The sequence below is a fragment of the Nocardiopsis rhodophaea genome (assembly GCF_039530945.1).
GTDB classification, from domain to species: domain Bacteria; phylum Actinomycetota; class Actinomycetes; order Streptosporangiales; family Streptosporangiaceae; genus Nocardiopsis_C; species Nocardiopsis_C rhodophaea.
Map to the genome: position 1 here is coordinate 55,137 of NZ_BAAAPC010000008.1, position 180,614 is coordinate 235,750.

At 67.7% G+C, this 180,614-nt stretch carries 158 protein-coding genes, 1 rRNA gene and 6 pseudogenes (1 of these 165 only partly in view); 88 read left to right on the forward strand and 77 right to left on the reverse strand.

Going from position 1 to position 180,614, the window contains the following annotated elements:
- The 4 genes from ABD259_RS10730 to ABD259_RS10745 form a co-directional block, all read left to right on the forward strand.
- On the forward strand, positions 1-303 hold the end of the coding sequence (locus tag ABD259_RS10730) for an ABC transporter permease (protein WP_344161844.1). It extends 555 nt beyond the left edge of the window; the window shows 303 of its 858 coding nt (coding positions 556-858); the start codon falls outside the window, past its left edge; its stop codon occupies positions 301-303.
- Between the two features lie 119 nt (positions 304-422).
- Complete coding sequence (locus ABD259_RS10735; protein ID WP_344161847.1) at positions 423-701, forward strand: helix-turn-helix transcriptional regulator; 279 nt, start codon at positions 423-425, stop codon at positions 699-701.
- Positions 702-755: 54 nt separating this feature from the next.
- Positions 756-1,013 (forward strand): type II toxin-antitoxin system Phd/YefM family antitoxin, encoded by a 258-nt coding sequence (locus ABD259_RS10740; protein ID WP_344106915.1) that lies wholly within the window; start codon positions 756-758, stop codon positions 1,011-1,013.
- Entirely contained in the window at positions 998-1,399 is a 402-nt protein-coding gene (locus tag ABD259_RS10745; protein ID WP_344106916.1) for a PIN domain-containing protein, read from the forward strand. The genes ABD259_RS10740 and ABD259_RS10745 overlap by 16 nt, the downstream gene beginning before the upstream one ends.
- Before the next feature lie 32 nt (positions 1,400-1,431).
- On the opposite strand, the gene ABD259_RS10750 is transcribed toward ABD259_RS10745, so the two are convergent.
- Positions 1,432-2,082, reverse strand: coding sequence for a class II aldolase/adducin family protein (locus ABD259_RS10750; protein WP_344106917.1), 651 nt, complete (start codon positions 2,080-2,082; stop codon positions 1,432-1,434).
- 454 nt (positions 2,083-2,536) lie between these two features.
- On the opposite strand from ABD259_RS10750, the gene ABD259_RS10755 reads away from it, so the two are divergent.
- The 6 genes from ABD259_RS10755 to ABD259_RS10780 all read left to right on the forward strand — a co-directional run bounded on the left by ABD259_RS10755 (position 2,537) and on the right by ABD259_RS10780 (position 11,085).
- Positions 2,537-4,060 carry an aldehyde dehydrogenase family protein gene (locus tag ABD259_RS10755; RefSeq protein WP_344161850.1) on the forward strand — a complete coding sequence of 508 codons (1,524 nt, stop codon included), beginning with the start codon at positions 2,537-2,539 and terminating at the stop codon, positions 4,058-4,060.
- 159 nt (positions 4,061-4,219) lie between these two features.
- The gene (locus ABD259_RS10760) at positions 4,220-5,767 is read left to right on the forward strand and encodes a GMC family oxidoreductase (protein WP_344106919.1); all 1,548 of its coding nucleotides are present in this window, start codon (positions 4,220-4,222) and stop codon (positions 5,765-5,767) included.
- 125 nt (positions 5,768-5,892) lie between these two features.
- Positions 5,893-6,996 (forward strand): quaternary amine ABC transporter ATP-binding protein, encoded by a 1,104-nt coding sequence (locus tag ABD259_RS10765; protein WP_344161853.1) that lies wholly within the window; start codon positions 5,893-5,895, stop codon positions 6,994-6,996.
- 2 nt (positions 6,997-6,998) lie between these two features.
- A complete protein-coding gene (locus ABD259_RS10770; protein WP_344161856.1) occupies positions 6,999-8,948 on the forward strand; it encodes an ABC transporter permease in 1,950 nt (649 codons plus the stop codon).
- Positions 8,941-9,909, forward strand: a complete 969-nt coding sequence (locus ABD259_RS10775; RefSeq protein WP_344106922.1) for an ABC transporter substrate-binding protein — start codon at positions 8,941-8,943, stop codon at positions 9,907-9,909. The genes ABD259_RS10770 and ABD259_RS10775 overlap by 8 nt, the downstream gene beginning before the upstream one ends.
- Positions 9,910-10,119: 210 nt before the next feature.
- Positions 10,120-11,085: an ABC transporter substrate-binding protein gene (locus ABD259_RS10780; RefSeq protein ID WP_344161859.1), complete on the forward strand. Its 966-nt coding sequence runs from the start codon at positions 10,120-10,122 to the stop codon at positions 11,083-11,085.
- A 192-nt stretch (positions 11,086-11,277) separates the two neighbouring features.
- Here ABD259_RS10780 and ABD259_RS10785 read toward each other — a convergent pair whose 3' ends face one another.
- Together ABD259_RS10785 and ABD259_RS10790 are read right to left on the reverse strand one after the other, a co-directional pair.
- A complete protein-coding gene (locus tag ABD259_RS10785) occupies positions 11,278-12,024 on the reverse strand; it encodes an ABC transporter permease (RefSeq protein WP_344161862.1) in 747 nt (248 codons plus the stop codon).
- The gene (locus ABD259_RS10790) at positions 12,021-12,914 is read right to left on the reverse strand and encodes an ABC transporter ATP-binding protein (RefSeq protein ID WP_344161865.1); all 894 of its coding nucleotides are present in this window, start codon (positions 12,912-12,914) and stop codon (positions 12,021-12,023) included. Before ABD259_RS10790 ends, ABD259_RS10785 begins: the two co-directional genes overlap by 4 nt.
- A 1,300-nt stretch (positions 12,915-14,214) precedes the next feature.
- On the opposite strand from ABD259_RS10790, the gene ABD259_RS10795 reads away from it, so the two are divergent.
- Positions 14,215-15,174, forward strand: coding sequence for a glycine betaine ABC transporter substrate-binding protein (locus ABD259_RS10795; RefSeq protein ID WP_344161868.1), 960 nt, complete (start codon positions 14,215-14,217; stop codon positions 15,172-15,174).
- Between the two features lie 64 nt (positions 15,175-15,238).
- Here the strand turns inward: ABD259_RS10795 and ABD259_RS10800 are convergent, their stop codons facing one another.
- Positions 15,239-15,469, reverse strand: coding sequence for a hypothetical protein (locus ABD259_RS10800; RefSeq protein ID WP_344161871.1), 231 nt, complete (start codon positions 15,467-15,469; stop codon positions 15,239-15,241).
- Between the two features lie 157 nt (positions 15,470-15,626).
- On the opposite strand from ABD259_RS10800, the gene ABD259_RS10805 reads away from it, so the two are divergent.
- A complete protein-coding gene (locus tag ABD259_RS10805) occupies positions 15,627-17,744 on the forward strand; it encodes an AIPR family protein (RefSeq protein WP_344161874.1) in 2,118 nt (705 codons plus the stop codon).
- Between the two features lie 24 nt (positions 17,745-17,768).
- Here the strand turns inward: ABD259_RS10805 and ABD259_RS25825 are convergent, their stop codons facing one another.
- The 8 genes from ABD259_RS25825 to ABD259_RS10840 all read right to left on the reverse strand — a co-directional run bounded on the left by ABD259_RS25825 (position 17,769) and on the right by ABD259_RS10840 (position 28,792).
- Positions 17,769-18,635 carry a M48 family metallopeptidase gene (locus tag ABD259_RS25825; protein ID WP_425573509.1) on the reverse strand — a complete coding sequence of 289 codons (867 nt, stop codon included), beginning with the start codon at positions 18,633-18,635 and terminating at the stop codon, positions 17,769-17,771.
- Complete coding sequence (locus ABD259_RS10810; RefSeq protein ID WP_344161877.1) at positions 18,562-22,164, reverse strand: type I restriction endonuclease subunit R; 3,603 nt, start codon at positions 22,162-22,164, stop codon at positions 18,562-18,564. Before ABD259_RS10810 ends, ABD259_RS25825 begins: the two co-directional genes overlap by 74 nt.
- 94 nt (positions 22,165-22,258) lie before the next feature.
- Positions 22,259-23,476, reverse strand: coding sequence for a restriction endonuclease subunit S (locus tag ABD259_RS10815; protein WP_344161880.1), 1,218 nt, complete (start codon positions 23,474-23,476; stop codon positions 22,259-22,261).
- Positions 23,466-25,997, reverse strand: coding sequence for a type I restriction-modification system subunit M (locus ABD259_RS10820; protein WP_344161883.1), 2,532 nt, complete (start codon positions 25,995-25,997; stop codon positions 23,466-23,468). Before ABD259_RS10820 ends, ABD259_RS10815 begins: the two co-directional genes overlap by 11 nt.
- A 107-nt stretch (positions 25,998-26,104) precedes the next feature.
- Positions 26,105-26,809: an RloB family protein gene (locus ABD259_RS10825; RefSeq protein WP_344161886.1), complete on the reverse strand. Its 705-nt coding sequence runs from the start codon at positions 26,807-26,809 to the stop codon at positions 26,105-26,107.
- On the reverse strand, positions 26,809-28,059 hold the full coding sequence (locus tag ABD259_RS10830; RefSeq protein ID WP_344161889.1) for an AAA family ATPase: 1,251 nt from the start codon (positions 28,057-28,059) through the stop codon (positions 26,809-26,811). The genes ABD259_RS10825 and ABD259_RS10830 overlap by 1 nt, the downstream gene beginning before the upstream one ends.
- Before the next feature lie 275 nt (positions 28,060-28,334).
- Entirely contained in the window at positions 28,335-28,547 is a 213-nt protein-coding gene (locus ABD259_RS10835) for a hypothetical protein (protein ID WP_344161892.1), read from the reverse strand.
- Between the two features lie 80 nt (positions 28,548-28,627).
- Positions 28,628-28,792, reverse strand: a complete 165-nt coding sequence (locus ABD259_RS10840; RefSeq protein WP_344161895.1) for a hypothetical protein — start codon at positions 28,790-28,792, stop codon at positions 28,628-28,630.
- Positions 28,793-29,076: 284 nt separating this feature from the next.
- Between ABD259_RS10840 and ABD259_RS10845 the strand changes: the two genes are divergently transcribed.
- From ABD259_RS10845 to ABD259_RS10860, 5 genes and pseudogenes are all read left to right on the forward strand, one after another.
- Positions 29,077-29,382, forward strand: coding sequence for a transposase family protein (locus ABD259_RS10845; RefSeq protein ID WP_344161898.1), 306 nt, complete (start codon positions 29,077-29,079; stop codon positions 29,380-29,382).
- 29 nt (positions 29,383-29,411) lie between these two features.
- Positions 29,412-29,750, forward strand: a pseudogene (locus tag ABD259_RS25830) (ISL3 family transposase); the annotation flags it as partial.
- A 492-nt stretch (positions 29,751-30,242) separates the two neighbouring features.
- Positions 30,243-30,605, forward strand: a pseudogene (locus ABD259_RS25835) (transposase); the annotation flags it as partial.
- Positions 30,606-30,677: 72 nt separating this feature from the next.
- A pseudogene (locus ABD259_RS10855) lies at positions 30,678-30,854 on the forward strand (Scr1 family TA system antitoxin-like transcriptional regulator); the annotation flags it as partial.
- Positions 30,855-30,863: 9 nt separating this feature from the next.
- Complete coding sequence (locus tag ABD259_RS10860; RefSeq protein WP_344161904.1) at positions 30,864-31,052, forward strand: DUF397 domain-containing protein; 189 nt, start codon at positions 30,864-30,866, stop codon at positions 31,050-31,052.
- A gap of 142 nt (positions 31,053-31,194) precedes the next feature.
- Here the strand turns inward: ABD259_RS10860 and purL are convergent, their stop codons facing one another.
- From purL to purS, 6 genes are all read right to left on the reverse strand, one after another.
- Positions 31,195-33,504 carry a phosphoribosylformylglycinamidine synthase subunit PurL gene (gene purL / locus ABD259_RS10865; RefSeq protein ID WP_344161907.1) on the reverse strand — a complete coding sequence of 770 codons (2,310 nt, stop codon included), beginning with the start codon at positions 33,502-33,504 and terminating at the stop codon, positions 31,195-31,197.
- Between the two features lie 53 nt (positions 33,505-33,557).
- Complete coding sequence (locus tag ABD259_RS10870; protein WP_344161910.1) at positions 33,558-34,040, reverse strand: hypothetical protein; 483 nt, start codon at positions 34,038-34,040, stop codon at positions 33,558-33,560.
- Between the two features lie 35 nt (positions 34,041-34,075).
- Entirely contained in the window at positions 34,076-34,792 is a 717-nt protein-coding gene (gene purQ, locus ABD259_RS10875) for a phosphoribosylformylglycinamidine synthase subunit PurQ (RefSeq protein ID WP_344106952.1), read from the reverse strand.
- Positions 34,793-35,049: 257 nt separating this feature from the next.
- A complete protein-coding gene (locus ABD259_RS10880) occupies positions 35,050-35,502 on the reverse strand; it encodes an ATP-binding protein (RefSeq protein ID WP_344106953.1) in 453 nt (150 codons plus the stop codon).
- A 201-nt stretch (positions 35,503-35,703) separates the two neighbouring features.
- Complete coding sequence (locus ABD259_RS10885; RefSeq protein ID WP_344161913.1) at positions 35,704-37,293, reverse strand: transposase; 1,590 nt, start codon at positions 37,291-37,293, stop codon at positions 35,704-35,706.
- 195 nt (positions 37,294-37,488) lie between these two features.
- A complete protein-coding gene (gene purS, locus ABD259_RS10890; protein WP_344161916.1) occupies positions 37,489-37,731 on the reverse strand; it encodes a phosphoribosylformylglycinamidine synthase subunit PurS in 243 nt (80 codons plus the stop codon).
- 271 nt (positions 37,732-38,002) lie between these two features.
- Here purS and ABD259_RS10895 point away from each other — a divergent pair, with 271 nt between their 5' ends.
- The 4 genes from ABD259_RS10895 to ABD259_RS10910 all read left to right on the forward strand — a co-directional run bounded on the left by ABD259_RS10895 (position 38,003) and on the right by ABD259_RS10910 (position 42,586).
- A complete protein-coding gene (locus ABD259_RS10895; protein ID WP_344109214.1) occupies positions 38,003-38,614 on the forward strand; it encodes a sigma-70 family RNA polymerase sigma factor in 612 nt (203 codons plus the stop codon).
- Between the two features lie 422 nt (positions 38,615-39,036).
- On the forward strand, positions 39,037-40,152 hold the full coding sequence (pdhA, locus tag ABD259_RS10900; RefSeq protein ID WP_344161919.1) for a pyruvate dehydrogenase (acetyl-transferring) E1 component subunit alpha: 1,116 nt from the start codon (positions 39,037-39,039) through the stop codon (positions 40,150-40,152).
- Positions 40,153-40,156: 4 nt separating this feature from the next.
- Positions 40,157-41,137 carry an alpha-ketoacid dehydrogenase subunit beta gene (locus ABD259_RS10905; protein ID WP_344109209.1) on the forward strand — a complete coding sequence of 327 codons (981 nt, stop codon included), beginning with the start codon at positions 40,157-40,159 and terminating at the stop codon, positions 41,135-41,137.
- Between the two features lie 15 nt (positions 41,138-41,152).
- Positions 41,153-42,586, forward strand: a complete 1,434-nt coding sequence (locus ABD259_RS10910) for a dihydrolipoamide acetyltransferase family protein (RefSeq protein WP_344109207.1) — start codon at positions 41,153-41,155, stop codon at positions 42,584-42,586.
- Positions 42,587-43,071: 485 nt separating this feature from the next.
- On the opposite strand, the gene ABD259_RS10915 is transcribed toward ABD259_RS10910, so the two are convergent.
- Positions 43,072-43,875, reverse strand: coding sequence for a CPBP family glutamic-type intramembrane protease (locus ABD259_RS10915; protein ID WP_344109204.1), 804 nt, complete (start codon positions 43,873-43,875; stop codon positions 43,072-43,074).
- Positions 43,876-44,125: 250 nt separating this feature from the next.
- Between ABD259_RS10915 and ABD259_RS10920 the strand changes: the two genes are divergently transcribed.
- On the forward strand, positions 44,126-44,839 hold the full coding sequence (locus ABD259_RS10920; RefSeq protein ID WP_344109201.1) for a Mut7-C RNAse domain-containing protein: 714 nt from the start codon (positions 44,126-44,128) through the stop codon (positions 44,837-44,839).
- Positions 44,840-44,845: 6 nt separating this feature from the next.
- Here ABD259_RS10920 and ABD259_RS10925 read toward each other — a convergent pair whose 3' ends face one another.
- Together ABD259_RS10925 and ABD259_RS10930 are read right to left on the reverse strand one after the other, a co-directional pair.
- Positions 44,846-45,469 carry a hypothetical protein gene (locus ABD259_RS10925; protein ID WP_344161922.1) on the reverse strand — a complete coding sequence of 208 codons (624 nt, stop codon included), beginning with the start codon at positions 45,467-45,469 and terminating at the stop codon, positions 44,846-44,848.
- Positions 45,470-45,676: 207 nt separating this feature from the next.
- Positions 45,677-46,744: a hypothetical protein gene (locus tag ABD259_RS10930; protein WP_344109196.1), complete on the reverse strand. Its 1,068-nt coding sequence runs from the start codon at positions 46,742-46,744 to the stop codon at positions 45,677-45,679.
- Positions 46,745-46,926: 182 nt separating this feature from the next.
- Here ABD259_RS10930 and ABD259_RS10935 point away from each other — a divergent pair, with 182 nt between their 5' ends.
- Both ABD259_RS10935 and ABD259_RS10940 read left to right on the forward strand, forming a co-directional pair.
- On the forward strand, positions 46,927-47,463 hold the full coding sequence (locus ABD259_RS10935; RefSeq protein ID WP_344161925.1) for an MFS transporter: 537 nt from the start codon (positions 46,927-46,929) through the stop codon (positions 47,461-47,463).
- Positions 47,460-47,645 carry a hypothetical protein gene (locus ABD259_RS10940; protein WP_344109192.1) on the forward strand — a complete coding sequence of 62 codons (186 nt, stop codon included), beginning with the start codon at positions 47,460-47,462 and terminating at the stop codon, positions 47,643-47,645. Before ABD259_RS10935 ends, ABD259_RS10940 begins: the two co-directional genes overlap by 4 nt.
- 86 nt (positions 47,646-47,731) lie before the next feature.
- On the opposite strand, the gene eccCa is transcribed toward ABD259_RS10940, so the two are convergent.
- Positions 47,732-51,658 carry a type VII secretion protein EccCa gene (eccCa, locus tag ABD259_RS10945; protein WP_344109216.1) on the reverse strand — a complete coding sequence of 1,309 codons (3,927 nt, stop codon included), beginning with the start codon at positions 51,656-51,658 and terminating at the stop codon, positions 47,732-47,734.
- A 275-nt stretch (positions 51,659-51,933) separates the two neighbouring features.
- Here eccCa and eccD point away from each other — a divergent pair, with 275 nt between their 5' ends.
- Complete coding sequence (gene eccD, locus ABD259_RS10950; protein ID WP_344109191.1) at positions 51,934-53,271, forward strand: type VII secretion integral membrane protein EccD; 1,338 nt, start codon at positions 51,934-51,936, stop codon at positions 53,269-53,271.
- Between the two features lie 639 nt (positions 53,272-53,910).
- Positions 53,911-54,612, forward strand: coding sequence for a class I SAM-dependent methyltransferase (locus tag ABD259_RS10955; RefSeq protein ID WP_344161928.1), 702 nt, complete (start codon positions 53,911-53,913; stop codon positions 54,610-54,612).
- Positions 54,613-54,748: 136 nt separating this feature from the next.
- On the opposite strand, the pseudogene ABD259_RS25840 reads toward ABD259_RS10955, so the two are convergent.
- Both ABD259_RS25840 and ABD259_RS10960 read right to left on the reverse strand, forming a co-directional pair.
- Positions 54,749-54,991, reverse strand: a pseudogene (locus ABD259_RS25840) (hypothetical protein); the annotation flags it as partial.
- 127 nt (positions 54,992-55,118) lie between these two features.
- Positions 55,119-56,063: an MFS transporter gene (locus ABD259_RS10960; RefSeq protein WP_344161931.1), complete on the reverse strand. Its 945-nt coding sequence runs from the start codon at positions 56,061-56,063 to the stop codon at positions 55,119-55,121.
- A gap of 260 nt (positions 56,064-56,323) precedes the next feature.
- On the opposite strand from ABD259_RS10960, the gene ABD259_RS10965 reads away from it, so the two are divergent.
- The 4 genes from ABD259_RS10965 (at position 56,324) to ABD259_RS10980 (ending at position 59,944) form a co-directional block, all read left to right on the forward strand.
- Positions 56,324-56,770 (forward strand): MarR family winged helix-turn-helix transcriptional regulator, encoded by a 447-nt coding sequence (locus ABD259_RS10965; RefSeq protein WP_344161934.1) that lies wholly within the window; start codon positions 56,324-56,326, stop codon positions 56,768-56,770.
- Between the two features lie 17 nt (positions 56,771-56,787).
- A complete protein-coding gene (locus tag ABD259_RS10970) occupies positions 56,788-58,209 on the forward strand; it encodes an MFS transporter (protein WP_344161937.1) in 1,422 nt (473 codons plus the stop codon).
- Between the two features lie 112 nt (positions 58,210-58,321).
- Positions 58,322-58,981 carry an isochorismatase family protein gene (locus ABD259_RS10975; RefSeq protein ID WP_344161941.1) on the forward strand — a complete coding sequence of 220 codons (660 nt, stop codon included), beginning with the start codon at positions 58,322-58,324 and terminating at the stop codon, positions 58,979-58,981.
- Between the two features lie 141 nt (positions 58,982-59,122).
- Complete coding sequence (locus tag ABD259_RS10980; protein WP_344109053.1) at positions 59,123-59,944, forward strand: lipase family protein; 822 nt, start codon at positions 59,123-59,125, stop codon at positions 59,942-59,944.
- A gap of 140 nt (positions 59,945-60,084) precedes the next feature.
- Here ABD259_RS10980 and ABD259_RS10985 read toward each other — a convergent pair whose 3' ends face one another.
- Positions 60,085-60,936, reverse strand: a complete 852-nt coding sequence (locus ABD259_RS10985) for a TetR/AcrR family transcriptional regulator (protein WP_344161944.1) — start codon at positions 60,934-60,936, stop codon at positions 60,085-60,087.
- A 193-nt stretch (positions 60,937-61,129) separates the two neighbouring features.
- On the opposite strand from ABD259_RS10985, the gene ABD259_RS10990 reads away from it, so the two are divergent.
- The 8 genes and pseudogenes from ABD259_RS10990 to ABD259_RS11025 form a co-directional block, all read left to right on the forward strand.
- Positions 61,130-61,810, forward strand: a complete 681-nt coding sequence (locus ABD259_RS10990) for a GTP cyclohydrolase II (protein ID WP_344161947.1) — start codon at positions 61,130-61,132, stop codon at positions 61,808-61,810.
- A complete protein-coding gene (locus tag ABD259_RS10995; protein ID WP_344161950.1) occupies positions 61,803-62,618 on the forward strand; it encodes an inositol monophosphatase family protein in 816 nt (271 codons plus the stop codon). Before ABD259_RS10990 ends, ABD259_RS10995 begins: the two co-directional genes overlap by 8 nt.
- Positions 62,605-63,399, forward strand: coding sequence for a CDP-alcohol phosphatidyltransferase family protein (locus tag ABD259_RS11000; protein WP_344161953.1), 795 nt, complete (start codon positions 62,605-62,607; stop codon positions 63,397-63,399). The genes ABD259_RS10995 and ABD259_RS11000 overlap by 14 nt, the downstream gene beginning before the upstream one ends.
- Positions 63,399-64,373 carry a zinc-dependent alcohol dehydrogenase gene (locus ABD259_RS11005; protein ID WP_344109064.1) on the forward strand — a complete coding sequence of 325 codons (975 nt, stop codon included), beginning with the start codon at positions 63,399-63,401 and terminating at the stop codon, positions 64,371-64,373. Before ABD259_RS11000 ends, ABD259_RS11005 begins: the two co-directional genes overlap by 1 nt.
- 90 nt (positions 64,374-64,463) lie before the next feature.
- Positions 64,464-64,862 carry a 6-pyruvoyl trahydropterin synthase family protein gene (locus ABD259_RS11010; RefSeq protein ID WP_344109067.1) on the forward strand — a complete coding sequence of 133 codons (399 nt, stop codon included), beginning with the start codon at positions 64,464-64,466 and terminating at the stop codon, positions 64,860-64,862.
- The gene (locus tag ABD259_RS11015) at positions 64,859-65,968 is read left to right on the forward strand and encodes a glycosyltransferase family 4 protein (RefSeq protein ID WP_344109069.1); all 1,110 of its coding nucleotides are present in this window, start codon (positions 64,859-64,861) and stop codon (positions 65,966-65,968) included. The genes ABD259_RS11010 and ABD259_RS11015 overlap by 4 nt, the downstream gene beginning before the upstream one ends.
- Positions 65,965-66,849 (forward strand): class I SAM-dependent methyltransferase, encoded by an 885-nt coding sequence (locus ABD259_RS11020; protein ID WP_344109071.1) that lies wholly within the window; start codon positions 65,965-65,967, stop codon positions 66,847-66,849. Before ABD259_RS11015 ends, ABD259_RS11020 begins: the two co-directional genes overlap by 4 nt.
- 185 nt (positions 66,850-67,034) lie before the next feature.
- Positions 67,035-67,793 (forward strand): annotated as a pseudogene (locus tag ABD259_RS11025) (lysylphosphatidylglycerol synthase transmembrane domain-containing protein); the annotation flags it as partial.
- 167 nt (positions 67,794-67,960) lie between these two features.
- Here ABD259_RS11025 and ABD259_RS11030 read toward each other — a convergent pair.
- Complete coding sequence (locus ABD259_RS11030; RefSeq protein WP_344109074.1) at positions 67,961-68,680, reverse strand: creatininase family protein; 720 nt, start codon at positions 68,678-68,680, stop codon at positions 67,961-67,963.
- Between the two features lie 151 nt (positions 68,681-68,831).
- Between ABD259_RS11030 and ABD259_RS11035 the strand changes: the two genes are divergently transcribed.
- Both ABD259_RS11035 and ABD259_RS11040 read left to right on the forward strand, forming a co-directional pair.
- Positions 68,832-69,263, forward strand: a complete 432-nt coding sequence (locus ABD259_RS11035) for an SgcJ/EcaC family oxidoreductase (RefSeq protein ID WP_344109077.1) — start codon at positions 68,832-68,834, stop codon at positions 69,261-69,263.
- 528 nt (positions 69,264-69,791) lie between these two features.
- Positions 69,792-71,915, forward strand: a complete 2,124-nt coding sequence (locus ABD259_RS11040) for a hypothetical protein (protein WP_344161956.1) — start codon at positions 69,792-69,794, stop codon at positions 71,913-71,915.
- On the opposite strand, the gene ABD259_RS11045 is transcribed toward ABD259_RS11040, so the two are convergent.
- The 4 genes from ABD259_RS11045 to ABD259_RS11060 all read right to left on the reverse strand — a co-directional run bounded on the left by ABD259_RS11045 (position 71,905) and on the right by ABD259_RS11060 (position 77,704).
- Entirely contained in the window at positions 71,905-72,963 is a 1,059-nt protein-coding gene (locus ABD259_RS11045) for an outer membrane protein assembly factor BamB family protein (protein ID WP_344109081.1), read from the reverse strand. The two genes, ABD259_RS11040 and ABD259_RS11045, sit on opposite strands and share 11 nt — an antisense overlap.
- 505 nt (positions 72,964-73,468) lie before the next feature.
- On the reverse strand, positions 73,469-73,906 hold the full coding sequence (locus tag ABD259_RS11050) for an SgcJ/EcaC family oxidoreductase (protein WP_344109083.1): 438 nt from the start codon (positions 73,904-73,906) through the stop codon (positions 73,469-73,471).
- A 907-nt stretch (positions 73,907-74,813) separates the two neighbouring features.
- Positions 74,814-77,354 (reverse strand): TPR repeat domain-containing protein, encoded by a 2,541-nt coding sequence (locus tag ABD259_RS11055; protein ID WP_344161959.1) that lies wholly within the window; start codon positions 77,352-77,354, stop codon positions 74,814-74,816.
- Between the two features lie 11 nt (positions 77,355-77,365).
- Positions 77,366-77,704, reverse strand: coding sequence for a hypothetical protein (locus tag ABD259_RS11060; RefSeq protein ID WP_344161962.1), 339 nt, complete (start codon positions 77,702-77,704; stop codon positions 77,366-77,368).
- 314 nt (positions 77,705-78,018) lie between these two features.
- Between ABD259_RS11060 and ABD259_RS11065 the strand changes: the two genes are divergently transcribed.
- The 7 genes from ABD259_RS11065 (at position 78,019) to ABD259_RS11090 (ending at position 84,991) form a co-directional block, all read left to right on the forward strand.
- Positions 78,019-78,357 (forward strand): hypothetical protein, encoded by a 339-nt coding sequence (locus tag ABD259_RS11065; RefSeq protein WP_344109089.1) that lies wholly within the window; start codon positions 78,019-78,021, stop codon positions 78,355-78,357.
- A gap of 116 nt (positions 78,358-78,473) precedes the next feature.
- Positions 78,474-78,761 carry a WXG100 family type VII secretion target gene (locus ABD259_RS11070; protein ID WP_344109091.1) on the forward strand — a complete coding sequence of 96 codons (288 nt, stop codon included), beginning with the start codon at positions 78,474-78,476 and terminating at the stop codon, positions 78,759-78,761.
- A 92-nt stretch (positions 78,762-78,853) separates the two neighbouring features.
- Positions 78,854-79,165 carry a hypothetical protein gene (locus tag ABD259_RS11075; RefSeq protein ID WP_344109093.1) on the forward strand — a complete coding sequence of 104 codons (312 nt, stop codon included), beginning with the start codon at positions 78,854-78,856 and terminating at the stop codon, positions 79,163-79,165.
- A 181-nt stretch (positions 79,166-79,346) separates the two neighbouring features.
- Positions 79,347-81,887: a serine/threonine-protein kinase gene (locus ABD259_RS11080; protein ID WP_344161965.1), complete on the forward strand. Its 2,541-nt coding sequence runs from the start codon at positions 79,347-79,349 to the stop codon at positions 81,885-81,887.
- 199 nt (positions 81,888-82,086) lie between these two features.
- Entirely contained in the window at positions 82,087-82,302 is a 216-nt protein-coding gene (locus ABD259_RS25845; RefSeq protein ID WP_412759486.1) for a DUF2992 family protein, read from the forward strand.
- Positions 82,303-82,774: 472 nt separating this feature from the next.
- The gene (locus ABD259_RS11085) at positions 82,775-83,494 is read left to right on the forward strand and encodes a GNAT family N-acetyltransferase (RefSeq protein ID WP_344107635.1); all 720 of its coding nucleotides are present in this window, start codon (positions 82,775-82,777) and stop codon (positions 83,492-83,494) included.
- 675 nt (positions 83,495-84,169) lie between these two features.
- Positions 84,170-84,991: an ArsR/SmtB family transcription factor gene (locus ABD259_RS11090; protein WP_344161968.1), complete on the forward strand. Its 822-nt coding sequence runs from the start codon at positions 84,170-84,172 to the stop codon at positions 84,989-84,991.
- 119 nt (positions 84,992-85,110) lie between these two features.
- Here ABD259_RS11090 and ABD259_RS11095 read toward each other — a convergent pair whose 3' ends face one another.
- A complete protein-coding gene (locus ABD259_RS11095; protein WP_344161971.1) occupies positions 85,111-85,677 on the reverse strand; it encodes a hypothetical protein in 567 nt (188 codons plus the stop codon).
- 245 nt (positions 85,678-85,922) lie between these two features.
- Between ABD259_RS11095 and ABD259_RS11100 the strand changes: the two genes are divergently transcribed.
- Positions 85,923-86,981 (forward strand): hypothetical protein, encoded by a 1,059-nt coding sequence (locus tag ABD259_RS11100; RefSeq protein WP_344161974.1) that lies wholly within the window; start codon positions 85,923-85,925, stop codon positions 86,979-86,981.
- Between the two features lie 98 nt (positions 86,982-87,079).
- Here the strand turns inward: ABD259_RS11100 and ABD259_RS11105 are convergent, their stop codons facing one another.
- Both ABD259_RS11105 and ABD259_RS11110 read right to left on the reverse strand, forming a co-directional pair.
- Positions 87,080-87,445, reverse strand: a complete 366-nt coding sequence (locus tag ABD259_RS11105; protein ID WP_344161977.1) for a hypothetical protein — start codon at positions 87,443-87,445, stop codon at positions 87,080-87,082.
- 647 nt (positions 87,446-88,092) lie between these two features.
- Positions 88,093-89,169: a PrsW family intramembrane metalloprotease gene (locus tag ABD259_RS11110; protein ID WP_344107645.1), complete on the reverse strand. Its 1,077-nt coding sequence runs from the start codon at positions 89,167-89,169 to the stop codon at positions 88,093-88,095.
- Positions 89,170-89,434: 265 nt separating this feature from the next.
- On the opposite strand from ABD259_RS11110, the gene ABD259_RS11115 reads away from it, so the two are divergent.
- Together ABD259_RS11115 and ABD259_RS11120 are read left to right on the forward strand one after the other, a co-directional pair.
- Positions 89,435-90,079 (forward strand): GntR family transcriptional regulator, encoded by a 645-nt coding sequence (locus tag ABD259_RS11115; RefSeq protein WP_344107647.1) that lies wholly within the window; start codon positions 89,435-89,437, stop codon positions 90,077-90,079.
- Entirely contained in the window at positions 90,076-91,395 is a 1,320-nt protein-coding gene (locus ABD259_RS11120) for an MFS transporter (protein ID WP_344107649.1), read from the forward strand. Before ABD259_RS11115 ends, ABD259_RS11120 begins: the two co-directional genes overlap by 4 nt.
- Before the next feature lie 26 nt (positions 91,396-91,421).
- Here ABD259_RS11120 and ABD259_RS11125 read toward each other — a convergent pair whose 3' ends face one another.
- From ABD259_RS11125 to ABD259_RS11145, 5 genes are all read right to left on the reverse strand, one after another.
- Positions 91,422-91,610: a hypothetical protein gene (locus ABD259_RS11125; RefSeq protein ID WP_344107652.1), complete on the reverse strand. Its 189-nt coding sequence runs from the start codon at positions 91,608-91,610 to the stop codon at positions 91,422-91,424.
- 181 nt (positions 91,611-91,791) lie between these two features.
- A complete protein-coding gene (locus tag ABD259_RS11130) occupies positions 91,792-93,615 on the reverse strand; it encodes an acyl-CoA dehydrogenase (protein ID WP_344107654.1) in 1,824 nt (607 codons plus the stop codon).
- Between the two features lie 234 nt (positions 93,616-93,849).
- On the reverse strand, positions 93,850-99,084 hold the full coding sequence (locus ABD259_RS11135; RefSeq protein ID WP_344107656.1) for a DNA repair ATPase: 5,235 nt from the start codon (positions 99,082-99,084) through the stop codon (positions 93,850-93,852).
- Between the two features lie 8 nt (positions 99,085-99,092).
- Positions 99,093-101,102 (reverse strand): SPFH domain-containing protein, encoded by a 2,010-nt coding sequence (locus ABD259_RS11140; RefSeq protein WP_344107658.1) that lies wholly within the window; start codon positions 101,100-101,102, stop codon positions 99,093-99,095.
- Between the two features lie 217 nt (positions 101,103-101,319).
- On the reverse strand, positions 101,320-101,973 hold the full coding sequence (locus ABD259_RS11145; protein ID WP_344161980.1) for a DUF1449 domain-containing protein: 654 nt from the start codon (positions 101,971-101,973) through the stop codon (positions 101,320-101,322).
- Between the two features lie 204 nt (positions 101,974-102,177).
- Here ABD259_RS11145 and ABD259_RS11150 point away from each other — a divergent pair, with 204 nt between their 5' ends.
- The 3 genes and pseudogenes from ABD259_RS11150 to ABD259_RS25850 all read left to right on the forward strand — a co-directional run.
- Positions 102,178-102,423 carry a hypothetical protein gene (locus tag ABD259_RS11150; RefSeq protein WP_344107662.1) on the forward strand — a complete coding sequence of 82 codons (246 nt, stop codon included), beginning with the start codon at positions 102,178-102,180 and terminating at the stop codon, positions 102,421-102,423.
- 111 nt (positions 102,424-102,534) lie between these two features.
- A complete protein-coding gene (locus tag ABD259_RS11155; RefSeq protein WP_344161983.1) occupies positions 102,535-102,750 on the forward strand; it encodes a hypothetical protein in 216 nt (71 codons plus the stop codon).
- 7 nt (positions 102,751-102,757) lie between these two features.
- Positions 102,758-103,177 (forward strand): annotated as a pseudogene (locus tag ABD259_RS25850) (type II toxin-antitoxin system VapC family toxin); the annotation flags it as partial.
- A 102-nt stretch (positions 103,178-103,279) separates the two neighbouring features.
- Here the strand turns inward: ABD259_RS25850 and clpB are convergent.
- The 5 genes from clpB to dnaK form a co-directional block, all read right to left on the reverse strand.
- Positions 103,280-105,898, reverse strand: coding sequence for an ATP-dependent chaperone ClpB (gene clpB / locus ABD259_RS11160; RefSeq protein ID WP_344107667.1), 2,619 nt, complete (start codon positions 105,896-105,898; stop codon positions 103,280-103,282).
- A 225-nt stretch (positions 105,899-106,123) separates the two neighbouring features.
- Complete coding sequence (locus ABD259_RS11165; RefSeq protein WP_344107670.1) at positions 106,124-106,552, reverse strand: heat shock protein transcriptional repressor HspR; 429 nt, start codon at positions 106,550-106,552, stop codon at positions 106,124-106,126.
- Between the two features lie 5 nt (positions 106,553-106,557).
- Positions 106,558-107,712, reverse strand: coding sequence for a molecular chaperone DnaJ (gene dnaJ / locus ABD259_RS11170; protein WP_344107673.1), 1,155 nt, complete (start codon positions 107,710-107,712; stop codon positions 106,558-106,560).
- Between the two features lie 129 nt (positions 107,713-107,841).
- A complete protein-coding gene (gene grpE / locus ABD259_RS11175) occupies positions 107,842-108,558 on the reverse strand; it encodes a nucleotide exchange factor GrpE (protein WP_344107675.1) in 717 nt (238 codons plus the stop codon).
- A gap of 37 nt (positions 108,559-108,595) precedes the next feature.
- On the reverse strand, positions 108,596-110,464 hold the full coding sequence (gene dnaK, locus ABD259_RS11180) for a molecular chaperone DnaK (RefSeq protein ID WP_344107677.1): 1,869 nt from the start codon (positions 110,462-110,464) through the stop codon (positions 108,596-108,598).
- A gap of 572 nt (positions 110,465-111,036) precedes the next feature.
- On the opposite strand from dnaK, the gene ABD259_RS11185 reads away from it, so the two are divergent.
- Positions 111,037-113,226, forward strand: a complete 2,190-nt coding sequence (locus ABD259_RS11185; RefSeq protein ID WP_344107679.1) for a heterodisulfide reductase-related iron-sulfur binding cluster — start codon at positions 111,037-111,039, stop codon at positions 113,224-113,226.
- Positions 113,227-113,407: 181 nt separating this feature from the next.
- Here the strand turns inward: ABD259_RS11185 and ABD259_RS11190 are convergent, their stop codons facing one another.
- Together ABD259_RS11190 and ABD259_RS11195 are read right to left on the reverse strand one after the other, a co-directional pair.
- Positions 113,408-113,671, reverse strand: coding sequence for a hypothetical protein (locus ABD259_RS11190; RefSeq protein ID WP_344107681.1), 264 nt, complete (start codon positions 113,669-113,671; stop codon positions 113,408-113,410).
- Between the two features lie 408 nt (positions 113,672-114,079).
- Complete coding sequence (locus ABD259_RS11195) at positions 114,080-114,607, reverse strand: gamma carbonic anhydrase family protein (protein ID WP_344107683.1); 528 nt, start codon at positions 114,605-114,607, stop codon at positions 114,080-114,082.
- A gap of 364 nt (positions 114,608-114,971) precedes the next feature.
- Between ABD259_RS11195 and ABD259_RS11200 the strand changes: the two genes are divergently transcribed.
- Complete coding sequence (locus ABD259_RS11200; protein WP_344107686.1) at positions 114,972-116,138, forward strand: hypothetical protein; 1,167 nt, start codon at positions 114,972-114,974, stop codon at positions 116,136-116,138.
- Positions 116,139-116,338: 200 nt separating this feature from the next.
- Positions 116,339-116,788 carry a GNAT family N-acetyltransferase gene (locus ABD259_RS11205; protein WP_344107687.1) on the forward strand — a complete coding sequence of 150 codons (450 nt, stop codon included), beginning with the start codon at positions 116,339-116,341 and terminating at the stop codon, positions 116,786-116,788.
- 57 nt (positions 116,789-116,845) lie between these two features.
- On the opposite strand, the gene ABD259_RS11210 is transcribed toward ABD259_RS11205, so the two are convergent.
- Positions 116,846-118,498 (reverse strand): MDR family MFS transporter, encoded by a 1,653-nt coding sequence (locus ABD259_RS11210; RefSeq protein WP_344107689.1) that lies wholly within the window; start codon positions 118,496-118,498, stop codon positions 116,846-116,848.
- Between the two features lie 259 nt (positions 118,499-118,757).
- Here ABD259_RS11210 and ABD259_RS11215 point away from each other — a divergent pair, with 259 nt between their 5' ends.
- Together ABD259_RS11215 and ABD259_RS11220 are read left to right on the forward strand one after the other, a co-directional pair.
- The gene (locus ABD259_RS11215) at positions 118,758-119,348 is read left to right on the forward strand and encodes a TetR/AcrR family transcriptional regulator (protein ID WP_344107691.1); all 591 of its coding nucleotides are present in this window, start codon (positions 118,758-118,760) and stop codon (positions 119,346-119,348) included.
- Positions 119,349-119,685: 337 nt separating this feature from the next.
- Positions 119,686-120,141: a C40 family peptidase gene (locus ABD259_RS11220; RefSeq protein ID WP_344107693.1), complete on the forward strand. Its 456-nt coding sequence runs from the start codon at positions 119,686-119,688 to the stop codon at positions 120,139-120,141.
- Between the two features lie 120 nt (positions 120,142-120,261).
- On the opposite strand, the gene ABD259_RS11225 is transcribed toward ABD259_RS11220, so the two are convergent.
- Complete coding sequence (locus ABD259_RS11225; protein ID WP_344107695.1) at positions 120,262-120,642, reverse strand: RidA family protein; 381 nt, start codon at positions 120,640-120,642, stop codon at positions 120,262-120,264.
- A gap of 257 nt (positions 120,643-120,899) precedes the next feature.
- Here ABD259_RS11225 and ABD259_RS11230 point away from each other — a divergent pair, with 257 nt between their 5' ends.
- From ABD259_RS11230 to ABD259_RS11245, 4 genes are all read left to right on the forward strand, one after another.
- A complete protein-coding gene (locus ABD259_RS11230; RefSeq protein ID WP_344107697.1) occupies positions 120,900-122,492 on the forward strand; it encodes an N-acyl-D-amino-acid deacylase family protein in 1,593 nt (530 codons plus the stop codon).
- A gap of 466 nt (positions 122,493-122,958) precedes the next feature.
- Complete coding sequence (locus ABD259_RS11235) at positions 122,959-123,678, forward strand: response regulator transcription factor (protein WP_344161986.1); 720 nt, start codon at positions 122,959-122,961, stop codon at positions 123,676-123,678.
- Complete coding sequence (locus ABD259_RS11240) at positions 123,671-125,122, forward strand: sensor histidine kinase (RefSeq protein ID WP_344161989.1); 1,452 nt, start codon at positions 123,671-123,673, stop codon at positions 125,120-125,122. The genes ABD259_RS11235 and ABD259_RS11240 overlap by 8 nt, the downstream gene beginning before the upstream one ends.
- A gap of 730 nt (positions 125,123-125,852) precedes the next feature.
- On the forward strand, positions 125,853-126,377 hold the full coding sequence (locus ABD259_RS11245; protein WP_344161991.1) for a C40 family peptidase: 525 nt from the start codon (positions 125,853-125,855) through the stop codon (positions 126,375-126,377).
- A gap of 488 nt (positions 126,378-126,865) precedes the next feature.
- On the opposite strand, the gene ABD259_RS11250 is transcribed toward ABD259_RS11245, so the two are convergent.
- Positions 126,866-127,183 carry a phosphatase gene (locus ABD259_RS11250; protein WP_344107705.1) on the reverse strand — a complete coding sequence of 106 codons (318 nt, stop codon included), beginning with the start codon at positions 127,181-127,183 and terminating at the stop codon, positions 126,866-126,868.
- A gap of 203 nt (positions 127,184-127,386) precedes the next feature.
- On the opposite strand from ABD259_RS11250, the gene ABD259_RS11255 reads away from it, so the two are divergent.
- Together ABD259_RS11255 and ABD259_RS11260 are read left to right on the forward strand one after the other, a co-directional pair.
- Positions 127,387-127,692, forward strand: a complete 306-nt coding sequence (locus ABD259_RS11255; protein WP_344107707.1) for a DUF6412 domain-containing protein — start codon at positions 127,387-127,389, stop codon at positions 127,690-127,692.
- 153 nt (positions 127,693-127,845) lie between these two features.
- The gene (locus ABD259_RS11260) at positions 127,846-128,577 is read left to right on the forward strand and encodes a YidC/Oxa1 family membrane protein insertase (protein WP_344161993.1); all 732 of its coding nucleotides are present in this window, start codon (positions 127,846-127,848) and stop codon (positions 128,575-128,577) included.
- 62 nt (positions 128,578-128,639) lie between these two features.
- On the opposite strand, the gene ABD259_RS11265 is transcribed toward ABD259_RS11260, so the two are convergent.
- The 5 genes from ABD259_RS11265 to ABD259_RS11285 all read right to left on the reverse strand — a co-directional run bounded on the left by ABD259_RS11265 (position 128,640) and on the right by ABD259_RS11285 (position 132,821).
- A complete protein-coding gene (locus tag ABD259_RS11265; protein WP_344107711.1) occupies positions 128,640-129,845 on the reverse strand; it encodes an MFS transporter in 1,206 nt (401 codons plus the stop codon).
- Between the two features lie 154 nt (positions 129,846-129,999).
- On the reverse strand, positions 130,000-130,578 hold the full coding sequence (locus tag ABD259_RS11270; RefSeq protein WP_344107713.1) for a TetR/AcrR family transcriptional regulator: 579 nt from the start codon (positions 130,576-130,578) through the stop codon (positions 130,000-130,002).
- A 289-nt stretch (positions 130,579-130,867) separates the two neighbouring features.
- Positions 130,868-131,503, reverse strand: a complete 636-nt coding sequence (locus tag ABD259_RS11275) for a superoxide dismutase family protein (RefSeq protein WP_344162127.1) — start codon at positions 131,501-131,503, stop codon at positions 130,868-130,870.
- Positions 131,504-131,579: 76 nt separating this feature from the next.
- On the reverse strand, positions 131,580-132,065 hold the full coding sequence (locus ABD259_RS11280) for a DUF3291 domain-containing protein (RefSeq protein ID WP_344161996.1): 486 nt from the start codon (positions 132,063-132,065) through the stop codon (positions 131,580-131,582).
- 33 nt (positions 132,066-132,098) lie between these two features.
- Positions 132,099-132,821 carry a helix-turn-helix transcriptional regulator gene (locus tag ABD259_RS11285; protein ID WP_344161999.1) on the reverse strand — a complete coding sequence of 241 codons (723 nt, stop codon included), beginning with the start codon at positions 132,819-132,821 and terminating at the stop codon, positions 132,099-132,101.
- 149 nt (positions 132,822-132,970) lie between these two features.
- Here ABD259_RS11285 and ABD259_RS11290 point away from each other — a divergent pair, with 149 nt between their 5' ends.
- The 8 genes from ABD259_RS11290 to ABD259_RS11325 all read left to right on the forward strand — a co-directional run bounded on the left by ABD259_RS11290 (position 132,971) and on the right by ABD259_RS11325 (position 142,799).
- On the forward strand, positions 132,971-133,420 hold the full coding sequence (locus ABD259_RS11290; RefSeq protein WP_344107719.1) for a PTS mannitol transporter subunit IIA: 450 nt from the start codon (positions 132,971-132,973) through the stop codon (positions 133,418-133,420).
- Positions 133,421-133,455: 35 nt separating this feature from the next.
- Complete coding sequence (locus tag ABD259_RS11295) at positions 133,456-134,088, forward strand: YigZ family protein (RefSeq protein WP_344162002.1); 633 nt, start codon at positions 133,456-133,458, stop codon at positions 134,086-134,088.
- 164 nt (positions 134,089-134,252) lie between these two features.
- The gene (locus ABD259_RS11300; protein ID WP_344107723.1) at positions 134,253-135,794 is read left to right on the forward strand and encodes a hypothetical protein; all 1,542 of its coding nucleotides are present in this window, start codon (positions 134,253-134,255) and stop codon (positions 135,792-135,794) included.
- A gap of 430 nt (positions 135,795-136,224) precedes the next feature.
- On the forward strand, positions 136,225-138,171 hold the full coding sequence (locus tag ABD259_RS11305; protein ID WP_344162005.1) for a methylmalonyl-CoA mutase family protein: 1,947 nt from the start codon (positions 136,225-136,227) through the stop codon (positions 138,169-138,171).
- Complete coding sequence (gene scpA / locus ABD259_RS11310) at positions 138,168-140,435, forward strand: methylmalonyl-CoA mutase (protein ID WP_344162008.1); 2,268 nt, start codon at positions 138,168-138,170, stop codon at positions 140,433-140,435. The genes ABD259_RS11305 and scpA overlap by 4 nt, the downstream gene beginning before the upstream one ends.
- On the forward strand, positions 140,432-141,436 hold the full coding sequence (gene meaB, locus ABD259_RS11315) for a methylmalonyl Co-A mutase-associated GTPase MeaB (RefSeq protein WP_344107731.1): 1,005 nt from the start codon (positions 140,432-140,434) through the stop codon (positions 141,434-141,436). The genes scpA and meaB overlap by 4 nt, the downstream gene beginning before the upstream one ends.
- Positions 141,437-141,751: 315 nt before the next feature.
- Entirely contained in the window at positions 141,752-142,123 is a 372-nt protein-coding gene (locus ABD259_RS11320) for an STAS domain-containing protein (RefSeq protein WP_344107733.1), read from the forward strand.
- A gap of 196 nt (positions 142,124-142,319) precedes the next feature.
- A complete protein-coding gene (locus ABD259_RS11325) occupies positions 142,320-142,799 on the forward strand; it encodes an NUDIX hydrolase (RefSeq protein WP_344107735.1) in 480 nt (159 codons plus the stop codon).
- 48 nt (positions 142,800-142,847) lie between these two features.
- Here ABD259_RS11325 and ABD259_RS11330 read toward each other — a convergent pair whose 3' ends face one another.
- Entirely contained in the window at positions 142,848-143,114 is a 267-nt protein-coding gene (locus ABD259_RS11330; protein WP_344162012.1) for a hypothetical protein, read from the reverse strand.
- A gap of 186 nt (positions 143,115-143,300) precedes the next feature.
- Entirely contained in the window at positions 143,301-144,836 is a 1,536-nt protein-coding gene (locus ABD259_RS11335; RefSeq protein ID WP_344162015.1) for an SLC13 family permease, read from the reverse strand.
- 309 nt (positions 144,837-145,145) lie between these two features.
- Here ABD259_RS11335 and ABD259_RS11340 point away from each other — a divergent pair, with 309 nt between their 5' ends.
- Positions 145,146-146,066, forward strand: a complete 921-nt coding sequence (locus ABD259_RS11340; protein ID WP_344107741.1) for a TAXI family TRAP transporter solute-binding subunit — start codon at positions 145,146-145,148, stop codon at positions 146,064-146,066.
- Between the two features lie 158 nt (positions 146,067-146,224).
- Here the strand turns inward: ABD259_RS11340 and ABD259_RS11345 are convergent, their stop codons facing one another.
- The 3 genes from ABD259_RS11345 to ABD259_RS11355 all read right to left on the reverse strand — a co-directional run bounded on the left by ABD259_RS11345 (position 146,225) and on the right by ABD259_RS11355 (position 149,044).
- The gene (locus ABD259_RS11345; RefSeq protein ID WP_344162018.1) at positions 146,225-147,829 is read right to left on the reverse strand and encodes a HAMP domain-containing sensor histidine kinase; all 1,605 of its coding nucleotides are present in this window, start codon (positions 147,827-147,829) and stop codon (positions 146,225-146,227) included.
- A 3-nt stretch (positions 147,830-147,832) separates the two neighbouring features.
- Positions 147,833-148,516 carry a response regulator transcription factor gene (locus ABD259_RS11350; protein WP_344107745.1) on the reverse strand — a complete coding sequence of 228 codons (684 nt, stop codon included), beginning with the start codon at positions 148,514-148,516 and terminating at the stop codon, positions 147,833-147,835.
- 276 nt (positions 148,517-148,792) lie between these two features.
- Positions 148,793-149,044, reverse strand: coding sequence for a DUF6504 family protein (locus ABD259_RS11355; protein WP_344162021.1), 252 nt, complete (start codon positions 149,042-149,044; stop codon positions 148,793-148,795).
- Positions 149,045-149,331: 287 nt separating this feature from the next.
- On the opposite strand from ABD259_RS11355, the gene ABD259_RS11360 reads away from it, so the two are divergent.
- Positions 149,332-149,973: a TetR/AcrR family transcriptional regulator gene (locus ABD259_RS11360; RefSeq protein WP_344162024.1), complete on the forward strand. Its 642-nt coding sequence runs from the start codon at positions 149,332-149,334 to the stop codon at positions 149,971-149,973.
- 10 nt (positions 149,974-149,983) lie between these two features.
- On the opposite strand, the gene ABD259_RS11365 is transcribed toward ABD259_RS11360, so the two are convergent.
- Genes ABD259_RS11365 through ABD259_RS11375 form a run of 3 tightly spaced genes read right to left on the reverse strand, consistent with a single transcriptional unit; the run spans position 149,984 to position 152,310 of the window.
- On the reverse strand, positions 149,984-150,724 hold the full coding sequence (locus tag ABD259_RS11365) for a DivIVA domain-containing protein (RefSeq protein ID WP_344162027.1): 741 nt from the start codon (positions 150,722-150,724) through the stop codon (positions 149,984-149,986).
- A 34-nt stretch (positions 150,725-150,758) separates the two neighbouring features.
- The gene (locus tag ABD259_RS11370) at positions 150,759-151,319 is read right to left on the reverse strand and encodes a DivIVA domain-containing protein (protein ID WP_344162030.1); all 561 of its coding nucleotides are present in this window, start codon (positions 151,317-151,319) and stop codon (positions 150,759-150,761) included.
- A 52-nt stretch (positions 151,320-151,371) separates the two neighbouring features.
- Complete coding sequence (locus tag ABD259_RS11375) at positions 151,372-152,310, reverse strand: N-acetylmuramoyl-L-alanine amidase (protein ID WP_344162033.1); 939 nt, start codon at positions 152,308-152,310, stop codon at positions 151,372-151,374.
- 152 nt (positions 152,311-152,462) lie between these two features.
- Between ABD259_RS11375 and ABD259_RS11380 the strand changes: the two genes are divergently transcribed.
- Together ABD259_RS11380 and ABD259_RS11385 are read left to right on the forward strand one after the other, a co-directional pair.
- On the forward strand, positions 152,463-152,825 hold the full coding sequence (locus ABD259_RS11380) for a YkvA family protein (protein ID WP_344162036.1): 363 nt from the start codon (positions 152,463-152,465) through the stop codon (positions 152,823-152,825).
- A gap of 117 nt (positions 152,826-152,942) precedes the next feature.
- Entirely contained in the window at positions 152,943-154,517 is a 1,575-nt protein-coding gene (locus ABD259_RS11385) for an ABC transporter substrate-binding protein (protein WP_344162039.1), read from the forward strand.
- Between the two features lie 315 nt (positions 154,518-154,832).
- Here the strand turns inward: ABD259_RS11385 and ABD259_RS11390 are convergent, their stop codons facing one another.
- The 11 genes from ABD259_RS11390 to ABD259_RS11440 all read right to left on the reverse strand — a co-directional run bounded on the left by ABD259_RS11390 (position 154,833) and on the right by ABD259_RS11440 (position 167,384).
- Positions 154,833-155,936 carry a hypothetical protein gene (locus ABD259_RS11390; RefSeq protein WP_344162041.1) on the reverse strand — a complete coding sequence of 368 codons (1,104 nt, stop codon included), beginning with the start codon at positions 155,934-155,936 and terminating at the stop codon, positions 154,833-154,835.
- 43 nt (positions 155,937-155,979) lie between these two features.
- The gene (locus tag ABD259_RS11395) at positions 155,980-157,260 is read right to left on the reverse strand and encodes an ABC transporter permease (RefSeq protein ID WP_344162044.1); all 1,281 of its coding nucleotides are present in this window, start codon (positions 157,258-157,260) and stop codon (positions 155,980-155,982) included.
- A 141-nt stretch (positions 157,261-157,401) separates the two neighbouring features.
- Complete coding sequence (locus tag ABD259_RS11400) at positions 157,402-158,460, reverse strand: nucleoside hydrolase (protein ID WP_344162047.1); 1,059 nt, start codon at positions 158,458-158,460, stop codon at positions 157,402-157,404.
- A 20-nt stretch (positions 158,461-158,480) separates the two neighbouring features.
- A complete protein-coding gene (locus ABD259_RS11405) occupies positions 158,481-158,795 on the reverse strand; it encodes a DUF4913 domain-containing protein (protein WP_344162130.1) in 315 nt (104 codons plus the stop codon).
- A gap of 152 nt (positions 158,796-158,947) precedes the next feature.
- Positions 158,948-160,693, reverse strand: coding sequence for a TraM recognition domain-containing protein (locus ABD259_RS11410; RefSeq protein WP_344162050.1), 1,746 nt, complete (start codon positions 160,691-160,693; stop codon positions 158,948-158,950).
- A gap of 119 nt (positions 160,694-160,812) precedes the next feature.
- On the reverse strand, positions 160,813-162,528 hold the full coding sequence (locus ABD259_RS11415) for an ATP/GTP-binding protein (protein ID WP_344162053.1): 1,716 nt from the start codon (positions 162,526-162,528) through the stop codon (positions 160,813-160,815).
- On the reverse strand, positions 162,525-164,039 hold the full coding sequence (locus tag ABD259_RS11420; protein ID WP_344162056.1) for an SCO6880 family protein: 1,515 nt from the start codon (positions 164,037-164,039) through the stop codon (positions 162,525-162,527). Before ABD259_RS11420 ends, ABD259_RS11415 begins: the two co-directional genes overlap by 4 nt.
- Positions 164,026-165,612 carry a TrbL/VirB6 family protein gene (locus ABD259_RS11425; protein WP_344162059.1) on the reverse strand — a complete coding sequence of 529 codons (1,587 nt, stop codon included), beginning with the start codon at positions 165,610-165,612 and terminating at the stop codon, positions 164,026-164,028. Before ABD259_RS11425 ends, ABD259_RS11420 begins: the two co-directional genes overlap by 14 nt.
- A gap of 110 nt (positions 165,613-165,722) precedes the next feature.
- Positions 165,723-166,409, reverse strand: coding sequence for a DUF8175 domain-containg protein (locus ABD259_RS11430; protein ID WP_486348482.1), 687 nt, complete (start codon positions 166,407-166,409; stop codon positions 165,723-165,725).
- A gap of 123 nt (positions 166,410-166,532) precedes the next feature.
- Positions 166,533-166,712 (reverse strand): hypothetical protein, encoded by a 180-nt coding sequence (locus ABD259_RS11435; protein ID WP_344162065.1) that lies wholly within the window; start codon positions 166,710-166,712, stop codon positions 166,533-166,535.
- 156 nt (positions 166,713-166,868) lie between these two features.
- On the reverse strand, positions 166,869-167,384 hold the full coding sequence (locus ABD259_RS11440; protein ID WP_344162068.1) for a DUF6668 family protein: 516 nt from the start codon (positions 167,382-167,384) through the stop codon (positions 166,869-166,871).
- A gap of 438 nt (positions 167,385-167,822) precedes the next feature.
- Between ABD259_RS11440 and ABD259_RS11445 the strand changes: the two genes are divergently transcribed.
- The 10 genes from ABD259_RS11445 to ABD259_RS11490 all read left to right on the forward strand — a co-directional run bounded on the left by ABD259_RS11445 (position 167,823) and on the right by ABD259_RS11490 (position 175,647).
- Entirely contained in the window at positions 167,823-168,965 is a 1,143-nt protein-coding gene (locus ABD259_RS11445; protein ID WP_344162071.1) for a hypothetical protein, read from the forward strand.
- A gap of 278 nt (positions 168,966-169,243) precedes the next feature.
- Entirely contained in the window at positions 169,244-170,137 is an 894-nt protein-coding gene (locus tag ABD259_RS11450) for a hypothetical protein (RefSeq protein ID WP_344162074.1), read from the forward strand.
- Between the two features lie 45 nt (positions 170,138-170,182).
- On the forward strand, positions 170,183-170,575 hold the full coding sequence (locus tag ABD259_RS11455) for a PIN domain-containing protein (RefSeq protein ID WP_344162077.1): 393 nt from the start codon (positions 170,183-170,185) through the stop codon (positions 170,573-170,575).
- 55 nt (positions 170,576-170,630) lie between these two features.
- Positions 170,631-170,897, forward strand: coding sequence for a hypothetical protein (locus ABD259_RS11460; RefSeq protein ID WP_344162080.1), 267 nt, complete (start codon positions 170,631-170,633; stop codon positions 170,895-170,897).
- A 17-nt stretch (positions 170,898-170,914) separates the two neighbouring features.
- Complete coding sequence (locus ABD259_RS11465) at positions 170,915-172,030, forward strand: type II toxin-antitoxin system VapC family toxin (protein ID WP_344162083.1); 1,116 nt, start codon at positions 170,915-170,917, stop codon at positions 172,028-172,030.
- Between the two features lie 209 nt (positions 172,031-172,239).
- The gene (locus tag ABD259_RS11470; RefSeq protein WP_344162086.1) at positions 172,240-172,908 is read left to right on the forward strand and encodes a hypothetical protein; all 669 of its coding nucleotides are present in this window, start codon (positions 172,240-172,242) and stop codon (positions 172,906-172,908) included.
- A 92-nt stretch (positions 172,909-173,000) separates the two neighbouring features.
- Positions 173,001-174,008: a C40 family peptidase gene (locus ABD259_RS11475; RefSeq protein ID WP_344162089.1), complete on the forward strand. Its 1,008-nt coding sequence runs from the start codon at positions 173,001-173,003 to the stop codon at positions 174,006-174,008.
- Between the two features lie 59 nt (positions 174,009-174,067).
- Complete coding sequence (locus tag ABD259_RS11480) at positions 174,068-174,385, forward strand: VOC family protein (protein WP_344162092.1); 318 nt, start codon at positions 174,068-174,070, stop codon at positions 174,383-174,385.
- 64 nt (positions 174,386-174,449) lie between these two features.
- On the forward strand, positions 174,450-174,572 hold the full coding sequence (locus ABD259_RS11485; protein WP_344162095.1) for a VOC family protein: 123 nt from the start codon (positions 174,450-174,452) through the stop codon (positions 174,570-174,572).
- Positions 174,562-175,647 carry an ABC transporter permease gene (locus tag ABD259_RS11490; RefSeq protein ID WP_344162098.1) on the forward strand — a complete coding sequence of 362 codons (1,086 nt, stop codon included), beginning with the start codon at positions 174,562-174,564 and terminating at the stop codon, positions 175,645-175,647. The genes ABD259_RS11485 and ABD259_RS11490 overlap by 11 nt, the downstream gene beginning before the upstream one ends.
- On the opposite strand, the gene ABD259_RS11495 is transcribed toward ABD259_RS11490, so the two are convergent.
- From ABD259_RS11495 to ABD259_RS11505, 3 genes are all read right to left on the reverse strand, one after another.
- Complete coding sequence (locus tag ABD259_RS11495; RefSeq protein WP_344162101.1) at positions 175,601-176,887, reverse strand: NAD(P)/FAD-dependent oxidoreductase; 1,287 nt, start codon at positions 176,885-176,887, stop codon at positions 175,601-175,603. The genes ABD259_RS11490 and ABD259_RS11495 overlap by 47 nt on opposite strands.
- A 202-nt stretch (positions 176,888-177,089) precedes the next feature.
- Positions 177,090-177,479, reverse strand: a complete 390-nt coding sequence (locus tag ABD259_RS11500) for an HD domain-containing protein (RefSeq protein WP_344162104.1) — start codon at positions 177,477-177,479, stop codon at positions 177,090-177,092.
- 17 nt (positions 177,480-177,496) lie between these two features.
- Entirely contained in the window at positions 177,497-177,745 is a 249-nt protein-coding gene (locus tag ABD259_RS11505; RefSeq protein ID WP_344162107.1) for a hypothetical protein, read from the reverse strand.
- Positions 177,746-177,921: 176 nt separating this feature from the next.
- Between ABD259_RS11505 and ABD259_RS11510 the strand changes: the two genes are divergently transcribed.
- Positions 177,922-178,080: a hypothetical protein gene (locus ABD259_RS11510; RefSeq protein ID WP_344162110.1), complete on the forward strand. Its 159-nt coding sequence runs from the start codon at positions 177,922-177,924 to the stop codon at positions 178,078-178,080.
- A gap of 130 nt (positions 178,081-178,210) precedes the next feature.
- Here ABD259_RS11510 and ABD259_RS11515 read toward each other — a convergent pair whose 3' ends face one another.
- Positions 178,211-178,813 (reverse strand): TIGR03086 family metal-binding protein, encoded by a 603-nt coding sequence (locus tag ABD259_RS11515; RefSeq protein ID WP_344162113.1) that lies wholly within the window; start codon positions 178,811-178,813, stop codon positions 178,211-178,213.
- A 111-nt stretch (positions 178,814-178,924) separates the two neighbouring features.
- The gene (locus ABD259_RS11520) at positions 178,925-179,893 is read right to left on the reverse strand and encodes an RNA polymerase sigma-70 factor (protein ID WP_344162116.1); all 969 of its coding nucleotides are present in this window, start codon (positions 179,891-179,893) and stop codon (positions 178,925-178,927) included.
- A gap of 611 nt (positions 179,894-180,504) precedes the next feature.
- On the opposite strand from ABD259_RS11520, the gene ABD259_RS11525 reads away from it, so the two are divergent.
- Positions 180,505-180,614: ribosomal RNA gene (locus ABD259_RS11525) — 16S ribosomal RNA — on the forward strand; the annotation flags it as partial.

Here is a 180,614-nt window from a genome sequence, read left to right on the forward strand (position 1 = left end):
TTGATGATGATCTCCGGCACCTTCTTCCCCATCACTCTCCTGCCGCAGTGGGTGCAGTGGCTCGGGCAGGTCTTCCCGATGTACTGGATCAATCTGGGGCTGCGTTCGGTGTTCCTGCCGGACGCGAGTGTCGCTGTCGAGATCGGCGAGTCGTGGCGGCACCTGGAGGCGGCCGGAGTTCTCGGTATCTGGGCGGTCGTCGGGCTGATCGTGGCACCATTCGTGCTGCGCCGCATGGCGCGCCGCGAGTCCGGGGCGCGCGTGCAGGCGGCGCGGCAGAGGGCGATGCAGCGTGCGTACTGATATCCCGGGCCGCACGGACGGGGTGGCCAACCGGGGACGCGGTCGGCTGCGCCGGATGATTCCCCGTCGGCGCCGGGGGTGGGACACAGGATCGGACATGGCGGGAAGGAGGTGCGACCTTGGCCGAGACGAAGGGAGCGAGCTCGCGCGGACGGGCGAAGAGCGGCGCGACGGCTGAGCAGGTCTACAACCGCATCGCCGTGCTCCGCGCCGAGCGCGGCATCTCCCGGCGCCAGCTCGCCGAGACGCTCGGCGTGCACTACCAGACCGTGGGCTACCTGGAGCGCGGCGAGTACAGCCCCAGCCTCTACCTCGCGCTGCGGATCGCGCAGTACTTCGAGGTCCCGGTGGAAGTGGTGTTCTCGACCGAGCCTTTTCCCCGCATCGGAAGTGGATGATGCAGCGTCACAAGAGCGCGGGTCAAAAATCAGATAATCAGATATGCTGAATGTATGCGTACCATGACGGCAACGGAGGCATCACGGAGATTCTCGGATCTTCTCGATGCCATCGAGCGGGGTGAGCGGGTGACGATCACCAGAGGGCACGTCCCAGTGGCTGAGATCGGCCCGGCCCGTCGCCGAACCGGTGCGGATCTGAGCGCGGCTCTGTCGGATGTTCCGCCGCTGGATGACCGCTTCGAAGACGACATCGCCGACGCCCTCGTGTACGTCAGGGATGAGGACGTGGACCCGTGGGCCGAGACCTGATCCTGGATACCAACTACCTCATCGCCTTCGAACGAGGCACCATCGACAGATCCGCGTTGGATGAGGACAGTATCTCTGTCGCTTCGATCTCGATCGCGGAATTTCGCGTAGGTATCGAGATGGCGGCTACGGGCGCGCTCGCTGCGGAGCGTGCCCGTGTCCTCACCGCGATCACCTCAGTCGTTGAGGTGCTCGACTACACCGAGCTGACCGCCGCGCACCATGCCGCCCTGATCGCGCATACGCGTCGCAACGGAAGCCCGCGCGGAGCGCATGATCTCATCATCGCCGCGCACGCGGCCGAGACCGGACGCTTCGTCTTGAGTCGGGACGCTAAGGCGCGGTTCGGCGATCTGCCGGGTGTGCAGGCGCTCGACGTCCCGTGAACATGGGGTGGGGACGTCAACGAGCGGGTCGGCTAGAAGTACAGCAGGTCGGGTCCGGCCCACCCGTAGGTGTCGCGGTGCCGGACCTCGGCCAGCTCCTCCTCGGAGAGCACGCGCGGTTCGCCCAGGCGGCGGGCGTTGATGTAGACGCCGCACAGCCACTCCAGCAGCCGCGCGTGCTCGTACGCCTGCTCCAGGCCGTGGCCGACGCCGACGCCGCCGTGGTTGGCGAGTAGAGCGGCCCGTTTGCCCTGCAGCGCCTTGACCACCTGGTCGGAGAGGTCGCCACTGCCGTAGGTCGCGTAGCTGGTGACGGGGATGGCGCCGCCCAGCCGAGCCGCGTAGTGGTGGATCGGCGGAAGTTCGGCGAGCACGGTCGCGACGGCGGTGGCGTTCGGTGTGTGCGCGTGTACGACCGCGTTGGCGTCGGTCTCGCGGTAGACGGCCATGTGGAGGGTGGTCTCCGCCGCGGGCTCGCGACGCCCTTCGAGCACGCCGCCGTCGACGGAGAGCACCGGGCAGTCCGCCGGTTCGACGCGGTCCAGCGCGACGCCCGCGGGGGTCACGGTGACGAGATCGCCGCAGCGGGCGCTCACGGTGCCTCCCTCACCTTGGGCGAGCCCGTGGTCGAAGAGTTGGCGGGCCGTCAGGCACACGTCTCTACGCTCTTGCTCCAGCAGCATGTTTCCTCACGCCAGGGTCGATGGGCGGGCCGGGGGCAGGGGGGACGCCCGCGATCCACGGTGGCCGCAGCGTCCGGTCAGGGGTCGGATGTGCCGTATTCGGTTAGGCACACCTAATCACCGTAACCCGCCGTGGCGTGCTTCGGCCAGTGGTCCGCGTCTCCTCCTCGGGCTGAAGCCCGGCCTCTGCGCGCCGATAACCCGTTCTTGACGGGATCGAGACCCCGAGGCGACATCGAATGTGAGACGCGTTACATCTTTGGGACTCCGACTCACGCTTGTAGCTACACTGAGTAATCGAATTCGGTCGCGTTGCGTGATGCGCGTCACCGTTGCACGTAACCAAAACCGGTGTTTTCGCAGGTCAGAGCGTGATTAAAGGGAACATATCGGCTAGGTAAAGAAGGTACGGTGGCCGTTTGTGGACAAATTTCCAGGGCAAGACGGTTCCGTGATGCAACCCTACGTAACGCTCCCGAGCAAGCAGTACCTTTCTGAACCCGGTTCCAAAAACGCGACAAGTCTGTACATCGACGGCGCCTGGAAGGCAGCCTCCAGGGGTGGGACGCGCGACGTCCTCAACCCCTACGACGCCTCCGTGCTGACCGTGGTCAGCGAAGCCGGCCCGGCCGACGCCGAGGTCGCGGTCGCCGTGGCTCGTCGTGTCTTCGACGAGGGCGACTGGCGGCACCGCCCGGCGGGCGAGCGTGGGGAGATCTTGGACCGCATCGCCGACCTGCTACAGCGCGATCGCGACGAGATCGCCCTGATGGAGTCGCTCGACACCGGCAAGACGATCGAAGAGGGCGGTATCGACGTCGACGACGTCACCGCGGTCTTCCGCTACTACGCGGGCCTCGCCGACAAGGACGCCGGCAAGATCATCGCCGCTCCCGAGGGCGTGTCCAGCAAGGTGGTCTACGAGCCGGTGGGGGTGTGCGCCATGATCACCCCCTGGAACTACCCGCTGCTCCAGCTCTCCTGGAAGATGGCGCCGGCGATCGCCGCCGGCAACACGATGGTCATCAAGCCCAGCGAGATCACCCCGGTGACGACCTGCAAGCTCGTCGAGCTCGCCGAGGAGGCCGGTGTTCCGGCCGGTGTGGTCAACCTGGTGCTGGGCACCGGCGCCGAAGTCGGCGCCGCCATGGTCGAGAGTCCCGACGTCGACCTCGTCTCCTTCACCGGCGGCCTGGCCACCGGTAAGCGGATCATGGCCAGCGCGGCCGAGACCGTCAAGAAGATCGCGCTGGAGCTGGGGGGCAAGAACCCCAACATCATCTTCCCCGACGTCGACATGGACACCGCGGTCGACTACGCGCTCAACGCCGCGTTCTTCCACTCCGGCCAGGTCTGCTCCGCCGGTGCGCGGCTCATCGTGCACGAGGACATCCACGACGAGTTCGTCGCCGAGCTCGCCCGCCGCGCCGACGCCATCAAGATCGGTTGCGGCCAGGAAGAGGGCGTCCGCTGCGGGCCGCTGGTCTCCGCCGAGCACCGCGCCAAGGTCGAGGCGGCCGTGGCGCGCGGCGTCGAGGAGGGCGCCCGGATCATCGCCGGCGGCAAGCGCCCGGAAGAGCCCGACCTCGCCAACGGCTACTTCTTCCGCCCGACGGTCTTCGTGGACTGCGACCGGAGCATGGACATCGTGCAGACCGAGGTCTTCGGCCCGGTCGTCACGGTGGAGAAGTTCCGTACCGAGGCCGAGGCCATCGAGCTCGGCAACGACACCGACTACGGCCTGTCCGGCGGCGTGTGGACCAACGACACCGGGCGCGGTGAGCGTGTCGCCGCCGCCCTGCGCCACGGCACGGTGTGGGTCAACGACTACGGCCCCTACTTCCCGGGAGCCGAGTGGGGAGGCTTCAAGCACTCCGGCGTCGGCCGGGAGCTCGGGCATGCCGGGCTTGACGAGTACCGGGAGGCCAAGCACATCTACCGGAACTTGGACCCGCAGCCGCAGCGCTGGTTCGGCTAGGACACCGGTCGCGGACGGATCTGGCCCCGCCGTCGATGCGCGGTGGGGTTCCAGCATGTCCGCAACAAAGTCGTGATTTCAACTTCTTCGGGTTCCCGGGCCGGACGTGACACACCGGCCGGGAACCCGCCCCGACATATCAGCTCGAAAGGAGCCCATGTGTCCGCAAGCGAATCGACCTTCGATTACGTGGTCGTCGGTGGGGGCACCGCCGGCTCGGTGATCGCCAACCGCCTCACCGAGGACCCCGACACGAGCGTCTGCGTGATCGAGGGCGGCCCGTCGGACGTCGGCCTGGACCGGGTGCTTAACCTGCGCGACTGGCTCGGCCTGCTGGAGAGCGACCTCGACTACGGATACACCACCACCGAGCAGCCCAACGGCAACTCGCACATCGTGCACTCTCGCGCCAAGGTCCTCGGGGGCTGCTCCTCGCACAACACCCTCATCAGCTTCCGCCCGTTCGCCCAGGACCTGGACGACTGGGTGGCCGCTGGTGCCGAGGGCTGGGACAACGCCACCGTCCAGGCCTACGCCGACCGGCTGAAGAACAACATCATCCCGATCGCCGAGAAGGACCGGAACCAGCTCATCAAGGACTGGGTCGAGGCCTCCTCCACGGCGACCGGTGTCCCGGTGGTCGAGGACTTCAACGCCGAGACCTCGCACCGCGGCGGCTTCAACGACGGTGTGGGCTTCCTGTCGATCTCGTATGACCCCTACTCCGGGAAGCGCTCCTCGGCGTCGGTCGCCTACCTGCACCCCATCATGGGGGAGCGCGAGAACCTCACCCTGATGCTGGAGACATGGGCCGACAAGCTCGTGTTCGACGGTGACCGGGCCACCGGAGTCGAGGTCGAGCTGGCCTCGGGCGAGCGTCGCACCATCTCCGCCGCGCGGGAGGTCATCCTGTGCGCCGGCGCGATCGACACGCCGCGGCTGCTGATGCTCTCGGGTGTCGGCCCCAAGGACGACCTCGCCAAGGTGGGCATCGAGGCGCGGCACGACCTGCCGGGTGTCGGCGAGAACCTGATGGACCACCCGGAGTCCATCATCATGTGGGAGACGTCCAAGGACGTCCCGGAGAACACCGTCATGCACTCCGACGGCGCCCTGTTCATCCGGCGCGACAAGAGCGACCCGCGTCCGGACCTGATGTTCCACACGTACCAGATCCCGTTCGACGACAACACCAAGCGGCTCGGCTACGAGTCGCCGGAGTGGGGCCGGGCGATGTGCATGACGCCCAACATCCCCCGCTCGCGCTCGCGCGGCAAGCTCTGGCTGACCAGCTCGGACCCCAAGGTGAAGCCGGCGCTGGACTTCCGCTACTTCACCGACCCGGACGGCTACGACGAGAAGACCATCGTCGACGGTCTGAAGATCGCGCGGCAGATCGCCGAGACCGAGCCGTTCAAGTCCTGGATCGAGCGCGAGGTCGCGCCCGGCCCGGGGGTTACCACCGACGAGGAACTGTCGGAATACGGTCGGCGTGCCGCGCACACCGTGTACCACCCGGCCGGTACCTGCAAGATGGGCGCCGCCGACGACCCCATGGCCGTCGTCGACCCTCAGCTGCGCGTGCGGGGCCTGTCGGGCCTGCGCGTGGTCGACGCGTCGGTCTTCCCGACGATGCCGTCGCCCAACCCGATGGTCACCGTACTGACCGTCGGCGAGCGCGCGGCCGACCTGATCCGCGCGAGCTGACGCCCTGAGGCACCGCCCCCTGCGACCCGGGGCGGTGCACCGGACCTCATCCGACGAGCGGGCCGTCCGGTCCTCGTAGATCTCAGACGGCCCGTCGCAGCAATGACAGCCAGGAGAGCTATTCAATGAACTCCCCGACACCAGAGAACGCCGGAGAGCCCCACTATCAGAGCGGGGACGAGCCGAAGATCTCCGTCCGCAAGCTGTGGAAGATCTTCGGCAAGAAGGCCGGTTCCATCATCGGCACCGACTACGAGCGCCTCGACCAGGAGACCGTGCTGGAGCAGACCGGCTGCACCGTGGCGGTGCGCGACGTCTCCTTCGACGTGTACCCGGGTGAGACGTTCGTGGTCATGGGCCTCTCCGGATCGGGGAAGTCCACACTCATCCGCTGCCTGACCCGGCTGATCGAGCCGACCCACGGCGCGGTACTGCTCGAAGGCCAGGACATCGAGCAGCTCCCCGACCAGGAGCTGCGCGAGGTGCGCCGCCGCAAGATGTCGATGGTCTTCCAGCACTTCGGGCTGCTCCCGAACCGCAAGATCATCGACAATGTCGCCTACGGCCTGGAGATCCGCGGACTGAGCAGGGCCGAGCGGCACGCCCGCGCCGCCGAGATGGTCGAGATGGTCGGCCTCAGCGGCTATGAGAACCACAAGCCCGGGCAGCTGTCGGGCGGTATGCAGCAGCGCGTCGGCCTCGCCCGCGCCCTCGCCGTCGACCCCGAGGTGCTCCTGTTCGACGAGCCGTTCAGCGCGCTCGACCCGCTGATCCGCCGCGACATGCAGGGCGAGGTGCTGCGGCTGCAGCGCGAGCTGCGCAAGACCTCGGTGTTCATCACCCACGACCTGGACGAGGCGCTCAAGCTCGGCGACCGGATCGCGATCATGCGCAACGGCGAGATCGTCCAGGTGGGCACCCCCGAGGAGGTCGTCGGCAAGCCGGCCGACGACTACGTGCGCGACTTCGTCTCCGATGTCGCGCGCACGACCGTGCTGACGGTGAGCTGGCTGATGCGCCCGGCGCGCTCGGACGAGTCGCTGGACGGCCCGGAGACCTCCCCGAAGACGATCGTCAGCGACGTGGTCCCGATGCTGGCTAAGGGGACCGCCCCGGTGCGGGTCACGGAGAACGGTCGCCTGCTCGGTGTCGTCGGGCGCGAGGAGGTCCTGCGCGCGATCGCCGAAGAACAGAGCGACGCCGCGGTCGGCGCCACTTCGGAGGCCTGATCATGGCCGCTACACCTACGCCAACACAGTCACCGGCGACCCAGTCCGCGCAACCGTCCGGCGGCGGCACGGCCACGGCGTCGTCCTGGCGGAGCTGGGCCACCAACCGCTGGGTCCAGACCGGCGCCGTCCTGCTGGTGCTCGTGATCGCGGGCGCGCTCCCCTACGTGCGGGCGCCGTTCCCGCCCGAGACCGGCGCCTGGCTGGATGAGAACCTCAACGCCCTGTACACCTGGGTCGTTTCCAACCGCGACACCAGCCCGATCTTCCTCTACGGGTTCAACTACCTCTCGGTGGGGCTGGGCTCGTCCGTTGTGATCATCAACGACCTGCTGCACACGCTCACCTGGCCGGGCGTGGTCGTCCTGGGCGCCTTCGCCGCGTGGCGGACCGCGGGCTGGCGCGTCATGCTGGTCGTCCTCGCGGCGTTCGCCGTCTTCGGCTTCACCGGGCTGTGGGACGAAGCGATGACCACGCTCGCGCTGATTATCACCTCGGTGCTGCTCGCGCTGATCGTCGGTATCCCGGTCGGGATCGCCGCCGGGCGCAGCGACCGGGTGCAGCGCCTGGTCCGGCCCGTGCTGGACTTCATGCAGATCATGCCGGCGTTCGCGTACCTGATGCCGATGCTGCTGCTCTTCGGTATCGGCAACCCCGCCGCGGCGGTGGCCACCACCGTGTACGCCATCCCGCCCGCGGTGCGCATCACCTCCATGGCGATCCGCAACGTCGACAAGGGCGCGATCGAGGCGGCTGTCTCGCTCGGCTCGACCAAGTGGCAGATGCTGGGCAAGGTGCAGCTGCCCCTCGCCAAGCGCACGATCATGCTGGGTGTCAACCAGACGATCATGCTCGCGGTGTCGATGGTCGTCATCGCCTCCGTGATCGGCGCCGGTGGTCTGGGCGACGCGATCTACCAGGCGCTGGCCAAGATCAACATCGGACGCGCGCTGGAGGCCGGTCTGGCCATCGTCATGCTGGCCATCGCGCTGGACCGGGTCACCGGAGCCGTCGGACACGGCGCCCACACGCCGCGGATCCCCGAGCGCCTGCGCTTGTGGGTGCTGGGCGGCGGCCTCGTCGCGACGGCGGCCGTGGCCGCGCTGGGCGTCGAGCGGTGGCCCCTCGAATGGCGGCTGCGCATCGCCGGCCCGGTGAACGACTTCACCGACGCCCTCGAAGGCGCTATCGGCGGCTTCACCGACGCGCTGGGCGTGTGGTTGCTGGACTGGGTGCTGCAGCCGCTGAAGCTCACGCTGATGGACTCCCCGTGGTGGCTCGTCGTGCTGGCGTCGGCCGCGCTCGGCTGGATCTTCGGCGGCCGCCGCGTCGGTCTCACCTGCGGCGCCGCGATCCTCGCCGCGGGGCTGCTGGGCCAGTGGAACCGCAGCATGGACACGCTGTCGCAGATCCTGGTCGCGGCCGTCGTCGTCCTGGCCATCGGGTTGATCCTCGGTGTCCTCATGGCGCGCCACGACCTCTTTGCGGCGATCCTGCGTCCCGTGCTGGACGCTATGCAGACCCTTCCGCCGTTCGTCTACCTGATCCCCGCCGTGGCGCTGTTCGCCGCCGGGCGCGTGCCCGCGCTGGCCGCCGCCGTGGTGTTCGCGCTGCCGCCGGTGATCCGGCTGGTCAACGACGGAATCAGGGGGGTGCCGCAGCAGACCGTGGAGGCCGCGCTCTCGCAGGGCTCCACCAAGTGGCAGCTGCTGACCAAGGTCCAGCTGCCGCTGGCCCGCTCCTCGCTGCTGCTCGCGGTGAACCAGGGCATCATGATGGTCCTCTCCATGGTGGTCATCGGTGCCCTCGTGGGCGGCGGAGCGCTCGGATACGGCGTTGTGTTCGGGCTCAAGCAGAACGAACTGGGCCTCGGACTCACTTCGGGTCTGGCGATCGTGTGCCTGGGGATCTTCCTCGACCGGATGACACAAGGTAGGAGAACCAATGCGTAAGAAGCCGACCATCACGACCGCCGCCAAGGCGGCCGCGGCCGCCTCGGCCCTCGTCTTCGCGTCGTCCTGTGCCGCGCAGCCCGGCGGTGGCGCCGGCGGCGGAGACAGCGTCCGCATGGCGATCAACGGCTGGGTGGGGTACAAGGCCTCGGCCGCGGTCCTGACCTACCTGCTGGAGAACGAGCTCGACGTGAAGGTCGAGCAGAGGCAGATCGACGAGCAGCCGTCCTGGCAGGGCATGAACGACGGCGACATCGACGTCATCGTGGAGAACTGGGGCCACGAGGACCTGATGAAGCAGTACGGACCCGAGGGCAACGACACCGTTGTCGACGGCGGGCCGAACGGCAACAAGGGGACCCTGGGCTGGTACGTGCCGAAGTACCTGCTGGAGGAGTACCCGGACATCAACACCTACCAGGGCGTCAAGAAGAACGCCGAGATCTTCAAGACCGCGGAGAGCGGCGACAAGGGCGAGTTCCTGGCGGGCGACCCCGGCTTCGTCACCCAGGACCAGGGCATGATCAACCACTTCGACATGGACCTGAAGATCGTCTACGCCGGCTCCGAGGCCGCCCAGATCACCACGATGCGCAAGAAGTACGACAACAAGGAGCCCTTCCTTGCCTACTTCTACGAGCCGCAGTGGCTGCACAACGAGCTCGACCTGGAGCACGTGGAGTTCCCCGAGTACGAGGAGGGCTGCGCGGACGACGAGGACGACGTGTCCTGCGGCTACCCCGATTACGACCTGAACAAGATCTTCCGCAAGGGCTTCGTGGAGGAGAACAGCGAGGCCTACCAGCTGCTGAAGAACTGGAAGTGGACCAACGACGACCAGAACCAGGTCGCGGAGATGATCGCCCAGCAGGAGATGGACCGCGAGGAGGCCGCGCAGAAGTGGGTCGAGGAGAACAAGGACGTCTGGGAGTCCTGGATCCCGGAGAGCGCTAAGAGCTAGCCGCCCGCGGGCACTCACCCTGCTTCGAGAGCCACGAGAGCAGAGAGCGGTGGCGGGCGGCGCGCCCTGGTGCGTACGCCCGCCACCGCTGCCGTATGCGGGGCGGAGCCGACCCGTTTCCCGAGGTGGACGGGTCCGTCGGCGCCACCCGTGACCGTCCCCGCACCAATCACCTCCCTGTTGAGCACACCCCCAAGGCAGGACACCCCCATGATCGATCAGAGATTCCGACGGGCCGCGACGAAGGCCGCGGCCGTCTCCCTGACGACCCTGCTCGCCGTCTCGTGCGGAGCGGCGGACGGCGGCGACGACGAGGCCGACACGGACACGGTGCGGATCGCGCTGAACGGCTGGGTGGGATACGAGGCGGACGCCGCCGTCCTGTCCTACCTGATCGAACATGAGCTCGGCGGGAAGACCGAGCTGGTCGAGGAGGACGAGGAGTCCTCATGGGCCAGTCTGGGTGACGGTTCGGTCGACGTCATCCTGGAGAACTGGGGCCACGAGGACCTCATGGAGCTCTACAGCGCCGAGGAGAGCCAGCGCGTCGTCGACGGCGGCCCCAACGGCAACAGCGGCAGCATCGGCTGGTACATCCCCCAGTACGTGGTCGACAAGTACCCGGGGATCGACACCTACAAGGGCCTCAAAGAGAACGCGGACATCTTCACCGGCGCCCAAAGCGGCGACATGGGCCGCTTCCTGGCCGCCGACCCCTCGTTCGTCACCCAGGACCAGGGGATGATCAACCACTTCGACATGGACTTGGAGATTTCCTACGCGGGTTCGGAAGAGGAGCAGATCGCCGAGGTCCGCAAGGCCTACGAGAAGAAGGAACCGGTCCTCTTCTACTTCTACGAGCCGCAGTGGATCCACGAGGAGCTCGACCTGGTGAAGGTGGACTTCCCGGACTACGTCCCGATGTGCGAGATCGACCCCGAGGACATCGGCTGCGACTACCCCGAATACGAGCTGAACAAGGTCTTCCGCAAGGGCTTCGCCGATGAGGGCAGTGAGGCCTACCAGCTCATCGACAACTGGACCTGGACCAACGAGGACCAGAACGACGTCGCCCGGTTGATCGCCGAAAAGGGCATGAGCCGCGAGGAGGCCGCGAAGACCTGGGTGGAGGAGAACCCCGACACCTGGAAGCCGTGGCTCCCGGAGCAGAGCTGAGGGCCTGCGCCCAACGCGGAGTGGAACCGGCACCCTGCCCGGCACGGGGTGCCGGTCACTTGTTCAGGGCCAGGGCGGGGCGGACCTCCGGGAACGGCCACATGTCCGGCACGGGCGAGACGTCAAGGCGGAGAACCCGGGGTGGCTCCACTCCGTCCCCAGGTACAGCACCGCGCCGCACAGACGGATCCGCTACCGGAACCGCCGACCTTCATCGCGCCGGTAGGCCCAGACGGCCAGACCGGCGAGCAGCACCGTCCACCCGAGCAGTACCGGCAGCGCGGACGCCGGGACCGCGCCCTCACTGCTCAGCACCCCGGTGACCAGGTCCCGTGCGGCGCGGGTGGGGAGTGCATGCGAGATCGCGTCCAGCCATCCCGGGAACGTCTGCGGGGGCATGAACAGCCCTCCGGCGAACGCCAGCGGGAACAGGGTCAGTTGGGCGACCGGGATGGCGGCCTTCAACGAGAGCAGGTAGCCGATGACCATACCCATGAGCAGGAAGGGCAACCCGATGGGCAGCACCGCCAGCAGCGCCGCCAGGACCTGCGGCAGCGTCGCCTCCGCCGCGGTGAACAGGGCCGCCACGGCGATGACCGGGAGCATCCCCAGAACCGAGAAGGCCATGGCGGTGAGGACGCGTCCACCCATCCGGGCGAACGGGCCGCTTGGCAGGGTACGCAGGTAGGGCTCCCACGGCTTGTCGCGGTCCTCGGCCACCCCCGACGCGATGTTGAACATGTAGGAGACCACGACCGAGAAGACCGCCATCTGCCCGGCCGCGAGGGTCGCGCCAACGGGATCCCGCGCCACCGCGGCGTTCGGCACCACGAAGAAAAGCATGAGCAGCGCGGGAAAGGCGATCGAGCTGACCGCGGCGATCGGTTCACGCAGATTCTCCAAAAACTGGTATCGCGTGTGCAGCAGGAGTTGGCTCACCGCTCCCCTTCCAGTCGGTGGCGGGGCGAGGTCAGCGCCATGAACGCCTCCTCCAGGGAGGTGTCGGAGACCGTCAGATCGCTGAAAGCGGTACCGCTGCCGACCAGTTCGCGCACCACCCGGTCGGAGTCGCTGCACAACAGATCGACACGCTCGCCCTCAACCCTGGAGCTGACGACCCCCGGCAGTTCGGGCGGCTGGTAGGCCACGAAGCTGACCCGCCGCGAGGCGACTTTGCCGCGGATCGCGTCGGGGCCACCGTCGTCGAGTACCCGGCCGCCGCTCAGCACCACGACGCGCTCCGCCAGCGCCTCGATCTCCTCCAGGTAGTGGCTGGTGAGCAGGATGCTTCCGCCCTCGCGGCGGTACGTCCGAAGCACGTCCCAGAGCTGGTGGCGGGCTTCGACATCCATCCCCGTAGTCGGTTCGTCCAGCACGACGAGGTCGGGGCGCCCAACGAACGCCAGGGCGACGGCGAGCCGCCGCTGCTGGCCCCCGGACATCGCGCCCGCTTTGCGCCGGGCGAGGGAGGCCAGACCGAAGCGTTCCAGCAGTTCAGACCCGGGAACGGGGTTCGGGTAGTGCCGCCCGACAAAGGTGACGACCTCGTCGACGCGCAGGTTCGGTGGCAGGCCCGTCTGCTGCGGCGTGCAGCCCAGTCGCGTGCGCTGGGCCGGAACACGGGGGTCGCCGCTGAAGAGTTCGACCGTTCCGGAGTCGGCCGTGCGGATGCCGGTGATCAGGCTGAGCAGTGTGGACTTTCCCGCGCCGTTGGGACCTAAGATGCCGATCAACTGCCCGGGCGGAACAGTGAAGCTCACATTGTCGAGGGCGCGGACCTGCCCAAAACTCCGGCTGACGTTAACCACGCGTACGAGGTCGTCGGACAATCCGAACCTCTTCCCCTTCGCCATCTCCTGTGGTGCGCCATCTTCCCAGGACGATTGGTGGGTGCCCCGCTGCGAGTACTCGGATACACAGTTTCGCCGCGCCTCGGGGCATTGTTAGCCCGAAGGTGCGGGCGCAGGCGGAAGGCCGCGCTCCGAGTGCGATTGTTGGCGAGACTTTAGCAGACACGTCAAGATCAAACAATTGCAAATTATACGTATTCCTGTTACATGGGCGTGGGCGAGCAAGGCAATTCCCAGGTCAGCCGGGATTCCAGTGCGGCGGTCCCGCAGTCGATCGGCGGACTGGCCGGAACCGGTCGGGTGCGGTTCAGGTATCGGCCGCCGCAGCAGCAACGGGGGTTGCTGGTGAAGGTGCACCGGGCCGCCGTGGAATCAAAGGCCTGGTTCGCCTCGCCAGGGTAGCTGAGCTTCAGCGTCGACACCCCGGGCCGGCGGGGTGATGCCACTCCTTGGCCGCATTATTTTCTCCTGATCCCGCCTCCTCAGTACGCACCAAGTCAATTCGCAGAGCGATGAGGGATGTCCGGGAACTTCACAACCGTGCCCTGCCTAGAGTCGATCTCGGGATCCCTTTGCAAGGGTGTCGTTCCCCTGAAAGGGGAACACGAAGCTCCCCCTTCGTGATCCTCGCCAGTTCCGCCCTTTTATCGGAATGAGCTGCAACGGGGCATTCACCTGTCGCGCCGGGGAAACAAGGGGAGGTCGAATTGGCCCGATCCCGCCGTCCCTACGACGCCGGGTCCCGGCCCTATGTATTCGATGCGCTCAGAGCTGTGCCCGACGCGGATCCGGTTCGCGATCCGACAGAGGCCGTCCTGGCCGTCACCGACCTCTACACATTCCACCTCGACGAACTGCAGCGCGGCCTGTCTGCGGTCGGAGGTCCCCGTGCCACGCCGCGCGTCGCCGGGCTCGTCGGACGACCGCACGGGGGCCGGACCGGTACGCGGGCGTCTACAGCGTCGTCGGTCCTGGACGGCTGTTCATAGACGACCTCGTCGTCATCCTCACCTTCCTCAGGGGCGGCCCTGTGGCCTTGTCCCTCCTTCCACATGGCACACAACGTTGTGCTGCCCTTCGGCCGCAAAGAGCGCCTTCATGCACGGGATGCTGGCGGCACGACACCGGTCCACTCGAAACGCGTGTAGTGAAGCGGGTCATTCGATGGACGAGCGACCGCTCCGGACAGGGGAGAATGGACGGATGCGGCGGCGGAGTCCCACTCCGCCGCCGCAGTTGTGTCCCCCTAATCACCCCCTGAAGCAAAGCAAAGAAGACCATGAGCAACACGAAGTTCGGACCCGCCGCCGCGAAGATCGCGGCCGCCTCCGCGGCAACCCTGCTGCTGTCCTCCTGCGGGGCCGCCGCGGACAGCGAGGGCGCGTCCGACACGGTGCGGATCGCACTGAACGGCTGGGTTGGGTACGAGGCCAACGCCGCCGTCGTGTCCCACCTGCTGGAGAACAAGCTCGACTACACCACCGAGCTGCTGGAGATGGACGAGCGGACCGCCTGGCAGGAGTTGGCGGCCGACGACGTCGACGTCATCCTGGAGAACTGGGGCCATGAGGACCTCATGGAGCTCTACAGCGCCGAGGAGAGCCAGCAGGTCGTCGACGGCGGCCCCAACGGCACCGACGGCAAACTGGGCTGGTATATGCCCAAGTACGTTGTCGACTCCTACCCGGGCATCGACACGGCCGCCGGGTTGAAGGAACACACCGAGGTCTTCGCGCCGTCCGATGGCGGCTCGACCGGGCGGCTCCTGGGCAGCGACCCGTCGTTCGTCACCCAGGACCAGGGGATGATCAACCACTTCGGTCTGGACTTGGAGATCGACTACGCGGGGTCGGAGAAGAAGCAGATCGCCGAGGTCCGCAAGGCCTATGAGAAGAAGGAGCCGGTCCTCTTCTACTTCTACGAGCCGCAATGGGCCTTCGAGGAGCTCGACCTGGTGAAGGTGGACTTCCCGGACTACGTCTCGATGTGCGAGATCGACCCGGAGGACGTCGGCTGCGACTACCCCGAGTACGAGCTGAACAAGGTGTACCGCAAGGGCTTCGCCGATGCGGGCGGCGCGGCCTATCGGCTCATCGACAACTGGGAGTGGACCAACGAGGACCAGAACGAGGTCGCCCGGATGATCGCCGAGGACGGAATGTCCCGCGAAGAGGCCGCGAAGACCTGGGTCGAGGAGAACCCCGACACCTGGAAGCCCTGGATCCCGGCCGACACCTGACCGGACCCTCGTGTGGGCGGCGTCGCAATAGGCCCGCCGTCCACACGGCCCGGCCGCGGCCGCCTCATCGCTCGTGCCGCAGCCGCTGCCACACCCAGTAGACGTTCAGACACGCCGCGATGAACCCCGCGGTGAAGACGACGATCAGCGGCACCGAGTCCGTCAGCAGCACCGCCAGCACCGTCGCGACGAGCAGCACCCCCGCCCCGAACACCGCCAGGATTAGCCGAAACCCCAGAGCACTGGCCGGACGATCGTGACTCCCAAGAGGCCCCTTCAGCCGCCCGCGCCGCATGCCCGCTCCTTCACTTTTGTTCTCCCACTACTTCATCGTATGAGCGGATCAAAGGCGGGACTACTGCAGCTGCACCTGATGCAGGTCGCTGCCATCACTCCCCTCCGCTACGGTCGACTATTGGTAGGTAAACGGTGAGAAGTCCGGTGAGGTGGTCATGGCAAGGACGAACAATAGGGTTCCAGACCAGGTGCGACAGGTTCGCCGCGCGTTGGAGTCGTCCTTTTCCGGGCTCATCGACATGTCCGATTTTGAGAGCTATGCCGCTGAGGACCGCCGACGGGCGTTTCTTTCCCGGGCATTGGCCGCTCTTGCTGTGCGAATGGTCACGGGATGGGGTAGTGCCGATGCTGCTGCAGCTGTCATCGACGGGCGGGACGACCAAGGCATCGATGCCATCGCGGTCAACAATGATCCGCCACACGTCTACCTAATCCAAGCCAAGTGGAGCGACAAAGGCCGGGCCACAGTGAAGGCCCGTACCGTAAAGGACATGTTCGATGGATTTCGCCTCATCGATGATGAGGAGAGTGGCCAGTTCAATCCACGCGGTCAGTTCCTGGCAGAGCAGGTCAAGGAAGCAATAGTAAACAGGGGCGCTAGCGTCACTGTCTTGACCGTCCTGATGGGAGTCGAGGCTCCCTCTCCAGAGGTCATGAGGGCGCTGGCTAACGGAGAAAAGGAGTTCAACACACACGGCGGGCTGGTCGACCACCGATTTCTGCATGCCGGTGACGTGTGGACGTGGGTGCGCGATGATGTAGCTCCTGATCCGGTGTCAATGTCGGTGGAGCTCTATCCCTGGTTTTCTCTGGATGTTCCACACCATGCATTCCAGGGGATTATTCCTGCGGAGCGCGTCGCCGAATGGCTGGATAAAAATGGTTCGCGTCTATTTGAGCGAAATATACGAAACCCTCTGTCTGGAACGCTGACAAACGAAGAGATCACGTCGACGTTGTCTGACGAGCCATCTCTGTTCTGGTACTTCAACAATGGGATTACCGTGCTGTGCGATACGGTCCAAGTTCAGTACAGCTCGATGCGGAATCCCCAAGGTAGTCCAGTCACGCTCCATCTGCAGGGTGCGAGCGTCGTCAACGGTGCTCAGACAGTGCGCGCGGTTCAGCGTTCCCTTGAACACTCCGACGATGCCGCTGCGGCAAAGGTTGGTGTGCGCGTGATCGTCACGGGCGGGGAGACCGAGTTCGCCTCGCGGACCACGCGGGCTACCAACCGGCAGAACCAAGTCGAGCAGCGAGATTTCGCCGCACTGGACCCTGCCCAGGGCGAAATCCGTGCTGATCTGCGGGCTGAGATTGGTAAGACCTACTTGGTGAAACGCGGTGAACTGAGTCCGTCGCCTGAGACCGGATGCACCCTGGATGAGGCGGCTGTCGCGCTGGCGTGCGCCCATCCTAACGTTACGTATGCCAGTCGTGCCGCCCGATCGCTCGCCACATTGTGGGAACGAGGTAGCGGCGCCACCTACGAAATCCTTTTCCGCCCCCAGCCGAACGCGTTCCAGATCTGGCGCTCCGTGCTGACAGTTCGCTCCATCCGCAAGGAAATGCATGATCTGCGGCGACACTATGAGGGACGCGCAGCTGCCGTGTTGGAACACGGCAGCTATCTGATGGCTCATCTGGTATTCCAATGGCTTGGAACCGATGATATCGGTGATCCTTATCTCGACTGGGAGGCGGAGTTCTTGCCTCGCGTCGCAGAGGGGGTGGAATCTCGCCTTGCCCTTCTACTGAAGGCCCTGGACGACACCTATCCTAGGGGCCGTGTGCAGGCTATTGTCAGCGACCCTGACAAGTGCCGAGAAGTGACTGCTGTGATGTCCGAACTGGACGGTGGGATCCAGGATGACGTCACGGTTCCTGATCAGTACGTCAAGAAGATTCAGGCACAGAAGCGTCGACGGCCCAACACCGTGCCCACGTTGATCGACCACGGAGCAATCTCGGAGGGTGCACCGCTGGATTTTGTTGCGTCAAATGATCGGGAGCGAGAGGCACTCGCCTCATGGCTATCGGAAGATCCGCGTCGGTCCAGGGCAACCTGGGTGAATAATCGTACTAAGCCTCTGTTGTGGGAGGCCGACGGCCGTAAATACTCACCTTCAGGGTTGGTCTCGCTGATGTGGAAGCTGGCGGAGTGGGAAAGCCAACCGGTTGCCAATCAGGGGACGACGCGTTGGCAAACGGATGACGGACAGACTCTGGTGGAAATGGCTGTCGCGTTGCAGGCTGCAGTCGATTCGGATTGAGTGTGCGCGCAGCGGAACCTGATCTTACGAGGCGTTGACGATCTCGCCTCTCCACACCCTGCGCCCAAAGTCGTCTAAGAGCTCTCTACGCGTATCGCAATCGGGCATTGTCGATCGCAGCGTATTCCAGAATCTGCGACTATGGTCGGGAATTATGGCGTGAGCCATTTCATGGGCGATAACGTACTCGACCAGAGGTGCAGGAACTTGGAACGTCAACCAGTTGAGATTGATACGGCCGCGTTGAGGGTCATTGACGCATACTGGCGAGTAGGACCCCCATTTCCAGCCGAGTTCTCGTACGGCAACTGTGGGCTCGCTGACGCCCAGGCGTGCAGCCCAGGGCTGTAGTCTGTCCTGCGCCCACTTTTTGCCCGTTCGCCGATACCAGGCGATGAGCTCGTGGCGGGCGCGGGTCGGATCCTCTGCGATGGATCGGTCTATCTGCATCCGCCCGGCGAGTACGCGCGGAGAGGCGTCGGGATCGTCGACTAGGAGAAGCGGCAAGAGCCGTCCTAGATAACGGAAGCCCTCCCCGCTGGTGAAGTGCTTGACCTGGTAGGTAGGCAGGGTTTCTTGCCGCAGTTGGAGCTTCTGGATGACCCAACTGCGGTTCGCACGCAGGAACTCCTGCGCCCTGTACGCAGGGCAGCCCTCAGGAACGGCCAGTGTCAGCGTCGAGTCACGCTCTACCGTCAGGCCTATGCGCCGTCTCCGAGAGCTGACACGTACCCGCGCCACCTGTCCGTCGACAGCGACAGTATCGCCGTCGACCAGGGGCGCGGGCATGGTGGTGCAGTCAGTGGGTGACACGGTTCTATGATGACCCACGGTGACGGAACTCGACGCGATTCTGGTTCGCGTATGCCGAAATTCGGTGAGAGAGTTCATCCAGTTCGCCTGGTGTGAGCTTATCTCCGCTGAGGTCCAGCCGACGCCAGTGGCGCCGCAAGACTTCGAACAGCTTCCCCGCTAGCAGCCGCAGATCCTGATCCTCACCACGGTACGCAGCCTGACCGACAGTCTGGCTGATGGTAATGCGGACTTGCACCGTCAGCTCATGCAGCTGGCCCACTGCGGCTTCGCTCAGGCACGTGGCGCGGATCTGGTTCCTGACCAAGCCATAGAGTGCGCGATCAAGCGGACTGAGACCCACGGTCTCCGGGTCGTCGGCCGCGTCCCGTGCCTCGTCAACGATGGAGCCCATACGTTCCTTCTGTTCTTCCCACCGGTTCTGAAACTCTTGGAGGATGTTCTCTAGACGTTCCGATAGCCGCTGGTACCTCACCGGATCGGTACGCTTGACGCGTTCCTCCAGATGGAACCGCAGAGCATGCTCCATCTCTGCTGCGGCTTCTCGCGGATCTGAGAGGTCTGCGACGGCCTCGTCGAAGCCGACCGATGTGATGGACACGGGCGGAATCGCCTGCTCGATCTCTGATAGGTCCAGGTGCTCGGCAATCATCGCTCGCACCTTGCGCCCGTAGCGGCGCATCGTGAACTGCCCACCCTCGTCGTCGCGATAGCGGCGACGGACGCGCTTCTGCAGGAGCGTCCAGTCGCGCAGTCGAGGGACGAAGTCGAGCCCCGCGGGGTCGGGAAGGATACGTTCCATGGTCTTCGAGAACCTGAGGAGCAGAGCATCGAACCTGACGCGGTCCTCCTCGTCCTCCAGTGTGTGCAAGGCCTCCGAGAGCTGAACGGGATCGCTGATGTCCCCGATGCCACGCTCCTGAAGGAACGCTTCGAGGTCGTACGCGGCTCGGCGTAGTACTGGCACTTCGTCAGCCATAGGGCGCATGGTGCTGTCGACGTCCCTTTGGGCATACCCGGCCAGCGCACTCCCCAAGTGCTCGAAAACGCCGTAGTAGTCGACTACGTAGCCGATGTCCTTGCCGGGGGCAGGACGGTTCACGCGCGCCACTGCCTGTAGTAGCTCTGCGTCTCTAATGGGACGGTCAAGATAGAGGACCTGCTCCCGGGGTGCGTCGAAACCGGTCAGCAGCATCGACTTCACGATGAGAAACGCGACGGCCCCGTCCGGAACGTCGGCGTCGCCCATACCTTGGGAGGAGGACGTATCATCAGATGCTGCCCAGGGTTGGTTCGTCGGCTTGGAGGGTTGCGGGGCCACGCCGTCGGAGGAGGCGGAAGACGTTCCACTCCCCTGATCAGCGCCGGACCAGGGGAGGTCCGGGTCTGGCATCGGCAGCGGTTTGTGGAACTCTACGATGTGACGTTTCTGCTGCTCTTCATCGGTCCACTCTGTCCAGCGGCCAGCCTTCTTCTCATTACCAGCGGAAATGACGGGTACGAAAACCAGACTCCGCAGCACCGCCCGAAACCTCCAAGCGGTGAGCAGCAGGCGCTCCTTTTCCGTCAGTTCCTCCGGGAGGCGACCCTGAAGACTCATCGGATCAAAAGCATCGACCTCGGCTAGCAGATCACCGCGAGCACGCATCAGCGCTTCACGGTAGATGACTGTGGCTTGTCTGCTGGCCGCTGCCACCTGTGCTTTGAATCCGCCAGGCAGTGAGGTGACAACCCAGTGCCGTAGCATGTCCGCTGCCTTGGCCCGAATCATCGGTGGGGACTCCGCGACGTCGTGCGACGTCGGCCACCGCTTGGCCAAGGCTGCCTTCTCTGCGGGAGTCCGGTCGGCGAGGAGATCATCGAAGCGCTGGTCGAGTTTGTCCCGGTCGCTGACCTGTCCCGGTCCAGTACGGCCCTCATAGCGAATACGGACGACCGCGCCGTCCCGCTCCGCGTCCTCCATCCGGTATTCGTCGAGGAACCGGCCGTCCCCCTCGGCACCGAAGATGCGGGAGGTGTCGGTCGACCGACCGCGCATGATGGGAGTGCCGGTGAAGCCGAGGAAGGCAGCGTTCGGAATCGCCTGCCGCAGGCAGGCGTGCAGCACGGACGTGTGAGAGCGGTGCGCCTCGTCGATCAGAACGAGGACATTTGGGGAGTCATTGCACAACGGGAAGTAGGGGTCCTTGGCCCGGTTCCGGTCGGACTCGCTGGCCTGATCACCAGCCTCCGACGAGCGCTCTGCCTCCTTGTACTCCCCGCGCAGGTCGCGATCGTCCGCCTCTGACGAGGCGTCGCCCTCGGCGAATCCGAACCGCTTGCCATTGCCTCCGCGATACTTCTGGATCATCGCCATGACGACCCGGCGTCCGCCCTCAGTGAGGAGACGCTCGACTTCCGTCTGGGAACGCGCAGTGACCGGTTTCTCTTCGCTCAGCCGAAGGGAACGGTCGAGCTGCTGCTGCAGCTGGGTTCGGTCGGTGGCCACGACAACGAGGAACTGCGAGAGTTCTGGGTGCGTGCGTATCCGGCGAACAAGAAAGGCCATGGTGAGGCTCTTGCCGGAGCCCTGCGTGTGCCAGATGACGCCGCTGCGTTCGTCCCGTCCACCGGTCTCAAGGGTGGTCCTGCCGGTCAAAAGCTTGCGCACGGTCTTCTCGACCGCGCGGTACTGCGGGTACCGGCACACGATCTTGACGTCTTGGACGCCGCTACCGGTCTCCACCTGTTGGATGACCACGTAGTGGCGGAGAATGTTCAGCAGGTCCGAACGGCGCAGCACGGCGGCGACGAGCTTCTGCTGATCGGTCAGCGGCGCCGGTGGCTGTCCTTCAGGGGGCTGCGGGAGCAGGTCGGAGGCCAGCAGCTCGGATCGGACGAGGTCTTCCGAAACCGGCTCCACCGAACGCCAAGCGGCGAAGTGCTCCCGTCCGGCGCTGATGGTTCCCAGAACCGCTTGCTCCCCCGAAGCTGCCACCAGCAACTGGACCGTCCGGAACAGGTGCGGAATGCCGACCAGCCGGTCACCGTCGTCTTCGATCTCAACGTCATCGCCCCGGTAACTCTGAAGGTCGCGGATCGCCCAGCCGATGGCGTCGTGTACATCTGGGCTCTTGCACTCGACAACGGCTACCGGGGCGCCGTTGACAAACAGCACAAGGTCGAGAACAGAGAAGCCGCCGTCTGGGCGGCTGACGCGGAACTGATCGACGACGAGGAACTCGTTGCGATCAAGGTGTTCTGGGTCCCAGTCAATGGCGTGGACGTTGGTGAGTCGGCCACGGTGCTCCTGGGCATCACCAGGAACCTGGATGCCGTGCAACAACATGTCTGTGGCCAGCCGGTTGGATTCGAGCAATCGTTCACCGAGCGGGACAGACTCCATCCGGTCAATGACGGTCTGGACCGTGGCATCGTCCACCCACTCGGAACCGTCGGAACGTCGATTGATCCGCTTGAGCGCTGCCCCGATCCGATCGGGGAGAACCGCCCGTTCCAGCTCCTGACCGGTACGCCCGAGGTCCGGTCCGTGAACGTGGATCCAGCCCATGGCCTTGAGCTGCTCAATAAACGGCCGTTCCACCTCGTCACGCTCGACCGAGGACATCCGATGAACCCTTCCACACCTGAGGCGGACCGCGCCGTTGGCTAGGGGAGCGCGATTGCCTCACCGATTCGGTAGATATCCCAGTCTGCCGGACTCACTCCACTTCGGGAACCGCCACTCGTCCGGACAGGAGGTCATCCATGAGGCCGTCCTTGAGATTGCGGAGCTTGACGAGCTCTGCTTCGTCTGATGATAGACAGGCGTCGACGAATTTTATTTGCTTTAGAAAAGTGTCCTGTTGGGGTAGGGTCATATCAGGAATTGGGCATGCGAGTACATCTTGTTGATTGATGCTCGCTTGCGATATGGCGCTTTTTGCGTGGGTTCGAAAGTATGATCTCGCCGTTTCTGTTGATAGCCATGCTTCGATAAATCTCGGCCGCGCTTGGCTTTGATCGATTTTGCATCGCATTATATTGGACTCGAAGATAGTCGGCTCTGATATCTTTTTTACCATAGTGGACTTTCCGACAAGGCCTGGAGTGTTTACGCGGTTGATAAGTATGTCGCCCTCATGGATTCCATAGTGGCTGCGCTCTTCACCTGAAGTCTCAATTCGTTGGAGTCCTTCTGCGAGGTTTGACGGGCCTCCGGAGAAACTGTCGATCCGCACGATGGGTGTACCCGTGGGGGTGTAGGCGGATGCAGGCTTGTATAGGCCATTCTGGGGGGCATAAGCGAGGACGTCAGAGAGTGTGCGTTGTGGAGCCGATTTCGATACATTCAGGCTAGATAGGAAAGCCGAGCGGAGAGCTTCGAGTTTCTGGAATGAATTCATCACGCATGCTTCCGCTCGCTCCAGAGTTTCAAGCACACGTACAATTTCCCGCTGGTCACTGAGGGGGACGAGGGGAAACTCTAGCCGAGCAAACCTCGTTGCGCCCAAGTGGGAAATGCTTGTCTTTTCTGCGGTGCGGGCGAAAACGCCAGTCCTGCGCCACCATACGAAGACATGGTGTGCGTAACGTGGATTGACCATTGTGCCTGGTCTGAATCTGATTAATGTGTTCTGGAAAAAATACTGTGCGGGTTTTCCATGGTAGATAGCGCTCCTGCCTACCATGTTCAGGCTTTCCTGCCCCTCGTTGAGCAAGATGTCGCCGGGGAGGAGTCCATAGATCTCTAGTTCTCGATCCGAGAATCCCATGGTCTTTACATCGGAGTAATCGATATGTCCCTCGAGGACATTGGCCACCCGTAGGTAGGGGTACTGTCGACCGTGCGCTCGGCTTGCCGGAGAGAGCTGTTTTCCCATGCGAACATCGCCGACGTCACTGACGGGGGCCCAAGTGATTCGCTGGCTATTCGGCATATCCTAGCTCCTTCAAGGCGCAATTAAGCTTGTCCGAAGCATCCTCCCGCTCCGCCTTGATGTCGTGCAGGGATACCGCATACTTGTTTTCCCACGTCTTGCATATTGCAAATGCATGCTGACGATGATTGGTTATGTGGGATTCAAGCTTTTCCTTGAGATCATTTCCCAGGATGCGAAGTACGAGCCAAGACTCTTCCTGGCAACCGAGAATATTCCTGGATTCATTGAGGCGACCCTTGAAATCGTCCTCCAGCCCCTTGATTGCACGGTTGGCCAGGGTGCGGTCTTTCTTTAGCTGGGAAAGCTCGATCTGAGAGAGGGCAGAGCAAGCGTTGTTGTTGGCAACTTTGCTCATATCATCGAGATTTTCCTGCGCTGGCTCTTCCATAGCCTCTTGGGCACTCTTCAAACGAGCGTCGAGCTCGGCCTTGTGGGCATCTGCTTCGGCAAGTTCAGTCAGAAATTCTGGAATAAGCTCTTTGACGATTTCGTGACTATAGGCTCTGCGTCGTTCCGCAGCCGAACGCTTGCGGATTTTTCCTGTTCTTGGGTCCTGCTCATCTTGAAGCATGGTGTCCACGCTGTCCATCCAGGCGTCGACTACGCTGGCGAACCCGTTGGCGGCTAGACCCTTGAGGTCGTAACGTCGGTCCTGCCACCAGCCAGCAACAGCACCAGAGAGGGCGTATCTGTCGAGCATCCCAACCTGGCCAAGGCGTTCGACGAAGGAGTGCATCAACTCGCCTCTGACTCGCATCAAGGCGCCGCGTGAGGCTCGTTCGATTGAGAGCTGCGAAGTCAGATCGGTTGGATAGTCAGCTGCTACCTCCTTGATCTTGGGTGCTGCTGTCATCCACCACTCGTCAAAAGCGCGTCGGAGCTCGGCCTCGCGCGGTTTGGCCAGAGCCTCCAAATACGAGGCGAGAGGGCGCTGCTCCTTAGGGAAGAAATCCAGATATTCTTGGTCATTCGGACGTTCCGCGAACAGATCGGTCGGCGCGATGGCGAAGGAATCGAGCAACTCCTTCTTCGCTTCCACTTCCGCGCGTGGCACGCCGCCGAAGAGATGGGCCCGAACATCCTGTGGCTCGGGTGGCGGAGTGTTGTCCACGTAACGGCGAATGTTGAGGTTGTCGTCGTTGGCCGCGAGCTCGTCCCGGCTGACGACTCGAGCGAATTCCGGAACATCCCTGAATTCGTGGAAGGTGCTAGTGATCTTCTCTACGTGTTCGGGAAGAAGGGTGTTCTGTGCCCGCTCGGAGTGGTATTCACGGTCGGCGTTGATGAACAGCACCTTCTTTTGCCGTTCAGGACGTTTGCTGCCTGGAGCGCGCAGCACCAGTACGCAGGCCGGGATGCCCGTTCCATAGAAGAGATTAGGTGCCAGACCGATGACGGCTTCCAACAAGTCTTCATCCAGGAGGGCCGTGCGAATCTCCTGTTCACCACCGCTGCGGAAGAGCACACCATGCGGCATCACGGTAACAGCGGTGCCCTGGGGCTTAAGCACAGCGAGCATGTGCTGGAGGAACATCAGATCGGCTTTGCCGCGTTCAGAGGTAGTTCCCCAGCGCATGCGCTCGGAGGCCTTCTTCACGCTCTTCAAGGAGTAGTCCATGGAGAACGGTGGGTTGCTCAGTACCAGGTCGAAGCGGTTTAGAAGCCCACTTGTCAGATGTCGCGGATCGGCGAGCGTATCACCAATGTGTAGGTCGAAGCGCTGTACCCCGTGCAGCACCATGTTCATCGTCGCCATGATCCAGGAGCTGGTATTCGCGTCCTGGCCTGCGAAGTACATCGCGTCCGCGTTTTGGCCGTGCTCCTCCACGTACTCCTTGGCGTGGATGAGCATCCCTCCGGAGCCCACACAGGGGTCATAGACGCGCATGGTCTCATTCGGTTGACCCAGCTGGACCATCATCCGGACGACTGCACGCGGTGTGTAGAACTCGCCACCCTTGCTTCCTGCGTCATCGGCGAATTCTTTAATGAGGTACTCATAGGCGGCGCCCATTAGGTCGGGAGACTCGAAGTCCTCGGCGCGTAGCCGCTTACGTCCAAAATGGTCGATAAGCTGCTTGAGCCTCTGATCGGCGATTTTGGCCGCGTTGTTTCCGGGTCCTCCGATTCTGTTGAAATCGAGGTGTTGGAAGAGCCCTTCGAGTTTAGAGTTATTTCGCTCCATTGCGTTCAGGGCACGGCTGAGTACATCACCGACGCTGTGCGGAGCCCTAGCCAGAGTCTCCCATTGTGCGGCATGAGGCACGAAGAAGACGCCGCGACTTGTGTACGGGCCGGGAAGCTTCAGCGTCTCGTTGATCTCGTCTTCTGTTGCCCCGTCTGTCAGCTCAGCGACTCGGATTCGCTCTCTCGCTGCCTGGAACTCATCGTTGGCGCGCTTGAGGAAGAGCAGACCGAAGATGTAGTCCTTATATTCCGAGGCGTCCATACTTCCGCGCAAAATGTCCGCCGCGGCGAAGAGGTGGCGTTCGAGCTGTGCGAGGGTGAGCCTGGCCACGTATTGTTGCTCCTTGTGATGCTGTCGCTGGTCGGTTCATCAGGTTATCCGGCTGAGGCATGTCTTGTGCCAGGGATGACGTGGTTTGCTTCGAGGTAGAACCGGAGTCAGTAGGACGTGATCCGAAGACCTTCCTCGACGAAGCGCCAAACGTCGGTGTAGGGGTCACGCTTGGTGAGGGGGACACCCTCGGGATGCTCGCCGTTCATACGTACTGCGGCTCGCTTGGCCTTGGCGTACCTGCCCTTGATCTCTTCCACTGGCACGTGTTTCAGGTCCTGCTCACTGCGGTCCTTGGCGAACGGTAGGCGCTTGGCCGCTTCGTCGCAGACGCCGCCGCAGGTGCTGGTGAAATTCTTGTGGTGGAGTAGTCGCCAGAGCTCGAAGCAGGGGTGGGAGAAGGCGACCTTGACGTCCGCTTTCAGGGCGTCGACGATGGCCTTGTCGACTCCCTCGTGCTGGTCCCGGTCGAAGATGCACCAGACCTCCGGATACATCTCCTTTTGGATGCCGGCGAGCTTCGATTCTCGGTCCAGCTTGCGCTTGAGCTTGATGGCCTCCTCGACCAGGGGTTTGGGCTTGCGATCCCTGCCGTCCCGTGCTCGTCCCCGTTTCTTATCGGTGCTGCGACCGTCATTGGCGATGTGTACATGCACAGGATGTTCGTCCGGGAAAAAGGATTTGACGGCGTCGATGTAGTCGGGCTCGGTGCGCCCACCCTCGGTGAAGACCCACACCACGTGTTTGCGTTTGTCGTTTGGCTTGTTCGCGTACTTCGCGGAAAGATCGTCCTTGCCTCGTGTCCTCGCCATCAGACGTGCTCCGCGGCTTCCCGCTCCTGAGTGGCCAGCAGCCGCCTCCCGACCTGCCCCTCGGTGACCGCCGGTACGCCGCCGAACGCCCCGGAGAGGTAAGACCGCGGCAAGTCCTCCTCCTCTCCCGGTTCCGCTGCCGTGAGGGGATAGAGCTCGGTGGCGCCCGTCCTGTCCTTCTCGGTCAACCAAATCTGCCCGGGGTCGAGCAGTCGGACGCCGGCCGGCGTTTGCAGTACGGCTACGTCGTGTGTGGTGAAGACGAGCTGCGCCCCTCCTGCGTTGACCATGGGGTCGCGGAAGAGCCGGATCACCTCTGCGGCCATGCGGGGATGGAGGCTGGAGTCCAGCTCGTCGAGTAGTAGAACTGCTCCTTCATCTAGGGCAAGCAGCACAGGGCCCAGGAGAGCGAACCATGAACGGGTACCGAACGACTCGTGTTCCCAGTCGAAGGCGGCAGCTGTGCCCTGGTGTCCCTCGTGCAGAAGCTGTACGCGCCCCTCCGCGTCGGCGCGAGGATCGATCCGAACACCGGTGATGCCGAGGTCGGCGACGCGCAGCAGCTCTTCGATGCGCTCACGCCGCACACTACTCAGTTGCTGGGCGGTGTATGCCTCGCGCTGGGATCGGTCGTCCTCGGGGTTGATCAACCAGAGATTGCGCTGAAACCAGTAGAACAGCGGTAGTAGCTGGGGATGATTGTCGGTTGCAGCTCTGGACAGGAACAGCGCGTTCGGGCGGGTGGTGCGGGCGAGCCGGGCGCGGTCCTTGATTCGCGTGCCCGGGAACCTGAACTCATCCTCGCGTTCCACGTCTCGGTCCATCCAAACCTGGCGGCGGCCCTGTGGGTATGAGTGCAGCCACTCGCCGGTGACACGCTCTGGGCCGAGTTCGAAGCCGTAGGTCCATCGGACCCCATCGAGAAGGACATCGACTTCGAAGAACGAGCTCTCCTCCACGGCCTTGGCGTCTAGGGCGAATACCTCACGAGGGATCCCGCGATATGACGCCCATTGGGCGTAGGAGTTCAACACCGCGTTGCGCATCTGGACCATCGCGGTCAGGACGTTGGACTTGCCAGAGGCGTTCGCGCCGAAGATGCCCAGCACCGGGTAAACGTCGATGTCTTCTCCGGCCCCAGTCTCTACAGTGCGCGCGCTCGCGGCGGCTTCACTAGGAGGGGCCACGAACGACAACTCCTGCTCATCGCGTAGCGACCGCACGTTCGCGGTTCTGAACCTCAGCAGCATGCGGCCCTCCTCATCGTGCCTAGGTTAGCCCTGCCTTACGACACCTCGGATGAGCGACCTCTACATCCGCGGGAATTGGCGCACATCTCACTTGTACGCCTTCTGAACTGCGCTGTCATCGAAACGTGGGTATCGCTGATGTGGGTACCATCCTGGGGCTGGGTCAGGGTCCCAGGGCGGCGCTTCCGCCGGTAGGTGCCCGTCAAGACCGTCCGGCGGGGTAGCCGCCCTGCCTTGCCCCTCAGCGAGATAGGGTGCATGTTCTGGGGTGCCGGTCAACGCCGCTCGCGTTCCGTCCGGTGTAGGTGGGCTTGGGCCAGCGCGAGATATAGCAAGGAGCGCTTGGCTCCCGTGGCGCGGACGGTGGGCGTGTATCGCCACCCGTCGTCGCGGTACCAGGTGAGCCAGAAGCCGAGGTGCTCGGCGCGGTCGCGGGTCTCGATGAACACTCCGCCGAGGTGACCGGATGGGAGTTGCCGGGTGATCACCGGTCCGCCCCTCCGACCGGACGAACTGGTCCAGATCGGCACGCTCTTCACTGCTCTCCCTCGTGGCGATTGCATCGCGCTCACGTGCCAATCGGTAGCGGCGTACGGGGGCTGGGGATCTGGATGTCATCGAGCAGGTCTTCGAGGTTGCGGACTGTTGAGGCGGCGATGCTGACGCTGGGATCGACGCGGTTGGTCGCGGTGTAGGGGCCATTGCTGCGGCGTAGTCGAAGGTGAAGTTCCACCTAGAGGAGTGTCGGGAGAGCTCGGCGAGCCGTTGGAAGGCATCGCGGTCAGCAACCGCTCCGGGGCCTGTGACGCTCCAACTGGGGCCGCTGAACGCCGGGCTACACCCAGGCGTTACCGGATGTCAATGTCGTTCGAATTTGGGCTCTGGCACGGATTCGGTGAGACGCCTGCGGATGTGTGTGGGCAGCCGTAATGATGCGGGGTGCCGATCTCATCCCTCCTTGCCTTGCTCTTCCCTCACCTGGCCAGACTGAGAATCGAGAACGTCTCCCAAAGCGGCATGTCGATCCGGATTACCGCGGCGACCACCGGCCCCGACGCTTTCTGCCCGGTCTGTGCAACCCCATCGCGCCGCGTCCACAGCCGCTACGAACGCTGCCTCGCCGATACCCCGGTCAGCGGCCAGGAGCTGCTGGTCCACCTGCACGTGCGCCGGTACTTCTGCGACGCCCCCACCTGCGAGCGCACGATCTTCGCCGAGCAGGTACCGGGCCTGACCACCCCCTATGCCCGACGCCCCCGGGGCTGGGCACCGCCCTGTCGCACATTGGCATGCCGCTGGGCGGCCGGGCCGGAGCCCGCCTGACCTCCCGCCTGGCATCCGCGGTCAGCCGGATGACGCTGATCCGCCTCATCCGCCAAACCCCCGAGCCCGCACCACCAGTGCCCCGGGTCCTGGGGGTCGACGACTTCGCCCTCCTCAAAGGACACGTGTACGGCACCCTCCTCGTCGATGTGGCGACCGGGCACCCGGTGGACCTGCTCGCGGAGCGCTCGGCCCCGGCTCTGGTCGCCTGGCTGCATGACCACCCTGGCGTGGAGGTGGTGTGTCGGGACCGGGCCGGATGCTATGCCGACGGCGCCGCCCGCGGCGCCCCCGAGGCAGTCCAGGTGGCTGATCGCTGGCATTTGTGGAATAACCTCGCCGCGGCGGCGGAACGCGTCGTCGCACGTCATCGCGGCCGCCTCGGCCACCGGCCCCCACCAGCCGGCACCGCGCCGCCCGGCGAGCCTCCTGCTGAGCCCGCTGACCAGCAGCCCTGCCCGCCTCGCCAGGGACGGATCGCCCAGCGCACCCGCCAGCGCCACGCCGCCGTCCACGACCTGCGAACCGAGGGCCGCACGATCATGGAGATCGCCAGGGAGCTCGGCCTGGCGCGCAACACCGTGCGCCGCTTCGCCCGCGCCGCCACCGCCGAGGAGCTCCTGGCCAAGGACGGTACCGGCAAACGCCCCAAGATCATCCAGCCCTTCGACGCCTACCTGCGCCGACGCTTCGCGCAGGGGTGCACCAACGCCACAGTGCTGTGGCACGAGATCCGCGCCATGGGCTATGAGGGTGGGCGCACCAGCGTCAGCGACCACATCCGCCCCTGGCGCCAGACCGCCCTTCCTCCGGAACCCCGGCCCCAGCCGTTGAGCGTCCGGGAGGCCACTGCCTGGATCACCCGCCACCCCGACACCCTGGACGAAGACGAGCGGATCGCGCTCGCCGACGTCCTTGCCCGCTGCCCGGAGCGGGAGCGCCTCAGCGGCCATGTGGCCCGGTTCGCGCAGCTCATGGCCGACCGGCGCGGATACGAGCTGGAGGGGTGGATGCGCGCCGCACGCGAGAAGCGGATCGGGGAGCTCACCTCGTTCGTCTCCGGGCTGCGCCGTGATTTCGACGCGGTGCGGGCCGGGCTGACCCTGCCTTACAGCTCCGGTGTGGTCGAAGGCCACGTCAACCGGCTGAAGATGCTCAAACGCCAGATGTATGGCCGCGCGAAGCCCGATCTGCTGCGCAAACGCGTCCTGCTGGCCGCTTGATAGCAGCACGGCCCCGCTTCACCGAATCCGTGCCAGAGCCAGTATTGGGGCGTCGCCGACACCGGAGCGTTCGTCATGATGCAGTTCGAATCCGCTCCGACCGTCGTCTACTGCGAGGCCCTCACAGACGGCCTATACGTCGAGAGTCCCGAGGAAATCGACGCTTACCGGCGCGCGTTCGACCATCTCAAAGGGTTCGCGTTGAGCACACGGGCGACCGTGGGACGCCTGCGCGAACTGATGCCGTAGGAATGAACCATGCACTCTGTACCTGATGCCCTCTTCCGCACGTCTAACTACACCTCAGGTAACAACTGCGTCGAGGTCGCCGACATGCCTGGTGTGTCTGCCTTACGCGACACCAAGCGCCGCGATTGGACGACGCTGACGTTCAACTCGGGCGAATGGCACGCGTTCGTCCAAGCGATCAAGAGCGACATGTTGTAGCTCCCAGAAGTAGAGAAAGGGCCCCGGTGGTGTCACCGGGGCCCTTGCACTCTTTACCCGCTGGGAGTCTACCTTTCCCTCTGAGCGACGACCAGACATGTGGTCCGGCATGTTTCGCCTGAGCCAGAGGGGATGTGAATACCTACTCGCCGTCGAAGATCTCCGGCAGCGTGCTCTCGTAGGCCGTGCGCAGTTCGTCCAGGTCGATGTCGAAGCCGCCGCCCGGGTGGGTGACCGACAGGGCCGTGCCTCCGACTGTGCCGATCTCGGTGGCCGGGACCCCGTGGCGGGCGCAGAGTTCGGCGAAGGCGTCCTCGGCGTCGGGACGGATGGCGACGATCGCGCGGGCGGTCGACTCGCTGAACAGGGCCACGAACGGGTCGTCATCGAGGGTGATCCGGCAGCCGGTGCCGCCGCGCAGCGCCGACTCGGCCAGGGCGACGACCAGGCCGCCGTCCGACAGGTCGTGGGCCGCCGCGATGACCCCGTACTCCGCGCCGCTGGCCAGCACCTCGCCCAGTGCGGCCTCGGCCGCCAGGTCGACCTTGGGCGGGAGGCCGCCCAGGTGGCCGTGGATGGTGTCGGCCCACACCGAGCCGCCCAGCTCGTCCGCTGTCTCGCCGAGGAGCAGGATTTTCGCGCCATCGGTGTCCGGGCCGAAGGCCGAGGTCAGGCGGTCGTTGACGTCGTCGATGACGCCCAGCACGCCGATGACCGGGGTCGGGTTGATCGCCGTCTCGCCCGTCTGGTTGTAGAAGCTGACGTTGCCGCCGGTGACCGGGGTCCCCAGCTGCTTGCAGGCGTCGGCCAGGCCCGTGGTGGACTCGGCGAACTGCCACATCACCGCCGGGTCCTCCGGGGAGCCGAAGTTGAGGCAGTTGGTCACCGCCAGGGGGCGGGCGCCGGTGGCCGACACGTTGCGGTAGGCCTCGGCGTAGGCCGCCTGGGTCCCCGTGTAGGGGTCGAGGCGGGTGAAGCGGCCGTTGCCGTCGGTGGCCAGGGCGATGCCGCGCTCGCCGTCGTCGGTCACCCGCACCAGGCCGCCGTCATGCGGCGTGGCCAGGACGGTGTTGCCGAGCACGTAGCGGTCGTACTGCTGGGTGACCCAGTTCGGGTCGCACACGCCCGGGGCGGCGAGCACGCGCACCACCTGCTCGCGCAGCTCAGCGTCGGTCTTGGGCTTCTCCAGCCGTGCCGGGGTGTCGGCCTGGAGGTCGTCCTGGCTGGCAGGGCGGGCATAGGGCCGCTGGTAGACCGGGCCCTCGTCGGAGGCGGTGCGCGGCGGCATGTCCACGAGGGTCTCGCCGTGCCAGGTCATCACCAGGCGCCCGCCGCGCTCGGCCTCGTCCGGGGTGACGTCGGCGACCTCGCCGATCTCGGTGGCGAGGATGTTCCACTTGGCGCAGACCGCCATGAACTCGTCGAGCCGCCCCGGCTCGACGATGGCCATCATGCGCTCCTGCGACTCGCTCATCAGGATCTCTTCGGGCGTGAGCCGCGGGTCGCGCAGCGGCACCCGGTCCAGCTCGATGCGCATGCCGCCGGTGCCGCCCGCGGCCAGCTCGGTGGTGGCGCACGAGACGCCCGCCGCCCCGAGGTCCTGGATGCCCACGACCAGGTCCTTGGCGAACAGCTCCAGGCTGCACTCGATGAGCAGCTTCTCCAGGAACGGGTCGCCCACCTGAACGCTGGGCCGCTTGGCGTGGCTCTCCTCGTCGAACGAGGCGCTCGCCAGCACCGACGCGCCGCCGATGCCGTCCGGGCCGGTGGTGGCGCCGAACAGGACCACCTTGTTTCCGGGGCCGGGCGCCTGGGCGAGCTTGATGTCCTCGTGCTTCATCACGCCCACGCACAGCGCGTTGACCAGCGGGTTCGCCGCATATCCGGCGCCGAATCCGATCTCGCCGCCGATGTTGGGCAGCCCCAGGCAGTTGCCGTAGAAGGAGATGCCGGAGACGACGCCGGGCAGCACGCGGCGGGTGTCGGCGGCGTCGGCCGGGCCGAAGCGCAGCGCGTCCATGACGGCGACTGGGCGGGCGCCCATGGTGAGGATGTCGCGGACGATGCCGCCCACGCCGGTGGCCGCGCCCTGGTGCGGCTCGACGTAGGACGGGTGGTTGTGCGACTCGATCTTGAAGGTCACCGCGTAGCCGTCGCCGACGTCCGCCACACCGGCGTTCTCCCCCATGCCGACCAGCAGCGCGTCGCTCTGCGGCGCCTTCTCGCCGAACTGCCGCAGGTGCACCTTGGAGCTCTTGTAGGAGCAGTGCTCGCTCCACATGACCGAGTAGATGGCCAGCTCGGCGGAGGTGGGGCGGCGGCCCAGGATGTCGCGGACACGCTGGTACTCGTCGTCGGCCATGCCGAGCTCGGCGTAGGGCTGCGGGGTCTCCGGCGTCGTCTCGGCCGTGGCGACGGTGTCGAGCAGGGCGTGCTTGGCTGCTTCGGGCATCGGGTTTCCGTTCGGGACGTGCGGTGTGCGACCGGCGGGTTCGTGGAGATCGGTCAAGAGAGCGGATCCTGCGCGTGCGCGATCACCAGGCCGGCGGTGCTCCCCGGGGTGTAGGGGGAGGTGCTGCCCTGGACCAGGACGGACCCGTTGGTCAGGTAGGTCTGGCTGAGGGGGACGTCGTCGGGGCTGTCCGCGCCCTCGGGAAGGATTCGGCCCCATCCGTCGTCGATGAGGTGGCGGTAGACGGTCTCGACGGCCTCCTCACCGTCGTCGGCCTCCTCGGCGGTGATGGCGACGATCCGGTAGCACTCCCCGCGCTCGCACTGCTGGCCGAGGTCGGCGTACTCGGTGTCATCGGGAGCCTCGCCCAATGCCGCCATCTCCGGCGCGGGGACCGGGGCCTCCCCCTCCTGCTGCTGCTTGGACTGCGCGAAGAAGGCGTTGAAGAGCCCCACCGCCCCGCTGGCCACCAGGCCGACGGTGACCACGGCGACCAGGAGGATCATCGTCCTCCGGGAGCGAAGCAGTGACATCATGTGTGACAGTCCCCCAAAGTGTGGCGGTCGTCGGGTCAGCCCCCGCTGGCCGCGGTCGCGCCGAGGAGCGGAGAGCCGTCGGCCAGGTGCGCCAGCACCGAGGTGAAGAAGCCCAGGCCGTCGACCGAGGGGCCGGTGAGCGCCTCCACCGCGTGTTCGGGGTGCGGCATGAGCCCGACGACGTTGCCGTGTTCGTTGGTGATGCCCGCGATGTCGCGCCGCGATCCGTTGGGCGCGGTGCCGACGTAGCGGACGACCACGCGTCCGGTGCGCTCCAGTTCGTCGAGGGTGGCGTCGTCGGCGACGTAGGCGCCTTCGCCGCTCTTCAGGACGACGAGGATCTCCTGGTCCTTGGCGTAGCGGCTGGTCCAGGCGGTGGCGGTGGACTCGACCCGCAGGCGCTGGTCGCGGGTGATGAAGCGGAGCGAGGAGTTGCGCGTCAGCGCACCCGGAAGCAGGTGGCTCTCGCACAGGATCTGGAAGCCGTTGCAGATGCCCAGGACCGGCAGGGCGCCCGACTTCGCGGCCGGGACCAGCTCCGTCATGATCGGCGCGAACCGGGCGATGGCGCCGCAGCGCAGGTAGTCGCCGTAGGAGAAGCCGCCGGGCAGGACGACGGCGTCCACGCCCTTCAGGTCGGCGTCGTCGTGCCAGAGCGCGACGGGTTCGGCGCCGGCGATGCGGATCGCCCGCATGGCGTCCGTGTCGTCGAGGGAACCGGGAAAGGTGACGACGCCCACACGGGCTGTCATGGGCACTCTCCGAAAGATCGTCGGTGGGAGATCGGGCCTTGTGTGGTGAACCGAGGTCGGCACGACCGGCGCATCCGGTCCTGAGGGTACCTGCTGACCTCCGCTGTTGGGGTGGCGGGTGACGCGTGTGGTGGTCGCGCGGGGTGGGGCGGGGCCATGGTCGCGGGTCGGCCCCTTCCGCTGTCGCCGCAGGCGGGCCGCGGCCGTCGCGGGCCGTGGCCGTCGCGGGCCGTGGCCCGCCTGCCCTCCGGCCCTGCTCAGCAGGGCTGTGGAAGTACGCTGGCCGCCCCGCACTGGGGGTGGCGTGTCGGTTCGGTGGCGTGCAGGTGCTTGTCCATCCACACGGTCACTCCGCCCGATGCGGTGGCATGGAAGACCACGTCGTCCATGAGGGCCCGCATCAGCAGAATGCCCCTTCCCGACTCCCATTCGACTTCCGGAAGGGGCACCCGGCCGGCCCGGAACCCCGGGCCTTGGTGGCTGATCTCCACGAGGCACAGTGATGAGCGGAACCGCACCCGGACCGCGTAGTCGGGGGCGGGAGCTCCGTGGTCGACGGCGTTGGCGCAGGCCTCGGTGGCGGCGATCAGGATCGGGTAGCTGCAGTCGTCGCAGATGCCGCGGGCGCGGAGCGCGGTGCGGAGCACGTCCCGCATCACGGCGACGGTGTACGCCTGACGGGGGAGGGTGATCGAGAATTGCTCGTCCATCAACAGACCCTCACGACCGTTCGTCATTTGCCTAGGAAGCTTCCCGGGGGAAGCGTGACGAAACGGGACGTTCGGGCCGTTTGGGGTGTCCTGAGCCTCAGGCGGGGCAAACCCGCAGGAGGTCGCAGGGGAGCCCCCTTGCCCGCTGATCTCGGCGATATCGACCTTATTTCCCCCGCTGGAGTTTCGGGTTTTTGGGGGTTATAACGCCCCGATGTCGCTGAGGATCTGTTCGATCTCGGTGATCCGCTGTTCTGGCTGGTCGGGGTGGTCAGCGCAGACTTCCGTGATCGCGGGCGCATGCCGGGCGCGGATGATGTCGCGGCGCAGCCGCGCGGCCATGTCGATGAACGCCGGGCGGGCCTTGGCCGTGTAGTAGGGCGCCTCGGCACGGCGCCGCGCGGTGTCGGGACCGGGTTGCCCGTGCAGGGCGTAGTAGCAGATGACCAGGGTGTAGCACAAAAGCTGCAGGGGGGCGGTGCGGCGCACCGCGGCGGGCACCCGGTTGTGGGGCTGGCCCAGGCCCAGGTGCTGCTTGGCGTCGCGGAAGCAGGTCTCGATGGCCCACCGGTCGCGGTAGCGGGCGATGACGCCGGTGGTGGGGGTGGCGGTGTCGGTGCTCAGCAGCGCCGCGTCATATCCGGTGGTGGTGTGCGGGTTGCGGATGAGGACCAGGCGCAGGGGGGTGTGGCCCAGGGTGGCCCGGTAGCAGGGCACATCAGCGGCTGAGCAGGCCGGGTCCGCCAGGGGGGTGAAGGGGGCCGCCCCGGCGATCTGGCCGGGGCGGCCCAGGCGGGTGGCGGTGCCGGTGCGGGCGGGGGCGCGGTGGAGCACCGCGGTGTGCTTGAGGCGCACGGTCCAGGTCACGGTGTCGGGCAGGGCGGCCAGGGCCGGAGTGGAGTAGGCGGCATCGGCCACCACGTGCACCGGCCGGCCCAGCACCTGGGCCAGGCGCCACACCAGGGCCACGGCGATGTCGGGGGCCGAGGGCCGCTCGCCGCCGCCCGCGGCCGGTGCGGCGGTGGCGCTGGTGCAGGCCTGCACGTGGTCCAGGGCCCGCTCCCATGCGGTTCGTGCGTCCTGGAGGCGCTGCCAGGCGTGCTGGGCGCGCCGGGCGCGCCGCGAGCCGGGCTGCTGCGGGGTGCCGGGCAGGCGGTGCCCGCGGGCGGCGGCCGCCGCCCGCGCGGCCCGGCGGTCCCGGATGCGCTGGGCGTGGGGGGCCCACCTGCGTTGGGCGGACTCCAGGGCGCTGGCGGCCCGTCCCAGGCGGGTGCGCTTGTCCCCGGTGCGGCGGGGGCGGGGCTGGTGCAGGGCGATGAGGACCGGCAGCGCGATAGCCCGCGGGCTGATCTGGGGCACACGCACCGCGATCGCCACCACGACGAACCGGTTGCCCCAGGTCAGGGCGGTGGTGTGTTGGGCGGAGCCGTCGTGGGAGAGCATCCGGGCGAACACTTTGCGGCCCCAGCGCTCCAGCAGGGTGTCGTCCACCACGACCTGCACCGCCTCGCCGGGTGGGACGAAGTGGTCGGCTACCCAGAGGGCCAGGCGTTCGCCCAGCTGGTGGGCGTCCCACCGGTTGCGGGCGAAAAAGTCGCTGAACCGGTGGTGGGACACCGCGGTGCCCAGCCCGGCTGCGCGCTGCATGCCGGTGAGGGTGGCCCGGCCGACCTGGCAGACGGCGCCGGTGGCCACCGCGGTGAACAGGCGGTAGGTCGGCGCGGTGAAACAGGCCTGGAAGATCGCGAGTAGGGCGAGCCAGCCCGGGGGTAGCATCGGTGCCGGAAGCATCGGCGGCTCCTCGTGAGAGGTCTTTCTTTTGGCACCGTCGATGCTTCCCTTGTTTCCGGGCCCGCGGCAGGGGGCCAGGGGTTATCTCACCTCAGGGCAAGCGGCCTGTCACCTTCTCCCCAAAAACCCGAAACTTGAGTCCCCCGATATTCGGTCGATATCGCCGAGATCAGCGGGGAGTCGCGGGCGCGGGCGTCAGGCGACGCGCAGCTCGAAGTCCTCGATCACGGGGTTGGCCAGCAGAGTCTCGGCGAGGCGGCGGATGTCGGTCAGCCTGGCGTCGTCGACCTCGCCGTCCACCTCCACCTCGAAGCGCTTGCCCTGGCGCACCTGGGTGACGCCCTCGAAGCCGAGCCGGCCACACGCCCCCACGATGGCCTGGCCCTGGGGGTCCAGGATCTCCGGCTTGAGCATGACGTCGACGATGACGCGGGCCACGGGGTCCTCCACGGTTGTGCCACACTTCACGGGCTTGGGCGGGCGCCACTCCACGCTGCGGGAGGGGGCCGGGAAAAGCGTACGGCACCTGCGCACACTCCGGTCGTCCGGGGCTCCGCGCGCCCGTTTCCTTACCGCATACTTACGCCTGGGAGGTACCGAATCGCCCGATTGGTGACACTCATCACCCTTGTTCGTGGCATCATAATGGGCTCTTTCGTGCGTCTACCAGGGTGGCAGCGATCATCCGGTCGTCGGAAAAGGGGGAGATTTGGCGACCATTCAACTTGAGCGCACCGCCGCTACCACAGAAGCTTCGGAAGCCCCGGAGGAACTGGACTTCGTCACGGCGGTGACGCCTTACGCCGACCAGTTGTACCCCACCGCACTGCGCATGACGCGCAACGCGGCCGACGCCGAGGACCTGGTCCAGGAGACGTTCACGAAGGCGTTCGCCAACTTCCACCAGTTCAAGGCCGGGACCAACCTGCGAGCCTGGCTGTACCGGATTCTGACCAACACCTTCATCAACGGCTACCGCAAGAAGCAGCGCGAGCCGCTGCAGGACTCCACCGACGAGATCAAGGACTGGCAGCTCGCCGCTGCCGACGCGCACACCTCGTCCGGTGCCCGCTCCGCGGAGATGGAGGTGCTCGACCACCTTCCCGACTCCGACATCCGCGTGGCCCTGGCGGAGCTGCCCGAAGAGTTCCGTCTCGTCGTCTACCTCATCGACATCGAGGGCTACTCCTACAAGGAGGTGGCCGCTCGGATGGGGACCCCGCTGGGCACCGTCATGTCGCGGCTGCACCGCGCCCGGCGGCAGCTGCGCGAGATGCTCACCGACTATGCCCGTGAGCGGGGCGTGCGCGCGGCCGCCTGACGCGGTCGCTTCCTCTGCACCTGTACCGCCTGTCCCTGTCCCATCCGGTTCCCCCATAACGCACAGAAGGACGTCACTCATAGTGACGTCCTTCTGTGCGTTGGGTGATCTTTTCGCGGTCCGCGCGTCGCGCGTGGAGGCCCGGTCAGACCCGAGTGAACGAGTTTGTCGGATGTCCGAATTTTTCTTCGGACGGCCTTGCGAAAGGTAGGAAGTCCTGGTAGTTGCGCTTTTGCGGTTCTCGGACATCATGGGTTGCAACCGAAAAGGTGCAACCCAGGCCTTGCGCCAACCGTGGTGAGTTCTGTCACGATGTCGGTAGGGCTGCCTGCCCATACCCGTTACCCCGGGTAAGCGGGCTGAGATCCGGCCGACCAGCGGTACCCCGCGAGATCGGCCCCGAGAACCCCGAGGAGCGACAGGTGTCGAACAACACCGCGCATGAGGAACCGGAGCTGGTCCAGCTCCTGACCCCCGAGGGGGTGTTCACAGAGCACCCCGACTACCCGCTCGACATCGACCCCGAGGACGTGCGCGGGCTCTACCGTGACCTTGTTCTGGTCCGCCGGGTCGACACTGAGGCGGTGGCGCTGCAACGCCAGGGCGAGCTCGGCCTGTGGGCCTCGCTGCTCGGCCAGGAAGCGGCACAGATCGGTTCGGGGCGCGCGCTGCGCCCGGACGACATGGCCTTCCCCTCCTACCGCGAGCACGGTGTGGCGTGGTGCCGCGGCATCGAGCCCCGGGAGCTGCTGGGCATGTTCCGCGGCGTGACCAACGGCGGCTGGGACCCCCGCGAGCACGGCTTCCACCTGTACACGATCGTGATCGGCAGCCAGGCCCTGCACGCGACCGGGTACGCCATGGGCGTGCAGCGCGACGGCTCCGTCGGCGAGGACGGGGCCGCGGTCATCGCCTATTTCGGCGACGGGGCCACCAGCCAGGGCGACACCAACGAGGCGTTCAACTTCGCGGCGGTCAACAACGCCCCGGTCGTGTTCTTCTGCCAGAACAACCAGTGGGCCATCTCCGAGCCGTTGGAGCGCCAGTCCCGTGTACCGCTGTACAAACGCGCGGCCGGGTTCGGTTTCCCGGGCGTGCGTGTCGACGGCAACGACGTCCTCGCCTGCCTCGCGGTCACCCGCGCGGCCCTCAACGGCGCCCGCGAGGGCCAGGGGCCCACGCTCATCGAGGCGTTCACCTACCGCATGGGGGCGCACACCACCAACGACGACCCCAGCCGCTACCGCGTGTCCGCGGAACTGGAGGAGTGGGAGCGCAAGGACCCGATCCTGCGGCTGCGCGCCTACCTGGAGAAGGAAGGGATGGCCGACGAGGCGTTCTTCGCCGGGGTCGAGGCCGAGTCGGACCAGCTCGGCGAGCGCGTACGCCACGAGTGCAGAACCATGTCCGACCCCGACCCGTTGGACATCTTCAACGAGGTCTACGCGGAGCCCAACGTCCACATCGACCGCCAGCGCGCGGAGTTCGCCGACTATCTCGCCTCCTTCGAGGACAGCGGCGCGGAAGGGGGCCGGTGACCCTATGAGCACGAAACTCACGATCGGCAAGGGCATCAACGCGGGGCTGCGGCGCGCGATGGAGGCCGACCCCAAGGTCCTCATCATGGGCGAGGACGTCGGCAAACTCGGCGGCGTGTTCCGGGTGACCGACGGTCTGCACAAGGACTTCGGCGCCGACCGGGTCATCGACACCCCCCTGGCCGAGTCCGGCATCATCGGCACGGCGATCGGCCTGGCCCTGCGCGGCTACCGCCCGGTGTGCGAGATCCAGTTCGACGGCTTCTTCTTCCCGGCCACCAACCAGACCTTCACGCAGCTTGCCAAGATGCACAGACGCGCGGCGGGCAAGGTGAAGCTTCCCGTCGTCATCCGCATCCCCTACGGCGGCGGCATCGGCGCGGTCGAGCACCACAGCGAGTCCCCCGAGGCGTACTTCGCGCACACCGCCGGGCTGCGCGTGGTGACCGTGGCCAACGCGGTCGACTCCTACTGGATGATCCAGCAAGCCATCGCCTCCGACGACCCGGTGGTCTTCTTCGAGCCCAAGCGGCGCTACTACGAGAAGGCCGAAGTCGACACCGAGGCGCCGCTGCACACGGCCACCCCCATGGGCAGCGCGCGCATCGCCCGCCCCGGCACCGACGCCACCCTCCTCGCCTACGGACCCATGGTCAAGACGGCCCTGCAGGCCGCGGAAGCCGACACGGACCACTCGATCGAGGTGATCGACCTTCGCTCCCTCGCGCCCGTCGACTACGACACCGTCGTCGAGTCGGTGAAGCGCACCGGACGCCTCATCGTCACCCACGAGGCACCTCTCACCAGCGGCTTGGGCGCGGAAATCGCCGCCCGGGTCACCGAGGCGTGCTTCTACCACCTGGAGTCTCCGGTCATCCGGGTCGCGGGATTCGACACCCCCTATCCCCAGTCCCGGCTGGAGGAGCACTACCTGCCCGACCTTGATCGGGTACTCGACGGTGTCGACCGCGCGTTCGCGTTCTAAGGGAGCCAGGTGAGCATGGTTCAGCAAGGAGTTCAGGAGTTCCGCCTGCCCGATGTGGGTGAAGGGCTCGTCGACGCCGAGATCCTGCAGTGGTATGTGCAGCCCGGCGACGAGGTCAAGGTCAACCAGATGATCTGCGAGATCGAGACCGCCAAGGCCGCCGTGGAGCTGCCGTGCCCGTTCGCCGGGACCGTCACCGAGCTGCTCGTGGAGGCCGGGGAGACCGTCGACGTGGGAACCCCGATCATCCGGGTATCCGACGGCAGCGCCGGTGCCGCCCCGGAGGCCCCCGCGGCGGAGGAGGCCGCGGCGGCCCCCGCCGAGGAGGACGAGAAGGAGAAGCCGCTGGTCGGCTACGGCGAAAAGGCCGCGCCCACGCAGCGCCGTCGCCGCAAGCGTCCCCAGGGCGCGGCGGCTCCGGCAGCGGAAGCCGCGGCCGCCCCGCAGGCCCCGGCGCCGTCTGCCCCCGCCGAGGAGCAGCAGCCCGCGCCGTCGACACAGCAGTCGGCGCCCCTCAACGGCGGCACCACCCGCGCCCTGGCCAAGCCGCCCGTGCGCAAGCTCGCCAAGGACCTCGGGGTGGATCTGCGCGCGGTCACCCCCACCGGCCCCGGCGGTCTGGTGACCCGCGAGGACGTGCACCGCCACAGCGAGGCGGCGGCCCCCGCACCGGCCGTTCCGGCCCCCGCTGAGGCGCCCGAGACGGCCGAGGCACCGGCGGCGCCCGTGAGCGCGGAGCCCGCAGCGCGCGAGCAGCGCGTCCCGATCAAGGGCGTGCGCAAGCGCACCGCCGCGGCCATGGTGAACAGCGCCTTCACGGCCCCGCACGTCACCGAGTTCCTGCAGGTCGACGTCACCAAGACGATGAAGGCCGTGCGCAAGCTCCGGGAGCGCCGGGAGTTCGCCGACACCAAGGTCTCCCCGCTGCTGCTGGTGGCCCGCGCCCTGCTCACCGCCGTTCGGCGGCACCCCGAGGTGAACGCGACGTGGGACGAGCAGGCGCAGGAGATCGTGGTGAAGAACTACGTGAACCTGGGGATCGCGGCCGCCACCGACCGCGGCCTGGTCGTGCCCAACATCAAGGACGCGGGCACCAAGCCGCTGCCCGAGCTCGCCCGTGAGCTGCAGCGGCTCACCGAAACGGCGCGCACGGGAAAGACCACCCCGGCCGACATGACCGGCGGCACCATCACCATCACCAACGTCGGCGTCTTCGGCGTCGACGCGGGCACGCCCATCCTCAACCCGGGTGAGGCCGCGATCCTGGCGTTCGGCCAGATCCGCGACATGCCGTGGGTGCACAAGGGCAAGCTCAAGGTCCGCAAGGTGACGACCCTGTCGCTGTCCTTCGACCACCGCCTTGTCGACGGCGAACTGGGATCGAAGGTGCTGCGCGATGTCGGCGCGGTACTGGAGGACCCGGAGACGGTCTCCCTGGCCTGGGGCTGATCCGGATCCCCACCCGGGACGCGCACGCTACGGACCGGCCTCGCGGGACTTTCCCCGAGGCCGGTCCGTGTTTCCAGCGCCGCCGTCGAGGACGACGAACACGCGCGGGGCGCGTCGATCGGTGCTGCGGACCGGTGAACCGGCGGCAGGTCCGGTACGTGTCCTTTGGCAGTGGGCCGCCCCTGTCGTCCACAGCGTGTGGATGTGGATCTAGCGCGGGCGGGGGCGGCCCCTCCGTCCCGCCTCTCCTTGATCGGGCGCCATCGGCGAGTTCGCGGGCGCGCCCGCACCGTACGGGGGCGTGGGGGCCGTCCGCTCTCGCCCATGGAAGGGCGGCGTCGGTCCTGTCGCGCGCTCACCGTTCGCCCTCCCGCCCGCGGGCAAGGGACGGACACGCAGACCAGCACGGTGACCAGCACGCGGATCAGCACGGAGATCTGTCGCGAGGCCGCGCATGTACCGCCCCGGGTGGTGGCGACGAGGCTCTAGGGCTGCACCCCCGACTGCGGTGAAGACCTCCGTTGGCGCCTCCGGCCCGCGATCCACCGCACGATGGCGACCACGCCGATGATGGTGAGGCCCACACCAGCGCCGAGCCGCAGGTATCCGGGGATAAGGGGGAAGTTGGCCAGGTTGTAGACCAGGTGTGCCGCCATGAAGGACCACACCAGTGGAACCTGGCGGTAGACGAGCAGGTAGCCCGCCATCCACACGAGGGTGAATGCGAGCGCCTGGGGGCCGTAGTAGAGGTGGAAGGGCGTGCGCAGCACGACCAGCACCAGCAGCTGAGCCGGCCACCCCCAGCCCAGGCGGTTCATGATGGCCATGGGCAGGGCGAGGATCAGCAGTTCCTCCACGAAGCCGCCGTGCACCTCGGAGAGGAACGTCATCCACAGCGGTGTCGAGACCTCGGGTGTGGGCCACTCGGGCAAGAGGAAGAGCACCTCGAAACCGAGCTTCATCGCCACGTAGGCGGCGCCGGCCGCGCCAATGGCTCGCCCTACTGTCACACCCCGCAGTCCGAGCTCGGTGGCGGACAGGCGCAGGCCCCGGTGGGCGAGCAGGAGCGCGAGGGGGGCGACGAGGAATCCGGCCTGGTACAGGGCGATGATTACGCCGCTGGGAGCCGGGATGAACCTGCCGAGCTCGATGGGGCTGCCGACCAGGATGCCGACGGCCACCGCACTGGAGAGTCCGAAGGAGAGCAGATAGCCCACGATCACCAGGGACCAGGCCCGGGCCGACCATCCGGGCTGCTCAGTGGCGGTCGATGGAGGTCTGTTGGTCATCGCGCCAGGATAGGAACGTAGGGTCGGTCCGGACCGCCCATATCGGCCAAAAGAGTCGTCATCTTCTCATCAAAGATCGGGGATAACCCGTATCCACCGCGGGTGCGAGACTGAAAGACGAGCCGGACCGGCATCCCGTGGTGTCGATGCGTCCCGGCATCGAGCCGGTGGACGGGACCGTCGAGGAGCCGCACGGGGAGAGGGACAGAGAGAGGCAGGGAGAGACCACAGAGACAAGGAGGACCCCGCGATGACCCTCACGCTGCGCGTCGCCGAGGAACTCCGGTTCTTCCTCGCGCCGCGGCACCGCGGCGGCGTGGTGCGGCTCGACCACGACGACAGCGCCAGCCTCGGCCACATCGTGCAGTCCCTGGGTGTCCCCCTGACAGAGGTCGGCGCCCTCGCCAATCGCGGCCGCGAGGTCAGCGCCGACTATCGCCCACGAGCCGGCGACCTCATCGAAGTCGGTCCGCCTCCTCTCCCGCAGGCGCTCCCGGTGTGGCCGCCGCGCTTCGTGCTCGATGTCCACCTGGGCACCCTGGCCCGCCGTCTGCGCCTCGTCGGCGTCGACACCGCTTACCCCGACGAGTTCGACGACGACACGCTGATCGACCGCGCCAACGCCGAGCAGCGGGTGCTGCTCACCCGCGATCGCGGGCTGCTGTTCCGCCGTTGCCTGCGGTTGGGGGCACACGTCCGCGCCGATGCCCCCGACGCGCAGCTCACCGAGGTCCTGGAGCGCTTCAATCCGCCACTCCGGCCGTGGACCCGCTGCCTGGCCTGCAACGGCCAGCTCAACGGTGTCGCCAAGGCCGACGTGACCGACGAACTGATGGCGGGCACGCGCGCCACCTACGACACCTTCTCCCGCTGCGCCTCCTGCGGCCGGGTGTTCTGGCCCGGTGCCCACCACCACCGGCTACGGCGGATCGTCGAGCGTGCCCGGCGCGCCGTCGCGGGTTAGCCGCGGCTACTTCGGGGGCCAGCCGAAGTGGGCCGCGGCCCGCAGCAGTGCCGGGAACATCTCGACCGAACCGGGGATGTGCATCCCTCGGAGGCGGACCTTCTCTCCACTGTGCAGCCGGATCTTGATGTCACCTGCTGGGTGGTTGGCCGAGGAGTGCTGGAACGCGGCGATCTCGCCCCAGTTCACCGCCGTGTGGGTCCTCCCTTTCCGGGTCATGAACCCGTGTTCGAACACGTAGGCGCTCTTGCGCCGACGGTTCAGGGCCACCATCCAGAGGAGGAACGTCACGGCGGGGGCGATGAGGAGAAGGCGGAGCATGACGTCGGGGGTGTCCCACCCGGACGTCTCCAGCACGACCGGGACCGCGAACAGCGCCACGACGCTGATGAGGAATTTCAGCCCGCCGCGCCAGGGGCTCCCCGTCTCCGAGTGCACGCTGAGGGGATCGCCGAGCTCCTTCTGCCGCGCCGCTTGGGCCGTCGCGGCGGGCAGCGGGGCCACCGGCGGTCGCGGCGCCGGGTGGGGAGCGGCCTGCGGTGCTCCCGGATAGGGCTGGTTCGCGCTCGGGGGGCCGTACTGGGCCCCGTAGGTGTCGGCCGCGCTCTCCGGCGCCCTGGGGGGCCGCATCGGCCCCCACGGGAGCTCGGGTTGGGGCATGGGCGGGTGCTGGTGCATCGCAGTCCGATCTATCGAGAGGGGGATCAGGGAGGAGCGGGGGGTGCGCGGGACGGCCACTCGTCCCGCGAGTCATTCATCGGTGGGCCGGGCGGACGGCCGCTGCTGCCGGGAAAACGGGAAAAGGACAGGCGAACAGGTGGGCCGCCCGGGGGCGGTTTAGCTCGTCCAGCCCGCGACCAGGGGGTGGCCGTCCATGGAGGCGTCGTGCGGAGCGGGGAAGTCGGCGGTCCGGTTCGGCGTGCCGTCCTCAAGGTCGACCCGGTACCAGGTCGAGTCGGTCTGCAGCAGCACCCCGTCGCGCTTGGGTGCGGGCGCGTACTGCTCCACCACACCGTCACTCGCGTCGAGCAGCTGAATGGTCGTGTAGCCCTGGCCGGTGTCATCGAGGGTGATGAGCCGCGCGCCGCCCTCGCCGTCCGGCACGCCGTTGCCCTGGTCCGCCGGGCCGACGATGATGTTGCCCTCGCCCCAGACGGGGGTGGAGTCCAGGCTCTGCCACTGCTTTCCGCCCGCCGCGAGCGTCGCGTTCATCAGATGATCACCGTTCTTGCGGACGGTGAGCGAACTGCCGTCCTGGCCGGTCATCTGCGTGACCGGTACCTGTTCGCGGATGTGTACCGCGCCGTCGGGCGTCAGCTCCCAGGAGGCGGGCTTTCCGCCCTCACCCGCGGGCAACTGCCCGGCCTGCTTCGGCGACGCGGTCGGATCGTCCAGCGGAACCGACATGACGCGCGCGGTCGACGGGGTGCCCGGCGTTCGAGCGGAGAACCAGATCCGATCCCCCTGGATCCGCGGTTCGCCCCACTGCTCGGAGGCCTGCGCGCTGATCGCCGCGAGGGGCTCATAGGCGGTTTGGTCGGCGTTGAGCTGGGCCAACTGGAGGTCACTGTTGTCCTGTGCCGAGTAGACGAAGTACCGCCAGTCATCCGAGAACATCGCGTACGCCGGAATGCCCGACACCATCGGATCCAGGGCGCGCTCGGGCAGGGCGACGGCGGCCTTCTCCGTCCCGCTCTCGGGATCCACGAACACGAGCGCCTGACTCTCCTCGGGGTCGCCCCCCTCGTACCCCCGGAAGACCAGCGCCAGCCCGGTCAATTCGTCCTTCTCGGAGGAGCCGCCCCCACCACCCCCGTCCGCTGTCCCGGCGGCCCCGCTACAGGCACTGGTGAGCAGCAACGCGACCGCGGCCGCAACCCCAACCAGCGCACGCGCGCGACGCATACATCCGCCTTTCCGAACGAGGAACCTCAGCCCTCCGACCCTCGACACCCGGGGGAGGGGGAGAACGGCGGAACCACCTTCCGGGCGGTGCTCCGCCCCCAATGTCTCAATGAGACCAGAGAGAACCAGTATGACGGTGCTCCCTGACAACCGGCGAACCCGCGGCGAACCGGACACGGACGGTGGCCCTCCACCAAGCGGCCACCATCTGCGGTATCGGGTTCTTTCACCGGTTCGCGCCGGCGACGTTCGCGGACACCATCGCCACCAGCCTCGGAGCTTCGGCCACGGGCCTCGGGGTTCTGGCGGCTGGGCACTTCTGGATCTACACCGCCGCGCAGATACCCGCGGGCATGGTCCTCGACCGCTATGGGGCGCGATCCAGTGTGGCGGCCGCATCTGCCGTTGTCGCCCTGGGATCGGTCCTCTTGGCCACAGCCGGAGGCCTGGTACAGGCGACCTGCGGACCGATCCTGACAGGACTGGGGATGTCGGCGGTGTTCGTCGGAGTGATGCGTTTCAACGCCCAGGCGTTCCCCGCCCACCGGTACGGGCTGGTGACCAGTGTGACGATGCTGATCGCCAACGTCGGCAGCATCGCCGCCGGCTCGCCGACGGCGCTCTTGATCGAGCATTGGTCGCGGCGGACCCTGTTCGGCGTCGCCAGTCTGGTGTCGGCGGTGCTGGCGGTGATGGTGTGTTCGCGGCGTCGGCCGTGATCCAGCCCGCCTTCGGGTGGGTCTTGGACCACACATCGCGTGACCTGGGTGGTTACCAGGTCGCCCTGGCGCTGCCTATCGCACTGGCCGCGGTCGGACTCGTGGCGGCGTGCGCGGCGAAGGAGACCCGCTGCCGCGAGCAGGCACCCGACATCCCCGCCCCGGTCCGGCGATCGGACTGAACCAGGCCGCGGAACGCGATCCCGCGGGGCGAGGGCATACCCCCGCGGGATCGAACGGCGTCCCCGGTCCGGGCCGCGCGGTGCGCCTACTCCGGCGGGTCGCTCCAGGGGGCCTGGAGTTGTTCTGGCCGCTGCCCGCGGCGGGCCAGCAGGGCGCGGCCGGGTGGGAGGGGCCGGGAGGCGACGCCGTTGGCGAGGCGGCCTTCCATGCGGTCGCCGGAGAAGAGGACGCCGGTGGTGGCCGCGTCGGTGAGGGCCTGGGGGATGGGTTCGAAGAGGGCCCGGCCGGCGCCGCCCGTGCGGCGGGCGACGATGAGGTGGAGGCCGAGGTCGGCGCCCTGCGGGATGAACTGGGCCAGGGGGGCCAGCGGGTTGCCCTGGCGGTTGCTGACCAGGTCGAGGTCGTCGACCACCACGAACAGTTCCAGCCCCTTCCACCAGCTGCGCTGCCGCAGCTGCTGGGGGGTGACGTCGGGGCCGGGCAGGCGTTCCTTGACGGAGCCGGCCAGCTGACCGGCGATCTGCTGGGTGAACTGCGCCTCGGTGCAGTAGGCGAGCAGGTGCTCCTCGCCGACCACGCCGAGGTGGGCGCGCTTGAAGTCGACCAGAACGATGCCCACCTCCTCCGGCGGGCGCTGGGTGAGCTGCCGCAGGAGGCCGCGGAGCAGGGCGCTCTTGCCCGTCTGCGGGTCGCCGAAGACCATCAGGTGCGGTTCCTCGGACAGGTGCAGCAGGGCCGGTTCCAGGGTCCGCTCCGCCATTCCGAGCACCAGTTCCGGTCCGTCGTGCGTGCGCGTCAGCTCCTCCAGCTCGACCAGATCCGGCAGCGTCCGCACCTGCTGGACGGCCCGCGCGGTCCAGCGCTTGCCGACCTGGGTGACGAGGTCGCGCACGCCCGCGCCGAGGTCCTGGTCGTCGGCGACGCCGTCGACCCGCGGCAGGGCGATGTGGGCCATGTTCTCGTCGGCCAGCAGGGCCCGGCCCGGGACGTCCTTGGGGATCTCCTCAGCGATCTTGCGGCCGATGCCCGAGTCGAACGGGTCGGTCAGCCGCAGCTCGATCCGGCCGCCGAAGAAGGCCGCCAGCTTGCTGCGGACCTGCGAGCTCGCCGCGCCCGTGAGGATCGTGTGCACGCCCAGGGACGGCCCGCGCGTGACGATGTCGAGCAGCACGTCGTCGGCGTCCTCGAAGTTCTCGCGAACCGACGACCACCCGTCGATCATCAGGAACACGTCGCCCGCGATGCCCTTGGGCACCTTCCCCTCGGCGCGCGCCTTGCGCAGCCCCGCCGGAGAGTCCAGGCCGACACTCCGGAACACCTGCTCGCGCTGGTCGAGCTGCGTGGACACGTCGGACAGGATCCGCTGCACCCGCTCGGGGTCGGACCGGCCGGCCACACCCGCCACGTGCGGGAGTCCTTCCAGGGCCGCGAGGCCGCCGCCGCCGAAGTCGACCGCGTAGATCGCGACCCGGCCGGGCGGGTACCGCCACGCCAGGCTCGCGATCATCGTGCGCAGCAGTGTGCTCTTGCCCGTCTGCGGCCCGCCGAGCACCACGATGTTGCTGTCGGCGCCGGTGAAGTCCACAGCCGTTGGCTCTTGCCGCTGGTCGCGCGGGATGTCGGTGAGGCCGATGTAGGCGCGCATTTCGGCCGCGTCCGGCTCGGCGTCCTCCCGGCTGGCTGCGCTGCCGTCCTCGGCGGCGACCTGCTCGAACAGCGTGTCCAGGGTGAGTGCCGTCGGCAGCGGGGGCAGCCACACGGGTCGCACCGGCTCCGCTTCGGCCGCGACCAGGCGATCCACGGCGACCTGCAGCACGCTGCGGGTCGTCGAGCCGTCGCCGTCCGCGTCGCCGGCCGCGTCGTCACCCGCGAGGTCCGACAGGCCCAGCAGCGCCCCGACAGCGTTGTAGGAGATCACCGGGAGGACCGGGTCATCATCGCTGGTGGCCTCCGCGGGCGGGATATAGGGGCCGGAGACCATGGCGGCCTTGAAGCGTTCGAACACCGATGTGTCGACCTTGAGGTAGCCCGATCCCGGTTCGGGGGGCAGGTGGTAGGCGTCGCCCACACCGATGGCCTCGCGGCTCTCGGCCTCGGAGAAGGTGCGCAGGCCGATGCGGTAGGACAGGTGGGATTCCAGCCCCTTGATCTTGCCCGACTCCAGGCGCTGGGTGGCCAGCAGCAGATGCACGCCGATGGACCGGCCGATGCGGCCGATGGCCACGAACAGCTCGGCGAAGTCGGGGTGGGCGGTCAGCAGCTCGGAGAACTCGTCGATGATGACCAGAAGGTGCGGCAGGGGCTCCAGGTCGGGGCGCTGGGCGCGCAGGGCCTCGTAGGCGTGGAGGTTGGGCAGGTTGCCGGCGTCCTTGAGGAGCTGCTGGCGGCGGGTGAGTTCGCCGTACATGGCCTCGCGGAAGCGGGCGACCAGGGTGTCGTCGTCGGCGAGGTTGGTGATCAGGCCGGCGCTGTGGGGCAGGCGGTCGGTATCGGCGAACGTGGCACCGCCCTTGAAGTCGACCAGGAGCAGGGCCAGGTGCTCGGGGGAGTGGTTGATGACCAGGGAGGCGACCAGGGTGCGCAGCATCTCGGACTTGCCCGAGCCGGTGGCGCCCACGACCAGCCCGTGGGGGCCCATGCCCCCGAACGCCGACTCCTTCAGGTCGAGGAGGACCAGGTTCCCCGAGGGGCCGACACCGATCGGGACCCGCAGGTAGTCGTTGGTGCTGCGGGGCTTCCACGTGTGGCGCGCGTCGAGCTGGGCGACGTCGGACACGCCCAGGATCTCCGGGAGGTCGACGGTGGTGTGCAGGACGTCGGCGCCGTCGCTGGCGGCCAGCCGCATCGGCGACAGGATCCGCGACAGGGAGGTGAGCAGCGCGACGCTCGCCTGGTCGGCGGTCCCCTCCAGGGGAGTGCGCGGTGCCTCGGTGTCGCGGCCCGTGGCGGCGCTACCGCTTGCGCTGCCGCCGCCTGGTGCGGTGTCGTCGGTGTCCTCGGTGAGTTTGCCGTCCGCGGTCACATACAGCCGCATGTCGACCTGTTCGGGTTCCTCCCGCCGCTCGCCCAGCAGCATGATCAGGTGGATACCGAGGTCGGCCAGGGACGAGACCGGCGGTTCGGCGGCCAGTCCCGACAGTGTCGCCTGGAACTCGCCGTCCACGATCATCACCAGCCGCTGCGTGCCCGGGCCCGGCGGGCGCCCGCGGCGGCGCTGCATGTCGAGGGTGCGCTGCTCGATCTCGGCCGACAGCAGCTCCGCCATCTCCACGGTGTTGCCCGCCACCAGCCGCGCCGGGAGCGGTCCGTCGGTGATGTCGTCGTGAGCGTTGTGCGGCAGCCACTTCAGCCAGTCCCACTCGGGCAGCAGGCGCGCGTGGCGCACCACACCGAGCCGCACGTCCTCGGGCGCGGAGAAGGTGGCGAGCTGGGCGACGAGCGAGCGCGCCAACGCGCGCCCCGCCGCCCGGTCGCCGATGACCGAAACGACGCCCAGCTCACGCAGCGGCACCACCAGGGGTTCCTCGGGCACCTGCGCGTAGAGCTCGACGAGCTGGTCGGCGAGCCCCTGGCACACGGGGTCGTAGACGACCAGCGGGTTAGAGGCGTCGACCTTGAGGCTGAGCGGGCGCGCCAGGGGCCGGGTGCCGGTGCCGACGCGCAGGTGCAGGAAGTCGGGGTCGGACGCTCGCCGCTCCCACCGGCGGGCCGGAAGCCGGGCCGGTTCGGTGAGCAGGTCCGGCGCGGGGTGCCGGAACGCGCTGCCCCTGCGCTGGGTCGCGGCAACATCCCGCACGGTCTCGCGCAGCTGGTCGAGGTAGTCGAGGTAGCGTTCGCGCTGCTCCCGGATGCGCTTGCGCGGCCCGTTGTGCTGGGCGAGGAACATGGTGACGCCCACGGCGACGCTGGCCAGCATGACGAGCATGGCCCCGGCCGCGTACAGCGGGCGGTTTCCCATGGTGACCGCCATGAGCAGCGAGCCCGAACCGCTGATCACCGGCATGATCATCATCGTCATGGAGCTCGTGGCCGGGGGGTTGTCCGGCAACTGCGGGGGCGCGGCGATGACGAGGGGATCGGAGCCGGGGTCGGGGACGGAGTGTCGTGCGGGGCGGTGGACAAGCGTGGTCGCCAAGGCGATCTCTCCGGTGCACCTGGGAAAGGAGGAGTGGGAAGTTGCTACGGTAATGATCCCGCAACCAGGTGGAATCGCCTAATTGGACTCCAGGGGCGGGAACCTCCGCAAACGCACGCGAACCACCACCATCACGAGGGAAAACGACGGACGTGAGTGGATACTGCCGGGTGACGGTCACCGGGCCGCAGCGCTGGGCCGACCTCGCCCTTCCGGGGACGGTTCCGGTGGCCACCCTCCTTCCGCAGGTGATCCGGGTGGTCTCTCCCGACACCGAGGGCACCGAACCCGCCGGATGGACGCTGACCACCAGCGACGGCGAGCCCGTCCACCCCGAGGCCTCCCTGGAGAACGCGGGCATCGGCGACGGCGACGTCCTGCTCCTCGAACGGGTCAGCGCACGTGGCCGCCCGGCCCACATCGACGACGTGCGCGGCGCCGTCGAGGACGAGATCGACGAGACCGCCCGCTTCTGGGGCTCCTCCGCGACCTTCGCTTTCGGGATGCTGCTGGCCGCCATCGGCCCCCTGATCGTGCTGGGCGTCATGACCTACGTCCGGTCCAGCCCCGGCAACTTGGCGATCGCCGGTATCGGCGCGCTCTACGCGCTCGCCCTCGTCATGTTCGCGACCCGCCGCTCTATGGCCGGAGTCGGCCACGTGCTCTTCGGGACGGCGTGCGCCTGGGGCGCCGCCACCGGCATGTTCGCCGTGCACGTGGTGAGCCCGAACGCTGACGTCCTGGTCCTCGCCGCGTTCGGCAGCGTGGGTGCCCTCCTCATCGCCGGTATCGGCTGGATGATCGACGAGCTGGGCCTGTCCTATGTGGCGGCGCTAGCCGTGGTCACCGTCGCCGGTGGCGTGATCAGCGCGGTCGGCATGTTCGTCGACGGGGCCCAGGGGGTGCGTGCGCTGGCGGTCCTCCTCGTCCTGGGTGTTGGCGCCCTGCCCCGCATCGCCCTGGCGATGGGCGGGCTGTCGAGCCTCGACTACGAGGTCCGCCACTCCGGCCAGGTCGACAGTGAGCGTTTCGAGGAGAGCCTGACCAGCAGCGACCGCCTGCTGCTCGGCGCGGTTGTGGGTTTCGCCGCCAGCGCGGTCGCCGCCGTGCCGCTCCTGGTGTTCATGGGCCGGGGCTTTCCCGACGTCCTGCTCGCGGCGCTGCTGTCGCTCCTGCTGGTCCTGCGCTCCCGGCTCTTCGACCGGATCGGCCACGTCCTCCCGCTGCGCGTCGGCGGGGTGGTGGGCCTCGGGATCACCCTCATGGCCTCCAGCAGGCTGGTTCCGGCCCTGGGCCCGTGGATCCCGGCCATCGCGCTGGCGCTCGGTGTCGCGGTGTCCGTCCTCAGCTGGATCCGCTTGGCGGATGTCCCGCGCGCCTCCCTGCGCCGCGTCATCAACGGGGTCGAGGTCGCCGTGATCGTGGCCCTGTGCGCCACCACCGCCTGGGCCATGGGACTGTTCGACCTGATCGCCTCGCTCACGGCTTAGGTACCGAGGGCGGGTGGCGCTGCGCGGAATTCGCGAGGCTGCTGGGCGCTGCACCACCTCCCGTCGTGACATCCGACACCGCCTCGACGAGGTCGGCCGACGCCGCCGCGCGGCGAGTTACCAGCGCCCCTTTTCGTCGATCCGCCGCGATCGCGGGAAATGTGGATGCGCCGTGCTTGGATAAAAAGCCGAGGGCGTTCATTCTCGATCCGTTTCGGTACGGCGGTCCAATTTCCGTTCCTTCCGACGGATCGGGGGGAAAGGGGACAAGGGTGCGCGAGCCGCCGCCTCCTCCTTCCGTGTGAGCATGCGAAAGAAGTCCCGGTGGCGCGGGCTGCCGGTGAGGGGCGATGGACTCGGGGGCGTCTGGTGGGAGCCGTATCCGTCCCGGGAGCACGGGGCAGGGGGTACCGGGTAGGGATGGGAACTCGGTGAAATGTCGAGCGGATTCGATCGCAGAAACGGCGGACGTGTGCTGCTTACCCTCACCGCGGCGCCGGAAGGCGAATAGTGTGAGCGGAGCGATAATATCGAGGCGGCCGGGTTTGTCCGGCAGCTGTCGCGGTACGCGGCACCGAGGGGCGGCCGCCGGGACCGGTGCCCGGCCGGTCGGAGGAACACTCGTGAATTGGGGGGCCGATGAAGCGGATCGATCTCGACCTGCTCGGTGAGCTGTACCGGAAGTACGCCGAACCGCTAGCCAAGGTGCGCGACCAGCAACGGGCCTTCTGCCGCGACATGCGGGGGAAGATGACACCGCAGCTCGACGACCTCGAAGCGGAGATCACCTACCTGCTCCTGCGCGAGCACCGCCCCGCGACGGTCATGGAGCTGGGCACCTTCCACGGGTGGTCCACCAGCTGGATCCTCTCCGCGCTCCGCGACAACGGCACCGGGCACTTGCACTCCTACGACATCGTGGACAACGTCGTCTCCAACGTCCCCGCCGAGCTGTCGGCCGACCGCTGGACGTTCCACAAGGGCGACATCCGTCAGCACGTTGACGTGGTCCCCGACGGCATTGAGTACCTGTTCGTGGACGCCGCACACAACGGCCGCTTCGCCCGCTGGTACATCGACCACCTCTTCCCCCGCGTCGCCGCCGGGACCCCGGTGAGCGTGCACGACGTCTTCCACCAGAGCTTCGCCCTGCCCTTCACCGAGGGGCGGGCTGTACTCAAGTGGCTGGCAAACAAGGAGACGCCCTACTTCACCCCCTCCAAGGCCAAGGCCCCCGAGACGTACCGCGCGATCCACGCCCTCAAGCGCGACCTCGGCTTAGACGAACCAGTGCGCACCGGCACGGACAACCCGATGATCTACTTCCACCTCCCGGCATAGACCTGTGATGGGGGCGGTACCGAGGGCGGAGGGAACTGGGGGTGTCGCAGCCCATCGCGCCCGCGAGCCACGTAGGGCAGGCGCCCGCCCCCACAGTCCCGGCCTTTGGCTCACCGATGTTCACTCCGTCCGGCGGTCAACCGTCCCCAGAGAACGAACGGCCGAGCACGTCCTGAGACCACACACCGACATCCGCATGGCTGTCGGCGCCAGGGGAACGGGAGCCACCCCCGTGATCCAGGACAGTGGCCGCTGCTGTGGTCTGTGAGACATCGTCGAGGACGGTACCGACAAACCACCAGTCGTGGAAGGCGGTTCCATTGGCCCACACGGTGCGTTCCTGGCCTGCGCTGGCGTCGTTGTAGTCGAAGACCCCTGATGGGAGGTACCTCGCGCGCTTTCGTGTGAAAGTCGCTCACCGTCCAGAGCCCATCGGATGACGACATGGTGCCGCGCTCCTTCCCAACGCCACTAGGCTGTCGCGACTCGACCTGCACCGGAATCGCTCACTCGGCGTGAGTTTGCTTTCGATCCCGCGGCTTAGCGAGACGCGGCACGGTCAGCAGAGTGAGAACTGCTGCGATCAACCACAGGGTGACGGACAGCATGCCGACCAGGTGGAGTCCGGACGTGAACCCCGCGGGAGCTGACGGCTCGCGGACCATGGCGCCAAACACGGCGATGCCCAGGGCGCCCGCGGCCTGTCGGGCGGTGTTGTTCACGCCGGAAGACAGACCCGGTCGCTCCGATGGACCGGCCTGGAGGGCCGCCGCCACTACCGAGGGGGTCAGAAGACCCATACCCAGCCCGATGCCGAGCAGCACAGGAACGAGCACGAGATAGGAGCTGTTCGGACCGATCATTGGGAGGCATGCGGCTCCGAAAGCACCGAGGAGCAGGCCGCCGAGCATCGGGGGACGGGGGCCGTAACGCGCGGCGAGACGGCCGGTCAGTGGTGCGCATATGGCAAGGGGGATGAACAGTGGCAGCAGCATGGTTCCGGCGGTCAGGGGGCCGTAATGCTGCACTCCTTGCAGATACAGGGTGATCAGGAAGACCGCCGGCCACCCGGCAGCGGTGACGAGGACGCCTCCGAGCAGGGGGCCCGCCGGTAGGGCGAGTGCCGAGATGCCCGCCCACACGCCCAAGGCACGGGCCTGTTCCGCGCGTTCGGGAAACGTTCTGTTCAATACGGCCAAGGTGCTGGGCAACAGCAGGGCGGCGGCAAGGCCCTCAAGGGCGCGGGCACCGACCAGCGTGGAGGTTCCTGGGGCGAGGCCATGCAGCAACGAGGCGACCCCGAACAGCCCCATGCCCGCGAGGGCGACTGTCGTCGCCCCTGAGATCGATCCGGTCCGGCGGCAGCCCTGGATCCTGGCCAGGGGCGGCGAAAAGCTGCTCAGGTGGCGCCGGGCTGCGTGCTCGGCGTCGATCCCCCAAGCGGCGTTCACCCTGTCCGGTTTCACGGTCGGCGAGCGGGTTGACGGGACGTTAGGGCCCAGGTCGCCGACGAGGGGCACCCCCATTATTTTATAATCTTAGCGAAGTAAAATCGGGCGGTCGGCTGGTTCCGTGGAGAACTGCAATCTGGGAATCTCTCTGCGGAAGTTGCGGCTGACCAGTATACGTTGGTGGGTTTCGGAGTGTACTGCATGAGTACCGTGTGCGCGTGGCGAACACTCTAGCTAAAATATTAAGCTAAGCTTCGCACATGACCGAGAAGACGACAGAGGCCGACCTGCCCATCGCCCTGGCCCGGCAGACCCGCGACAGCGTGTCCCGGCTGGCCCGGCGCATGCGGCAGGAGCGCCCAGCAGACACCCTTGGCATGACGAGCGTCTCCATCCTGAGCAGGTTGGAGCGTGGCGGCGGACTCAGCCCGAAGGAGCTGGCCGACCACGAGCGGGTTCAGCCGCAGTCCCTCACCCGCGCCCTCGCCGGTCTGGAGGAGCGCGGTCTCATCACCCGTGAGGCACACCCCCGTGACGGCCGACAGGTGATCGTCGAGATCACCGATGAAGGCCGTGCCCTGGTGGAGTCCGACCGGAGGCTGCGGGACGAGTGGCTGGCGACGACCATGGCCGCGCGGCTGACACCGGTCGAGCGGGAGGTGCTTGCCACCGCGAACCGACTGCTGGACATGCTGTCGCAGACATAGCCAACCGAGAGGACGCTGTGCCGAGAACACCCCTCGAATCAGCGCAGGACGTCCCCGGCACGACGCGCATTCCCCTCCTCGTACTGCTGCCCATCGTGCTCGGCACGCTGCTCAACGCGCTGAACTCTTCGATGATCGCGGTGGCCCTGCTGGACATCCAGCGCGCCTTCGACGCCGGACCCGCCGTCATCTGGCTCGTCTCCGGCCTCTACCTGGCCACCGCCGTGGCGCAGCCCACCATGGGCCGGCTCGCCGATACGCTCGGCGCCCGTCCGGTGTTCTGTGTCGGCTTGGTCCTGGTCCTGGTCGCGGCGGTCGCCGCCCCCTTCGCCCCGGGGCTCGGCTGGCTCATCGCCACCCGGGTGCTGCTCGGGGTGGGCACCTCCGCCGCCTACCCCGCCGGGATGTCCATGATCCGGGCCTGGTCCGCCGCGCACAGCACCCCTGGGGCCGCCCCGATCGGCGGGCTGGGCGCGATCTCGGCGGCGTCCCAGGTCGCGGTCGCTCTGGGGCCGCCGCTCGGTGGTGTGCTCGTCCAGTTCGCCGACTGGAGCGCCATCTTCTGGATCAACGTCCCGATCACGCTGACCTCGCTCGTCATGGCCCTGATCTGGCTCCCCGCGGACACGCCGGACCGTCGGCCCGGCGTCGGAAACCTGCTCAGGGAACTCGACCTGCTCGGCATGGCGCTGTTCGTCGGCCAGCTCACCGGCCTGATGGCGTTCCTGCTCTCCCTGTCAGAAGAGCACCCCCGCTGGTGGGCGCTGGCCTGCTTCGCCGTGCTGCTGGTCGCCCTGGTGCTGTGGGAGCTGCGCCGCGAACGGCCCTTCCTGGACTTGCGCATGCTCACCGGCAACCTCGGGCTGACCGGCACCTACGTGCGCTGCGCCGCGACGTACGTGGTCTTCTACGCCATCACCTACGCGCTGCCGCAGTGGCTACAGCTGGGCCGCGGGCTCTCCGAGGCCCAGTCCGGGCTGGTCATGCTGCCCGTCGCGGCGCTGGGCTTCCTCACCACCATGTGGGCCACCCGGCTCACGCGCCGCAGGGGTCTGCGCACCGTGCTCGTCACCGGCTCCATCGCGCTGTGCGTCGGCAGCGCGGCGCTGATCGTTACGGGAAGCGCCGCACCCCTGTGGGTGATCGTCCTCATCGCCGCCGTTCTCGGACTCCCGACCGGCTTCAACAACCTCGGAAACCAGACCCTGCTCTACCGGACCGCCCCGCACGACCAGATGGGCATCGCCTCAGGCCTCTTCCGCACGTCGCAGTACATCGGCGCGAACCTCGCCGCCGCCCTCGTCGGCGTGACCTTCGGCGGCTCGGCGGACGACTCCGGTCTCCATCTTCTGGGCGCCGCGATCACGGCAATCAGCCTCGGGCTGCTGGTCAGCTCGGTCCTGTCCCGACACGCGCGCGACGCTGCGTCGGACGGCTGATCCCGATCACGTCCCTGGCGGTTCCCTGCCCCCGGACCGCCACGGGCTCCGCCCCGCACACCTCGGCGCGCGCCAGCGCGCCCGAGCCCTCTCACCCGGAAAGGAACCTTCCATGCCCGTGACCGACCTCAACCCCCGCTGCGCCCTCGTCGTCCTGGACGTTCAGCAGGGCATCGTCTCTCTGCCGCTCCAGCCGCACCCCGCCGAACGGGTCGTCGGCAACAGTGCGCGTCTGGCGACGGCGTTCCGCGCTGCCGGGCTGCCTGTCGTCCTCGTCAACGTCGCCCACGGCCCCGACGGCGCGGCCGCACTGCGGCCCAACGCCGACGTGTCGCCCAACTCGCCCTCTTTGGACCCCGAGTTTGAACGGCTCGCCCCGGAACTCGCGCCGGAGCCCGGCGACCTGCTGATCACCAAGCGGCAGTGGGGCGCCTTCACCGGGACCGAACTCGACCTGCAGATGCGCCGCCGCGGTATCGAAGAGCTCGTCCTCACCGGCGTGGCCACCAACCTGGCGGTCGAATCCACCGCCAGATTCGCCTACGAGCTCGGCTACGACATCGTCGTCGCCGAAGACGCCACGAGCACGTTCTCGGCCGAGCACCAGGACTTCGCCATCCAGCAAATCCTGCCGATGATCGCCCGCGTCGACACGACCGACGCCGTGCTCAAGGCTCTCCACAGCGATCCGGATGCGGGCCTGACCGAGACCGGTGGCCCGTTCGGCGACGGGCAGGCGAGGGCGACCCCTGGCGTGCCCGAGCACCAGTAGAGAGGTTCCTGGCCATCTGGCCTCTATGCGTCGTTCGAGTGGGTTCAAGCTTTCCCCAAACAGGGACGGACAGTGTTAGATCCTTACTCTAAGGAAACAAGTGGATGCGTAGGGTAACAGTCGCGCCTTGGGGGTTGACGCATGACCACACCTGTCTTCGAGCAGACGATCACGGGGTACTCGCTGCGCACCGCGCACGGACTCGCGCAGGCATCGGAGCTCGCTTACCACGACGAAGAGAAGATCACGACCACGGCGGCCGTGTGGGGGATGCCCGAGTGCCGGTTCTTCCGGGAGGAGTTCGAGCAACCGTTTCCGCTGGACGACACCCAGGCCTATGTCGCCGGCAACGCCAAGGTGGTCGTCGTCGCCTTCCGCGGCACCGAACCGTCGCGGTTGCGCGACTGGCTCGCCGACGCCGAGGGGCTCCTGGCCCCCGACCCGAACGGCAAGGGCATGGTGCACATGGGCTTCAACAATGCCCTGGACGCGGTGTATCCGCAGGTCCTCAACGCGGTATCGGAGATGCGCGGCAACGGCCAGTCGATCTGTATCACCGGCCACAGCCTGGGCGGTGCGCTGGCCATGCTGGCCGCGGCCCGGATGCGCTTCGGGGATTCCCGGCTGCTGGCGGACGGCGTCTACACCTTCGGCCAGCCGCGCACGTGCGACCCGCTGATGGCCAGAGCTTTCGACCGGGAGTTCAAGGGCCGCATGTTCCGCTTCGTCAACAACAGCGACATCGTCCCCCAGCTCCCGCCTGAGCCGGTCTACCACCATGTCGACGAGGAGAAGTACTTCGACGCCGACGGCCGGCTGCGGGAGAAGAAGATGTCGCTGCTGGGCGGCCTGACCGAGAAGGCCCAGGGCCAGACGGTCGACCCGATGGCCCTGGGCACGGACGCGATCGGCGACCACGGCATCAACCGCTACATCGCCAACCTGGAAAAGGCGATGGGCTGACCGCCGAGTAACACCACTCGCCGCCCGCCCGTGCCGGACCCGTACCCACCCGGATGGGGCACGGGCGGGCGTGCGCCATGCCCGCTGGACACGTCCCGCTCACCGGCGCCGAGTGGAGGCGTGGCGGGGCCCGTGGCGGCTCAGTCCTCGCGCGTGAGGGCCCGCCGGATCTCCGCGACGCGGTCGTCGTCGACCTCGACGTCGGGATCGGCTTCGAGGAAGGCCGCGGCGAGGGCGCCGAGCGCCAGCCCGGGAAGCGTCCAGTCGGCCGGGTCAGGGGCGCCGAACAGGTCGGCACGGATCGTCTCTTCGGACAGGGCGGGGGTCGCCGGTGCCATCACCACCACCCCGCGCACCATGGCGTTCGCGAGTGTCGCCAGCGCTTCGAATCCGGTGCCCAGCGTCGGACGGAGGCGCAGGCCGAGCAGGGACGCCACGCGTTCGTACGCGGAGGCGAGACCGGCGGTGACGTTGCGCTCCGACTCGGCGAGGGATGCCTGGACCTCGGCGCGGAGCTCGCCTTCGGGAAGGCTCAGGAAGGTCGCGTGCAGCGCGAGGTAGGTGCGCCATTCCGGCGAGCGAAGGAAGGTCTGGAGTTCGGCGGGGGCACCCTGCCGCAGGATCTCGGCCGCGAGGGCGATGCGCAGTGACGGGGTCTTCAACCAGTCCAGGCGGTCGAGAATGGTCTGGTCGACCGCGCGGCGCGCCTCCGGGTTCTCCTCGACGATGCCCGGGCTGGTGCCGCGCGCGAGTTCTTTCAGCAGGTCACTGAAGAACAGATCCTTGTACGGCCAGCGGCGGTAAACCGCGCTGCGTGACACGCCCGCATCGCGGATCACGTCTTCGAAGCTGATGTGCTCCAGGCTGACCGTCAGCCCTGCACTGCTGACCTGGTCCATCGCGGCCTGGAGCATGCGCCGCTCGGTCTCCTGGTCGCTGAGTCGGCGCCTCCGCCGCGTGAGGCCCGTGGCGGCTCGGGAGTCCCCGCTCATGCTGCACCTTCTGCGCTTGGCATATGATGTCTCAAATTTTGAGTACCAGGATCACAGTCTACTCAGCGTGACGGATCGCGGAACAAGCGAACGGCTGAGTGCTACGAACCGTGTAACAAGTGAACGGTCCCCGGCCAGGCCGCGGCCACGCCCTGAAGGGCGCACGCGGCCATCCCACACCTCAGGGGGGAAGATGCCCGATCAGGACACCGATCTCACCGATGTCGCCGAGTCCGACCTGACCACACGGCGCGGCACGTTCAGAGCCGTCGCTTTCCGCGATCCGTTTGACGGCCATGAACACATGGCCCTGGTACTGGGGGAGGTCGTCGACCGTGAGGACGTGCTGGTCCGGGCGCATTCCGAATGCATGACGGGTGACATCTTCGGTGCGACGCGCTGCGAGTGCGGCGAGCAGCTCACGTCGGCGCTGGACGCGATCGTGCGGGAAGGCAGCGGGATCCTGGTGTACCTGCGTGGCCACGAAGGGCGCGGGATCGGGCTGGTCGCCAAGGTGCGCACGCACATCCTCCAAGACGAGCAGGGGCTCGACACCATCGATTCGGCCACGTCCCTCGGCTTGCCGGTCGATGTCCGCGACTACGGTCCGGCCGCACGGGTGCTGCACTACCTCGGGGTCGCCTCGGTCCGGCTGCTGTCGAACAACCCCGACAAGATCGGTGCCCTGGAAGGGTATGGGATCCGGGTGTCCGAGCAGGTACCGCTCCTCGCCCCCGCGCACAACGGCAACATCGCCTACCTCACCGCCAAGCGGGACCGGCTCGGGCACGACCTCCCGCAGGTCGAGGAGGTGTCGAGCGCGTCGCTATGCGACAGCGGCGCCCGCGGCCAGGAGGACAGCGGACATGGCTGATGTTGGCGGCGCTGCCTTCGCCGACCTGCTGCCCGTCGCCCGAGAAGCCACGGCGATCGCCCGCGGAATCGTGCGAAAGCACGCCCCCAGAACGGTCGCCGAGAAAGGCGAGCGCGACATCGTGACCGACGTCGACCTTGCCGTCGAGGACACGGTCCGCGCGTTTCTGGCGCGCGAAACCCCGAAGACCGGTGTCCTGGGGGAGGAACACGGGCGTACCGGCGGGGCGGACGGGGAGCCATGGTGGGTGCTCGACCCCGTCGACGGCACCGCCAACCTCGCGTGCGGAATTCCGCTGTGCGCCGTCTCCCTCGGCCTGGTGTGGGAGCGGCGGGCAGTGGTGGCAGCGATCGACCTGCCCTTCCTGGACACCGCCTACACCGCAACCGAGGGGGCGGGCGCCTTCTGCGATGGGGAGCGCATCCGTGCCTCCGGTCAAAGCGCCATCTCCCACGCGGTGGTCTCCGTCGGCGACTTCGCCGTGGGGGAGGGCGCCGACGCCAAGAACAGGGTGCGCCTCGACCTGCTGGGCCGTCTGGGCGCCCGGGTGCGGCGGATCCGCATGCTCGGTACGGCCGCGATCGACCTCGCCTGGACCGCGCACGGCAAGCTCGACGCCGCGGTCATCCTGGCGAACCGGCCCTGGGACACGGCGGCCGGGGTCCTCCTGGTCAGGGAGGCGGGTGGGGCGGTCCTCGACCGCGATGGCAGCCCCCACTCGGTGGACTCCGCGGCGACCATCGCCGTCGCACCCGGACTCCGCGACCAGCTCATGGCGGAGGTGGAGCGCGCGTATGGGGCCGAGTGACGCCCACGCCGGCCGGATGCCCGCGAGTGGGCGGCCCCGAGCCGCGGCCACCGCCGCGGGCCCCGCTGCCGGTGCCGCCGCTCAGCTGCTCCTCTTGGCCCTGCTGACCGCCGCCACGGGACTGGGATCTTTGGGCTGGATCGCCGGATCGGCCTACGCGGTGGTCCTCGGGGGGCTGCTCACACGCGCCCTCTACCGGGATGGACACCGGGGGATGCGTCCGGCCGACCGAGTGACGCTGGCCCGCGCCGTGCTCGTCGGCGGGGTGACGGCCCTCGTCGCCGACGAGGTCACGGGTCGGCCGCTGGAGGGGGCCGTGCTCGGGGCCCTGGTCGTCCTCGCCGCGGCGGCACTGGCACTCGACGGGGTGGACGGGCTGGTCGCACGCCGCACCGGTACGACGAGTCGGCTGGGCGCGCGCTTCGACATGGAAGTCGACGCCTTTCTCATCCTGGTGCTCTCCGCGCACGTCGCCGTCCACCTCGGTGCGTGGGTGGTGGCGATTGGCGCGATGCGCTACGCGTTCGCGGCGGCGGCCGCGCTAGCGCCATGGCTGCGCGGCGATCTGCCGCCCAGCACCGCCCGCAAGGCGGTGGCGGTCGCGCAGGCGGGCGCCCTCATCGCGGCCGCCGCCGACCTGGTGCCGCACTCCGTGGCGACCGCCGTGGTGGCGGGGGCGCTGGCGCTCCTCGTGTGGTCCTTCGGCCGTGACGTGGGGTGGCTGTGGAGAACCAGGTCAGCGCGGGTACGGACCGGACCAGACACGAACAGGGAGGGCTGATGGAGGACACCGCGCGCGCCTTCTGGCTGCGGTCGCCGGGCGTCGGGGAGATCCGGTCGGTCCCCGTGCCGGAGCCCGCATCCGGCGAGGTGGTCGTCCGCACGCGCTACACCGGGGTCAGTCGCGGCACCGAGTCGCTGGTGTTCCGTGGCGGCGTGCCCGAGAGCCAGCGCGAGGCCATGCGGGCGCCCTTCCAGGAGGGCAGCCTCCCGGGGCCGGTCAAATACGGGTACCTGAACGTGGGCACCGTCGAGCACGGCCCGCCCGAGCTCGTCGGCCGCGATGTCTTCAGCCTCTACCCGCACCAGACCCGGTTCGCCGTCCCGGCCGAGGCGGTCGTGGCACTCCCGGAGGGCGTCCCGGCCGAGCGGGCCGTGCTGGCGGGCACGGTCGAGACAGCGGTGAACGCGCTGTGGGATGCCGGTCCGCGGATCGGTGACCGGGTCGCCGTCATTGGCGCGGGAATGGTGGGATGCTGTGTCGCGCGCCTGCTCGCCGCCATCCCGGGGGCCCGCGTACAGCTCGTCGACACCGACCCCGCGCGTGCCGCCGTCGCCGAGCGGCTCGGCGTCGCCTTCGCCCACCCGGAAGAAGCCGCGGGCCAGTGCGACCTGGTGTTCCATGCCAGCGCCACGGAGCCGGGACTCGCCAAATCACTGGACGTCCTCGGAGACGAAGGCCAGGTCATCGAGCTCAGTTGGTACGGCGACCGCGAGGTCAGCATCCCGTTGGGCGCATCCTTCCATTCGCGGCGCCTGGCGATCCGCGCGAGCCAGGTGGGCGTGGTCTCTCCAGCGCGCAGCCGCCGCCGATCGCTGTCCGACCGCCTCGCCCTGTCGCTGCGGCTGCTCACCGACCCCGCCTTCGACGGCCTGATCACGGGGGAGAGCCCCTTTGAGCAACTGCCCGACGTCATGCCGCGCCTGGCCGACGGCCGGATCCCGGCCCTGTGTCACCGCATCGCCTACGGCTAGGGTCCGCGTCCCGTCGGCGGGGCCAGTGCCGGCATCGGACCCACGTCCCCCTGGCCATCCCACGTCCCCCAGGTAGAAGGAGCCCTTGTTGTGTTCAGCGTCACCGTCCGCGACCACCTCATGGTGGCGCACAGCTTCCGCGGCGAGGTCTTCGGGCCGGCCCAGTCCCTCCACGGGGCGACATTCATCGTCGACGCCTCCTTCCGGCGCCCCGAACTCGACGACGACGGGATCGTGGTCGACATCGGGCGGGCCACCCGGGAACTCAACTCGGTCGTCGCCGACCTGAACTACCGCAACCTCGACGAGGAACCGGAGTTCGCCGGGGTCAACACCTCGACGGAGTTCCTGGCCAAGGTCATCGCCGACCGCATCGCCGAGCGGGTGGCACAGGGCGCACTAGGGGAGCAGGCCCGCGGGCTGACCGGGCTCATCGTGACCCTGCACGAGTCGCATATCGCCTGGGCGAGTTACGAACGCGCGCTGTGACGGCACCGGCCTTCGTCCTGCCCGGCGGCGTCGACGACCCCGCCACGCCCAGCGGCGGCAACATCTTCGACCGGCGACTCACGCGGGAACTCGCACGCAGGGGGCGGCCGGTCCGCGAGGTGATGGTCCCCGGCACGTGGCCGGAACCCGAGGCCGATGCCCGGGGGCGGCTGGAGCGGGCACTTGGCGCTCTGCCGGACGGCGCCGTCGTGCTCATGGACGGGCTCGTGGCCTGCGGTGTGCCGCACATTGTCGTCCCCGAAGCGCGTCGGCTGCGCCTGGCGGTGCTGGTGCACCTGCCATTGGCCGACGAAACCGGCCTGAGTGCTGAGCGCGCCGCCGAGCTGGACGCCGCGGAGCGGCAAACGCTGCGCGCCGCGCGCGCCGTCATCGCGACGAGCCTGTGGGCGGCGCGCGGCCTGGTGGAGCGCCACGTCCTGGACGCGACCCGCGTGTTCACCGTGGAGCCGGGCACCGACCCCGCGCCGCTCGTGCCCGGAACCGACACTGGAAGTCGGCTCCTTTCCGTCGCGTCGGTGACGCCGCGCAAAGGACACGACCTTCTGATCCGGGCGCTCGCGGCCAACACCGACCTTCATTGGGAGTGCGTGTGCGCGGGACCGGTACCGGCGGAAGCCGAGTTCACCAGGCGTGTCCGCCGCCTTGTTGGAGGGCTGGGCCTGCACGACAGGGTCCACTTCGCCGGGCCGCTGTCCGGCGACGCGTTGGCGGGTGCCTACGAGAGCGCCGATCTCCTCCTGATGCCGTCGCGCGCGGAGACCTTCGGGATGGCCGCGGCCGAGGCGCTGGCACGCGGGCTGCCCGTGCTCGCGAGTACGGCGGGGGCCCTGCCGGACACCCTGGGGCGGGCGCCCGAGGGCGCGGTCCCGGGTCTGCTGGTCCCGCCCGGTGACGTCGAGGCACTGGCGAGGGCGCTACGGCACTGGCTCACGGACGGGGCGCTGCGCGATCGGCTGCGTGGGGCGGCGCGGAGGCGCAGGGCCGGGTTGCGTTCGTGGGAGGCGGCGGCACGCGACATGGCCGCTGTCCTTGACCGCATGGCCGAGCGGAACAACGCCGACGCCCTCAGGGAGGACACCCGTTGACACGACCCGGATCACCACGCTTCGAGGCCGACTGGTTGGCCCTGCGGGAGGGAGCCGACGCCGACGCGCGCGACGCCGGACTGCTGGTCCCCCTCCGCGCGCATCTCGCCGCGGCGAGAGCAGGGCGAGATCCCGGCAGTGAGCTGGTCGTCCATGACCTCGGGAGCGGCACCGGTTCGATGGCCCGTTGGCTCGCGCCGCGTCTGGACGGTCCCCACCACTGGGTCCTCCACGACCACGATCCGGACCTGCTGAAGCGTGCTTCCGGCGCCCCGCCCGCATCGGCAGCGGACGGCGCCCCCGTTACCGTGCGAACCCGCCTGACCGACCTGACCGTCTTGGATGCGGCCGACCTCCGGGGCGCCGACCTGGTGACCGCGTCGGCACTGCTTGACCTGCTCACCGTGGGAGAACTCGACGGCCTGGTCGACGCGTGCACCGCGGTCGGGTGCCCCGTCCTGCTGACCCTGTCGGTCGCCGGCCGCGTCATTCTGGCCCCCGGTCACCCACGTGACGCCGAGATCGCCGCCGCGTTCAACGAGCACCAGCGGCGGGAAGTGCAGGGCCGCCGCCTGCTCGGCCCGGACGCGCCCGACGCGGCCGCCCAGGCCTTCCGGCGGCGCGGCGCGCGGGTGCACGCGCGATCGAGCCCGTGGCGGCTCGGGCCGGACCAGCGCCAGTTGATGCGGCAGTGGCTGGAGGGGTGGGTCGCCGCCGCTGTCGAGCACCGTCCTGAACTCTCCACGGGGGCGCGTACGTATGTGGAGTGGAGGCTGGGTGAGTGCGCGTCCGGCCGCCTGCGAGCCGAGGTCCACCATGTCGACCTCCTCGTTCTCCCGGACGGGTCAACGACGGTGGGTGGGCACGAGGAGCGGTCCTGACCGATGATGGGTGGAGATCCTCCTCGCTCGGAGTCGTGTCCGGTGGATCGGCGCACGGCGGCAGAGGGAGGCGAAAGGTCGTGCGGGGGCAACTGCGGTCGAGGCGGAGGCCATTGCGAGACGCCACCGTCAAGGGGGTCTTCTGGCCATGGGCGCGGGTGCTTGCCGCCGTGGCGCTGCTGGCCGTGCTCGTATGGCGGCTCGACACCCATGCCCTGGCGGGGGTGCTCGGCTCCGTGGGCGGCACGGAATTCGCGGCCGCGGCAGCTGCCGCGCTCGTGATCGGAGCGGCGACGACCGCACTGAGCGCGTGGCGCTGGCGGCTCGTGGCCCGCGCCTTGGGGATGCGGCTGCGCATGGGGCGGGCCGTCGCCGACTACTACCGGGCCCTGCTCCTCAACGCGATACTTCCGACCGGGGTCCTCGGCGACGTCCACAGGGCTGTGGATCACGGGCGGTCGTCCGGCGACATCGGCCAGGGCGTTCGCGCGGTTCTCCTGGAGCGGGCGGCGGGGCAGGCGGTCCTCGTCGGAGCGGGGTTCGCCCTACTGCTCGGCGCGCCCGCCTGGGGCACCGCACTCGCCCCGGGGCGGCTCTCCTGGGTGCTACCGCTCGTCGCGGGCGCCACGGCGCTCCTCGCCGTGTGGGTGCTGTGGGGCAAGGGCGTTCCACGCTGGCTGCGCTCGGTGCGGCTCCTCCTGGCGGACGCCCGCGCTGCCCTGTTCACGCGTGGCACGGGCCCGGGTGTCCTTTTCCTGTCAACAGCAGTGCTCATCGGGCACATGGCCCTCTTCCTGCTCGCCGCGCGGACTGTCGGCGTCACAGCGACCATGCCGGAGCTGGCGCCACCCGCCATCCTCGCGCTGCTCGCGATGGCGGTCCCCTTGAACGCCGCGGGCTGGGGGCCGCGCGAGGCCGTGACGGCGACCGCGTTCGGTGCGGCGGGGCTGGGAGCCGAACTGGGCCTGGCCACGGCCGTCGCCTACGGGATCCTCGCCCTCGCAGCGAGCCTGCCCGGTGTCGCGGTCCTGGTCACCCGCCGTGGCAACTGCCCTTCTCCCCAGGAGGACAGGCAGCCCACCGTTCCGGCGGGGACGAACCGCCGCGGCTATCAGGGCGAGGACGCGAACAATGGCGGGTACGCCGCGAACGACGCGACCAGACTGGCGAGCACCGCCTCACCCTTGCGCGCTGAGGCGAGCGACGGCCTTCCCACCACCCCGGAGCTGGTGTAAGCCTGCAGCCCGAGCGTGAGCAGGTGCGGGCGTTCGTCGGCCACCGAGTCGCCCGACGCGTAGCCCGGCCGCACCATCTCCGGGTGAGCGTGGAGCAAGATCGAGGTCTCCAGTTCCCCGGCGTGCATGTCGGCGTCGATAGAAGTCTCCAGCCCGGCCGCCTCCCGCGCCGCCTGCCAATCGTGGGGCCCGGGAAAGAGGACCATCGACCCTCGCGCCTCCTGGACGACATTCCCCAGAACGTAGTTCCCGCCGTGGCCATTGATGAGGGCCAGCCCCGCGGATCCCGAGCGCCGCACGGAATCGGCGATATCGCGCACGACCGCGATCAGTGTTTGCGCGGAGATACTCACGGTTCCCGGCCATGCCTCGTGCTCATGCGAACAGGAGATCGTTACCGGAGGCAACACCTGCACCCGCTGCTCCGCGGCAATCGCGTTCGCGATGGTGCAGGCGATCACCGTGTCCGTGGCCGACGGCAGGTGCGGCCCATGCTGCTCGAAGCTTCCGATGGGAAGAAGCGCGACCCCATCCCGGGAGCGCTCGGACTCGGGAGAGGTGTCCATGGGCAGCAGCGGCGAAGAACGTCCGTCCATAACCTCCCCGGCTATCAGCCCGCGGCGGGTCCCCGCAACCAACGGCAAGGGGAGCGCAGGTTGACCTCAACATTGGTTGAGGATGTTGGGTGGGTGATGCCAGCGAGGACCGCCGCTTCGGGCGGGGCACAGCACCGAGAAAGGCAGAGCATTGACGAACGACATCATTGTGGTGGGGGATATTCCGGCACAGGCGCAGGAGGCCGTGACCGGCGTGGTCGAAGCGTTGGAGAAGGCGTTCAACACTAAGGACCCCATCGCGCTGAGCGAGCAGTTCACCCCGCGGACATCCTGGACCAACGCCGCGGGCACACGCCTGGACGACCGCCAGGCCATCGCCGAGTTCGCCGCTCCCGCGATGAAAGGCGTCCTGCGCGATGCTTACGCTCGCTACGACGTCGTCAAGCTGTTCAACATCGCGCCTGGGGTGATCGCCGCGAACGTGGCACAAACCCCCACCGACAGCTCAGGCCACCCCGTCGAGGGACCCCGTGGAGCGGCGGTCTATGTGATGGTCAGGCAGGACGACGGCTGGAAGATCATGGTCGGCCAGAACACCGCCGTCGAGTCCTCCCCCGCTTGATGAAGCCCCGCCACCGGCGCGCGTCCGCGTCGGTGGCCTGGAGCCGATGCCGATCAGTTCGACGTGGGCGGCGGGACCGGCGGTGAACGTAGGGGGCACCACGTCAGTCTCTGCTCCCCGCTGGGACAGCTGCCCGACGCTCTGGCTCGGGCAGTGGGCCGGTAGGGCGGGCGTCCGCTGCCTGCTGAGGGACGGCTCAGCATCACGTCGCATGCTCCGCGCGGGAGATGACCACTCGAAGCATGTCCCGCTACGGTGATCTCCGCACGGTTTGCCGGGATTGTGACACGAGGACCCCGATGCGAGAGAACCCCGATGAGTGACGCCGAAGACGCACGGCCGCAATCATCCGACGAAGGGGGGAGCGGACCGGGGAAAGGCGGGTCGGGCGTTGCGGAGTCGGCCGGTTCGGTGGCTCCCCTGCTGAAGGCCGACACGTCGCCCATAACGGTGGCTCTAGAGGTAGTCCAATCGGCTTTTCGTTCGTTGGCCGCGGCTGTTCTACTACCGCTCCTCCCCCTCGGGCTCGTGATCACCCTCGTCACCCTGCTGTGGGCGAGGGACGGGTCCGCGGTGGTCAACAGTGAACTGGTACTTATCAGGTCGGTCGAGGACCTCCCGCCTCCCTTGCTGTTCCTTGGGCTGCTGCTGATCTCCATCGGGGTGCTTTACGGGCTTTCCGTCTCGTACACGGCTTCGCTTCAGGTCGCAGCCGGAGCCCTGCTACGTCGCCCGGTCTCCGCCCGCGCGGCTCTTCGGCGAGCGGCGGTGCGACCGTGGGCGATGCTGCTCGCCCTCATCATGCTTCTGGTCAACGTGGTCATCGCGCTCGCCGCTTTCCAGTACGCGGCGCTGTACATCGACCCGCCGGTGTCCGACTTCTTCGATGCTGAGGAGCCGCTCCCATTCTCGCTGGTCGTGCCGCTGCTCGTTCTGCTTCCGGCTGTTCACCTGACATTCGCCGCGGTCAGTTCGGCTCTGGAGGGACTCAATCCGCTTCGTGCCGTGAGGCGCGCGCGGGCTCTGCTCCGAGGGAATTTCGCCGAACCTACGCTGGACCTTGCACTCGTGCTCCTGCTCGCCGGGGCACTGAACTGGCTGTGGCCCCGCGCCTTGAAGTTCACCGGGCTCACGGGGATCGCGCAGTTCGCGCTTGGGGGCGTGATCCAGGTCCTGGCCGCGATGTGTGTTTCCGTGTTCCTTGCTGGACTCCTGACCGTTCTTGCCCTACCTGCTGGCGTGAGCGCCGATCGGCGTGCTGCTGACGGCCGACCCGTCGGTTTGGAGGCCGTCCTGCGGCGGCTACCGGATGCGGATGAGCGCAGGCCGCGGCGTCATCGCGACACCCTCCTTGGTGTCACCGCGGCCATGGTCTCGGTCCTGCTCCTGCCTGGCACTCTGTGGGCGGCTCCGACGCTCATGCCCACCTATACCGCCCAGATGGGGATGTTGAACGAGGGGACCGCGACGAACCCGGGCGGAGCCATCGGCCTCTGGGTGGGGGAGAGCGGGGTGCTCCTCCGCGGGGCGCAGGAAAGTACGACTGCGTGGTGCGACCCGAACTGCCGCGCGGTCGGTACGGAGGCGGATGGCATTTCGGAAACGTCGGAGTTCGTGGTGGCTGACTCCGCATCAGGAGCCGATGCCGAGCTCGTCCATGTCCGATGGGAGCACAGGGACGAATCACGCTTGCTGGTGTCGAGAGTGTGCCAGGGAAGGGGCATCGCCTGCGGAGACCAGGCGACCACCACGCTGCGGTCGCATGAGACCGACCTCCTGTACCGAGCAAGCAAGGACGAACAGGCACGTCACTATGGGCCAGCGGCCGTACGCTTCGTAGCGGCCCAGGGAACCGAGGACGGCATCACCGTGGCCTCTCTAGCCGCGCTCCCCGACGCCGCAGCGTTCGACGTGCAGATTCACCGGTGCGCCGACGCACTCTGCCGTGAGCACACGGCGACATCCGTGGGGAAAGTGCCGCTGTTCCACCAACCCGAGGGCTACAACCTCACCGGTCACCCCGTCGACCTGGCCGTCCGCCCGGACAAGTCAGCTGTCATCAGCGTCTACGACCCCTTCGACGGTTCCGTGACGCTGCTGTCGTGTTCGGACCCGGACTGCTCCGAGAGCACACAGCGAACCCTGAAACCCGCACGCTATGTCAGGAGCGAAGATGGTGAATTCCCGGGGAAGTCGCTTGTGAGTGGGTCCCGCATCGAGGTTCGGCCGAATGGGCGCCCCGTCATCGCCTACCGCGATCCTTCCGACGGCTCCTCGCGGATCCTGGACTGCCAGGACGTGCGGTGTTCCGAGACAGAAGAGCGTGACCTCACCGGGCCGGGAACGCAGCGCCCGCTGCCGGGGCTGGCAGTCGACGGCGAGGGCCGTCCACAACTCGTGACGACTGATGCCGAGGGGAAGGAACTGATCCTGATCTCCTGCGAGGACACGGAGTGCGCGGATACGCGTACGGTTCCGCTGCTTCCGGATGGCGAATCACTGTTCCTCGATGTCGCCCTCGGTTTGGACGGTCAGGACCGTCCCGTCATCGCGGCCGACTACCTTGCGAACCGCCCTGGCGTCGCGATTCTTGAGGAGGACGGCCCCATTCTGATCCGCTGTGACCGTCCAGCGTGCGGAGCTACTGGTTGATCGCGAAGAGCCGCGCGTTGTCGCAGAGCAGAGCGTCGCGGATCGCGGCGGGCTCATCCTGCAACCGCACTGCGTCGGGCGCGCAGGCGACACCGAGCTGTGCATCGGTGCTGGACCACTCGCCATAGACCGACAAACTGAGGGTCCCAATCCCGGCATGGTCGGCTTCTGAACGCGGTCCGGGCGGCCAGATGTAGGTGCGAAGGTCGCCTCCGGAATAGCTGATTCGCTCTCCGGTGGAGTCCAACGCCCGTGAGGAGACCTCGTGTGCGTCCCACCGTTCGGGAGCGTCGGTGCCCTCTCCCGGCAGTCTGTCACCGGTACGGGCATCGAACCGTCGAACCTCGTAGGCCTGCGGCTCTTCGGCGCCGGAGTCCGGGCTCTTGAAGCCGCGGCGGACATAGAGCACGTCGTCGATCAGAACCTGCGAGAACTCGGCCCACGTCTCGTCTTCGAGGCGCCTGTCGAACTCGACGCTCCACTTCTCGTCGCCGGACATCAGATCGTAGGCGGTGTACCTGTACGGCTCGTCCTGTAAGGCGTCATGCCAGGCGATGTATGAGTCGTCGGACGCTCCGACCACGACCGTGTCCGCGTCAAGGGGGGTCCGGTTCAGAACACCGCCGTCGTTCCGGTCGAGAAGTACGAGCTCACCCACGTTTCGGAAGTGCTGGTCGCCCGAACGGAGCAGCGCGACGATTCCGGCGTCCGACGCGAAGAACGCATGCGTCTCGGCCGGGATGTCCCCCCTAAGGTCGGTACTCCAGGCCACCTCGCCGGTCTCGGGGTCAAGGGCGCGGACCATGTCGTCCTCGGCGTGGTAGAGGACGCCGGACAGTACCTCGGCCGAGTGTGTTGCCTGTGGAGTGATCCGGCTGTCGGCGTTGAACAGCTTGTCGCCCCGATCACCGATCCCCACGTAGTGATCCCCTTCCAGAGGGATCGACCAGCGCAGGGTGCCGGCGGCCGTGCAGTCCTCGCCGTCCCGTCGGCCGTCGATACAAAGGACCGGCTCGACCGGGCTCAGGGAGGACGGCGGATAGTCCACGCGGACGGTTCTTCCGGATCCCTCCGTATCGGACTCCGCAGTGAGGGAGGGGAGCGTGTCGGTCACGGGGCTGACGCATCCCGTCAACAGAACAGAGACCGCAGCTAGAGGGACGAATTGGACAGCACGCATGGTGGGTCAGCGTATCGGCCCCGTGGTGCCTCACTCACGCACGTTGCTCCCGATCCGAGACCATAGGGGCCAGGCCGGGGGCGATTGGGCGACGTTGGCGGTCAGCTCCACACGATTAAGGCTGCCAGACTCCGTGGGTTCTTCCGCGGCGCCCTCCCTCCCCTGTTCGCTCGAACGTAGGCCGAGCAGACCGGGCCACCCCTCCTGGTCGCTTGGAAGCCGCCATCTGAACGCAGGTTGCGGCCATTGACAGATGGTTGTGAAGATCAGGGTCCCTTTCGAGGCCACGATGCCCTTGCTGAGTCTTCGACAATCAGGTCGCGGCGAGAGTCTCGGGGCCGAGGATCTTGGTGTCCTGGGCGGCGGCGATGCGTTATTCGCCATCCTTCTTTGCCAGAAGGTACAACGGGGTGTGTGGGACCGCGTCGGGATGGTCGGCCACTGACGCGGCCGGATCCTCATGTCCGCGAAACACCCCATCGAGCGGCTGCCCGCCGTGGGTGACCGGACGCTGGCGGATCTTGACCGCCGCGATATCGGATCGGATGAACAAGATGTACTCGGCCTCGTAGGCAGCGGTCACCGGCTGCTCAATCGTGCCAGCCAGCACCTTGTGGGCGAATGCGCTGATCTCCGCGAAACCAGTCAGTCGCTTTCCGTGAGCGGTGGTCCAGACGGTGTCCTGGCGGAATGCGGTCATGAACGCGTCCGGAAGCGCGTTCTGCTGGGCGCATTCGACTCCAGAGACCAGGGCAATAATGGCGTCCACGTCTTCCTGGGGTTCCGTGACACCGGCGACTTTGGGCCTCATGATGCGTCTTCTCACCGCGACGGGGGCGCCTGCGTATCGCCCGCGATCTCCGTTCGGCACACGTTCAGCCTCCAACATCAACCAAGGTTGAGATCAATGCAGTGTGGCGTGACGAGGTGGCAGAGCTTGCCGGCAGAGGTGGACGGCACCTCGCTCGTTCGTGCCGTCGCCACTGAGGCCTCCCACGAACGGTTGGCCTGAACTGCATTGAATAGGACTGGTCACCTCGCGGAAATGCTGTTTTCCTTCGGCGTTGCAGGAAATAGGTGTGGAGCATCAAGCCTATGAGAGCTGCCGGTACGCGGGTCAGTTCTTCAAGAACAAACGAGGAGTGTGATTGCCAGTGGATGATGCCGTGGGGAAAATTTATGAACGTTACTATTCCTCGGATCTGCCAACTAAACTTTCGTATCTGATGGCCGCTGTCTGCGTGGCCAACTCAGAATCGATATGGTCGTGAACACGCTGGTAGGTATAGCAACCAGGAGAGCCCAGGAAAGTCGTTCCGTACGTCGAGCATCGCATACGTTGTGCGCGAGGCTGAAGTCGTCCGTTACTGTGCCTCCTCGATCCCATGACTTTATCGCTCCACCCTGGGGCGTCTTCGGGGGACCGGAGATGATAAGAGAGCCACACGTCAACTCATTTCCATCTGCTGTCCCAATTCCACGGTATCCGATAGGAGGCACTATCAATAGATACGCAAGTGCAATATATCCGAGGGCGGCGAGGACTGCAGATTTTGGTTTTCTTGCTGACTTGTTATCGGTAATTTGCGACACCTTCTTAACGCGGGCCCTAACGAGGGGGTTCTATGGTTGCCGGGCGTGAATCCACTAACTGCACTTATTCGAATAGCAAGATTGTGAAATTGAGCAGGTGATTTGCCGGGTTCATGGTCGGGATTCTAATCTTCGCCCTTTCTTCTGAGGTCCTCTGACTCCTCATAACCCCCATTGTAAAACTTTACATACTCATTTGCTTCTTCCTTGAATCCAGTCGCCCCCAGTGATCCATCGATGTTTCCGAATGCTTGGTCGCGGCGCCCTGGCTTTAGTTCCTCAGGTATTTTCGGCAGCCCCTCAAGTCCCGACACAGAGTATTCTCCGTTCGTAAGATTTTCATGTATTTTATCCTTGCCGATTTCCCCGTTTTCCTTGAGGTGGTTGAGCATTTGCAATTTTATTTCCAATTCCGTTCTCATTTCTCCGTCGTTCATGTAGGATGCCTCTCCGCTCTTGAGTGCGTCCTCCACTGCTTCGTACTTTGATGGATTGTGGTCCCAAAAGTAATCTGTTCCACCCTTAATCAAAGTTGCCGTTGAGCCTCCAACGTAAGGAATCTCACCGACAAGTTGGTCAACGAAAGCTTGGGTCGACACCTTTCCGATGGTGTTAAGGTAGTCCTCTGCTGCTCGTTGGTCGCCGAAGCGACGGAAGCCCTCGTTGTAAACTGCGGAGTCGAATAGACCCTTGAGCCTCCCGCTGTTTCCCCCGGTTACCGCGTGAGGATCGTCCAATTCATCGCTCCCACTGGCTTCGAAGTAAGTTTCGACCATGGTAGCTTGATGATTCTTAATATCTGTATACATCTCCTTGGCAGAATCTTCATCGCTCGCTATGAGCTGCATGAAGTTCACTCGATTCTCTGCGGGAATGGAAATATACTCTCCATTATCTGAAAGCGGATCATCTTCTTCGCCGCTGTAGAAGTTGAAGTGCTCAGATTCGGAATCTCTGCCAAAGTCGTTTATGTATGATTCGAAGATACTGAGCATGCTCTTAGATAGCTCTGGATTGGCTTCCCCGAATCCCGAACCAAAGAAATCGCTGAAAGAATCATTGGTTTCGATTGCTTCATGCATCGATTCATCAGTGATCCTCTCGATGAATCCTATGGCAGCTTCTGCGGCAATTCGTCGAGTTTTTTCTGCGTCTTCAACCTGGCGATAATTACTTGAGTCAGAGGCCTCTTCATCTGAGTCTTCCGCGATCCAGTCGGTAAGCCCGGCTAGGGCCTTCCCATCGTCCTTCCAATTGTAGGAGTAGAGTCCCTTTAGTGCTTTTGTAATATCGTCATCAGTTAGAGATGAGCTTTCGTAGTTCCCTGTGAGGATGAGGTAGTTCGCGTTCTTGTTGAGTGTGGTCCGTTCAATGACGTTCTGGAACGGTTCACTTCCAGCGTGACTGTCGAAATGGAGAAAATTTCCCCCGTTTTTCTCAAGTTCTACTCCAATGGTTGTTGTGAGGCCTGCTGAGAATCCAGTTCCTCCTTGTAGTTTTTCGGGGGCATGCTGCAGCAGCTGGGAAAGCCTGTAAGTGTCATGCGCCCAGTTGTCGATCTTTCCTGGATATTCGTATCTACCAGACCCCTCCACTGCGTTTTTGACGCTTGCTGGGACGTCGTCGTAGCCGCCCCCTAGGCGAGTGTCTGATGCTACGAGGATGCCGCCTCCGATGGCACCCAGGATGGCTTTCTGGTCGTCCTCTGGGACGTCTAGCATTTCCAAATGGTCAGGAAGGGATAGCACGCCAGGTGATCTGTAGATATTGTGTGCTTCTCCTTCTGTGCCTGGTGGTACTGGAACGGGGTCAAGGGTTTCTAGTTTTGAATTGACGGCATCAATGAACGCTTTCTCGTCCTTGCTGAGGCCCTTTCCAGTACCTTGGTGCTCCGCCGATTTTTTTCCAAGGGCATTAAGGATGAGGACGAGCTCTTCGTAATCGCAGTCAGCAAGGGTTCCGTCCTCTATTCCTTTTTTGAGCTTTTCGGCGTATTTCTTTCCGCTTTCCTTGTTTACAGGTAGGGGGATGGGCTGGGTAGGGCCCAGGATGTTGTAGGCGCCCCAGCCAACTACGCCAGCGTCAGTTAGTCGTTTGATGACTTCATCGTCGACACCAGTCTCCAGGTCGTTTTTGCGTTGCTTTGCTTCCTCCTCAAAGTCTTCTTGGGCCTTCTCTGCTTGCTTAATGAGCTCCCTCAGTTTGTTTTCTTTAGCGGTGTCATACGAGACCCAGGGAGCCCCAGGCCAGTTGCCTACAGTGGATGAGGAGGAGGGGTATCGAGGGATGCTTGTTGGGTTGTTGGGATCAGAGGCGGTCGCAGTTGGGCCAGGTCTGGGCGGGAAGGAGTCCCACTCCTTCTGAATTTCGTCCAATTCCTTCCGGAAGTTCTCTACGTTCTTGACCCATAGATCCGTGATCCAGGTGCCTACCATGCAGTTCGCAGAGGCGTCTCTCCACTTCTGCTCGTCATATTGCCCTTGTGTCTTGATGTCATCCGCGACAAGTTCTGAGAACTCGGAGGCGCTTTGTGTTATGGCACTTCTTACATCTCCCCCGTGTCCCGTCATTTTCTGGACAATGTTAGTGAACTGCTTCGAAGCGTCTTTCAGGTCGTCGACTCGGATTGTGTCGTCGTCGTAGTTATCGCGGAAAAATCTTCCCATGGAGGGCTCCTCTACAGATCGACGTTCGGGTTGCGCTTCAAGAATGCGTCGCCGGAACGTTGGAAATTATGAGCATTTTCATCATCAGTTGCTCCGAGGGCGCCTCCTGCGACTTGGATGTTTCCGCCCATCTGCTTTCCGTGCTCGGCAACCTTCATCATGACCCCGATAGCGTCACCGCGGAAGAGTGAGTAGCCATCACCAACAGCCTGTTTCCCAGAAGCATCTTTTGCATTTTCACATGCTTTTTTGAAAATTTGTTCGATATCCTTAAATTGCTCGGAAATTTCTACTGTCTGTTTGCCCTTTTGTTTGGCTGGTTCCGGGTTTCCGGCCGGTCCTTCGGCCATGGGACTCCTGTCACAGGTGAAGGTAGGGAGGGGCAGGCGTGATCCGCACCGTGGTCACTCTGGGTGATGTCTTGCTGATTGAAGTAGCTAGTACGTTTACCACAATCAGGCGGCATACTGCTCATGAAGTCTGCGTTGCGTGTGGTGTCCCTCGTTGACCGGTGTCACAGGGGCCATTAATGTCGCTGTGGGCGTGGTCCAGGGGGTATGTGGCGGTGTGCCGTCGGCGTTGGCCCGCCTGGGCCTTGGTGAGCGCGCGCGGGGCCAGCCCCCGCGCTTCCCCCAGTCTTGATTCTCATTCCGAAGGGATGCACATGAGTGAACACGTTGGTTTGACTCAGGCAGATGCGCTCTCGAAGGGGGGTGAAGGCCTCGGGGAGTCGTCTGAGGGGCTGTGGCAGCAGCTTGGGCGGCTAATCGAGGACATGGACAAGGACAGCCAGTCGCTCCAGGGCAACGCGCTGCACAAGTTCCGGCAGGCGCGGGGGGAGCTGACGCAGCGGTTCGACGAGCTGATGACCTGGTGCTCGAACAACGGCATCAAGTTGAACGAGGGCCAGAAGCAGATCAACACCACCGACACCCAGGCCGGTGACGACTTCGGCAGCGCGGGCAACCAGCTCGGCGGTCTCTCGCGTCCGGTCAACGGCTAAGGCAGCCAGTAGGGCTAAGAGCCGCCGGGACGGTTCGGTCCTGCGGGTGAGCTCGCGCCCCTAACTTCTGTCCCCCTCCCTGGTACAGGGACCCCACTCACGAGTAGGAAAACGTCATGTCTTTTGAGGTCTACGGCAACGTCGGCGGCCTGCAGAATCTCGCGGAAGAACAGCAGGGGTACCTGCAGCGGTTCCAAGGGATCATGGAGCAGATCAAGACGCAGTCCTCCAGCACGGTCGACAAGTGGGAGGGCTCCGGTAGCCCCGAGTTCCAGGCCAAGGCTCAGGAGTTCGACAGCCACTTCAACCAGGTCAACAGCGCGTTCGCTAAGGTCATTGACGCAACCGACGGTGCGGCGAACAACTACCGCAAGCTGTCCAACTACCTGAACGGTCTGTTCTAGCCGCTCTCGGCCCTACACGACGGTCTTCTCCTGTGTCCCACTCAGCGTCGTCCCCTTCATCCGCGCCGGCCGCCCCCGGGAACCCCAATGACATGGTTCCGGAGGCGTTCCAGTTCACGCCCAACGCCGAGCAGTACGTGCTACAGGCCGACGCGTTGCGTCGGCGTCAGCTGCGCGCCGCGCTGCTGTACGGCTCCAGCCGCTACTGGCGGCGGCGGCAGCGTGTCTGGCCCGCGGTGATCGGCGGTGTCATCCTGGTCGCGATCATCTGCGGCGGCATCTCCGTGGCCTCCGCCTTCCACAAGCAGCAGGAGATCAACAAGGAGCGGGAGAGCGCCCGCAATCCGGGGTCGGTCTCCCAGCAGCAGAACCCCGCCGGGCAGTCGGGCGCGGGCGGGAAGTAGCGGTAGGTCGGTGTGTGTGCGACGGGCGGAGACGGACCGATGAGGGCGGCGGCCGGATCCGGCCGCCGTTTTCTCATCGGATGGTCCCGGAAGATGCCATGGTGGTGTGGCGTGTGAGGGTTGCAGGCGAATGAGGAAAGAGAGCACGTAAATGTCGGGTGGGGAGCGCTCCACTGTGCGCGTGGATGGGTTCCACTCCCTGGCGCTGGCCTACCGAGGCCGCGAGTCCCAGGTGTACCGGGCCATCAGCGCGCGCGTCGATGCCCCGGTCGCGCTGAAGGTCATGAACAACGCCGCGGGCTTCGACGAGATTCTCCGCGTTCGAGATCTCGGTACCGCCCAGGGGGTTGTGCCGCTGCTTGACGTGGCCCGCACCGCGTCCGGCGAGTCCGTCAAGGTCATGCCCTTCTACCCTGACGGCTCCTACACCGACATCCTGGAGCGGAGCGGGCCGGTCCACCCTCGGGAGGTCGTGCGCGTCGGGCGTGCCGTGGCCGGTGCGCTCTCCGTCATGCACAGTCGCGGCCTGCTGCACAACGAGATCGTTCCCAGCAACATCCTGCGCGCGTCCAGCTCCGCTGTACTGACCGACTTCGGGTCGACCGCCGAGATCGGCGCCCCGCCGCCGAAGCTGCGCACCAGCTCCGAACTCGTGTACCACGCACCGCCCGAGGTCCTGCGCGGGATGGACACGTCACCCGCGTCCGATATCTATGAGCTGGCGTCGGTGCTGTGGACGCTCCTCGCCGGGCACGCCCCCTTCAGCGGCGACAACGCCGCGTTCCTCGGGCCGCAGGAGTACGCGGCCAACGCCCTGAAGACCCCTCCGGCGCCGGTGCGGCGCCGCGATGTCCCGTGGCGGCTGAACAACGTCCTGCTCCGGGCCCTGGCCAAGGACCCGGCCGAACGCTACGCGACACCGAGCGAGTTCGCGGTCGAGCTTGAGCGGACGTGGACCGAGCGTCCCGACGCGGCGCACGCCGCTGCACCGTCGGCACCCGCGCCTTCCGCCTCCACGGGTTCCTCCGCATCCTCCGCACCGGCTCCGCCGACTGCTCCCAGCGGCCCGACTCCGTCCCACGCGCCGGGGCGGACACCGCAGACACCGCCCCCCGAGTCACCACAGCCGACGGCTCCGCGGCCCGAAGCGGCAGGATCATCGGGGAGACCGACCGGGCCACAGACGCCGCCCCAGCAGCACGCCTCGGCGCGCCCCGCTCCTCAGCCCTCGGCCCCCCAGGCCCCGGCCGCACCATCACAGGGGGCGGTGCCGCCGTCGGGGCCCCAGGCTCCGATGACGCCGCCGTCACCCATGCCTCCTGCAACGCCGCAGGCGCCGACCCCGGCGCCTGCGGCGTCGCAGCCATCCGGGCCGCACGCTGGAACGGGGCCCGCCCCGTCCGCGCCCCATGCGTCTGGCCCGCAGGCGCCGGTGGCGCCACAGCCGCCTGTGGCACCTCCACCCGGCCCGCAGGGCGCAGCCGCTCCACCCGCCGCCCCACCGGCCGCGCCCCAGCATCCGTACCCGCAGCCTTCCCAGCCGCAGGACCAGGCGACGCGGAACCCGCACCCGGCTCCGGAGGCTCCGCCGGGGGCGCCACCGCGCCCGATCGACGCCGGCCCGGGGGAGCAGGTGCGCGAGCCGCGGCACGCCGCCGGGCCGCCTGTTCGACCTGCCGCCCCGGAGCCGGTTCAGCCCACGCCCCCCGATCCCGCTCCTACGGCACCCCCCGGCGGTTCCCTGCCGAGGCCACCCGCGCCCGGCCCGACCTCCCGGCCCGCCAAGTCCTCCCACTTGGCCGAGAACACCGGTGTCCATAACCTGCTGGAGCGCATCCGCGGGGAAGCGAGCGCGGAGCTTGTCGCCGAGCACGCGTGGTCCCGCTTGGAGGGCTGGAGGGGTTCGGCCGATGCACCGCCGTTGCCGGGCCTCCCCGGCACCGGGTCGAGCGGTGCTGCCCCGGCCGACCGGGCCGGTGGTGAGGACGTGCCGGACTTCTCCGACCCCGGCCCGGTCCAGCCACCGCGTTGGCGTCGCCACCTGCACATCGTCGCCGCGGCCGCTTCCATCATCGTGATCACGGGTGCCGCGGGCGGCCTGTCGGTGACGCGCCCCGGTCCCGGCCTCAGCACCTCCAACGCCCAGGCGGCGGAGTTGCTGCCGGGCGGCGACAGTGGCCAGGGCAAGGAGGAGCAGGAGGACCGCGAGGGCAAGGAAGACACGGAGGGAGAGAAGGGAGACGGCGGCTCCGCTACTACGGAGAAGAAGTCCGAACCCCTCCCGGAGGTCGCTGCCCCGTCGAATGTCTCCGTGCAGGACAACCTGAGCAGTGTCCAGGTGCAGTGGACGGACAAGTCCGGTGGCAAGGCGAGCTACTTCGTGGTCGGCGGCGCCACCTACGAGGACCCGAAGACGCTGGTCCGCACCGGTGCGGGAGTGACGGTCGCCCAGGTGACCACGGATGACACGGTGGCCGAGTACTGCTTCACCGTCGTCGCCGTCGACGGCCGGTCCGCCGCGGCCCCGGAGGTCTGCACCAACCGCGCGGGCGCACGTGCCGAAGCCGAAGCCGAGCGGAAGCGCAAGGAAGAAGAAGAGAAGAAGAAGGAAGAGGAGAAGCAGAAAGAGGAAGAGGCGGCCGACGAGGACGCGGACACGGGTGCCGACACCGGCTCCGACTCCAAGAGTGAGAGCAGCTCGGAGAAGAAGTCCAGCGGGTGATCGTCAGCGTGCTGTCCCGGGGCTCTGCGCTGGGACGTCATGCGGGGTGAAAAGAAGCTGACGCGCCGCCACCCTCCGGATAGCGCTCCACGGCCGGTCGCACGAACCTCACAGCCCGGTGGTAGTCCGGGCGGCCTTTTCCCCTCTGCCATGGCTTGATGCCCGGCCCGCGCCGGAAACCTGATGCGTCAGGTCCGTCATCACGCGTACCTGGGGGTCGCCGTGGGAGCACGATGCACCGTCCACTTCGAAGCCCCCGTGCTGGGTCGGGGTTCTCGAACCCGACGATGACGAGGGCGTCCGCGCCGCACGCCACATCTTCGGAGCCGAGCCCACCGGCCCGGAACTGCTGGACTGCACGCGCCACCACTTTCTCACCCTGTACGAGCGCGCCCCCGCCGGTCCCCGCCGATGAGCCGCGTCGCGCCGGCCGGCTGCGGGCGCGGCGGCGTGGCCGCTGATCATCAATCCGAACCCCTGTTATTGGGCGGTTGTTGCCCAGGGCAGTCGCAGCGCGAACTAAATCTCCGGTGACCTGTCCGGGTCATTCCAGGCATCGCTGAGCTGAGCGGCGACGCGCTCCCGGTGTGGGGCGACGTGTGGACGGGGACGTGAAGGGCCTCGCGCGTGGGGGCGGGCTGCGCGCGGCGGCGAAGCAGGCCTCCGGGGTGTGCCCGGCTCTGTGCCTCGCCGCCGGTCCTAGAGCGTGTATCGAATGTGCTGGTCGCCAGCGCGACACCCACGGCGGACGACCCAAAATCACGTGCAACCTTCGCCCAATCATGCTGGGATCAATCGCCATGAATGCCCATTTCCTGAATGAAGCCGACTTGATGGACAGGATGGAGCGGAACCTGGCGGAACATGCCTGTCACCTGCATCGGAGCATGACCGGTGCGGCCGTCACAGAGACGGGTGACCTCCTGGTCGCCGACAGTGGCCTGGACGACGACACTTTCAATATCGTTGCCGCGGCCCGCTTCGCCGCCGCCACCGCACCGGCACGTATCACCGCGACCGCTCGGACGCTGGCTTGCACCGGCCGCCGTTTCTCCTGGTGGGTGGGGCCTGCCTCGACACCACCGGACCTCACCGCCCGCCTGATGGCGGCCGGTCTGCCAGCGTCCGAACATGAGACGGCCATGTGGGCCGAGCTGGACGACACCCTGCCACTGCCCGCCGCCCAAGGACTGGACATCCAGACGGTGACCACGTCCGAACAGCTCGCCGACTACGCCACGGTTCTCGCTGCGAACTGGACCCCGCCCGCCGACACCGTCCGCCGCTTCTTCGCCCAGGCTGCCCCGCAGGCACTGGCCGCACACTGCCCGGCCCATTACCTGGTCGGCTACGTGGAGGGCCGTCCGGTCTGTTCGGCCGAAGTGTTCCATCACGCCGGGGTTGCCGGGATCTACAACATCTGCACTCTGGCCGCCCACCGCCGACGCGGCTACGGCGGCGCCATCACGCTCGCCGCACTGCGCACGGCCCGCGACCGCGACCACCGCATCGCGGTCTTGCAGGCGTCCGCCGACGGCGAGCCCGTCTACCGCCGCCTGGGTTTCCACTCCTGCGGCCAGTTCGCCGAACACGCCATCAACCCCTGAACCACCCGAACTTCACAAGCCTCTGCCCACTCTTCCAACGGCGCTGGTCACAGCCACATGTTGATGGCCGCCATGAGGACCGTCGCCTCGCAACTGTCCCGGCCCGTGGCCGGGCCAGCGGCACTGGCCGTGACCACGAGGCCGGCGAGCAACTCGCCGCGCGTCCGTTGTTCGGCTTCGGCCGCTGAGGCGCAACAGCAGCAGCACGGCGGGGACGAGGGCGGCACGCTCAAGGAGGCGCTGTTCCCCGTCGGCCAGCCCGGCGCCGCGAAGGACGGGGTCGGTGAGCCGGTCGTGGGCGTCGGCCGCGCGGCTCTGGTGACCGGGTGCGCTCCCGGAGCAGGGAGGTGGTCGCGTCCTGTTCGGCCAGTGTGTCCCGCGCCTCCTGCGGCCTGCGCGCGTTGTCGATGGCGTCGGCACAGTGGCTGTCGAACGCAACCGGGTTCCCGACGCGGGCCTCGGAACGCCGGTCGGCCCCGGGGTCGACCGCCAGGAGCGCGGCTGTACGGGGCGGAACGTCCTCGGCGGCGCCTGCTCCAGCCGCCGTGCCCCATGCTTCATCGTGCGCCGTTGGCGGCCCGGGAGCGGAGGGCCGATCGTCCCTGGCGTCTCCCACACGATTGACACGCAGCCTTGCGGTTGCCTATATTTTCATGCAGCCAAAAGGTTGCATATTTGGAGCGGAACGCGATGGACGAGGTGTTCAAGGCGCTGGCTGACCCGAGCCGCCGGCGACTGCTGGACAGCCTGAACGCCAGGAACGGGCAGAGCCTGCGGGAGCTGTGCGCAGGGCTGGACATGGCGCGGCAGTCGGTCAGCAAGCACTTGGCGGTGTTGGAGGCGGCCAACCTGATCACCACGCTGCGGCGCGGCCGGGAGAAGCTGCACTACCTGAATGCTGTGCCCATCAACGCCATCGCCGAGCGCTGGATCAGCCAGTACGACCGGGAGCGCGCGGTCGCGCTCGCCAACCTGAAGACGGCATTGGAGGGGGACACCGTGACGCATCCGGATTTCGTCTACACGACCTACATCAACACCACAGCGGAGCGGCTCTGGCAGGCACTCACAGACCCGGCCTTCACCAGGCAGTACTGGGGACCGGCGTTCGAGACCGACTGGGCGGCCGGGTCGGCCATGGTCTGGGAAGAATTCGGGGTGCGGACCGCCGACCCGCAGCAGGTCGTGCTGGAAGCCGATCCCTACCGCCGACTGTCCTACACATGGCACACCTTCACACCCGAATGGGCCGAGGCCGTTGGGGTCGACGAGCAGACCCTCGCCCAACTGGCGGCCGAGCCGAGATCAAAGGTGACGTTCGAGATCGAGCCGCGCGGGCCGCTGGTGAAGCTGACCGTCATCCACGACGGCTTCGAACCGGGCAGCACCGCGCTCGGGATGGTCCGGGAGGGGTGGCCGCGGCTGCTGTCGGGCCTCAAGACCTTGCTGGAGACCGGAGAACCCCTGCCCGCCGAGGCGGCCGGAGAGGCCCGATAGCAGGGACCTCGCGTCAATCGGTCGACGGCCAGGGCAAGGGCTCGGGTCCGGGCGTTCCTTCGAATGGGAGGGGTGCGGCACGGGGCTCGGCCCGTGCTCGGGCGGCGGTGTCGCGGTGTCTACTCGCCTTTCTCTTCGGTGGGCTGCGACGCTGACGCGCGGGCTCGGGAGTACGTCGCTGCGGCGGCGATTCCGACGAGCCATCCGAGGACGGTGGAGGTGCTGTCGGCGCCGTAGGGGGAGAACCAGCTGAACAGGTTCGATGAGCCGGTGGCGTTCGCCGGGTACTGGACGCTGTAGCTCTTTTCAGCATGCAGCGGCCTGATGAGCTGTTGGGAGTTGAGCCAGCCGTAGCTGCCGTTGTGACGGTCGGTGGACTCCGTACCGTTCCCGACCGACGAGTAGAACAGCTGGGCCCGGGTGTGCGTCTCGACACTGGCGCCGATGAACGCGCCGAGGGCGATTACCGCCCAGCCGAGGATGAAGATGGTGAAGGCGGCTTTCGACGGAGTGATGCCGACGAGGACCGTGTACATGAGTGCTGCTGCGATGGCGACCGTGGTCAGGAGCCCCGCGATGCCCGGAAGCGACGCGAGGGTTCCTTGCGCCAGGGCAGCGATAACGGCCACGGCGGTCGCGGCGATGAGGGTGGCGGTCGTGATGAGGGTTCGACGCTGAGGGGTCATGGGCCCGGAACGTACCGGTTGGTAATGACGGCAGCGGGCGCGGCGAGGGCGTCTCAGCGACCCCGGAGTGAGCCGGCCGCGACGGTGCGGGGGCGCGATCCGTGGGTGGGGCGCTGGTCAGGGGGACCGTTCCCGGGAGGTGAGGACAGCGCCTGACGCGATGCGGAGCGGCCGAATCCCCCGAGGGCGGAAGGGTCCTGGTGCCGATGGGGAACCAGACGACGATTCGGGGCATCGAAAAGGCTATGGACCCCGCTACCCCCAGCGCCTACATACGAAACGACGGTTCCCTCGACACTGACACCTTCGCCGAAGACATCGCGAGCATCGTCAGCGGATACCCCGACTGCGACCCCGACGCGCTCCTCGGCTGGGCCGCCCGTCGGCTGGCCGAGCAGGCGTCCGGCGACGAGGCCGCCCCGCTGGCGGTCGGGCTGTACGCGACCCGCACGTACCCCTACTGGTACGTGCGGCATGCCGCTGTCGTCCGCCAGATGATCGACGCGGTGCGCGCCGCGTCGGAGGTCTTCGCCGCGGCGGACTGCCCCCACCACGAGGGCGACGGGCATCCCGGGCTCGATTCCACGCGTGCCTACACCGAGGAGCTGGCGGACCTGATTCCGCTGCTGGGTGACGAGCATCGGTGGGACGAGGAGATCGAGGACATGGAGGTCCTGAACGCGGGGCCGCGCGACGGGTGGCTCTGTCCTGGTTTTCTGGCCGGGCTCGCCCGGGAAATCCTCGACGACCTGCGGCGCGCCATCACGCGCATCACCCGCGCGCCCGACACCGGCCACCTGGACGCGCTCTATCTGCACCGGGACGGCCGGGCCGACATCGTGCGGCTGACCCGCGACCTCGGCGACGGCCGGTGGCGGGACCCCAAGGACCCGACCGGGACGGCGGCCGTGTGGGCCGCTCGCCGGTTCATCGCGGGCGCGCGGCCCGAGGAGCGGTTGCCGCTCCTGCTCCTCGTCTGCGCGGTCACGCGGCGCTGTGCCTGGGAGCAGGTCGCACCGGCCGCCGTCCACGTCTATCGCGAGGCGTTGGCGACGGTGGATCCGGCCCCGCTCGCCGCCCCGTGCGCGCACGGCGAGGGGCACCCGACGGCCTGGGTGCCGGACCGGAAGCGAATGGCGCTCGTGCGGGCGCTGCACGCCCCCGACGCGCACGCTGGGGAGCTCGGTGACGCGGCCGAGATCGATCAGGATGCCGTTCGCTGTCCGAAGTACGCGGCGGAGCAGGCGAGGGAGGCTCTCGACTACAGCCGTCGGTATCTCCGGCTGGACGAGGAAGAGGAATGAGACGGCAAACCACGTGCGCCGACCGGTCACCGCCGACGGCAGGGCGGGGAGAAGAGGGGCGCCGGAGCGGCGGAGGGCCGCTGCGCGCGGCTCGCGTTCTACGCGGCCGAGAGTGTGTGGTGCCTGCCGTGCTCGAAGCTACGGCGGAGGGAGAAGGGACGCAGCAGCGCCGCGGCGCCGGCCGGGTCGTTGGCGGGGTGTTCGACGGTTGTGCCGATGGCGTCGTTCCAGAAGAACTTGCCATCGCGGCACCAGACGTTGATGCCCCGCATCACGGAGATGACAGCGAGGTCGGAGCTGCCGGCGCGGTACATCGGCCGGGCCATCACGGCATCGAGTTCATCCCGCAGTGCCGAGATCGCCCTCTGGGCGCAAAAGGCATGGCGCGGGCGGTGCTTGACCCGCTTCGCCAGCGACGATTTCAGTCGGGCGACGCGTGGGTTGTTCAAACGCCTGTGACTCAAAGCGACGTCTCCTGCAGCTAGGGGAACCGTGGTGGGGAGTGCCGCTGTCGAGATGCGGCCACACATCCACGGCCGGATCCCAGGTCGGGCCCGCTCCGGCGATCCAGGGGGAGGGGCAGCCGGTGCCGGTCGTTTGACCTGTGATCTCCACAAAGGCAACAAATAACAGAAGGGGCTGTTACCTGCTAGTTATCCTTCGCGATCCGGATAGTAGCAGGAACCGGCCCCCAGGGGTCGACCCCGCAAAATGTTGCCCATGTCACACTTGGAGTCGCTTGGCCGTATTGTTATAGAGTTTGTTTTCGCAGCACACTACGAGGGAATCGAATATATGATCGACGCCCGCCGGGTGCTTGGGAGGGAAGGGGAATGTTGGTGATGTGTCGGCTGTGTCACCGCATGTGCTTGCGCCGCGTGTCGGCGTGAACGCGCAGGATAATGGTGTGTTGCTTGCGGTGATTTCACCCAAGCATTGCGTGAGAGTCGGCGGGCCGGAGTCGGTCCGCCGCGCGCGTCGCCCGCCACGGCGGCGAATCCGCCGTTTGACACGCGACCGGGTGCCGGTCGAACGGCCCATACAGGCATGACGAGGAGGGGTGGCCGCGCCGATGGCGGCTCCTCCTTCCGCTTCCGGTGGTCGGCGGCGGTCAGTCGTCGGGTTCCTCGGGTGTCTCGGGGGCGCCCCGCCGTTCCGATCCGGTGGGGTGGTCCGGTGCGGCGGGGGCGCCAGGCTGCCCGGTGGGAGCCGGGCGCGCCGGCCCTGTGGCATGCCCGTGCCCCGGACGTGGGGCGGTCCCTGGGGGAGCTGTCGCGCTGTTCGCCTCCCTTCGGCCGGGCCCGGTCATCGTCACTATCCACAGCCAGAGGAGGCCGATGGCGCCGACCACGAGCAGGCCGACGAACTCCAGCAGATTGACCAGATTGGCCTGCGCCTGGGTGGGCGCGGGCAGTCGGCCGATTTGCAGCATCAGGTCCCCCCACGGCAGCCCGGTGAACATCAGCGTCAGCGCGATCGCGATGCCGTGCACGGAGTCCCAGAGCGCGTGCAGGACCGCCACACCCGCGAACGTGCCGACGACGCCGGGGGTGAACCGCCAAGTCGGCCCCGCGGACGACGCCGCGAACAGCACGCCGCCGAGGATGGCCGTCCACAGCCCGTGCCCCACCGGCACCAGCAGGCTGCGCAGGATCTCGGTCTGCACGAGCGCGACCAAATCCAGCCCCTGCGCGGTCACCAGCGAGTTGAGCGCGTAGCCCGCGCTCTCGAACGCCGCGAAGCCGAGTCCGACAGTCGCGCCGAGCACGATCCCGTCACGCCGCCTCCGGTGCGTCAGGTCACGGGCCACGAAGAGCAGCGCGAGCAGCTTCACGAACTCCTCGATGGCGCCGACGCCGAGGTACACCAGGGGAGACGGGTGCAGGAGGTAGCTCTCCAGCACGGAGGCGCCCAGCACCCCCAGGATCCCGCCGACAACGAAGGCGGAGAACAGCGTCTCCACGGTGACGTTTCCGCCGTGGTGGTGCTCGTAGGCCCAGACGACGAAGGTCACGGGCACCAGGAAGCTGCCCAGCAGCACGATGGTGGGCAGCAGGTTGGTGTTCCCTGTCAGGAAGGTGACCACCACCGTCGCGACCCACAGCGCCACACCGCTGACGAGGATCGTCCGCCACGTCCCCTTCGTGGGCGGCGATGGCATCGGGGTGCGCAGCGCGTGCAACGGCAATCCCTCTTCCGCGGAGAAGAACCCGGTCGGGCGGCCGGTGGCGTGCCCGTCGATGGCGCCATGGTGGCACCCGCGCCGGGCCGTCTCCCGGCATTCCGGGGTGGTTGGGCAAGTCCTGTCCGTCGTTTTGAACGATGTTTTCGCCGACCGGCGGGCGGAACGGCGGAGCGCCCCGTGGCGGGTCCGGCCGAGTCGGCGTGGCTCTCCTCACTGTTGCCGCTTTGGCCTGGGGAAACGCGCTATGTGCCGGTAGCTTAGATACAACATGAATACAACGCCCTCCGCGACAGATCGCGCATACGAGTACACGAAGGACGCCATCCTCACCCGCCGCTACGGGGGCGGCGACCTGGTCAGCGAGGGGGACATCGCGGCCGGGGTCGGGGTCTCCCGCACGCCGGTCCGCGAGGCGCTGCTCCGGCTCCAGGCCGAAGGGCTGGTCCGGCTCTTCCCCAAGCGTGGAGCGCTCATCGTCCCCGTCTCCCAGCAGGAGATCGACGACGTCATCGAGACCCGCCGCCTCGTCGAGGGCTTCACGGCCGAATGCGCGGCGGGCCTGGGCGAGGCCGAGCGCACCGCGCTGGTGGACGCCCTCGGCTCCTACCTCGACGTGATGCGCGCGCACGTCGCCACCGACAAGCGCGCCTTCGTCGTCGCCGACCGCGAATTCCACCGCGCCATCATCCGGGCCGCCGGGAACCAGGTCCTCATCGACCTCTATGAGACCCTGCGCGACCGGCAGCTGCGCATGATGGAGGAGGGCGCGCGCACCGTCGAGCGGCTGCGCGCCAACATCGACGAGCACGCCGCCATCATGGACGCCCTCCGCGACGGCGACGCCGCGGCGGCGCGTGAGGCCGTCCGGGTGCACATGGACGCCGCCGGGGCGATGCTCGGGGCGCGCCGGTGAGCGTCGACGCCCGGGAACGGGCGTGCGACCAGTCATCCTCTGACGGGACATCCGCTGAGCTGATCGGCGGCGGCCACGGTGCGGGGCGGGCCGGGACCGAACCTCCGGGAGGGGCCCGCGCCTGGCTGGTGTGGGGCGTCGCCGTCGGCGTCTACTTCCTGGCGATGTTCCACCGCAACGGGCTGGGCGTGGCGGCGCTCCAGGCCCAGGAGCGCTTCCACGTCGGTCCGGCGCTGCTGTCGGTGCTCCCCGTCGTGCAGCTGATCGTCTACGTGGCGCTCCAGGTGCCCACCGGAGTGCTGGCCGACCGGCTCGGGCCGCGAAAGACGCTGCTGATCGGTCTGGCGGCGATGGCGGCGGGCGTCGCCATGTTCGCCCTCGCTCCGAGTATCGAGGTGGCGATCACCGCCCGGGTGCTCATCGGCCTCGGTGACGCGGTGACCTTCCTCAACGTCATCCGGCTCGGTGCGCTGTGGTTCCCTCGCCGGCAGTACGCCCTGGTCAGCGCGTTCACCGGGACGATCGGCGGCCTCGGCCAGGTGGCCAGCGTGGTCCCCCTCTCGGCGGCGCTTCACCAGCTCGGCTGGACGCCCGCCTTCCTGGCCACGGGCGCGGTGACCGCCGTGATGATGCTGCTGGTGCTCCTGGTGGTCCGCGACCGCCCCGAGGGCGTGCGCGCGTCGGACCGTCGGCAGGCGCCTGTCTCGGTTGGGGCGAGCCTCAGGGAGGCGCTGCGGGCGCGCGGTCCGCGGGTGGGCATGGCCAGCCATGTGGTGCTGCAGGCGCCTTACACGATGCTCGCGGCGCTGTGGGGCTACCCGTTCCTGGTCGAGGGGCTGGGCATGGCCCCGGCGGCCGCCGGACTCGTGCTGACCGTCCTGGGGGTCGCCACGCTGTGGGTCTCGCCGGTGCTGGGCGCGTTCGTCGGCCGCTTCCCCCGGATCCGCGCCGTGTTCGGCGTGGGGCTGGGGACGGTGCTCAGCGTGGGCTGGATCGCGATTGTCGCGTGGCCGGGCGGACCGCCCGTTCCGCTGGTCATCGCGCACTTCACCATCGCGTGCGCGGCCATGGCGATGGCGGCGCCGATCTCCTTCGACTTCGCCCGCGACGGCATCCCCGCGCAGCGCACGGGCGTGGCGTCGAGCCTGGTGAACATGTCCGGGTTCACCGCCGTGGTGGTGACCGTGCTGCTCGCCGGGATGATCCTGGAGTCCGGTGCCGGTTTCCAGGCGGCGTTCGTGCCGGTCACCGTGACCACGGTGCTCGGTACCGCCGTGTTCGCCGCACTGCTCCGGCGCTACCCGCGCTCGGCCTGACCGCACGCGGCGGCGCTGTGAGGCCGTCATCGGGGCGGCCGGAGGGTGGAGCGACCGGCCGCGCGGCGCGGGACCAGAAGGAGCGGCGTCAGGACGCAGGTCGCCCCTGCGCACGCCACCGGGGCGATACCGATGGTGCCGAGGTCCGGCACGGCGGCGCCGAACGCCGTCATCGCGCCGTCAACTCCGAGGATGACGGCCGTACCGCTACCCATGCGGTGCCTCCGCGACACGTCCCCGGTCCACCCGTCGCGTCTCAGCTTCGCCCGGAGGGGCGGCGGTGGAGGCGGGCTGTCGGCCCCACCGGCGCGCGGGACGAACAAAAGCGGGTGAGGGGGGTACTTCCCTCACCCGCTGTGGCGGGACTCGGTCCCGCGTGTCACCCGGACCGACGTGTTAGAACGCCGATTCGGGGACGTCCATGAGGTCGAGCGTGGTGTTCTCGGCGATCTTGCGCTCGGCGGACAGGCGCGGCAGGACCTGGTCAGCGAAGAAGCGCGCGGCGGCGATCTTGCCGGTGTAGAAGTCCTTGTCGCTCCCCTCGGCCCCGTCGAGCTTCTCCAGCGCGATCGCGGCCTGGCGGAGCAGCAGCCAGCCCAGCACCACGTCGCCGAAGCCCATGAGGAGGCGGGTGGCGTTGAGGCCGACCTTGTAGAGCTCGCGGGTCTCCTCGGCGGAGCGCATGGCGTCGCCGATCATGATCTCGACGATCTTCTCGACGTCCGCGGCGGCCTCGGCGAGGAGGGCGCGCTCCTCCTTGAGTCGGCCGTTGCCGTTGTCGCTGCCGGCGAAGGCCTTGATCTCGCCCATCAGCGCGCCGAACGCCTGACCGTTGTTCTTCACGATCTTGCGGAAGAAGAAGTCCTGCGCCTGGATGGCCGTGGTGCCCTCGTAGAGGGTGTCGATCTTGGCGTCGCGGATGTACTGCTCGATCGGGTACTCCTGCAGGTACCCGGAGCCGCCCAGGGTCTGCAGCGACTCGGAGAGCAGGGCGTAGGACCGCTCGGAGCCCACACCCTTGACGATGGGCAGCAGCAGGTCGTTGTAGGCCTCCAGCTGGCTGTGGTCCTCGCCCGTGTGCTGGGCGATCTGGATCGCGTCCTGCTGGGTGGCGGTGTACATGACCAGCGCGCGCAGTGCCTCGGTGTAGGCCTTCTGCGTCATCAGGCTGCGCCGCACGTCGGGGTGATGGGTGATGGTCACCCGGGGCGCGGTCTTGTCCGTCATCTGGGTGAGGTCGGCGCCCTGCTTGCGCTCCTTGGCGTACTCAAGGGCGTTGAGGTAGCCGGTGGACAGCGTGGCGATCGCCTTCGTGCCGACCATCATCCGGGCGTACTCGATAATGAGGAACATCTGCCGGATGCCGTCGTGCTTGTCGCCGACGAGGTAGCCGACGGCGGGGTGCTTGGCGCCGAAGGTCAGCTCACAGGTGGTGGACGCCTTCAGGCCCATCTTGTGCTCGACGTTGGTCACGTAGGCGCCGTTGCGCTCGCCGAGCGAGCCGTCCTCGTTGACCAGGAACTTCGGCACGAGGAAGAGGGAGAGGCCCTTCGTCCCGGGCTGGGCGCCCTCGGGTCGCGCCAAGACCAGGTGGAAGATGTTCTCGGTCATGTCCTGCTCGGCCGAGGTGATGAAGCGCTTCACACCCTCGATGTGCCAGGTGCCGTCGCCCTGGTCGGTGGCCTTGGTGCGGCCGGCGCCGACGTCCGACCCGGCGTCGGGCTCGGTGAGCACCATGGTGGCGCCCCAGCCGCGCTCAATGGCCTGCAGGGCGAACTTCTTCTGCGCTTCGTTGCCCTCCTGCCAGAGGATGTTGGCGAAGCCCGGACCGGCCGAGTACATGTGGACGGAGGGGTTAGCGCCCAACACGAGCTCGGAGGCGGCCCACACGAGGGAGCGGGGCGCGCCGAGGCCGCCGAGCTCCTGGGGGAGGTCCAGGTTGTACCAACCGGCGTCCATGTAGGCCTGGTAGGACTTCTTCAGGCTCTCGGGGATGGCGACCGTGCTGGTCTTGGGGTCGAATACCGGGGGGTTGCGGTCGGCGTCCTCGAACGACTCGGCCACGACGCCGGTGGCGAGCCGGTTGACCTCGTCAAGGATGGTGCGGGCCGTGTCCTCGTCCAGCTCCTCGAACGGGCCTTTCCCCAGCACGTCCTGGCGCTTGAATACCTCAAAGAGGTTGAACTCGAGGTCACGGAGGTTGCTCTTGTAATGCGTCATGGCGCGCGCTCCGCTGTGTCGTGGCCGCTGTCGGCGCAGTCCTCTACTGGCTAGTAACAATGACATGTTACTACCCAGTAGTAGTGCTTTGCCAGGGGCTGTCCCAACTGTCGGAATCGCCGCTCCCGCAGGGGCTTGCGCCGGATACGCCACGGGGCGCCGGCCGGAAGCCCGGCCGGCGCCCCGGTCGTGGAATCGGGGTGATTCCCGTCATGTGTTCGCGCGGGCGGTCTCCTAGCGGTGGAACCGCTCCGCCGCCTTCTCGATAGCGGCCTCCACCGCCCCGACACGGTCGGCCAGCAGGCCGACGGCGCCCACCGCCCGCGTCATCGGGTCGTCCTCGGCTCCGCCCAGGGCCCGCCCGCGCTGGAAGCCCGCCTTCACCTCGGCCCAGCGGCGCTCCTGCTCGGGCGTCATCGTCCCGCGCAGCTCGGCCAGCTTGAGCAGGTTGGCCTCCGCACCCGAGGTCAGTGTCTGCGCCTCCCCCAGGTAGTGGTCGTCGATCACCGCCTCCAGCTCGGCGTCGTTCATCACCGGAACGATCTTCTCCGCCAGCCGGTTCATGTTCCGGTACGACCCCTGCAGGCGGAACGGCGGCTCGGTGCGCGACTCCTCGGCCTGGGCCGCCGAGGCGATGTAGGCCTGGTTGTTGGCCAGCACCACCTGCCGCGCCCGCAGCAGCTTGCGCAGCACCGACAGGATCTGCTCCAGTTCCACCGGCGAGTAGGGGTGGGCCAGCTGGTCGGCCCGCACTGACTCGTCGCCCCCGGCCAGCCGCACCAGCAGCTCGATGTCGCCCCGGTCCCGCGTGGACAGCGGTGCCAGGGTCGGGTTCGAGGTCAGCGCGTTCTCGATGTAGCTCAGCGCGAACAGCTCGTCCTTGCCCGACATCACATCGCCGAGGTTGTACACATCCGCGCGGTTGGCCAGCATGTCCGGGACGCGGAACCGCTGCCCCTGCTCGGTGTAGGGGTTGCCGGACATGCACACCGCGAACCGCTTGCCGCGCATGTCGTAGGTGCGGGTCTGCCCGCCCCAGACGCCCTCCATCCGCCGCTGACCATCGCACAGCGAGATGAACTTCTGCAGCAGCTCGGGGTTGGTGTGCTGGATGTCGTCCAGGTAGAGCAGCACGTTGTTGCCCATCTCCAGGGCGAACGAGATCTTCTCGACCTCCTGGCGGGCGGTGGCGTCCGGCGCGTCGTCCGGGTCCAGCGAGGTGACCGCGTGCCCCAGCGCCGGCCCGTTGACCTTGACGAACACCAGGCCCAGCCGACTCGCCACGTACTCCATCAGCGTGGTCTTGCCGTAGCCCGGAGGGGAGATGAGCAGGAGCAGACCGCTCTGGTCGGTGCGCTTGCCATCGCCCGCGGCGCCCAGCTGCTTGGCGAGGTTGTCGCCGATGAGCGGCAGGTAGGCCTCGTCCAGCAGCCGGTTGCGCACGAACGTGCTCATCACCTTGGGCCTGTACTCGTCCAGCCGCAGGCGCCGCCGCTCGTGCTCGATCAGTTCGTTGCGCTGCCGCTGGTAGTCCCAGAAGGCGGGCACCTCCTCGACGCGGAAACGGCGGGTGCGGGCCAGCAGCTCGTCGAGCCGGAACGACAGGGTCCGATCGGCGACGCGCGGGTGTGTCCCGAGCAGCCCCGTCACGGTCGCCGACATCGCCGCCGCGGAGTCGTACCGGGGCAGGTCCGCGCCGCACAGCTCGACGGCGACCGCTTCGGCCAGGTCGGCCTCGACGGTGGCGGCGTCGGCCTTCCCGTCGGCCGTGGACGCGGTGGCGGTCGCGGACGCGGCGGCGTTCGCCTCTGCATACGCCCGCAGCCAGGCCGTGACCAGCTGGTGCCGGGCGGCGAGGTCGTCGCCCAGCGCGCGCAGGTCGTCCTCGAACGACGGACCGGACGCGGAACGCGCGCCGCCGAGCGCGCGGCGGAACCGGTCCAGCAGCGTGCGGGCGCCCGCGCTGGTGACGAATCCGTCGGGCGCCGACGCCACCTCCTCGAACAGGTACTCCCCGGCGAGCTCCGCTACCCCGGCGTCGATGTCCAGGTGGGAGGAGGCGAGGAAGGACGCGATGGCCTCCGCCAGCTCGGCGCGCAGCCCCGCGATCGCCGCGGAATCGCGCACCCCGAAGACCTCGCGGGCGCGCGCCAGCGACGACGCCCGCGTCCGCCACGCCGACCGCTGCTCCTTCCCGGCGCCGAACGCCCAGAACAGCTGGGCGGCCGACCGCGCCGCGGACGGGTAGCGCAGCAGCCCGGCGTCGGTGCGCAGGCGCAGCAGGACATCGAGGATCCGGGCGGCGTCGTGGTCGTGGACGCCCCGCTCGTAGCCCTCGTTGTAGCGGGACTCCGCCACCCGGCGGACCAGGGCGAGGAGGCCGTGCGCGGCGCCGTCGCCCTCGCCCTCGCCCTCGCTCGCGGCCGCGGCCGCGGCGGCGCGCAGCGTGTCGAGGCTCAGCCCCTCCGCGCCCGCCTCGGCCATGGCCAGGATGGACGTGGCCAGGTACTCCGCCCGGTACACCTCAGCGGACTCCGAGACGACCAGCCGGTCCCAGAACCGGCGCGTCGCCTGGAACCCCGCGTCGAGCACGGGTGCGCGGAAGTCGGTCCCGGTGATGCTGACCGCCATGCGGCCGTCGTGCGGGACGAGGGTGAGGTCGATCGGCTGGGTGTTCACCGCGAAGCGGTGCCGCCCCAGGCGCAGGCTCTCGCCGCCGCCGTCGAACAGGTCGAGCCGGTCGCGCAGGGCCCGCCCGGCCTCCTGGCGGGCCGCCTTGACCCGGCCCTCCAGCTCCTCGGCGCGGACCTGGTCGCCCAGGCCGCGCAGCTGCTCGATGGTGGAGCGCAGCCGCGCCACCATCGGGTCGGAGGCGAAGTAGGTGTTGACATCGTCGAGCGAGTCCAGCGAGACGACCCGGCGCTGGACGCTGCCCAGGATCCGGTCGCCGGACTCCACCAGCCGGTCGGCCCGCCGGGCGCGCTCGTCCAGCAGCGCCTGCTTGCGGGTGGAGAACGCCTCGTAGACGTCCTCGCGCTTGGCGCTCAGCTCGTCGAGGAAGTCGTCGAACTCGCCGAAGCGCGACTCCAGGTTCTCCAACTGCAGCATGAGCCGCCCCAGCTGCTCGTCGCAGCGGTCCGGGGTGTCGGCGGCGGCCAGCGCTCCCGTGATGGCCTGCCCGAGCAGGGCGAACTCGGCCGCGAACTCGGCCCGGCCCTCGGTCTCCAGCAGCTGTTTGCGGCGCGCTTCCAGGGTGGCGCGGGCCCGGTTGATGCCGCCGAGGACCTCGCCGACGCGTTCCAGGATGCGAGTCCGCGCCTGGGTGTCGGCGATGTCGAGCGTGCTGACGACCTCGGTGACGACCTCCAGCCCCTCGCTCTGCGCGGCGAGCCGCTCGCCCACGGGCGCCGCGTCGGCCACCGTGGCGATGGACTCGGCCTCGGCGACCAGGCGGTCGACCTCCTCGTGGTACCCCGCGAAGGCGTTGTCGCCCGCCAGGAACGCCACGGCGCGACGCCCGACGGAGGTGAGCTCGTCCCTCAGGTCGCCGTCGAGCGTGTCGATGCGGCCGGTGTCGATGTAGCGCATCTCGCGCAGCGTCACCAGGTGGCCCTGGGAGCGGCGCAGCTCGGTGAGGAGCTCCACCCACGCGTCGGCGGACCGGGGCGTCTCGCCGCGCGACCGCCGGAGCAGGGAGGCGATGGCGCGCGCCGCCTCGTCCAGTGCCGCGGCGGCCTGGTCGGTGAGCGCCCGCACCTTCTCGAACTCGTCGAGCACCTGCTCGGCGGTGGCGCGCACCTGCGACACCGGGTCGTGCAGCCCGCCCAGCTCGGTGTCGCCGAGCCAGTGGTAGTGGTCGAACACGCTGCGGCAGGTGGCGATGAGCGCTTCGAACACCTCGGTCGACGGCGACATCTCGGCGACCATCCGGGTCACCGACAGGCAGTCGGAGATGCCGCGCACCAGCTCGGCGTTGCCGATCCGCTCCAGCGGGCCGGTGCCCACCGGCTGCGCGGCGGCATACACGTCGGAGACGTAGGGGGTCTGCCACACCTGCATGGGGTGCACCCGGGTCGGCTCGCCGCCGCCGTCGCGGAACACCACGAGTGTGCCGTCGTCGAACAGCGAGTAGCCGTGGCAGACGATCGGGGTGGCGACTTCCTTGCGGATCACGTTGTAGGGCAGCAGGAGGGTGCGCCCGTCGTGACGGGAGTGGAACCCGTAGAGCACGTCCTCGCCGTTGGGAGAGCGGATGACGCGCTCGAACTCCAGGCCGGTGACGTCGGTGTCGAAGGTCTTGGCCGTGCCGGTGGCCAGGTAGTAGCCGCCGGGGAAGATGATCCCCTGGTCCTCGGGGAGGCGCTGGCAGGCCTGCCCGATGCCGTCGAGCCGGAGGACGTCCTTGGTGCGGGTGTTGAAGACGAGGTGGCGCCACTCGGCCTCGTTGTAGGGGAGGATCCGCAGCAGGATGAGCGCGCCGACCCGCGCGTAGTGCACCTGGGCGTCGGCCAGGCTCTGCAGCGGCTCGGCCACCGGCTCGCTGTAGATGCCCTGCCCGGACTCGGTGTTGTTCTCGATCTTGATGGTCAGGTCGCCGCCGACCGTCTCGACGAAGAGCTGGTCGAGGATGGAGATGTGCGGGTGGCGCCCCAGGACGTGGTCGTCGCGGGTGGTCTCGGTCCACGCGAAGTCGTGCGAGGGCGGGAAGACGTGGTCGCGCTCGCCCCGGGCGTCGAGGTAGGAGACCTCGCCGCGGGAGCTGACGCTCCAGCGCAGCACCTTGACGTCCGCGGTGCGCGGGCCGGTCTGGAAGACGGCGAGGAGCTTGCCCTCCACGTGCCGCAGCTGGAGCAGCCGGGTCTCGCGGTAGTAGCGGTACAGCTCGCCGAAGTCGCGCTCGAAGCGCGGGTCGCGCAGCAGTTCCGGCAGGGTGTCGTCCGCGGCGGGGTCGAACCCGAACGCGGTGGTGTCGCCCGCGCGCTCAAACCGGTGCAGCGCGAACACGTCGTCGACCCGGGTCTCGGTCTTCAGCCCGATGAAGACGTTGTAGCCGAACAGCATGTGCCCGCCGACGGACACGATGTCGCGCGGCACGCAGTTGTGCTCGGTGCGGATGCGCTCGGTGCCGAGCAGCTCCAGCTCACTGCCGCCGAACACCTCCAGGCGGCGGGTGTTGAGCTCTTCGGCCCGCCGGGCGAGTTCGCCCGCGTGCTCGGCGAGTCGGGAGCGCAGCACCTCGTAGGTGCCGGCGTCGAGGCCGTCGGGGGCCTCGGGCGCGGGCGGGTGGGTCGTGGGGGCGTCGTTCGCGTCAGTGCCGTCTGCGCGCTCACGCTCCTCACTTGCTGCACCGCCGACGCTGCGGGGCCTTCGGCCGTTCGGCGTCGACGCTTCCGCTCGTTCGGTCGCGTTCGCTTCGGGGGCGGAGGAGCCCGCCGTGGCGGCGGACTCCTCGTTCACCACATCGGTCACCGCTTACCTCACTGCTTCGTGCCGTTGAGGGCGGCCAGGGGCGCCTCGGCGACGCCGAGGTCCCGCGCGGTGCCCAGCAGTTCGCGCAGCCGGCCCTCGTCGGGGCCGCCCGCCTGGATGAGCTTCATGAGCAGCGCGGAGATGGTGAGGTTCTTGACGTCCTCGGTGCCGACGGAGCCGAGCAGCCGGGACATGTCCTTGCTGAAGTCGGACGAACCGTCGAGCCACGCGCCGCCCAGCGACTGCGCCACGTCGGAGTTCTGCACGAACCCGTCGACGGCCTTGCCCATGCCGATGGAGTTGACCATCCGATCGAAGAACATGCCGTCGCCGCCGACGATGTTGATGTCGGCCTTCTCCAGGCCGGTGGCCAGCACCGTGGCCTGGGCTTCGGCGACCTGGCGGTGCACGTCGATCCCGGCCATGCGGACCTCCTTCTCGGCCTCCAGCCGCAGGCGGTACTCCTCGTGCTCGCGGCTGACCTGGTCAAGGGCGGCCATGGCGCCGGCCTTGTCGTTCAGGCCCTCGGCCTCGGCCTTGAGCTTCTCGCGGACGGCCTCGGCCTCGACGGCGGCCTTCTCCTTCATCACGGCGGCCTCGGCGCGACCGGTCTTCTCGATCACCTCGGCGTCCTGCTCGCGGACCTGGACCTCGGCCAGGCCGGCCGCTGCTGCCTCGGCCTGGACGCCTTCGGCGAGCTTGACCTTGGCGCGGGTGTCGAGCTCGGCCGCCTGCTCGCGGGCCTCGGCCAGGGTCAGCTCCTCGGCGGCCCTGTGCTTGGCGGCGGCCTCAGCGGCCTCGGCCGCCTTGATGTCCTTGACCAGGTTCTCCTGCGCCTCGGCCTCGGCGTGGATGATGATGGCCTGGCGCTCGCGCTCGGCCTCCTCGACCGCGCGCAGCTTCTTGATGTTCTCCTCCTGCTCGGCCACGGTCTTCTCGACCGCGATCCGCTCCCGGATAACCTCGGCGACCTCGCGCTTCTCGCCTTCGAGCTCCTTGTCCTTGGCGATGCGGGACAGCTCGGTTTCGCGCTCGCGGCCGATGACCTCCAGCATCCGGTCCTTCTCGATGCGCTCGGACTCGATGGAGATGACGCGCTCGCGGTTCTTCTCCGCGACGGCGATCTCCCGCTGCTGGTTCTGGTGCTGGACGCCCAGCTGCTCGTCGGTGCGCAGGTGCGCCTCCTGCGCCTTGAGCCGCTCCTCGGCCTGGACCTTGGCGGTCTCGGCCTCCTCCCGGGCCTTGATGCTCTCGATCTCGCGCTTGGCCTTGGCCTCGGCTTCCTCGCGGCGGCGCTCCAGCTCGGCCAGGGTCTCCGCGGACTCGGTGTCCTGGCGCTGGATCTCCTTCTGCCGCTCGTTCTCCAGCTCGTTGGTGCGCTTGTGCTGCTCGGCGGTGAGGGCGGTGATCTTGCTGATGCCCTGCGCGTCGAGGATGTTGTCGCGGTCGAGGCGGTGCAGCGGCGTCTGCTCCAGGAAGTCGATCGCCGCTTTCTCGATGTAGTAGCCGTTCAGCTCGGTGCCGATGAGCGCGATGATCTGGTCGCGGAACTCATCGCGCTTGGTGTAGAGGTCCACGAAGTCGAACTGCTTGCCGACGGTCTTGACGGCCTCTGAGAACGTCGCGTTGAACAGCTCCTGCAGGGTCTCCTGGTTGCTGGCGCGCTCCGTGCCGATGGACTGGGCGACCTTCAGGACGTCCTGCGGGGTGGGGTTGATCCCGACATAGAAGGTGATGCTGATGTCCGCGCGGATGTTGTCGCGGCAGATCAGCCCTTCATTGCCGTCGCGCTCGATGAGCATCGTCTTCTGCGAGATGTCCATGACCTCGGCCTTGTGCAGGACGGGGAGGACAACCGCTCCGGTGAAGGTCACGTCGACCTTCTTCACCTTGGAGATGATCAGCGCCCGGCCCTGTTCGACCTTGCGGAACAGCCGGGCGATGGTGAAGAGGAGGCCGAGGACGATGAGGAGGGCGGCGGCGAAGAGGACGCCGACGCCGGCGGTGATGGTTTCCATCCAGTGGTCTCTCTAGCGAGGGCGCGGCTCGGGGAATTCGGGGGCCCTGGCGCGCCGGTCGGGCCGCGACACGGCGGGCGGTGCAGGCCGCTGTCTGTTATCTCGGACGCTGCCACCGGGATGCCGGTTCCCGGCAGTCAGGGATAAAACGGGTATTTCGGGTGTTCTGGTGTCGGTCCGGTCCGCGGGCGCGGGGACGAGCGCAAGTCCGAGCGCGCTACGCCGAGGCGGATCCCGGATCGAGTGATCGGTCGAACGGGGTGACGAGGTAGACCCCGCTGTCGGCGTCGTAATCGAAGACGAGAGCGGTGTCGCCGGAGGAGAGGGTCTCCCCGCCGATGGTGCGCACCTGCACGATCGACGCCGTGCCGTTCGCCGCGGTGATCTCCGCCTGCCCGAACGCCTCGTCGGCCCGGCCGGTGCGGATCACGCAGGTCGAGCCGACGAAGTCGGTGTGCGCGGCGCCGGGCTCGTCGCCGGGCAGGAAACGGCGCAGGCCCATGACAACGCCGCTGGTGACCAGCCACGCGAACAGCACCGCCGCCACCAGGACCACGAGCCCCAGGGCGATGAGCGCGGGTGTGGACGCCTCGTTCAGATCAAGCAGCACGGTTCCCACCAGGGTCGCGAACCAGGACAGGGTGATCAGTAGGGACAGCACCACGGTGACCGGGACCCCGCTGAGGCCGGTGGCCGACAGCAGTCCGGAGAGGCCGCCGGCGGTGCCGGTATCCGCGTCGACGTCGACGTCGAGCGCGTCCATGCCGACGGCACCGAGAACCACGAAGATCCAATAGGCGAAGACGACCAGCAGCATGAAGCTGAAGAGCGCCGTGGGGAAGCCGAACGCCGTGCTGATGAATTCACCCATGATCTGCCGCGTCGACCCCCCCGTCGTGGTTGCACACCGCCAGGCGCCGGTGACTGCGGGATGAACCTTATCGAACGCCAGAGACGTTTTGTGAGGCGACGGGATGAATTGTCCGGTTGTGGTCAACGTGCCGGGCGAGCCGAACCGGACTCGCCCGGCACACGCCGAAGACTACGAATTCCCGACGACGCACAAGGAGCGAACATGCGGGCAGTGTGTGAGCGGCAGGAGGGCCACAAGCGGACCGGGCGGCAGCTGAGCTACGAGGAGCGGGCCCTGCAGCAGAACCGGAGGTTCGTCCACTGGGGGTGGCTGCTGCCGGTGAGCGTCGCGATCGGCGCGGTGGCGACGGTGCTCACCGGCGTGAGTGTGTGGACCTCCGCCGGGTGCGCCGCCGGCATCGCGCTGTGGTTCATCGCCGGCGGCCTCGCGCTGTGGGCGCGGAGGTGACGGTGCCGCGTCGGGCCACCCGGACGGCCGCGGCCAGCGCCGCCAGGGTGAGCGTTCCGAAAACCAGGCCGGTACCCGCATAACGTGCGGGGGAGTAAGCGCGAAGTCAGCGTGTTTGACGCCGACCAGAATCGCTCGGTGCGTGCGGCTTTCTCCTCAGGCCTTCTCCCCGAGGTGTCGAAGCACACCAAGCAGCGTGTCGCGGCGTGGGGTCTCGCGCAGCGAACAGCCGCTGGGCAAACCGTCGCATTCGAGATCGAAAAGCTGGAGCCGTTGGCAGAGCATCCGATCATGCCGGTGCGCGAGATCGCGGGAATCGCTCCCTAGTGGACCGATGGAGAGGATCCCACCGAGTGGGCGCGGGGGCAGCGTGCGGGGGGTAGCAAGCGCGTCTATCCCGACTCGGACGTGTTGCCTCAACGTCATCCTCGCGCGTAAGGACACCAACCCGGAGCGCTATGAGACCAGCCTCGGTGTCTTTGAGAAGGGGCAGCGTGGCGACGACCACATCGTCGCTTCGTCACTGATCCGAGCTGAGGTTGGCTGTTCGGGGAGACGGCGATCTTCTGACATAGGTGCTGCGCAGCGCGATCGTGCTCGCACGACCATCGATGCGTGGTCCGCGCGATCCGGCATACAGATGGTGGCAGTGGAGCGTTTCGTGGTCGACAAGGCCATCGAATTCGCGTCGGAATATCGCCTGCGGCCGAATGACGCCGTTCACTCGGCGTCTGCGGTGCTGACCCGCTGCGGCTACTTCTTCTGGAACAAGAAGGACTTCCCGATGGGGCCCCCGCGCATGGCGATGCCCCGGCTCCTCAGCCGGGGCATCGCCATTGCGGCGGAAAGCGGCGCGTTACGAGACGGCGGCCTCCGGTTGGGCGGCGCCGACGGTGAGGGTGTCCTTCTCCTCGTCGCGGTCGACGAGGACGGTGTCCCCCTCCTTCAGGTCGCCCCTGAGGAGGGCCTTGGCCAGTGGGTCGCCGATCGAGGCCTGGACCAGGCGGCGCAACGGGCGGGCGCCATACACCGGGTCGTAGCCGGTGAGGGCGAGCCACTCGCGGGCGGCCTCGGTGACGTCGAGTTCGAGCCTGCGATCGGCGAGGCGCTTGGCCAGGCGCTCGACCTGGAGGTCGACGATGCGGGTCAGCTCCTCCGTGGACAGGGCGTCGAACATGATGACGTCGTCCAGACGGTTGAGGAACTCCGGCTTGAAGGTGCTCCGGACGATGTCCATCACCTTCTCCCTCTTGGCCCCGTTCTCCAACGAGGGGTCGACCAGGAACTGCGAGCCCAGGTTGGAGGTGAGGATCAGCAGGGTGTTCCGGAAGTCCACGTGCCGGCCCTGGCCGTCGGTGAGGCGGCCGTCGTCAAGGACCTGGAGCAGGGTGTCGAAAACCTCGATGTGGGCCTTCTCCACCTCGTCCAGCAGCACCACCGTGTAGGGGCGGCGCCGCACCGCCTCGGTCAGCTGACCGCCCTCCTCGTAGCCGACGTAGCCGGGAGGCGCGCCGACGAGGCGGGAGACCGAGTGCTTCTCGGCGTACTCGCTCATGTCGATGCGCACAATCGCGCGCTCGTCGTCGAAGAGGAACTCGGCCAGCGCCTTGGCCAGCTCGGTCTTGCCCACACCCGTCGGTCCGAGGAAGAGGAACGAACCGGTGGGGCGGTCCGGGTCGGAGATGCCCGTTCGGGCGCGGCGGACCGCGTCGGAGACGGCGGCCACGGCCGTTGACTGGCCGACCAACCGCTTGCCGAGTTCGTCTTCCATCCGGAGGAGCTTGCTGGTCTCGCCCTCCATCAGCCGGCCGACCGGGATTCCGGTCCACGACGACACCACGTCGGCGACGTCGTCGGCCCCGACCTCCTCCTTGACCATCGTCGGCGCGCCGTCGCCGGACTCCTTTTCGGCTTCCTCCGCCGACGACGCCTCCTCCAGCTGCTTCTCCAGCTGGGGGATCTCCCCGTACATCAGCCGGGAGGCCTCGGTGAAGTCGCCGTCGCGCTGGGCGCGCTCGGCCTGGGTCCGCAGCTCGTCGAGGCGTTCCTTGAGCTCACCGACGCGGTTCAGCCCGGCCTTCTCCTGCTCCCACCGGGCGACCAGCCCGTTGAGCTCCTCCTGCCTGTCGGCGAGGTCGGCGCGCAGCCGCTCCAGACGCTGGATCGAGGCGGCGTCGGACTCCTTCTCCAACGCCATCTCCTCCATCTTCAGCCGGTCGACGGTGCGCTGCAGCTCGTCGATCTCCACCGGCCGCGAGTCGATCTCCATGCGCAGCCGCGAGGCCGCCTCGTCGACCAGGTCGATGGCCTTGTCCGGCAGGAAGCGGGCGGTGATGTAGCGGTCCGACAGCGTCGCGGCCGCAACCAGCGCCTGGTCGGAGATCTGCACCTTGTGGTGCGCCTCGTAGCGCCCCTTGAGCCCGCGGAGGATGGCGATGGTGTCGGCGGCCGACGGCTCGCCCACCTGCACCTGCTGGAAGCGGCGCTCCAGCGCCGGGTCCTTCTCGATGCGCTCGCGGTACTCGTCCAGGGTGGTGGCACCGACCATGCGCAGCTCGCCGCGCGCGAGCATCGGCTTGAGCATGTTGCCCGCGTCCATCGCGCCCTCGGCCGCGCCCGCACCCACCATGGTGTGCAGCTCGTCGATGAACGTGATGATCTGGCCGTCGCTCTCCTTGATCTCGTTCAGGACGGCCTTCAGCCGCTCCTCGAACTCGCCCCGGTACTTGGCCCCGGCCACCATCGCCGAGAGGTCGAGCGCGATCAGCCGCTTGTCGCGCAGCGACTCGGGCACGTCGCCCGCGACGACGCGCTGCGCCAGGCCCTCCACGACCGCCGTCTTGCCGACACCCGGCTCGCCGATGAGCACGGGGTTGTTCTTGGTGCGCCGGGACAGCACCTGGACGACCCGCCGGATCTCGGAGTCGCGGCCGATCACCGGGTCGAGCGCGCCCGAGCGCGCCCGCTCAGTCAGGTCGACGCCGTACTTCTCCAGTGCCTGGTAGGTGTCCTCCGGGTTCTCGGAGGTGACCTTGCCCGGCCCGCGCACCCGCTCGAACGCCTCCAGCAGCGCCTCGGGCGTCGCGCCGGCGTCCTTGAGCAGGCGCCCCGCCTCACCGCCGTCAGCGGCCAGTCCGACGAGCAGGTGCTCGGTGGAGACGTACTCGTCCTCCATCTGCTGGGCGCGCTGCGCCGCGGTGTTCAGCGAGACGATGAGCTGCCGGGAGCTGGCCGGGGCACTGACCGTGCTGCCCGCAGCCCGCGGCAGCCCCGCGATGGCCTGCTCGACCTTGGTGTTGAACTGGCCGGGGTCGACCCCGACCTCCTTGAGGAGGGGACGGATGATGCCCTCTCCCTGGTTGACGAGGGCGGCGAGCAGGTGCAGCGGCTCGACCTGCGGGCTGCCGTCCGTGGTCGCGCGCCGCATCGCCGCCGATAGCGCTTCCTGGCTCTTGGTGGTGAGTTTGTAGTTCATCGCTTCGCCGCCCCCTAACAGCAGAGTCAGTCCTTGAGGTGGTGTAATCCGAACGTCCGGCCGAAGCCCGCCGGCCCGGTCGCCGCGAAAAAGGTGGGCCGGGGCGCCGGGTGGAGTCCCGCGGCCGGTGGGGATCGTGTGACGCCCCCAGGCCCTGCGGATCCCCGCTCGCGAGGTGCGGCGGCCCCTCCCGCGATCAACGGGAAACCGTGTGCGCCGCGTGGGTCACGCGTCGTCTTCGGGGGGAGGCGCGGTATTGAAGATCGTCACACGTGTGTGCCGGAGCGGCAGCAGCTCGTTGCCCTGCTCCGGCCCGCTCTGGGCCAGCCGACGCGCGACCGCCGTGCGCGCCGCGTCGAGTTCGTTGCGCAGGTGGAAGAGGTGCTCGCGCAGCTCGTCGACCTCGCGCTGGAGCTCCAGGATGCGCTTGATGCCGGCGAGGTTGATGCCCTCCTCCTGGGACAGCCTCTGCACCTCGCGCAGCATCTGGACGTCGCGCATGGAGTAGCGCCGCCCCCGCCCCGCGGCGCGGCCCGGTGAGACCAGTCCGAGCCGGTCGTACTGGCGCAGCGTCTGCGGGTGGAGCCCGGACAGCTCGGCGGCGACGGAGATCACGTAGACCGGGATGTCCTCGCCGAACCCTCGCTCAGTCATCGCATTCACATTCCCTTCGCCCGCGTCTCCAAGTCACGGCGCGGGTCCTGGTCCGCCGTGGCCGCCCGGAACTTCTCCAGGGCGGCGCGGGCGTCCTCGCTCAGCGTCTTGGGTACCGACACCTCAACGGTCACGAGCAGGTCGCCCTTGGTTCCGTCGCGGCGGTCCGCGCCCTTGCCCCGGACCCGGAACGTGCGCCCGTTCGGCGTGCCCGGGGGGATCTTCACCGTCACCGGCATCCCATTGAGGGTCGGCACGCGCACATCGGCGCCGAGCGCCGCCTCGGGGAAGGTCACCGGGACGGTGATCGTCAGGTTGTCGCCGGTCTTGCCGAACACTGGGTGCGGCTGCACATGAACCACCACGTAGAGGTCTCCCGCCGGCCCCCCGTGTTCACCCGGCGCGCCTTTGCCCTTGATCCTGATCCGCTGGCCGTCGGAGACCCCCGCGGGGATCCTCGTCTGGACCGTACGGGTGCTCTTCCCCCGACCGCTGCCGTTGCACACGGGGCAGGGGTCGTCCACGACGAGCCCGCGCCCCTTGCACTGACTGCAGGGCTCTGAGAGGGAGAACCCTCCCAGAATGGTGCTGTCGTGCCCGGTGCCGGAGCACGTGGGGCACATGCGGGGCGCGGACCCGGCCCGGGCCCCCGTCCCCTTGCAGCTGGCGCAGGCGGCGTCACTGGTCAGCTTGAACGACCGGGTGGCGCCGCGCGCCGCCTCGCTGAAGGTCAGCGTGGTCTCGGTCTCCACGTCGGCACCGCGCCGCGACCGCGTGCTGGTGCGCCCCCGCCCGCCGAACAGGCCGCCGAACAGGTCGCTCAGCCGCTCGCCGCCGACCCCGCCGCCGGTCGGGCCGTGCCCGAACAGGTCGCCCATGTCGAATCCGCCCGGACCGGTTCCCCCGCCGGGCTGGTAGGCGCCGCCGAACAGCGACCGCGCCTCGTCGTACTCCTTGCGGCGCTGTTCGTCCGACAGGACGCTGTAGGCCTCGGAGATCTCCTTGAAGCGCTCTTCGGCCTTCGGATCGGCGGTGTTGGCGTCGGGGTGGTTTGCGCGCGCGAGCTTGCGATAGGCCTGCTTGATCTCGTCCTGCGTGGCCGTCTTTGAGACCCCGAGGACCTTGTAGTAGTCCTTCTCCAGGTAGTCCTTGGTGCTCATCGACGCTTGCCTACTCCCGCTTCGCGCTCGTTACCGGTGGGGCGGTGCGGTCCGCGCTACCGATCCTGCCCACTGCTCACCTGGTTCACCGCCCCGGGTGCCACGCGGGCGCCCGGGGCGGTTCACTCGCTACTTCTTGTCGTCGCCGTCGGGCCCGGACTCGGCGGCCGGTGTCTCGGCCGCACCCTCCGGGGCGGAGGCCGCCTCCGCGCCACCCTCCGGCTCGGTGCCCTCGTCCTCGGCGGGCCCCGCCACGACCACGCGGGCCGGGCGGATCACCCGTTCTCCGATGACGTACCCGGGCTGGAACACCTCGATCACTGTCGGGGTGGTGGCACCCGGCGTCGGCACCATCGTCAGGGCCTCGTGCACGGTGGGGTCGAACTCGTCGCCCTTGTCCCCGTACTTCTTCAACCCCAGCTTGGTGACCGCGGACTCCAGCGCCTCGCCGACGGACTTGAACCCGCCGTTGAGCTCGTCGTGTTCGCGGGCCCGCCCGATGTCGTCCAGGATCGGCAGCAGCTCACCCAGAACCTGGGCGAGCCCCTGCTCCCGAACCGCCGCCCGGTCGCGCTCGACCCGCTTGCGGTAGTTGGCGTACTCGGCCTGCAACCGCTTGAGGTCGTTCATCAGCTCGGCGGCCTGCTGCTTGGCCTCGGCGAGTTCCGCGCTGCTGTCCTCGGCAGCGGGAACCTCCGCCGTGCCCGCCGATTCGGCCGCCTCCGGGGCGACGGTCTCTCCCGCCTCCGGGGCCCGCAGCTCACCGGTCTCGGGATCGATACGACGCTTGTCGCGGATCACCGGGCCCTGCTGCTCGTGACCGTTCTCGTTCTCCGGCAGCGCCATTCGTTTGCGCCTCCTTGCCTTCCGCGTACCGGACGGATCAGGCGTTGCCGTTCCGCTTGCCGTTCTCCTCGTCGACGATCTCGGCGTCGACGACGTCGTCGTCCGCCTGGGCGCCCGCGTCGGCGGTGGCACCCTCGGCCCCCGCACCGGCAGCGGCACCGTCGGCGCCCTGGCCCTGGCCGTAGATGGCGGAGCCGATCTTCTGGCTGGCCAGCGCGACCTTCTCGCTCGCGGAGCGGATCGCCTCGACATCGGAGCCCTCAAGCGCCTTCTTGAGCTCCTCCACCGCCGACTCGGTCTCGGACTTGGCGTCGTCCGGGATCTTGTCCTCGTTCTCCTTGATGACCTTCTCGGTCTGGTAGACGAGGGACTCGGCGTTGTTGCGGACCTCGGCCTCCTCGCGGCGCTTGCGGTCCTCCTCCGCGAACTCCTCGGCCTCGCGGACCATGCGGTCGATGTCGTCCTTGCTCATCGCCGACCCGCCGGAGATGGTCACCGACTGCTCCTTGCCGGTGCCCAGGTCCTTGGCGGTCACGTTGACGATGCCGTTGGCGTCGATGTCGAAGGTGACCTCGATCTGCGGAACGCCGCGCGGCGCCGGCGGGATGCCGGTCAGGTCGAAGACGCCGAGCTTCTTGTTGTACTGGGCGATCTCGCGCTCACCCTGGAAGACCTGGATCTGCACCGACGGCTGGTTGTCGGCCGCGGTGGAGAAGATCTCCGAACGCTTGGTCGGAATGGTCGTGTTCCGCTCGATGAGCTTGGTGAACACGCCGCCCTTGGTCTCGATGCCCAGCGACAGCGGGGTCACGTCCAGCAGGAGGACGTCCTTGACCTCGCCCTTGAGGACACCGGCCTGCAGTGCCGCGCCAATGGCCACGACCTCGTCGGGGTTGACGCCCTTGTTGGGCTCCTTGCCGCCGGTCAGCTCCTTGACCAGGTCGACGACGGCCGGCATACGGGTCGAGCCGCCGACGAGGACCACGTGGTCGATCTTCTCGACGTTGATCCCGGCGTCCTTCATGACCTGGTGGAACGGCTGCTTGGTCCGGTCCAGGAGGTCAGAGGTCAGACGCTGGAACTCGGCCCGGGTCAGCTTCTCGTCCAGGTGCAGCGGGCCCTCGGCCGACGCCGTGATGTAGGGGAGGTTGATGAGCGACTCGGACGAGCTGGACAGCTCGATCTTGGCCTTTTCGGCGGCCTCGCGGAGTCGCTGCAGCGCCATCTTGTCCTTGGACAGGTCGACACCGTTGGCGTTCTTGAAGCGCTCGACCAGCCAGTCGACGATGGCCTGGTCCCAGTCGTCACCACCGAGGTGGTTGTCGCCGTTGGTGGCCTTGACCTCGACCACGCCGTCGCCGACCTCCAGGAGGGAGACGTCGAAGGTACCGCCACCGAGGTCGTAGACCAGGATGGTGGCCTCTTCCTCCTTCTCCAGGTGGTACGCGAGCGCGGCGGAGGTGGGCTCGTTGATGATGCGCAGGACGTTCAGGCCCGCGATCGTCCCGGCCTCCTTGGTGGCCTGGCGCTGGGAGTCGCTGAAGTACGCGGGAACCGTGATGACCGCGTCCGTGACCTCCTCACCGAGGTAGGCCTCGGCGTCCCTCTTCAGCTTCTGCAGCACGAACGCGCTGATCTGCTGCGAGTTGAAGGTCTTGCCGTCGATCTCGGTCTTCCAGTCGGTGCCGATGTGGCGCTTGACCGAGCGAATGGTCCGGTCGACGTTGGTGACCGCCTGACGCTTGGCCACCTCGCCGACGAGCACCTCGCCGTTCTTGGCGAAGGCAACGACGGACGGGGTGGTCCGCGCGCCTTCGGCGTTGGCGATGACCGTGGGCTCGCCGCCCTCCAGGACCGAGACGACCGAGTTCGTCGTCCCCAGGTCGATACCGACCGCTCGTGCCATGAGTACGTCCTCCGTCAAAGTTGAGTCTTACACACGAAAGTTTGCTTCGCCAGGGAGCCGTTGTCAAATCACTTGAGTCTGCTCGGCTCAAGCCCGCTTACATGCCTCTACAACGGCGGAGTCCGCTGTGTTGTTCCCGGTAGCGGCGTATTTTGGGGGTCATTTTCGGCAAACCGGGGGGAACTCGGGGAAAGCCGTGACCCGGGCCTCGGGGATGTCCCGGAGCCGGCGTGCGAGATCGGCCAAAGGCGCGGGAGGACCCCGGCTTCCCCGGGGCGGCGGCTGTGCGGGACGCCGTGAGCTGGGCGTTCGCGGTGTGTCGGCGGGAGTGAGGCGAGCCTTTGTGATGTTCGCTGGGAGGGGGGTCACTACCGTAGAAGGCAGCTGATCGCCTCGAATGCCGCCGGGCACCCGACCCGGGTGCGGACCACCCGCGCGACCGGGGTGGGACGTTCTTTCGCGGGCCAGGGGGCGGGGCAATGGCCAGCCGGGTATTACTCGCTAGTAACATTTGATCGACCTCCGGTGTGTGGCGCACCGGAGCACGACAGCAGGATGGGAGGCCGCGGGCGATGCTCTACATGATCCTGGGGATCATCACGACCGCCTTCGCCGTGGTCGGGCTGGCCGTGTTCGCCATTGGCATCCGCCATATGGTGCGCACCGTGGGCATCGGCCGGCCGATCGAAGGCGAGCGCAAGGGACCCTTTGGTCAGCGACTGACGACCACGCTGATCGAGACCCTCGGGCACACGCGCATGCTCAAGTGGCGCTGGATCGGCGTCGCGCACTGGTTCGTGATGGTCTCGTTCCCGCTTCTGGCGTTCACGGTCGCCGAGGCACATGGCGAGGTGTGGAACCCGCAGTTCCACCTCCCGATCATCTACGACTGGACCATCTACGGCCTGGCCGTGGAGGCCATCGCCGCGCTCAGCCTCGCCGGGATCGTCGGCCTGGCGATCTACCGGCAGGTGAAGGGGCCCCGGACGCTCGGCCGCGCGTCCCGCTTCGAGAACTCCCGGCACTGGCAGGCCTACTACGTCGAGGCCTACATCGTCGGCCTGCTGGTCGCCATCTTCGTGATCCGCGGGTTCAAGGTCGCGCTCGGCGACTTCCCCTTCCCCGTGTGGGCCACCCCGGTCTCCCACGCCGTGGGCGCCGTGCTGCCGCCGAGCGAGGCCGGGCTCGCGCTCGTGGCCGCGTTCAAGCTGATCATCTCCTGGATGTTCTTCATGGTGCTGGGCTGGATCCTCACCATGGGTATCGGCTGGCACCGGTTCACCGCGCCGGTCAACATCTACTTCAAGCGCTTCACCAACGGCGACGTCGCGCTCGGCCCGGCCAAGCAGATGATGGACAAGACCGGGGAGAAGCCGCTCGACTTCGAGGAGGCCGACCCCGACGAGGACCCGTTCGGCGTCGGCAAGATCGAGGACTTCACCTGGAAGGGCCTGCTCGACTTCACCACCTGCACGGAGTGCGGACGGTGCCAGTCGCAGTGCCCCGCGTGGAACACCGGCAAGCCGCTCTCGCCCAAGAAGCTGGTCATGGACCTGCGGGAGCACGCCTACGCCAAGGCCCCCTACCTGCTGCAGGGCATCACAGAGGAGACCCTCGCCGAGAAGCAGAAGGAGGACGAGAGCCACGCCGGCGTCGACGTGCTCTCGCTGCTCGGAGCTCCGCTCGTGGGGACCGAGGAGGAGGGCGGCATCATCCACCCCGACGTCCTGTGGTCCTGCACCAACTGCGGCGCGTGCGTCGAGCAGTGCCCCGTCGACATCGAGCACGTCGACCACATCCTCGACATGCGCCGCTACCAGGTGATGATCGAGTCGAACTTCCCCTCCGAGGCGAACACCCTGCTCAAGAACCTGGAGAACAAGGGCAACCCGTGGGGGATGGCCGAGGACAAGCGCCTCGACTGGATCTCCGAGCTCGACTTCGAGGTCCCCGTCGTCGAGGACAAGCTCCCCGAGGGCACCGAGTACCTGTTCTGGGTGGGGTGCGCCGGCGCCCTGGAGGACCGAGCGAAGAAGACCACCAAGGCCATCGCCGAACTGCTGCACATGGCCGGCGTCAAGTTCGCGGTGCTCGGCGGTATGGAGGCGTGCACCGGTGACCCGGCGCGCCGCCTGGGTATGGAGTTCATCTTCCAGATGCTCGCCCAGCAGAACGTGGAGACGCTGAACGAGGTCGGCGCCACCAAGATCGTGGCCAGCTGCCCGCACTGCTTCAACACGCTCGGCAACGAGTACCCGCAGCTCGGCGGTGAATACGACGTCATCCACCACAGCCAGCTGCTGGCCAAGCTGGTGGAGGACGGCCGACTCACGCCGGTCCAACCGATCGAGGAGAACATCACCTACCACGACCCCTGCTTCCTGGGCCGCCACAACAAGGTCTACACGCCGCCCCGCGACATCATGGCGCAGGTCCCCGGCATCCAGACCAAGGAGATGCACCGGCACAAGGAGCGCGGGTTCTGCTGTGGCGCGGGTGGTGCCCGGATGTGGATGGAGGAGCGGATCGGCAAGCGCGTCAACACCGAGCGGGTGGACGAGGCGCTGACGACCAACCCCGACACCGTGTCCACCGCGTGCCCGTTCTGCCAGGTCATGCTGGGCGACGCGATCAACGAGAAGAAGTCCAAGGGCGAGGCCAAGGAGACCCTGGAGGTCGTGGACGTCTCGCAGCTCCTGCTCCGGTCGGTGAAGGGCGACACGCCCACCAGCGACGCCGAACCGGAGAAGGAGAACGCCTAGGGGCGCCGAGCCGCGGCTGGCCGCGGGGCCGCCGCACCCGTGCGGCCGCCGTTTACGGCGATGGGGGATCAGGAGAGTGGTTCGACCGCTCCCTGGTCCCCCTTTTTCTTTCCGCGCGGGAAGCACGGAGCGCGAAAGGACACGGAGATCCGGGTGACGCGTCGCGCGGTGCGGAGGGCACTCAGCCCCGGCAGGTTCCGTGGGCCTGGTGCGTGAAGCGCGGCCGGGGTGCGGCGCAGGGTGAGGATGTGACGGATGGGGCGGGAGGCAGCACGGCCGATGGCTCCTGGCCGAGGGCAGCCGGGTGCACACCGAGGACGCGGTCGATCTCGTCCAGGCTGAGTGGGGCCTCGGCGGTGGCCACGGCGCTCAGCACCTCGGCGTAGAGCTCGATCTCGGCCAGCGCGACATGGTCGTGCAGGCGCATGTCGATGTCGGAATCCAAGCGCGCGCACCTCCATCGAAAGCGCTGCGGGAGGACGCGACCCGTCCTGTGCGTACAGCCGGACGCCGTTGCCCGTGCCGTCGGGGTCGTCGCCGGGCAGGACCCCGATCGGGGCCCGATATCCAGCCTCGAAATATAGGCTACGCGCCGGTAGCCTCGCGTCGCATGACTCGGACGGGCCATTCTGGGGTCACCGCCGATTGAGCCATCGCGACACCCGATTCACCCGATCCACGGCCGGGGAATGGGGCGTGTCGGCGGATGCGGCTCCACTATTCCCTATCGTTGCCAAGGGTTGCGAAAGGTCGGACGAATTGGCGCTGATCTGTCGTATCGTCCCGCTACGGGGCGTCGTCGCCCGGTAGTGAGCTGTCCGTATCCAGGTTTTGCGGATCTCCGAGAATAGGACTAGCGCCAGGTCACCTTGCGGTGATCGCGTGCGTACCGTTCGTATTTCTCCGGCGTGTCGGCGAAGACCTCGCGGTCGGCGTCGGTGAGTTCGCGGATGACTTTTCCGGGAACGCCCGCCCACAGGGTGCCGGCGGGAACGGTCTTGCCCGGAGGCACCAGGGCTCCGGCGGCGACAAGCGCTCCCGCCCCGACCCGGGCCCCGCCGAGGACGGTGGCCCCGATGCCGATCAGCGCGCCGTCCTCGACCACGGCGCCGTGCACCATGGCCTTGTGGCCCAGGCTGACGCGATCGCCCAGTACGGCCGGCTCGCCCGGATCGGCGTGAAGTCCGCACTGGTCCTGGATGTTGCACAGCTCGCCCACGACGATCTCCTCGGTGTCGCCCCGCAGCACAGAGCCGTACCAGACGCCGCTGCGGTCCCCGATCCGAACGCGGCCCACGACGACCGCTCCCGGGGCGATCCAGGCGCCAGGGTGGATATCGGGCGAACCGAACGGGCCATCGCCCACCAGGGGTCCGTTCATGTCGTGACTCCTTGCTTGTCGGCGCGGATACGGAGACGAATATGTCCTACTCAGCCCCACGCGTGCGTGATCCGGCATACCTTAGTAGGAGGATGAGCACGGTGGTCATGATGGGTCGGCACGATCGACTACCCGCCCGGGTTATTGAGGGGGCGGGGACCGGCTACTACCGTGGTCGGTTCCACGGTGTTCACAACGTCACGCTTCGCACTGGACTCGGGCTCTTGCGCCTCCGTCTCCCGGTACACCTCGAATCCTTGGGACAACGAATGTCACCGACGTGTTCTTGTGGTTCGGGCGGGAACGTGGGTCAGGCGGTCCGAGCCGCCTACCCCGACTCGCAGCCAACCTGGTTGATTAGGACATGAACGAACACAGCAACGACATTCTGCCGAATCTACTCCGCGACGAAGCCTTCCCGACCGTTCGAAAGAACGGTTACGACAAGCGCCAGGTCGACGATTTCGTCGTCCGCAACCACAACCAGATCCGCGACCTCCAGGAGCGGCTGGCGCGAGCGCACGACGAACTGGAGCAGCTCCGGCGTGAGCTGACCGAGGCCAAGGAGAAGGCCGCGGTCAAGCCCGAGCACGAGCAGATCAGCGAGCGCATGGCCACGATCCTGCGGATCGCCGAGGAAGAAGCTAAGGACAAGCGCGCCAAAATCGACGAAGAGGTCAACGAGATCCGAGAGAAGGCCGAGAAGGAAGCCGAGAAGCGGATCAAGGAGGCCGACGAGCACGCCGAGAGCGTCGTCTCCACCGCCCGCGCCGAGGCCAACGAGATGGTCAGCACGGCCAAGCAGGAGTCCGAGCAGCTTCGCTCGCAGGCCAAGCAGGACGCCGAGCGGCGCCTGGGCGACGCCGAAGCGCGCGCCAAGACCATCAACGAGACCGCCGACCGTCGCCTGGCCACCCTGACGGCCACTCACAACGAGGCGGTCCGGCGGCTCAACGACATGCACGAGACGCTGGAGGAGCTGCTCAAGGCGGAGAAATCCGCCGGGCCGCTGGAAACCGGCATGTCCGAGGAGGAGATCAGGGCGGCGAACGAGAAGGCCGCCGCCGCGGCTCCGTCATCGGGGGGCAAGTCCGGAGGGGGAGCACAGGCACGGCCCGCCGGCGCCCAGCAGTCGAAGCCCGCTCCGTCGGGCGGCGCCGCCGAGTCGAAGAGCGCCGCGTCCGCGCCGTCCACGCCGGACTCCGAGTCCGCGGACGACGAGGAGACCATCAAGGTTCCGCAGTCCCAGAACGGCCCGGAGGCGTCCGCCGACCGGGGCCCGTCAGCGGCGGCCGGCCCGCAGGCGAGTGCGCCCCAGGCGGCGGCCCGTCCCGCCGCCGCGCCGCGTCCGCAGGGCGCGCGTTTCGCGGGCCCCGCGCCGGAGCAGGAAGCCGCCCCGCCCGTCCCGCCCGCCCCATCCGCCACCCCCGGTGCTCCGGGCGGCGGTATCTACAAGCAGCCGCAGGCACCCGCTCCGCACAAGCCGGAGACGGCCGATGGCGCCGAAGGCGTTCGCATCATCAAGCCGTAGAGGCGCATCCCGCCGCCTCGCTTCTGGGGCGCGGGAGCCCAGTACGAAGCGGAGAACAAAGATCTCAACACCGTTGGTCAGCGGGGCTGTGAGGCGCCGGGGACGAGGGAGTGAGCCCCCTCGCCCCCGGCGCTGTTTCGTCACGTCTTGCGGGGTTACGTCGGCCTTGTCATCCCTTGTCGGCTACGATGCCGAAAGCCATGATTATCCGCGCGGCCATCCGGTCTGACCTCGGTGCGATCCTGCGACTCCTGCGGGATCTCGGTGACTCGACGCACGCCCAGAGCGGCACGGTCCGTATGTCCTCGGCGGCTGTCCGGGCATGGACGCGCATCGAGAGCGACCCCGACCGCTCCGTCCTCGTCGCGGAGAGCAGGGGGCAGATCATCGGCACCCTCGACCTGATCGTGGTCGCCAACCTCACGCATGACGCCCAGCCGTGGGCGATCATCGAGAACGTCGTGGTCGACGCGAGCTGCCGACGGCGGGGGATCGGCCGGGCCCTGATCGAGGACGCCCTGGACCGCGCCGCCCACGTCGGCTGCTACAAGATCGAACTTCTCTCCCACGAGGACCAGCACGAAGCCCATGGCTTCTACAAAGCCATGGGCTTCGGCAACTCCGCGGAGGGGTTCCGCCGCTACCTGTAGGGCGACGACGGATCCCCGCGCGTTACCGCGCCGACGCCGCGGTCGCCCTGCGGCCGCCTACCGCCCCGAACGCAGCGGGACCTGCCGGAAGAACAGCACGGCCACGAAGCCCACGACGGCGATCGGGAGCCCCAGCAGGAAAACCGTGTGCATCGAGCTGTTGAACGCGGTGATCACCGCGTCATGGGCCGCTGGCGGCAGCGAGTTGATGATCGCGGGGGAGCCCATCGCCGAGTCCGAGATGTCGGGCAGGGGAGGCGGCTGCTCCCCCGCCGCCTGGGCCGCTGCTCGGGCCCGCTCCGCCTTCTCGGCCAGCTGCGCCAGCTCGTCGTGCAACCGGTTGGTCATCACCGCGCCGAAGGCCGACACACCGACCGCTCCGCCGAGGTTGCGGAAGAAGGTGACCGCCGAGGTCCCCGCGGCCAGGTCCGCCTTTGACAGCGCGTTCTGCGTCGCCAGGATCAGGATCTGCATCGTCAGCCCGATGCCGAGGCCGATCAGTGCGACACCGACGCCCACCAGGGTCAGGCTGGAGTCGACCTCCAGCAGGGTCAGCACGTAGAAGCCGAGGCCCACGAGGACCATGCCGACGACCGGGTAGATCTTCCACCGGCCGGTGCGGCTGACCACGATGCCCGAGGAGATCGACGCCGTGAGCAGGCCGATCACCAGCGGCAGGGTCATCAGGCCCGACGCCGTGGGGCTCATCCCCTTGACGATCTGCAGGTACTGCGGGAAGTAGATCATCACGCCGAACATGCCCATGCCGATGGCCATCGAGCCCAGCGAGGACAGGACGAACGTCCGCTCACGGAAGAGCCGCGGCGGCAGGATCGGGTCGTGCGCGCGCCGTTCGCTGACGATGGCGCCGATGGTCAGCGCGATGGCGGCGGCGATCAGCGCGTACGTCGGCGCCGAGTTCCACTCGAACGACTTGCCGCCGAGACTGAGCACCAGCATGACCGTGCTCGCCGCGCCGACGATGAAGGTCGCGCCCCACCAGTCGATGCGCGTGTCGGTGTGCGGACGCACCGGCAACCGGAGCAGCCGCTGGATGACGACGAAGGCGACCACCGCAAGCGGCACGGTGATGAAGAAGCACCAGCGCCAGCCGAGTGGGCTGTCCACGAGGAAGCCACCGAGCAGCGGACCGGCCACGGTGGACACGCCGAAGACGGCACCGATGAAGCCGGAGTAGCGTCCGCGTTCACGCGGCTCCACCACGTCGCCGAGGATGATCTGCGGCAGCGAGGCGAGCCCGCCCGTGCCGATGCCCTGGAAGAGCCGGGCCACGATGAGCCACGTCATGTCCTGGGCGAAACCGGCGGCCACGGACGACACGATGAAGATGAACAGCGCCAGCTGGAAGCTCAGCTTGCGGCCCCACAGGTCGGAGAGCTTGCCCCAGATGGGTGTGGTGGCGGTCATCGTCAGCAGCGCCGAGCTCGCCACCCAGGCCAGCCGGTCCTGGCCGCCCAGTTCACCGACGATCGTCGGCAGGGCGGTACCGACGATCGAGTTCGTCAGCATTGACGTCAGGACGGCGAGCATCAGTCCGATCAGGACCTCGATGATCTGCCGCTGGGTGTACTGGGGCGTCGGCGCCCCGCCCGTGTCGACGTCGCTGGTCGGCGACCGCTGGGTCGCCCTCCCGCTGGCTGATTGCTCTGGCCGTTCGTCCGGCCGGCTGTCGACCCTTTGCTGCTCCACTCCGCGTGTCCCCCAAGCGTGTGCGTGGAAAATCGAAATCCGATGGATCCGCGCCCGCCTCCGCCCGCGCGCAGCACCAGGTGTGGGCATGCGGTAGCGCCCCCGCTTCTGCGGAGGTGGGTCGACAGGATCACATACTGGTATAAGTAAACACTGTTGACTTGTCAAGTCGGAACGCTGGATTTCACCCGCCGCAACCGCCGCCGGTAGGTTGCGACCGTGGCTGTGGCCTGGGCGGTGACGTGTACGGAGGATGGATATGGAACGGCCGGACGACGCCGGTGCGTGCGCGGGCCGGATGCGTGACCGAGCGGCCACACGCCAGCGCATCCTCGACAGCGCGCGCGAGCTGTTCACCAGCGAGGGGTACGAGCAGGTGTCCTCGCGGCGGATCGCGGCGCACGCGGGCGTCAACGTCGCACTCATCAACCGCTACTTCGGGGCCAAGCGCGGACTGCTGGCCGAGGTCATCGCGGAGGACGCGGTGTTCCCCGGCATTTTCGAGGGCGATCCCGCCACCCTGCCCCAGCGGCTGGCCGAGCATCTGACCGGGCGCGTGCTCGGTCCCGGGACGCCGCTGCAGCGGGCGCTGGAGCACTCGACGGGCGACCCCGACCTCCGCTCGGTCTACGAGGAGCGGCTGAAAAGCGCCCTGATCGAGCCGCTCGCCGCGCATCTCGGCGGGCCGGACGCCCGAGCGCGGGCGTCGCTGGTCGCGGGTGTGGTGCTCGGCATGGGCACGCTCAGGCGTGCCGAAGGCGCCACCGCGCTCCTCGAACTCGCCCCCGACGACCTGGCCGAGCGGCTGACCCGAATCATCGAGCAGTGCCTGGAGCGCTCCGCGGCCTGAACGCGGTGGCGCCCGGCGCCGCGGGCGATGCTCCGGACCCCGACCCGGCCGCGCCGCGCCGTCCTCCGCGCCGTTCGTGTGATCCACCGAACCCCGCTGTCGCCCCCGCGCCGGAGATCGGCGTCTATATCGTGCGCATGCCCGGATCCGAGTACGACACGCCGAGGAGGCCCGTGGTGCTTTGGATGTATACGTCCTGTGTTTCGCTGGAAATTGCTCCTGGCGCATTTCGGTAATTCGGTAATGAGGAGCGATAAGAGGGGGGAAAGTGACGAATCTCCTAGGCGTTGCCCGTATACCCCGGCGAAAGAGACCCCGGCCCATGACGCGGGCGGCGGTGACCTTATCCGTTTTCCTGGCGATCGGCACCATGGGCCTGATATCAGCGACGCGCGCCGTCGCCGAGGAGCGCAGCGGCGCCTCCGAGTGGGCGAGCTACACCGCGGAACGCGCCGTCGCCCACGCCACGACACAGCTGGGCACGCCGTACCAGTACGGCGGTTCCGGCCCCAGCGGATTCGACTGCTCCGGCCTCGTCCAATGGGCCTACAAAAAGGCCGGGAAAGCCATCTCGCGCACCACCTACACCCAGTACCGGGAGGGCAGCGCCGTGCCCCGCTCCCGACTGCGCAGAGGTGATCTGCTGTTCTTCTACTCCGGCCCGAGCCACGTCGGAATGTACGTCGGAAACGGCCAGATGATCCACGCGCCGCGTACCGGCCGAGCCGTGCAGATTGTCACGATGGCGCGGTACTACGACCGGAAATTCGTCGGCGCCCGACGCGTCGCCTGACCCGCCGCCGAGCCGCGGCGAGCGCGGCGATCCGGCGTTCCCTTTGCCCCGCCGCCCGCGCAGGCACAGCGGGGCAAAGGCGTGCGGTCGGCCCGTCAGCGGCCCGCTTCTGTTCGCTGGTCACCCGCGCAGCTTCGCGACCACGTCGATCGCGACCAGGATGTCCATCAGCTCGGAGCCCACCGTGGTACGCGCGGGCATGGGGTCGGAGAAGAACTCCGAGTAGACCGCGTTGAACTCGTCGAAGTCGTGCTTGAGGTGATGGAGGTACACCGTGGTCCGCACGACGTCGTGCAGCGTGAGGTCACGCTCGGCCAGCACCGCCTGGATGTTGCGCAGCACCTGGGCCGTCTGCGCCCCGACGGACGCGGCGACCTCGCCGGTTCGCGGATCCTGCGGGCCGAACCCCGACGTGAAGAGGAATCCCCCCGACACGACGCCCTGGCTGTAGGCGCCGCTCGGCTGAGGTGCCTGGTCCGTGTGGATCGCCTGCTTGGTCATCGTGCGCTCTCCTCTGGGTGACGACCGTCGGGACATGGCCAGCTGGAACCTGCGACCGGCGCCAACTCCCACCACTACCATCGCCGATTTCCCGCCAGATGGAGGAGCGGAGCTCGGCGTGGGCGCGGCACGGCCTTCGGACACTCGCCCCCACCGCGGTCCCGTTCGCGGTGAGGACCACTACATTTGCGAAGTGATCCCGTGGGCACCGCGCGCGGTGCGGCGCGAAGGGCGCAGCGACAGTTGGGAGACAGCGGATGACACGTGTCGTACTCGCCGGGGGCCGCGTCGTCGACGGAACCGGGACACCCGGTCGGGACGCCGACGTCGTCGTCGCGGACGGACGCGTCACTGAGGTGGCCGACCCGGGACGCGCCGAAGCCACCGGGAGACGCGTCGACGCCACCGGGCTGGTCGTCTCCCCCGGTTTCATCGACATGCACGCGCACTCCGACCTCGCCGTCCTGGCCGACCCCGCGCACAAGGCCAAGGCCCTCCAGGGCGTCACCACCGAGGTCCTCGGCCAGGACGGCCTGAGCTACGCGCCCGTCACCGACACCACGCTGCCGCAGCTCCGCGCCCAGCTGGCGGGATGGAACGGCACCCCCGACCTCGACTACGGGTGGCGCGGCGTCGGCGAGTACCTGGACCGGATCGACGCCGGCACCCCGACCAACGTCGCTTACCTGGTCCCGCACGGCAACGTCCGGATGGCCGTCATGGGCACCGAGGACCGCGCCCCCACCGACGCCGACCTGACCGCGATGCGGTCCCTCGTCGCCGAGGGCATGGCCGACGGCGCCATGGGGATGTCGGCCGGACTCACCTACACGCCCGGGATGTACGCCGATGACGCGGAGATCGTGGCGCTGCTCGAACCGGTGCGCCGGGCCGGCGGCTACTACTGCCCCCACCACCGCAACTACGGCTCCCGCGTGGTGGAGTCCTACCGGGAGTGCCTGGAGATCGCGCGCCGCGCCGGCGTCGCGCTGCACCTCGCGCACTGCCACGTCAACTTCCCGCGGAACCAGGGGCGCGCCCCGGAGGTGCTCGCCGCGATCGACGCCGCCGTTCGGGACCACGGGCTCGACGTCACCCTGGACAGCTACCCCTACCTCGCCGCGGCCACCTACCTCGGCGCGCTGCTGCCCAGCCGCGCGCATTCGGGAGGCACGGCCGCGGCCATCGCGCGGCTGCGCGACCCGGCCGAACGCGCCCGGATCCTCTACGAGGTCGAGGTGGTCGGCACCGACGGCAACCACGGCATCCCCGTCGACTGGGACACCGTCGTCGTCACCGGCGTCACCCGGCCCGAGCTGTCGTGGGCGGTGGGGTCGTCCATCCGGGAGCTGGCCGACACGCACGGGCGCGAAGCCGCGGAGGTCTTCGCCGACCTGCTGATCAAAGACGAGATGGGCGCCGGCTGCCTGCTGCGCGTCGGCAACGAGGAGAACGTCCGAACCATCATGGCCCACCCCGCGCACACCGCCGGGAGCGACGGTATCCTCGTGGGCGCCAAGCCGCACCCGCGCGCCTGGGGCACCTTTCCCCGCTACTTCGAGACCTACGTGCGGGAGCTGGGCGTCCTGGGGCTCGAAGAGTGCGTGCGGCACATGACCTCCCGCCCGGCGCGCCGACTCGGGCTGCGGGACCGGGGCGTCATCCGGCCGGGCGCGGCCGCCGACATCACCGTTTTCGACCCGGAGGCGATCGCGTCGACGGCCACCTACGATAACCCCCGCGGCACCCCGGAAGGCATCCCGCACGTCCTGGTCAACGGCGAGTTCACGGTGCGCGACGGCGTCCGGACCGGCCACCTGCCGGGCCGGTCCCTGCGCCACCGGGCATGACGTCCTTCGCGGAGGAGCCCGCCACCCGATGCCCTCACCCCCTCCCTCCGCCCTGGGGCGCGGAGGCTCGCGCGCTGACCGGTCCGAACGGACCGACCGACGGCCTGGGCGTCGGGGAGACCAGGGCCGCCGCCACCCTGCGCGGCGCCGGTGGCGTCGCCGTGCCGCCCGTGCGCGCGAGGCCATGCTCGTCGTGGACGATGGCGCCTGGCGTCGGCTGCGGTTCCCCGGTGACGCCCCTGGAGCCGCCACCCAGAGCCTCCCGGGCGCCGGTCGGGGGCAGAGCGGATGACCGCCGCCCCCGGTTTCCGGCCTCACCCCCGCGGGCGCCGCGTGCCGTGAGCGGCGGCTGCCCCGGAGTATCGGGCGGCTGGTTAAGAGCTGTCTAAGAGTCTGCGACCGGAAGGTGCTTCCCCAGGTGGGCGACGAGTACCGTCGGTCGGGTGGTGAGGAGAGGGGGACACGCGTGCCGGGTGGAACGCGGGTGCTCGTCGTCGAGGACGAGCCGTCGGTGCGCGACGCCGTGGCCGATGCCCTGGAACTGGAGGGGTATGAGGTCACCCGTGCCAGTGATGGCGGCAGCGGGCTGGAGGCGATCCAGCGGTGGCCGCCGGACGCCATCGTGCTCGACGTGCTGATGCCGTTCATGGACGGCCTCACCATGTGCGAGCGGCTGCGGTCCCGTGGCGACCGCACGCCGATCCTGATCCTGACCGCGCGCGACGCTGTGGGCGACCGTGTCGAGGGGCTCGATGCCGGGGCCGACGACTACCTGGTCAAACCCTTCGACCTGGACGAACTGCTGGCCCGGCTGCGCGCGCTGCTGCGCCGTGCCTACCCCGAGGAGAGCGGGACCATCGGCTACGCCGACCTGACCGTCGACACCGACGGCGGCCGGGCGTGGCGCGGAGACCGGGCCATGGAGCTGAGCCGCACCGAGTTCGCGCTGCTGGAGGTGCTGGCGCGCAATGCCGGGCGGGTGGTGCCGCGTGGTGTCATCGCCGATGGAGTGTGGGGCTACGACTTCGGCCCCACCTCCAACTCGCTGGACGTCTACATCGGTTACCTGCGCCGCAAGCTGGAGGCCGGGGGCGAACCCCGGATCGTGCACACCGTGCGCGGCGTCGGCTACGTCCTGGAGGAGCGGCGGTCGGCCACCGGCGGTGGGGACGCGTCGCGTGGCTGAGAGACCCGATCGAGACGGTCAGCGCAGGGGGCGGGACCAACCCTCACCCGCTGACGCGGCCGCCAGCGGGGGCGCCCCCGGTCGGGGCGGCGCCACGTCCTGGCCGAAACCCGCGGTGTGGACCCGGTGGCCGTTGCGCGTGCGGCTGGCCGTTTTGACCGCCGTCGTCGTCGCGGGCGCGGTGCTGGCCGGGGCCGGGGTCGCGTTCGTCGTCGTCCGCCACACCCTCTACGGCGAGCTGGACGGCAGCCTGAGGCGTGAGGCCACCCGCGTCGAGCGGCAGATCGACCGCACCACCTGGCTGGGGTCGGCGGAGTGCGGGTACGCCACGGCGCCCGCCTGCGTCCAGATCATCGACGCGCGCGGCCGGGTGGAGCCGGAACCGGGGGGTGGGAGCCCGGAGGTGCCCGGGACCGCGGTCGGGGTCGCCCGGGGCGAACGCGGCGCGCTCTTCGTCGACACACGCATCGGTGAGATCCCGCTGCGCGGCTACATCGCGCCGATCGGGGGCGACCGTGCCGTGCAGGTCTCGATCCGCTCCGACCGCGTTGAGGCGACCGTCGTCGACGTCGGGGCGCGGCTGGCCCTGGCAGGCGCGGTCGGCGTCGTGCTCGCGGGCGGGCTCGGCTACCTGGTGGCGCGGACCGGCCTGCGCCCGGTCGCGCGGCTGACCCGCACCGCCGAGACGATCGCCGCCACGCGCGACCCCGGACACCGTATCGACGTGTACGGCAGCGATGAGCTCGCCCGGCTCGCCGACAGCTTCAACACCATGCTCGATGAGTTGGAGCGGTCCGTTACCGCGCAGCGGCGGCTGGTCGCCGATGCCTCCCACGAGCTGCGCACCCCGCTCACCGGGCTGCGCACCAACATCGACCTGCTCGCCCGGGACCTTCCGCCGGAGCGGCGGACGCGGATCCACCGCACGCTGCGCACGCAGATCACCGAGATGACAGGGCTGGTCAACGACCTCATCGAACTCGCCCGGGACGAGGCTCCCGAGGGGCGGACGGAGGACGTGCGGCTGGACGAGGTCGTGCGGCACTGCGTCGACTCCGAGCGGCGGAACCGCCCGGGCATCCGCTGTGACGTGCGCGTCGAGCCCACGGTGGTGGTGGGTGTGCCCGAACGGCTCGCGCGGGCGGTCACCAATCTGCTCGACAACGCCGCGAAGTTCAGTCCGCGGAACGGGCGGGTGGAGGTGGGCCTGGTCGGCGGAGAGCTGACGGTGCGCGACCATGGGCCCGGCATCGACCCGGTCGATCTGCCCCACGTCTTCGACCGCTTCTACCGGGCCCGGGACGCCCGTGGCCTGCCGGGATCAGGGCTCGGCCTGGCGATCGTGCGGCAGGTCGCCGAAGGCCACGGGGCAGAACTCCGGGCCGAACCCGCACCGGGTGGCGGGACCGTGTTCCGGATGTCGTTCCCCGCGGAGGAGAGATGAGCATTCGCCATTGCGCTGATCGCTGGAATCCATAAGGCGGGGGTATGGAGGGGGTCGGCGTCAGCGTCGACAACGCCGCCGCGAAGATGATCCACAGCCCTGTGGAAATTCCTTTCGCTATGGTCTTTCATGTTTTCCATCTTCTGCTTATAGTGGATTTCAGGTGCAATGATGGGTTCCGCGCCCCCTGTCCTTCGTCGGTTAGCTCCTTCGGCAGGGGTGCGGAGAAGTCAGCGGCACGCGGGGCTCGCCACCCGTCCAGCGGGTCGGTGTGTCCGAGCGTCGTCCGCCTAGGCTTTTGGTCCCAAATCCCCAGATCACACGGGTTTTCTTCGGTGGCGGGGGAGATTGGGGCCCCCTACGTTGGCCGCGGCCAATCCATCGGTCATCCCCCTGTCGTCGCTGGATTCCGCGGTACTCGTGGATACGTGAGTCTCGGCTGTCGCCGCCGTGTGAACCGCTATTACCTGCTTCTGGCGTGAAGTGCGCGCAGGAGGTCATCGCCGTACTCCCGTCCTGTGTCCAAGGGCCGGATCGGCGAGGCGCGGAGGAGCGAACAAAATCCATGGCCACGCGGGCGCCACGCCCGCAAAAGAGTGCGCGCTCAATAACTGGGTCGTGCGCTGATCGGTGATTCGACCATCAGCGTTTAGTTGGGCTGCGCTTTTGATCATCCGTCCTCTGTGCAATTTCGGAAGCATGCCCTTTGGGGTTTTGGAGGGAGGAATACATGGGTCTTGGGGAGAGGGGATTCCGGCTCGTTCGGGAGGACATGGCGCGGCCCACGATGCGTGCGGCGGCGGCCGTCTCCACCGCGCTGGTACTCGTCACACTCGGTCCGGTCTCCGACAGCAACGCCGCAGTTCAGAGCCCTATGCACGCCCCGACGCAGGCGAAGGGCGCCGCGTCCGCCGCGGCGTCCCATGCCCTGAACCAGGTCGGAAAGCCCTACCGCTACGGGGCGGCCGGACCGGGGGCATTCGACTGCTCGGGTCTGGTGCAGTGGTCCTACCGCAAGGCCGGAAAGTCCACCGGGCGCACCACCTACGCCCAGTTCCGACGGGGCACACCGGTTTCCCGGTCGTCCTTGCGCAAGGGAGATCTGGTGTTCTTCTATTCGGGTCCGGGCCACGTCGGGGTGTATATCGGTAACGGCCGTATGGTCCACGCCCCCCGCTCCGGCAAGAACGTTCACATCACCAGGATGTCGGCCTACTTCGACCGCTACTTCGTCGGAGCGCGGCGTATCGCCTGAGCACTGAGGATTCTCCGGAGGAACCACCCACGTCCCATCGCCGTGTTACCCGTGTACGCCGGATAGCGGGTTCTCCTGGCAAGCACGGCGATGGGTCTCCGGATGTTCGCTTCTTCGTTCTTCTCTTCTCTGCGGACGCGTCATGTTCTCCCGGAGCCGTTCGCCCTATTGTCCGCGGCCGAACTCGCGCTGCCGTGAAGATGCGCCGTCCTCGTGCTCCCCTAACCCCGACATTGATTCGCCAACCGGACCCGCGCGCAGCGCCGGGTATTTGAATCCCTCGATGCCACGTCGGCCGCTCCTCAGTTGATGCCGGGACCGTATCCCGGGGTGCTTCGAGCGTGGCTTGGCGTACGTCCCAATAGGAATATCGATACGCATGGCCCGGTGTCGGGAGGAACCCGTCGCCGCTATTCGGTATGCGCGGGGCAGCGGTCGCACGACCGCCGCCCGACATTCGCGCGCCGCGAATGGCGCCGAACGGCTTATCAACCCACGACGATCGCACCGGCCGGGACCGGATCGCCGAAGGTCACCGAGCCGGAGCCGGTAGCGAGGGCCTGCCCGCCCTGGCAGGAGGTTCCCTCGTACAGCGCGTACCGGGTGGGCGCTTCGGTGCCGATCGAGACGACCCCGCCCTGGTCGGCGTCGAGGACCCGGCAACCTCCGGCCTCGACCACCTGCTCGTGCCCCGATTCGAAGGTGACCGTCACCGGACGGACGTGGCCGGCCGTGCCGGACATACCGGCCAGCGCCCCGGCGATGGTGGCGGACATGGTGGCGAGGTTCGCTGGGCGGATCGGCACGGTTGCCTTCCCTCTACGGAGCGGGCGGATCACTACTCCCTGTCATTTACCTACATCGGCTGGTCGAGCAGGGGGAACCGCCGCCGGTGTGTCGCGGTCGGATCTGCGCGGGAGCGCACGGACCGGGGCGGGCGCCGCGCCGCCCGCGCCAACGGATAGTGTGGTGGCGCGCCGCATCGGGTCCAGGATGAGGGAGGACAACCGTGGCCTCGGTCTACGCCCTGTTCCACGTGCTGTTCGCCGGATTCGATGAGCTGTGGTCGCTTGTGCCCACGGCAGCTCCGGCCGGTGCGCTGGCCGTGCTGGCCCTTGTCGCCGTCGGCGCCGCGCTGAGCTGGATCTCCGTCCGCGGACTGCGCGCGTGGCCCCCGTTCGACGACGGTGAGGTCGACCGGTCCCGCGCCATGCTCTGGCGCTCCCAGCGCCTCACCCCGCCGCCACTGCGCGACCCCGATGCCCCCGGCAAGCCGCGCCCCCGGGCGCCCGGAGCGGTCCGGGTGGCCGTGTAGCCCGGACGCGGCCGCGGCGTCGGCACCGCGTTTTCCCGCTCTCGCCGCGTACTAGCGTTCCCGCGTCCCTTTTCGCGTTCCCACGCGTGTCCTGCCGCGCGGCCACCTCGTCCTGCGTCCGCTGCACCCACCAGACGAGGGGCTTGCTCACCCATGTACACCTTCGGCCCGATCGCGGCCGCTATCGCCGCCGTATCGACCGTCCTCACCACGCTCACCGCCGCCGCCACCCCGATCGCCGGTGCCGCCGGCGCGGCCGTCGCCGTCGTGTGCCTTACCGTCCTCGTCCGTATGGCGGTCCTGCCGCTGTCCGTCGCCCAGGTCCGCGGCGAGAAGGCGCGGGCACGCCTCGCTCCCCAACTCATGGCGCTGCGGAAGAAGCACGCCAAGAACCCCGAGCGGATGCTCGCCGAGCAGCGCCGGGTGTACGCGGAGGAGGGCACGTCGCCGCTGGCCGGAATCCTGCCGATGTTCGTCCAGATGCCCGTGTTCATCGTGCTCAACGGGGTGTTCACCAGCGCGACCGTCGCCGGCGCCCCGAACGACCTGCTCCTCCACACCCTCTCCGGCATCCCGCTGGGAGCCAGGCTCGGCGACGTCATCGCTGGCGGCCTCACACCGCAGGTCCTGGTCTACGCCGCGCTGCTCGCCGTCATCGCCGCGGTGGCGTGGGCGTCGCGCCGGTGGCTGACCCTGCCCGCGCTCAAGGCCGGCGCCGAGTCCGGCGCCCCGCAGCTCCCCGGAACACGGATCATGTCCTACCTGCCGTTCGGCACGGTCGCCATCGCCGCCGTCGTCCCGCTGGCCGCCGGTCTCTACCTGGCGACGACCACGGCCTGGACGGTAGCCGAGCGCTTGGCGCTGCGCCACCTGATCACCGGCTGACGCCAACCGGACGCGGCGGGGCGGAAGAAAAGGTCGGCCCCCTCTGCCCCGCCCGCTGCCGCCTACGAAGTGCTGAGGCAGTCCGAGCGCTCCTCATCCGTACCCGCCGACACGGACGCTGTCCCGGCTCCGGAGCCGCGCTGGAACATGTCAGGTAGCAGGCTGAGCAGGCCGAGGACGGCCACTCCGGCACCGAGCCACAGCGGGGCGGTGAGCCCGCATCCGGTACTGATCACCATGCCGCCGCCCCAGGAACCGATGACGACCCCGGTGGTGATGACCGACGAGTGCACCGTGTTGACCAGGGCTCCGTCATTGCCGACGCGCATGACCCGGGCCGCCATGGCCGGGTTCATGGTCACACCCACGAGGCCGATCAGGATCAGGGCGGCGACAGCGAGCACACGGATCTCGGCAAAACCGGCGAAGACGACGAGCGCGGCGGTCAGGGCGAGGAGACCGACGGTCAGAACCGGGAGCGTGTAGTTGTCGGCCAGCCGGCCCACGACCGCGTTGCCCACGACGGTGGCCAGACCGTAGGCGGCCAGCAGCAGCGGCACGGTCTCGGGCGCGAAGCCGCTGACGTCGGTCAGGATCGGGACGAAGTAGCTGAAAGCGGCGAACGTGGCGCCAATGATGAGCATGCTGGTGGCGTAGACCGCCCACAGCCGCGCGTTCACGAGCGCCGCCACTTCCGCCCGCACGCTCACCGATTCAGGGTTGGGGGAGGACGCGAGGAGGCGGAGGATGACCAGTCCGGTCAGCAGAACCAGAACGGCCACCGACCAGAAGCTCGCCCGCCAGCCGAAGTACTGGCTGATGAGGGTCGCTGCCGGGAGCCCGGCGACGGTGCCGATCATCAGGCCGCCGATCGCGACCGACACGGCCCGGCCACGCAACTGTGGTCCGACCATCTCGGCGCACGTCGCGAGCCCGACACCGAAGAATGCGGCCGACGCGACCCCGGTGATGACGCGCGCGGCCATCATCATCCCGTATCCGGTGGAGAGCGCCCCCATGGCCTGTCCGAGGAAGTACACCGCGATCAGTGTCAGAAGCGCGGTCTTGCGGGACGTCCGGAGTAGTCCGATGGTGAGAAACGGGCCGCCCAGCGTCATGGCGGCCGCGTAGGCGGTGATCAGGTATCCGACCGCGGCGATCGACACCCCGAACTCCTCTGCGAGCGCGGGCATGAGGCCCGACACCATGAACTCGCTGGTAGTCATGGAGAACACCCCGAGACCGATCACGTAGACGGCTAACGGCATGGGGACAACCTCTCCTTCGTGCGGTCGTCTCGACGACCATTTTTGATCGTTCAGTACAAAATGAGTGCAGGAAAAAACCAAGGTGCGGCCGCACACGGGCAGGCGATGCCCAGGCAGTGCCTTCAAGGGACGCGGAGGACCTGGGCGAGAGAATTCAGAGTGCGGAGAGGGTGCCCTCCACGATGTCGTCCAGGGCCGATCGATCCTGGCTGACCTTGCCGAGCACACGAAGTCCGTAGTAGGCGCTGAGCACGCACCGCGCCGCCTGGCGTGGATCCCGGTCGGCGGAGATCTCACCAAGCTCCTGGCCGACGACGATCACGTCGCGGATGGCGTCCTCCAGCCGCTTGAACGAGCGATCGGCCAGCCGCGCCACGACCTCGTCGCGCCCCGCGGGTTCGACGGCGGCGTTGATCGCCATGCAGCCGCGCCTCCGCGGATCGTCCATGTCGATGTCGATGACCCGCGTCATCAGCCTGCGCAGCCGGTCCTTCGCTGTTCCCGAGCCGCTCAGCAGCTCCAGCTGGTCCTGGAATCCGTCCTCGGTATAGCGACGCAGCGCCTCTTCGTACAGGCGCTGTTTGTTGCCGAAGGCGTTGTAGAGGCTCCCGCGTCCCAGGCCAGTGCCTTCGCACAGGTCGCCCGTGGAGGTGGCCTCGTAGCCCTTCGACCAGAACACCTCCATCGCGGCTTCGATGGCGGCGGTGTTGTCGAACTCCCTTGGTCTGCCCACGGTACGAGTTCTATCTTTTCTGTACAGATCGGTCAAATACTGGTGGCGCGAACCTGTCCGCACGAAAGAAGAGGGGGTTCGGGCGGGGGAAGGGCCCCACCCGTCCCCCGCGGTGCGCTGATACGGGTCTGGCGCTCCGGGGTCGTGAACGCCGATGCGTCCTCTCACCGGCCGTGGTTCCGGTAGGGCGCGGAAAACACGGTCGGGCAGTGGCTGGCCGACGCGCCAGTCTCATCCGCGGAGGAGGGAGAACGGGTGCGGGTGTGGGGAGTCCCCACACCCCTGTGTCCTACATCGGCACGTTCACGCAGCCCAGCCGATCCCCGGCCTTGCCGGCCTCGCCGGGTCCCGTCTTTGTGTGGTTCTCGTGGATGACCACCGAGTTCGCCTCGCCCTGCCGTGGCCGGAAGTCGACGGTCGCTGTGGACTCCGCGTTGCCCTCGCCGTCGGTCGTGAAGTCCAGCCAGACCTCGTTCTCGGGGTTGGCGTAGGCGGGGTTAGTCGATGGACTCCCTTCGGGGTCGGCGTTGTGCTGGTAGTGCGGTCCGGAGTCGGCCGGGTCCTTGCCGCAGGGCTTGGTGTGGACGTGCGAGCCGTAGTCGCGATCGGGTTCGAGGCCGCGCACGGTGAGGGTGAACCGGGTACCCGCGTCTCCCTCTGGTTGGACCTCGACGTCGACGGCCTTCCCCTCGGGGACGGCGTCGTCGTAGGTGATGGCGGTGGCGTCGGGCGAGTAGGGCTCCCATGTTCCCGAGACCTGGATCGGGGAGAATTCCGCCTCGTCTCCGCCGCCGTTTTCCGGTGATGGCGCGGGCTCGGTGCCGGTCGGCGTTGCGGGGGTGTCGTTCGCGTCTGTTGTGTCGGCTCCGCCGCAACCGGCGAGCAGCAGCGAGGCGAGCGCGGATCCAATGAGGGCGCGGGGCATGGGCACGGGAAAGACTCCTCGGCTCGGGTCGGCGTGCTGGATTGCCCGGGAAACGCTACCTAAGGTGTCCGTCCCATTACAGACTTGTGCTGTCGGCCGGGGAAAATGTAGGGGGTTTGGGAGGCCCGAAGCTGTCCTTAAAGGTGAACGCCTCGGCCGTGGGTCCGTGATGGCGCAGCAGGGACAGGCGCTCGCCCGCCTCGTCGAGCGTGGGGATGTGCCCGGCGGGGATCCACCACAGCACCAGGCCCGCGTCCCGCATGTGCCGGAACCACTCGCGTCTGCGGCGGAGCAGGTCGATGTGGTCGCTGCGGTACGTGAACTCCCACAGCGCCTCCCACGACGCCCACACGGAGAGATTGATCAGGAGGTCGTCCCCGAACGGGCGGGCATCGGTGGCGTCGTCACTGCCCTCGTCGGTGTAGCGCCACACAAAGCCGGGGCTGGCGTCGGCGAGTGCGTTGATGGGTGCGAGGTTGTCTACGAATCCGGCCATCGAGGGGTCGTCGAGGGGAGCGTTGAGGGTGCCCACGTTCAGTTGGGCGAGATGGTGGTCGGCCATGGCCCTCAGCATGGCCCCCACCTGAGCTCTAAGTCAATAGATTTTATTTTTAGAAAGTCGGACGCAGCACCCCTCCCGTAGCGGCGCCATACGCGCGGTGACCTCCTCCGCTCCCGCACCCTCCAGGAGGCCGCGGAGCAGCTCCAGGTTCATTCCGCAGGCCACGGGCGGGACGTCGCGCGCGAGGGTGTGGAAGGGGCAGTTGCGCAACCGCACCGCGTCCGCGTGGTCGGGGTCGGGCACCGGCTCGTATCCCAGCCGTTCCAGGTGCCGAGCGAGATCGTCCAGGGAAAGCGCGTCGCCCGCGGGTTCGCCCGCGGTCGGGCTGGACGAACGCGGCCGATCGGCCGCGGCCCGGAGCGCGGCACCGCGCCGCACCCCCTCCTCCCGCGCCGCCTGGTGCAGCGCCTCCTCGGCCCCGTGCCGCCGTACCGCCTCGGCCAGCACCAGCGCAGCGGTCTCGTAGTCGCGCGGGGGCAGCTGCACGCTGAGCTGTCGTTCGGCGCGCCGGTACAGCTTGGCCGGACGCCCCGAGCCGGGGCCGTCGCGCCCGGAAACCTTGCGCCGGGCGACGTCGAGCAGTCCCGCCGCTGCCAGCTTGTCCAGGTGGAAGGCGACGAGCGTACGCTGCGCGCCCACGGCCTCGGCCGCCTCGGCGCGACTCACCTCGCCCCCGCTCTCCACCACGAAGTCGTACAGGCGCCGCCGCAGCGGATCGGACAGGAGGCCGACGGCGTCGATCCCGGATTCGGTCATGCCCCTATTCTCGTCCGGCTGGCCAAACAGATCGGCGACACAGATCAGGCACAGGCAGTCGGCACCCCGCGGAGCCTTGTGCGGAGGGCATCGTCCGCCTAACATCCCCTCGCCCCCTCACACCCCCTCTTCACCGCGGGAAACCCACCATGGACGGATCACGTTCCGGCACGTTGCGGATCACGCCAAACGCGGTCCGGGTCGGCTGCCGCGCCGCCACCAAGGCCGACGCGATCGACCAGTGCGGCCGGCTGCTGGTCGCTCTCGGCGCGGTGGAGCCCGGCTACGTGTCGGCGATGCACGAGCGCGAGAGGTCCGTCTCCACCCATATCGGCGAGGGCGTCGCCATCCCCCACGGCACCGGCGCCGCTCGCGACCTGGTGCGACGCACCGCGCTGTCCGTGCTGCTGTTCCCCGACGGAGTCGATTGGGACGGCGACGACGTGCGCGTCGCCATCGGCATCGCCGCCGCGGGAAGGGAACACATGGCCGCCCTCTCGGCGTTGGCGCGCATCCTCTCCCACCCCGATCGTGCCGAACGCCTGCGCCAGGCGACCTCGCCCGCCACCGTCGTCGACCTGCTCCGCCCGCTGGGCTGACCGAGGTCCTTTGCCGCGTACGATCGAAGCCGACGATGAGAACGATCAAGCGCGGTGGCGAGCACGAACTCGACATCAAGAAGTCCCGGTTCATTTGCGCGATGGCGCGCGTGAGCGACGAGGACGAGGCACGCGCCTTCATCACCGAACGCCGCAAGGAGCACTGGAGCGCCAACCACAACTGCACCGCGTATGTGATCGGCCCCGACGGCGGCGTCCAGCGGTCCAGTGACGACGGCGAGCCATCGGGCACGGCGGGCGTTCCCATGCTGGAAGTGCTGCGGCATCGCGAGCTCACCGACACCGTGGCCGTGGTGACCCGGTACTTCGGCGGGATCAAGCTCGGAGCTGGTGGCCTGATCCGCGCCTACGGCAATGCGGTGTCCGCCGCTATCGACGAATTCGGCGTACTGGAGCGGCGCACCCTGCTCGTGGTGGCGGTGATCGCCGACTACCTGCGGGCCGGGCGGTTGGAGAGCGACCTGCGCGACTCGCGCCACCACGTGCGCGGTGTCCAGTACGGCTCCGACGTGCAGATCGATATCGCCCTTGCCGAGCGTGACCTGCCCGAATTCGAGGCGTGGCTGGCCGAGGCCACCGGCGGCCAGGCGTTGTGCGAGGTCCTGGGCACCACCACGATCGAGGTGGAACCGACCCCGGATCCGTGACCGGCCCCGCCCAGAGCCGGCTGTGATCGGCGCGTTCCGGACCGATGCCGGTCCAACAACCGGCACACAGATCGCGGCCGTCAAGGTAACAGCTGTAGGCGCGACGTCCGTCGCGTTCTAGGATTTGCGCGTAGACGGCCGAAATCGTAGGGGAGTGAGCGGCCATGCGCACCTGGCGGCGGGCGCGGGCACAGGTGGCCCTTGCTACCGGTCTCTGGTTGCTCGTTGCCACCGTCGGCTGTACGCAGGCGGAGCCCGAACCGCCCTCCGACCGGAAGTCGCCGCAGCCGCTGCCCACCTCCTTCGCGGGCGACCTCCCGCCCGGACTCACCGGGGAGCCGATCCGCTACCTGCACGGGCCCGGAGCCCAGGGGCCCGCCATCCTCGACGACGAGATGGGCGTGCGCATCGAGTCGCTCGGTGACGTGTTCCTGATCAGCTCCAACAGCGAGGAGAAGCACACCCTTCAGAACCCCGCCGACGGCACGACGCTGTGGGAGGGCGCGCAGCGCGTCGACGGCTTCGACACCGCGCGCGACGGCTCCCCGGTGATCGTCCTCGCCACAGCGGAGCGCGACGCCACCACGGTCGTCGCCGACACCGGCGCGACCGTCTGGAAGGGCACCGACCCCCGCGAGGTCTTCGTCGGGGGTGTGGTTGTGCGGCGACCGGAGAACTGGACCGCCGATGAGCCCTACGGGCAGTTCACCGTCCTCGACACCGAGGGCGAGGAGCTGTGGCGGTTGACCTTCGCGGCGCCCGACGACGAAGAGGGAGACGGAGACGCGGACAAGGGGGAGGACACGGCGCGCGGAACCGATGCCGACCGGATGGGCGTCCCGGTGGGCGCGCGCGGCGACGCGCTCCTGCTGAAGAACGGCGAGGGCCTGCTGCAGGCTCGCAACATCGGTGGCAAGGACCCTGGCGACCTGCTGTGGAGTATGTCCGGCGACGACCCCGACCTGGGCCGGGAAACGGCCGTTCCGCGCCCGCTGCCCCAGCTCGTCGGGTTTTACACCGTGCCGGAGGACCTGAAGGACCCCGAGGACGCGGAAGCGGGCGGCGGCACGCCCCCCGCCGACAGTGAGGACCCCGGATCCGACGGGCCCCCGGGTGGCGGGGCCGCGGAGGGAGAGAAGGGGCCCGCGCCCCGGGATACCGTCCTGGTCCGGTGGAGCGTTCCGGAAGCGCCCTCGGTCCTCTCTCTGCACGATCTGGACGATGGCGAGGTCCTGTGGACCCGGGACGAACCGGGAGCCAACCCCGGCGACCGCGACTTCAATCCGGGCCACGTCGCCGGGACCGTCTACGACGCCATGACCGACACCCTGCTGCTGCCCCAGGCCAGCGGAGCCACGCCGATGATCGCGATCGACGTGCTCACCGGCGAGATCAAGTGGGAGTTCGCCAACGGGGCCGAGCGCTCCATCTCCCCGGCGTTCGCGTTCGAGGGCCACGTCTACGGCGACTCGCGCGGTTCGGACGGAGGCACCCAGGTCGTGCTCGACGCCGAGACGAAGCGGACCATCGCCGAGGACCTCGACTCCTATGTCGAGACCGTCACCGACGACGGCTACGCCATCGTCATCCAGGGCCGCCAGCGCTTCGTCTTCGGTCCGGAGGACGGTGCGGGCGTGGACGCTTCGCCGCTCTCGGCCGAGAGCGCCACGGACCAGCCGGATGAGCGGAAGGACGGCACCGGATAGGGCGGGGCCGCGTCCCTCGAACCGTGTGGTGCTCCGCTTCCGGGGCCACCACGGGGGCGGGTGCCCGATCGCCGTCCCGCACCGACAACAACCCGCCATCCGTCCCCGGTCAGGCCCCCGTTGTCCGGCAGGTTCCCTTCCCCGGCGGGCGCGCTTCGCCCCTCAGGTCTCGGGCGCGGACGGGCGTGCGTGGGCGGCCGGATCGTGGGGGGTGGGGTCGGGGAACACTGGCGTTGTCGCCGTCGGGCCGGGCCGACGCCGCGTCGCTGGCCGGTGGCACCCGCGTGTCGACCCCAGCTGAGACCGGGGGAAGCAGCGCAGCCAACGCAAGCGGGGTGCGGGACGGTGGGGCGGCAGAAGCGGCGCGGATCACAGTTCGCGGTCCCCCGCTGGTTCGGACCCGCGGGGCGATTCTCTACGATCTCAAAGTATGAACATGCCGGAGAGTGGGACCGCGGGCCCGGAGGGCCCGGCCCTGGGCGCCGGATTTCCGGTCGCCACACGGGAGCGGTGGCGCGAACTCGTGGCCGGAGTCCTGGCCAAGACCGGGGTCGACGTCGACCGCTCGGCGCACGCGCCCGAGGAACTGCTGGCCTCCGCCACCTATGACGGGTTCACCATCGGCCCGCTCTACACCGCCGAGGACGCGGACGACCAGGTGCAGGGAGGGGGGTTCCCCGGAGTCGCGCCGTTCACGCGGGGCCGCCGCCCCGAGGGCGCGGTCATCAGCGGGTGGGACATCCGCCAGCAGCACCTGGGGCCCGACCCGGCCGCCACGCGCACAGCGGTACGCGCCGACCTGGAGAACGGCGTCACCTCGCTGTGGCTCGTGGTCGGTGACGAGGGCGTACCTGCCGCGGGCATCGGCGAGGCACTGGCCGACGTCCACCTCGACCTGGCCCCCGTCGTCCTTGAGCCCGGCGCTGGCACCGACGCCGCCGCGGCCGCCGCGGCCCTGCTCACCGCCTGGTCCGATCGCGACATCCCGGACACCGCCGTGTCGGGCAACCTCGGAATCGACCCGGTCAGCCGCCTCGCCCGCACCGGGGCCCCGGCCGACGCCCCCACCGCCACGTCCGACATCAGCGAGGCGGCCCGGGCCGCCGCCTCCCACGCCACGCGCTACCCCGGCCTGCGCCTCATCACCGTGGACGGCACGCCTTACCACGACGCGGGCGGCTCCGACTCCCAAGAACTGGGCGCGACCATGGCCGCGGGCGTCGCCTACCTGCGCGCGCTCACCGAGGCGGGGCTGGACCTGGCCGACGCCGCTGCGCGGCTGGAATTCCGGTACGCCGCCACCGCCGACCAGTTCGCCACTATCGCGAAACTCCGCGCGGCCCGCGCCATGTGGGCGCGCGTCACCGAGGTGTGCGGGCTGCCCGCCGAACATCGCGGCATGCGGCAGCACGCCGTGACTTCGGCGGCGATGATGACCCGCCGCGACCCGTATGTGAACATGCTGCGCACCACGCTGGCCTGCTTCGGCGCGGGGACCGGCGGGGCCGACGCCGTGACCGTCCGGCCGTTCGACGCGGCACTCGGCCTGCCCGACGACTTCGCCCGCCGTATCGCCCGCAACACGCAGTCGCTGCTGCTGGAGGAGGCACACCTGGCCCGGGTCATCGACCCGGCCGGAGGCTCCTTCTTCGTGGAGCGCCTCACCGCCGACCTCTACGCCGCGGGGTGGGCGTTCTTCCGGGAGCTGGAGGCAGCGGGCGGCATGGCCGCGGCCCTGACCAGCGGGTTGGTCGCCGAGCGCGTGGACGAGGTGTGGCGTCGGCGACGCGACAACCTGGCGCACCGGAACGACCCGATCACCGGTGTCAGCGAGTTCCCCAACCTCGACGAGCCGCGTGTGGAGCGCGCCGCCGCCCCCGGTGCCGCCACCGCGTCCTCCGCCCCGACCGCGCTGCCCCGGCACCGCTACGCCGAGGACTTCGAGGCGCTGCGCGACCGCTCCGACGCCCACCTCGACGCGACCGGCGAGCGGCCCAAGGCCTTCCTGGCCACGCTCGGCCCCGTCGCCGCGCACACCGCCCGCGCCACGTTCGCCGCCAACCTGCTGCAAGCGGGCGGGATCGAACCGGTCCCCGGCGGCGACGGCGTGGCCGAGGCCGTCGCCGCGTTCCGCGACAGCGGGACGCCCATCGCCTGCCTGTGCTCCAGCGACAAGGTCTACGCCGAACTCGCCGAGGATGCGGCGGCGGCGCTCAAGGAGGCGGGGGCCGAGCGGGTGCTGCTCGCCGGGAAGCCCGCCGAACGCTACGCGGCGGCGGGGGTGGACGCGTTCCTGTTCACCGGCTGCGACGCGCATAGCCTGTTGGTAGAGCTGCACGACGTTCTGGGGTGCACTCAAGAAGGTGGGGACCGATGATTCCGGACTTCAGCCGTGTCGAGCCCGGAACCCCCGACGGTTCCGGTGCCGACACCGAGGCGTGGGCGCAGGCCCTGGCCGACTCCACGGGCAAGGGCCCCGACGCGCTGGTGTGGGAGACCCCCGAGGGCATCGGGGTGAAGCCGCTCTACACGCCCGCCGACCGCGCCGGCCTCGACTTCGTCGGCGGCTACCCCGGCATCCCGCCCTACCTGCGCGGCCCCTACCCCACGATGTACGTCAACCAGCCGTGGACCATCCGCCAGTACGCCGGGTTCTCCACGGCCGAGGAGTCCAACGCCTTCTACCGGCGCAACCTCGCAGCGGGCCAGAAGGGCCTGTCCGTCGCCTTCGACCTGGCCACCCACCGCGGCTACGACTCCGACCACCCGCGTGTGGCCGGTGACGTGGGCATGGCGGGCGTGGCCATCGACTCCATCTATGACATGCGCCAGCTGTTCGACGGCATCCCGCTGGACAGGATGACCGTCTCGATGACGATGAACGGCGCCGTGCTCCCGGTCATGGCGCTGTACATCGTCGCCGCGGAGGAGCAGGGAGTACCGCCCGAGAAGCTGGCGGGGACCATTCAAAACGACATCCTCAAGGAGTTCATGGTCCGCAACACCTACATTTACCCGCCGCAGCCCTCCATGCGGATCATCTCCGACATCTTCGCGTTCACCTCGCAGAAGATGCCCCGCTTCAACTCCATCTCCATCTCCGGCTACCACATGCAGGAGGCAGGGGCCACCGCCGACCTGGAGCTGGCCTACACCCTCGCCGACGGCGTGGAGTACATCCGCGCGGGCCGGAGGGCCGGGCTGGAGGTCGACTCCTTCGCCCCGCGCCTGTCGTTCTTCTGGGCCATCGGGATGAACTTCTTCATGGAGGTGGCCAAGCTGCGGGCGGCCCGCCTGCTGTGGGCCGACCTCGTCAACGGCTTCGGGCCGGCCAACCCCAAGTCGCTGTCCCTGCGCACGCACTCCCAGACCTCCGGTTGGTCGCTGACAGCCCAGGACGTCTTCAACAACGTCGTGCGCACCTGCGTGGAGGCCATGGCCGCCACCCAGGGGCACACCCAGTCCCTGCACACCAACGCGCTCGACGAGGCGCTGGCCCTGCCCACCGACTTCTCCGCGCGCATCGCCCGCAACACGCAGCTGCTCCTCCAGCAGGAGTCCGGCACCACCCGCGCCATCGACCCGTGGGGCGGCAGCCACTACGTCGAACGCCTCACCTACGAGCTCGCCCAGCGGGCGTGGGCGCATATCCGCGAAGTGGAGGAGGCCGGGGGCATGGCGGCCGCCATCGACGCCGGTATCCCCAAGATGCGCATCGAGGAGGCGGCCGCCCGCACCCAGGCGCGGATCGACTCCGGCCGCCAGCCAGTCATCGGCGTCAACAAGTACCTGCCGGACACCCCCGACGAGATCGACGTGCTCAAGGTCGACAACAGCCGGGTCCGCGCCGAGCAGCTGGAGAAGCTGCGGCGGCTGCGCGAGGAGCGCGACGACGCCGCTGTGCGCGCGGCGCTGGACCGGCTCACCGCCGCCGCGGCGGGCGAGTCGCACGGCACCACTTTGGAGAACAACCTGCTCGCCGCGGCCGTCGACGCCGCCCGCGCCAAGGCCACGGTGGGGGAGATCTCCGACGCCATGGAGAAGGTGTTCCAGCGCCACTCGGGGCAGATCCGTACCATCCAGGGCGTATACCGCGAGGAAGCCCAAACGTCGTCGGAGGCAGCCCAGACCATGGAGGCCGTGGCCGAACGCGTCCACAGGTTCGAGGAGAACGAGGGGCGGCGCCCGCGCATCCTGGTCGCCAAGATGGGCCAGGACGGGCATGACCGCGGCCAGAAGGTGATCGCCACGGCCTTCGCCGACCTCGGCTTCGACGTCGACGTCGGCCCGCTGTTCCAGACACCGGCGGAGGTCGCGGCCCAGGCGGCCGAGGCCGACGTCCACATCATCGGCGTCTCCTCGCTGGCGGCGGGCCACCTCACCCTCGTCCCCGCCCTGCGCGAGCAGCTGGCCGCCCAGGGGCGCGAGGACATCATGATCGTCGTCGGCGGTGTCATCCCGCCGGCCGACTTCGACGCGCTGTACGAGGCGGGCGCCGCGGCGATCTTCCCGCCCGGCACCGTGATCGCGGAGGCCGCCATCGGCCTGCTCCATCGCCTCGACGACGCCCTGGGCCACGGCGCGTCCGGAGCGTCCGGCGCCTCGGGCGAGAACGGCGGACACGGCGGGCAGGGCGGATGAGCCGCCGGATCGACATCGACGCCTACGCCGAGGGCGTCCTGGCCGGACACAGGCCGACCCTGGCCCGCGCGATCACCCTCGTGGAGTCACGGCGCGCGGACCACGCCGGGCTGGCGCAGGAGCTGCTGGTGAAGCTGCTCCCGCACAGCGGGAAGGCCCACCGGGTGGGCATCACCGGCGTGCCGGGCGTCGGCAAGTCGACGTTCATCGACGCGCTCGGCACCCGGCTGACCGGCGAGGGGCACCGGGTGGCCGTGCTGGCCGTGGACCCCTCCTCCACGCGCACCGGGGGCAGCATCCTCGGCGACAAGACGCGGATGGAGCGGCTGTCGGTCGACCCGAACGCGTTCGTACGCCCGTCGCCCACGGCGGGCACGCTCGGCGGCGTCGCACGGGCCACCCGCGAGACCATGATCCTCATGGAGGCCGCGGGCTTCGACGTGGTGCTGGTGGAGACGGTCGGCGTGGGCCAGTCGGAGGTCACCGTCGCCGGGATGGTCGACTGCTTTGTGTTCCTGACCCTCGCCCGCACCGGCGACCAGCTGCAGGGCATCAAGAAGGGTGTGCTGGAGCTAGTCGACGTCGTCGCCGTGAACAAGGCCGACGGCCCCCACGCGTCCGAGGCCCGCAAGGCCGCCCGGGAGCTCGGGCGGGCGCTGCGGCTGCTGCACCCCCCGCACTCCGCGTGGCGTCCTCCTGTGCTCACGTGCAGCGGACTGACCGGTGACGGCCTGGACGAGGTGTGGAATGCGGTGCTGGACCACCGCTCGACGCTGGAGGACAGCGGGGAGTTCGCCGAACAGCGCAGCCGCCAGCAGGTGGACTGGATGTGGGCCCAGGTGCGCGACCGCCTGATGGACCGGCTGACCCGTCACCCCGGTGTGGGCGAGGCGACACCGGGGCTGGAAGCTGCGGTGCGATCCGGTGAGATCACCGCCACCCTGGCGGCTGAGCGGCTCCTGGAAATCTTCACAGACTCCGCTGAGGCGCCGCGCGAGTGAGCGGCACCCGGCGCCCCGGCCTGGAGTACATGAAACATGCCACAGACTTTTCTGGTCTGAGCTGACCTGTATCGGAAAAAATCTTCACGCATCGGCATTCCCGTGCGCCCGATCGCCTAATACCGTGTGTGCCCAGAGACTTACGGGAACCAGCGAGCCGGGTCCACCGGAGCGCGGCGCCGATCACCGCACCGGACTTCAGTCGTTCATCCGGCGCGACGGAGTGCGGCCGGACCCCCTACCGGAATTCGCCGTTTTCCGTATGGTTGACCCAATGGGGCCCCTCACATCGACGTGGGGCTGGGAGGAGTGAACGTGCACAGGCTTGGGCTGAGTACCCGGGTCGAGAACCACAGCGTGATCGTCAAGGTCGAGGGTGAGCTCGACATCGCGACCGCTGACGACCTCCATGAGCATGTCCTGTCCGCCGTTGAGACGCACGGACCATGGCTGATCCTCGACCTCACGGACCTGGAGTTCATGGACTCCAGCGGACTGAACGTCGTGATCCAGGCCTACAGCGCCGTCAAGGAGCGCAACGGCAGCCTCGCGCTCGCCGCGCCGAATGAGCGTGTTGACAAGGTCGTCCGGCTGGTGAGCCTGCACCGCCAGGTCCCGGTCCACCACACTGTGCCCGCCGCCGTCAACGCCATCGAGGCGCTGGAAGCCAAACAGCAGGCCGGCTGATCGATCGGTCGTCCCGTCGGACCGGTGACATGACGGGCGGACCCGCGTCGACGCGGGTCCGCCCGTCATGTCGTGTGCTCCGGTAACGTTCGCCCCGCCACCGCACGGCGGGCGCTCGCGGTGGGGTGGCGGTGTCCCCGTACGCGGACGGCCGGGACCCGGGCTGGAACGCGGCGGGATCGATAGGGTCCGGAGCATGGCGACACCCGAGTTCATCCTCCGGCTGCGCAAGCACGTGGGACACGAGTTGCTGTGGTTGACCGGAGTGACGGGGGTCGTCGTCGATCCCGGCGACCGCGTCCTGCTGCACCAGCGGGCCGACGACGGATGCTGGGCACCGCCCGGGGGGATCTTGGAGCCGGGGGAGCAGCCCGCGGCCGCGCTCGCGCGCGAGGTCGCCGAGGAGACCGGTATCCGCGTCGTCCCGGAGCGGGTGGCCTGTGTCGTCACCGAGCCGCCGTGGACGTACTCCAACGGGGACGTGGTCCAGATCCTCGACATCACCTTCCGCTGCCGCCCGATCGGCGGGGAGCTCCGGCTCGACCGGGACGAGTCCCTCGACGTCGGCTGGTTCTCCGTCGAGGAGCTCCCAAAGATGCGCGAGGCGCTCCAGCGCCGCATCCGGCTCGCGCGCGACGAGCGGGGCGAGGCCTGGTACCAGCCGTACGGGGAGTAGGCCTGCCCCGCGTCCTCGCTCTGACCGGCGGGCAGGAGGGGGCCGGAATCAGAACGAGATCCCGAAGAGCCACCCGGCGACGGCGTTCATGGTGAGCATGACGACGAAGACGGCGATGGCGTTGAGCCAGGCCCCGGTCATGATCATCTGACCGATCGCGACGTGGCCGCTGGCGAAGACCACCCCGTTGGGCAGGGTGGCCACCGGCAGCATGAAGGCCAGCGACGCGGCCAGCAGCGGGATGAACACCAACGACAGCCCCGCGACCACGAACACGGCCAGCACGCGCGGCTCCGCCGGGCTGACCGGCCCCATTTCGCCCAGCTCGCCCTTGACGATGTCCTGCGCGCCCTCCAGAGAGGTGGCCCTCGGCGGGAAGACGGCCCTGGTCAGCGGAGACGAGCGGCGCCCGCGCAGAGGGGAGGGGGTGTGCGCGGGCGCCGCGGTAGGGACGGCCGAAGCGTGCGGAGGGGGACGCCGCGCCGCTACGGCACCGAGGGCCTAGAGGGTGAAGCCGAGGACCCGCCCGGCGATCCCGTACATGACGGCCAGGATCAGGAACAGGGCGATCAGGTTGAGCCAGATCCCGCCCCGCAGCATCTGCGCGATCGTCACGTGCCCCGAGCCGAAGACGATCGCGTTCGGCGGGGTCGCCACGGGGAGCATGAACGCCAGCGACGACGCCAGCACGGCCGGAACGATCAGTGTCATCACATCCATGTCCATCCCGACGGCGACGCCGCCCATGACCGGGAGGAACGTCGCGGCCGTCGCGGTGTTGCTGGTGAGCTCGGTCAGCAGCAGCACGAGCGCCGCGACGACCAGGACCAGCACCCCGACCGGCACCGCGCTCAGGGCGCCCACGCCCGCGCCGATCCACTCGCTCAGGCCGCTCTCGCCGAACTGCGTGGACAGGCTCAGGCCCCCGCCGAACAGCAGCAGGATGCCCCATGGCAGCTGGGTGACGCTGTCCCAGTCGAGGAGCCGGACCCCCATCCGCCGCTCCACCGGGATGAGGAAGAGCAGCACCGCTACGGCCATCGCGATCCCGGCGTCGGAGATATGGGCCAGCCACGGCAGCGTCTCGCCGATCGGGCTGTCGGCCAGCAGCGGCACGAACACCCACGCCAGCGCGGCCCCAACGAACACCAGCAGCACCAGGAACTCGCCGCGCGAGACCGGGCCCATGGCGCGCAGCTCCGAACGGATCAGCTCCCGGCCGTCGACGCCGTCCGTGAAAGCCGCGAGGCGCGGCGGGAAGACGAGCTTGGTCAGGACAAGCCACGTGAGGAGCAGGAAGACGGCGGCCAGCGGCAGGCCGACCATCATCCACTGGCCGAAACCGATGCTGATGCCGTGGTTCTCGGCGAGGTAGCCGACCATGAGCGCGTTGGGCGGGGTGCCGATGAGGGTGGCGACCGATCCGATGGAGGAGGAGTAGGCGATGCCGAGCATCAGCGCGGTCGCGAAGTTGGGATCGGTCCGGCCGTCGCGCAGCTGGGCCACCATCGCGATCACGGCCGCGCCGATGGGCAGCATCATGATGGTCGTGGACGTGTTGCTGACCCACATCGTGATGAAGCCGGTGGCCAGCATGAACCCCGCGATGAGCATCGCCGGGCTGGTGCCCACGGCCGCCACGACGGTCAGCGCGATGCGCCGGTGCAGGTTCCAGCGCTGCATGGCCAGGGCGAGCATGAAGCCGCCCATGAACAAGAAGATGATGGGGTTGGCGTAGGGGGCGGCCACGTCCTTGATGTCGGCGCCGGTGAGCACCGGGAACAGCACCAGCGGCAGCAGGGCCGTGGCGGGGAGGGGAAGCGCCTCGGTGGCCCACCACACGGCCATCAAGGCGGCGACGCCGGCGGTGATCCTGCCGGGCGCGGACAGCGAGTCCGGCAGGAGGAGGGAGAGGACGACGGAGAGAAGGACGCCCGCCACCAGTCCGCCGACCTTCACCAGCGGGAGCGGTTCACCGGAGCGATCCGTGTCCGGAGGAGTGGGCGAACCGCTACTGCCCGCCGTGGACGTCGACATGGTGGGGGCGCCTCCTCGCGTGTTCGGTCGTCGTCGCTTCGTCGCTCGGCACGCATCCGACGGAGACCGAGCCGGTGTGCTGCCCACCCCCGTGCGGCGCCCCCGTGATGCCGCAGGGGTCGGGAAACCCGCCGACTCCGCTCCCCGCACTTGGGAGCCTGAGGACCGCGGCTAAGAGCACGCAAGCGCATGGCGAAAACTTCGGATTCCTCTGACATATCTGTACGTGACGTGCGTTATCGGTCGCTTGTGGTGACCTCCAAGTGGCCGAACCCGGCCACTGCCCGCACCTTCGCCTAGGCTGCCGGTGTGGGTTCAGCGCAGCCGAATCGGCGCACTGTTGTTCTCGGCGCCTTGGCGGTCGCCCTGGCCGCGTGCAGCGGTCGGGGGGACGCCTCCTACCCGGAGCTCGTTCTGGCCACCGGCCCGCCCGGTGCGGTGTTCCGCGAGATCGGCGGGGCGCTCGCGACGGAGCTGCACGGCACCATGCCCCAGACCGAGGTCACGGTCCTGGGCACCGGGGCGTCGACGGAGAACCTGAGGCTCCTGGACGAGGGCCGCGCCCACCTGGGCATCTCCAGCCTGGACGCGGCCGCCTCCGACCCCGACGGCGTCGCGGCGATCGGCCGCCTCTACGACAGCTACCTGCACCTCGTCGTACGCGCGGACTCCGAGATCGCCGACGTCGACGACCTGACGGGGAAACGGGTCTCCTTCGGGGCCACCGGATCCGGGACCGAGTACACGATGCTCCGCCTGGCCGCGCGGATCGGCCTCAACGTCGACGACACGCGAATGGACCAGGCGGCGTCCGCGCGCGCCCTGGCGAAGCGGGAAATCGACGCGATGTTCTCGCTCACCGGAATCCCCACCCCCGCCATCACCGACCTGCTCCGCCACGAGTCACTGCGCTGCCTCCCCCTGGACCGCCAGGCGGCGGACATGGCCGAGGCCTACCCCGGCTCGTACTTCCCGGCGACCATCCCGGCCACGGCCTACCCCGGTCTGCCGCCGTGCCCGACCCTGTCGGTTCCCAACGTGCTGCTGGCCCGCACGGACATGCCGGACGCCGTGGCCCGGACGATCACGGAGACCGTGTTCACCACGGCCGACGCCATGGCCGCGAAACGCCCCGAGGCCGCCCAAATCAACGTGCGGACCGGAATCGCCACCAGCCCCATCCCGCTCCACCCCGGCGCCGTCCAGTGGTTCCGGGACCAGAAGGCCTGAGGGGGCGGGCAGCAGCAGGGAGCGCGGAGCGGTGAGCGCCGCGATCCCGGCGCGACAGTCGGCTGCTCCGCGGACCCGGGACGCGATGGTCCGGGCGGCCGCACGGAACCGCGCGTCGCGGCCGGGCGGGCCGGCCGTGCGCCTACCGTGCGGAGGCCTCAGGCCGACGCGCCCGACGGGTCCGCGTCTATCGCGTCAGTCGCCCCGTTCGTTGCCCCGCCAGTTGTCGCCCCATGTGCCGCCCCATGTGCCGCCTCATGTGGCGCGCCATGCGTCGCGTCGGGCCGGGGAGCGGGCGCCAGCGGCAGGCGGACGAAGACGTCCAGCCCGTGGCCGGTACCGTCCGGCCGGGGCAGTCCGGACTCCAGGCGCAGCTCGCCGCCCGCGCCGCGGATCAGCTCGGCGCAGATGGCCAGGCCCAGACCGGTGCCGTCGGTGTTCTGGTGCTTGGCCGCGCGCCAGAAGCGGCGGAGCGCACCCGCCCGCTCCTCGTCGGTCAGGCCGACGCCGTCGTCGGACACGTGAAGCTCGACCATGTCCGGAGCGCCGCGGGCGGACTCCGCAGCGGCATCGCCCGCCACCTCCGACGCGGACTCCTCGCCAGGATCGCTGCCATCGGCCGACCGCACCCGGAGTTCCACCCGGGTCCCACCCGACAACCGGGTCGCGTTGCTCATCAGCTCGTCCAGGACGCTGCCCAACCCGCCCGGCGGTGCCATCAGCCACAGCCCGCCCGGAACCCGCGTCTCGACGGTGACCCCCCGCTGCGCGCCGAGCACCCGCCACCGGCCGGCGTGTGCCGCGAGCACGCCGTCCATGTCCACCGGCGCCGCTCCGCTGAAACTCTCCAACCGCGTCATGGCGAGCAGCGAGTTCAGCATCCGGTGCATGGCCATGGCCTCCTCCACGGCGTCCTGGTGGGCCGTGCGGGCGTCCGGGCCGGTGAGGAAGGGGGCCAGGTTCTCCACTGCCAACCGCAGGCTCGCCAGCGGATTGCGCAGCTGGTGAGAGGCGTCGGACACGAACGCCCGCTGGCGCTCGACCGCCTTCTGCACCACGTCGACCATCGCGTTGAACGACTCCGCCAGGCGGCGCAGCTCCGGCGGCCCGCCCGCGGCGTCGGCGCGGACCGACAGGTCGCCCTGAGCGACCGCGGCGGTGGCGCCGTCGAGCCGCTGCACCGGCCGCAGCACCCAGCGCGACAGCGGCCACGCCGACGCGGCGAGACCGGTCAACGGCACCAGGCTCAGCAGTAGCAGCCCCGCCCAGTCGTAGAGGATGGACGCGCGCAGCCGGTCGGTCGGCGAGACCAGCACGACGACGCCCGCCACCTCGCTGTCGCGCCCGATGGGCTCCGCCAGGACAAGAGGGCCGGACTCCCATGGCCACACCGCGGTGGGCGGCGCCGGGCGGAACCCGGCGAGGGCGGGGGTCATCACCGCCTGTACCCGGGAGCTGTCCAGCAGGTCGGCGGCCTGGTTCGGGGGAACGGACGCCGCCACCACCTCGCCAGCGGGATCGGCCACCGCGACGTCGATGCCGTACAGCTCTGCGTACCGCGTCAGCTCGCTGTCCAGGGCCTCCAGACGCCCGGTGCGCATGGCGGTGTCGCCGAGGGAAGCGAAGCGGCCGACATCACTGAGCCGATCGACGTAGACCCGCTGGGTCTCCTGCTGGGCCAGGACCGTTCCGAGCGGCAGGGCGAGCGCCGCCACGAGAAGGAACGCCAGCGGCACCAGGATGAACAGCAGCCTCCGCAGCACCGGTCACGCCGAGTCCGACGCGTCGACGAGGCGGTAGCCGACGCCGCGTACGGTCCGGATGCGCACGGTGCCGTTGAGCTTGCCGCGCAGGGCCGCGATGTGCGTGTCGAGGGTGCGGGAGGAGGATTCCCAGGCCGACCCCCACACTTGGTCGAGGATGAGGTCCCGGCTCACCACGGCGGGCGCGTGCGACGTGAGCAGCGCGAGGAGGTCGAATTCCTTGCGGGTCAGGGCCAGGGAGGCCCCGGCGAGGTCGGCCTCTCGGGCGCCCACGTCGAGGGTGAGGCCGCCCATCCGCAGCGGCGTTTCGTCGTCGCGGCGGGCACTGGCGCGCGCGGTGCGGGTGCGGCGCAATACGGCGTCGATGCGTGCCAGGAGCTCGGCGATGCCGAACGGTTTGACGACGTAGTCGTCGGCACCGGTGCGCAGCCCCCGGACGCGCTCGCGCTCCTCGGCGCGCGCGGTGACGGCGATGATGGCGGTCTGGGGGCGTTCACGTAGGCGGCGCAGGACGTCGATGCCGTCGGCGTCGGGGAGTCCGAGGTCGAGCAGGACGACATCGGCGGCCGGGGCGCGCAGCGCCGCCTCGGCCGTGGCCGCTCGGGTGACCTCGTAGGAGGCATTGCGGAGCGCGGTGACCAGGCCTCGGGCTACTCGGTCGTCGTCCTCCACCACCAGAATGCGCATAGTGGGTCATCGTAGAACCCCGAAACCGCTGGCGCCGCCCGGCGGCCGCTCCCGGCCACCCGCCCACATCCCTGCGAGGAAACCGGCCGGAGCGGGATGGGGACGCGCGGGGGAACCGCACGAGCGCGATCCGTGGAGAGCGCGACTCCCCGGTGCCCCGCTCCGGCCGTGGCGCGCGGGCCGCGGTGGGCCTCGCCGGGCCCCAGCGGGCCTGGTTGCAAGCGCACCCGGTCACGAGCGCACCTGGCTCCCAGCACCCCTGCTGCCTCAACGCCACTAATTCCACAGGCGGCGCATCGTCCAGTCGGCGGTGGCCGTGTCGAGCGTGATGTCGGCGATCGTGGGCTCGCCGTGATCCGATTCGGCGGCGACCCGCACCAGGCGGATGTCGGCCTCGGGTGTTCCGGGGGCGGAGTTCCAGGTCCCGATGACGCGCCGGACCCGGAACACCCGGCCGCGCCAGGAGAAAAAGGCGGGGTGCCCGCCCATGGACGCTCTGACGTCGATCCGTTCGTTGTAGAGACTCACCCTGGCATTCTATCGAACGCGTGTTCGATGTTGCCCTAGGTGCGTGAAGCTGCCTCGTGTTTCTCACCTTAGGGGCCGGAGCGGTCCGGGCAATGGCGAGCGCGTGTCCGCGCGTCGGGCTGACGCGCCGACCTGCGAGATCGCGGGACGAGTCGACGATCATCGCGCCGTCCCGGCGTGTCGGGCCGGCCACCCGGTGGTGGAGGCGGGTCGCCGGGGCGAGACCGACCGGACGGTCTGCCTATCCTGGAAGCGGCTGGTCGGCAGAGAGGGAGACGGGGCGACGCATGGGGAATCCGCGGGACGAGTGCCCAGGGCGCGGCCAGGACCGTTCCGCATCGGGGCCGCGCGAGGACAACACGGCGTCGGTCTCGGACCGGTTGATGTCCGCCGCTACGCGGTTGTTCGCCGAACGCGGCTACGAGCGGACCTCGGTGCGCGAGATCGTGCAGGCGGCCGGTGTCACCAAGGGCGCGATGTACCACTACTTCGCCTCGAAGGACGACCTGCTGTTCGCCGTCTACGAGCGTGTCCTCGCCATGCAGATGCGTCGGTTGGAGGAGTTCGCGTCCGATGAGGGGCCCATCGCGGAGCGGCTGAGAGAGGCCGCCGCCGACGTCGTCCGCACAACTGTGGAAAACCTCGAAGACACCGTGATCTTCCAGCGGTCGCTGCACATGCTCTCCCCAGAGCGGCAGAACGAGGTGCGCAAGGAGCGACGCAGCTACCACGAGCGGTTCCGGGAGATGATCGAGGAAGGCCAGCACAGCGGGGTCTTCCGCACCGATATCCCGGCCGACATCGTCGTCACCCAGTACTTCGGCGCCGTGCACCACCTGGGGATGTGGTACCGGCCGGACGGAGAGCTCTCCGGAGCCGCGGTCGGTGACCACTTCGCCCACCTGCTGCTGAACGGGCTGCGGCCGTAGCGCGTGCGTGTCAGGGCCGCTCGTACCTGCGGAGTTCGTCGGCGAGGAGGTCGAGGAAGGCGTCGACCTGCGCGGGGTCGTACCCCGGCCGGGCGCGCGTGGTGCCGAACTGGACCCGCTCGACCTGCGCGGCGGTGAGCAGCGCGCGCTCGGGCCGCCCGTTGAGGAGCGCTTCGAGGGTGACCTCGGCACTGTCGAGGAAGTCGTCGACCTCCTGTTCGTTGTAGCCGGTGGTCAGCCGGGTCGTCGCGAACTGCTTGCTCCGGACGTCTTCCGGCGTCATCCGGGGCCGGTCGTGCGACGTCTCGCCGATCGACGCGCCAGGGGCCGCGGGCGGCGGCTGCGCGGCCCGCCTCGGCGCTTGCTCGGGCCCGCCACCGGGCGCCTGCGCGCCGGGCGGCCCGTGGGGAGATGGCGGCTGCGCCCCCCGCGGGTGCTGGGTCGGCTCGTGTGTCGCCTTGGTGGCCGACCCGCTACTCAGCCCGCGCGCCCGCAAGTCATCGACGATGACATCGAGGAAGTCGTCGACCTCGTCCTCGTTGTACCCGGGGCTCAGCCGCGTGCTCCGGAACCGGGCCGCCTGCACCTCCTCCGCGGTGATCAGCGGCTCGGTCTGCGGGCCGCCCGCCAGCGCCATGAGCGTGGCCTCGACGCGGTCCAAGAGAGCGTCGACGTCCTCTTCGTTGTATCCAGGGCGAAGACGCACCACATGGAACTGCTTGTTGCGGACGTCCGCAGGTGTCAGAGCCATGCCTATATTGTGCAGTCTTCACCTGATCTACGCGTTAATGCTGGTTGGACGGGTGCTCCCCGCTGTCGAGCTGATCGGCGAGATGGTCGATCAAGGAGGCGACCTGGTACCGGTCAAAGCCGCGGAAGACGACCTCGAAGCCGGCGGCGCGGCTCCGCAGCTCCTGGGCGGTGAGCGTAGCGGCATCGGGGTCGCCCCTGGTCAGGGCGTCAATGCTGGCGAGCGCCTCGTCGGTGGCCTCGCTGACCTGGTGGCGGTCAAAGCCGCGAAGCACGATGTCGAGTTCGATGTCCTCCGGCCGCGGGTCGGAGGAGGGGGAACCGCCGCCAAGCCGCTGGTGGATGACCCCCAGGACCTCCTTCACCTGGTCGATCTTGTAGCCCCGCAGGACAACGTCGAGAGCGTCGGCGTTCCTGCGCAGGTCACGGGCGGTGAGGGTGGCCGCGTCCGGGTTTCCGCCCTCTAACGCTTTGACGCTGGCCAGCGCCTGGCTGACGAGCTCCATGACCTGATGCCGGTCATAACCGCGGAAGGCGACATCGAACTCGAAGAAATCCGGCAGGGGCAGCTCGGGGGGTGTGGGGGAAGAATTCATCCGGCTATCCTGCCCCACGGTGATCCGGCGCGGCTCGGCCGGGTGCCAGGGGTCAGTCCCGTTGCAGGTAGCGCGCGATCCCCTCAGCGACGGCCCCTGCCGCCTTCTCCCGCCACTCCTCATCCGCCAGTTTCTTCGCGTCGGCGGGGTTGCGCATGTTGCCCGCCTCCAGGAACACCTTCGGCACCGTGGAGAGGTTGAGGCCCCCCAGGTCGGTGCGCTCGTCCAGGCCGTCCTCGGCCAGGTAGTCGGCGTAGGGCAGCCCCGATCCGGCGCGATAGGCGGCGCGCACGTCCTTGGCCAGCTGCCGCGACGGCTCGACGATGTCCTCGGTGAAGCCCTCCACCCTGCCCGGGGCGATGAGGTGGAAGCCGCGCCCGGTGGCCGGACCGCCGTCGGCATGGATCGAGATGGCGGCATCGGCCTCGGCGTCGTTTCCGATCTCGGCGCGTTCGTTGATGCAGGGGCCGACACCCGTGTCGTCGTCGCGGGTGAGGACGACGGTGGCGCCTTCCGACTCCAGCTGGTCGGCGAGGTTTTGGGAGAAGTCCCAGGTGAACTCGTGTTCGGCGTATCCGCCGCTGCTCTCGGCGCCGACGGTGTCGCATTCCTTTTTCGACGGTCCAGCGGGGACGAGCTTGTTGATCTCGTCGGGTGCGTCCTCGTTGCCACCGTTGTGGCCGGGATCGATGACGACGGTCATGCCGGCGAGAGGGCCACTCGACGTGCCTCCGTCGGCGTTCTTTCTCCCGTCCCCGTTCTCTCTTCCGGCCTCGTCCGGGTCGGCCGCTGGAGGCGTTGCGGAGGCGTCGCCCTCCCCACCGGCCCGTGGATCTCCAGCGGCATCGGTGACGCGCGGCTCGGGGCGGTCGTCGCCGGCGACAGCGGTGCACGCCGTGGAGGCGAGCAAGGCGAGCACTGCCACGGTGACGAGGGACATGCCGCGGGCCATCGGGTGGAGCTCCCCCGTGCCGGTACGCGTGATCGTCAACGGACTCCCTGGGTCGGAAGGGCTGGAGGTTCCCCACAACCTAGCGGTTCACGGCGGCATTCGAGGGAACAACTTGCGGTGGAGTCGCGTCATATCTTGAAAGCTAGCCTGATGGGCCAGGAGCGACATCGACGATCTTTGAGGTGAGGTCTGTGCGCAAGAGCAATCGTGCAGCGGCTGGTGCTGCCGCGTGGCGGATCGTCCAGGAGGGGACGAAGCCGGGAAAGCCCTCCGTCTTCGCGCGCGCCGGAGCCATCCCGCGCATGGTGGGGAAGCGCCTCCGCGGCCAGTACACCGAACTCCCCGCGTCGCGGCTGGTGATGTTCCTGGTCGCGATCGCCTACATCGCCTCCCCTGTCGACCTCGTGCCGGAGCTGTTTATCCCGGTCCTGGGGCTCGCCGACGACATCGGCGTCGTCCTCTGGCTCACGTCGAGCGTGCTGGGGGAGACCGAGCGCTACCTGGAGTGGGAGCGGCGCTCCACGCCCTATGTCCAGGGCAAGGTCGTCGACTGAGGCCCATCCTCCCCGCGCACGGCGCCGCTCATCGCCACATCCGCCCTCGCCGTCGGTCTTACGTGCCCACACGCGTATGGTTGCTAGTTGCAAAGAATTCGCAACTAGTGGGGAAACATGAAGAGGTCCCGATCTCTCCTCGCAGTGGGCGCGTCCGTCGTGCTCCTCACCACCGCGTGCGCGGGCGGTGGCGGGACACAGGACGGCGCCGGGGGCGACTCGCTCACCTACGCACTGGGCGACGAACCCGACGTGCTCAACCCCGCCCTCGTCGACGAGCATCTCGACCCCGTCACCGAGATGGTCTTCCGCGGACTCACCGCCCATGACGAGGACAACAAGATCGTCCCGGCGCTCGCCGAAAGCTGGAAGACCAGCAAGGACGAGCGGACCTACACCTTCTCCCTGCGCGACGGAGTGACCTGGCACGACGGCGAGCCCTTCACCGCCGACGACGTCGTCTTCACCATCGAAGGCACCCGCGACGGCGACTTCGTCACCAGCAACAAGTTCGCCAACGTCACGGACGTCACCGCCGACGACGACCACACCGTCACCATCAAGCTCAGCGAGCCCACACCCGCCCTGCTGGACTCGCTCGCCAACGGGATCCTGCCGGAGCACGTCCTCGCCGACACCGGCATCGACGACCCGGACTTCAACGAGCACCCCATCGGCACCGGGCCGTTCCAGCTCGACACCTGGAAGCACAACGAGTACGCGACGCTCAGCGCGTTCGACGACTACTACGGCGGTGCACCGGGACTCGACGGCATCACCATCTCCTACGTCCCCGACGCGGCCACGCGGCTTATCAAGCTGAAGAACGGCGAGGTGGACGCCGCCTACCTCGAACCCCAGCAGGCCAAGGAGTTCGACGGGGACGGCGGCGCCAGCGGCATCGACGTGGAGGTCTGGCCCACCGCCGACTACCGGGGCGTCATGTTCAACATGACCGACGACCGGTTCACGGACCCCGCGCCCCGCCAGGCCATGAACTACGCCATCGACCGCGACGCGATCATCAAGAGCGTGCAGCACGGGTACGGCTCCCCGGCCACGGGACCGCTCGGCAAGAGCCCCTTCCACGCCGACGTGGCCGACTACTCGTTCGACCCCAAGCGGGTCACGAAGATCATGACCGACGCCGGATACGAGAAGAACGACGACGGCACCTGGGCGATGGACGGCACACCCGTCGCGTTCGACCTCACCACTTTCGCCGAAGACGGTCTGCGTGCCTCGATGATCGAGGTGCTCGCCACGCAGCTGCGCGAACAGGGCTTCGACGTGACCGCGAAGCCGGAGCCGCGCGACGCGGTGAAATGGGACAAGCTGGAGACCTTCCTCATCGGGTGGGGCACGCCCTACGACCCGGACGGGGCGCTCTACGGCCCCTTCCACTCCAGTGAGGCGCTGGCCGACAACGGCTCCAACTACGGCAGCTACGCCAACGACGACGCGGACCAGGCCCTGGAGGAGGGGCGCAGCACCAGCGACGAGAAGACGCGGAAGAAGGCCTACACCGATTTCCAGCAGGCCCTCGTCGAGGACCCGCCCTACGTCTTCGTCTCCTACCTGGACGCGATCAACGCCGTCCCCTCGAACTTGGAGGGACTGAAGGAGCGCACCCTGGCCCACCACGGCTACGGCTTCTTCTGGAACGCCGAGGACTGGTCGTTCGCGAAGTAGCCCCACCCTCCCGAGCCGGCCCCGCGCGAGGGCTGGGCCGGACTCGAAACGGGCCGGGGACAGGACAAGGATGCTTCCAGACGACGGAGCATGGACGGTTCCCCGGCCCACACCTATACGCGGCAGGTTCATTCCGGCGGTCACCGCTGAGTCGTGAGTCTCCCAACTTTGAGTATGGTGAGAAAGCGCTTGAATGACGGGCATGGGGACCGGAGATCAAGGAGTCACGGGTACGTAGCCATGAGAGAGCTGCCATGCCCGTCGTGGTAACTCACATTTGGACTCGATGGTCTCGCTGAGAGTCTTTAGACATCACTAGGAGCTGTGCGGAGGGAAGAAGCCGATCACTCCGTCCATCATGTTGGACCACTTGGTTTCCTCGTTTTCGAACGTGAATTCTGAGAACAGTGGTTCGGGTTCCCCTGTCTGGCCAAACCGAGCCTGATAGTAGCTGTGGTCGGCCTCGATGAGGAGGCGAGACCTCTCGTGGTCAACCCATATGTTCGAGATCCTGCGTTCTTCGTCGTCCACGATCTTCTCGCTGTCTTTGATTTCTCCGGTCTTGGACAGCTTGAAATGGTACAGTCCGGGAGGAAACTCCTCTGAAGTAGTGTCCCGTGTCGTTCCGTAATAGCCTCCTTGCCCATCGCTTCTGAATGTGATGGGCGCAACTCCCGACTCGGTTTCGTAATATTCGAGGCCCCGTGGCGAGTTCTCGGGGGCCTCAACTTTTTTCTGCTCTTGGAACTCATTGTTCGGCCCGACGGCGTAGAGAGGAGCTCCAAAGTCTTCTTCTGCTCTTTTGCGGACTAAATCCTTGGGGGTTTCTCCGATGTTCCGCGGCTTGCTTCCGCTGGGGTCTTCTGTGTCGATGGAGAAGACTTTCTCTGGGTTTTCACCCTTGGTTTCGGTCTGTAGCACCCAAAGTTGGCTTGCATCTGGGGTAAATTGCGGGTATTCGAACTTAATCTTTCCCCCGCTGAAGGAGCTGCCTTTCTCGGGGGTCAGGAGTGCTGTCTCGCGGTAGGTGTAGGTGGTGTCGTCGAGTTTCCCTAGGTGGATTCCGCTTTGGCTCGCGAAAGTCGCGTATCGTAGATCGGGAGACAATGTGAAAGCGCCGGCAATATTTCCCCAGTATGTGCCGGGCTCGAAAATATCTGACAGATCGATCTGGGTTTTCTGATTTCCAGTTTCGGCGTCGTGGACGGTGATAAATGGGGACTCGCTGTCGGAATGGAACAGGACAAATCCAGCGAGGTCCTCGGCTGGAATCTGGATGGCCTCTTGCTCGGTTGGTGAGGCGGAAGCAGGAGGCGTATCGCCTGCCGATTCACTTCCGATTCCGCATCCAGTTAGAGTTAGCATTAGTGAGGCCACGATGGTAGCAGGGCCTCCCAGCCTTGTCTTTATGTCCCTCAATTTTAGTCCTTCGAGGCGTTGGCTTAGAACACGTGGAAAGTGGTCAGTGCGACCCAAGTGACGGTCCTCGATGCCCCTTTCCGGTGGTATAGCTGTTAGCATTTGTGGGGCGTCCGCTCGTTGGCTTACGTGTGCCTTCGACTATTCGCGCCCGGGAGTTATCCGTAACAGACGTACTTGAGGATCTGGCTAGGAATCCGAACTTGCCTTGGTCCCCGCTGCTTTCTGTAGCTTTCTTGAACGTAGCGACGAATTTCTCTTTTTCTGCAACATTCTTCTTTTGACGGAATCGTTCCCATACGCTCTCCTGCTGCTCGGGGCTCATCTTACGGCTCTTGAGCTCATTGGCTAGATCCTTGACGCATCCCTTGTCGGCGCGTCGAACGAAGCTGTCGAGAACCGTTTTCAGCTGCGTGTCCACACCCGGTTTCTTCTCAACCCACAAGCGGACCTGTTGAGTGAAGTGCTCCCTCTTCTGCATAAGCTCACCCTTCCAGTCCTCCCCCCTCGCTCTCTTTTGTGCGGAATCCCTGGCGGTGTCCTGGACAGCCATGAATGCGGCCGCCTTCACTGCCTCACGAACGTCTGGGGACTGATAGGAGGGTGAGATGAGGATGGGGTTGATGCCCTCTGTGGCATTGCTCTCGTGTCGCTGTGGGGTCTGAGTGGGACCCGACCCCGTGATCTTTTTCGGGCTCCCCAAGGGGCCGTGCATCGTCTCCTCGATGACGCCCAGGGCATCCTGGTTTCCGAATGTCTGCGAGACATCGTTAGGGAGATCCGGCTTCGGTAGCCCCTTCCAGGAGTCGCTCACCTCCTGGTGGAATACGTAGCCGATCTTTGTTCCGGGGTGAGGATCCTCAGGAGATTGGCTGTAAAATGCGTATCTGCCCGTGAATTCAGTGTTCGGATAAGCCGCCGACAGCAGTTCTTGGACTGTTCCCTTAAAGCTGGTATCGACGAGGGTTACCGAACTTCCTTCCTTTCCGACGGGGATATTATTGTTGCGGAGATATTCTCGAAGTGCTATATGAGAATCATCGACGTTTTCCGGGGAAACCTTCTTTCGGGCGCCACGGAACTCCTCGACGTTCGGGAAAGTTTTCTTGTAATTCTTTTCCAGGTCTTGGAGTGCGGAATCGACCACCGCCCGTGAGAGTACAACTTCGCTACAGTGGGCATTGAAAAACTCCGGATATAGCTCCGCAGTAGCGATAGCAAGACTGTGTCCGTCTCGTCCAAGAAAGACTACCCGATGGGCATCTGAATGATTTTTGACATCGCTCTGAAGATCGTCGCCCATCTCTGCTGCGATGGATGCCATAAAGGGGGCGATATGTTCGCGAAATGCAGAGTATGCTTGCTCTACAGCTCGTTCGTCTTCCTGGGACAGCGAATATGCTCGTCCTAGCTTCTCTAGGCTCAATCTGTTCTACCCGGATTTCCAGTGAAGACGTGAGGTCGCTTATCGTCTGATGTCAGTTCTGAAATCTTTCGATGTCAGGACTTCACTAAGCCACTCGTTGAACGGCTCGTAGTCTGCAGAAATGCTCATCCAAACCTGAGCGCCGTTCTCATCCGCCGTTGTTCGGCCTGCCGCGTCCAGCTCGATATTCGTCGGATCCAGGTCGACGAATGCCATCTGCAGGGCAGCCGAGAGGGTTAGCGGATCGTGCTGAATGGTCCCCGGGTAGAATCTATCGAACCACAAATCCAGATGTTGGAGAAGGAGGGCGGTCCAATAGGTCTCCTGATTCTCCCGGAGAAAGTTGTAAAAGGGACTTTCTCGGGTGATCTCTATCTTCCCAGTGAAAGTGACGTCTGACGTGACGAGGTTAAGTCGACGGAGTCGCCTTTCCTTCTGGGCCGCGAAGACTTCGTGCGCAGAGGGTACATCCATTCGCACGTTGTGTTCGGCTCGGGAGGGATCCCGATAGTTTAGAGCGCCCCCCATCTGCGTGACCTGTAGCCTCTGCCCGGCCTCGGGGATCTCGCGGAGGACGTTTGCCAGATTGCTGAAGGCCCCGATTCCAACCCACCGGATAGGGCCGTCAGAAGCTTGCAGAAGATGCCGTACTGCGGCGACGACATCGGAAGGCTGGGGAGGGATAGAATCGGGGATTAGCTGCTCAACGCAGAAATACTTGGTGTCACCGGAACTGTGCCCTGCGACGACCTTAACGTCATGGCGTCCTAGGGAATCCAGGAACACGCGAGCGAACCGTGATCTCGCGCCATAACCGATACCAGGTCCGGTCTCATCGTTCGTCAGTACGAGTGAGAGGCTTGGCACTGCTCTTGCAGCGGCGGCAAGGGCAATGGCGTCGTCAGGATCCCCGCCGATATCCGTGTCGATGACCATTGGGGTCCCCCTGAGGATTTCCGGCCATCCGCCGCTTTGTCGGAGTTTGTCTCCGAGCTTGTGCAGTGTGGTGCCGGGAAACATATCCCCCAATGCGATCAGGGAATTTTCGCGTTCACGAAGCTCTTCGATGCTGAGGTCGTCATCGTCCGGATAGGACATAATTGGTCCCCTCTTTCACTTTAACCGCCAGTATAGTCGACGACTGTGACAGGTCGAGGCGGATAATGGTTTGGCTGATTCGGCTTAGTCATACACCCAGCGAATGGTCCGTCCGGCGTCCTCAATTGCGCCATGGCGGGATCCAGATGGTCTCGGTGCCATTCATGCGGAGCTGTGGCTCCCGCATCTGTCGTATCTGACATCGCCTGGTATGCCAGCCACACTGAGTGCAGTCGGCCCACTGCCTCGGGGTGTTCCCACCATGTCGCACACCAGGGCGCACGCGAACTGGGCATTCGTGATGTTACGTATACGGGAACAATGAATCCGTTCACCCAGTCCGCGAGTTCGATGAGCTCTACCTGGTATTCTTCGGGTGAAAGGGTGAATATAAAGGGCGGTTGCGATTCGGGGGAGTCGTCTTTGAAATCCAAGATTCATCCAGGTCATTTCGTGTGAGGGATGAAGTTGTAACGCTGTGACTCGTTCAAAACGTGAGCCGCTTGGCGGCGCGCTGGGCGATGGCGGTCTCCTCGGCGTTTTGGTCGGCGGAGATGGCTTTGGCGTTCTTCTCCAGGTACCAGGGCTTGAGCTCGACCAAGGCCGGCCGGGTCGACGTCGCGAACAGGACAGCTGTCCCCTTCTTGATCTCGCGGACGTCGGAGATGTCCATGATGCGTTCGCGCTTCTGCGACCGGGTGACGCTGCTGCCGTCCTTGCTGTGGGAGGCGGACGACTCGTTGACGTAGCGTTCGCCCGCCAGTGAGGAGATGCGGTCGGCGAACGCCTGGTCGTCCAGACCCGATCCGAGGAGCTTGATCGTCGCGGCTGACCACAGCGAATCCATGCCGCTCTTGCCCCAGACACGGACGCCCTGTTCGTAGGACTGCATCACCGTAACCGGCAGCACGCCCCGCGAACCGAGGTGGGAGTAGAGGTCGGGGAGGTCCTGGATCTTGCAGACATTGCAGGCCTCGTCGAGGATCGCCTCCATCGGCGGGTCCAACCGCCCGCCCGGGCTGGCCTCGGCCACCGCGACTGCCGCCCGCAGGCACGCGTCCGTCGCCGCCGCGATAACCCCCGCGGCACCTCCACCCCCGTCCTTGGACAGGAGGTAGAGGCTGTCGGACGAGCGCACGAAGTCACCGGGCCGGAACTCGCGCAGCTGCGGGTCCGGAGTCACCCAGGCGAGGACTTCAGGGTCGAGCAGGCAGGACACCGCCTGCCGGGCGTGTTCGTAGATACCGTCGCGCGTCTCCGGAGCCCCGCGCACGGTGCCGTCAAGATTCTCCGCGAGAGCGGTCAGGTCATGGTTGCGCAAGATGATCAGGGGGGTCTGATTGCCCGGGTCGGCCAGCCAATCCAGTACCTCTCCCAGGTGCCGGTCGTCGACTGCCGCCGCGTGCAGCATGATTCGCAGCAGGTTCCGCCCGGCCTTGGCCCAGAAGTCGTCACCGCCAGGCTCCGCACTGCTCGCCCCAGCGATCAAGTGCATCGCCAGCCGGTCGGCTCCTTCGATCGTGCGAGCCATGGACAGCATGTCCCACCACATAGTGCGGTCGGCGTGTGCGATGGCCTGGGGGTCGAAGAGCCACACCGCGCCCCTCCGCCCGCGCTCTCGGGCGGTGATGGCGTAGATGTCGGACTTGTTAGATGTGACAAGGCAGGGGCCCGGCGCCTGCAGTACGTTCGGTACCGCGAGGGCCGAGGTCTTGCCGGACCGGGGACCCATGAAGACCACGGCCACGTCCTCCCACGAAGCGCGCAGCTCTGGCCCCGCAGGGGAGAGGTTTCCCAGGAGCATCCCGGAGTCGGCCGGTGCGATCTTCTTCTGATCCTTCAGCGACCTACGGAGCCGTCGAGCCTTGTCGGCTGCGGCTTTCGGCCCGAGATCGCCTACCTGCTTCGCATTGGCCATCCCTCGGGAGCCGCCGCCACCGGTGACGAACATGATCACCAGTACGGACAGGATGATGACGAATCCGATAGTGGCCACCATCCCCGTGGCGATCGCGGCGGTCGAAGCACCGGGCCAGACCTCTTTGCCGCTCAGGAAGGCGAAAAGCGTCTCGAAGCTGAACGACGGCGGGTTCCACCCCGCGCCGGAGAAGAAGGCCCCAAGCGTCCCGCCGAGCCAGAGCGCCGTGACCAGGACCGCGGCTAGCCCAATGAGCGCGATCAGCCAGTAGGAACTGGGGTCTGTCGGTGCTCTGCCGCCCTGCTGCTTCTCCATGTACAGCCTTCCGTCCCATCCGAGCGCACCAGGGCCTCGGCGGTGCACATCTGTTGGCACCGCGCGGCGGAGGCCGTGTACGCGTTTCGTCCGTCTGTTTGCGCAGCGGGCAGGCCCGCTCAAGTTCCGCTCGTGACCTCGGTTTGGCCCGACACGCCGGTCGCGGTACTGCCCGGTTCGCCCGGACGATCCGGGGTATGCGACACGGCCGCCGCGTCGGGCGTTTTCGGGGAACCCTCAGACTCCGCAACCTCTGCCGCCTCAGCGTCTTCGGCATCCTGGGTAGCCCTGCCCACGCGCGACGTCTGGTGCCACAGCTTGTTCGTGTCGTTGATTCCCGCCTCGACCGAAGTCAGCTGCACGCTCACCGGAATCCCTGGCCGCCCACCGACCTTGACCAGGAACTTGCCCCGGCCCGGCGGCTCAGCCTCCTTGTTGGTAGACGGATCCCACGCCGGCGGGTCCTGCCAGCCGATCAGCATGTCCTGCTCAGCCTGTGAGAACGGCACCGCCGACTGCAGCATCGGCATCTCGGCGGACGGCAAGCCGCCGCATATGACCATGCCCGAGCGCTCGACGAAGCCCTTGGCCTTCATCCTGTCCTCTTCGTTCGACAGCGACATCAGGTCGCTCATCGTGTGCGAGCACATCGCCATGCCCACGCCACGCTGTCGGTTCAGCCGGGTGAGCGCGTCGACCCGGTCAACCATTCCGCGTCCGGCCCGCAACGCTCGCCACAGCTCGTCGAGGATGACGAAGTAGTGTCGGCGCGGCTCCAGCCCAGCGTCGGCCAGCGCGTTAGCGACATTGGCCGTGCCGAAGCCTGCCGACCAGCAGGCGAGCAGCACCGCAGCTTGCAGGTCCATTTCGGAGTCGTCAATAGCAGAGACATCGAACACGACCGGGCGGTCTCGGACCATCGGGTTCGTTGTCGGCTTCGAGAATGTCTCACCCAGTCGGCCGCCACCCACCAGGCCGATCAGCGACGCCTCCAGACCGTCGGTCACCTCGCGATAGCGGTCCATCGATCCTCGGTCGAGTGCCACCTGCCGCACCTCGTCCGGCGCTTCCTGGATCACTTTGAGGAGATCCGGTAGCACTGGGATGCCGTCGTGCCGGTCGTCCAACACCTTGAGCGCGCGGTCGAGGATCGTCTCCTCCCGGTCGCTCGGCGGGGCCGACCGCATGATGGTCAGCAGCGCCGAGACCATGGTCAGCCGACGCCCATGGCCGTCAGCGATGATCTGGCTGCGCGCCTTTCCGGTGAGCCGCTCGGCGGCGGCCTTCGACTCGCCCGGGTCGAGGATATTCAGGTGCCCGCGACCACGCCCGAGAGTGATCACCTGCCCGCCCAGCGCCTCGATCAGATCCACGTAGTCCGGCTTGAGGTCGCCGAGGACAAGTGGTTGCACTCCATAGCCAGCCAGTCCGGTGGCCATCCGCCGGATGATCGTGCTCTTGCCCAGGCCGGGCTTACCCAGCACAAACGCTGAGGGGTTGGAGATCAGCTTGGCCCGCTGGAACCACGAAATCGGATCGCAGCACAGTGTCGCCCCAGAGTGCAGGTTGCGACCGATAGGGACACCGACCATCGGCGTCCCCGTGCCAATCGCGAACGGCCACATCCCGCACACCTGGACGGTTGTCCCGCGCCATTCGTCGGCCATCTGGACGATCCCGGCTTGGCCTGTGGCGCGTCCGGGCCAGCCGCGCATCCCGGGGCGGCGGCGCGGGGGTTCCTGCTCCTCGGCCCCGGCTTCCTGAGCCTTCTTGATCTGCTCCTGCCGTTGGCTCTTGATCCCCGCGCTCTTCTGCTTCCTCTTCCTGCCGATCACAGCTGCTCCTTCAGCTCTGCGGGGATCTTCAGGTGCTTGGGTAGGACCAAACCGAGAGGGAGAGCTCCCGCGAATGCCGAGTCCTGGGAGCCATGCACGAGCCGCAGCCGGAGCCGGGCGGTGGCCGAGAGGTTGTCGATGGCCGCGCGCGCCTCCGCCTTGAGTTCGGGGTCAGTCACTGTCGCGGTCACGACCAGGCCGAAGTTGACCAGGCCGGCGCCCGATGCCTCCTCCGCGGCGGTCGCGCGCGCCGCCCGCGTGGCCATGACGTCCCGCGCCGTCGGTTTGTGTGAAGAGGTCTGCCGGAACTCCGCGGCACGCAGGTCGGCCTCGACGATGCTCGCTGCGCGCGCGGCGTCCAGCGGGCGGTACAGCAGTGTTACGCGTTTGCGTGCGATGTCCGCGTGGGGCGCCAGCAAGCGGGACAGGATGTTGGCCTGAACATTGCCGCGCGGCGCCGACGTCATCGACCAGGTCATGGAGAGCGCGCCGTCGTGAATGTAGCAGTCCCACATCGTCTGATGCGCTGTTGGGCCGACGTCCGGCCAGGTCAGCTCGGGTGTCTCGCCTGCCGCGTGAGCCTCGTCGATCAGCACGGCGGACGCCGGGTCGTAGGCGATCCGAATCGTCTCGCACAGCTCCTGCGCCGTCAGCGGATGGGCCGCGCCCGCACCCGTGGCGCTGAGCTGTTGGGTGAGATTGGGAATCCGCGCGGCGAGCTCGGTTCCCATCTCGTCCGGCTTGCGGCGTTTGCCACCCGTTCGAGAGGTGGCACTGAAGGTCACCGCCACGTACGCCTTCACGATCGATGAGCCCATGGGGTAGTTGTCGACCGCCTCCTCCAGAACGGCCCGAGCGAACTCGGGCGCCTCGGGGTCGATGCTGCTTATCACTTCCCGTCGGAGGCGCGTCCCGGTATCTGGCGCGGTCTCGACGGTCACCGAGGCGGCCTCGATCCCGGGCTCATCGCCCAGGTTCGCCAGCCAGTGGCCCCAACCAGCTACCCACACATCGATCTGCTCGGGGTCGACCAAGGCCGCCCCATCGGGTTCGGTCCCGATGACGACCGTGTAGTGCCCTGTCGCTGGAACATAGAGGAGGGCGAACGGGCGGCCGTAGGAGTCGGTGTGCTCCGACAGGCGGGAGGCGGCGGCCAGGCCGGGCAATTGGAAGGTCCCCCACGGTGTCCGCCCGAGCGGTCCGGAACGGTACAGGTGGGCCTTGCTGGAGCGAGTGTTCCACCAGGCGATACGCACGGTCATCCTCGAAAGCAGATTGCGGTCGTGTTTGTCTTTGACGAGGACGGCGAGCAGCATCATCCCGACAATCGCCCCGCCGACCATCCCGGCGAGCATGCCCGCGGCCATCACCATGAAGACCACGAAGATGAGCCCGCCCAGCAGAAGAGCGGTCCCGAGCGTGCCCAATCCCATAAGGCCGGCGGTGGAGGGCTTGCGCCAGTTCCCGTACGTGCGGGGGCCTTGGGGTTCGCTGCTGCTAGCGGCTACCACTGGGCCCCTCCCCGCCTTCCGCACTGCTCTCCGCGGTTTCCTTCACGGTGTTGGCGACGGCCTCTCCCGCCTTCTTGGCGGTTTCTGCGGCGGCCAGTGCCGCGGTCGCGACGCCCGCGGTCGCAGCCCCGGCAGCGGCCCCAGCACCAGCTTTGGCGCCTGCTCCGGCCCCGGCCTTGGCTCCGGCCCCTGCCATCTGTCCTCCGCCCTGCATGGCACCGCCGCCCTGTATGGCACCGCCGCCCTGCATAGAAGCGCCACCCTGCATTGGACTACCTGTATTGGCCGCTCCAGAGGGCGAAGGAGAGCCCTTACTACCACCGCCGCCTCCACCGTCTCCACCGCCGCCCTGGTTAAGGGTCCTAAGGGCGCCGGTGGGCATCTCCATCGCGGCACCGGCTGCGGCGCCGCCGGCGGCGGCTCCAGCGGCCATCGCACCCACCATCGGCGTCACGAACTTCATCAGGGCGGGCATGGCGATCAGCGCGACCACCATCAGGGTGATCCCGGCAACGACCTTGATGAGTTCGGTCGTGGCTTCCGTATCGCCGGCTGCGAAGATGTCGGAACCGACAAGCTGGAAGGCGGCGGCGTAGATGATGGCGGCGGCGGGCTTATAGAGGATGAAAGCCACCAGCCAGCCGAGGCACTTCTTGAACCAGGACTTGCCCATCTCGGTGTTGGTGAACGACGCCGCGAGCGGTAGAACCCCGGCCAGGATAACGAGCATTCCGATGCGCACCACCATCAGCAGCATCTGAATGAAGGATGCGAAGAGTGCGAAGAGGCCCAGGATGATGACAATGATGGGCACAATCGGCAAGGTTGCATTGGTTGCCATAAGTGCCGACAACATGACGGTCATGTTCTCGTCGAAGGACTTGCTGGTGGCATTTTCCAAGACCCACTTGGAGAACGAGTCGGATGCCATTACTGCGAGATTGACCGCGGTCAAGCCTGCACCAGACACGACTACGAGCGTGAACAGGGACTTCAATAGATCCCTGCCGGGTTCGGCGCGTTGCTCCCAGGCCATTTTCGCAGCACCGATGATCACCGACATGACGGCGGCCGCGCCCATGTACCACCACAGACTGTTCTGAAGGTAAGCAGCAGGTCCCGTGGCCCCGGTGCCGCCCGTGCTCTTCATGAGTGCCAGGACTATGGCTGAGGCGGCGGAGATGAGGGTCGTGCCGAAGAGCACCACACCTATCTTTCCAAGATGCCCGGCGCCTTCTCCGCGGCTTCTGGCGAGAGCCAGTCTGGCGCCGAGCACGATGAGAGAAAGCACGCAAACGCCGATCGCGATCCAGGTCGCGTACTGCATGAGTTCTATAGCGTGATTGGCGCCGTCCGGCGTAGCACCGCGGGAGATTTCAGGGGCTCCGGATCCTGATGTCGTCAGGTTGGGAACGTCGACACCCACCCACATGGTGCCGAGCGACTCGACGACGTCACCGATCGCTTCGACTATGGCGTCGGAGAAGAAACTCAGAATCTTGTCGAACGCGGTTTCGGCGAATGTTTTGGCGCCTTCGCGAAAGTGGCAGGCAATATCAGTAAAGTCGCACACTCGATTACCTTTGTTCCGATGGGCGCGTTCGCATATGCTATAGGGGTCGAGTTGCTTCAGCCGCGATCTCTTGTGCTCGACTGTCCCTGCGGAAGGCCCGTCCTAGTCCGTCAGGCGCCATACCAGCGAACGAATCCGGTGAGTGTCTCCAGCGGGTACGGCGGTGTAATCAAATCCCCGTCGTCAGCGAGAACCATCTTCCAGTCGCCGCCCTCCCATTTCATGTAGGTCGGGTAGACCAGGTTGAATCCGTACGACGATGTGTAACCAAGCTGGACATTCGCCTCCTTCCCGTCGTAGGAGACGACACGGAATCCAGCGATCTGGATGCTGACATCATCAGCTGTGGACGAAGAGCCCTCGCCCTCAGACTCGGCCTTGGCCAGGGCCGCCTCCCGGCCCGGTCCCTCGGCGACGATCCGATCCGTCAAGTGCTCGGCCAGATCGGGGTCGGAACCCATCGCTGTCCAGTTCGAGGCGGCGAGAACGGCTCCGATCGGCGTCCGCGAATAGCAGGAGCGGAAACCGTCATCATCGACGATGCCGGGACCGTGCCCCTTGATGCTCGGCGCAGCCACACGACCGACCAGCTCCCAATCGGTCCCTTTGGGCGGTTCGGTGATGGTGCCGGTCATCTCGACCTTGGTCAGACCGCACGCGCTGGGGCTGTCATCCGGGTTGTTCGCCCTGGAGGCGGGAGCGTCGGACGCCGCAGGCGAGGGAGACGCCGCGGCCCTGGACTTCGCCTCGTCACCTTGCCCGTCGTCAGATCCCCACACAATGCGGACGGAAACCATTACCGCGAGTAGGACGATGATCCCTATGACCACCGCGGAGAGGACGAACCCGCGTGAGGCGAAGGGGTTGTCGTCGACTTGCTCGCCGAAGTCAGCCACGATCGTCCAATCGGGTCTTGTAGGTCAGGCTCCTACGAGGAAGCCCACCAGTGAAGCAGCGGCGGAAATGACGATCACACCGGCCAGGACCATGCCGATCTTGCTCATGTGCTCGCCGCCCTCACCGCGGCGGGACTGGATCGCCATCGTCGCCCCGGCGACCATCAGGCCGAGAACACAGACTCCGAGGGAGACCCACTTCACCCAGCCGAGGATGGCAACGAATCCCTCAGACCCCGGGGGCGCCTGGCCGCTCCCGGGATCGGGAACCGCCGCGAGCTGAAGAGTCAACGCAGAGGCAGCCTCGATTAGCACAGTTGTCCTTTCCAACCACCCAGATCGGCAGAGCTCAGCATTTTCTTACTGCAAAAGTGCATTCAGGTCGGACACCATAGCGCGCACCGCCCTCGGACTCGAATCCAGATTCGGCTCCTCTCCCAGGCGCCACGCCTCGATCCAGGGCACCCGCCATGTGCGAGGTACACCACCAGTGACGATCTTGGCCATGTCCTTGAGGGGGCGGGGGAGGCGCCCAGGTGCGTCTGCCACCAGGACGAGACCGAGGAGATCAACGTTCTGAACTGCTCCGGACGCCCATTCCGTGGCGGCTAGCTGGGCTGACCGCAGGCCGGAAGCGTGAGTCCGCGCGACAAGGACCACGCGGACACGATGGAGACTCTCCGTAGTGACCAATTCCGGCCAGGCATGGTCGGCCGCGGCGGTCCACGACGTGAGACGGGCCAGGGTCGTTTCCCCGGCGCCTCCATGTACGCCGAGCCACCACATTGGGGCGTGCTGAGCCACCCTGCGCCGTGGAAGCCGATCCGATTCCACAGGGACCGGCACACCGTACTGCGGCTGCTGAGGTCCGGTCATGCGCGGCGTGTCCGGTTCGGGAGTAACGGGATCGGCGCCCTCTGTCTCAGGGATGGTAGGGGTGAGCCAGGGGTTCGCGGATTCGTCCAATTGGATCCCTACCTCTCCTTGTCGTGGCTGGGTTGTACCTTCGGGCGCGATGAGGACAGCACGCCGTTCGACGCCGATGCCCTTGTCACGGTTCCGCCCCGCATGAGACTAACCAGAGGGACGACCGAAACCGGACAGCGTTCCGGAAAGATGCGGACGTCTCGCAGCCGGATGTGGCGCTAGGGTCAAACCAGCCAATGGGTGTGTTCGAGCAGTCGAGGACTCACCAGCCACCTGCTGCTCCACTTCCTTTCAGGGACCCATGACCTGGCCCGGAGTCCGGCCCTCCACGCTCTCGAAAACCGGGCCTGAACTGCGACGACAAGAGAGGATGAGAGTCGATACCCGATGACCGTTGAGCATGATCAAGTGCCGGCGTTTCCCCGGATCACCGCGGTCACCTACGACGACGGCACCGGAGAAGTCTCGATCAACGGCAACCCGCAGTCGGTGTCTGCGGCGTCCATCGGCGAGGTCAGGGCCGAGATCATCAAGATCGTCGCTGGCGTGGCAGAGAAGCTCGGGCGTCCTGTGAAGGTCGCCACATCCGGTGTAGGCGGGGAGTGGCCGCTTATCGTCCACCCCGGCGGCCTCGTGGAGGAGGACACCTCCGCACCAGCGTCTGCGGTGCAGAAGCCCCGGAAGGAAAAAGAGAGGGACCAGGGTAAGGAGAAGGAGAGCGGCAGAGACCGCAAGACCGGCAGAGGGTTCTTCGCGGCATTTACTCCGACCCGCACTGGCACGCCGGATCCAGCGTCTGCCGCTTCTGAGCCTCCGGGCCCTGAGACGACACGTCTCCCCGGAGACCTCGAAGCATCGCCTGCCCCCGAGCTCCGGTCCGTGCCGGAGCACACGGCCGAAGCTGACGCAGAGCAGTCTCCCGTGGAGAACGAGGTCGGCAGCGGCCGCGTGGAGGCCACATCGCCACAGGTACCCGAGCCTCCCTCCTCGCCTGGTCATGCGCTGGAACCGCCTACAGCGCAGCCGCCTACGCCGGAGCCCTTCCCCGTAGCCCGGTTCGACCCGCCACCACCCACGCCACCCGCAGGCGGGACATCGCCTGAGCGCACGGGGCGACCAGTCGCCCCGATTGAACCGTCGGCACAAGAAGTGATGTGGGGGCCGTCCCGGCCGAAGACAGCCACCCCGCCGCCTCCCTTCGCCGTACCCCCCGCCGAAACCTTCACTACCCAGCCTCCCCCCGATCCGCGTACCCGCCACGAAGCGCCACCACCAAACGCACAAGGGCGTGAGTACCGGCCGGGACCTGCTCCGAACATCCCGCCGGCGGGAGCAGCCGTGTCGGCACGGTGGTGGGAGGAAGCGATCGCGGAGCACAACCAGCTTCGCGGTGCCTCAGCGGTCCACATCGGTCCCTACGAGGAAGCCGAGCAGGGACATCCCGGCAGCGACTCAACAGGACCGCAGCGTGGCTTCCTTCGCCGGCTCTTGTCGAGGGAGAACCGCGACCGGCATGGGAACCATGAGTGAGGAGGTCGTTCGCCACACGTCCGCCGTACTGGTGCGCGGCAACCGGAAGATCGGTGCATGAGGTGAAAGGAGCGCCGGTGAGCAGTGACAAACCGCGGCGCGGAGCCCTGCGGCCCGTCTTCGACCCGGCCTTGTCGGCCCGTGCACGTGGACGCTTGGAGCGACGGCTTGGACAGCTCCTCCCCAGATCGCGCGCTCCCGGGACATCGGTCGCGACGAACCGGATACGTGGCTACGCAGCCGCTGCCGCGGTACTGGCGGTGTCATGGGGTGGTGCCTTGTTCGCCGACTGGTACCCCGATGTGGCAGCTCTCTCGATGCGTGTGCTGAGCACACTGGGATTGGGTGCCCTTGTCCTCTGGGGCTTCCGTGCAGGTGGGCGAGTAAGCGGGACTGTGGCTCTTCTTCTCGCCTGGGGGCCGCTGTTCTTGGTCTGGGCCACTGAAGACGACATGGCTCTGGCTGGTGCGATCGCCTTCTTCTGGACAGGCGGGCCCATCGGTGCGCTAGCGGCGGTACTGAAGGGCACGCCACCGCTCGCGGTGCGGCACTTCGATCGATACCTTCTTCCTGAGGACTTCCCGTCGGATCAGGCATTGCTCCTGGGGCGGCTGCAAGACGCCATCGACATGGTGCGTGAGGCCAGTTCGATCTTGGTCGACGACCTGGGAATAGGGCAGGACGACGCGTGGCTGCGTGAACAGGAGTGGTCGATCGCGAATGCGCTCGTCCGATGTGGCGACCTCCAGAGGGATCTGGACGAGCGTAGGAAGACCGCTGTGACGGACCGCGTGCTGGGCTCGCTCCGCCCGCAGCAGGACGCCCTGAACGCAGCAATGGCCGCTGTCGCTGAGCGCATAGGCCGTTTCGAGAGGTATGCGGAATCGGCCTCCGCCGCCTCAACCACCTACCGCGAACTCCAGCAGTGTGAGGACAGCGAAAAGCGCAATGACGCCTATCTCGACCTTCTCACCACCACGGTGACGGAGGTAGGACACCGCGCGGAACTCGACGGTGGTAATGTCCGCGTCCTGCGGGAGTCTCTTGAGGAACAAGTCAAGCAGACAGCTGCAGCAGGGCGATGGCTGATTGAGGCAGCTGGCACCTTCCCTCTGCAACCGGGTGACGGGGCGTGGCTTCGTGGGACGATTGTCAATCGACAGAGCAGTTGATCATATGGGCTTTCGGGCGCCCTAATACTGTAAGGAACGACACAAGTGAGTATTGTAGACGGCTCTTTTGTAATCGCCTTTTTCGACCCGGATAGTGAGCATCATAAGACCGCGGTCGACTGGATGAGGCAGCAGCGTGACCCTGTTCGCCTTCCCGAGTCCTCGGTTGCTGCAATTATTCGCCATCTGGAAAATGAGGAGCGCAGGGAGGAGGAGAAGGCGTTCTTGATGGAACTCGCCAGCGGGAAACGTATAGTTCCGATTTCACATGTGCGGTCTGACTTCGCACGGATGGCTGATGTTGTCGAGACCTACGGTGAATATGGGATTGGGACTGCGGAAGCGGGCGTAATCGCGGTGGCGGAGCGGTTGCAGGACTACTCGATTGCGACCTTCCGGCCTGAAGTTTTCCAAATCGTGCCACCAAAAAATATTTAACAGTTCCAATTTGCTGGAACGATGTTGCGTGTTCGACTGAGAGGCATTGAGTGAAATGTCAGAAAAGCGAGACAAGCTCCATGTATTGGTTGACAGCATTCCCGAGTGGAGGGTGGGAGAAGCCTATGAACTGATTAAACAGCAGTTCTTTCCACCGGCTCCAACACGGCGTCCGGGTGATCCGCTTCCGAAGATCGTTGGCATGTTCAACAGTGGGGATCCTGATTTTTCCGATAATGCGTCGGAAGCACTCTATGGTAGAGAAAAATCCGATGCTCTGCACGCAAGGAAGCAAGAGGACGGCGGGGAAGGAAGAGAATAGCAGGGCTACCGGTTAGTATGAGCGTTGCCGATGCGAAATTCATTCTCTCTGCCCTCGACTCCGGCGACAAGTACCATGATTCTGCTGTCGCGTGGCTGAGCCAACAGAGTCAACCTGTGCTGGTGCCTGTGTCCGCGATAGCCACGGTCAGCCATGTTCTGGATCAGAGTGGACATACTGAGGTAGAAAAAGAATTTTTAAGGGAGCTCTCTAGGGAGCAAATCTTCAGTCCTGTTTCTCATACGCAGTCGGACTACGCTCGTATGGCCGAACTTGTGGAAACGTATGGACGTAAGGAGTTCGGAACTTCTGAAGCCGGCGTTATCGCTGCAGCTGAGCGTCTGAATGACAATCAGATTGCGTCGACCCGACCAGACCTCTTTCAAGCGGTTCATCCTAGGCAGGTGGACTACTTCACCTTTCCTCCTCGCGATCAGTTCGAAATGCCCACCGGCCAGGATGCCGTGTGGCCGAATCAGAACGACAGCGAGGATAGGTCCGCGGATGCTGCAGGCCCCGTGACTGTTGTTGACACGGGTATTCTCGTAAGCCTTGCGAACGACGGTGATCGACACCACCAAGTCAGTGAGGAGTGGCTTCGGAATTCCCGGGGGAGTTTGTTGATTCCGGGGCCGGTAGTAGGCGAAGCCGGATTTCAGATTCGCGGTCTGTCGAGCCGAGCTCAGGAAGTTTTATTCCTGCATGAATTAGGATCGAGCGACACGTTCAAAGTCATCAATCCAGAAGCGGAAGATTACGCTCGGATGGCTGAACTTCTTAGTGCCCACCCTGAGTTCAAGCTCGGAGCGGTGGACGCATCCGTCATCTCCCTCGCTGAGAAGTCCAATGCCCAGGCGGTGGCCACTGTTGACTCTCGGGACTTTGGTAAGATCCGCCAGGCGATAGGTGCCACTTGGGACCTGCCCATTCAAGGGGCTGAGCAACAGTCGGCGAAGGGCAAGTCTTCCATGCCAGGTATGCTAGCGAAATCGCAAAAGCGCAGTTCCAAAGGAAACGCGAAGGCGAAGTCCGGGCCTGCTCCGGGGAGAGAGAACCCCTTTAACAGCCGAGTGGCAGCTGCGGTACGCGCGGAACAAGCGGCGAAGGGTTCGGGTTCCCGGCGGCGACGGTGAGTGCTGAGATCGGTCCCATGCCCCCTGTAGTGCCAGGTGGCACAAGTCGGCCATTCGAGTGAACGTGCTGGTGAAGGGGCGCCTACCCGTTTAGGCGGTATGACGGAATTTCCTGTTCATGGTATGAGTACCGGAATGTTGGTTTCTACGGGATCTACGGGATCCTTGCGGGCGGCTGCGCCACAGATACGCGGGCGGGGATGGAGAGTGTGGATGTGCGTGTCGGCATCGGCGGTGCGGGGGGTTCGAGCCGCTCATGGCCGTTCCCGGTTGGGCTTGGTGGCGTGGGTGGGGTCGTGAAGGAGACGTTAGGCCCGCTAGTCATTGCAACTGTGGCGGCGATGCTCCTGTCCGGCTGCGGTGGGTCTGACCATGTCGATAACGACATCGTCCCCGAGCCCTCACCGGCCAACCCCTACGAGTCGACCGCGCCTCCCGTCTCCGACAGTCCTCGGGTTAAGGTACCGGAAGCGGATTTCACCGATGGGAAGTCCGTGGCGAAGTCGTTCTGGATCGCCTGGGGTTCTTACGACGCGAAGGCGGACACAGACGCGACGTATGTGGACCGCTACCGCCCCTTCGTTACCAAGGCATTCCTGGAGGAGCACGAGGCGAAGGGCATTCCGGTCCCGGCCGACACACTGAGTGCCTTTCGGGAATCTGGCCGACTGCGCACGACAGAAATCGACAAGATCTACGTTCCTGATGAAGCGCATGAATCTGATCGTCAGGCTGTCTATCGACTTGAAGGATTCCAGACCGATCAGGATGACAACCAGGCCGCGACCTCTCCGCAGGCGGCCGCAATCAATGTTTTGGTGAACAACCTAGGAAATGACGGCGATGACTGGCGCGTCGACGCAATTCTTTACCATTGATGCTTGTCGGGGAACGGCGGTAAAGAATGAATGGTAGCTCAGCCGCGAAGTGGCTGGGATGCGGATGTCTGGCGGCCCCCTTCGCTGCCGTGATGGCCCTGATCGCGTTCACTATGTCCCTGGTCTCAGTCAAGACTGACGAGGACTGGACGACCACATCCGCTGGCGCGAACATTCGTGACGGAACCGTTCCGGAAGAATATGTTGAGTGGATTGAAAAGGCGGCTGCGAGCTGCGACACACCCGGTCTGACCGCTCCTATTCTAGCCGCGCAGCTTTGGCAGGAAAGCAAATTCGACCCTAATATCTACGGGCCGCCTGTCAGGGTGTCTGTCAACGGGGTATACGGAACGTACCGAGCCGAGGGTATCGCCCAGTTTATGAGCTACACTTGGCCAGAGTGGAAGATCGACGCTAATAATAACGGAAAAGCATCGCCATTTGATCCTCCCGATGCCATTATGGCGCAGGGAAAGTTCATGTGCTCCCTCCTTAAGCAGGCGAAGAGCAGTGGTATACCGGGTGACCCCATCGAACTTGCTCTCGCTGGTTACAATGCGGGATTTGGAGCTGTTCAGGCGGCTAATGGTATCCCAAGGAACGGTCAGACCGAGTACTACGTTCCGAAGATCATGGAGAAGGCGCAAGAATTCACCGACCCGAACAGCGATGGTGGCCTCATTGCCGGGGTGAACGGGGATGTCGCTGGTGCGGTTCAGTGGGCAGTTGCTCAGCAGGGTACCTGGTACGTATATGGCGGTGAATGCAAGAACCCGCAGAAGACGACGCAGGGTTCGCCATTCCATTGGACGGGGCAAGATTACTACAATAACTGCGACTGCTCCAGCTTGATGCAGCAGGCATATGCGAAGATCGGGGTTAATCTTCCGCGGACCACCTTTGATCAGATCAACGTCGGTAAGGCGGTTTCTCCGTCGGACGTGAAGCCCGGGGACCTTCTTTTTCCCCACAGTGGTCATGTCGGCATGTATATCGGGAATAACAAGGTCGTTCATGCGCCCTACACCGGAACGGTCGTCAAAATCGCTGATTACAATCCTGGATATTGGGGTGCGTATGGTGTTCGGCGCGTCGTCTAGGTGTCGCGAGTGGTGTGCGTACGTTTGTCCCTGGTGTGGATCCCTTCGAGTGCAGGTGGGTGCTAGGGCCGCGAACCCGGGGGCACAGTCGAGGAGAGGATTACGGGATACCGAACCTCGGGCTGGTCACCCTCATCGTTCGGGAGTACGCCGAGGCCAGCGACTTCTTCGTCGGCACGCTCGGCTTCGATCTTGTCGAGGACACTCCGCTCGACGATGCGTATGAAGGGAAGGGGTGGGTGGTCGTCGCTCCGACGACAGCGGGAGCCGGATCCGCAGCGGGGACGGGTAGGTCGGCGGTTGGGTCGGTGGGCGCTCCGCAGACCGCGCTGCTCCTCGCTCGCGCGGTGACCTCGGAACAGCGCGCGGGTCGGTGACCAGACGGGCGGACGTGTCAGCCTGTTCCTCTGCACCGACGACATCGGCGCCGAGCATGCCCGCATGTCAGCGGCGGGGGTGCAGGTCGAGGAGGATCCCCGGCACGAGCACTATGGGAGGGTCGCCGTTTTTCGGGACCTGTACGGCAACCGCTGGGACCTTATCCAGCAGAGGGGTGCGGGGTGACGGACGAACCGCCCGCTCCGCCCCCACCCCCTCACCCCGCCCACACCCACCCCTCAGTCACAGGAGGAGCACCATCACCCGGTTCATCGCCCGGCGGATCGTCGCTGCGGTCATGGTCACCGCCGTCCTGTCCGTGGTCTGCTTCCTCCTGTTGGACCTCGCCCCCGGCGACCCGGCCCGGAACGTGCTGGAAGCCCGATCTGGCGGGCGACCGGTCAGCGAAGCGGCCGTCGCGATGCAGCGCGACGCCATGGGGTTGAACGAGCCGATGCCCGTCCGCTACGCCGCGTGGGTCGGCGGGGTCGTCCAGGGCGACCTCGGCTCCTCCTACATGACCGGCCGCCCCGTGATCGACGCGATCGCCGACAGCCTGCCCTGGACCCTCCTCCTGGCCGCCGTGGCGACCGTGTTCAGCCTCATCGGCGCGGTCGGGGTCGGCCTTGTCGCCGGTCTGACCCGCAGCGCCGCCCTGCGCCGCGCGATCCAGCTGGCCATGTTCGCGCTGGGCGGCGTCCCCGGGTTCGTCGGCGCGCTGCTGCTCCTGTTCGTGTTCTCGGTCTGGCTGGGCTGGTTCCCCTCGGGCGGCCTCGGGTCGCCAGGCCAGCCGCTGACGCCCGCTGTTGTGGCTGCCTCGGTCACACTTCCCGCCCTCGCCCTGACGTTCGGGCACCACTTCGGCGTCTACGTCCGACTGGTGGAGACGGGCGTCGCCCGGGTGCGCGGATCCACACACGTCCTCAACGCGGAGGCGCGTGGCCTGCCGCCATGGACGGTGCGGACCCGGCACATCCTGCGACCGGGACTGGTCCCCTTCGCCGCCCGCTTTGGAACCGGCGTCGCCCAGCTCCTGGCCGGGGCCTACGCGATCGAACTCATCTACACGTGGCCCGGCATGGGGCGGCTGGCCCTGGAAGCGGCCCAGACGCAGGACTACCCTGTACTGCTCGCGGTTGTGCTGATCACCGGAGCGATCGTCATCACCGCCAACCTCCTCGGCGAGATCGCCACGGCCCGGCTCGACCCCAGGATCAGGCTTGACCGCGATGCCGGCCGGAGCCAGTCGGGGCTGTCGTAGCGGTGGCCCATGACGTCGCCCCACCCGTTCGCACCTGCCTCGGCCCGCCATCGACGCCCCGCGCGGCGCGGCGCCGAGGCGGCGTGAGGGAGAACCCGGGGTAGCGCATCGACCACATGGCGCCCCGCACGACGCTCTCCTTCCACAGCGCGGCGGGGCGGCCGGTGAGAATCGCCCGGTGCGGGGAATCGTCGGCGCGCACGAACTGGATGAGACCGTCCTGTCGGCCCAGGCTGATGGTCTGCGGGGCGTAGCGGAAGCGGAACGGGCGCGGATCACCCCCGCGCAGACGGGCGGCGATCGCGTCGGCCGCCTGCCATCCCATCGGTATCCCGGTCGCGCAGGACATGCGCAGCGGCTGGTCGGAGAGCCGACCGGGACCGTGGGCCAGGGCCGCGTCGCCGACCGCGTACACGTCCTGGTGGGAGAACGACCGCATCGTCTGGTCCACCAGAACGCGTCCGTCGTCATCGACGGCAAGCCCGGACTCGCGGGCCAGGGCGGGAACAACCAACCCCGTGGCCCAGAGCGTCGCATCGACCTGGATCGCCTCGCCACTCTCGATCCGCACATCGTCCCGCCGGAGTTCCGTGACGCGCACGTGCGTCCGGACGTCGATGTTCAGCCGTTGGAACACGCGACAGAGATGCCGTTGAGCGGAAGGGGACAGGCCCTCGCCCGGTTCGCCGTCGGACAGCAGACGAATGCGCAGACGGGGGAAAGCCTCGGCGAATTCGGCCGCGGCCTCGATTCCCGTCAGTCCCGCGCCCACGATCCCGAGGACACCCCCGGCGGCGTCGAGATCCGCCGCCCGGTCATGCAGAGCGGCGGCCCCCTCGGCGTCGGCGATGGTGAAGGTGTGCTCGGCGACGCCGGGCGTCGTGCCGAGGTCGGCCGTGCTTCCGAGCGCGTACACGAGCGTCTCGTATTCGAGGCTGAGCTCACCGCCGGATCGCCCCTCGGTCGCCTTAACCACGTGCACGAGCCGCCGCTCGGGGTCGAGGGACGTCACCCGTCCAACGACCAGCTGGACACCGCTTCCAACCAGGAGTTTCTGGAGGGGGAGCTCGGTGAGCCGCTGTCCGGCGGCCAGCTGGTGAAGTCGCACGCGTTCGACGAAGTGGGGAACCGCGTTGACAAGGGTCACGTGGGCGTCCCGCGGGTGGAGTCGGCGGGCGAGGCGCGCGGCGGTCGTGAGCCCGGCGTAGCCGGCGCCGAGGATGAGGATGCGGTGGGTCATCGATGTTTCCCTTCCCTTCGGTATCCGCTGTGATGGCACCCCCTGAACCGAGGAGAGGGCCGATTCATGACAGGGCTCGAAGCCCTTGACGTTGGCCAGGGGTTACCGCGGCGCCCCGGGGTAGCCGTCGGGCAGGGGATGGCGTGGGTGGATGCCGAGCTCGTACCCGGCACCCGTCGTCACCAGCGCGACCTCCGGGCGCTTACGGCGGGGCGATCTCGAAGCACAGGTGCAGTGCGCCCGCGTCCCAGGCGGTCTCGACCGTGTCGTCGCCCAGCCCCAGTTCGGTCAGGAAGCGCGCCGCGAGGTCGGCGCCGTCGACGTTGAAAGTCTGGTCGCCGTCGCCTTCGGCGCTCAGCCCCACGTCGTGCAGGACGCACCCGAGGAAGAGCGCCTCGTCGTCGCGGCCCGGAAGCACGCCGTCCTGCTCACCGGCGAAGCGTCCGTAGAGATAGGTGCGCATGTTGTGGTTGAAGACCGCCGGGTGCTCCACGCGCTTGGCAAAGCGGAGCGCTGCGAGCGCCGTCTGGGTGCGGGGAAAGACCAGGCCGTCATAGAGGTCGTTCACCGGTTCTGCCCTTCTGCTGGTCATGGGTGATTGGCCATTGGTCACGGGTCGTTGGGTGGGGGTGTGGAGGCGGGCTCCGCGACGCCGCGGTTCAGGTGCCGCAGTGCGAGAAGGCCGCCGATTCCTGGGACGACGGCGCGCCATTTGGCCCCCGAAGCGGCTTCGGCGGGGATAAACCAGACGGCCGCGATGACGGTGAGGTAGGCCCTGCCGTGCGCAGGTCCGGCCAGTGAGGAGACCTCGGGCACGTGGAGCGCGGCGAGGTTGACCGCCGGACGCGGCCGAGGCACTGGTCGCGAACCTCGCCGCGCTGGCAGTGCTCGCCGCCCTGCTCGCGACGGCGGCACTGGCCGTTACAGGAAGTCTCGCGTGCCGATTCTTCACCTCCATTGCCCTGGAGGGGTCGACAGGCCCGGAGGGACTGGCCCGCACGGTTGCGTGGAGTGGAACGGCCGCGGCTGTGGGGATGCCGATCGCTACGTTCGCGTTGGCGGTGGTGTCCCCGTGGTCGGCGAACTGGCCGGTGATCGTCTTGGCGGCGGTGGCGGTAGCCGCGGCCCACGCGGTGACGGCGTCATCCGCCCGCGCCCGCCGCCAGTGCGCGAGAACACGGGTGGCCGAGTAACTCCAGCGAAGAGGCGCAGTGTCGTCGGGTCATGTTTCCCCACTTCCCCCGTTCCCCTCTTCCCCCACGCGGACCGGAGATCGCACGTCGATGACGCGGAGAGGGAAAGGAGAGAGGGCACGCCTGGACGCTACGCGGGGACCCACGATGGGTCACGACCGCTGAGTCCAAGAAGCCGGTCGAACGGCGGGGCGTCCTCCGGGACATCGATAACCGGCCCGAACAAGCCCTCGCGCGCTTGCGGATCATCGGGCACGTTCGCCACGAAGGCGAGGCAGGCATCCACCTCCGCGGGGCCGCACGCGTAGGGCTGGCCGGTGGCGCGGGCAAGATCCCATCCGTGCAGGACAAGCTCGTCCAGAGCGACGAGCCCCGCCTCCTGGCCGGGGGGTTCGAGGCCCCCGGCCGCGGTGGTGCCCTGCCAGGCAGCAGGATCGCGCCACGCCGCAGCGAGGTCGTCGAGCCGTCGGGCCAGGAGATCGCGCCAGTCGGACGGCAGGTTCGCGGCCGAAGGAGCCGGGGGAGGGCCGTCCGCGACCGAACCACTCTTCTCGGCGGCCTCCCGGAAGGCGAGCGCCAGCGCCATGACGTGGTCGATCAGGTCTCCCACGGACGTGTTGACACATGGGGTCGGTGCTGGCAGTTCCCCATCGGGAAGCCCTGCGAGCACACCGCTCATGCGACGCGCGGCTGGGCCAAGATCCGGATGGTCGTGTATGCCAACGCTCCTCACCGCTTCACGTTGACTCCACGGTCACGAACGCCCGCGAGTCACCACCGTGTCCGGGGCCACCAAAGGTTGGGACATGCGGTTAGGACAGACCAGACCAGTGCGCCCTCCTGATCAGCGAGGCAGAGAAGACCAGAGGAGCTTGCTCCCGTCGGCGTGCGGGAGCTGCGCACCAATGAAGGCGAGCTTGTCCGGATTGACGATGGTGCGGATCGACGCGATTCGCCCGTCGTGAACCTCGAAGACCACCACAGCGAGGGGGCCGCTGTTCGTCGTGATCACGAGAGCGGGGTCTGCGTTGACCTCCGCCGAATAGACCGTGAGGCCAGGGCCGACTCTCTCTTCCACCACCGTGTCGATCTGGCGGTAGAGCCCTTGGAGGTAGCGCGCCACCCTGGTGACACCGATGATGGGGCGTCGCGCGGCACCGGCCTTGCCCCCACCATCCGACCACGCGGTGACGTCGTCGGCGAGGAGCCGTTCGAGATCCGTGAGGTCGCCGCTACGCGCGGCGGCAAAGAAGAGCTCAGCGATCCGGCCGTGCTTCTCGGGGCGTGCCTCGAACAGCGGTCGGCTGTTCTCCTCCGCCTTCAGGCGCTGTCGAGCACGTCGATAAACCTGCTGAGAGTTGGCCTCGCTGACGTCCAGGACGTCAGCGATCTCGCGGTGGCGGTAGGAGAATGCCTCACGTAGGACGAACACCGCCCGCTCGGCGGGCGTCAATCGCTCCAGCAGGATCAACAGCGCCATGGACACGGACTCACGCTGCTCGACGGTCTCCAGAGGCCCGAGCGAGGAGTCAGGCGTCATCACCGGTTCTGGAAGCCACGGACCGACATACGCCTCCCGACGAGTACGGGCGGCGGTGAGGCGGTTGAGGCAGAGATTGGTGAGCACCTTAGTCAGCCACGCTGCGGGCGTCGTGATGAGACTGTGGTCAGCGTCGTTCCACCGCAGGTAGGCGTCCTGTACCGCGTCTTCGGCTTCGGTCGCTGAGCCAAGGAGGCGATAGGCAATAGCGAAGAGCCGAGGCCGCTGGGCCTCAAACTCAGAGACGTCATGGCCATGGGACGGTGCTGGCACGTAGCCGAGTTTAGACGCAGGGCCGATGGGTGGGTGTCCGGGGTCACATGTCCCCGGGTTGGTGTTGCCCGGGAGGGGGACTACAGTTGTCCGAGTCGCCTTGAAGCAGCCGGTTCATCCGGCGCTCGGGGCGGCATAGTTCTCTCCGGCGTCACCCGGGCTAGTCCCAGCGGTGGCAGCCGCGTCTGCAGGGTACGAAGCTGGAAGCCTGGCTGGCATGCCTCGGTGTGTCGGTCCGGTTTTGGTGTGGAGATACTGTGTAGGCGTTTTGTCAGGGAGATTTCGCGAAAATCCGCCGATTTGGCGGGTTGCGGAAGCCCTGATAAAGTCGGAGACATAACAAAGCGGAACGCACCGCCTCTGCAGAAAAGCCGGACCGGGATGATTTCCGGGTTGGTTTGTATGGGATGAGCGGTTGTTTCTTGAGAACTCAACAGCGCGTGTTTGTTTTTCTTTCAGCCAAGTTTGTTTTGGCCCCTTGTGAGCACACGGAACCCGTGGGGGTTGCGGGGTGCTCGGGGTTCCTTTGATTGACCGGGGGTTCCCGGTCGGTCAGGGTTTGCTCTTCCAGGTTTGCCCGCCATGCTGCGGCGTGGTTGGGTGTTTGGCCTTTGATGGAGAGTTTGATCCTGGCTCAGGACGAACGCTGGCGGCGTGCTTAACACATGCAAGTCGAGCGGTAAGGCCCCTTCGGGGGTACACGAGCGGCGAACGGGTGAGT

What these genes read in the sequence shown, in the direction of transcription:
- ABD259_RS11280 (WP_344161996.1), bottom strand. Translation starts at nt 132,065, where the DNA reads ATGGCCGACCACCATCTCGCCCAACTGAACGTGGGCACCCTCAACGCT.
- ABD259_RS11465 (WP_344162083.1), top strand. Translation starts at nt 170,915, where the DNA reads ATGAGCGTTGCCGATGCGAAATTCATTCTCTCTGCCCTCGACTCCGGC.
- ABD259_RS11145 (WP_344161980.1), bottom strand. Translation starts at nt 101,973, where the DNA reads ATGGGTGAATTCATCAGCACGGCGTTCGGCTTCCCCACGGCGCTCTTC.
- ABD259_RS11510 (WP_344162110.1), top strand. Translation starts at nt 177,922, where the DNA reads ATGCCGATCGCTACGTTCGCGTTGGCGGTGGTGTCCCCGTGGTCGGCG.
- ABD259_RS11005 (WP_344109064.1), top strand. Translation starts at nt 63,399, where the DNA reads ATGGAGGACACCGCGCGCGCCTTCTGGCTGCGGTCGCCGGGCGTCGGG.
- ABD259_RS11475 (WP_344162089.1), top strand. Translation starts at nt 173,001, where the DNA reads ATGGCCCTGATCGCGTTCACTATGTCCCTGGTCTCAGTCAAGACTGAC.
- ABD259_RS11185 (WP_344107679.1), top strand. Translation starts at nt 111,037, where the DNA reads ATGCTCTACATGATCCTGGGGATCATCACGACCGCCTTCGCCGTGGTC.
- ABD259_RS10775 (WP_344106922.1), top strand. Translation starts at nt 8,941, where the DNA reads ATGCGTAAGAAGCCGACCATCACGACCGCCGCCAAGGCGGCCGCGGCC.
- ABD259_RS11075 (WP_344109093.1), top strand. Translation starts at nt 78,854, where the DNA reads ATGGTTCCGGAGGCGTTCCAGTTCACGCCCAACGCCGAGCAGTACGTG.
- ABD259_RS11445 (WP_344162071.1), top strand. Translation starts at nt 167,823, where the DNA reads ATGACCGTTGAGCATGATCAAGTGCCGGCGTTTCCCCGGATCACCGCG.
- ABD259_RS11205 (WP_344107687.1), top strand. Translation starts at nt 116,339, where the DNA reads ATGATTATCCGCGCGGCCATCCGGTCTGACCTCGGTGCGATCCTGCGA.
- ABD259_RS11485 (WP_344162095.1), top strand. Translation starts at nt 174,450, where the DNA reads ATGTCAGCGGCGGGGGTGCAGGTCGAGGAGGATCCCCGGCACGAGCAC.
- ABD259_RS10980 (WP_344109053.1), top strand. Translation starts at nt 59,123, where the DNA reads ATGACCACACCTGTCTTCGAGCAGACGATCACGGGGTACTCGCTGCGC.
- ABD259_RS10990 (WP_344161947.1), top strand. Translation starts at nt 61,130, where the DNA reads ATGCCCGATCAGGACACCGATCTCACCGATGTCGCCGAGTCCGACCTG.
- ABD259_RS11430 (WP_486348482.1), bottom strand. Translation starts at nt 166,409, where the DNA reads ATGGTTTCCGTCCGCATTGTGTGGGGATCTGACGACGGGCAAGGTGAC.
- ABD259_RS11295 (WP_344162002.1), top strand. Translation starts at nt 133,456, where the DNA reads ATGAGAACGATCAAGCGCGGTGGCGAGCACGAACTCGACATCAAGAAG.
- purL (WP_344161907.1), bottom strand. Translation starts at nt 33,504, where the DNA reads ATGCCCGAAGCAGCCAAGCACGCCCTGCTCGACACCGTCGCCACGGCC.
- ABD259_RS11125 (WP_344107652.1), bottom strand. Translation starts at nt 91,610, where the DNA reads ATGGGTAGCGGTACGGCCGTCATCCTCGGAGTTGACGGCGCGATGACG.
- ABD259_RS11050 (WP_344109083.1), bottom strand. Translation starts at nt 73,906, where the DNA reads ATGAGGCCCAAAGTCGCCGGTGTCACGGAACCCCAGGAAGACGTGGAC.
- ABD259_RS11305 (WP_344162005.1), top strand. Translation starts at nt 136,225, where the DNA reads ATGAACATGCCGGAGAGTGGGACCGCGGGCCCGGAGGGCCCGGCCCTG.
- ABD259_RS10975 (WP_344161941.1), top strand. Translation starts at nt 58,322, where the DNA reads ATGCCCGTGACCGACCTCAACCCCCGCTGCGCCCTCGTCGTCCTGGAC.
- ABD259_RS11195 (WP_344107683.1), bottom strand. Translation starts at nt 114,607, where the DNA reads ATGAACGGACCCCTGGTGGGCGATGGCCCGTTCGGTTCGCCCGATATC.
- ABD259_RS11285 (WP_344161999.1), bottom strand. Translation starts at nt 132,821, where the DNA reads ATGACCGAATCCGGGATCGACGCCGTCGGCCTCCTGTCCGATCCGCTG.
- ABD259_RS11365 (WP_344162027.1), bottom strand. Translation starts at nt 150,724, where the DNA reads ATGGCTCTGACACCTGCGGACGTCCGCAACAAGCAGTTCCATGTGGTG.
- eccCa (WP_344109216.1), bottom strand. Translation starts at nt 51,658, where the DNA reads ATGATGATCATGCCGGTGATCAGCGGTTCGGGCTCGCTGCTCATGGCG.
- purQ (WP_344106952.1), bottom strand. Translation starts at nt 34,792, where the DNA reads ATGACAGCCCGTGTGGGCGTCGTCACCTTTCCCGGTTCCCTCGACGAC.
- ABD259_RS10920 (WP_344109201.1), top strand. Translation starts at nt 44,126, where the DNA reads ATGACCCTCACGCTGCGCGTCGCCGAGGAACTCCGGTTCTTCCTCGCG.
- ABD259_RS11055 (WP_344161959.1), bottom strand. Translation starts at nt 77,354, where the DNA reads ATGGGAAGATTTTTCCGCGATAACTACGACGACGACACAATCCGAGTC.
- ABD259_RS10965 (WP_344161934.1), top strand. Translation starts at nt 56,324, where the DNA reads ATGACCGAGAAGACGACAGAGGCCGACCTGCCCATCGCCCTGGCCCGG.
- ABD259_RS10955 (WP_344161928.1), top strand. Translation starts at nt 53,911, where the DNA reads ATGAAGCGGATCGATCTCGACCTGCTCGGTGAGCTGTACCGGAAGTAC.
- ABD259_RS10825 (WP_344161886.1), bottom strand. Translation starts at nt 26,809, where the DNA reads ATGGCGAGGACACGAGGCAAGGACGATCTTTCCGCGAAGTACGCGAAC.
- ABD259_RS11000 (WP_344161953.1), top strand. Translation starts at nt 62,605, where the DNA reads ATGGGGCCGAGTGACGCCCACGCCGGCCGGATGCCCGCGAGTGGGCGG.
- ABD259_RS11200 (WP_344107686.1), top strand. Translation starts at nt 114,972, where the DNA reads ATGAACGAACACAGCAACGACATTCTGCCGAATCTACTCCGCGACGAA.
- ABD259_RS11360 (WP_344162024.1), top strand. Translation starts at nt 149,332, where the DNA reads ATGGGGAATCCGCGGGACGAGTGCCCAGGGCGCGGCCAGGACCGTTCC.
- ABD259_RS11070 (WP_344109091.1), top strand. Translation starts at nt 78,474, where the DNA reads ATGTCTTTTGAGGTCTACGGCAACGTCGGCGGCCTGCAGAATCTCGCG.
- ABD259_RS11060 (WP_344161962.1), bottom strand. Translation starts at nt 77,704, where the DNA reads ATGGCCGAAGGACCGGCCGGAAACCCGGAACCAGCCAAACAAAAGGGC.
- ABD259_RS10800 (WP_344161871.1), bottom strand. Translation starts at nt 15,469, where the DNA reads ATGCGGCGCGGGCGGCTGAAGGGGCCTCTTGGGAGTCACGATCGTCCG.
- ABD259_RS11095 (WP_344161971.1), bottom strand. Translation starts at nt 85,677, where the DNA reads ATGACCCCTCAGCGTCGAACCCTCATCACGACCGCCACCCTCATCGCC.
- ABD259_RS11330 (WP_344162012.1), bottom strand. Translation starts at nt 143,114, where the DNA reads ATGGGGCCGGTCAGCCCGGCGGAGCCGCGCGTGCTGGCCGTGTTCGTG.
- ABD259_RS11385 (WP_344162039.1), top strand. Translation starts at nt 152,943, where the DNA reads ATGAAGAGGTCCCGATCTCTCCTCGCAGTGGGCGCGTCCGTCGTGCTC.
- ABD259_RS10880 (WP_344106953.1), bottom strand. Translation starts at nt 35,502, where the DNA reads ATGGACGAGCAATTCTCGATCACCCTCCCCCGTCAGGCGTACACCGTC.
- ABD259_RS11130 (WP_344107654.1), bottom strand. Translation starts at nt 93,615, where the DNA reads ATGACGCATTACAAGAGCAACCTCCGTGACCTCGAGTTCAACCTCTTT.
- ABD259_RS10805 (WP_344161874.1), top strand. Translation starts at nt 15,627, where the DNA reads ATGGCAAGGACGAACAATAGGGTTCCAGACCAGGTGCGACAGGTTCGC.
- ABD259_RS11215 (WP_344107691.1), top strand. Translation starts at nt 118,758, where the DNA reads ATGGAACGGCCGGACGACGCCGGTGCGTGCGCGGGCCGGATGCGTGAC.
- dnaK (WP_344107677.1), bottom strand. Translation starts at nt 110,464, where the DNA reads ATGGCACGAGCGGTCGGTATCGACCTGGGGACGACGAACTCGGTCGTC.
- ABD259_RS10995 (WP_344161950.1), top strand. Translation starts at nt 61,803, where the DNA reads ATGGCTGATGTTGGCGGCGCTGCCTTCGCCGACCTGCTGCCCGTCGCC.
- ABD259_RS10860 (WP_344161904.1), top strand. Translation starts at nt 30,864, where the DNA reads ATGCACTCTGTACCTGATGCCCTCTTCCGCACGTCTAACTACACCTCA.
- clpB (WP_344107667.1), bottom strand. Translation starts at nt 105,898, where the DNA reads ATGAACTACAAACTCACCACCAAGAGCCAGGAAGCGCTATCGGCGGCG.
- ABD259_RS10815 (WP_344161880.1), bottom strand. Translation starts at nt 23,476, where the DNA reads ATGCCGAATAGCCAGCGAATCACTTGGGCCCCCGTCAGTGACGTCGGC.
- ABD259_RS11460 (WP_344162080.1), top strand. Translation starts at nt 170,631, where the DNA reads ATGTCAGAAAAGCGAGACAAGCTCCATGTATTGGTTGACAGCATTCCC.
- dnaJ (WP_344107673.1), bottom strand. Translation starts at nt 107,712, where the DNA reads ATGAGCACCAAGGACTACCTGGAGAAGGACTACTACAAGGTCCTCGGG.
- ABD259_RS10905 (WP_344109209.1), top strand. Translation starts at nt 40,157, where the DNA reads ATGAGCACGAAACTCACGATCGGCAAGGGCATCAACGCGGGGCTGCGG.
- ABD259_RS10780 (WP_344161859.1), top strand. Translation starts at nt 10,120, where the DNA reads ATGATCGATCAGAGATTCCGACGGGCCGCGACGAAGGCCGCGGCCGTC.
- ABD259_RS10870 (WP_344161910.1), bottom strand. Translation starts at nt 34,040, where the DNA reads ATGATGTCACTGCTTCGCTCCCGGAGGACGATGATCCTCCTGGTCGCC.
- ABD259_RS25825 (WP_425573509.1), bottom strand. Translation starts at nt 18,635, where the DNA reads ATGAACTCTCTCACCGAATTTCGGCATACGCGAACCAGAATCGCGTCG.
- ABD259_RS10795 (WP_344161868.1), top strand. Translation starts at nt 14,215, where the DNA reads ATGAGCAACACGAAGTTCGGACCCGCCGCCGCGAAGATCGCGGCCGCC.
- ABD259_RS11230 (WP_344107697.1), top strand. Translation starts at nt 120,900, where the DNA reads ATGACACGTGTCGTACTCGCCGGGGGCCGCGTCGTCGACGGAACCGGG.
- ABD259_RS10770 (WP_344161856.1), top strand. Translation starts at nt 6,999, where the DNA reads ATGGCCGCTACACCTACGCCAACACAGTCACCGGCGACCCAGTCCGCG.
- ABD259_RS11370 (WP_344162030.1), bottom strand. Translation starts at nt 151,319, where the DNA reads ATGAATTCTTCCCCCACACCCCCCGAGCTGCCCCTGCCGGATTTCTTC.
- ABD259_RS11225 (WP_344107695.1), bottom strand. Translation starts at nt 120,642, where the DNA reads ATGACCAAGCAGGCGATCCACACGGACCAGGCACCTCAGCCGAGCGGC.
- ABD259_RS10765 (WP_344161853.1), top strand. Translation starts at nt 5,893, where the DNA reads ATGAACTCCCCGACACCAGAGAACGCCGGAGAGCCCCACTATCAGAGC.
- ABD259_RS11500 (WP_344162104.1), bottom strand. Translation starts at nt 177,479, where the DNA reads ATGACCAGCAGAAGGGCAGAACCGGTGAACGACCTCTATGACGGCCTG.
- ABD259_RS10740 (WP_344106915.1), top strand. Translation starts at nt 756, where the DNA reads ATGCGTACCATGACGGCAACGGAGGCATCACGGAGATTCTCGGATCTT.
- ABD259_RS11265 (WP_344107711.1), bottom strand. Translation starts at nt 129,845, where the DNA reads ATGCCGTTAGCCGTCTACGTGATCGGTCTCGGGGTGTTCTCCATGACT.
- ABD259_RS11440 (WP_344162068.1), bottom strand. Translation starts at nt 167,384, where the DNA reads ATGACCGGACCTCAGCAGCCGCAGTACGGTGTGCCGGTCCCTGTGGAA.
- ABD259_RS11245 (WP_344161991.1), top strand. Translation starts at nt 125,853, where the DNA reads ATGGGTCTTGGGGAGAGGGGATTCCGGCTCGTTCGGGAGGACATGGCG.
- ABD259_RS11150 (WP_344107662.1), top strand. Translation starts at nt 102,178, where the DNA reads ATGCGGGCAGTGTGTGAGCGGCAGGAGGGCCACAAGCGGACCGGGCGG.
- ABD259_RS11400 (WP_344162047.1), bottom strand. Translation starts at nt 158,460, where the DNA reads ATGTCCTATCCGGACGATGACGACCTCAGCATCGAAGAGCTTCGTGAA.
- ABD259_RS10985 (WP_344161944.1), bottom strand. Translation starts at nt 60,936, where the DNA reads ATGAGCGGGGACTCCCGAGCCGCCACGGGCCTCACGCGGCGGAGGCGC.
- ABD259_RS10925 (WP_344161922.1), bottom strand. Translation starts at nt 45,469, where the DNA reads ATGCGGCCCCCCAGGGCGCCGGAGAGCGCGGCCGACACCTACGGGGCC.
- ABD259_RS11290 (WP_344107719.1), top strand. Translation starts at nt 132,971, where the DNA reads ATGGACGGATCACGTTCCGGCACGTTGCGGATCACGCCAAACGCGGTC.
- ABD259_RS11410 (WP_344162050.1), bottom strand. Translation starts at nt 160,693, where the DNA reads ATGGAGAAGCAGCAGGGCGGCAGAGCACCGACAGACCCCAGTTCCTAC.
- ABD259_RS11335 (WP_344162015.1), bottom strand. Translation starts at nt 144,836, where the DNA reads ATGTCGACGTCCACGGCGGGCAGTAGCGGTTCGCCCACTCCTCCGGAC.
- ABD259_RS10830 (WP_344161889.1), bottom strand. Translation starts at nt 28,059, where the DNA reads ATGCTGCTGAGGTTCAGAACCGCGAACGTGCGGTCGCTACGCGATGAG.
- ABD259_RS10810 (WP_344161877.1), bottom strand. Translation starts at nt 22,164, where the DNA reads ATGTCCTCGGTCGAGCGTGACGAGGTGGAACGGCCGTTTATTGAGCAG.
- scpA (WP_344162008.1), top strand. Translation starts at nt 138,168, where the DNA reads ATGATTCCGGACTTCAGCCGTGTCGAGCCCGGAACCCCCGACGGTTCC.
- ABD259_RS11140 (WP_344107658.1), bottom strand. Translation starts at nt 101,102, where the DNA reads ATGGAAACCATCACCGCCGGCGTCGGCGTCCTCTTCGCCGCCGCCCTC.
- ABD259_RS10845 (WP_344161898.1), top strand. Translation starts at nt 29,077, where the DNA reads ATGTCGATCCGGATTACCGCGGCGACCACCGGCCCCGACGCTTTCTGC.
- ABD259_RS11030 (WP_344109074.1), bottom strand. Translation starts at nt 68,680, where the DNA reads ATGGACGGACGTTCTTCGCCGCTGCTGCCCATGGACACCTCTCCCGAG.
- ABD259_RS11325 (WP_344107735.1), top strand. Translation starts at nt 142,320, where the DNA reads ATGGCGACACCCGAGTTCATCCTCCGGCTGCGCAAGCACGTGGGACAC.
- ABD259_RS11395 (WP_344162044.1), bottom strand. Translation starts at nt 157,260, where the DNA reads ATGGCATCCATCGCAGCAGAGATGGGCGACGATCTTCAGAGCGATGTC.
- ABD259_RS11275 (WP_344162127.1), bottom strand. Translation starts at nt 131,503, where the DNA reads ATGCCCCGCGCCCTCATTGGATCCGCGCTCGCCTCGCTGCTGCTCGCC.
- ABD259_RS11100 (WP_344161974.1), top strand. Translation starts at nt 85,923, where the DNA reads ATGGACCCCGCTACCCCCAGCGCCTACATACGAAACGACGGTTCCCTC.
- ABD259_RS11350 (WP_344107745.1), bottom strand. Translation starts at nt 148,516, where the DNA reads ATGCGCATTCTGGTGGTGGAGGACGACGACCGAGTAGCCCGAGGCCTG.
- ABD259_RS11065 (WP_344109089.1), top strand. Translation starts at nt 78,019, where the DNA reads ATGAGTGAACACGTTGGTTTGACTCAGGCAGATGCGCTCTCGAAGGGG.
- ABD259_RS11260 (WP_344161993.1), top strand. Translation starts at nt 127,846, where the DNA reads ATGTACACCTTCGGCCCGATCGCGGCCGCTATCGCCGCCGTATCGACC.
- ABD259_RS10755 (WP_344161850.1), top strand. Translation starts at nt 2,537, where the DNA reads ATGCAACCCTACGTAACGCTCCCGAGCAAGCAGTACCTTTCTGAACCC.
- ABD259_RS11165 (WP_344107670.1), bottom strand. Translation starts at nt 106,552, where the DNA reads ATGACTGAGCGAGGGTTCGGCGAGGACATCCCGGTCTACGTGATCTCC.
- ABD259_RS11300 (WP_344107723.1), top strand. Translation starts at nt 134,253, where the DNA reads ATGCGCACCTGGCGGCGGGCGCGGGCACAGGTGGCCCTTGCTACCGGT.
- meaB (WP_344107731.1), top strand. Translation starts at nt 140,432, where the DNA reads ATGAGCCGCCGGATCGACATCGACGCCTACGCCGAGGGCGTCCTGGCC.
- ABD259_RS10930 (WP_344109196.1), bottom strand. Translation starts at nt 46,744, where the DNA reads ATGCGTCGCGCGCGTGCGCTGGTTGGGGTTGCGGCCGCGGTCGCGTTG.
- ABD259_RS11115 (WP_344107647.1), top strand. Translation starts at nt 89,435, where the DNA reads ATGAATACAACGCCCTCCGCGACAGATCGCGCATACGAGTACACGAAG.
- ABD259_RS10750 (WP_344106917.1), bottom strand. Translation starts at nt 2,082, where the DNA reads ATGCTGCTGGAGCAAGAGCGTAGAGACGTGTGCCTGACGGCCCGCCAA.
- grpE (WP_344107675.1), bottom strand. Translation starts at nt 108,558, where the DNA reads ATGGCGCTGCCGGAGAACGAGAACGGTCACGAGCAGCAGGGCCCGGTG.
- ABD259_RS11495 (WP_344162101.1), bottom strand. Translation starts at nt 176,887, where the DNA reads ATGACCCACCGCATCCTCATCCTCGGCGCCGGCTACGCCGGGCTCACG.
- ABD259_RS10915 (WP_344109204.1), bottom strand. Translation starts at nt 43,875, where the DNA reads ATGACCAACAGACCTCCATCGACCGCCACTGAGCAGCCCGGATGGTCG.
- ABD259_RS11085 (WP_344107635.1), top strand. Translation starts at nt 82,775, where the DNA reads ATGACCGGTGCGGCCGTCACAGAGACGGGTGACCTCCTGGTCGCCGAC.
- ABD259_RS10910 (WP_344109207.1), top strand. Translation starts at nt 41,153, where the DNA reads ATGGTTCAGCAAGGAGTTCAGGAGTTCCGCCTGCCCGATGTGGGTGAA.
- ABD259_RS10885 (WP_344161913.1), bottom strand. Translation starts at nt 37,293, where the DNA reads ATGCTTCCGGCACCGATGCTACCCCCGGGCTGGCTCGCCCTACTCGCG.